At 68.7% G+C, this 229,287-nt stretch carries 224 protein-coding genes, 2 tRNA genes, 2 pseudogenes and 2 riboswitches (2 of these 230 only partly in view); of the genes and pseudogenes, 101 read left to right on the top strand and 127 right to left on the bottom strand.

Annotation, left to right across the window (positions count from 1 at the left end):
- Positions 1-287: the 5' end (the start) of a tetratricopeptide repeat protein gene (locus tag LX88_RS44195; protein ID WP_258947107.1), read on the bottom strand. Its footprint begins 2,125 nt before the window's first position; the window shows 287 of its 2,412 coding nt (coding positions 1-287); the start codon lies at positions 285-287; its stop codon lies beyond the left edge, outside the window.
- Positions 288-697: 410 nt separating this feature from the next.
- On the opposite strand from LX88_RS44195, the gene LX88_RS07950 reads away from it, so the two are divergent.
- Complete coding sequence (locus LX88_RS07950) at positions 698-1,345, top strand: transglycosylase family protein (protein ID WP_258947106.1); 648 nt, start codon at positions 698-700, stop codon at positions 1,343-1,345.
- A 275-nt stretch (positions 1,346-1,620) separates the two neighbouring features.
- On the opposite strand, the pseudogene LX88_RS44550 reads toward LX88_RS07950, so the two are convergent.
- The 4 genes and pseudogenes from LX88_RS44550 to LX88_RS07925 form a co-directional block, all read right to left on the bottom strand.
- A pseudogene (locus LX88_RS44550) lies at positions 1,621-2,513 on the bottom strand (molybdenum cofactor biosynthesis protein MoaE).
- The gene (gene moaC, locus LX88_RS07935) at positions 2,510-2,983 is read right to left on the bottom strand and encodes a cyclic pyranopterin monophosphate synthase MoaC (RefSeq protein ID WP_258947104.1); all 474 of its coding nucleotides are present in this window, start codon (positions 2,981-2,983) and stop codon (positions 2,510-2,512) included. The pseudogene LX88_RS44550 and the gene moaC overlap by 4 nt, the downstream one beginning before the upstream one ends.
- 48 nt (positions 2,984-3,031) lie before the next feature.
- Positions 3,032-4,414: an NAD-dependent malic enzyme gene (locus LX88_RS07930; protein ID WP_093605471.1), complete on the bottom strand. Its 1,383-nt coding sequence runs from the start codon at positions 4,412-4,414 to the stop codon at positions 3,032-3,034.
- Positions 4,415-4,576: 162 nt separating this feature from the next.
- The gene (locus tag LX88_RS07925) at positions 4,577-4,762 is read right to left on the bottom strand and encodes a hypothetical protein (protein ID WP_258947103.1); all 186 of its coding nucleotides are present in this window, start codon (positions 4,760-4,762) and stop codon (positions 4,577-4,579) included.
- A gap of 86 nt (positions 4,763-4,848) precedes the next feature.
- Here LX88_RS07925 and LX88_RS07920 point away from each other — a divergent pair, with 86 nt between their 5' ends.
- Together LX88_RS07920 and LX88_RS07915 are read left to right on the top strand one after the other, a co-directional pair.
- Positions 4,849-7,101, top strand: a complete 2,253-nt coding sequence (locus LX88_RS07920) for a helicase-associated domain-containing protein (protein WP_258947102.1) — start codon at positions 4,849-4,851, stop codon at positions 7,099-7,101.
- Between the two features lie 120 nt (positions 7,102-7,221).
- Positions 7,222-7,527 carry a hypothetical protein gene (locus tag LX88_RS07915; protein WP_258947101.1) on the top strand — a complete coding sequence of 102 codons (306 nt, stop codon included), beginning with the start codon at positions 7,222-7,224 and terminating at the stop codon, positions 7,525-7,527.
- A 153-nt stretch (positions 7,528-7,680) separates the two neighbouring features.
- Here the strand turns inward: LX88_RS07915 and LX88_RS07910 are convergent, their stop codons facing one another.
- The 4 genes from LX88_RS07910 to LX88_RS07895 form a co-directional block, all read right to left on the bottom strand.
- Positions 7,681-8,286, bottom strand: coding sequence for a GTP-binding protein (locus LX88_RS07910; protein WP_093605474.1), 606 nt, complete (start codon positions 8,284-8,286; stop codon positions 7,681-7,683).
- Positions 8,267-8,866 carry a DUF742 domain-containing protein gene (locus LX88_RS07905; RefSeq protein WP_258947100.1) on the bottom strand — a complete coding sequence of 200 codons (600 nt, stop codon included), beginning with the start codon at positions 8,864-8,866 and terminating at the stop codon, positions 8,267-8,269. Before LX88_RS07905 ends, LX88_RS07910 begins: the two co-directional genes overlap by 20 nt.
- A gap of 201 nt (positions 8,867-9,067) precedes the next feature.
- A complete protein-coding gene (locus LX88_RS07900) occupies positions 9,068-9,487 on the bottom strand; it encodes a roadblock/LC7 domain-containing protein (RefSeq protein ID WP_030470879.1) in 420 nt (139 codons plus the stop codon).
- Positions 9,484-12,810 carry a nitrate- and nitrite sensing domain-containing protein gene (locus LX88_RS07895; protein ID WP_258947099.1) on the bottom strand — a complete coding sequence of 1,109 codons (3,327 nt, stop codon included), beginning with the start codon at positions 12,808-12,810 and terminating at the stop codon, positions 9,484-9,486. Before LX88_RS07895 ends, LX88_RS07900 begins: the two co-directional genes overlap by 4 nt.
- Positions 12,811-13,294: 484 nt before the next feature.
- Between LX88_RS07895 and LX88_RS07890 the strand changes: the two genes are divergently transcribed.
- The gene (locus LX88_RS07890; RefSeq protein WP_258947098.1) at positions 13,295-14,272 is read left to right on the top strand and encodes an ABC transporter substrate-binding protein; all 978 of its coding nucleotides are present in this window, start codon (positions 13,295-13,297) and stop codon (positions 14,270-14,272) included.
- Between the two features lie 58 nt (positions 14,273-14,330).
- Here the strand turns inward: LX88_RS07890 and LX88_RS07885 are convergent, their stop codons facing one another.
- From LX88_RS07885 to LX88_RS07870, 4 genes are all read right to left on the bottom strand, one after another.
- On the bottom strand, positions 14,331-15,143 hold the full coding sequence (locus LX88_RS07885; RefSeq protein ID WP_258947097.1) for an LppU/SCO3897 family protein: 813 nt from the start codon (positions 15,141-15,143) through the stop codon (positions 14,331-14,333).
- A gap of 85 nt (positions 15,144-15,228) precedes the next feature.
- Complete coding sequence (locus tag LX88_RS07880) at positions 15,229-15,633, bottom strand: LppU/SCO3897 family protein (protein WP_258947096.1); 405 nt, start codon at positions 15,631-15,633, stop codon at positions 15,229-15,231.
- A gap of 342 nt (positions 15,634-15,975) precedes the next feature.
- Positions 15,976-16,458 carry an LppU/SCO3897 family protein gene (locus LX88_RS07875; protein ID WP_258947095.1) on the bottom strand — a complete coding sequence of 161 codons (483 nt, stop codon included), beginning with the start codon at positions 16,456-16,458 and terminating at the stop codon, positions 15,976-15,978.
- Positions 16,459-16,508: 50 nt separating this feature from the next.
- The gene (locus LX88_RS07870; RefSeq protein WP_258947094.1) at positions 16,509-17,096 is read right to left on the bottom strand and encodes an LppU/SCO3897 family protein; all 588 of its coding nucleotides are present in this window, start codon (positions 17,094-17,096) and stop codon (positions 16,509-16,511) included.
- 109 nt (positions 17,097-17,205) lie between these two features.
- Between LX88_RS07870 and LX88_RS07865 the strand changes: the two genes are divergently transcribed.
- Positions 17,206-18,846 (top strand): DNA repair helicase XPB, encoded by a 1,641-nt coding sequence (locus tag LX88_RS07865; protein ID WP_258947093.1) that lies wholly within the window; start codon positions 17,206-17,208, stop codon positions 18,844-18,846.
- Positions 18,843-19,271 carry a hypothetical protein gene (locus LX88_RS07860; RefSeq protein ID WP_258947092.1) on the top strand — a complete coding sequence of 143 codons (429 nt, stop codon included), beginning with the start codon at positions 18,843-18,845 and terminating at the stop codon, positions 19,269-19,271. The genes LX88_RS07865 and LX88_RS07860 overlap by 4 nt, the downstream gene beginning before the upstream one ends.
- Here LX88_RS07860 and LX88_RS07855 read toward each other — a convergent pair.
- The gene (locus LX88_RS07855) at positions 19,245-19,904 is read right to left on the bottom strand and encodes a phosphonatase-like hydrolase (protein WP_258947091.1); all 660 of its coding nucleotides are present in this window, start codon (positions 19,902-19,904) and stop codon (positions 19,245-19,247) included. The genes LX88_RS07860 and LX88_RS07855 overlap by 27 nt on opposite strands.
- Positions 19,901-21,457, bottom strand: a complete 1,557-nt coding sequence (locus LX88_RS07850) for a trypsin-like serine protease (protein ID WP_258947090.1) — start codon at positions 21,455-21,457, stop codon at positions 19,901-19,903. The genes LX88_RS07855 and LX88_RS07850 overlap by 4 nt, the downstream gene beginning before the upstream one ends.
- 129 nt (positions 21,458-21,586) lie before the next feature.
- On the opposite strand from LX88_RS07850, the gene LX88_RS07845 reads away from it, so the two are divergent.
- From LX88_RS07845 to LX88_RS07830, 4 genes are all read left to right on the top strand, one after another.
- Positions 21,587-22,267, top strand: coding sequence for a response regulator (locus LX88_RS07845; protein ID WP_258947089.1), 681 nt, complete (start codon positions 21,587-21,589; stop codon positions 22,265-22,267).
- A complete protein-coding gene (locus LX88_RS07840; protein WP_258947088.1) occupies positions 22,264-23,640 on the top strand; it encodes an ATP-binding protein in 1,377 nt (458 codons plus the stop codon). Before LX88_RS07845 ends, LX88_RS07840 begins: the two co-directional genes overlap by 4 nt.
- A gap of 104 nt (positions 23,641-23,744) precedes the next feature.
- Entirely contained in the window at positions 23,745-24,395 is a 651-nt protein-coding gene (locus LX88_RS07835) for a GerMN domain-containing protein (RefSeq protein WP_258947087.1), read from the top strand.
- Between the two features lie 8 nt (positions 24,396-24,403).
- Entirely contained in the window at positions 24,404-25,324 is a 921-nt protein-coding gene (locus tag LX88_RS07830) for an o-succinylbenzoate synthase (protein WP_258947639.1), read from the top strand.
- Here the strand turns inward: LX88_RS07830 and LX88_RS07825 are convergent.
- The 9 genes from LX88_RS07825 to LX88_RS07785 form a co-directional block, all read right to left on the bottom strand.
- On the bottom strand, positions 25,309-25,863 hold the full coding sequence (locus LX88_RS07825) for a Uma2 family endonuclease (protein WP_258947086.1): 555 nt from the start codon (positions 25,861-25,863) through the stop codon (positions 25,309-25,311). The two genes, LX88_RS07830 and LX88_RS07825, sit on opposite strands and share 16 nt — an antisense overlap.
- 62 nt (positions 25,864-25,925) lie before the next feature.
- The gene (locus LX88_RS07820; protein ID WP_258947085.1) at positions 25,926-27,017 is read right to left on the bottom strand and encodes a CapA family protein; all 1,092 of its coding nucleotides are present in this window, start codon (positions 27,015-27,017) and stop codon (positions 25,926-25,928) included.
- A gap of 26 nt (positions 27,018-27,043) precedes the next feature.
- Positions 27,044-27,640, bottom strand: coding sequence for an SRPBCC family protein (locus tag LX88_RS07815; protein ID WP_258947084.1), 597 nt, complete (start codon positions 27,638-27,640; stop codon positions 27,044-27,046).
- Positions 27,637-28,461, bottom strand: a complete 825-nt coding sequence (locus tag LX88_RS07810) for an FAD binding domain-containing protein (RefSeq protein ID WP_258947083.1) — start codon at positions 28,459-28,461, stop codon at positions 27,637-27,639. The genes LX88_RS07815 and LX88_RS07810 overlap by 4 nt, the downstream gene beginning before the upstream one ends.
- Positions 28,458-30,884, bottom strand: coding sequence for a xanthine dehydrogenase family protein molybdopterin-binding subunit (locus LX88_RS07805; protein ID WP_258947082.1), 2,427 nt, complete (start codon positions 30,882-30,884; stop codon positions 28,458-28,460). Before LX88_RS07805 ends, LX88_RS07810 begins: the two co-directional genes overlap by 4 nt.
- On the bottom strand, positions 30,881-31,414 hold the full coding sequence (locus tag LX88_RS07800) for a (2Fe-2S)-binding protein (protein WP_258947081.1): 534 nt from the start codon (positions 31,412-31,414) through the stop codon (positions 30,881-30,883). Before LX88_RS07800 ends, LX88_RS07805 begins: the two co-directional genes overlap by 4 nt.
- Before the next feature lie 80 nt (positions 31,415-31,494).
- Entirely contained in the window at positions 31,495-32,586 is a 1,092-nt protein-coding gene (locus LX88_RS07795) for an XdhC family protein (RefSeq protein WP_258947080.1), read from the bottom strand.
- Positions 32,579-33,553 carry a vWA domain-containing protein gene (locus LX88_RS07790; RefSeq protein ID WP_258947079.1) on the bottom strand — a complete coding sequence of 325 codons (975 nt, stop codon included), beginning with the start codon at positions 33,551-33,553 and terminating at the stop codon, positions 32,579-32,581. The genes LX88_RS07795 and LX88_RS07790 overlap by 8 nt, the downstream gene beginning before the upstream one ends.
- Positions 33,550-34,380 (bottom strand): AAA family ATPase, encoded by an 831-nt coding sequence (locus LX88_RS07785; protein WP_258947078.1) that lies wholly within the window; start codon positions 34,378-34,380, stop codon positions 33,550-33,552. Before LX88_RS07785 ends, LX88_RS07790 begins: the two co-directional genes overlap by 4 nt.
- A gap of 29 nt (positions 34,381-34,409) precedes the next feature.
- Here LX88_RS07785 and LX88_RS07780 point away from each other — a divergent pair, with 29 nt between their 5' ends.
- Positions 34,410-34,793 carry a VOC family protein gene (locus LX88_RS07780; protein WP_258947077.1) on the top strand — a complete coding sequence of 128 codons (384 nt, stop codon included), beginning with the start codon at positions 34,410-34,412 and terminating at the stop codon, positions 34,791-34,793.
- Positions 34,794-34,877: 84 nt separating this feature from the next.
- Positions 34,878-35,108 (top strand): PspC domain-containing protein, encoded by a 231-nt coding sequence (locus LX88_RS07775; RefSeq protein ID WP_258947076.1) that lies wholly within the window; start codon positions 34,878-34,880, stop codon positions 35,106-35,108.
- Here LX88_RS07775 and LX88_RS07770 read toward each other — a convergent pair whose 3' ends face one another.
- The 5 genes from LX88_RS07770 to LX88_RS07750 form a co-directional block, all read right to left on the bottom strand.
- Positions 35,109-36,479 carry a beta-N-acetylhexosaminidase gene (locus LX88_RS07770; RefSeq protein WP_258947075.1) on the bottom strand — a complete coding sequence of 457 codons (1,371 nt, stop codon included), beginning with the start codon at positions 36,477-36,479 and terminating at the stop codon, positions 35,109-35,111.
- Positions 36,476-37,309 carry a carbohydrate ABC transporter permease gene (locus LX88_RS07765; protein WP_245777631.1) on the bottom strand — a complete coding sequence of 278 codons (834 nt, stop codon included), beginning with the start codon at positions 37,307-37,309 and terminating at the stop codon, positions 36,476-36,478. Before LX88_RS07765 ends, LX88_RS07770 begins: the two co-directional genes overlap by 4 nt.
- Complete coding sequence (locus LX88_RS07760; RefSeq protein WP_258947074.1) at positions 37,306-38,190, bottom strand: carbohydrate ABC transporter permease; 885 nt, start codon at positions 38,188-38,190, stop codon at positions 37,306-37,308. Before LX88_RS07760 ends, LX88_RS07765 begins: the two co-directional genes overlap by 4 nt.
- Before the next feature lie 2 nt (positions 38,191-38,192).
- Positions 38,193-39,470: an extracellular solute-binding protein gene (locus LX88_RS07755; RefSeq protein ID WP_258947638.1), complete on the bottom strand. Its 1,278-nt coding sequence runs from the start codon at positions 39,468-39,470 to the stop codon at positions 38,193-38,195.
- An 85-nt stretch (positions 39,471-39,555) separates the two neighbouring features.
- Complete coding sequence (locus LX88_RS07750; RefSeq protein WP_258947073.1) at positions 39,556-40,215, bottom strand: copper homeostasis protein CutC; 660 nt, start codon at positions 40,213-40,215, stop codon at positions 39,556-39,558.
- A gap of 354 nt (positions 40,216-40,569) precedes the next feature.
- On the opposite strand from LX88_RS07750, the gene LX88_RS07745 reads away from it, so the two are divergent.
- Entirely contained in the window at positions 40,570-41,175 is a 606-nt protein-coding gene (locus tag LX88_RS07745; RefSeq protein ID WP_090065320.1) for an RNA polymerase sigma factor, read from the top strand.
- A 5-nt stretch (positions 41,176-41,180) separates the two neighbouring features.
- Positions 41,181-41,657 (top strand): carboxypeptidase regulatory-like domain-containing protein, encoded by a 477-nt coding sequence (locus LX88_RS07740; protein ID WP_169746023.1) that lies wholly within the window; start codon positions 41,181-41,183, stop codon positions 41,655-41,657.
- Between the two features lie 285 nt (positions 41,658-41,942).
- On the opposite strand, the gene LX88_RS07735 is transcribed toward LX88_RS07740, so the two are convergent.
- The 6 genes from LX88_RS07735 to LX88_RS07710 all read right to left on the bottom strand — a co-directional run bounded on the left by LX88_RS07735 (position 41,943) and on the right by LX88_RS07710 (position 47,326).
- Positions 41,943-42,428 (bottom strand): Imm1 family immunity protein, encoded by a 486-nt coding sequence (locus LX88_RS07735; protein ID WP_258947072.1) that lies wholly within the window; start codon positions 42,426-42,428, stop codon positions 41,943-41,945.
- Positions 42,425-43,144 (bottom strand): DddA-like double-stranded DNA deaminase toxin, encoded by a 720-nt coding sequence (locus LX88_RS07730; RefSeq protein ID WP_258947071.1) that lies wholly within the window; start codon positions 43,142-43,144, stop codon positions 42,425-42,427. The genes LX88_RS07735 and LX88_RS07730 overlap by 4 nt, the downstream gene beginning before the upstream one ends.
- Positions 43,145-43,256: 112 nt before the next feature.
- Positions 43,257-44,876: a chaperonin GroEL gene (groL, locus tag LX88_RS07725; RefSeq protein ID WP_258947070.1), complete on the bottom strand. Its 1,620-nt coding sequence runs from the start codon at positions 44,874-44,876 to the stop codon at positions 43,257-43,259.
- A 224-nt stretch (positions 44,877-45,100) separates the two neighbouring features.
- Positions 45,101-46,321, bottom strand: a complete 1,221-nt coding sequence (locus tag LX88_RS07720; protein ID WP_258947069.1) for a serine/threonine-protein kinase — start codon at positions 46,319-46,321, stop codon at positions 45,101-45,103.
- 68 nt (positions 46,322-46,389) lie between these two features.
- Positions 46,390-46,596, bottom strand: coding sequence for a cold-shock protein (locus LX88_RS07715; protein ID WP_090014840.1), 207 nt, complete (start codon positions 46,594-46,596; stop codon positions 46,390-46,392).
- Between the two features lie 88 nt (positions 46,597-46,684).
- Entirely contained in the window at positions 46,685-47,326 is a 642-nt protein-coding gene (locus tag LX88_RS07710) for an AIM24 family protein (RefSeq protein ID WP_258947637.1), read from the bottom strand.
- 71 nt (positions 47,327-47,397) lie between these two features.
- Between LX88_RS07710 and moeA the strand changes: the two genes are divergently transcribed.
- Positions 47,398-48,639: a molybdopterin molybdotransferase MoeA gene (gene moeA, locus LX88_RS07705; protein WP_258947068.1), complete on the top strand. Its 1,242-nt coding sequence runs from the start codon at positions 47,398-47,400 to the stop codon at positions 48,637-48,639.
- 13 nt (positions 48,640-48,652) lie between these two features.
- On the opposite strand, the gene LX88_RS07700 is transcribed toward moeA, so the two are convergent.
- On the bottom strand, positions 48,653-49,888 hold the full coding sequence (locus tag LX88_RS07700) for an RNA-guided endonuclease InsQ/TnpB family protein (protein ID WP_258947067.1): 1,236 nt from the start codon (positions 49,886-49,888) through the stop codon (positions 48,653-48,655).
- Between the two features lie 24 nt (positions 49,889-49,912).
- Here LX88_RS07700 and tnpA point away from each other — a divergent pair.
- From tnpA to pssA, 4 genes and pseudogenes are all read left to right on the top strand, one after another.
- Positions 49,913-50,287: pseudogene (gene tnpA / locus LX88_RS44760) on the top strand (IS200/IS605 family transposase); the annotation flags it as partial.
- Positions 50,288-50,369: 82 nt separating this feature from the next.
- Positions 50,370-51,788 (top strand): M48 family metallopeptidase, encoded by a 1,419-nt coding sequence (locus tag LX88_RS07695; RefSeq protein WP_258947066.1) that lies wholly within the window; start codon positions 50,370-50,372, stop codon positions 51,786-51,788.
- Positions 51,789-51,999: 211 nt separating this feature from the next.
- The gene (locus LX88_RS07690) at positions 52,000-52,695 is read left to right on the top strand and encodes a phosphatidylserine decarboxylase (RefSeq protein WP_089908648.1); all 696 of its coding nucleotides are present in this window, start codon (positions 52,000-52,002) and stop codon (positions 52,693-52,695) included.
- Entirely contained in the window at positions 52,695-53,663 is a 969-nt protein-coding gene (gene pssA / locus LX88_RS07685; RefSeq protein WP_258947065.1) for a CDP-diacylglycerol--serine O-phosphatidyltransferase, read from the top strand. The genes LX88_RS07690 and pssA overlap by 1 nt, the downstream gene beginning before the upstream one ends.
- Positions 53,664-53,726: 63 nt before the next feature.
- Here the strand turns inward: pssA and LX88_RS07680 are convergent, their stop codons facing one another.
- The gene (locus LX88_RS07680) at positions 53,727-55,337 is read right to left on the bottom strand and encodes a LamG domain-containing protein (protein WP_258947064.1); all 1,611 of its coding nucleotides are present in this window, start codon (positions 55,335-55,337) and stop codon (positions 53,727-53,729) included.
- Positions 55,338-55,449: 112 nt separating this feature from the next.
- Between LX88_RS07680 and LX88_RS07675 the strand changes: the two genes are divergently transcribed.
- Positions 55,450-57,612 (top strand): AAA family ATPase, encoded by a 2,163-nt coding sequence (locus LX88_RS07675; protein WP_258947063.1) that lies wholly within the window; start codon positions 55,450-55,452, stop codon positions 57,610-57,612.
- A 216-nt stretch (positions 57,613-57,828) separates the two neighbouring features.
- On the opposite strand, the gene LX88_RS07670 is transcribed toward LX88_RS07675, so the two are convergent.
- Together LX88_RS07670 and LX88_RS07665 are read right to left on the bottom strand one after the other, a co-directional pair.
- Positions 57,829-58,449: a LytR C-terminal domain-containing protein gene (locus tag LX88_RS07670; protein ID WP_258947062.1), complete on the bottom strand. Its 621-nt coding sequence runs from the start codon at positions 58,447-58,449 to the stop codon at positions 57,829-57,831.
- Positions 58,449-58,727 carry a DUF3263 domain-containing protein gene (locus tag LX88_RS07665; protein ID WP_089910320.1) on the bottom strand — a complete coding sequence of 93 codons (279 nt, stop codon included), beginning with the start codon at positions 58,725-58,727 and terminating at the stop codon, positions 58,449-58,451. The genes LX88_RS07670 and LX88_RS07665 overlap by 1 nt, the downstream gene beginning before the upstream one ends.
- 108 nt (positions 58,728-58,835) lie before the next feature.
- On the opposite strand from LX88_RS07665, the gene LX88_RS07660 reads away from it, so the two are divergent.
- Positions 58,836-59,417 (top strand): peptide deformylase, encoded by a 582-nt coding sequence (locus tag LX88_RS07660; protein WP_258947061.1) that lies wholly within the window; start codon positions 58,836-58,838, stop codon positions 59,415-59,417.
- Here LX88_RS07660 and LX88_RS07655 read toward each other — a convergent pair.
- Positions 59,414-60,358 carry an aldo/keto reductase gene (locus tag LX88_RS07655; protein WP_258947060.1) on the bottom strand — a complete coding sequence of 315 codons (945 nt, stop codon included), beginning with the start codon at positions 60,356-60,358 and terminating at the stop codon, positions 59,414-59,416. The genes LX88_RS07660 and LX88_RS07655 overlap by 4 nt on opposite strands.
- Positions 60,359-60,429: 71 nt before the next feature.
- On the opposite strand from LX88_RS07655, the gene LX88_RS07650 reads away from it, so the two are divergent.
- From LX88_RS07650 to thiD, 3 genes are all read left to right on the top strand, one after another.
- Positions 60,430-61,032, top strand: coding sequence for a LysE family translocator (locus LX88_RS07650; RefSeq protein WP_258947059.1), 603 nt, complete (start codon positions 60,430-60,432; stop codon positions 61,030-61,032).
- A gap of 709 nt (positions 61,033-61,741) precedes the next feature.
- Positions 61,742-61,866: riboswitch (TPP riboswitch) on the top strand.
- Positions 61,856-63,496 (top strand): phosphomethylpyrimidine synthase ThiC, encoded by a 1,641-nt coding sequence (gene thiC, locus LX88_RS07645; protein WP_258947058.1) that lies wholly within the window; start codon positions 61,856-61,858, stop codon positions 63,494-63,496. Its footprint overlaps the riboswitch before it by 11 nt.
- The gene (gene thiD, locus LX88_RS07640; RefSeq protein WP_258947057.1) at positions 63,493-64,308 is read left to right on the top strand and encodes a bifunctional hydroxymethylpyrimidine kinase/phosphomethylpyrimidine kinase; all 816 of its coding nucleotides are present in this window, start codon (positions 63,493-63,495) and stop codon (positions 64,306-64,308) included. The genes thiC and thiD overlap by 4 nt, the downstream gene beginning before the upstream one ends.
- Positions 64,309-64,375: 67 nt before the next feature.
- Here the strand turns inward: thiD and LX88_RS07635 are convergent, their stop codons facing one another.
- The 4 genes from LX88_RS07635 to LX88_RS07620 all read right to left on the bottom strand — a co-directional run bounded on the left by LX88_RS07635 (position 64,376) and on the right by LX88_RS07620 (position 66,796).
- A complete protein-coding gene (locus tag LX88_RS07635) occupies positions 64,376-64,819 on the bottom strand; it encodes a MarR family winged helix-turn-helix transcriptional regulator (protein WP_229693556.1) in 444 nt (147 codons plus the stop codon).
- Between the two features lie 75 nt (positions 64,820-64,894).
- Positions 64,895-65,650 carry a thiazole synthase gene (locus LX88_RS07630; RefSeq protein WP_086662571.1) on the bottom strand — a complete coding sequence of 252 codons (756 nt, stop codon included), beginning with the start codon at positions 65,648-65,650 and terminating at the stop codon, positions 64,895-64,897.
- Between the two features lies 1 nt (position 65,651).
- The gene (thiS, locus tag LX88_RS07625; RefSeq protein ID WP_170176285.1) at positions 65,652-65,852 is read right to left on the bottom strand and encodes a sulfur carrier protein ThiS; all 201 of its coding nucleotides are present in this window, start codon (positions 65,850-65,852) and stop codon (positions 65,652-65,654) included.
- The gene (locus LX88_RS07620) at positions 65,849-66,796 is read right to left on the bottom strand and encodes an FAD-dependent oxidoreductase (RefSeq protein ID WP_308203433.1); all 948 of its coding nucleotides are present in this window, start codon (positions 66,794-66,796) and stop codon (positions 65,849-65,851) included. The genes thiS and LX88_RS07620 overlap by 4 nt, the downstream gene beginning before the upstream one ends.
- 3 nt (positions 66,797-66,799) lie before the next feature.
- Positions 66,800-66,911: riboswitch (TPP riboswitch) on the bottom strand.
- Positions 66,912-66,937: 26 nt separating this feature from the next.
- On the opposite strand from LX88_RS07620, the gene thiE reads away from it, so the two are divergent.
- Together thiE and LX88_RS07610 are read left to right on the top strand one after the other, a co-directional pair.
- Complete coding sequence (gene thiE, locus LX88_RS07615) at positions 66,938-67,576, top strand: thiamine phosphate synthase (RefSeq protein ID WP_258947055.1); 639 nt, start codon at positions 66,938-66,940, stop codon at positions 67,574-67,576.
- 31 nt (positions 67,577-67,607) lie between these two features.
- On the top strand, positions 67,608-68,369 hold the full coding sequence (locus tag LX88_RS07610; RefSeq protein WP_258947054.1) for a dioxygenase family protein: 762 nt from the start codon (positions 67,608-67,610) through the stop codon (positions 68,367-68,369).
- A 389-nt stretch (positions 68,370-68,758) separates the two neighbouring features.
- Here the strand turns inward: LX88_RS07610 and LX88_RS07605 are convergent, their stop codons facing one another.
- Both LX88_RS07605 and LX88_RS07600 read right to left on the bottom strand, forming a co-directional pair.
- Positions 68,759-69,910, bottom strand: a complete 1,152-nt coding sequence (locus LX88_RS07605) for a S1 family peptidase (RefSeq protein ID WP_258947053.1) — start codon at positions 69,908-69,910, stop codon at positions 68,759-68,761.
- Between the two features lie 382 nt (positions 69,911-70,292).
- Complete coding sequence (locus tag LX88_RS07600; protein ID WP_258947052.1) at positions 70,293-70,781, bottom strand: hypothetical protein; 489 nt, start codon at positions 70,779-70,781, stop codon at positions 70,293-70,295.
- 63 nt (positions 70,782-70,844) lie between these two features.
- Between LX88_RS07600 and LX88_RS07595 the strand changes: the two genes are divergently transcribed.
- Both LX88_RS07595 and LX88_RS07590 read left to right on the top strand, forming a co-directional pair.
- On the top strand, positions 70,845-71,774 hold the full coding sequence (locus tag LX88_RS07595; RefSeq protein ID WP_258947051.1) for a threonine ammonia-lyase: 930 nt from the start codon (positions 70,845-70,847) through the stop codon (positions 71,772-71,774).
- Complete coding sequence (locus tag LX88_RS07590) at positions 71,771-72,679, top strand: threonine ammonia-lyase (protein WP_258947050.1); 909 nt, start codon at positions 71,771-71,773, stop codon at positions 72,677-72,679. Before LX88_RS07595 ends, LX88_RS07590 begins: the two co-directional genes overlap by 4 nt.
- Here the strand turns inward: LX88_RS07590 and LX88_RS07585 are convergent.
- A complete protein-coding gene (locus LX88_RS07585) occupies positions 72,653-74,080 on the bottom strand; it encodes an MFS transporter (protein ID WP_258947049.1) in 1,428 nt (475 codons plus the stop codon). The two genes, LX88_RS07590 and LX88_RS07585, sit on opposite strands and share 27 nt — an antisense overlap.
- A gap of 29 nt (positions 74,081-74,109) precedes the next feature.
- The gene (locus LX88_RS07580; protein ID WP_258947636.1) at positions 74,110-74,865 is read right to left on the bottom strand and encodes a GntR family transcriptional regulator; all 756 of its coding nucleotides are present in this window, start codon (positions 74,863-74,865) and stop codon (positions 74,110-74,112) included.
- A gap of 224 nt (positions 74,866-75,089) precedes the next feature.
- On the opposite strand from LX88_RS07580, the gene LX88_RS07575 reads away from it, so the two are divergent.
- The 5 genes from LX88_RS07575 to LX88_RS07555 are packed head-to-tail and all read left to right on the top strand — an operon-like array spanning position 75,090 to position 80,653.
- Positions 75,090-76,364: an extracellular solute-binding protein gene (locus LX88_RS07575; RefSeq protein ID WP_258947048.1), complete on the top strand. Its 1,275-nt coding sequence runs from the start codon at positions 75,090-75,092 to the stop codon at positions 76,362-76,364.
- 10 nt (positions 76,365-76,374) lie between these two features.
- Positions 76,375-77,373, top strand: a complete 999-nt coding sequence (locus tag LX88_RS07570) for a carbohydrate ABC transporter permease (protein WP_258947047.1) — start codon at positions 76,375-76,377, stop codon at positions 77,371-77,373.
- Positions 77,373-78,191, top strand: coding sequence for a carbohydrate ABC transporter permease (locus LX88_RS07565; protein WP_258947046.1), 819 nt, complete (start codon positions 77,373-77,375; stop codon positions 78,189-78,191). Before LX88_RS07570 ends, LX88_RS07565 begins: the two co-directional genes overlap by 1 nt.
- A gap of 3 nt (positions 78,192-78,194) precedes the next feature.
- Positions 78,195-79,613 (top strand): glycoside hydrolase family 3 protein, encoded by a 1,419-nt coding sequence (locus tag LX88_RS07560; protein ID WP_258947045.1) that lies wholly within the window; start codon positions 78,195-78,197, stop codon positions 79,611-79,613.
- On the top strand, positions 79,610-80,653 hold the full coding sequence (locus LX88_RS07555; protein ID WP_258947044.1) for an SIS domain-containing protein: 1,044 nt from the start codon (positions 79,610-79,612) through the stop codon (positions 80,651-80,653). Before LX88_RS07560 ends, LX88_RS07555 begins: the two co-directional genes overlap by 4 nt.
- Positions 80,654-80,733: 80 nt before the next feature.
- Here LX88_RS07555 and nagA read toward each other — a convergent pair whose 3' ends face one another.
- Positions 80,734-81,933, bottom strand: a complete 1,200-nt coding sequence (gene nagA / locus LX88_RS07550) for an N-acetylglucosamine-6-phosphate deacetylase (protein WP_258947043.1) — start codon at positions 81,931-81,933, stop codon at positions 80,734-80,736.
- 188 nt (positions 81,934-82,121) lie between these two features.
- On the opposite strand from nagA, the gene LX88_RS07545 reads away from it, so the two are divergent.
- Complete coding sequence (locus tag LX88_RS07545) at positions 82,122-82,796, top strand: FadR/GntR family transcriptional regulator (protein WP_258947042.1); 675 nt, start codon at positions 82,122-82,124, stop codon at positions 82,794-82,796.
- On the opposite strand, the gene LX88_RS07540 is transcribed toward LX88_RS07545, so the two are convergent.
- Positions 82,782-83,660, bottom strand: a complete 879-nt coding sequence (locus LX88_RS07540) for a LysR family transcriptional regulator (RefSeq protein WP_258947041.1) — start codon at positions 83,658-83,660, stop codon at positions 82,782-82,784. The genes LX88_RS07545 and LX88_RS07540 overlap by 15 nt on opposite strands.
- Positions 83,661-83,731: 71 nt before the next feature.
- Here LX88_RS07540 and dapA point away from each other — a divergent pair, with 71 nt between their 5' ends.
- Entirely contained in the window at positions 83,732-84,592 is an 861-nt protein-coding gene (gene dapA / locus LX88_RS07535; protein ID WP_258947040.1) for a 4-hydroxy-tetrahydrodipicolinate synthase, read from the top strand.
- On the opposite strand, the gene LX88_RS07530 is transcribed toward dapA, so the two are convergent.
- From LX88_RS07530 to LX88_RS07490, 9 genes are read right to left on the bottom strand one after another with little or no spacing between them, the layout of a single operon-like run.
- Positions 84,589-85,419, bottom strand: coding sequence for an amidohydrolase family protein (locus LX88_RS07530; RefSeq protein ID WP_258947039.1), 831 nt, complete (start codon positions 85,417-85,419; stop codon positions 84,589-84,591). The genes dapA and LX88_RS07530 overlap by 4 nt on opposite strands.
- On the bottom strand, positions 85,416-86,372 hold the full coding sequence (locus LX88_RS07525; protein WP_258947038.1) for an aldo/keto reductase: 957 nt from the start codon (positions 86,370-86,372) through the stop codon (positions 85,416-85,418). The genes LX88_RS07530 and LX88_RS07525 overlap by 4 nt, the downstream gene beginning before the upstream one ends.
- Complete coding sequence (locus LX88_RS07520; protein ID WP_258947635.1) at positions 86,369-86,680, bottom strand: L-rhamnose mutarotase; 312 nt, start codon at positions 86,678-86,680, stop codon at positions 86,369-86,371. The genes LX88_RS07525 and LX88_RS07520 overlap by 4 nt, the downstream gene beginning before the upstream one ends.
- A 3-nt stretch (positions 86,681-86,683) precedes the next feature.
- On the bottom strand, positions 86,684-87,700 hold the full coding sequence (locus tag LX88_RS07515) for an ABC transporter permease (protein ID WP_258947037.1): 1,017 nt from the start codon (positions 87,698-87,700) through the stop codon (positions 86,684-86,686).
- Positions 87,697-89,199, bottom strand: coding sequence for a sugar ABC transporter ATP-binding protein (locus LX88_RS07510; RefSeq protein ID WP_258947036.1), 1,503 nt, complete (start codon positions 89,197-89,199; stop codon positions 87,697-87,699). Before LX88_RS07510 ends, LX88_RS07515 begins: the two co-directional genes overlap by 4 nt.
- Entirely contained in the window at positions 89,199-90,233 is a 1,035-nt protein-coding gene (locus LX88_RS07505; protein WP_258947035.1) for a sugar ABC transporter substrate-binding protein, read from the bottom strand. Before LX88_RS07505 ends, LX88_RS07510 begins: the two co-directional genes overlap by 1 nt.
- 14 nt (positions 90,234-90,247) lie before the next feature.
- Positions 90,248-91,000, bottom strand: coding sequence for an SDR family NAD(P)-dependent oxidoreductase (locus LX88_RS07500; RefSeq protein WP_258947034.1), 753 nt, complete (start codon positions 90,998-91,000; stop codon positions 90,248-90,250).
- Positions 90,993-92,312, bottom strand: coding sequence for an enolase C-terminal domain-like protein (locus LX88_RS07495; RefSeq protein ID WP_258947033.1), 1,320 nt, complete (start codon positions 92,310-92,312; stop codon positions 90,993-90,995). The genes LX88_RS07500 and LX88_RS07495 overlap by 8 nt, the downstream gene beginning before the upstream one ends.
- Before the next feature lie 4 nt (positions 92,313-92,316).
- Positions 92,317-93,171, bottom strand: a complete 855-nt coding sequence (locus LX88_RS07490; RefSeq protein WP_258947032.1) for a fumarylacetoacetate hydrolase family protein — start codon at positions 93,169-93,171, stop codon at positions 92,317-92,319.
- Between the two features lie 121 nt (positions 93,172-93,292).
- Here LX88_RS07490 and LX88_RS07485 point away from each other — a divergent pair, with 121 nt between their 5' ends.
- Entirely contained in the window at positions 93,293-96,100 is a 2,808-nt protein-coding gene (locus tag LX88_RS07485) for a S8 family peptidase (protein ID WP_258947031.1), read from the top strand.
- Positions 96,101-96,163: 63 nt separating this feature from the next.
- A complete protein-coding gene (locus tag LX88_RS07480; RefSeq protein WP_372511203.1) occupies positions 96,164-97,075 on the top strand; it encodes an N-acetylglucosamine kinase in 912 nt (303 codons plus the stop codon).
- Between the two features lie 330 nt (positions 97,076-97,405).
- On the opposite strand, the gene LX88_RS07475 is transcribed toward LX88_RS07480, so the two are convergent.
- Positions 97,406-98,314 carry a LysR family transcriptional regulator gene (locus LX88_RS07475; protein ID WP_258947634.1) on the bottom strand — a complete coding sequence of 303 codons (909 nt, stop codon included), beginning with the start codon at positions 98,312-98,314 and terminating at the stop codon, positions 97,406-97,408.
- Positions 98,315-98,519: 205 nt separating this feature from the next.
- On the opposite strand from LX88_RS07475, the gene LX88_RS07470 reads away from it, so the two are divergent.
- Genes LX88_RS07470 through LX88_RS07425 form a run of 10 tightly spaced genes read left to right on the top strand, consistent with a single transcriptional unit; the run spans position 98,520 to position 107,341 of the window.
- On the top strand, positions 98,520-99,308 hold the full coding sequence (locus tag LX88_RS07470; protein ID WP_258947029.1) for a 2-amino-3,7-dideoxy-D-threo-hept-6-ulosonate synthase: 789 nt from the start codon (positions 98,520-98,522) through the stop codon (positions 99,306-99,308).
- The gene (locus LX88_RS07465) at positions 99,305-100,378 is read left to right on the top strand and encodes a 3-dehydroquinate synthase II family protein (RefSeq protein ID WP_258947028.1); all 1,074 of its coding nucleotides are present in this window, start codon (positions 99,305-99,307) and stop codon (positions 100,376-100,378) included. Before LX88_RS07470 ends, LX88_RS07465 begins: the two co-directional genes overlap by 4 nt.
- 1 nt (position 100,379) lies before the next feature.
- Positions 100,380-101,765 carry a class I adenylate-forming enzyme family protein gene (locus LX88_RS07460; RefSeq protein WP_258947027.1) on the top strand — a complete coding sequence of 462 codons (1,386 nt, stop codon included), beginning with the start codon at positions 100,380-100,382 and terminating at the stop codon, positions 101,763-101,765.
- A 23-nt stretch (positions 101,766-101,788) separates the two neighbouring features.
- Positions 101,789-102,622 (top strand): helix-turn-helix domain-containing protein, encoded by an 834-nt coding sequence (locus tag LX88_RS07455; RefSeq protein WP_258947026.1) that lies wholly within the window; start codon positions 101,789-101,791, stop codon positions 102,620-102,622.
- Positions 102,622-102,792 carry a DUF397 domain-containing protein gene (locus LX88_RS07450; protein WP_258947025.1) on the top strand — a complete coding sequence of 57 codons (171 nt, stop codon included), beginning with the start codon at positions 102,622-102,624 and terminating at the stop codon, positions 102,790-102,792. The genes LX88_RS07455 and LX88_RS07450 overlap by 1 nt, the downstream gene beginning before the upstream one ends.
- A 42-nt stretch (positions 102,793-102,834) precedes the next feature.
- A complete protein-coding gene (locus LX88_RS07445) occupies positions 102,835-103,353 on the top strand; it encodes a YbaB/EbfC family nucleoid-associated protein (RefSeq protein WP_258947024.1) in 519 nt (172 codons plus the stop codon).
- Positions 103,353-103,679, top strand: coding sequence for a hypothetical protein (locus tag LX88_RS07440; protein WP_258947023.1), 327 nt, complete (start codon positions 103,353-103,355; stop codon positions 103,677-103,679). Before LX88_RS07445 ends, LX88_RS07440 begins: the two co-directional genes overlap by 1 nt.
- Positions 103,676-104,980: a WXG100 family type VII secretion target gene (locus tag LX88_RS07435; protein ID WP_258947022.1), complete on the top strand. Its 1,305-nt coding sequence runs from the start codon at positions 103,676-103,678 to the stop codon at positions 104,978-104,980. The genes LX88_RS07440 and LX88_RS07435 overlap by 4 nt, the downstream gene beginning before the upstream one ends.
- Positions 104,977-106,155 (top strand): hypothetical protein, encoded by a 1,179-nt coding sequence (locus LX88_RS07430; RefSeq protein ID WP_258947021.1) that lies wholly within the window; start codon positions 104,977-104,979, stop codon positions 106,153-106,155. Before LX88_RS07435 ends, LX88_RS07430 begins: the two co-directional genes overlap by 4 nt.
- A 7-nt stretch (positions 106,156-106,162) precedes the next feature.
- On the top strand, positions 106,163-107,341 hold the full coding sequence (locus tag LX88_RS07425) for a hypothetical protein (protein WP_258947020.1): 1,179 nt from the start codon (positions 106,163-106,165) through the stop codon (positions 107,339-107,341).
- 1 nt (position 107,342) lies between these two features.
- On the opposite strand, the gene LX88_RS07420 is transcribed toward LX88_RS07425, so the two are convergent.
- The 3 genes from LX88_RS07420 to LX88_RS07410 all read right to left on the bottom strand — a co-directional run bounded on the left by LX88_RS07420 (position 107,343) and on the right by LX88_RS07410 (position 110,098).
- The gene (locus LX88_RS07420; RefSeq protein WP_258947019.1) at positions 107,343-107,912 is read right to left on the bottom strand and encodes an HNH endonuclease; all 570 of its coding nucleotides are present in this window, start codon (positions 107,910-107,912) and stop codon (positions 107,343-107,345) included.
- A gap of 164 nt (positions 107,913-108,076) precedes the next feature.
- Complete coding sequence (locus tag LX88_RS07415; RefSeq protein WP_258947018.1) at positions 108,077-109,330, bottom strand: AAA family ATPase; 1,254 nt, start codon at positions 109,328-109,330, stop codon at positions 108,077-108,079.
- Positions 109,331-109,450: 120 nt separating this feature from the next.
- On the bottom strand, positions 109,451-110,098 hold the full coding sequence (locus tag LX88_RS07410; RefSeq protein ID WP_258947017.1) for a DUF3159 domain-containing protein: 648 nt from the start codon (positions 110,096-110,098) through the stop codon (positions 109,451-109,453).
- Positions 110,099-110,224: 126 nt separating this feature from the next.
- Here LX88_RS07410 and LX88_RS07405 point away from each other — a divergent pair, with 126 nt between their 5' ends.
- The 6 genes from LX88_RS07405 to LX88_RS07380 are packed head-to-tail and all read left to right on the top strand — an operon-like array spanning position 110,225 to position 116,940.
- Positions 110,225-111,436, top strand: coding sequence for an ROK family protein (locus LX88_RS07405; RefSeq protein ID WP_090070005.1), 1,212 nt, complete (start codon positions 110,225-110,227; stop codon positions 111,434-111,436).
- Positions 111,437-111,452: 16 nt separating this feature from the next.
- Positions 111,453-112,778 (top strand): ABC transporter substrate-binding protein, encoded by a 1,326-nt coding sequence (locus LX88_RS07400; protein WP_258947016.1) that lies wholly within the window; start codon positions 111,453-111,455, stop codon positions 112,776-112,778.
- Positions 112,779-112,791: 13 nt separating this feature from the next.
- On the top strand, positions 112,792-113,766 hold the full coding sequence (locus LX88_RS07395; RefSeq protein ID WP_090070004.1) for a carbohydrate ABC transporter permease: 975 nt from the start codon (positions 112,792-112,794) through the stop codon (positions 113,764-113,766).
- On the top strand, positions 113,763-114,656 hold the full coding sequence (locus tag LX88_RS07390) for a carbohydrate ABC transporter permease (protein ID WP_090070003.1): 894 nt from the start codon (positions 113,763-113,765) through the stop codon (positions 114,654-114,656). The genes LX88_RS07395 and LX88_RS07390 overlap by 4 nt, the downstream gene beginning before the upstream one ends.
- On the top strand, positions 114,653-115,921 hold the full coding sequence (locus LX88_RS07385) for a 6-phospho-beta-glucosidase (RefSeq protein ID WP_258947015.1): 1,269 nt from the start codon (positions 114,653-114,655) through the stop codon (positions 115,919-115,921). Before LX88_RS07390 ends, LX88_RS07385 begins: the two co-directional genes overlap by 4 nt.
- A 5-nt stretch (positions 115,922-115,926) precedes the next feature.
- Positions 115,927-116,940, top strand: a complete 1,014-nt coding sequence (locus tag LX88_RS07380; protein ID WP_258947014.1) for an N-acetylglucosamine kinase — start codon at positions 115,927-115,929, stop codon at positions 116,938-116,940.
- A gap of 177 nt (positions 116,941-117,117) precedes the next feature.
- Here the strand turns inward: LX88_RS07380 and LX88_RS07375 are convergent, their stop codons facing one another.
- Positions 117,118-117,372: a hypothetical protein gene (locus tag LX88_RS07375; RefSeq protein ID WP_258947013.1), complete on the bottom strand. Its 255-nt coding sequence runs from the start codon at positions 117,370-117,372 to the stop codon at positions 117,118-117,120.
- 218 nt (positions 117,373-117,590) lie between these two features.
- On the opposite strand from LX88_RS07375, the gene LX88_RS07370 reads away from it, so the two are divergent.
- The gene (locus LX88_RS07370; protein ID WP_258947012.1) at positions 117,591-118,385 is read left to right on the top strand and encodes an SGNH/GDSL hydrolase family protein; all 795 of its coding nucleotides are present in this window, start codon (positions 117,591-117,593) and stop codon (positions 118,383-118,385) included.
- Positions 118,386-118,533: 148 nt separating this feature from the next.
- Here LX88_RS07370 and LX88_RS07365 read toward each other — a convergent pair whose 3' ends face one another.
- Entirely contained in the window at positions 118,534-121,299 is a 2,766-nt protein-coding gene (locus tag LX88_RS07365; RefSeq protein WP_258947011.1) for an AfsR/SARP family transcriptional regulator, read from the bottom strand.
- 101 nt (positions 121,300-121,400) lie between these two features.
- Here LX88_RS07365 and LX88_RS07360 point away from each other — a divergent pair, with 101 nt between their 5' ends.
- Positions 121,401-122,435, top strand: a complete 1,035-nt coding sequence (locus LX88_RS07360) for an ADP-ribosylglycohydrolase family protein (RefSeq protein WP_258947010.1) — start codon at positions 121,401-121,403, stop codon at positions 122,433-122,435.
- Between the two features lie 172 nt (positions 122,436-122,607).
- On the opposite strand, the gene LX88_RS07355 is transcribed toward LX88_RS07360, so the two are convergent.
- Genes LX88_RS07355 through LX88_RS07345 form a run of 3 tightly spaced genes read right to left on the bottom strand, consistent with a single transcriptional unit; the run spans position 122,608 to position 125,227 of the window.
- On the bottom strand, positions 122,608-123,342 hold the full coding sequence (locus LX88_RS07355; protein ID WP_258947009.1) for an FAD:protein FMN transferase: 735 nt from the start codon (positions 123,340-123,342) through the stop codon (positions 122,608-122,610).
- 8 nt (positions 123,343-123,350) lie between these two features.
- On the bottom strand, positions 123,351-123,854 hold the full coding sequence (locus LX88_RS07350; protein ID WP_258947008.1) for an FMN-binding protein: 504 nt from the start codon (positions 123,852-123,854) through the stop codon (positions 123,351-123,353).
- Positions 123,855-123,868: 14 nt separating this feature from the next.
- Positions 123,869-125,227, bottom strand: coding sequence for a ferredoxin reductase family protein (locus LX88_RS07345; RefSeq protein ID WP_372511199.1), 1,359 nt, complete (start codon positions 125,225-125,227; stop codon positions 123,869-123,871).
- Positions 125,228-125,362: 135 nt separating this feature from the next.
- On the opposite strand from LX88_RS07345, the gene LX88_RS07340 reads away from it, so the two are divergent.
- Positions 125,363-126,061, top strand: coding sequence for a response regulator transcription factor (locus LX88_RS07340; RefSeq protein ID WP_211335635.1), 699 nt, complete (start codon positions 125,363-125,365; stop codon positions 126,059-126,061).
- An 8-nt stretch (positions 126,062-126,069) separates the two neighbouring features.
- Positions 126,070-127,482: a sensor histidine kinase gene (locus LX88_RS07335; RefSeq protein WP_258947007.1), complete on the top strand. Its 1,413-nt coding sequence runs from the start codon at positions 126,070-126,072 to the stop codon at positions 127,480-127,482.
- Between the two features lie 60 nt (positions 127,483-127,542).
- Here LX88_RS07335 and mgrA read toward each other — a convergent pair whose 3' ends face one another.
- The gene (gene mgrA / locus LX88_RS07330; protein ID WP_258947006.1) at positions 127,543-128,571 is read right to left on the bottom strand and encodes an L-glyceraldehyde 3-phosphate reductase; all 1,029 of its coding nucleotides are present in this window, start codon (positions 128,569-128,571) and stop codon (positions 127,543-127,545) included.
- Between mgrA and LX88_RS07325 the strand changes: the two genes are divergently transcribed.
- Positions 128,570-130,264, top strand: a complete 1,695-nt coding sequence (locus LX88_RS07325; RefSeq protein WP_258947005.1) for a hypothetical protein — start codon at positions 128,570-128,572, stop codon at positions 130,262-130,264. The genes mgrA and LX88_RS07325 overlap by 2 nt on opposite strands.
- Positions 130,265-130,327: 63 nt before the next feature.
- Here LX88_RS07325 and LX88_RS07320 read toward each other — a convergent pair.
- A tRNA-Thr gene (locus tag LX88_RS07320) sits at positions 130,328-130,400 on the bottom strand.
- Between the two features lie 259 nt (positions 130,401-130,659).
- Between LX88_RS07320 and LX88_RS07315 the strand changes: the two genes are divergently transcribed.
- The 3 genes from LX88_RS07315 (at position 130,660) to otsB (ending at position 136,083) form a co-directional block, all read left to right on the top strand.
- On the top strand, positions 130,660-132,003 hold the full coding sequence (locus LX88_RS07315) for a threonine/serine exporter family protein (protein WP_258947004.1): 1,344 nt from the start codon (positions 130,660-130,662) through the stop codon (positions 132,001-132,003).
- Positions 132,004-132,072: 69 nt separating this feature from the next.
- Entirely contained in the window at positions 132,073-133,506 is a 1,434-nt protein-coding gene (locus LX88_RS07310; protein ID WP_258947632.1) for an alpha,alpha-trehalose-phosphate synthase (UDP-forming), read from the top strand.
- Between the two features lie 45 nt (positions 133,507-133,551).
- Entirely contained in the window at positions 133,552-136,083 is a 2,532-nt protein-coding gene (otsB, locus tag LX88_RS07305) for a trehalose-phosphatase (protein ID WP_258947003.1), read from the top strand.
- Between the two features lie 63 nt (positions 136,084-136,146).
- On the opposite strand, the gene LX88_RS07300 is transcribed toward otsB, so the two are convergent.
- Both LX88_RS07300 and radA read right to left on the bottom strand, forming a co-directional pair.
- Positions 136,147-136,680: a hypothetical protein gene (locus LX88_RS07300; protein WP_258947002.1), complete on the bottom strand. Its 534-nt coding sequence runs from the start codon at positions 136,678-136,680 to the stop codon at positions 136,147-136,149.
- A 79-nt stretch (positions 136,681-136,759) separates the two neighbouring features.
- A complete protein-coding gene (radA, locus tag LX88_RS07295) occupies positions 136,760-138,169 on the bottom strand; it encodes a DNA repair protein RadA (RefSeq protein ID WP_258947001.1) in 1,410 nt (469 codons plus the stop codon).
- Between the two features lie 280 nt (positions 138,170-138,449).
- Here radA and LX88_RS07290 point away from each other — a divergent pair, with 280 nt between their 5' ends.
- On the top strand, positions 138,450-138,884 hold the full coding sequence (locus LX88_RS07290) for a hypothetical protein (protein ID WP_258947000.1): 435 nt from the start codon (positions 138,450-138,452) through the stop codon (positions 138,882-138,884).
- A gap of 183 nt (positions 138,885-139,067) precedes the next feature.
- Here LX88_RS07290 and LX88_RS07285 read toward each other — a convergent pair whose 3' ends face one another.
- Positions 139,068-139,832, bottom strand: a complete 765-nt coding sequence (locus LX88_RS07285; protein WP_258946999.1) for a hypothetical protein — start codon at positions 139,830-139,832, stop codon at positions 139,068-139,070.
- A 260-nt stretch (positions 139,833-140,092) separates the two neighbouring features.
- On the opposite strand from LX88_RS07285, the gene LX88_RS07280 reads away from it, so the two are divergent.
- From LX88_RS07280 to LX88_RS07265, 4 genes are read left to right on the top strand one after another with little or no spacing between them, the layout of a single operon-like run.
- Positions 140,093-140,581, top strand: a complete 489-nt coding sequence (locus LX88_RS07280) for a CarD family transcriptional regulator (RefSeq protein ID WP_012782996.1) — start codon at positions 140,093-140,095, stop codon at positions 140,579-140,581.
- 35 nt (positions 140,582-140,616) lie between these two features.
- A complete protein-coding gene (ispD, locus tag LX88_RS07275; RefSeq protein ID WP_258946998.1) occupies positions 140,617-141,309 on the top strand; it encodes a 2-C-methyl-D-erythritol 4-phosphate cytidylyltransferase in 693 nt (230 codons plus the stop codon).
- Positions 141,306-141,773: a 2-C-methyl-D-erythritol 2,4-cyclodiphosphate synthase gene (ispF, locus tag LX88_RS07270; protein ID WP_258946997.1), complete on the top strand. Its 468-nt coding sequence runs from the start codon at positions 141,306-141,308 to the stop codon at positions 141,771-141,773. Before ispD ends, ispF begins: the two co-directional genes overlap by 4 nt.
- Before the next feature lie 5 nt (positions 141,774-141,778).
- Entirely contained in the window at positions 141,779-142,171 is a 393-nt protein-coding gene (locus LX88_RS07265; protein ID WP_258946996.1) for a PPOX class F420-dependent oxidoreductase, read from the top strand.
- On the opposite strand, the gene LX88_RS07260 is transcribed toward LX88_RS07265, so the two are convergent.
- Positions 142,168-142,461: a DUF6191 domain-containing protein gene (locus LX88_RS07260; RefSeq protein WP_258946995.1), complete on the bottom strand. Its 294-nt coding sequence runs from the start codon at positions 142,459-142,461 to the stop codon at positions 142,168-142,170. The genes LX88_RS07265 and LX88_RS07260 overlap by 4 nt on opposite strands.
- 53 nt (positions 142,462-142,514) lie before the next feature.
- On the opposite strand from LX88_RS07260, the gene LX88_RS07255 reads away from it, so the two are divergent.
- The 6 genes from LX88_RS07255 (at position 142,515) to LX88_RS07230 (ending at position 149,977) form a co-directional block, all read left to right on the top strand.
- Positions 142,515-143,459: a toll/interleukin-1 receptor domain-containing protein gene (locus LX88_RS07255; protein WP_258946994.1), complete on the top strand. Its 945-nt coding sequence runs from the start codon at positions 142,515-142,517 to the stop codon at positions 143,457-143,459.
- A 25-nt stretch (positions 143,460-143,484) separates the two neighbouring features.
- On the top strand, positions 143,485-144,108 hold the full coding sequence (locus LX88_RS07250; RefSeq protein ID WP_258946993.1) for an HAD family hydrolase: 624 nt from the start codon (positions 143,485-143,487) through the stop codon (positions 144,106-144,108).
- Positions 144,105-145,499, top strand: a complete 1,395-nt coding sequence (gene cysS / locus LX88_RS07245) for a cysteine--tRNA ligase (RefSeq protein WP_258946992.1) — start codon at positions 144,105-144,107, stop codon at positions 145,497-145,499. The genes LX88_RS07250 and cysS overlap by 4 nt, the downstream gene beginning before the upstream one ends.
- Positions 145,500-145,504: 5 nt before the next feature.
- Entirely contained in the window at positions 145,505-146,476 is a 972-nt protein-coding gene (rlmB, locus tag LX88_RS07240) for a 23S rRNA (guanosine(2251)-2'-O)-methyltransferase RlmB (RefSeq protein ID WP_258946991.1), read from the top strand.
- A gap of 594 nt (positions 146,477-147,070) precedes the next feature.
- A complete protein-coding gene (locus tag LX88_RS07235) occupies positions 147,071-148,300 on the top strand; it encodes an MFS transporter (protein ID WP_258946990.1) in 1,230 nt (409 codons plus the stop codon).
- Between the two features lie 318 nt (positions 148,301-148,618).
- A complete protein-coding gene (locus LX88_RS07230) occupies positions 148,619-149,977 on the top strand; it encodes a GGDEF domain-containing protein (RefSeq protein ID WP_258946989.1) in 1,359 nt (452 codons plus the stop codon).
- Here LX88_RS07230 and LX88_RS07225 read toward each other — a convergent pair.
- The 4 genes from LX88_RS07225 to LX88_RS07210 form a co-directional block, all read right to left on the bottom strand.
- A complete protein-coding gene (locus LX88_RS07225) occupies positions 149,963-150,778 on the bottom strand; it encodes a metal ABC transporter permease (protein WP_258946988.1) in 816 nt (271 codons plus the stop codon). The genes LX88_RS07230 and LX88_RS07225 overlap by 15 nt on opposite strands.
- Entirely contained in the window at positions 150,775-151,566 is a 792-nt protein-coding gene (locus LX88_RS07220; protein WP_258946987.1) for a metal ABC transporter ATP-binding protein, read from the bottom strand. Before LX88_RS07220 ends, LX88_RS07225 begins: the two co-directional genes overlap by 4 nt.
- On the bottom strand, positions 151,563-152,477 hold the full coding sequence (locus tag LX88_RS07215; protein WP_258946986.1) for a metal ABC transporter solute-binding protein, Zn/Mn family: 915 nt from the start codon (positions 152,475-152,477) through the stop codon (positions 151,563-151,565). The genes LX88_RS07220 and LX88_RS07215 overlap by 4 nt, the downstream gene beginning before the upstream one ends.
- 98 nt (positions 152,478-152,575) lie before the next feature.
- Positions 152,576-153,670 carry an ABC transporter ATP-binding protein gene (locus LX88_RS07210; protein WP_258946985.1) on the bottom strand — a complete coding sequence of 365 codons (1,095 nt, stop codon included), beginning with the start codon at positions 153,668-153,670 and terminating at the stop codon, positions 152,576-152,578.
- Positions 153,671-153,853: 183 nt separating this feature from the next.
- Here LX88_RS07210 and LX88_RS07205 point away from each other — a divergent pair, with 183 nt between their 5' ends.
- A complete protein-coding gene (locus tag LX88_RS07205; RefSeq protein ID WP_258946984.1) occupies positions 153,854-154,399 on the top strand; it encodes a dihydrofolate reductase family protein in 546 nt (181 codons plus the stop codon).
- On the opposite strand, the gene LX88_RS07200 is transcribed toward LX88_RS07205, so the two are convergent.
- Genes LX88_RS07200 through LX88_RS07190 form a run of 3 tightly spaced genes read right to left on the bottom strand, consistent with a single transcriptional unit; the run spans position 154,389 to position 157,519 of the window.
- Positions 154,389-155,285, bottom strand: coding sequence for a sugar ABC transporter permease (locus LX88_RS07200; protein ID WP_258946983.1), 897 nt, complete (start codon positions 155,283-155,285; stop codon positions 154,389-154,391). The genes LX88_RS07205 and LX88_RS07200 overlap by 11 nt on opposite strands.
- Complete coding sequence (locus LX88_RS07195) at positions 155,285-156,202, bottom strand: carbohydrate ABC transporter permease (RefSeq protein ID WP_258946982.1); 918 nt, start codon at positions 156,200-156,202, stop codon at positions 155,285-155,287. The genes LX88_RS07200 and LX88_RS07195 overlap by 1 nt, the downstream gene beginning before the upstream one ends.
- 57 nt (positions 156,203-156,259) lie before the next feature.
- Entirely contained in the window at positions 156,260-157,519 is a 1,260-nt protein-coding gene (locus LX88_RS07190) for an extracellular solute-binding protein (protein ID WP_258946981.1), read from the bottom strand.
- Positions 157,520-157,741: 222 nt separating this feature from the next.
- Here LX88_RS07190 and LX88_RS07185 point away from each other — a divergent pair, with 222 nt between their 5' ends.
- Together LX88_RS07185 and LX88_RS07180 are read left to right on the top strand one after the other, a co-directional pair.
- Positions 157,742-158,797, top strand: coding sequence for a LacI family DNA-binding transcriptional regulator (locus LX88_RS07185; RefSeq protein ID WP_090069960.1), 1,056 nt, complete (start codon positions 157,742-157,744; stop codon positions 158,795-158,797).
- A gap of 116 nt (positions 158,798-158,913) precedes the next feature.
- Complete coding sequence (locus LX88_RS07180) at positions 158,914-160,017, top strand: LacI family DNA-binding transcriptional regulator (RefSeq protein WP_090069958.1); 1,104 nt, start codon at positions 158,914-158,916, stop codon at positions 160,015-160,017.
- Between the two features lie 165 nt (positions 160,018-160,182).
- Here the strand turns inward: LX88_RS07180 and LX88_RS07175 are convergent, their stop codons facing one another.
- The gene (locus LX88_RS07175; RefSeq protein WP_258946980.1) at positions 160,183-160,848 is read right to left on the bottom strand and encodes a hypothetical protein; all 666 of its coding nucleotides are present in this window, start codon (positions 160,846-160,848) and stop codon (positions 160,183-160,185) included.
- Positions 160,849-161,002: 154 nt separating this feature from the next.
- Here LX88_RS07175 and LX88_RS07170 point away from each other — a divergent pair, with 154 nt between their 5' ends.
- From LX88_RS07170 to LX88_RS07160, 3 genes are all read left to right on the top strand, one after another.
- Positions 161,003-161,515 (top strand): beta-class carbonic anhydrase, encoded by a 513-nt coding sequence (locus tag LX88_RS07170; RefSeq protein ID WP_090069953.1) that lies wholly within the window; start codon positions 161,003-161,005, stop codon positions 161,513-161,515.
- Between the two features lie 88 nt (positions 161,516-161,603).
- Positions 161,604-162,551, top strand: a complete 948-nt coding sequence (locus tag LX88_RS07165; RefSeq protein WP_307789541.1) for an HhH-GPD family protein — start codon at positions 161,604-161,606, stop codon at positions 162,549-162,551.
- A gap of 53 nt (positions 162,552-162,604) precedes the next feature.
- Positions 162,605-163,060 (top strand): 2'-5' RNA ligase family protein, encoded by a 456-nt coding sequence (locus tag LX88_RS07160; RefSeq protein WP_258946979.1) that lies wholly within the window; start codon positions 162,605-162,607, stop codon positions 163,058-163,060.
- On the opposite strand, the gene LX88_RS07155 is transcribed toward LX88_RS07160, so the two are convergent.
- Entirely contained in the window at positions 163,009-163,755 is a 747-nt protein-coding gene (locus LX88_RS07155) for an alpha/beta fold hydrolase (protein WP_258946978.1), read from the bottom strand. The two genes, LX88_RS07160 and LX88_RS07155, sit on opposite strands and share 52 nt — an antisense overlap.
- Positions 163,756-163,770: 15 nt before the next feature.
- On the opposite strand from LX88_RS07155, the gene LX88_RS07150 reads away from it, so the two are divergent.
- The 3 genes from LX88_RS07150 to LX88_RS07140 are packed head-to-tail and all read left to right on the top strand — an operon-like array spanning position 163,771 to position 166,341.
- A complete protein-coding gene (locus tag LX88_RS07150; RefSeq protein ID WP_258946977.1) occupies positions 163,771-165,225 on the top strand; it encodes a M1 family metallopeptidase in 1,455 nt (484 codons plus the stop codon).
- A gap of 10 nt (positions 165,226-165,235) precedes the next feature.
- Positions 165,236-165,547 carry an antibiotic biosynthesis monooxygenase family protein gene (locus tag LX88_RS07145; protein ID WP_258946976.1) on the top strand — a complete coding sequence of 104 codons (312 nt, stop codon included), beginning with the start codon at positions 165,236-165,238 and terminating at the stop codon, positions 165,545-165,547.
- Entirely contained in the window at positions 165,547-166,341 is a 795-nt protein-coding gene (locus LX88_RS07140; protein WP_258947631.1) for an SIR2 family NAD-dependent protein deacylase, read from the top strand. The genes LX88_RS07145 and LX88_RS07140 overlap by 1 nt, the downstream gene beginning before the upstream one ends.
- Here LX88_RS07140 and LX88_RS07135 read toward each other — a convergent pair.
- A complete protein-coding gene (locus tag LX88_RS07135; RefSeq protein WP_258946975.1) occupies positions 166,313-167,332 on the bottom strand; it encodes an endonuclease/exonuclease/phosphatase family protein in 1,020 nt (339 codons plus the stop codon). The two genes, LX88_RS07140 and LX88_RS07135, sit on opposite strands and share 29 nt — an antisense overlap.
- 95 nt (positions 167,333-167,427) lie before the next feature.
- Between LX88_RS07135 and LX88_RS07130 the strand changes: the two genes are divergently transcribed.
- Entirely contained in the window at positions 167,428-168,060 is a 633-nt protein-coding gene (locus LX88_RS07130; RefSeq protein WP_258946974.1) for a DUF6928 family protein, read from the top strand.
- 1 nt (position 168,061) lies between these two features.
- Here LX88_RS07130 and LX88_RS07125 read toward each other — a convergent pair whose 3' ends face one another.
- The 6 genes from LX88_RS07125 to LX88_RS07100 all read right to left on the bottom strand — a co-directional run bounded on the left by LX88_RS07125 (position 168,062) and on the right by LX88_RS07100 (position 174,727).
- Positions 168,062-168,877 (bottom strand): hypothetical protein, encoded by an 816-nt coding sequence (locus LX88_RS07125; RefSeq protein WP_258946973.1) that lies wholly within the window; start codon positions 168,875-168,877, stop codon positions 168,062-168,064.
- An 84-nt stretch (positions 168,878-168,961) separates the two neighbouring features.
- Positions 168,962-169,831, bottom strand: coding sequence for a hypothetical protein (locus LX88_RS07120; protein ID WP_258946972.1), 870 nt, complete (start codon positions 169,829-169,831; stop codon positions 168,962-168,964).
- 2 nt (positions 169,832-169,833) lie between these two features.
- The gene (locus LX88_RS07115; protein ID WP_258946971.1) at positions 169,834-170,958 is read right to left on the bottom strand and encodes a WXG100 family type VII secretion target; all 1,125 of its coding nucleotides are present in this window, start codon (positions 170,956-170,958) and stop codon (positions 169,834-169,836) included.
- A 7-nt stretch (positions 170,959-170,965) separates the two neighbouring features.
- Positions 170,966-171,280 carry a WXG100 family type VII secretion target gene (locus LX88_RS07110; RefSeq protein ID WP_090069941.1) on the bottom strand — a complete coding sequence of 105 codons (315 nt, stop codon included), beginning with the start codon at positions 171,278-171,280 and terminating at the stop codon, positions 170,966-170,968.
- Positions 171,277-171,933, bottom strand: coding sequence for a YbaB/EbfC family nucleoid-associated protein (locus LX88_RS07105; protein WP_372511198.1), 657 nt, complete (start codon positions 171,931-171,933; stop codon positions 171,277-171,279). The genes LX88_RS07110 and LX88_RS07105 overlap by 4 nt, the downstream gene beginning before the upstream one ends.
- 229 nt (positions 171,934-172,162) lie before the next feature.
- On the bottom strand, positions 172,163-174,727 hold the full coding sequence (locus tag LX88_RS07100; RefSeq protein WP_258946970.1) for an ATP-dependent Clp protease ATP-binding subunit: 2,565 nt from the start codon (positions 174,725-174,727) through the stop codon (positions 172,163-172,165).
- 319 nt (positions 174,728-175,046) lie between these two features.
- Here LX88_RS07100 and LX88_RS07095 point away from each other — a divergent pair, with 319 nt between their 5' ends.
- Positions 175,047-175,844, top strand: a complete 798-nt coding sequence (locus LX88_RS07095; protein WP_258946969.1) for a (2Fe-2S)-binding protein — start codon at positions 175,047-175,049, stop codon at positions 175,842-175,844.
- A 112-nt stretch (positions 175,845-175,956) separates the two neighbouring features.
- Here the strand turns inward: LX88_RS07095 and LX88_RS07090 are convergent, their stop codons facing one another.
- The 5 genes from LX88_RS07090 to lysS form a co-directional block, all read right to left on the bottom strand.
- Positions 175,957-176,754: an ABC transporter ATP-binding protein gene (locus tag LX88_RS07090; protein WP_258946968.1), complete on the bottom strand. Its 798-nt coding sequence runs from the start codon at positions 176,752-176,754 to the stop codon at positions 175,957-175,959.
- Positions 176,751-177,818, bottom strand: coding sequence for a FecCD family ABC transporter permease (locus LX88_RS07085; RefSeq protein WP_258946967.1), 1,068 nt, complete (start codon positions 177,816-177,818; stop codon positions 176,751-176,753). Before LX88_RS07085 ends, LX88_RS07090 begins: the two co-directional genes overlap by 4 nt.
- Before the next feature lie 8 nt (positions 177,819-177,826).
- Positions 177,827-178,819, bottom strand: a complete 993-nt coding sequence (locus LX88_RS07080; protein ID WP_258946966.1) for a FecCD family ABC transporter permease — start codon at positions 178,817-178,819, stop codon at positions 177,827-177,829.
- 313 nt (positions 178,820-179,132) lie between these two features.
- Entirely contained in the window at positions 179,133-179,483 is a 351-nt protein-coding gene (locus LX88_RS07075) for a histone-like nucleoid-structuring protein Lsr2 (RefSeq protein WP_030477509.1), read from the bottom strand.
- 114 nt (positions 179,484-179,597) lie between these two features.
- The gene (gene lysS / locus LX88_RS07070; protein ID WP_090070065.1) at positions 179,598-181,052 is read right to left on the bottom strand and encodes a lysine--tRNA ligase; all 1,455 of its coding nucleotides are present in this window, start codon (positions 181,050-181,052) and stop codon (positions 179,598-179,600) included.
- A gap of 180 nt (positions 181,053-181,232) precedes the next feature.
- Between lysS and LX88_RS07065 the strand changes: the two genes are divergently transcribed.
- A complete protein-coding gene (locus LX88_RS07065) occupies positions 181,233-181,988 on the top strand; it encodes a class I SAM-dependent methyltransferase (RefSeq protein WP_258946965.1) in 756 nt (251 codons plus the stop codon).
- Here LX88_RS07065 and LX88_RS07060 read toward each other — a convergent pair.
- From LX88_RS07060 to LX88_RS07040, 5 genes are all read right to left on the bottom strand, one after another.
- Entirely contained in the window at positions 181,978-182,775 is a 798-nt protein-coding gene (locus LX88_RS07060; protein ID WP_258946964.1) for a type III pantothenate kinase, read from the bottom strand. The genes LX88_RS07065 and LX88_RS07060 overlap by 11 nt on opposite strands.
- 11 nt (positions 182,776-182,786) lie before the next feature.
- Entirely contained in the window at positions 182,787-183,257 is a 471-nt protein-coding gene (panD, locus tag LX88_RS07055) for an aspartate 1-decarboxylase (protein ID WP_258946963.1), read from the bottom strand.
- A 1-nt stretch (position 183,258) separates the two neighbouring features.
- Positions 183,259-184,158, bottom strand: a complete 900-nt coding sequence (gene panC / locus LX88_RS07050; RefSeq protein WP_258946962.1) for a pantoate--beta-alanine ligase — start codon at positions 184,156-184,158, stop codon at positions 183,259-183,261.
- Between the two features lies 1 nt (position 184,159).
- Positions 184,160-185,050 (bottom strand): Rossmann-like and DUF2520 domain-containing protein, encoded by an 891-nt coding sequence (locus LX88_RS07045; protein WP_258946961.1) that lies wholly within the window; start codon positions 185,048-185,050, stop codon positions 184,160-184,162.
- Between the two features lie 265 nt (positions 185,051-185,315).
- Positions 185,316-186,443: a PrsW family intramembrane metalloprotease gene (locus LX88_RS07040; protein ID WP_307789913.1), complete on the bottom strand. Its 1,128-nt coding sequence runs from the start codon at positions 186,441-186,443 to the stop codon at positions 185,316-185,318.
- Between the two features lie 48 nt (positions 186,444-186,491).
- Here LX88_RS07040 and LX88_RS07035 point away from each other — a divergent pair, with 48 nt between their 5' ends.
- From LX88_RS07035 to LX88_RS07025, 3 genes are all read left to right on the top strand, one after another.
- A complete protein-coding gene (locus tag LX88_RS07035) occupies positions 186,492-187,406 on the top strand; it encodes an SAM-dependent methyltransferase (RefSeq protein WP_258946959.1) in 915 nt (304 codons plus the stop codon).
- Between the two features lie 16 nt (positions 187,407-187,422).
- Complete coding sequence (locus LX88_RS07030) at positions 187,423-187,845, top strand: DUF1203 domain-containing protein (protein WP_258946958.1); 423 nt, start codon at positions 187,423-187,425, stop codon at positions 187,843-187,845.
- Between the two features lie 163 nt (positions 187,846-188,008).
- Positions 188,009-189,094, top strand: coding sequence for an NADH-quinone oxidoreductase subunit D (locus LX88_RS07025; protein WP_258946957.1), 1,086 nt, complete (start codon positions 188,009-188,011; stop codon positions 189,092-189,094).
- 3 nt (positions 189,095-189,097) lie between these two features.
- Here the strand turns inward: LX88_RS07025 and LX88_RS07020 are convergent, their stop codons facing one another.
- Genes LX88_RS07020 through ftsH form a run of 7 tightly spaced genes read right to left on the bottom strand, consistent with a single transcriptional unit; the run spans position 189,098 to position 195,648 of the window.
- Positions 189,098-190,615 (bottom strand): DUF6779 domain-containing protein, encoded by a 1,518-nt coding sequence (locus LX88_RS07020; RefSeq protein ID WP_258946956.1) that lies wholly within the window; start codon positions 190,613-190,615, stop codon positions 189,098-189,100.
- 50 nt (positions 190,616-190,665) lie between these two features.
- Positions 190,666-191,118, bottom strand: a complete 453-nt coding sequence (locus tag LX88_RS07015) for a DUF3180 domain-containing protein (RefSeq protein WP_258946955.1) — start codon at positions 191,116-191,118, stop codon at positions 190,666-190,668.
- Complete coding sequence (gene folK, locus LX88_RS07010; RefSeq protein WP_258946954.1) at positions 191,115-191,609, bottom strand: 2-amino-4-hydroxy-6-hydroxymethyldihydropteridine diphosphokinase; 495 nt, start codon at positions 191,607-191,609, stop codon at positions 191,115-191,117. Before folK ends, LX88_RS07015 begins: the two co-directional genes overlap by 4 nt.
- Complete coding sequence (gene folB / locus LX88_RS07005) at positions 191,606-191,998, bottom strand: dihydroneopterin aldolase (protein WP_258946953.1); 393 nt, start codon at positions 191,996-191,998, stop codon at positions 191,606-191,608. The genes folK and folB overlap by 4 nt, the downstream gene beginning before the upstream one ends.
- A complete protein-coding gene (gene folP, locus LX88_RS07000) occupies positions 191,991-192,776 on the bottom strand; it encodes a dihydropteroate synthase (RefSeq protein WP_258947629.1) in 786 nt (261 codons plus the stop codon). Before folP ends, folB begins: the two co-directional genes overlap by 8 nt.
- A gap of 32 nt (positions 192,777-192,808) precedes the next feature.
- On the bottom strand, positions 192,809-193,456 hold the full coding sequence (gene folE / locus LX88_RS06995) for a GTP cyclohydrolase I FolE (protein WP_258946952.1): 648 nt from the start codon (positions 193,454-193,456) through the stop codon (positions 192,809-192,811).
- Entirely contained in the window at positions 193,453-195,648 is a 2,196-nt protein-coding gene (gene ftsH / locus LX88_RS06990; RefSeq protein WP_090069911.1) for an ATP-dependent zinc metalloprotease FtsH, read from the bottom strand. The genes folE and ftsH overlap by 4 nt, the downstream gene beginning before the upstream one ends.
- Before the next feature lie 365 nt (positions 195,649-196,013).
- Here ftsH and LX88_RS06985 point away from each other — a divergent pair, with 365 nt between their 5' ends.
- Positions 196,014-197,672 carry a substrate-binding domain-containing protein gene (locus tag LX88_RS06985; protein ID WP_258946951.1) on the top strand — a complete coding sequence of 553 codons (1,659 nt, stop codon included), beginning with the start codon at positions 196,014-196,016 and terminating at the stop codon, positions 197,670-197,672.
- Positions 197,673-197,913: 241 nt separating this feature from the next.
- On the opposite strand, the gene hpt is transcribed toward LX88_RS06985, so the two are convergent.
- Genes hpt through LX88_RS44545 form a run of 4 tightly spaced genes read right to left on the bottom strand, consistent with a single transcriptional unit; the run spans position 197,914 to position 200,656 of the window.
- Positions 197,914-198,462, bottom strand: coding sequence for a hypoxanthine phosphoribosyltransferase (hpt, locus tag LX88_RS06980; protein ID WP_090069908.1), 549 nt, complete (start codon positions 198,460-198,462; stop codon positions 197,914-197,916).
- 17 nt (positions 198,463-198,479) lie between these two features.
- Entirely contained in the window at positions 198,480-199,391 is a 912-nt protein-coding gene (gene tilS / locus LX88_RS06975) for a tRNA lysidine(34) synthetase TilS (RefSeq protein WP_258946950.1), read from the bottom strand.
- Positions 199,388-200,431: an Rv3626c family coenzyme F420 biosynthesis-associated protein gene (locus LX88_RS06970; protein WP_258946949.1), complete on the bottom strand. Its 1,044-nt coding sequence runs from the start codon at positions 200,429-200,431 to the stop codon at positions 199,388-199,390. Before LX88_RS06970 ends, tilS begins: the two co-directional genes overlap by 4 nt.
- Before the next feature lie 57 nt (positions 200,432-200,488).
- Positions 200,489-200,656 (bottom strand): transposase, encoded by a 168-nt coding sequence (locus LX88_RS44545; protein ID WP_372511252.1) that lies wholly within the window; start codon positions 200,654-200,656, stop codon positions 200,489-200,491.
- Between the two features lie 74 nt (positions 200,657-200,730).
- Between LX88_RS44545 and LX88_RS06965 the strand changes: the two genes are divergently transcribed.
- Entirely contained in the window at positions 200,731-201,966 is a 1,236-nt protein-coding gene (locus LX88_RS06965; protein ID WP_258946948.1) for an RNA-guided endonuclease InsQ/TnpB family protein, read from the top strand.
- Positions 201,967-201,979: 13 nt separating this feature from the next.
- On the opposite strand, the gene dacB is transcribed toward LX88_RS06965, so the two are convergent.
- The gene (gene dacB, locus LX88_RS06960) at positions 201,980-204,058 is read right to left on the bottom strand and encodes a D-alanyl-D-alanine carboxypeptidase/D-alanyl-D-alanine endopeptidase (RefSeq protein ID WP_258946947.1); all 2,079 of its coding nucleotides are present in this window, start codon (positions 204,056-204,058) and stop codon (positions 201,980-201,982) included.
- Positions 204,059-204,182: 124 nt separating this feature from the next.
- Between dacB and LX88_RS06955 the strand changes: the two genes are divergently transcribed.
- Positions 204,183-204,689, top strand: a complete 507-nt coding sequence (locus LX88_RS06955) for an inorganic diphosphatase (protein ID WP_090070060.1) — start codon at positions 204,183-204,185, stop codon at positions 204,687-204,689.
- Positions 204,690-204,746: 57 nt separating this feature from the next.
- Here the strand turns inward: LX88_RS06955 and LX88_RS06950 are convergent, their stop codons facing one another.
- Together LX88_RS06950 and LX88_RS06945 are read right to left on the bottom strand one after the other, a co-directional pair.
- Entirely contained in the window at positions 204,747-206,381 is a 1,635-nt protein-coding gene (locus LX88_RS06950) for an MDR family MFS transporter (RefSeq protein WP_258946946.1), read from the bottom strand.
- 2 nt (positions 206,382-206,383) lie between these two features.
- The gene (locus LX88_RS06945; RefSeq protein WP_258946945.1) at positions 206,384-206,911 is read right to left on the bottom strand and encodes a MarR family winged helix-turn-helix transcriptional regulator; all 528 of its coding nucleotides are present in this window, start codon (positions 206,909-206,911) and stop codon (positions 206,384-206,386) included.
- 174 nt (positions 206,912-207,085) lie between these two features.
- Here LX88_RS06945 and LX88_RS06940 point away from each other — a divergent pair, with 174 nt between their 5' ends.
- The 3 genes from LX88_RS06940 to LX88_RS06930 all read left to right on the top strand — a co-directional run bounded on the left by LX88_RS06940 (position 207,086) and on the right by LX88_RS06930 (position 209,336).
- The gene (locus LX88_RS06940) at positions 207,086-207,538 is read left to right on the top strand and encodes a DUF4442 domain-containing protein (protein WP_258946944.1); all 453 of its coding nucleotides are present in this window, start codon (positions 207,086-207,088) and stop codon (positions 207,536-207,538) included.
- A gap of 118 nt (positions 207,539-207,656) precedes the next feature.
- Entirely contained in the window at positions 207,657-208,349 is a 693-nt protein-coding gene (locus tag LX88_RS06935) for an excalibur calcium-binding domain-containing protein (RefSeq protein ID WP_258946943.1), read from the top strand.
- 24 nt (positions 208,350-208,373) lie between these two features.
- Positions 208,374-209,336 (top strand): TIGR03617 family F420-dependent LLM class oxidoreductase, encoded by a 963-nt coding sequence (locus LX88_RS06930; RefSeq protein WP_258946942.1) that lies wholly within the window; start codon positions 208,374-208,376, stop codon positions 209,334-209,336.
- Here the strand turns inward: LX88_RS06930 and LX88_RS06925 are convergent.
- Positions 209,318-209,491 (bottom strand): hypothetical protein, encoded by a 174-nt coding sequence (locus LX88_RS06925; protein ID WP_170176535.1) that lies wholly within the window; start codon positions 209,489-209,491, stop codon positions 209,318-209,320. The two genes, LX88_RS06930 and LX88_RS06925, sit on opposite strands and share 19 nt — an antisense overlap.
- 144 nt (positions 209,492-209,635) lie before the next feature.
- Here LX88_RS06925 and LX88_RS06920 point away from each other — a divergent pair, with 144 nt between their 5' ends.
- Positions 209,636-210,232 (top strand): ArsR/SmtB family transcription factor, encoded by a 597-nt coding sequence (locus LX88_RS06920; protein ID WP_258946941.1) that lies wholly within the window; start codon positions 209,636-209,638, stop codon positions 210,230-210,232.
- The gene (locus LX88_RS06915) at positions 210,229-210,969 is read left to right on the top strand and encodes an SRPBCC family protein (protein WP_258946940.1); all 741 of its coding nucleotides are present in this window, start codon (positions 210,229-210,231) and stop codon (positions 210,967-210,969) included. The genes LX88_RS06920 and LX88_RS06915 overlap by 4 nt, the downstream gene beginning before the upstream one ends.
- Here LX88_RS06915 and LX88_RS06910 read toward each other — a convergent pair.
- Positions 210,942-211,760, bottom strand: coding sequence for an endo alpha-1,4 polygalactosaminidase (locus LX88_RS06910; RefSeq protein ID WP_258946939.1), 819 nt, complete (start codon positions 211,758-211,760; stop codon positions 210,942-210,944). The genes LX88_RS06915 and LX88_RS06910 overlap by 28 nt on opposite strands.
- A 192-nt stretch (positions 211,761-211,952) precedes the next feature.
- Here LX88_RS06910 and LX88_RS06905 point away from each other — a divergent pair, with 192 nt between their 5' ends.
- Complete coding sequence (locus tag LX88_RS06905; RefSeq protein WP_258946938.1) at positions 211,953-212,612, top strand: HNH endonuclease family protein; 660 nt, start codon at positions 211,953-211,955, stop codon at positions 212,610-212,612.
- A gap of 52 nt (positions 212,613-212,664) precedes the next feature.
- Here LX88_RS06905 and LX88_RS06900 read toward each other — a convergent pair.
- Positions 212,665-212,738, bottom strand: a tRNA-Thr gene (locus tag LX88_RS06900).
- A 108-nt stretch (positions 212,739-212,846) separates the two neighbouring features.
- Between LX88_RS06900 and LX88_RS06895 the strand changes: the two genes are divergently transcribed.
- The 4 genes from LX88_RS06895 to LX88_RS06880 all read left to right on the top strand — a co-directional run bounded on the left by LX88_RS06895 (position 212,847) and on the right by LX88_RS06880 (position 216,439).
- Positions 212,847-214,199: a hypothetical protein gene (locus LX88_RS06895; RefSeq protein ID WP_258946937.1), complete on the top strand. Its 1,353-nt coding sequence runs from the start codon at positions 212,847-212,849 to the stop codon at positions 214,197-214,199.
- 97 nt (positions 214,200-214,296) lie between these two features.
- Positions 214,297-215,124: a 5-dehydro-4-deoxy-D-glucuronate isomerase gene (gene kduI / locus LX88_RS06890; protein WP_258946936.1), complete on the top strand. Its 828-nt coding sequence runs from the start codon at positions 214,297-214,299 to the stop codon at positions 215,122-215,124.
- Complete coding sequence (locus LX88_RS06885; protein WP_258946935.1) at positions 215,121-215,846, top strand: SDR family oxidoreductase; 726 nt, start codon at positions 215,121-215,123, stop codon at positions 215,844-215,846. Before kduI ends, LX88_RS06885 begins: the two co-directional genes overlap by 4 nt.
- Positions 215,843-216,439: an IclR family transcriptional regulator gene (locus tag LX88_RS06880; RefSeq protein ID WP_258946934.1), complete on the top strand. Its 597-nt coding sequence runs from the start codon at positions 215,843-215,845 to the stop codon at positions 216,437-216,439. The genes LX88_RS06885 and LX88_RS06880 overlap by 4 nt, the downstream gene beginning before the upstream one ends.
- A 1-nt stretch (position 216,440) precedes the next feature.
- Here the strand turns inward: LX88_RS06880 and LX88_RS06875 are convergent, their stop codons facing one another.
- The 10 genes from LX88_RS06875 to LX88_RS06830 form a co-directional block, all read right to left on the bottom strand.
- A complete protein-coding gene (locus LX88_RS06875) occupies positions 216,441-217,637 on the bottom strand; it encodes a DNA polymerase III subunit delta' (RefSeq protein ID WP_258946933.1) in 1,197 nt (398 codons plus the stop codon).
- A 23-nt stretch (positions 217,638-217,660) separates the two neighbouring features.
- Positions 217,661-219,697, bottom strand: coding sequence for a bifunctional MFS transporter/dTMP kinase (locus LX88_RS06870; RefSeq protein WP_258946932.1), 2,037 nt, complete (start codon positions 219,695-219,697; stop codon positions 217,661-217,663).
- A 72-nt stretch (positions 219,698-219,769) separates the two neighbouring features.
- Complete coding sequence (locus LX88_RS06865; RefSeq protein WP_258946931.1) at positions 219,770-220,222, bottom strand: hypothetical protein; 453 nt, start codon at positions 220,220-220,222, stop codon at positions 219,770-219,772.
- A 7-nt stretch (positions 220,223-220,229) separates the two neighbouring features.
- A complete protein-coding gene (gene topA, locus LX88_RS06860; RefSeq protein WP_258946930.1) occupies positions 220,230-222,995 on the bottom strand; it encodes a type I DNA topoisomerase in 2,766 nt (921 codons plus the stop codon).
- Between the two features lie 140 nt (positions 222,996-223,135).
- Positions 223,136-223,708 (bottom strand): hypothetical protein, encoded by a 573-nt coding sequence (locus tag LX88_RS06855; protein WP_258946929.1) that lies wholly within the window; start codon positions 223,706-223,708, stop codon positions 223,136-223,138.
- A gap of 48 nt (positions 223,709-223,756) precedes the next feature.
- Entirely contained in the window at positions 223,757-224,308 is a 552-nt protein-coding gene (locus tag LX88_RS06850) for a hypothetical protein (protein WP_258946928.1), read from the bottom strand.
- A 5-nt stretch (positions 224,309-224,313) separates the two neighbouring features.
- Positions 224,314-224,901, bottom strand: a complete 588-nt coding sequence (locus tag LX88_RS06845; RefSeq protein WP_258946927.1) for a hypothetical protein — start codon at positions 224,899-224,901, stop codon at positions 224,314-224,316.
- 81 nt (positions 224,902-224,982) lie between these two features.
- Positions 224,983-225,537 carry a hypothetical protein gene (locus LX88_RS06840; RefSeq protein WP_258946926.1) on the bottom strand — a complete coding sequence of 185 codons (555 nt, stop codon included), beginning with the start codon at positions 225,535-225,537 and terminating at the stop codon, positions 224,983-224,985.
- Positions 225,538-225,566: 29 nt separating this feature from the next.
- On the bottom strand, positions 225,567-226,139 hold the full coding sequence (locus LX88_RS06835; RefSeq protein WP_258946925.1) for a hypothetical protein: 573 nt from the start codon (positions 226,137-226,139) through the stop codon (positions 225,567-225,569).
- Between the two features lie 64 nt (positions 226,140-226,203).
- Complete coding sequence (locus LX88_RS06830) at positions 226,204-228,513, bottom strand: sodium-translocating pyrophosphatase (protein WP_090069867.1); 2,310 nt, start codon at positions 228,511-228,513, stop codon at positions 226,204-226,206.
- Between the two features lie 216 nt (positions 228,514-228,729).
- On the opposite strand from LX88_RS06830, the gene sftH reads away from it, so the two are divergent.
- On the top strand, positions 228,730-229,287 hold the start of the coding sequence (gene sftH / locus LX88_RS06825) for a DEAD/DEAH box helicase (RefSeq protein WP_258946924.1). Its footprint extends 1,740 nt past the window's final position; 558 of the gene's 2,298 nt are visible here — the first part of the coding sequence; its start codon is at positions 228,730-228,732; the stop codon falls past the right edge of the window.

Genomic DNA, 229,287 nt, shown 5'->3' with positions numbered 1-229,287 from the left:
ACGAAGTCCGGGAGGTCCGCGGGCAGCTGGGCAGGGCCTGGCCGGCGCACGACGAGCCGGTAGCCGGACGCGTCGGTGACGATCTCGTCCTCGACGGACTGCCGCAGCCTGCGCACGAGGCTGCGCAACGCGGGCAGCGGTCCCGCAGGTGGTTCGTCACCCCAGACCGCGCGGACGAGATCGCCGAACAACACCGGCTGGCCGGCCTTCTCCCGCAACGCGCGGTGCAACGCCTCCAGGCGTGACTCCCTGCCCATCACGACATCATCGGGCAGCCGTGACCGCACGCGGTCCACAGTCCCCGCTCGGCCGTGGACGGCGGTCCCCGAACGGCTCGACACGCGTGAGGCACGCCTCACTTTCCGTGATAGATCTCGGCCGATCTCAGATTGGAAACGGACCGATAACGACACCTTTGAGCTGCTGTTTTGTAGGCTTCCCACAACGTTCCAAACCGTTACTGTGATGCGCGTCACGTGCCGAAACATTTGGAGAGGGGCTCGGCGGTTACGTACGGTCGCTCCTCGGCTGGCCCGAACCAGCCACCAGCACCATCCGGAGGACCGAAACACCGAACCCAGTCCGCGGGTTCTCCGGCACATACCCCGAGCGAGAGATACCGCCGGACTGGGACGCAGGAACGCACCGGGCCCCGAACCCGAGTTCCTGGTCGCAGGTGAGGTGGACCGAGAGGCACATGGCTTTCAACCGAGGCAACAAGGGCAAGCAGAGTTCCGCCGCTCGCACTATCGCCAAGGTCGCGGCTGTCGGCATCATCGCCGGCGCCCCTCTGGGCCTGGCCGTTGGCACCGCCAACGCCGCCCCCGGAATGGACTGGGACGCACTCGCGCAGTGCGAGGCCAGTGGCAACTGGGCCGCCAACACCGGCAACGGGTACTACGGCGGCCTGCAGTTCACCCAGCAGACGTGGAACGGCTACGGCGGCCAGGGCAACCCGGCCAACGCCTCGCGCGAGCAGCAGATCGCTGTCGCCGAGCGCGTGCTCGCCGGCCAGGGCCGCGGCGCCTGGCCTGCCTGCAGCGCCAAGCTGGGCAACTACACCGGCCAGGCCCCCAAGAAGGCCACCCCTGCCCCGCAGCAGCAGCGCCAGGCCCAGCCGCAGCAGCGCCAGGCCGCCGCTCCGGTGCAGCAGGCACCGGTCGTGCAGCTCGAGGGTTCGAAGACGAACCCGAGCGGCAACTACGAGATCAAGGCAGGCGACACCCTGTCGAAGATCGCGGACGCCAACAAGGTCGCAGGCGGCTACCAGGCCATCGTGGAGAAGAACAAGGGCTTCATCACGAACCCCGACCTGATCTTCCCGGGCCACAAGATCCTGGTCTGAGCCGCCCAGGCTCGGACCGATCTGATCGGCCGCACGAACGCCGGCCCGTAGACGTGGGCTGACACAGGACCAGGGATCTCACCGTTACCCCCCGACGGTGAGATCCCTGCCTGCATTTCCGGGTGGGGCAAGCCCACAGCGGGCGGGCAGGGCGGCGGCAAGCAGGCCGGGCCATCAGGCAGAGGATCGGTCTCAACGCACCCGCTTCGCTGGAACCGTCGCCGGCATTCGCAAGGCGACCCGCACGGCCAGACTCAGGACTCAGGACTCAGGACTCAGGGGCAGTTGACCCACTCGTCCTCGCCCCCAGGAAAGACCTGCCTCTTCCACACAGGCAACCGAGCCTTGACCTCGTCCACCAGATCGGCACAAAGGGAGAACGCTTCCCCCCGATGCTCGGCGGCCACAGCACAGGCCAACGCCACATCCCCGATCTTCAACGGCCCGACCCGGTGCGAGACAGCGATCCCGTGCACCCCGGAGTACTTGGCGGCCAGGGAAGAAACCACCTCGGCCACGACATCGGAAGCCGAGGGGTGTGAGTGGTACTCCAACTCCAGCACCGCCCGCCCACCGTCGTGATCCCGCACGACACCGGAAAAGGTGACCACGGCACCGGCCCGGTCAGATCCGACCAGGGCCGCGTGCTCCTCCACCGACAACGGTTCCTCGGTCACGACGGCCCGCAGCACCACGCTCATTTGTGGTCACCTCCACGCAGTTGGTCGAGCGCATGTTCCAACACGCTCGACAACACCTCCAGCCCGTCCCGCACCCCGCCGGTCGACCCGGGCAGGTTCACGATCAACGTCCGCCCGGCAACCCCGGCGACGCCACGCGACAACACCGACCCGGGCACCTGTGGCCACCCCGACATTCGAATCACATCGGCCAGCCCGGGCACCTCGTAGTCCAGAACCGCGCGGGTCGCCTCGGGAGTCCGGTCGGTCGGGTTGATTCCGGTACCCCCGGTCGTCACCACCAGATCAGCGCCGGCGGACACCGCGGAGGCCAGGGCCTCGCGCACCGGATCGCCATCCGGCACCACGACCGGTGAGGAAACCGAGAACCCGCGCCCGGCGAGCCACTCGACGATCAAAGGACCGCTGCGATCGGCGTAGACGCCGGCGGCGGCGCGGTTGGACGCGGTGATCACCACCGCCTTCACGGGCGTTCCCACAGGCCGGACTTGCCGCCTTCCTTGCGCTCCACCCGCACCGCGTCCAGGGACGCGGCGGGATCTACCGACTTCACCATGTCGTGGAGCGTCAGGCCGGCCACGGAGACCGCGGTCAGGGCCTCCATCTCCACGCCCGTGCGGTCGGTGGTGCGGACGGTGGCGGTGATCAGCACCGCAGATGGTGCCAGCGCCAGGTCCACCACCACCGACGACAACGAGATCGGGTGGCACAACGGCACGAGTTCCGAGGTGCGCTTCGCGGCCATGATGCCCGCGATCCGGGCCGTCGCCAGGGCGTCGCCCTTGGGCAGGCCGTCGGCGCCCAGCAACTCAACCACTTCGGCGGTCGTGTGCAGGACCCCTGTGGCCACGGCGGTCCGGGTGGTCTGCTCCTTGCCGGAGACGTCGACCATCCGGGCCGCGCCTTGGGAGTCCAGGTGGGTGAACTGCTTGGTCATACGGCGATCGTATGCCTGACCCGCGTGAACGGCCCGTGCCGAAATCCCTTAGGAAGTCGCTGCCTTGCGCACCGCTTCTGCCACGGCCGGGGCGACGGTGCTGTCGAAGACCGACGGCACGATGAACGACGCGTTGAGCCGGTCGCCGTCCACCACGTCGGCGATGGCCTGCGCGGCGGCCAGCAGCATCGCGTCCGTGATGGTGCGGGCGTGCGCGTCCAGCAGGCCGCGGAAGACGCCGGGGAACGCCAGCACGTTGTTGATCTGGTTCGGGAAGTCCGAACGGCCGGTCGCGACGACGGCGGCGTGCTGCTGGGCCTCCATCGGGTCGATCTCCGGGTCCGGGTTGGCCAGCGCGAACACGATGGCGTCCTTCGCCATGGTCGCGACCTGGTCCGCGCCGAACAGGTTGGGAGCGGAGACGCCGATGAACACGTCCGAGCCGACCAGCGCGTCGTGCAGGCGGCCGGACTCGTTGCCCTTGTTGGTCGTCGCGGCGATGGACTTCAGGTTCGAGTCCAGGCCGGGGCGGTCGCGGTGCACGATGCCGTCGACGTCCACGGCGATGATGTCGCCGGGCTCCTGGGCCTGCAGCAGGCGGATGATCGCGGAACCGGCGGCGCCGACGCCGCAGACCGTGATGCGGCAGTTCTTGATGTCCTTCTTCACGACGCGCAGCGCGTTGCGCAGAGCAGCCACCACGACGATCGCGGTGCCGTGCTGGTCGTCGTGGAACACCGGGATGTCGAGCTTCTCGCGCAGGCGGGCCTCGATCTCGAAGCAGCGCGGCGCGGAGATGTCCTCGAGGTTGATGCCGCCGTACACGGGAGCGATGAGCTCGACCGCGCGGATGATCTCCTCGGTGTCCTGGGTGTCCAGGCAGACCGGCCAGGCGTCGACGCCGGCGAACTTCTTGAACAGCGCGGCCTTGCCCTCCATCACCGGCAGGGCGGCGGCGGGGCCGAGGTTGCCGAGACCGAGCACGGCTGATCCGTCGGTGACGACGGCGACGGTGTTGCGCTTGATGGTCAGGCGGCGCGCGTCGTCCGGGTTCTTGGCGATGGCCTCGCAGACGCGGGCGACACCCGGCGTGTACGCGCGGGAGAGGTCGTCACGGTTGCGCAGCGGCACTTTGGACGCGATCTCGATCTTGCCGCCGAGGTGCACGAGGAACGTGCGGTCCGACACCTTGCGGACGACGATGCCGGGCAACGTCTCCAGCGTGTCGGTGATGTCCTTGGCGTGGTTGGCGGACAGCGCGTTGCACGTGAGGTCGATGACGACGCGGTCGTTGTGCGACTCGACGACGTCGAACGCCGTGATCACACCGCCGGCGCGGCCGACGGCCGAAGTGAGGTCACCCGCGGCGCTCGCTGACGGCGGCGCCTCCAGACGAACGGTGATCGAGTAACCAGGGCCGGGGACCGGCATCGTCGTCCTCCCACGAAGTACAGCTCAAGCGGGAAACGAGCCTATCCCCGGGCCCTTTGCGGTACTCACCCGACTCGGCGAGTTTTAAGCCGCCCCTGACAAACGCACGCGGGGACCTTTCGTACCGACATGCGGTACGAAAGGTCCCCGCGTGCGATCAGGTCAGGACTTGTTGATCTCGGTCACCGGGTGCTTGTACGGGAGGTCCTCCGGCGGCAGCGGGAACGTCACCGTGCCGAACGGGGAGAGCGCACCCTGCAGGTCACTGGTCAGTTCGGTGACGGGATGGCTGCCGTCCGCACCCTCCGGCCAGTGCGGGTCGACCCGTCCCGGGCGTCCTTTCGCCACGTTCTCCTCCTCGGTGGTGCCTGCTGACGGGCACAAGTGTGACAGAGCACGATGTCATCTCCGGCGACCCATATACCGTGGTGAGAATGTCCGGCATCACACTCGCCGACTGGCTGCGCGCCCAGGACGACGTCGCTCTCGTCGCGCTGCTGCGCGCGCGCCCCGATCTGGCAACGCCCCCACCTGCCGATATGTCCGTGCTCGCGACACGGGTCGGCACCAGGGCGTCGATCGCGCGTGCCTGCGAGGACCTCGACACCTTCACGCTGACCGTGCTCGAGGCCCTGGTCGTGCAGGGTGCGGACGCCGGGCCCGTGGCGTTGCCCACACTCGCGCAGATCCTCGGTCCGGACGTGAAGCCCCGTCCGCTCAAGCAGGCGGTCGCGAGGCTGAGGTCCCTCGCCCTCGCCTGGGGCGACGACGACGCGCTGTCGGTCCCGCCGCTCACGCGCGAGGCGTTCGGCGCGTATCCGGGTGGCCTGGGCCGCGGGACCGGGCAGACCTACGACCTGGGCGGCATCACCGAGGGCGAGCAGCGGGTCCTGCAGAAGCTCGCCTCCGGACCGCCCATCGGCGACACCAAGGACGCCTCCCGCGTCGTGCCGCTCGACAAGGCCGAGACGCCCGTGCAACGGCTGCTCGCCCGCGGTCTGCTGCTGCGGCGCGATCCCGGCACGGTCGAACTGCCGCGGGAGATCGCCCTCGAACTGCGCGGCGACCGCCCCCTGGGCCCGATCCAGGTCACCGAGCCGAAGCCGAAGACCACCACGTTCCAGCAGAGCAGCGTCGACGCGACCGGTGCGGGTGAGGCCCTGGAGCTCGTCCGGCACGTCGAGAACCTGATCGCGAGCTGGTCTGCCGAACCGGCGCCGGTGCTGCGGACGGGCGGTCTGGGCGTCCGCGAGCTGCGCAAGGCCGCCAAGGACCTCGACGTCGACGAACGCCGCGCCGCGCTGCTGATCGAGCTCGTGGTCGGCGCGGACCTGGCCGCGAACACCGAGGCCGCGGAACCCGAGTGGGTGCCGACGACCAAGGCCGACGTGTGGCTCGCCGCGACCACCGAGGTCCGCTGGGCCACGCTCGCGCACGCCTGGCTCGACCTGCCGCGGCTGCCCGCGCTGATCGGCCGCCGCGACGAGAAGGACAAGCTCTTCAACCCGCTCGCGGACGAGATCCGCCGTGCGCAGGCCCCGCGCGACCGGCGGTGGATCCTGGAGTCGCTCGGCGCGTTCCCCAAGGGCACCGCGTTCTCGACCGCGGCCGACCTGGCCACGGTGCTCGGCTGGCGGGCACCGCGCCGGGGCGGCAGGCAACGCGACGAACTGGTGCGCTGGACGGTCGAGGAGGGCACCGCGGTCGGCGTGCTCGCCCTCGGCGCGATCACCAGCGCGGGCCGCGTGCTGCTCGACGAGGGTGCCGGCCACGCCGCGAAGTCCCTCGGCGACGCCCTGCCCGCGCCGCTGGACCACGTGCTGGTGCAGGCCGACCTCACCGTCGTCGCCCCCGGCCGCCTGGAACCGGACCTCGCCGACGAGCTGGCACTGGTCGCGAACGTCGAGTCGGCCGGCGGCGCCACGGTCTACCGGATCAGCGAGGCCACCGTCCGGCGCGCCTTCGACGCCGGACGCACTGCCGACGAGCTGCAGGAACTCTTCAAGACCCGCTCGCGCACACCCGTCCCGCAGTCGCTGACGTACCTGATCGACGACGCCGCGCGCCGCCACGGCAGGCTGCGCGGCGGGGCGGCGGGCTCGTTCCTGCGCTGCGACGACCCGGTGCTGATCAGCGAGGTCCTCGCGCACCCGGAGGCCACACGGCTGGAGCTGCGCCGGATCGCCCCGACCGTGCTGGTCAGCCCGTTGCCGCTGGCGGAGGTGCTGGACGGGCTGCGCTCGGCCGGGTTCGCCCCGGCCGCGGAGGGCCCGGACGGCCAGGTCCTGGACCTGCGGCCGGGCGGCCGCCGGACCACGCCGAGGCAGCGCAGTGCCCGCAAACCGGTGTCACCCGCCGTGCACGCCGACGAGCGGTTGGGTGAACTCGTCCGGCTGGTCCGGGCCGGTGATCGTGCCGCCGCGACACCACGGGGTGAACGGATCTCCGTTCCCGGGCACCTCGGCGCCGGTCCGTCCGCGACCCTGTCGTTGCTCCAGCAGGCCGCACGGGCGCGCCGCAGCGTGCTCGTCGGGTTCGTCGACTCGCACGGCACGGCGGCACAGCGCGTGATCGAGCCGCACGTCGTCGGGGGTGGCGTGCTGGAGGGCTACGACCACAGCTACGGAGAGGTGCTCAGGTTCCCACTCCATCGCATCACGTCGGCGGCGTTGGTGGACGAGGCCTGACGGTCCGTCGTCCCCCTTCGGGGGTCCGCAACCACACTTCAGTGGGCGCGCCGCGACCTAGCGTCGATTGACGTGGACGTACCCGAGACACGTCCGCCATCGACCTAGGAGGACTCCACAATGGTCAGCACACGGCCGGCGCTCCAAGTCGCCGCCACCCTCACAGCCCTGGCCTTCGCCTTGCCGTTCTCGTCCGGCACGGCGGCGGCCGCCCCGATCACGCAGGACGACAACGCCGCCCACGTCCAGGTGGACACCGCCCCCAGGATCGACGACATCGGGGTCGGCCTCGGCCTCGGGATCGGCATCGGACACCACTGGCACGACTGGGACGACGACGACTGGGATGACGACTGGCACCACGGTCATCACGGTCTGCTCGACGGGCTCTTCATCGGCCTAGGTGTCGGCCTGTACATCGGCTGACGGCGGCAGCGGCGAAGAACGGCGAAGGGACGACCGGTTGAACGGATGACGACCGAGCTTGATCAGACCGCAACGACGAGGCGAGCGCCGTACCCGAAGGTGGCGCTCGCCTCGTTCAGTTGTGCGTGCGGTCGTACTCCGGCGGAAGGAGTATCAGCCCGCGCGGACGGACATCCACTGGCGCATCGCGTGCTCCACCAGCGTGATGAGCGTCTGCTTCGTCGACTGCCGGTTGCGCGCGTCGCAGGTCACGATCGGCACCGACTCGTCGATCGTCAGCGCTTCGCGCACGTCCTCCAGCCTGTGGTGGAGGAGGCCGTCGAAGCAGTTGACGCCGACGACGTACGGCAGCTGCCGGTCGTCGAAGAAGTCGATCGAGGCGAACGCGTCGGCCAGGCGGCGGGTGTCGACCAGCACGATGGCGCCGATGGCGCCGCGTACCAGGTCGTCCCACATGAACCAGAACCGGTGCTGACCCGGTGTACCGAAGAGGTACAGGATCAAATCGCTGTCGAGCGACACACGGCCGAAGTCCATCGCGACGGTCGTGGTGACCTTGTTGGGCGTGGCGGAGAGGTCGTCCACCCCCGCGCTGGCCTCGGTCATCACCGCCTCGGTGGTCAACGGGACGATCTCGGACACCGAGCCGACGAACGTCGTTTTGCCCACACCGAAGCCACCCGCCACCACGATCTTGGCAGACGTCGTCGGCTTCCGTGCGCCCTCGGCGCCCTGGGGACTAGAGCTTGCGAAGCCCACTGAGCACCCTCTCCAGGAATTCCATGGAAGGCCGGTCCCCCACGACCAGACCGCCCTGGTGAATCAAAACCAAACCCATGCTTGCCATGTCGCCGATCAACACCCGCACGACGCCAAGTGGCAAGCGTAGGAGTGCCGCGACCTCGGCCACCGACCGCGTGTCCACACACAGCCCGCAGATCGACCTGTGCTCGGGAAGTACTGCGGCATCCCGTTCGAGGCCCTTTTCGCTGGTCGAAATCAGCGCCTCGATAGCAAGGTCGTAGTCGGGTCGTGTGCGTCCACCGGTGCGTGTGTAAGGCCGCACCAGTGAACCCGAGTCCGCAGAAGCATTCTCCTCCGGACGCACTTGAGGCTGCGCACCGGTGCTGTACGCCGGTTGGCCGCCAGTGCTGTAGACCGGATGCGGACCGGTCGTGTACGGCAGTTGCTCCGGCACCGCCTCCGGCATCTCGTGCTGGCCGAAGAGGTCCGCGCCGGGGCCACCGAACAGCCCGGAGCCGTACCCGTCTATGTCGAACCGGTTCGGCACGTCGTCGTACGGATACGACGACGAGTCGTCCACCTCACGCTGAGACATATCGCCTAGCCCTTGCCCTGTAACCCGCTCATCGTGGGGCGCGTCCTCGGTTTCCTCTGGTTCTTGGGGTATCGCGTCAGGCTCGTCGAACTGAAACCCGCCAGAAGCCCACTCCTGGTAGTTGAAGTTCCTACCGAAGCCCCGGCCTCTAGCGCCAGATCTACCAGCCATTGGTTCTCACCCCTGAACTTCAGATGAGGTCTAGCGACGGACCACGCCCTGAAGCTGCGCGCGCAGCTCAGGGGTGAGTTGTTGACCGACTCTCTCCACCAACAGCGTCATCTCGTAGGCCACGAGGCCGATGTCGCAGTTGGGTGCCGCCAGGACGGCAAGGCAAGAACCGTCACTGATCGACATGAGGAACAGGTAGCCCCGCTCCATCTCGACGACCGTCTGGTTGACCCCGCCTGCTTCGAAGCAGCGGGCAGCACCCTGGGTGAGGCTGACCAGTCCGGACGCGACCGCGGAAAGCTGCTCTGCACGGTCCCGGGGCAGGCCCTGGGATCCCGCGAGCAACAGCCCGTCCGCGGACACCACAACGGAATGTGCCACTCCGGGCACCCTCCGCACGAAGTCGGTGATAAGCCAACCAAAGCTGCCTGGCTGCGCTGCGGTCGTCACTCCTGCTCCTCGTTCTGCCGGCTCGATTGGTCACCAGCGTATGCCTCGATCAATGCGTGCCGGCCTCGCTTGACACCACTCTGCAGGCTCGACATCCGTCCGCGCACCGCGTCTGCGGTACGGGGCGGCAGCGGCGGGCGCTGCGCTGTCGACGTCAGGGACTGCGGCTTGGGTGCTGCAGATCCTGGCACGAGCTGAGCCTTGGGTGTCCGTTTCGGCAGTCCTGCCGTGGTCTTCGTATCCGGCGTCTTGTTCAACAACGCCTGAGCCGCGTGCCATCCCTCATCGGCAGGCGATTGCCAAGCCGACTCGGAAGTAGGTGCCGCCGCTGGAGTCTCCTCCACAACGGGCTCGGGTTCCACAACTCGCTCCTGCTCGGCGGGTGCGGGTACTTCCTCGGCCGCCGGCTGGACCTTCGAGCGCGGCGTGCGCACCGGAAGACCAGCGGCCGACGTGGTGGTGGGTGCCACCGCCGGTACAGGCTTGCGAGATCGGGTCGGCAGCTCCGGTTCGGGCCCGTCCGAGAGCGGCGGGATCGTCGGGGGCTCGTCGATGTACTCGACAGAGCCCTTGTCCGTCCCTCCGAGCTTCGACGCGACGTGCCCGTTGGTGGCGGCCGGTGCGTCGTCCTCAGCGGTCGCACGGACCGGCTGGGCCGTCGAGGCGGACGTCTCACTGCCCACGGCCTGGAACCACTGCGACAGGACGGCCTCGTAGATCGGGAGGCGTTCGGTCGGGGCGTCCAGGTCGTGCTCGATCTTCTTGCGCGAGGCTTCCGAGGTCCCGTTGCGGTGACCCATCCCGATGTCGAGACGACCCTCGTCGGCCGAGGCGCGTGAGATGCCGTTGGACGAGACGGGCTCGTCCTCGATCGGCGGGATCGGCACGAACTGGGTGGTCTCGTAGCCCGGCTCGAAGGAGATCTCGCCGGCCTCCTCGTTGCGGTCCTCGTAGGCCGTGAAGAGGGTGGACTCGAACGAGCTCTCCGGGTCGACCGCCGCGAGCTGGTCACGACGCCACCGCTCGGACGGCGTCGCGTCCTCGATCGGCGGGTCGCTGTACACGGGGATCGCCGTCGCGCCCGCACCGGTGTCGGTGAGCGAGCTGGGCACGAAGTTGACCGGGATGCCCGGGTTGCTCGGGCTCGACTCGTCGATCCGCGGCGTGACACCGGTCGCACCGCCGAAGGCGCCGGCGATGCCGCTGGCCCTGACCGCGGTGGTGCCGATCTCCGTCGTGTGCTCGGACGGCGGCATCGGCATCGGCATCGCCGGTGCCGACGCGGTCGGCGACATGCCGAACGCGGAGGCCAGCGAACCGGAACCGGACGGCGGGGTCGAGACCGGCGCCTGGCCGGGGATCGCGGTGAGCGTCTCCGGCACGATCACCAGTGCCGTCGTGCCGCCCTCGATGTCCTCGTTGCCGCGCAGGCGGACCTTGATGTCGTGGCGCTTGGCGAGCCGCGCGACCACGTACAGGCCCATCCGGCGGGAGACGGCGACGTCGACGTCCGGCGGGTCGGCCAGCCGCTCGTTGGCGTCGATGATCTCCTGCTCGCCCATGCCCACGCCGCGGTCCTGGATCTCGATCGCCAGCTCGCCCTTGCGGGTCTTCGCCGTGCGAACGGTGACCTTGGTGACCGGGTCGGAGAACGCCGTGGCGTTGTCCAGCAGCTCGGCGATGAGGTGCACGAGGTCGTTGACCGCGCGGCCCTGGACCGTGAGGTCCGGGGTCTGACCGACCTGCACGCGGGCGTACTGCTCGACCTCGGAGACCGCGGCGCCGAGGACCTCGGCGGCCGGGACGGGCCGGGTCAGGCGCCGCGAGAGGTCCGTACCCGAGAGGACCAGGAGGTTCTCCGAGTTGCGGCGCATGCGGGTCGCGAGGTGGTCCAGCTCGAACAGCGAGGCCAGCTGGTCCGGGTCCTGCTCGTCCTGCTCGAGCCGGTCGATCAGGTTCAGCTGGCGCTCGACCAGGGCCTGCGAACGACGTGACAGGTTGACGAACATCGCGTTGACGTTGTCACGCAGGAGGGCCTGCTGGGCGGCCAGTCGCACCGCTTCACCGTGCACCGCGTCGAACGCGCGCGCCACCTGACCGATCTCTTCCCGCGTGTGCACCGGCACCGGCTCGACGGCGGTCTTGGCCGCGTTCTCCGGGTTCGGGTCCGCGAGGATCCGCTCGACCGCGTCCGGGAGACCGTGGTCGGCGACGTCGAGGGCCGTGCGGCGCAGCGTGCGCAGCGGGTTGAGGATCGAGCGGGCGACGAACAGCGCCATCAGCAACGCGAGCGCGAGGATCACGAGCACGATGCCGGACTCGACGTACGCCCTGGTGCGCGTGTCGCCCGCCAGGTCGTCGGTCTTGGTCTGCAGCTGCTCGACCAGCAGGTTCTCGACGTCACGGGTCAGGTTGACCGTCAGCGTGGCGGCGATGTCCCACTTCTCGGGCGTGACCTGCGTGAAGTCCTTCTGGCCCGCCTGCTGGTTGATCGCCGATTCCTGCATGTCGTTCGCGTTGTCGACGATGAGGCCGGTGACGGTGTCGTCGTAGATCTTGGCCTGCTCGGGCGTCGCGGACTTGCGGAAGTCGTTGCGGGCCGCTTCGAGCTCGGCGTCCGCCGCCTGCAGCGATCGCAGCTGGGACGGTGTGAACGCCTTGCGCTGGAAGACGTCCAGGAGGATCGCCCGCTTGAGCGACTCCTGCTCCTTGATGCGCGCGATGGCGTTCGTGGTCAGGTGCAGTCGCACCAGTTCCGGGTCGTTGATCTCGGAGATCGTCTGCTCACCGAGGGCGAGGAGCGTCTCGATGGACTCCGAGTAGGTGCGCTGAACGGCCTCGGCGGGGTACTGCGTGTCGCGCACCGAGTTGCGGAGGCTGTTCAGGCGGTCGAGCTGCTTGGCCGCGACCTGGAAGCGCTCGACGGCAGCCGAGTTCAGGTCGGAGCTGAGCTCGGCGATCCTGTTGCTGAACGCCTCGCTCGTGTCGTTCACGCGGCGCAGCTGCCGCTCGAGGACGACCCTGTCGACCTTCTTGTTCGACGCGACGTAGCTGACCGACAGGTCGCGTTCGCGCTGCAGCTGCTGCACCAGGTCCGCGACCGCGGTCTCGAGGCGGATCTGGTTCGCGAGGTTGTTGAACTCCGTCGCGGCCTGGAGGTCGCTGCGGACTCGCAGACCACCCAGGGCGAGCGCACAGACCGTCGGGATGAGCAGAACGGCGAGCAGCTTCGTGCGCAACCGCCAGTTGCGCAGGCGCCAGCCCGCGGATCGGGTGGATCCGGGGCCGGAGTCGTGCTTCACCGGGTCCGGTGTCACGTTCATCGGTCCGTTACCCAGCGCAGCCAGTCCGTCACCCGATTCGGGCCTTTCGGAGCGTGTGGTGTCACCCACGCCAAACTGGCTGGGACCTCTCTCACGTCGGGCCACTCTGGGCTTCCTCTTCCAGCAGCAGTGTCCCGGTCTCTCCCCAGGACCGAGCATGGACTCGTCAAACGGGCCGAATTGCAGCACAGAGGTCGTTCGCCCGGTGAGGCGCCCTACCCCGTCTGAAGACACGTCGGTCTACTACGACCAGTGCCACCCGAGCCGGAAGGGTAATGGTCACCCCCACCCTGGGGGAAGTCTCCAGAAGCACTCACCGTATCGGGATGGGGTGTCGTTTCATACGTTCAGGTGGTTAACATCCCCGGTTGTCGGCATGCTTCGCCTCCGTCGGAACGCCCAGTTGGGGCTGCGGAGGACCCGGTCTGTAACGACACTCACTGATCAAATCGATGCTACTTAAGCCCTACCGGCGAGAGGTGCCATGGCTACCCGAGCCACAGCCCTGCGGCTAGCTGCAGTGCTCATCACGTGTGTCCTGACCGCGAGCTGCGGCCTGTTCGGAAGTTCGTCGAGCGGCGGCGACGCGGACGTGGAGCGCAACGTCATCCGCATCGGCGTGCTGCCTGTCGTCGACGTGGCCCCGTTGCGGATCGCGCTGACCGAGAAGCTGTTCGAGAAGGCCGGCCTGCAGGTCAACCTGGTCCCCCAGCCCACCGAGGCAGAGGCCATCAAGCAGCTGGACACCACGCTCGACCTCACGTGGGCGACGCACGTCAGCCTCTTCCGCGCGGTCGCCGAGGGCACCGAACTGCAGCTGCAGGGTGAGGCCTACCAGGCCGGCCCGAACTCGATGGCGCTGGTCGCGGACTCGAAGTCGGACTACGACGACCCCGGCGCGAAGTCGGCTCCGACCATCGCCGTGAACAGCGAGACCGACATCGGCGCGCTGACCACGCGTGCCGTGCTGGACACCGCCGCGGTCGAGAAGCAGAAGATCAAGTTCAAGCCGATGGCGTTCGCCGACATGGAGGCCGCGCTGACGGCCGGCCAGGTCGACGCGGCGTTCATGATCGAGCCCTTCATCACGAAGGCGCAGCGCAAGATCGGCGCGAAGATCGTCACCGACACCGCCCGCGGCCCGACACTGGACTTCCCGATGTCCGGCTACGCGTCGTCGAAGAAGTTCGCCGACGCGAACCCGAAGACGCTGAAGGTGTTCCGGGACGTGCTGCGCGAGGCGCAGCAGCGCGCGCAGGCCAACAAGCTCGCCGTGCAGGACTCGCTGACCAGCTACGCGGACGTCGACGCACCGACCGCGGCCCTCGTGTCGGTGGGCACGTTCCCGCTGTCGCTGAACCCGATCCGGCTTCAGCGCGTCGCCGACATGATGGACACCGAGGACGTGCTTTCCGGGCGTCTGGACGTGCAGCAGCTACTACCACCCGGCACGACGAACTAGTTGTTCCTCGGCATGAGAAATGGCGGACCGGAGAACCGGCCCGCCATTTTTCGTGCGATCACTGGCCGCCGGCGGCCGAGATGCAGTAGGTGATGCCCGGCGCGGGTTCCGCGTAGGCGATGGCCGTCGCCTCACCGCAGTCCGCGGTCGCCGCCCTGACGACCTTCTCGACCTTCAGGACCTTCTGGACGGCGAACTCGTTGTTGCCCTTGGAGCAGTCGACGGGCTTCATGCCCTCCATGTTCATCTTCACGAGCTCTTCCTCGTAGCACTTGCCCTCTTCGAGCTTCTCGACGAGGCAGAGCTTCAGCGACGAGCTGCGGCGGCCGGACTCGGTGTACTCGGCGTAGTCCTCGCTCGGGCACGCCTCCGACGTGGACTTCATGACCTTGGCGATGAAGTAGTTCGCCTCGGCCGCGGAGCAGTCGACCTTCTTGTACTTCGGGCTGAACGTGGTGCCCGTGACGCTCGCGCAGTCGCCCGCCTTGGCCGACGGCTCGGTGATGGCGCTCAGGCCACCGCTGATCAGGGCCTTGACCAGGAAGCCGACGCCGATGAGCACGACGATGCTGACGATCGAACCGATGATCTTGCCGGCGCCGCTCTTCTTGGGGGGCGGGCCGTAGGGCATCGGCTGGCCCAGGGGCTGGCCGGGCATCTGGCCGGGAGGCGGGCCGTACTGGCCCGGCTGCTGGGCGTACGGGTCGCCGGGCTGGCCGTAGGGCTGACCGGGCTGGCCGGGGTAGCCCTGCTGGGGCGGCTGACCGTACGGGTTGGGCTGGCCGGGCTGCTGGCCGTACGGCTGCTGCGGCTGTCCACCGGGAGGCGGTCCGTAAGGCCCTGGCTGCTGGGGGTAGTTGGGGTCGGTCACTGGATTCCTCTCGGATGAGTCACGCGAAAGACAGCGAAACCGGAGCCGTGGGGACACGACTCCGGGTTTCGCTGGATCAAGCCTGTTACGCGGGTGCCCCAAGGCAGTAGTGCAGCTTCGCCTCGGGGAAGGACTGCGGCTCCTCACCCTCCGCGCACTGCGGCGCGGCGGTGTCCTTGACGGTCTTGGTCACCTTGAAGGCGGCCGACCCGCCGCACTCGACGGCCTTCGCGCCGACGCCACCGGTGTTCTCGGCGTAGCACTTGCCCTCGGCGAGAAGCGGCGCGAGGCACAGCTTCGTCTTCGGGCCGCGGCGCTGCGACTGCGTGTACTCGTCGTAGCCCTTGCCGCACACCTCGCTCGTGCCGCCGGCCTTGCCGACCGTGTAGTTCGCCTCGGCGGCACCGCAGTCGACCGGCTTGTACTCAGGGGCTGGTCGACGTGCCGGAGACGGCGGCGCAGTCGCCGGCCTTCGCCTGCGCGACGTCACTGCTGAAGTAGTTGAACGCGTAGAACGCGCCGCCGACGACGATCAGGCCGACGACGTAGGTCAGGATCCGCTTGCCGATGCTCGACTTCTTCGGCGCGGCTCCTGCGTGGGCTCCGGCGCTGACGCGGGCGAAGCGGATTCAGTCGTGCTCATGCGGTTCTCTCATTTCCCAAATACCCCAGATGGCCCATGCCCCCCGACACAGCCGGAGCAGACAGTGCCATGTGGCGCAGCAAAGCGCTGGAGCTTTACGGAAACGTTACGGCGAGAACCTGACGGGCAGCGGACGGCTTCCGTCCACAAGGGATCGGCGACCGTCAGTGCTGTCCGATCCGGACGGAGTCACTGCTTCTGGCCGCCGCGCTCCAGGCAGAAGGTGATCGCGGGCTCGGGGAAGACCGCCGCGCGCGAGTCGCCGCAGACGGTGCGGTCGGCCTTGCCGCTGAACACCTTGGCGACCTTCACCGAGTCCTTCGTGGAGCAGTCGACCTTCGCGATGCCGCTCTCGGGGTTCTGGCCGTAGCAGGCGCCCTCGACGAAGTTCGGCATGAGGCACAGAGTGGCGTCGCCCGTGTACGTCGAGTAGTCCATGCCGCCGGACGGGCAGGCCTTCTCGTTCCAGTCGAGGACCTTGGCGATCTTGACGTTCGCCTGCTCGGAACCGCAGTCGAGCGCCTGGTAGGTCGGGTTGTCGAACGCGCCGGAGATCCGCGCGCAGTCGCCCGCCCGCGCCGCCTCGGCCACGTCGCCGAGCTGGTTCACGACGAACCCGCCGAGCAGCAGGAACGCGAGGACAGCGGCGATACCCAGGCCGACCTTCTTCATGGCCTGGGTATCGGCGTCAGAGAGGGGTCAACTCAACCGAGTTCACCCGATCAGGATCCTTCGTGGACACCCATGCAGTAGACCGACGCCGGCTCGCTGAACCGCAGCTCGCTGGAGCCCTCGGGGCACACCGAGCCCTCCTCGGGCAGCCCGTCGACCTTCTTCACGATCTTCACGGGCGACTCCGTGGTGCAGGCCTCCTTCTTGAAGGCGCCGTCGTCGCTCGACGTGTAGCAGTTGCCCTCGGCGAGGTTCGGCATCAGGCACATCGACTTGTCGCCGCCCGACTGCATCTGCTCGTAGATGCCCTCGGCGGGGCACTGGTCCTCGGCGTTGGCCAGCACGGCGGCGACCCGGTGCGTGGCAGCGGCGTCGTCGCAGCTCTTCGTCGAGATGTTCCAGTCGCCGTCCGGCTTGTCCACGTCCTTGGGCGAGGCGCTGACGCAGTCACCGACACCGGTGCTGTTGAGTGCCGTCAGCGCCCACACACCGCCGCCGACGAGCACGACCGCCAGCACACCGACGATGGCGAACTTCAGCCAGCTGTTCTTGTTGGGCGACTCGTCGGTCTCGGTCTCCGCGGGTTCCGGGGTCACCACGGCCGGCGGCTCGACGGGATCAGTCGACTCGGTGCTCATGGGCGAGAACGTACGACACGGCATGTTGGCTTCGTGTGTCGCCTCACAGTTGTCGTCACCAGTTGACGCAGGTCGAACGCATTTGGCGTCGTCAGGGAGACTTGTCGGCGTGACCGATGGCCCATTGATCGTCCAGTCGGACAAGACGCTGCTGCTCGAGGTCGACCACCCGCTCGCGAACGACGCGCGCACGTCCATCGCGCCGTTCGCCGAGCTGGAGCGAGCTCCGGAGCACGTGCACACGTATCGCGTGACGCCGTTGGCCTTGTGGAACGCGCGAGCGGCCGGGCACGACGCCGAGCAGGTGGTCGACGCGCTGGTGCGGTTCAGCCGCTACCCGGTGCCGCAGCCGCTGCTGGTGGACGTGGTCGACACGATGGGCCGCTTCGGGCGGCTGGTGCTGACCAACAGCCCCGTGCACGGGCTGGTCCTGCACTCCAACGACCGCGCGGTGCTCGAGGAGGTGCTCCGCAACAAGAAGATCGCGCCGATGTTCGGGGCCCGCATCGACGACGACACCGTCGTCGTGCACCCGAGCGAGCGCGGGCGGGTCAAGCAGCTGCTGCTCAAGGTCGGGTGGCCGGCCGAGGACCACGCCGGGTACGTCGACGGCGAGGCGCACGCGATCGAGCTGGAGGAGAACGACTGGAAGCTGCGCGACTACCAGCGGATGGCCGCCCAGGCGTTCTGGGCCGGTGGCAGCGGCGTCGTCGTGCTGCCCTGCGGCGCGGGCAAGACGCTGGTCGGCGCGGCGGCGATGGCCGAGGCCCAGGCGACCACGCTGATCCTGGTCACGAACACCGTGGCTGGCCGGCAGTGGAAGCGGGAGCTGATCGCGCGCACCTCGCTCACCGAGGAGGAGATCGGCGAGTACTCGGGTGAGCGCAAGGAGATCCGCCCGGTCACGATCGCGACCTACCAGGTGATCACCCGCAAGTCGAAGGGCGAGTACAAGCACCTCGACCTGTTCGACTCGCGCGACTGGGGCCTGATCGTCTACGACGAGGTCCACCTGCTGCCCGCGCCGGTGTTCCGGATGACCGCCGACCTGCAGTCGCGCCGCCGTCTCGGACTCACCGCGACGCTGGTGCGCGAGGACGGCCAGGAGGGCGACGTCTTCTCGTTGATCGGGCCGAAGCGGTACGACGTGCCGTGGCGCGACATCGAGGCGCAGGGCTGGATCGCCCCCGCCGAGTGCACCGAGGTCCGGGTGACCCTCACCGACAACGAGCGGCTGCAGTACGCGACGGCCGAACCGGAGGAGCGCTACAAGCTCTGCTCGACGGCCCGGACCAAGATCGCGGTGGTCAAGCGGGTGCTGGAGCGGCATCCCGGCGAGCCGACGCTCGTGATCGGTGCTTATCTGGACCAGCTCGACGAACTGGGCGAGGAGCTGGGGGCGCCGGTGATCAAGGGATCGACGAAGAACAAGGAGCGCGAGGTGCTCTTCGACCAGTTCCGCAAGGGTGAGCTCCGCACCCTGGTGGTGTCCAAGGTCGCGAACTTCTCCATCGACCTGCCCGAGGCGTCCGTCGCCATCCAGGTGTCCGGCACCTTCGGGTCGCGGCAGGAGGAGGCCCAGCGCCTCGGCCGCATCCTGCGCCCCAAGGGCGACGGCCGGCAGGCGCACTTCTACTCGGTCGTCTCGCGCGACACGCTCGACACCGACTACGCCGCCCACCGGCAGCGGTTCCTGGCCGAGCAGGGCTACGCGTACAAGATCGTCGACGCGGACGACCTGGTCGGATGACGGCCTGGTGGATGTGGAACCCGGCCGGGGCCCCGCCAGTGCGGCGGTTCCGGTCGGAGGAAGCCCTCGCCAGGAAGGCACCGGACGCCCAGGTCGTCCGGTCCGCCGACTTCACCTGCCCCGCGCAACGCCGCCGCGCCACCGCCGTGCGTTCGGACTTCCAGCGCGTGACGGGCGACCCGGTGCAGGTCGCCTTGGTCGAGCAACGGCTGTGGACGCTGCTCGTGGCGTTGCGCCGGGCCCAGCCCCTCCGCGACGCGCTGACGTCCGCCGTGCCCAGACCGGGCAGGGCGGCGCTGGTCGCGGAGCCGTCGCGCGAGCTGGCCGAGTTCGACCGGCGCTTCGACCAGTTCGCGGACGCGTTGCGGGTCCTGGTCGCGGACCCGGCTCCGGAGCAGCTACGCCACACCGCCGCTTTGGATTAGCGCGGGGATCTCGACGACCGACTTCAGCAGGTGCGTGTGCTGGACGGCGCCGAGTTCCTCCGCCGTCTGGCTGCCGCTGAGCACGCCGACGACGAACGCCGCACCCGCGTTCGTGCCCGCCTGCAGGTCTCTCGTGGTGTCGCCGGCGGTCAGCACGCGCCGGACGTCCCTGACGCCGGTCAGCTCCATCGCCCTGAAGATCATGTAAGGCGCCGGACGGCCGGCTGTCACGTCGTCCACGCACACCACCGCGTTCAGCACGCCCTCATGCCAGCCCAGGACGTCGAGCAGCCCGTCCACGACCGGCCTGTCGAAGCCCGTGGTGAGCGCGACCTTGACGTCGTTGCTGCGCAGACGCGCCAACGCTTCCGGCACACCGGGGATCGGCGTCGGCGGCGTCTCGGCGTAGTACTGCGCGAGCCGCTCGTGGAAGTCCTTGAACTCGGCGTCCACTTCGGACTTCCCGAGCATCGCCGAGATCGCCTCGTACTTGTCCGCGCCCATCCACCTGCCGACGTCCAGCGCTGATCCGCCGGCCGCGACCACGGTGTCCGCCAGCGCTTCGTAGACCAACCCGTGTTCTTCCACGGTCGTGCCGGCGATGTCCAGCACCACGAGGTCGATCCGGTTCACGAGGCCCTCCAGTCCCGCAGCAGCGCCGGGTGCGCCTGCTGGGAGTTCTCGATCGAGAAGCTGACCATGTCCGGGCGGTAGCGGTCGTCGGAGTGCTCGACCGGCCGTCCGGCTAGGTGCTTGACCTGCTGGCCGTAGCGGGCGCCTTGGCGCACGGTCACCGAGCCGTCCGCCGCGACCTCGCAGGGGTTGTTCGCCGTGCACTGCTCGCCGCTGTCGTTGCCGGTGCTGTGCACGCCGACGACGGTGACGCCGTCGCTGAGCACGATCGGTGAGCCCGAACCACCGTGAGACGGCGTGCACTTCGGGTCGTAGCGGTAGGAGTTGTCCTGCGTGTAGCCCTCTTCGCGCAGATGCGGGACGACGGTCTCGATGGTGCAGCTGAAGCGCTTGCCGTTGCCCGCCGAGATGATGTCGACGCGCTGTCCTGGCCTGGCCGACCGGTCCGAGAGCTTGAAGATCTTCACGCCCTTGGCCTTGAGCTGCGCGTACGTCTGGTCGAGCTCGAAGAGCGCGGTGTCGGTGCTGGTCATGGTCGCCGAGACGAGACGTCTCGTCTCGCCTTTGGCCTGCGGGTAGCCCTGGCGGCCGCCGATGGTCACCGGGAGCTTGATCGCGACGTCCCTCAGGGTCTCGCCGGGGGCAGGGCGTTCCGGGACGCAGTGGCCGTTGGTGAGCAGGAGCGCCTGGTCGCCGGGCTTGCTGTGATCGGTCCTGACCACAGACGCCGAGCAGACCCCTGCCAGTGACGCGGCGCCCTCGAGGTTCGGGACGGGGGTGTCCGGCGGGTTGACCTTCCCCGTGACGACGTCGTCGATCCAGCCCTTGAAGTGGTGGACGTCGGTGTACATGACCGGCCGGTCGTCACCGCCGGAGCCGCTCACGAGGCCGGCGATCACCCAGCGGTCGCCGTCGCGGACGAGTGCGGGGCCACCGGAGTCCATGTTCGTGGCGGCGACGCTGCCGTCCAGCGCGCCGATGCACAGCTCACGATCAGCGAAGATGCCGTCGCAGGCCCCTGCCGGCTGGATCACGGTGTCCGCCTCGCGCAGCTTCTGCGGGTAGCACTCGGGCGCGCGGCGGTCGCACGTCATGCCCCACCCGAGGATCCGCGCCGTCGTGCCTTCGGCGGGCCGGGCCGACGGCAGCGTGACGGGCTTGGTCCGCGCGTTCCTCCTCAGCTTCAGCAGGCCGATGTCGCCGTCGTGGACGGGGTTGGGCGAGTAGGTGATGAACCGTTCGACCTCGACCACCTCGCCGCCGCTGCCCGCGTCGAGCGTGCCGAGCCGCACCGACCAGTTCTTCGGCCTGCCGACCTGGGCGAGACTGGGGTTGTTGCGGGTGCAGTGGCCCGCGGTGACGGCCCAGCCCGGCGCGACCAGCGTGACGCCGCAGGTGTGGCCGTCCGCGCGCGGCGAGTCGGGGCGTTGCAGCGAGCCGGCGAACGGGTAGGGCGCCTGGGCTTCGACGCCGCCTCTGATGGCCAGCGCCGGGGTGGCGGTAGTGATCACCGCGATGGCCGCGAAGCTCATCGCCAGTAGCACTTTTCGCATGTCGCAGAGGCTGTCGAACCTGTGTCCGCGCGGCGTGATGGCTCTGCAACAACTGCGCACGGACGGTCGTTACGCAACGATGACGTCGCACGAACGTCCCCATGAGACCCGTCGGGAAGGCTGGAGGGCATGCCGCGCGTACTGCTGATCGAGGACGACGAGGCGGTCCGCGAGGGACTGTCGCTCGCCCTGACCTACCAGGGACACACCGTGGACGCGGTGCGCACGGGCGAGGAAGGCCTCGAACTACTGGGCAGCGTCACGCCTGACGTCGTCGTGCTGGACCTGATGCTGCCGGGCGTGGACGGGTTCGAGGTGTGCCGCCGCATCCGTGCCTCCGGCGACCTCCCGATCATCATGCTGACCGCGCGCAACGATGACATCGACGTGGTCGCGGGTCTGGAGGCCGGTGCCGACGACTACGTGGCCAAGCCGGCCCAGGCCCGTGTGCTGGAGGCCCGCATCCGCGCCGTGCTGCGCCGTTCGTCCGCCTCCGTCACCGAGGTCGTGGCCGAACGCCACGGCGACCTGACGATCGACCGCGAGGGCCTCGTCGTGACGCGGTTCGGCAAGCCGGTGTCGCTGGCGCCGACGGAACTGCGGCTGCTGCTGGAACTCTCCTCGTCGCCGGGCCGCGTGCTGTCACGGCAGCAACTGCTGGGTTCCGTGTGGGATCAGGGCTACCTCGGCGACTCGCGGCTGGTCGACGCGTGCGTGCAACGGCTGCGGTCGAAGATCGAGGACGATCCGGCAGCGCCCGTGTACGTCCAGACGGTGCGGGGCTTCGGCTACCGCTTCGGGCCGCTGTGACGCTCCGCCTGCGGTTGCTGCTCGCCTTCACGTTCCTGACCATCGTGACCGCCGCGGCCGTCGCCGGTGCAGGTTACGTGCGGGCACGCGACGCGATCGTGCAGCGAGCACAGGACAACGCCGTCATCGAGACCACGAACCGCGTCGAACAGCTCTACCCGCTGCCCGCCCGAGCAGTGGACGCCGCCGTCCTGGAACGGGTCGCCGCAAGGGTTTCCGGCCGTGAGGGCCAGGCTTTGGCCTACGGCAACGGGACTTCCGCGGGAGGCATGAACCCCGCGGTGATCACGGCGGAGCTGCGCTCGCTCGTCTCGTCCGGACGCGTCGGCTGGCAGCGCGTGTCGTACGCGGACAGTGTCTGGCTCGTCGTGGGCATGCAGCTGCGGGTGGCGTCCGGCGCCCCGTCGGGCATCGAGGTGTACGTGCTGCGGCCGTTCACGTCGGAGATCGCGTTCGTCGACGAACTGGCGCGCAACGCGTGGCTGATCGGCGGCGCCGTCCTGCTCCTGGCCCTGGGACTGGGTTTCCTGGCGGCCCGCGGCGTGCTGCGCCCCGTGCGGGAACTGCAGCTGGCCGCCTGGAAACTAGGGCAGGGCGAGCTCTCCGCGAGGGTGCCGGTGCGCGGGCGGGACGAACTGGCCTCCGTCGCGTCGACGTTCAACAGCACGGCTTCGTCACTGGAACACCACGTGGGCGAGCTGCGCCGGATGGAGGCCGACGCGCGTCGGTTCGTGGCGGACGTGTCGCACGAACTGCGGACCCCGCTGGCCGCGATGACGGCCGTGACCGACGTGCTGGACGCCGAGACCGCCTCCCTGCCGGGCGTGGCGGGCCAGGCGGCACGGCTGGTGAACCGCGAGACGCAGAACCTGACGCGGCTGGTGAACGACCTGATCGAGGTCACCAGGTTCGACTCGGGAACGGCGGCTCTCGCGCTCGACGACGTCGACGTGGCCGAGGTGGTGCGGACCTGCCTGCGGATGCGCGGCTTCTCGGAGGTGTCCGCGTCACTGCCGGACGGCGTGCGCGCACGCCTGGACCCGCGCCGGCTGGACGTGATCGTGGCGAACCTGGTCGGCAACGCACTGCGGCACGGCTCGCCACCGGTGTCGCTCGAGCTGTCGGTGGCGGGACCCGTGCTGGTGATCGAGGTGGCGGACTCCGGGCCGGGCCTGCCCGACGAGGTCCTGCCGCACGTGTTCGCGCGGTTCTACAAGGCCGACTCGTCGCGGGGGCGGTCGGAGGGCTCGGGGCTCGGGCTGGCGATCGCGTGGGAGAACGCGCGGCTGCACGGGGGCACGCTGGAGGCGGCCAACCGGGCGGGTGGCGGTGCTTTGTTCACGCTGCGGCTGCCGCTGGACGGTGGGTCTTGAGGCCGGGAACTGTCGGTGCCGCCTGGGAGAATGGAAACAGGGGGACCCCCGGGAGGGGACCCCTGCGTGAGCTTGGGCTCGCGGTGCCGCGGGCAGACGCTGGTGTGGGCGCGCCTGCCGGAGACCTGGATGCCGTCTGCGCCGCCTGCAAAGCAAGCACCCACCGCAACGGAGTCCACCTCTCCAGGACCGGAGTCAGCTGTGCGCACGAATCCACCCAGCCTCACGAAGGTGCGTCCGCAACAGCGAACCGACCACGCCGCCGGGGTAACGGGCAGCGGAAGGCGCCAGAGCGAACGCACCTGCGTGAGCTCGGGCTCGCGGCGCTCGTCCTCGCCGTCCTCACCGCCTGCGGCATCCGCCCCACCGACCCGATCCCGGGACTCGAAGCGCCCAGCGGCGCCGTCGAGAACACCTCGCCGTCGCTCTTCTGGGTCTCCTCCGACGGCGGCGTGGTGCCCGTCGGGCGGCCGGAGGGCAGCCTGAGCGGGTTCGACGTCGTGGCGTTGCTCGCGCAGGGGCCCACCAACGCCGAGCAGGCCCGCAGCCTGTCCACCGAGGTGCCGTTCGACGCCGCGCCCGCGACCGTGGACCGGGTCGCGAACGGCCTGGACGTGAACCTTTCGAGCGATGTGTCGCAGCTCAGCGGTGCTGCTGTGCAGCAGATCGTGTGCACGTTGCTCGCCGTGCAACCCGTCGGCACGGTGAACCTGCGTGGGGGCGGGCGTTCGCTGGAGCTGCAGAAGTGCGCTTGAATCTGGCCGTGCACGCCTACTCCATCCCGATGCGCGCCCGGTTCCGCGGCATCACCCAGCGCACCGGCCTGCTGTTCGAAGGACCGGCCGGGTGGGGCGAGTTCTGCCCGTTCGAGGAGTACGACGACGCCGAGGCCGCGGCCTGGCTCGCCTGCGCGCTGGAGGCCGCGAACGACGGCTGGCCGGCGCCGGTGCGGGACCGCGTCCCCGTCAACTGCACCGTGCCCGTGGTCAGCCCTGAGAAGGCGCACGAGATCGTGGCGAGGTCGGGCTGCTCGACGGCCAAGGTGAAGGTCGCCGAGTCGACGCTGGCGGAGGACTGCGCGCGGCTCGAAGCCGTGCGGGACGCGTTGGGGCCGCAGGGGTTCGTGCGGGTCGACGCGAACATGCTGTGGGACGTCGACACGGCCGTCGCCGCCATCAGGGCCATGGACAAGGCGGCGGGCGGGCTCCAGTACGTGGAACAGCCGTGCCACACCCTGGACGAGCTCGCGGCGGTGCGGCGCAGGGTGGGCGTACCTATCGCGGCGGACGAGTCGATCCGCAAGGCCGACGACCCGCTGAAGGTGGCCGTTTCCGGGGCCGCGGACATCGCGGTGATCAAGGTGGCGCCGCTGGGCGGTGTGCGCAAGGCGCTGGAGGTGGCCGAGGCGTGCGGGTTGCCGTGCGTGGTGTCGTCGGCGCTGGAGACGTCGGTCGGGATGGCGGCCGGGGTGGCCCTCGCCGCCGCGCTGCCCAGCCTCGACTACGCGTGTGGGCTGGCGACGTTGCAGTTGCTGGACGGGGACGTCACGAGCGCCTCGCTTCTGCCCGTGGACGGCTATCTGCCCGTGCTGCCGACGGCACCGAAGCCGGACCGGATCGCGGAGTTCGAGACGGGCGACCAGGCCTGGGTCGAGCGGTTCCGGCGGGTTCAGTCGACGAGCTGATCCAGCTCGATCTTCACCGGGAACGGGTCACGCGCCTCGTAGGTCGTGGTCGCGGGAGGCGCCTCCTCGAAGGAGCGCTCCGGAGTCAGGCACAACGGGGTCAGCGAGACCGGCTCGGCCAGGTCGACCAGCCAGTAGAACGGGATGCCCGCTTCGGCGTAGTCGAGGCGCTTGGCGAGGCGGTCCGTGTAGTGCGAGTGCGGCGACAGCACCTCGACGGCGAGAACCACCTCGCGGGCCCGCACGAGGTCCTGGCCCGAGGCGCCGCGGTGGAACACGACCAGGTCCGGGCGCCGGACGAAACCGGGGGCGTCCGGTGGGGCCAGCTCCAGGTCCACGTCCGGGGCGTAGGTGACCTGGAGGTGCGCGGGCAGCTGGCCGGCCAGCTGCGAGATCAGATTCCCGCAGGCGAAGTTGTGCTCGGCCAGACCGGCGGGAGAGAGGACCGGGCGGCCTTCCACGAGTTCGGTGTAGCCGGATTCGGCTGCTGCCAGGGCGGCGAACTGGGCGACGGTCAGCGGAACACCAGGTGAGGGCACTCAGTCACGGTCGCACATGGACGCGTTCCAATCCCGCTCACAAGTACACACCTTCCAGCGATCTAAGGCTTGCCCCGAGCCAGCCCCTGCTTGTCAGCCCCCAGGCTGAACACGATGCCCTCGGTCCGGTTGATCGCCTCGGTCCGCCGCGCGGAAGCCGGCACCCGAGTCAGGTCCACGAGCCGGATCGGCGGCCCCAGCTCCACCAGGGTCGGCGTGTAGGAAGCCTCGACCACAGACCACCCAGCGGCCCCCTGCTCGAACTTGAACCGGGCGATCGTCCCCTCCTCGGTCACGCCACGAGGCTCAGCGTGCCGGGCGACCTCGTTGCCGAGACCGTAGGCGACCCACTTGTTGCCGATCTTCTCGAACGGCTGCACCACGTGCACGTGCGTCCCGATGATCAGGTCGAGGGCCGGATCGGCCAGCAGCTGCCGGGCCAGCGCCTTCTGGTCGGCGGTGGCCTCGTGCTGGTACTCGTTGCCCCACTGCACGGACAGCACGACGACCTCGGCACCGGCCTCACGCGCCTTACGGGCGTCGGCGAGGATCTTGGTCGCGTTGATCTGGTTCGCGCGCCACGGCTGGGGCAGCGGGATGCCGTTGAAGCCGTAGGTGAACGACAGCTGCGCCACCTTCACGCCGTTCGCGTCCAGGATCAGCGGCGCCGCCGATTCCTCCTGCGTGCGGAACGAGCCGGTGTGCTTCAGGCCGACGGCGTCCATCGCGTCCAGCGTGGTCGTGATCGCGGAGACGCCGCGGTCCAGCGTGTGGTTCGAGGCCGTCGAGCACGAGTCGTAGCCCACGTCGACGAGGCCCTTCGCCACCTCGGGCGGGGCCAGGAAGGCCGGGTAGCCGAAGAACGGGCCCTCCTTCGGGCCCAGCGGCACCTCGAGGTGGCACAGCGAGAGATCGGCTTTCAGGGTGTCCTTGATGCCCGAGAACAACGGCAGGAAGTCGCGTCCGGCCGCGCCTCCGTCGGCGACGGCCTGGTCGGTCAGCGCCGGGTGGATCAGGATGTCGCCACCTGCGGTGAGCACGAACGAGCGCGGCGGGGGCGGGCCCTGGGAGGTCGGCGCCGGCGCCGGGGGTGCCGAGGTGACGACGACGGGCGAGCCGGTGCACGCGGACAGCAGCAAGCCGGTGACCAGCACGGATGCCGACCACCGGACTGCACGCTTCAGCGCTGCCGCCTGCGTCGCAGGACCACTAACAGCACGACCGCCAGCGCTGCCGCCGCGATGGGCAGCACGCGCTTCAACACCGGAACGCCTGCCGTGTCGATCAGATCGATCGGCTCGTCCGGGACCACTCGGAGATGCTGGTGTTGCGCCACCTCGTCAGGATCCACGGATCCCAGCGTGCTCGCCAGGCATTCCGCGAACTGGTCGACGAGCCGGCCGCTGACCTCGGCGATCAGGCCGCGACCGAGTTGGGCCGGACGGCCCGTGATCGCCAGATCGGTCTCGACCTCGACCGTGTCCCCGACCACGAAGGTCACCACCGCCGATGCCGTGCCGTTGCCGCGGGTGTCCTTGCCCGCTGCTTTCATGACGGCACGGCGCAGCACCGGGTCGATCTCGACGAACTCGCCGCTCCCCCGGTACAGCAGCTGCACCGGGCCGAGCTTCACCTTCACCTCCCCGCTGAACGTCTTGCCGTCCACCGAGGTCAGGGTGGCGCCGGGCAGGCACGGCGCCACCCGCCCGGGGTCGATCAGCGCGTCCCACACCTCCTCGGCGGGCGCCGGCGACGTGAACGAGTGCGTCAACTTCATCCCGCGACCGCCGCCGTCAGCGCACGGCCGGTGAGCACCCGAGCCAGGTTGTCCTTGTAACCGTCACCCGAGGACGCGCGCAGGGCCGCCTCGGAGATCGCCTCGGCGGAAGCCTGCTGCCCGACCAGCGCCGCCTCGACCTCGGTAGCGCGCAACGGCCCGGACCCCACGTTGGTGAGACCCACCCGAGCAGCGGAAATAGCGCCGTCACGCACCTGCACGGCCGCCGCGACCGCAACGATCGACCAGGCCTGCGCGACCCTGTTGAGCTTCTCGTAGTGCGCGCCCCAGCCCGTGTATTTCGGCACGCGGACGTCGAGCAGGATCTCGTCCGGCGCCAGCGCAGTCGTGAAGTAGTCGACGAAGAACTCCGCCGCGGGTACCTCACGACGGCCCGAAGGCCCAGCGATGATCATCACGGCGTCCAGGGCGAGCACCGGCGCCAGCAGGTCGCCGGCCGGGTCCGCGTGGCACAGCGAGCCGCCGAACGTGCCGCGGTGCCGGATCTGCGGGTCCGCGATCGTGTCCGTGACCAGCCTCAACAACAATGCGTGGTCCTGGACCAGATGATCGCGCTGCACCTCGTAGTGCGTGGTCATGGCACCGATGAGCAGCGAGTCGCCGTCGTCGCGCACGCCCGTCAGCTCGGTCAGGCCACCGATGTCGATCAACGCCGTGGGCGCCGCCAGCCGCATGCGCAGCACCGGCACGAGCGACTGCCCGCCCGCGATGACCTTGGCGTCCTCACCCTCCTCGGCGAGCATCCGCACGGCTTCGTCCACAGTGGACGGGAACATGTACTTGAACTCCGCCGGGATCACGACTGTCCTCCCTGCGCGTCGATCGAGCCGAGCCCACCCGCGGTCACGTCACCCGAGCCGGGATCCGGACGGCCCTGCAAAGCGGTCCACACCCGCTCCGGCGACATCGGCATCTCGATGTCGCGGACGCCCAGGTGCCGCAGGGCGTCCAGCACGCTGTTCACCACGGCAGGAGTCGAGGCGATCGTGCCGGCTTCACCGACTCCCTTGGCGCCCAACGGGTTGGAGGTCGCCGGTGTCGTCGTGCGATCCGTGAGAAACGCTGGCAGGTCCGCCGCGCAAGGCACCAGGTAGTCGGCGAGCGTCGCCGACGTCAGCGTGCCCATCTCGTCGTGCGTGGCCTCTTCGTACAGCGCCTGCGCGATGCCCTGCGCGAGCCCGCCGTGCACCTGACCGTCGACGATCAACGGGTTCATGACCGTGCCGACGTCGTCCACCGCCACGTACCGGCTGATGCGCACCATGCCCGTCTCGGTGTCGACTTCCGTTGCGCACAAATGGGTTCCGTGCGGGAACGAGAAGTTGTCCGGGTCGAACGTGGCGTCGGCGTCCATGCCGGGTTCCATGCCCTCGGGCAGGTCGTGCGCGACGTGCGCGGCCAGCACCACGTCACCCAGCGAACGGACCGTCGACGTGCCTCGGACGGAGAACGAGCCGGAGGCGAACTCCACGTCCACCTCGTCGCACTCCATCATGTGCGCGGCCAGCGTCCGCGCCTTGGCCAGGACCTTGTCCGCCGCGTACACCAGCGCCGTGCCACCGACAGCCAGCGAACGCGACCCGTAGCTGTCCATGCCCTTGTGCGACGTCGCCGTGTCGCCGTGCAGCACCTCGACGTCGTCGAACGGCACGCCGAGCTTGTCGGCGACGATCTGCGACCAGACCGTCTCGTGGCCCTGCCCGTGCGGCGAGGTTCCCGTGATCACCTCGACCTTGCCGGTGGGCAGCATGCGGATCGACGCGGTCTCCCAGCCGCCTGCGGCATAACGCAAAGCGCCCAGCACCCGCGACGGCGCGAGGCCGCACATCTCGGTGTAGGTGGAGATCCCGATGCCGAGCTGGACCACGTCACCGGAAGAACGGCGCCTCGCCTGCTCCTCGCGCATCTCCTCGTACCCGAACAGCTCCATCGCGCGGGCCGTCGCGGCCTCGTAGTTGCCGGAGTCGTAGGTCAGGCCGGCGACCGTGTCGAACGGGAACTCCTCGTGCCTGATCCAGTTCATCTCGCGGATCTTCATCGGCTCCACGCCGAGCTCGACCGCGAGCTCGTCCATCATCCGCTCGATCGCGAAGGTGGCCTCGGGCCGTCCGGCGCCGCGGTAGGCGTCCGTGGGCACCTTGTTCGTGAAGACGTTGGTGCAGACGAACCGGTAGGCGGCGAACTTGTAGATCGAGTTGAACATGAAGGCGCCCAGGATCGGCACGCCCGGCGTGACCAGGCGCAGGTAGGCGCCCATGTCGGCGAGCAGCTCGACCTTGAGGCCGGTCACGGTGCCGTCGCGGCGGGCGGACAGCGTGATCTTCTGGACCTGGTCGCGGCCGTGGTGCGCGGAGAGCATCGACTCGGTGCGCGACTCCGTCCACTTCACCGGACGGCCCATGCGGCGCGCGACCAGCAGGCACAGCAGTTCTTCCGGGGTGACCTGGAGCTTGCCGCCGAACCCGCCGCCGACGTCCGGCGCGATCACGCGGAGCTTGTGCTCGGAGATGCCCGTGACGGCGGACAGCATCCAGCGCAGGATGTGCGGGATCTGCGTCGCCGACCAGACGGTGAACATGCCCGCGGTCGTGTCCACGACGACCGACCGGGGTTCCATGAACGCCGGGATCAGCCGCTGCTGCTTGAACGTCCGCTCGATCACGACCTCGGCGGACGCGATCTCGTCCTCGACGTTCGTCCCGACACCGGCCTCGGCGGAGTCGAAGATCCACGTCGCGCACTTGTTCGTGCCGAGGTCCGGGTGCACGAGGTCGTTGTCCCGCAGGGCTTCTTCCATGTCGAGCACGACCGGCAGCTCGTCGTAGTCGATGTCGATCGCCTCCAGCGCGTCCGCGGCGTGATAGGCGCTGTCGGCGATCACGAGGGCGACGGCCTCACCGGCGAAGTTGACCTGGGCGACGGCCATGGCGGGTGCGGGCGGCGACTTCATGTCCTCGGTGATCGGCCAGGCGCACGGCAGAGAACCCTGCTCGGCGGCGAAGTCCTCACCGGTCAGCACCACGGCCACACCGGGCATCGAGGTCGCGCGGCTGACGTCGATGCCGGTGATGCGGGCGTGGGCGACGGGACTGCGCAGGACGGCCATGTGCAGCATGCCGTGCAGCTGGAGGTTGTCGGTCCACGTGGTCTGGCCGGTGATCAGCCGCGCGTCCTCCTTGCGGAGCCGTGCCTTGCCGATCTCCGGTTCCGCTGTGGCGGTCATTCGCCACCTACCGGCTGCTTGGAGCTGATGTGCTCGTCGCTGTGCTGTTCCTGCTTGGGCCCGGCGCCCGGTTTCATCCGCTGCGCCGCGTCCTGCACCGCGCGCACGATGTTCTGGTAACCCGTGCAGCGGCAGAGGTTGCCCTCCAGGCCTTTGCGCACGGTCTCGTCGTCGGGATCGGACTCGTCGGCGAGCAGGTCGATGGCCTGCATGATCATGCCGGGAGTGCAGAACCCGCACTGCAAGGCGTGGTTCGAGTGGAAAGCCTCCTGCACCGGATGCAGCTTGCCGTCGCGAGCGAGGCCTTCGATCGTGGTGACCTCGTGCCCGTTCGCCTGCACGGCGAGCATCTGGCACGACTTCACGCTGTGGCCGTCGAGGTGGACGGTGCAGGCGCCGCAGTTGCCGGTGTCGCAACCGACCACGGTGCCGGTCTTGCTCAATCGCTCCCGTAGGTAGTGCACGAGCAGGAGGCGGGGTTCGACCTCGTCGGCGTATGTCACTCCGTCGACGTTGACCGAGATGTGCATTGACCCCTCCCAGGGGTGGTGGGCCTTGAGTGACGAGGGTCACTCCAGCTTGCTCCCTGTTTGCGGGTTCAACAACCCGATCAGTGATGAATCGGTTCACCAAGATCGACGAGACGCCGCCCGCTTCCCTTCCACCGCAAGGAAATGATCTCCGCGGCGATCGACACCGCCGTCTCCTCCGGCGTCCGCGCCCCCAGGTCCAGGCCTATCGGCGAGGCCAAAGCCTCTAGTTCACCCTCGGTCAGACCTGCTTCCCGCAACCGTTGCAACCGGTCTTCGTGCGTGCGGCGGGATCCCATCGCTCCCACGTAGCCGACCTTGAGCCGCAACGCGACCTCCAGCAGCGGCACGTCGAACTTCGGATCATGGGTCAGGACCGCGATGACCGTGCGTTCGTCGAGCTTGGACGCTTCGGCCTGCAAGTACCTGTGCGGCCAGGCGACGACGACCTCGTCCGCCTCGGGGAACCGGCTGCGCGTCGCGAAGACCGGTCGCGCATCGCAGACGGTGACGCGGTAGCCGAGGAACGCGCCGAGGCGGGCCATCGCGGCCGCGAAGTCGATCGCTCCGAACACGAGCATGCGCGGCGGCGGCTCGAACGAGTTCACGAAGACGCTCATGCCCTCGCCACGCCGCTGACCGTCCGGCCCGTACTGCAGCACGCCGCTCCGTCCTGAAGCGAGCATCCCGCGCGCGTCGTCCGCGACGGCGTCATCGATCCGTGCGCTGCCAAGACTGCCGTCACGGCGGTCCGGCCAGATGACCATGCGCCGGCCGATGCCGTCCGGGTGCTCGATCACCGTAGCGACGGCGACAGGTTCCTCCGCACGGACCGTCTCCACCACCTCACCGAGCTGGGGAAACGTGCTGGCGTCGATCTTCTCGACGTAGATGTCGATGATCCCGCCGCAGGTCAGCCCGACAGCGAACGCGTCGTCGTCGCTGACTCCGAACCGCTGCAGAACCGGGGTGTCCAACGATTGCGCCAGTTCGTAGACAGCGCCCTCGACGCACCCGCCGGACACGCTGCCGACCGCCTCGCCGTCCTGCGTCACGAGCATCGCCGCACCCGCCGGCCGGGGCGCCGAACTGAAGGTCGCGACCACCGTGCCGACCCCGACCGTCTCACCGTTCGCCACCCGCTCGGCGAGGTCGTAGAGGACATCACGCACGGCGCACCTCCTTCAGCAGTTCTTCCAACGCGTGCACGCTGTGGCCTGCGACCATCGTGTCGACGTGCGGGAGCGCCGCCAGCACACCCTGCTGGACGGGCCGGTAGCCGGGCTTGCCCGCGTGCGGGTTGGCCCAGATGACCTTGTGGCTCACGCGCCTCAGCCTCGCCATCTCGCTCGCCAGCAGGCTCGGGTCACCGCGTTCCCAGCCGTCGCTGAACAGCACGACCACCGCACCCCGCTGCCGCCACTGCTGGTTGAACCGCCGCAGCGCGTCGCCGAGCCGGGTGCCGCCCTCGTAGTCGGGGATCGCGCGGCCGGCGGCCCGCAGAGCCCGTTCCGGGTCGCGTTCCCGGAGCTGGCGGGTCACGCGCGTGAGCCGGGTGCCGATCGTGCGGGCCTCGACGGGCATCGCGTGCGCGATGACGTGCGCGAACCTCAGCAGCGCGTCCGAGTAGGCGGCCATCGAGCCGGAGACGTCGATCAGCAGCACCAGCCGGCGTGGCTTCGAGCCCCGCTTGCGGTGGCGCGGCAGGGCGATCTCACCGCCGGTCTCGATCATCGCGCGCACCGTGCGGGCCAGGTCCATCCGGCCGCGACGGGCCTTGCGCAGGCGTCGCGACCGCCTGCGCGGCGGGAGCGGGTTCAGCCGGGCGATCAGCGGGGCCGCGTTGAACTCGGAGATGTCCTTGTGCTTCAACACTTCCACGTCGGACGCGGCCACGCCGACGGTCATCGAGTCGAGCTCGACCGTCGTGCGCGGACGGGGCGGGGTGCCGCCGAAGTACGCCCGGTACGCGGCGTCGTAGCGCGGCAGGTCGTCCGGGTCGGCGCACAGCGTGAGGCGCCCGGCCCAGTAGAGGTCGACGTGCTCGGTGGCCCGCAGGAACGCCTGGACGCGGTCGGGCCCGCACTGGAGTCCGGCGCCCCGCAGGACGCTCGTGAACCCGACGCAGGCTTCCGTCACCCCACGATTGTGCTCCCGATCACGCGTTCCGCGTCCTCCCGGTACTTCAGGACCGCCCCGAGAGTCGTCGTGTCCGGCTCCGCGCGGCCCAGCGCCTGCAACGCCCGTGCCCAGTCCAGCGACTCCGCGACACCCGGCGGCTTCAGCAGGTCGAGGCCCCGCATCTTCTGCACGGCCTCCGCGACCCGGACCGCGAGCCGTTCGTCGAGACCGGGCAGGGTGCGGCGCAGGATCGCGACCTCGCGCTCCAGGGCCGGGTGCTCCAGCCAGTGGTAGAGGCAGCGGCGCTTCAACGCGTCGTGCACCTCGCGGGTCCGGTTCGAGGTCAGCACCGTCAGCGGGGGCGTCGTCGCCCTGATCTCGCCGAACTCGGGGATGCTGACCGCGTTCTCGGACAGCACCTCCAGCAGGAACGCCTCGAACTCGTCGTCCGCCCGGTCGATCTCGTCGACGAGCAGCACGCAAGGTGCGCTCTCCAACGCCTGCAGCAGTGGTCTGGCCAGCAGGAACCGTCGCGTGTAGAGGGACGCCTCGTCCACCTCGCCGCGCGTCTCCAGCACCCGCAGGTGCATGAGCTGACGCGGGTAGTCCCAGTCGTACAAGGCCTGCGTGGCGTCGATGCCCTCGTGGCACTGCAGGCGGATCAGCGGCACGTCCATCGACTTGGCCAGCGCGAGCGCGAGCGAGGTCTTGCCGGTGCCGGGTTCGCCTTCGAGGAACAGCGGCCGCCCCATCCGGACCGCGAGGAACGCCGCCGTGGCGATCCCGCCGTCCGGCAGGTACCCCGCGGCGTCGAGCGCTGACGCCAGTTCCTCAGGGGACTGCATGGGCCTCAGGGTACGACTAACCTGGACGGATGGGGTCGATCAAGAAAGTCCAGATCACGTTCGACTGCGCGGAACCCGTTCGCGTCGCGGAGTTCTGGAGCCAGGTGCTCGGGTACGACCCGCCGCCGGAGAGCGACGGTTCGTGGTCCGCGGTCGCCGACCCGACGGGTGAGGGCCCGCGGTTCTTCTTCCAGCGCGTTCCCGAGGGCAAGGTCGTGAAGAACCGGGTGCACGTCTGCGTGCGAGCCGGCACCGGCCTCGTCGGCGCGGAACGCCTCGCCGCGCTCCAGGCCGAGCGCGCACGGCTGGAACCACTGGGCGCGGTGCTGGTGCGCGTGATGGAGGCCGACGAGGAGAACGAGTCCTGCATCGTCATGCAGGACGTCGAGGGCAACGAGTTCTGCCTCGACTGAACCCTGGGATCGCCACCCCGGATCAGGGTCGGATTCGGGGTGGTCACCGATGTGCCGGAGCCCGAAACCGGCGAATCTTGGTGCATGACGAACAACGTGCTCAACGACGCGACAGCCCAGGTCAAGAAGCTCCGCAGGAGTCGCAGCGACAAGATGCTCGCCGGCGTCTGCGGCGGCGCCGCCAAGATGATCGGTGTGGACGCCGCGATCCTGCGGATCATCCTCGTGGCGGCGACGCTGCTCGGGTTCGGCACCGGAGCCCTCCTGTACGTCGCCGCCTGGATCCTCATGCCCGAGGAAGATGCTGCGATTTGATCACCGTGGGAAACCGGGCACGCCGGGTAGCCGTTGCCAGGGGTGGGGACCGTTGAGGGGCCGGTACTCCACCCCCAGGGCGTCGAGCCTGGGGAGGTGGTGCTCCTGCAGCCGCCGCACGAAACCGGGATCCTTCTCCGCCGGGGACCACACGACCTCGGCGAACGCGGCCAGCCTCGGGAACGCCGCGTAGTCCACCCGCCGGGCCGAGTCGAGGTGCTCGGTCCAGATGTTCGCCTGCGCGCCCAGCAGCCGTCCGGGCTCATCACCCGTGAGGCCAACGGGCACCGGCTCCCACGCGTAGACGTCCTCCAGCGTCGTCACCGTTCCCACCGGAATCGGTTCGTCCGGCGAGTCCGACTGCCGGTAGTCCAGGTAGACGTGCTGCTCAGGGCACATGACCACGTCGTGGCCCTCGCCCAGCGCCGTGATGCCGCCCTCGACGCCGCGCCACGACGCGACGACCGTGCCGGCAGGCAGCGGACGGGCGTCCAGGACCTCGTCCCACCCGTACGGCCGCCGGCCCTTGCTCACGACGTGCTCCGCGACGGCCCGGACCAGCACGCCGTCCTCGTGACCGGGCGCCTCGTCGCCGCCGAGCCCGATGACCTCCGCCGGGAAGACGTCCATCAGCTCGTCGAACACGTTCCGGTAGAAGTCCACTGTGGACTCGTCCGTGTTGAGCACGCGTTCGTTGACGCCCCAGTCGGTCCAGACGCCGCCGCCGTGCACGCCCAGCTCCGGATAGGCCGCGATCGCCGCCTGCGAGTGACCGGGGATGTCGATCTCCGGGATCACCGTGACGTGCCGCGCCCGTGCGTACTCGACGATCTCACGCAGGTCCTCCTGCGTGTAGAAACCGCCGTGCGGACGGCCTTTCATGCCCGCGGAACGCCGGTCGCCGAACCGCGAGTCCTCCCGCCACGACCCCACCTCGGTGAGCTTCGGGTAGCGCTTCACCTCGAAGCGCCAGCCCTGGTCGTCGGTGAGGTGCAGGTGCAGGACGTTGAGCTTGTGCACCGACAGCAGCTCGACGTACCGCAGCACCTCCCGCTTGGGCAGGAAGTGCCGCGAGACGTCCAGCATCACGCCACGCCACTGGAACCGCGGGTAGTCGACGACCTCGCACGCGGGGATGACCGACGGCTTCTCCCCCGCGGCCCGGAACGCCTGAGCGCCGAGCAGCTGCCGCAGCGTCTGCAGCGCGTTCATCTCGCCGGCCGCGTCGTTCGCCTCGATCAGCACACCGTCGTCGGACGAGAGCAACCGGTAGCCGCCGGGAGGACCGTCGACGAGGACTGTCTCCCAGCCCTTGTACTCGCAAAGCCTTCCACCGTCCACATAGGACACCGGGCGTGGCAGCAGGTTCATCCCTTCACCGCCCCCGCGAGGCCGGACACGAGCCGGCGTTGCACGAGCACGAAGAAGATGAGCACAGGGATGGTCATCAGGGTGGAGCCCGCCATGATCGCGCCCCAATCGTTCTGGTCGGGTTTGACGAACACCTGGAGAGCCAGCGGCAGGGTCTGGTTCTCCACGGCCGAGATGATGAACGTCTTGGCGAACAGGAAGTCGTTCCAGGCGTGGATGAACGACAGCACCGACGTCGCCACCAGGCCGGGGGCGACGAGCGGGAACAGCACCTGCCACAGGAACCGGAACCGCGAGGCGCCGTCCAGGGTGGCGGCCTCCTCTAGTTCCACCGGCACCGCGGCGACGAAGCCCCGCAGCATCCAGATCGCGAACGGCAGGCTGAAGGCCAGGTGCACCAGCACGAGCGAGCCCAGGTGGTTCAGGCCGAAGACCGGAACGCTGTCGCCGACGGACCGCATCAGGAAGAACAGCGGCACGGTCAACGCCTCGACCGGCACCATCTGCACCACCAGCAGCATGATCAGCAACGTCGTGCGGCTGCGGAACCGGAAGCGGGTCAGCGCGGTCGCCGCGAGGAACGAGATCAGGATGCTCAGGGCGACCACGATCAACGCGACGATGATGCTGTTCATGAAGTAGCGCCCGAAGTTCGCGACGGTCAGCGCCCGCGTGAAGCTGTCGAGCGTCGGCCGCGTCGTCCACGGCACCGGGTCGGCCGAGATGATCTCGTCCTCCGGTTTGAACGCGGACAGCACCATCCAGAACAGCGGGAACGCCACCACCGCGGCGATGATGAGGACGAAGCCCTCGGTCAGCCAGCGCCTCACAGGACCTCCCCCGACCGCCGCAGCGCGCGGAGGTAGAACATCGTGATTCCCAGCAGCAGCACGGTCATCACGACACCGATGGCCGCGCCCAGTCCGTACTCCGACGCCGCGAACGCCTGCTGGTAGGCGTAGACGTTGAGCACGAGGTTGCGCCCGGCGATGCCGCCGCCGTTGGTCATCACGTAGATCTGCGTGAAGACCTTGAAGTCCCAGATGATCGACTGGATCGTCACCACGAGGATGATCGGCTTCAGCAACGGGAGCGTGACGCTCCACGCCGTGCGGAACGCCGACGCGCCGTCCAGTGCGGCGGCCTCCAGCACCTCGCCCGGAATCGCCTTGATGCCCGCGAAGAGCGTCACCATGACGAACGGGAACGAGCACCAGATCACCTGTGCCGCGACGAGTCCGAACGCCGTCCACTTGTCGAACGTCCAGGAGAAGCCCTGGATGCCCAGGACCTCGTTCACGAACCCGAAGTTCGCGTCGAACAGGAAGAGCCAGATCGTCGAGCCGGCGACGGCGGGCGTGGACCACGCGCCGAGCGCCGCCAGGAACAACGTCATCCGGACCCAGGTGCGGACCCTCGTGGCGAGGATCGCGAGGAACGCGCCCACTAGCAACGTGCCGACCACGCAGACCGCCGCGAAGGCGACGGTCTGCCCGAGCACACCCCAGAACTGCTGGTTGCCCAGCAGGTTCCGGTAGTTCCCGAGACCGAGGAACTCGAGCGGCGCGCCGCCGCTCACCTGTTCCTGGCCGTAGTCGTAGAGCGAGATGAGCACCAGCTGGTAGATCGGGTAGGCCAGCAGGCCCCCGAGGATCAGCAGCGCTGGAGCCAGGTAGGCGAACGCGGTCCGCCCCTGGCCTTTGGCCGTCACGCTCACGACGTGAAGGCCGCGTTCATCGTCTTGGCGGCGTCCGCGGTGGCCGTGTCGACGTTCTTCGCGCCGGTGACGATCTCCTGGAGCATCGTCGGCACCACGGTCTGGGCCTCGATCTTCGCCCACGCCGGCGTGACGGGGACGAACTTCGTGCCGGACTGCAGGGTCTTCGTGAACGGCTCCAGGAACTTGTCGGACTCCGCGACCTGCTTCTGCACGTCGCTGAACGTCGGCAGGTTGCCCATGGCCGTGTACATCTTCTGCTGGTACTTCTTCGACGCGAGCAGCTGCGTGAACTCGTTGGCGAGCGTCTTGCGCTGCGTGCCCTTCATGACGCCGAGCAGGTTGCCGCCGGCGAACGCGGGAGCGACCGAGCCCTTGGTCTTGCCGGGCAGCGGCACGACGCCGTACTTGCCGGCCGCGCTCGAGGCGTCGACGGACTTGCGGTTGAAGTCGCCGCCGATGGTCATCGCGGCCTTGCCCGCGCGGAACGCCTCGACGCTCGCGTCACCGCCGTTGCCCGCGCAGGTGGCGGGCGGGCAGATGTCGTCCTTGATCAGCTCGGTGTACTTGGCGACACCGGCCTTGGACTCGGCGCTGTCGATCGCGGCGGTGAACTTGCCACCGTCGGACTTGGCGATGTCCCCGCCCTGCGCCCAGATGAACGGCAGCGCGGCGAACAGGTACTTGCCGCCGGCCGAGATGCCGATCAGCTCCGGCTTCTTCTGCCGGATCTCCCGCGCGAGCGGCGCGATCTCGTCGAGCGTCGCCGGCGGCTTGAGGCCGAGCTCGGTGAACACGTCCGTGCGGTAGTACAACGCGCGCACGCCGACGAACCACGGGACGCCGTACGTCTTGCCGTCGACCTTGGCCGTGTCGAGGATCGACGGGACCAGGTCCTTCGACTCGTCCCACTTGCCCAGGTCGAGTTCGGAGAACCCGCCCGCGGAGACGTAGCCCGCCAGGTCGGTGTTGCCGAACTCGGCGACGTCCGGGGCGCTCTTCGGGTCGCTGAAGGCGGCCTTGAAGCGTTCCGCCCGGCTGGACACCTGGATGTACTGCACGTCGACGGTGACGCCGCTGTGCTTGCCCTGGAACTCGGAGATCGCCTCCTTGACCACGGCCTCCTTGGGGCCGCGGTTGACCTCGTCGAACAGCCAGACCCGCAGCTGTCCCGTCTGTTCGTCCGTGCCCGAGCTCGTCGGTCCCGACTGCACCGGTGCGCAGGCGACCACCGCGCCCACGCCCAGCACCGCCACAAGTGTCTTCATCCGCATCGTCGTCGCGCCCTTCACGTTGCGTATGTTGCAACAGCTATTTCACAGGAAGCAACGTGACTGTAGAACGGACTAGGGCAAGGGTCTAGACCAGACGATTGACCCATTCCCGAACTGATGCCGAATCGACCGGGGAGTCCCATCCGGACGGACGGACGGCGCTGCCGACGTGAAATCCGTTCACGCCCGCTGCCAGCAGTTCCGGCACGTGCCGGGCCTGCAGACCGCCGCCGACGAGCAGCGCGGGCGGGGCCTGGGTGACGAGCTCCTTCAGGTTCTCGATGCCGTCCTCGACGCCCTTCGCACTGCCGGCGGCGAGCACGGTGTCGCAACCGAGGGTCTGCACGGTCGCCCAGGACCGGAAGACGTCGTTGGAGTTGTCGAGCGCGCGATGGAAGGTCCAGGCGCACCCCTCCAGCTCGGCGGCGAGGTTGAGCGTGACGCCCTCGTCGATCTCACCGCCGGCGTCGAGGAAGCCGAGGACGAACTCGGTGGCGCCGGCCTCCCTGAGTTCGGCGGCCGCCCGGCGCAGCTGCTTCAGGTCACCGGGCGCGAACCCCTTGGCGTCCCTCAGCATCACGCGGACGGGGATGTCGACGGCCGCGAGGACCTCCTTGAAGGTGGCGACCGACGGCGTGAGGCCGTCCGAGGCCATGTCGGCGACCAGTTCGAGCCGGTCGGCGCCGCCCGCCTGTGCGGCCACGGCGTCCTGAGCGTCCAGTGCGATCACTTCGAGAATCGGCATGGTCTAGACCATAACGGTCCTCTGCATGTGCTTTCGTGAATCGGGAGCGCGCGTGCTGTTCGGTGCGTCGGAGGCTGTATCTGCTCGCCTGCATTCCGCTCTTCATCGATGAGCGCTTTGTTCAGGCGTGGAGCACGCGTCAGCCGGTTCGAGGGGTGCCGGCCGGCGCGAGCTCCCACCACTGGCGGCCCGTGACTCGGAGGGGGATTCACGGGCCGCTGGCGTACCCGGAGGAAGATGAGGGCACCTTGGCGGCGATACTGCTCCAATCGAGTGAATTTGGTATCTACCGCCCAGTTAGCCCTTCATGAGTTGGCGGACGGCGCTGACAGGGCGGCCGATCGGAGGTGCTGCATGGACGAGCTGCACACGGCGGATGACCGTCCGCCGTGGGACGGGCTTGAAGGCACCGAACGGCACGCGGTGTGCGTGACGGCGGCACGAGAGGGCAACCGGGACGCGCTCAACGTTCTGGTGGACGAACTGACCCCGCTGCTGTGGCACGTGGCGCGCGGACAGGGCCTCGACCGAACCGCCGCCGAAGACGTCGTGCAGACCGTGTGGCTCGCGTTCTTGAAGAACATCGAGAACATCAACGAGCCGAAAGCCCTGGTCGGTTACCTGGTTGTCACCACGAGGCGTGAAGCACGCCGAACTTGGACACCCAACAAGCGTGAGACGCACCTGTCCGACGAATACGCCGAACAGCTCGAGTCCGACACCGGCCTGCCCGAGGACGTGACGCTCCTGGACGACCGCGACCGCCGCCTGTGGCTCGCGTTCGGCCGCCTCACCACGAGGTGCCAGGAACTGCTGCGGCTCACCGTGCTCGCGGGCCGCGCGGAGTACCGAGCAGTCGCCGAGGCACTGGCCATGCCCCACGGCAGCATCGGTCCGACCAGGGGACGGTGTCTGACTCTGCTGCGCAACTACCTGGAGACGGAAGGAGGATCGCGGTGACCGAGATCGACCCGCGCGACGACCGCAGGGGCCCCGAGGACACCGCAGTCCTCTCCGAACTGAACAGGCTCGTCGACGAACTGGACCCGCCACCCGCCGACCTGGTGGACCGCGTGAAGTTCGCGATCGCCCTGGAGTCCCTGGACGTCGAAGTCGCCCGGTGGGAACGCGCCGGCTCGTTCGCCGGGGTCCGGGGCGGGCAGACCGGCACGATCACCTTCACCGTGGACAACCTGACGTTGATGGTGAACTTCACCTCGACCGGGTCACGGCACCGGATCGACGGGTGGCTGGTGCCGGCCGGGGAGCACGAGGTCGAGGTCCGGGTGGCCGATCACCAGTCGTCCTGCACCCGGGCTGATGACGGTGGGCGGTTCGTTCTTCCCGATGTGCCGGCTGGGACGACTCAGATCCTGGTGCATTTGGTGAATTCTCGCGGGGAGCCTGGGCGGACTGTTGTCACGCCCACGATCATGCTTTGAGTTTTGGGGTTGTTTCGGCAGATTTACTGGGGTTCTGGGGTATTGCGGCGGGGTCGGCCTTGGTTGGCCAGTTCCTGTTCCAGCGGGGTGGCCGCCTGCCTTGCTTTCAGTCACCTTGCGCAGGTGGCCGGGGTGGGCCGTGCCGAGCCGGGTCGATTCATCGCCGCTTCGCGACGATTGCGATTGGGGCTTGACTTCGAGCCTCTGGCGAGATGCTTTCCCGGCCTTTGAAAGGCCGGGCATAAGTGCCCGGCCGAGGTCTTGTTGTGACGGGTGGCTCGCGACTCAGGAAACGTCCGACTCCTGCCACTCCACACAGGTCGGGCGCTCACCGGTCTGACGGAACTCCTCCAGTGCCCCGAGGATTCTGGCGATCGGTAGTGCCGAGTTCTGCGGAAACGGCGTCTTCGTGTCGGTGTCGACGTACAGCGTCGGCGAGTCCGGCGTTGGCTGGTCGCCACGGGTGGCGTACACGCCGGTCGAGTCGTCCCCGTCTGCGGGCGGTTCCCAGGACTGCGGGCTGAGGAACAGCAGTGCGCCCTGCCGCTCGGGAATCGCCACGGCGACTTTGATCAGGGTGTCCGGCTCGTCGTACGGACCGACCCTTGGACGTTCACGGGCGACGATCTGCGGCGGATGCGGTTGCTCGTGCGCCAGCAGGTACTCCAGCAGCTCCTGCAACTCGGAGCTGGAGGTGATGGCCACGGGAACGTTCGCAGGCCTGGCGACGTCGTCGTCGCGGTAGTACCAGACATCAAGTGTGTAGCTCACCGGGTGCCTTCCCCCTGGAACGTGTGGGACCTTACCGGATCGTGCACGACCAGCGTTTGCCCTGGCAGGAGCAACAAAGGCAGTAGCTCGAAGCAAGACAGCGGCCCCTCGCAGAGCCGGTTGTTCACCACCACCTCGGCGCGCCGGACACCAGATGTGCGCATGCGCCACCCCACCTTGATCTCCACGTGCTGGGCCGCGGTCGGGAACGTCCGCGGACGCACCCGACCGATGGCGACCAGGTGCTGGGCTATGGCTCTGTCCTCACCATTGGGTTCAGCCCCGCTCTGGACCAGATCGCTGTGCCCATCCTCGTCGCGATGGAATCCGCTGGTGACGTAGGTCGGGAGTTGTGCGCGCTGGCGCTCGACCCACGTTGTCGGCGGGAGGCCCGGAGTCGGCCCGGCCGGTGCCGTGGCGCCTGCCACGTTCGACGAAGCCCGTTCGACTTGAAGAGTCCTGCCGTAGCTCTCGACGCATTGCTGGCCCGTTGTGACGGCCTGGGACAACTCCGCAGCTCTCGTGGCGACTTCTGACCACTGCTGCACCACTTGGCCGAACTCGTCCTCGAGCTGATCCGCTCCTCGCATGACGGCCGTCAACAGCTGCGCGGCCTCGTCAGCGAGTTGTCCCGCATGCTCCAAGGCCGCTGTCAACTCTTCGGACTCGGTGATGACCTGGTTCAGCTCGGCGGACACCTCTTCGAACGATGCCATGCGCACCCCTGACCACAGCATCGCATCCGCTCACCCGAAGCCCCGGCATGCCGAAAGGCCCGGCTCGCCGAAGCGAACCGGGCCTTTCAGAGGTGCTGCGTTGCGGACGGACTCAGAAGTCCATGCCGCCGGCGTCCGGCGCGGCGGGCGCGCCGTTCTTCTCCGGCTTGTCCGCGACGACGGCTTCCGTCGTCAGGAACAGGGCGGCGATGGACGCGGCGTTCTGCAGCGCGGAGCGCGTGACCTTGGCCGGGTCGATGATGCCGGCCTTGATCAGGTCCTTGTACTCGCCGGTCGCGGCGTCCAGGCCCTCGCCAGAGGGGAGGGACTTGACGCGCTCGACCACGACGCCGCCTTCGAGGCCGGCGTTGATGGCGATCTGCTTCAGCGGCGCCTCGACGGCGACCCGGACGATGTTGGCACCGGTGGCCTCGTCGCCCGTGAGCTTCAGGCCCGCGAAGGCGACCTCGGCGGCCTGGAGCAGCGCGACGCCACCACCGGCGACGATGCCCTCTTCGACGGCGGCCTTGGCGTTGCGGACCGCGTCTTCGATGCGGTGCTTGCGCTCCTTGAGCTCGACCTCGGTGGCCGCGCCCGCCTTGATGACGGCGACGCCGCCGGCGAGCTTGGCGAGGCGCTCCTGGAGCTTCTCGCGGTCGTAGTCGGAGTCCGACTTCTCGATCTCGGCGCGGATCTGGTTGACGCGACCCTGGATCTGGTCGGCGTCACCGGCACCCTCGACGATGGTCGTCTCGTCCTTCGTGACGACGACCTTGCGGGCCTTGCCCAGCAGCGAGATGTCGGCGTTCTCCAGCTTCAGGCCGACGTCCTCGGTGATGACCTGGCCACCGGTGAGGGTGGCGATGTCCTGGAGGATGGCCTTGCGGCGGTCACCGAAGCCGGGCGCCTTGACGGCGACGGACTTGAAGGTGCCACGGATCTTGTTGACGACCAGGGTCGCCAGGGCCTCGCCCTCGACGTCCTCCGAGATGATCAGCAGCGGCTTGCCGCCCTGCATGACCTTCTCGAGGAGCGGGAGCAGGTCCTTGACCGTGGAGATCTTGGAGCCGAACAGCAGGATGTACGGGTCCTCGAGGGTCGCTTCCTGACGCTCGGGGTCGGTCACGAAGTAACCGGAGATGTAGCCCTTGTCGAAGCGCATGCCCTCGGTGAGCTCCAGCTCGAGCCCGAGGGTGTTGCTCTCCTCGACGGTGATGACGCCTTCCTTGCCGACCTTGTCCATCGCCTCGGCGATGAGCTCGCCGATCGTGGGGTCAGCGGCGGAGATGGACGCGGTAGCAGCGATCTGCTCCTTCGTCTCGATCTCCTTGGCGTTCTTCAGCAGCTGCTCGGCAATGGCCTCGACGGCCTGCTCGATGCCGCGCTTGAGGCCGAGCGGGTTCGCACCCGCGGCCACGTTGCGCAGGCCCTCGCGAACCAGTGCCTGGGCGAGCACCGTCGCGGTGGTGGTGCCGTCACCAGCGACGTCGTCGGTCTTCTTCGCGACCTCCTTGACGAGCTCGGCCCCGATCTTCTCCCACGGGTCCTCGAGCTCGATCTCCTTCGCGATGGAGACGCCATCGTTGGTGATGGTCGGCGCGCCCCACTTCTTCTCGAGCACGACGTTGCGGCCCTTGGGGCCGAGCGTCACCTTGACGGCGTCAGCGAGGATGTTCATCCCGCGCTCGAGACCGCGACGGGCTTCCTCGTCGAACGCAATCATCTTGGCCATTGCGGTGTGTTCCTCCGCCTATGTGGTTTCTGGGCCACTGCGGGCACACGCCCGCAGCGGAACACGATTCGCGTGGCCAGGCTCGGTGCCCGCGACGGACGACCCCGGAGGGCCTCACCAGTCCTAGCCTCACTACTTGGCACTCGGCAGTGTCGAGTGCTAGTTCGTGTTTAGCACTCGGGCACGTCGAGTGCAAGCGAACCAGGAGGACTCCCAGGGGACTTTCAGCGTGATGTGCGCACCGGCACAGAGGTCGGCAGCGGCTTGTTCGAGGTCGTCTCGTCGCCGATGTTCAGCGACGGCGCGGAGCTCGTCTTGGGCTGCCTCGCGGGCTCGTCACCAGGCGAAAGGATGACGACCACGATGATGATCACCACGATCGCCACGGCGGCCGCGATGACCGGCGCGAACCACGCGGGGCGTTCTTTCCTGCCGGACGACGTGAACGCGCTCACGCCCACCTGGTTCGGCGGGCGCAGCCGGACCGGGTCCTGCAACTGCTGGTAGCCGCCCTGGTACTGCCCCTGCTGCACCGGCATCGGCCCGGAGACCGGCGGTTGAGCGGGGAACGAGCCTGACTGCGGCCCCAGTTGAGCGGGAGCCGAGCCCTGCGCGACTCCGGCGAGGGCGATGCGGGCGGCGTTGATGAGCTCGGCACAGCTCGCGTACCGCTGCGCCGGGTCCTTGGAGGTGCCCTTGCGGATCACGTCGTCGATCGCCGGCGGCAACGCCACGACCTGGGACAGCGCGGGCACGACGTTGCTGAGGTGGCCCGCGATGACCTCCTGCACGCCGCCCTGGAACGGCGGACGGCCGGACAGGCAGGCGAAGAGCATGCACGCGAGCGCGTACTGGTCGGTGCGGCCGTCGACGGGCTCGCCTCGCAGGTGCTCCGGCGCCGCGTAGGTCGGCGAACCGAGGAAATCACCCGTTCGGGTGCGGTGGCCGGTGGCGCCGCGGCGGGTCAGGCCGAAGTCGGCGACGTAGACGTGCTCGCGCACGCCCTCCTTCTGGGTCACCAGCACGTTCGCCGGCTTCACGTCGAGGTGCACGAGGCCCTTGCCGTGCAGCATGTCGAGCGCTTCGGCCACCTGGGCGAGCAGCGACAACGTGCGCGCGGGGGTGAGCGGCCCCTCCTTGACGTGCCCGGACAGGTCCTGGCCGTCCACGAGCCGCATGGCGATGTAGAGCAGGCCGTCGACCTCGTCGAAGTCGTACAGCGGCACGATGTTCGCGTGGTCGATCGCGGAGGTGTTGCGCGCCTCGTCGACGAACCGCTCGCGGAACTCCGCGTCGGGCGCGAGGTGCTCACCGATGACCTTGAGCGCGACCTTCCGGCCCAGTCTCACGTCCGTGGCCCGGTACGTCACGCTCATGCCACCGCGACCCAGCACACCGTCGATCCGGTAATGGGCGATTCGCCGTCCGCTCAGGTCCTCCGACACGCAAGGCAGCCTAACGTCCGGCCGGATCGGCGTGCCGGGGGTTGGCCCAAGCTGTGATCAGGTCGGTTCTAACTTGCGCGGCGCACGTCCGACGCCTGGCTGCGCCCGTCCCGCCCGGCCTGCACCTCGAACTCCACCCGGTCGCCTTCTGAGAGCGTCCGGAAGCCTTCCATCTGGATCGCGGAGTAGTGCACGAACACGTCGGGCCCGCCATCGGTCGCGATGAAGCCGTATCCCTTTTCGGAGTTGAACCACTTGACGGTACCGAGAGCCAAGACGTCCTCCTTCAGATCCCGCATCACGCGCGAAGCGCAGAACGCAACGCTAAAAGAAGAAATCTCACGCGGATACCTCCTTACGGAGTCATGAACGAGGGCTGACTCCGTTGGCGCGCAACCAGGTGGTGAGCCGGCGGGGACCGCGCGCCTGGGTCAGCACGGCACCGGGACCGGCGAAGTCGAACACCAGGCCCTCACCTGTCTGAATGGATTGCACGCCATCCGGTACCGACGGCCGAAGACGGCATTGCACGGTGTCCGCGAACGCCACGACGTGATCGCTGCTGATGGTCACCGCTTCTCCCGCTTCCAGCGTCACGAGGTCGAGCGCGCCGTAGCAGGCGAGCACCACCGCGCCCTGGCCGTGCGCGTAGTTCATGAAGCCCTCGGCGCCCCCGAAGATCGCCTGCATCGGCGGCGCCTCGGGGTTCATCGCGACCGTGCTGCTCGACGCGATCCAGCTGTGCCGGGCGAGGCACCAGCCGTGCGCCCCGTCGAGCTCGACCTGGTGCAGGTCTCCCGGCAGCACGGGCGCCGCGTCGATCCAGCCGCCCTCCGTGCCCGCGGTGCACAGCGCGACGGCCTTGGCGCCCGCGCCCTTCACCTCGACGGCGAGCCCGTAGCTGGTGGCCGCGATGGTCAGCGGGTCGGCCAGCACCGCCTCGCCGGGCGCGAGAACGAGCCTCGCCACGCCGAACGTCGGTGTGTGCCTGGTCCTGACCTGCACTAACAACACCTCCGGGAGGAAACGGGGCAGAGCGGTCGTCACGGCCACCGCGACGTTGGCAGTATGCAGTCGTGTCCCCCACCACTGTCGCCGAACACCGCAAGCGCGTCGCGGAGCTCGTCGGGTCGATGCCCGTGCTGCAGCTCCCGCTCGAGGAGTGCCTCGGGCTCGTGCTCGCCGCCGACGTCATCGCGCCGCTGGACCTGCCGCCGTTCGACAACTCCGCGATGGACGGGTACGCGGTGCGTGCCGCCGACCTCCGCCGAGACGAGACGGTTCGTCTCGCCGGAGCCGAAAACAGTCCTCAACGAGACGAGACGGTTCGTCTCGTCGTGGCCGACGACATCCCGGCGGGCCGCACGGAGCTGAACCCGCTGGAACCCGGCACGGTGCAGCGGATCATGACCGGCGCCCCGCTCCCGCCCGGCGCGGACGCGGTGGTCCAGGTCGAGTGGACCGACGGCGGCACCGAGACCGTGACGATCAACCGGGCCGTGGAGCCCGGCCAGAACATCCGCACCGGCGGTGACGACGTGCGGAAGGGCGACGCGGTGCTGACCGCGGGCACCGTGCTGCGCCCGTCCACGCTCGGCCTCGCCTCCGCGCTCGGCCTGCCCGAGCTGCCGGTGCGCCGCCGCCCGCGCGTGCTGGTCCTGTCGACGGGCTCCGAGCTGGTCGAACCGGGCCGGCCGCTGGAGCTCGGCCAGATCTACGAGTCGAACGGCATGATGCTCGCCTCCTCGGTGCGGGACGCGGGGTGCGTCGCGATCCAGCTGCGGTTCGTGCCGGACGACGTCGACGCGTTCCACCAGGCGCTGAAGCCGTACCTGGGCTCGGTGGACGTGATCATGACGTCCGGCGGGGTCAGTGCGGGCGCGTACGAGGTGGTCAAGGACGCCCTCTCGGACCACGACATGCAGTTCACCAAGGTCGCGATGCAGCCGGGCGGGCCGCAGGGCTCCGGCCGGTACGAGGGCGTGCCGGTGCTGTCGCTGCCGGGCAACCCGGTGAGCGCGCAGGTGTCGTTCGAGGTGTTCGTGCGGCCGGCGCTGCTGGCGTCCATGGGTCACGAGCAGACCGAACGCCCTACCGCACAGGCCAGGATCACGACGGGGCTGGCGTCCCCGGCGGGCAAGACCCAGTTCCGGCGCGGCCTGCACGACCCGTCGTCCGGCCAGGTCGTGACGCCCGTCGGTGGGCCGGGATCGCACCTGCTGTCGGCGCTCGCGGTGTCGAACTGCCTGATCGAGGTGCCGGAGGACGTGACCGAACTGGCTGCGGGAGCAGAGGTCACCGTGAGATACCTGCATTGACATCCTCTCCGCCCTAAAGGACGGAGATTCCCTCCACGCTGCGCGTGGATCGCGCGGCGTGCGGGCGAGTTACCGTTTCACGGCGCGGTGCCAGCACGGATGCTGGTCTTACCTGCGCTCCACGGTCGTTTAGGCTCTCCGCCTGCCCGGCGGCGAGCACGTTCTTGGCGGCGTTGATGTCCCGGTCGTGGACGGCACCGCACGGGCATGTCCACGTCCGCACGGACAGCGGTTTCGGCCCGTCGATCCGTCCGCACTCCGAGCAGGTCTGCGACGTCGGCAGCCACCGGTCGATCCGGGCGAACCCGCGCCCGTATCTGGCCGCCTTGTACTCCAGCATGCCGGTGAAACCGGCCCACCCGGCGTCGTGCACGGACTTGGCGAGCCTGGTGCGGCCCAGACCGGCCACGCACAGGTCCTCGACGTAGACCGCTTGGTTGTCGCGGATGATCGCCGTGGACAGCTTGTGCTGCCAGTCCCGCCGCGTGTCGGCCACCCTCGCGTGCGCGCGGGCAACCTTGACAATAGCTTTCTTGCGGTTGTTCGAGCCCTTGACCTTGCGGCTCAGCGACTTCTGCAACCGCGCCAGCCTGCGCGCCGCCTGGCGCAGGAACCTCGGCGCCGCCACCTTCGTGCCATCCGAGAGCACCGCGAAATGCGTCAGGCCCAAGTCGATGCCGACCTCGGACCCGGCCCCGGGCAACGTCTCGTCCTGCTTCGTCGTGACGACGAACGAGGCGAAGTACCGCCCAGCCGCGTCCTTCACGATCGTGACCGACGACGGTTCGGCGAGCATCTGACGGGACCAGCGCACGTCGAGATCGCCGATCTTCGGCAGTCGCAGCCGCCCGTTGCCCAGGACCTTGAACCGGGAATTGCGGGTGAACCGGATCGTCCGCCGGTTGTCCTTGCGGGACCGGAACCGGGGCGCCGCTATTTTGCGGCCCTTGCGTTTGCCCGTGGTCGAGGCGAAGAAATTGCGATACGCGACGTTGAGATCAGCCAGCGCCTGTTGCAGCACGACCGCCGACACCTCGCCCAGCCACGATCGCTCCGGCGTGGTCTTGGCGAGGGTGATGATTTGCTTGGACAGCTCACCGTCCGACGGATAGGGCTGGCCGTTCTCGTGGGCGGTTTGGCGTGCACGCAGTCCGTCGTTGAACACCACCCGCGCGCACCCGAACGCCTTGGCCAGCTCGATCCGCTGGTTGGGCGTCGGGTAGACGCGGTAGTTGTAACGAAGCTGCACGACGCCATCCTATTCGGTTAATTCATGGCTGATCTCACCGGTGTTCGTATCGGTCGATACTGCGTCTTCGCGCTTCACAGCATTTGCTTTTCATGACGAAATATCGGCGCACGGTATTCACCAACCGGCACCTGACCTGGCTGGAGGAGGTCATGTGGGCGGTCTGCGCCGACTTCGACACCGAGCTGGCTCGTTCAACGGCGAGAGCAACACGTCCACCTGCTGGTGAACTTTCCGCAAGGTCGCGACCTCCGAGCTGGTCTACTCCCTCAAGGGCGTCTCGTCCTGCCGCATGCGGCAGGAGTTCCCCGAACTCGCCCGCCACTACTGGCGGGCACACGGCTCTGGTCGGGGTCCTACTTCGCCGGTTCAGTCGGAGGTGCGCCGATTAGCGTGCTGTGGGCCAGTACATCGAGCCGCATACCGGCCGGTCCAGGGCACACTTCGACACCAACAGAACGATCTCTGGGGGAAGCAGGACATGAGAGCAGCGCTGGCGTTGGTGATGCTCGCCGGGTTCTTCGTGCTCGCGGCGGGCATCGTCACGGCATTGGGTGTGCTCGCCGCCGTCCTCTTCGGCCGGGGACAGACCGAGGGCGGCTGGTGGCTCGTGGCGCTGGCGCTCCTGGTGGGCGCACCGATGCTGTACGCGGTCGTCGTGGCGGTCTGGGCGCGCCCGCGGGCGGAGGGGGTCCCGCTGACCCGCGCGACGCACCCGGAGCTGTGGCGGCACGTCGACGAGCTCGCGGTGATCGCGGGCACCCGCAGTCCGGACGAGCTCCGGCTCGTCGACAAGGCGAACGCGGCTGTGTGGGAACGCCGGGGCACCCGGTACATGGAGCTCGGCCTGCCGTGGCTGGCCGGGATGACGATCGGCGAACTGAGGGCGGTGCTCGCGCACGAGCTCGGCCACTACGGCGGCGGGCACACGCGGGTCTCCGCGCTCACCTCCCGCGCGCAGACCGCCCTCGGGCTGGTGTCGAGGACGGACACCGCGTTCGTCGGCGTCCTCTACGCGTGGGCGAAGCTGTACGCGCTGGCCGCTGCCTCGGAGAGCCGCAAGCACGAGCGCTTCGCCGACGAGGTGTCCGTGGCGGCGGCCGGCCGCGAGGCGTCGGTGCGGTCGTTGCTGCGCGGCGGCCCGCTGGGCGTCGCCTGGGAGGACTACAAGCGCTGGTACGTGTCGCTGGCCGTGGCGGCAGGGCGCACGCCTCCGTTGCTGGAGGGCTTCCGCGCCTACCTCGACCACCCGCGACGCGTGCACCAGCTGCGCGAGATCGAACCGCTGCTGGCCGCGCAGGAACCGTCGTCGGTGTTCAACAGCCACCCGACGATCCGGGAACGGGTGGCCACCATCGTGCGGCAGCACCCGCGGACCGGCGGCGTCGCCGAGGCGATGGACGAGCGCTCGTCGTGGCCGTTGCTCGGCGGCACGCCACCGGAGGAGGTCGCGGCGCTGGTCGGCGTGCAGGGGCCGCCGATCACCTGGGAGGAGCTCGCCCCGCTGGCCGGGCCGGTGCTGGTCCGCCGTCACGCCGACCTGCTGCGGCACGCGGGCCGGGTGAGCAAGGTCGGCGAGACGGTCGCCGACGTGCTCAGGGCGTTGGAGGGCGCGCAGCTGCACAAGCTGACCGGAGCACCCGTGGACGCGTCGCTGACCCAGCAGGAGGTGCACGAGGCCGCCGTCGACGCCGTGACGGAACTCTTCGGGTGCATGGTCGCTGACATGCTCGTATCCGCTAACCGCGCAACGCTGGAACTCAACTGGGGCGGTCTGTTCGTGCTGCGGATGCCGGACGGAGCTGCGGTCTACCCGGAAGACCTGGTAGCGCCCGCCGTGCGTGACGCTAACCAGGTGGCTGACGTGCGGTTCAGGCTGCAGGCCCTCGGCATCGACTGATTGTGACGGAACGCTCACCCAGCGACGTTGTTAACGCCATGTGACGGGGATTACACTGACCGCAGGTGCCGGTCGGGCCCGTGCGTTCGTCGGGGGATGCACGGGCCTACCGGCCACTTGTCTTTCCGGCAGTCCCGATGGGCGGTTTGGCGTGTTGCCGTAGCGTGATGCCGCCCGACAATCCACGGAAGCTACGGAACCCACAGACACGATGAGCAGCGAGAAGCCCGTCTCCCACTTCCTCGAACTCGCGCGCGGCATGGTGCCGCCGATGCACCCGGCTGGGCGCCCGTTCGTCGCCGGTGCGGCGATCGCGACCCTCCTCGTCCGGCTGCGCTTCAAGCGCCTGGGCGTCGTCCTCGCGCTGGTCACGGCGTGGGTGGCGTGGTTCTTCCGCGAGCCGAAGCGCGTGACGCCGACCCGTCCGAACCTCGCCGTGGCCCCGGCCGACGGCACCGTCTCGCACGTGGTCGACGCCGTTCCGCCCGCCGAGCTCGGCCTCGGCTCGCAGCCGATGACGCGCGTCAGCGTGTTCCTCTCCGTCTTCGACGTGCACGTGCAGCGCGTGCCCGCGGACGGCGAGGTCGTCCAGGTCTCGTACCACCCCGGCAAGTTCCTCTCGGCCGACCTCGACAAGGCCTCCGAGGAGAACGAGCGCAACACCGTGTGGCTGCGCACCGTCGACGGCCACGACCTCGTCGTCGTGCAGATCGCCGGCCTGGTCGCGCGCCGCATCGTGTGCGAGGTCGCCGAGGGCGAGAAGGTCACCGCCGGTCAGACCTACGGCCTGATCCGCTTCGGTTCGCGCGTCGACCTCTACGTCCCGCGCGGCAGCCGCGTCCTGGTCGAGGCCGGTCAGCGCACGATCGGCGGCGAGACCGTTCTCGCCGAACTCCCGGAGGCCTGATGGCGCCCAGCGGGCCCGGCGTTCGCCTGCTGCCGAACGCGATCACGGTCCTGGCCATGTGCTCGGGCCTGTCCGCGGTGCACTTCGCGAACGTGGGCATGTGGGGCGCGGCCATCGCCGCGATCGCGGCGGCGGCCGTGTTCGACGGCCTGGACGGCCGCATCGCCCGCATGCTGGACGCGACGTCGAAGATGGGCGCGGAGCTCGACTCGCTGGCCGACGCCATCTCGTTCGGCGTCGCGCCCGCACTCGCGATCTACCTCTGGAAGTTCGAGGGCAGTCGCGCGGGCTGGGTCATCGCGCTGATCTTCGCGGTCTGCATGGTGGTCCGCCTGGCCCGCTTCAACACGTTGCTGGAGAAGGAACAACCGCCGTTCGCGAAGGAGTTCTTCGTCGGCGTCCCCGCTCCGGCAGGCGGCCTGTTGCTGCTGCTCCCCCTCATCGTCGAGGAGCAGGTGCGCGTCGACGGCTGGTGGAACGAGCCGATCGTCGTCGGCGTGTGGACCGTCGTGGTCGCGATGCTGCTGGTGTCGCGCATCCCGACGCTGTCCGTGAAGACGGTGAAGGTGCCGCCGCGCGCGGTGGCACCACTGCTGGTCCTCATCGGACTGCTGGCCGCCGCGATCATCACGTACCCGTTGGTGGCACTGATCATCGCGATGGTCGTGTACCTGGCACACCTGCCGTACTCGGTGCGCCGGTACGTGTGGCTGTCCAAGCACCCGGAGGCGTGGACCGTCACAGGCGCCGACCGCCGCGCCATCAAGCGCGCACACGGTGTCGCCGCACGCCGCCTCGGCCTGCGTCAGCCGTTGCACGGTCGCGTCGCCGGCGCGGCCATGCGCGCCGTACGCCGCCCACGGCGTGACGGTGCCACCGCTGCGGCGGCGGAAGGTGCGGTGCCCAGTGCCAACGGACGCCGCCGCTCGTGGCGTCAGCTGGGACTAAGGCGCCAGCCGAAGCGTTGACCACCACCTGAACGAACCGCGGGCCGGACACGTCGATCGTGTCCGGCCCGCGTTCTTCGTTCGTCAGGCCCGGACGGCCTGCGCCACGATCTGTTCCTGCGTCAGCACTCCGGCGTACACGCGGACGTCGTCGAGACCGCCCTTCCAGAACGACCCCGCGGTGGTGGCGGGCGAAAGCCTGCCGAACTCCAGACCCGCCTCCGTCTCCGCCGAGCCACCGGTGAACGGCACCTTCGTGACGTACACGCCGCTGAGGTACAACCGGACCTCAGAGTTGATCTTGTCGTGGACGGCCGTCAGGTAGGTCCACTCCTGCAGGTCCACGCGGTACGCGGTCTCCACGGCGGTGCCGTCGACCACGAACTCCCACTTCTTCGAGGCGCCGCCGTACCTGAGGTCGAGCAGCGAGGTGCCGTTGTGCACCAGGCTCACGAACGTGCGGGCATTCGCCTCGCGCGTGTCGGTGTCCAGCCGCGCCCACGCGGAGACCGAGAAGGAGCGGTCCGTGCGGATGCGCGGACCGCGCACGCCGGCGTAGGACTCGCCGTCCCGCGCCTGACCCTCTGCGTCAGGTCCGTTGAAGAGCAACGACGTGTCGTCGCCGTCGTTCTCCCAGTCGACCGTGGGCCCGATGGCCGAAGACGTACCGGTGACCTCGTCCTGGGTGAAGCCGCCGCTTCCGTTGAGCTTGTAGTGGCTGCGAAGTCCGGCCGCGCTGGCCATCTTCTTGACCTCCGCGTCGTTCAGCGTCCGCGGGTGCGCCGTGACCTCGTCGATCGTGCGGTCGCCGCCGTGCTCGGGGGTGCCCCAGCGGTTTCCGCCGATCAACAGCTGCGATGCCTGCCAGCCCTCCACGCCCGCGACCTCGGCCTGCTTGATGCCGTCGACGTGGAGCGCGAGGGTCCTGGTGACGGACTCGTACGTGCCGGTCAGATGCGTCCAGACGCCGACCAGCGCCGCGGCCTGCGAGAGCGCCACGTGCGGAGCCGTCTTGTCGCCGGCCGTCGTCATGCCGAACGCCCAGCGCCCGAGCGCGGCGTCGTAGTACAGGCCCGCACTGTCGTCGGCGGAGACGACGCCATGAGCACGGGCACCGTCGTCCACCTTCGCCCACGCCGTCAGGGTGAAGTTCTTCGACGTGTCGATCGGAGCCGCGCCGCTGAGGAAGTCCTGCCCGCCGTGGAACCGGACCGCCTGGTTCCCGTGCCCGAGCGCGTTCTCCATGGAACCGTTGGGCGTCAACACGTTGAGCCCGTTGGTGTCCGCATACGTGTGGTCCAGTGACCACCGAGCCGCGGGAGCCCCGCCGAACAGCACGTCGAACCGGAACCGCTGCAGTTCGGAGTACTGGCCCGCGCTGTCCACCGACTTGGCGAACAGGTGCTGCACGCCCGGATCACGAGGCGTCCAGCGGACCGTCGCCCTGCCGTCGGCGCCGGCGGCGACCTCGTGGTCGAGGGACTCCCCGCTGTCGGCGCTGAACGAATAGACGAACTTCGTCGCGTCGTCCGCCAGCAGGTCGAACTCGTGGACCAGTCCAACACCGCCGCCGGAGCGGAGACTCACCTGCGGCACCTCGGCGGCGTGGGCGACAGGTGTGGCGAAACCGGCCGAAACGGCCAGTGCGAGAACGAGCGCGGACAGGCGAAAGCCTCGCGCCGTTGTGTGGCGCATCAAATGACCCCCAGGTCTGTGACGACCGGGCCCCAGCCCGGTTCAGGACCACCGTAGCTGCTGGGTCCGACAACTCCGGAAGACTCAGTCCAGGTCAACTAGAGTCGTCGTCGTGATCACGCTGACGGCACGCCTGTCCCCGTCCGCACTGGACACCCGGCGCGGCGTAGTCCGCCTCCACCCGGAGGTGCTCGACGCCCTGGGCCTGCGCGCCTGGGACGCGGTGAAGCTGACCGGCGCCCGCGTGAGCGCCGCCCTCGCCGCAGCCGGTGAACAACCGCCCGGTGTGGTCCTGGTCGACGACGTCACGCTCACCAACCTGGGCGTGGTCGAGGGCTCCGAGATCGTCGTGGCCCCGGTCCAGGTGACGGCCGCGCGCTCGATCACCGTCGCAGGCTCCCGCCTCGCCACCACGGCACTGACGCCAGAACACGTGCGCATGGCGTTGACCGGCAAGGTCCTCACCGTGGGCGACAACGTCTCGCTGCTCCCCCAGGACCTAGCGCCGCCACCCGGCACCAACGTCTCCGAGACGCGCCGCAGGCTGTCCAACGCCATCGGCATGACGTGGACCAACGAACTCATCACCATCACCTCGACCGACCCGGCGGGCCCGGTGGCGGTGCAGCCGTCGAGCGTCGTGGGCTGGCGCTCAGCCCAGGCCCCCGCCGCCGAGGTGACCCCGGTCGTGGTGCAGGAGAAGCACGACGCACTCCCGGTCGCCGACCTGGTGGGTCAGCGCGACCAGGCCCGCCGCCTGACCGAGTGGCTGGAACTGATGTTCCGCCAGCCCGAACTCCTCACGAAGCTGGGAGCCTCCGCAAGGCTGGCCGCGATGGTCAGCGGCCCGGAAGGCGTGGGCAAGGCAACGCTGGTCCGCGCGGTAGCCAGGTCAGTAGACGCCACAGTGGTCGAACTGGCGGCCCCCAGCATCGCCGTCCTGGAACCAGGCGCAATGGCAAAACAGCTGGGCGACGCGATCGCAGGCGTCCCACAGAAACCCACGGTCCTGCTGATCACCGACATCGACGCCCTGCTGCCGACCACCCCACCACCGGTGGCCACAGTCGTCCTGGACATCCTCCGCACAGCGATCTCCCGCCCGAACCTGGCCCTGGTGGTCACCTCGGCAAGGGCGGAGTCAGCAGACGCCCGCCTACGCGCCCCGGACCTGGTAGACCGCGAACTGACACTGCCCCTCCCGGACACAGGGGGCAGAACAGAACTGCTGCGCGTCCTGCTCCGCGACGTCCCCCTGGAGTCCGATGTGGACTTCGGCGAGGTGGCGGCCCGAACCCCGGGCTTCGTGGCAGCAGACCTCTGCGCCCTACGCCGAGAAGCAGCAGTACGAGCAGCACTGCGCCAACGCGAGGTAGCAGAACCCCGAGTGGGCCAGGAAGACCTGCTGGGCGCCCTGAACACAGTCCGCCCGATCTCCATGTCAGCCTCCGACACCGTGCAAACCGGCGGCCTCACGCTGGACGACGTAGGCGACATGAAGGAGGTCAAGCAGGCCCTCACCGAGGCAGCCCTCTGGCCCCTGCGCTATCCGGACTCCTTCGCCCGCCTGGGAGTAGAACCCCCACGAGGCGTCCTGCTCTACGGCCCACCGGGATGCGGCAAGACGTTCCTGGTCCGAGCCCTGGCAGGCTCAGGCCAGCTGAACGTCCTGACGGTCAAGGGCGCAGAACTGATGGACAAGTTCGTGGGCGAGTCAGAACGAGCGGTACGAGAACTCTTCCGCAGAGCAGCAGACGCAGCCCCGGCCCTGATCTTCCTGGACGAGGTCGACGCCCTGGCCCCACGCCGAGGCCAATCATCAGACTCAGGCGTAGCCGACCGAGTGGTAGCCGCCCTACTGACAGAACTGGACGGCGTAGAACCCCTCCGCGACGTGGTGGTCATCGCAGCAACGAACCGCCCAGAGCTGATCGACCCAGCCCTACTGCGCCCAGGCCGCCTGGAACGCCTCGTCTACGTGCCACCACCAGACGCAGAGGCCCGCACAGAAATCCTCAAGGCCTCCTCCCGCAACACACCACTGTCCAACGACGTGGACCTGGCCACCCTGGCAGGCGAACTGGACATGTACTCAGCAGCAGACTGCGCAGCCCTGGTACGAGAAGCAGCACTAACGGCAATGCGCGAATCACTGGACGCAGCAGAAGTAACACAAACCCACCTGGCAAAAGCACGAACGGTAGTGCGCCCGTCCCTGGACCCAGCACAACTGGTGTCACTAGCCGCATACGCAGCAAACAGAAGCAAGACATAACAACGCGAAGCCGCAGGCGAGCCGTCCTTACCGCAAGGCAAGGACGGCACCCTCTGAGCAACAGGCAGCCGCCAACGCAACAGGCGTGCCATCTACCTACGGGCGGCGCCACCCCCGATCAGATCGCCGGGGGTCTGAGGGCAGAGCCCCAGGGGGAAGCACGCAACCGCAACAGGCCGCCCGCAGGCCGGGGAGCGCGACGCAAGCCGCAGAACCCTACTTGCTCTTGGAAACACCCTGATAGTCATTGGTGACGATCAGAATGATCCCAGGCGCAGAAGACTGGATCCCGTCGAACCGAGGCTCAACCCGAGCCCTCAACACCGAGGCCAACTCCTTGGCAGAAGCTTCCTCATCAGTCCCAGGCCGGAAGTAAACGGTAGTGGTGGGGATGGTCCCACCGGAGTAGTTCCCAGTCCCCTCAACCGCCCACCCGTTGGCCCGAACCTCATCAGAGGCCTTGGAAGCCAACCCGGTGATCGTCGAGTTGTTGTAGATCCGAACCGGAGCCTTGGCCGTCCCAGGCTGACCAACAGGCGGAGGCGGCACAACAGCAGAAGAGGTGGGCACGGTAGGCGAACCCGTAGTGGTGCCGGCAGCAGACGACGCCGTGGAGGACGGCGTAGACGCAGGCGGCTGCTCAGAAGAAGCCTGCGAAGAAGTAGTAGCCGCAGGAGGCGCTGTAGAAGACCCCTCAGCAACGGGGGGTGTGTCAGAACCCCCTCCGCTGAAGAGGCTGACAACGCCGATCACCAACGCGACGGCGGCGACGCCGAGCAGGGCGAAACCGGCGGCCTTGGCCGGACGGGACGGGCTTGCGGACTCGGGGGAGGTCATCAGTCCTCGGTGCTCCTGGCGCGGGCGCGAACCCTTTGGCGGCCTGTCCGGACACCGCGCAGCCGCTTGACGAGCATCGGATCGGCAGCCAGGGCGGCTTCGGATTCAACGAGCGCGTTGAGCAGCTGGTAGTAGCGGGTCGCGGACATGTCGAACAGTTCCCTGATGGCCTGTTCCTTGGATCCCGAGTACTTCCACCACTGACGCTCGAACGCGAGCATCGTGCGTTCGCGGCTGGTCAGCCCGTCAGCGGAGGTGAGCGTCTCGGCGTGATCCATCTGGCTCCCCACGGTCGCCACACCATCTCAGGTGCGGGCAATTCAATCACGTGATCGTTCCAACCTACCGCGCGACACCGACAGTTTTGGACCGCATAAAGTTCAGCCATGGCCGTCCACCGCATCCGCATCGCCGGCGACCCCGTGCTCCACAACCCGACGCGCGAGGTCACCGAGTTCGACACCGAGCTGAAGACCCTCGCCGCCGACATGTTCGAGACGATGGCGGCAGCTCGCGGAGTGGGGCTCGCGGCCAACCAGATCGGCGTCGACCTGCGGATCTTCGTCTACGACTGCCCGGACGACGAGGGTGTCCAGCACCGCGGTGCGATCGTGAACCCCACGCTCGAGACCTCCGGGGTCCCGGAGACCATGCCGGACCCGGACGACGACTTCGAGGGCTGCCTGAGCGTGCCCGGCGAGGCGTACCCGACCGGACGCGCCCAATGGGCGAAGGTGACCGGCCAGGACCTCGACGGGCAGCCGTTCGAGGTCGAGGGCACCGGCTTCTTCGCGCGCTGCCTGCAGCACGAGACCGACCACCTCAACGGCTACCTCTACACCGACCGCCTGATCGGCCGGTACAAGAAGGAAGCCAAGCGGATGCTGCGCGACAACGAGTGGAACCAGCCGGGCCTCTCCTGGGACCCGACCGATCCCGCGAACTTCGACGAGGACGACGAGGACTAGGACTGCGGGCGGAGCACCGACTCCACCTGCGCCAACTCCTCCACCGTCAGAGCACCGAACTCCAGCGCCGCAGCGTTCTCCTCGACCTGAGCCACCGTCCGGACACCCGGAATAGGCACCAGCCGGGGAGAACGCGCCCAGAACCACGCCAGCGCCCCCTGCACCAACGTCCGCCCGCCCGAAGTCAGCACGTCACGAACGGCCTCACGAGCCGCGAAGTACTCGGGTGACGGCCGCCCGTCGACGAAGAACCGCAGCCAGGACGGGTTCGTGACGCGCACGTCGTCCGCGGGCAACTCCGAGAACGTCTCCCGCGCCAGCAGCCCCATCGCGAGCGGACGACGGCACAGCACCGCGAAGTCGCCCGCGTACATCGCGGGGTTGTCGAACAGCAGGTTGATGTCGGCCTGCGCCGCGATCCCGTGCTCGCCGTCGCAGAAGAACCGCGCCCGCTCGACGTCGTCGGTGCTCCACCCGTAGGCGCGGATCTTGCCGGCCGCGACCAGCGCCTCGCACTCGTCGCGCAGCAGCGCCGCCTCCTCCAGCCCCAGGTCGCCCACGTGCAGCTGGTAGAGGTCGATCCGGTCGGTGCCCAGCCGCCGCAACGACCCCTCGACGGCACGGCGCAGGTACTCGACCGACCCCTGGTTCCCGGTCATCCGCTTCGACGAGGCGTCGAACCCGCACCCCCACTTCGTGGCGATCAACACCTGGTCACGCACGTCCGCAAGCGCTTGCCCCACCACGGTCTCCGCGTGCCCGCAGCCGTAGACGTCCGCGGTGTCGAACAGCGTCACGCCCAGCTCCACCGCCCGCCGCAGCGCCTTGACCGACTCGCCGTCGTCCGCCGGTCCCCAGCCGACCGGCAGGCCGTCCGGGCCCGAGAACGGCCCACCCATGGCCCACGTGCCGAAACCCAGCTTTCCCAGTTCCAAGGTCATGGGGACACCGAACATCCTGGAGTGCGCTCCAGGTCAAGAAACAAGTTGCAGCGACCGGCGACCATCGAGGCATGCCCATCGAAAACATCGTCGCCTTCGTAGCGGCCTCGTTCCTCATCGCACTGTCGCCCGGACCTGGCACGGCCATGGTCCTGCGACAGTCGGTGCACGGGCGAAAAGCCGCGCTGGCGACGGTGTTCGGCATGGAGGTCGGCGTCGCCTGCTGGGCCGTCGCCGCCGCCCTGGGCCTGAGCGTGCTGCTCACGGCGTCCGAGATCGCCTTCCACGCGCTGCGGATCGCGGGAGCGGTCTTCCTGATCTACCTGGGCGTCAAGGCCCTGATCAGCAAGAGCCTGCCCGACGCCGCGCCGCCGCCCGCCAGCCACGCGTTCCGCAGCGGCCTGGTCGTGAACCTGGCCAACCCGAAGCTCGGCGTGTTCGCGATCTCGTTCCTACCGCAGTTCGTGCCTGCCGGGGAGGCCGGCCAGGGGGTTCTGCTCTTCCTCGCCGCCGGATGGGTGCTGATCGACACCGTCTGGTACCTGGTCATCGTCTCGGTCCTGCACACGATCAGGGGCTGGCTCGGCCGGCCGCGCGTCCGTCCCGCGCTCGAGAAGCTGTCGGGCTGCGTGCTGCTGGCGCTCGGAATCCGGCTGGTACTCGACCCGCGTTGAGATCGGGTTGCCGCGGCGCCAGAAGAGCTCCGGCAGCCCGGCCAGCTCGTCGAAGGTGTGGCAGCCGGCCATCGACGCGTAGCCGCCGGCCAGCACGTGCGCGCGGATCCGGTCGAGACGGCCGAACTCGATCACCTCACCGGCGATCAGGAACGGCAGCACCAGCTGCCAGGCCTGCACGACGGCCGGACGACGCCGGTGAGGTGCGCGCAGGGCCGCACGGGCAACGCGGAGCAAGTGCTCGTTCGCGCTCATCGTGTACGGGTGCGCCGCGTGGTCCCAGCTCCACCGGCGCTCCTCGGTGACCGCGCACCTCACGCACTCGACCGGCCCGGTGCCCAGTTCGGCTCCGCAGCGTGAGCACGCCAGCAGTGTCATCGCCCAGTCGACGCACGTCCACGGGTGCTGGCCGACGTCCGCGGAGGTGACCAGTTCGGCCAGCTCCCGGTCCGCCAGCTGGGACGACGTTCTCAGCGCCTCCCAGTCCGCGAGCCAGAACTGGTCGAGCAGTTCCGCGCAGAAGCCGCAGTCGGGGTAACCCCGACCTGCGAGTTCCCCGCAGGAAGGGCATGCCGAGACCACGGCGGGGCGCTGACCGCGACGCGCGCCGGGCGGGAACGGCTGGTGATCAGCCACGAGGAAGAGATTAGGGGCAAACGACGCCCTTGGCAGCTACGGCGCGCTCTGACTATGGTCGGTTCTCGACAACTCAACACAACGCGGGAGCTCGCGCCTGAGCGGGCTGAGAGGGTGACTGGCCGTAGTGCCGGTGTCACCGACCGCCTGAACCTGACCGGGTAATGCCGGCGTAGGGAGGAATGTCGTGACGGCACTTGACGACCGTTCGGTCAAGCCCAGTGTGACCACCGGCCCGATCTCTGGGTCTCGCAAGGTGTACCGCGATGGTGTGCCTTTCCGCAGGGTGGAACTGACCAACGGCGAACATGTCGATCTGTACGACACTTCCGGTCCGTATACCGACGACAACGCGACCATCGACGTCCACAGTGGACTCCCTGACCTGAGGTCGGGGTGGATCGCCGAACGGGAACCGATCAACGGAGCTGTCAGCCAGCTCGCGTACGCGAAGGCCGGGATCATCACCCCGGAGATGCGCTACATCGCGGTGCGCGAGAACCTCGACGCGGAGTTCGTGCGCGAGGAGGTGGCCATCGGGCGTGCGGTCATTCCGTTGAACCGCAAGCACCCCGAGGCCGAGCCGATGATCATCGGCAAGAAGTTCCTCGTGAAGATCAACGCCAACATCGGCAACTCCGCGGTGTCGTCGTCGATCGAGGACGAGGTCGACAAGATGGTGTGGGCGGCCCGCTGGGGCGCCGACACGATCATGGACCTGTCCACCGGCAAGCGGATCCACGAGACGCGCGAGTGGATCCTGCGCAACTCGCCCGTCCCGATCGGCACCGTGCCGATCTACCAGGCGCTGGAGAAGGTGAACGGCGATCCGGCGGCGCTGTCGTGGGAGGTCTACCGCGACACCGTGATCGAGCAGGCCGAGCAGGGCGTCGACTACATGACGGTCCACGCGGGCGTGCTGCTGCGGTACGTGCCGCTGACGGCCAAGCGCGTCACCGGCATCGTCTCGCGCGGTGGAGCGATCATGGCCGCGTGGTGCCTCGCGCACCACAAGGAGAGCTTCCTCTACACGCACTTCGAGGAGCTCTGCGACATCCTGCGCACCTACGACGTGACGTTCTCGCTGGGTGACGGGCTGCGGCCGGGTTCCATCGCGGACGCCAACGACGAAGCGCAGTTCGCCGAGCTCAGGACCCTGGGCGAGCTCACGCACATCGCGCGCGCACGTGACGTCCAGGTCATGATCGAGGGCCCCGGCCACGTGCCGATGCACAAGATCGCCGAGAACGTCCGGCTCGAGGAGGAGTGGTGCGGCGAGGCGCCGTTCTACACCCTCGGGCCGCTGGCCACGGACATCGCGCCGGCGTACGACCACATCACGTCCGCTATCGGCGCGGCGCAGATCGGCTGGCTGGGCACCGCGATGCTCTGCTACGTCACGCCGAAGGAGCACCTGGGCCTGCCGAACCGCGACGACGTGAAGACCGGTGTGATCACGTACAAGATCGCGGCGCACTCGGCGGACCTCGCCAAGGGCCATCCCGGCGTCCAGGACTGGGACGACGCGCTGTCCAAGGCGCGCTTCGAGTTCCGCTGGGAGGACCAGTTCAACCTGTCGCTCGACCCGGACACCGCGCGCTCGTTCCACGACGAGACGCTCCCCGCGGAGCCGGCGAAGACGGCGCACTTCTGCTCGATGTGCGGGCCGAAGTTCTGCTCCATGAAGATCACGCAGGACGTGCGGCGCTACGCCGAGGAACGCGGACTGTCCACTGTGGATGCCATCGAGGCGGGCATGGCGGAGAAGTCCGGCGAGTTCGCCGACACGGGCAACCAGGTCTACCTCCCGGTCGTGGAGACTTCGTGACCGAGCCACCACCCAGGGTCCTCACCATCGCCGGAAGCGATTCCGGCGGTGGTGCGGGCATCCAGGCCGACCTCCGCACGCTCTTCGCGTGCGGAGTGCACGGCTGCGTCGCGCTGACGGCCGTGACGGTCCAGAACTCGCTGGGCGTCACGGGAGTCTCCGAGATCGCGGCGGACACGGTCGCGGCGCAGATCATCTCGGTCGCCGAGGACATCGGCGTGCAGGCCGCGAAGACCGGCATGCTCGCGTCGGCGGCGATCATCGAGGCCATCACGCCTGCCCTGGACCGCGTCGGCATCGGCTCGGGGAAGACCCCGTTCGTCGTCGACCCGGTCTCGGCGTCCATGCACGGCAACCAACTCCTCGCCGACAACGCCCTGGACGCGTTGCGCGGCCTGCTGTTCCCACGCGCGACGCTGGTGACGCCGAACCTCGACGAGGTGCGGCTGATCACCGGCATCGAGGTGAAGGACCGCGTGGACCAGCGCGTGGCGGCGGAGGCGTTGCACGCGCTGGGCCCGGAGTGGGTGCTCGTGAAGGGCGGCCACATGTGGGACGACCCGGAGTGCCTCGACCTGCTCTACGACGGCCGGGAGTTCATCGAACTGCCCGGCCCTCGTTACGACACCCAGAACACGCACGGCAGCGGCGACACGCTCGCGTCGTCGATCAGCTCGGCGCTCGCCCGTGGTGCTTCGGTGCCGGAGGCGGTGCGGTTCGGCAAGGACTTCATCGTGAAGTCCGTGGCGGCCGCCTACCCCCTGGGTGCCGGTGTCGGCCCGGTGTCGCCGTTCTGGAGTCTCGGCAGGTAGGAGTTTCACCGCTCAGCCGGGTACGCACCTCGTCGTGCCCGGCTCGGGCGGCCTGCGGGAGCACGACTTACTTCGGCTCCTCGCCCACCAGCGTCTCCAGTGCGTCGAGAGCGCCCACCAGGGCCGAGATGTGCTCCGGCGTGAGCTGTTCGATCCGCCGCTGCAACTCGCGCACCCGCGCGGACCGCACGCCGGACACCATCGTCTCGCCCTCGGGCGTGGGTGTGGCGAGCCAGGCGCGGCCGTCCTGCGGGTCGGGTTCGCGCTTCACGTACCCGGCCTCGACCAGCGCGGCGACGATGCGCGACAACGTCGGGGGTGCCACGCCTTCCTTGTTCGCCAGGTCTCCCAGGCGCATGGGGCCACAGCGCGCGAGGGTGGCCAGCGCGGAGACCGCGCCGGGGCCGAGTCCGGGGGAACCGGTGCGTCGCAGCAACCGGGCCAGCCGGCCGATCGCCAGGTACAGGCGCGCGGTCGCGTCCTCGACCTCGGCGTCAATGGGGGCCGTCACGGCTAGTCGTCCTCCTCGGCGGATTTCAGGTAGTGCTCAATCATCCCCCAACACGTGAGTACCCAAGGTAGCGACTCAGAGACCCGGCGAAGACGCTTGGGCCCAAAAGCGTTGCGGAATTCGTCCGGCCAAGCGCGCCAGCCGTCCGCCCTCGACCGCACAACGCATGGCGGCACCCATCCGTTCCGGGTCCTGGGCGCGGGTGACCGCGGTCGCCAGCAACACCGCTGAGCAGCCGAGTTCCATCGCCAGGGCCGCGTCCGAGGCCGTGCCGATGCCCGCGTCCAGGACTACTGGAACAGAAGCACGGGAAGTGATCAGCTCGATGTTGTGCGGGTTGCGGATGCCGAGACCGGTGCCGATGGGAGAGCCCAGCGGCATGACCGTCGCGCACCCGATGTCCTGGAGCTTCAGCGCCAGCACCGGATCGTCGTTGGTGTAGGGCAGGACGACGAAGCCGTCGTTCACCAGCCGCTCGGCCGCGTCGAGCAGCTCGACCGGGTCCGGCAGCAGGGTCTCCTCGTCGTGCACGACCTCGAGCTTGACCCAGTTCGTCTCCAGCGCCTCGCGTGCCAGCTGGGCCGTCAGCACGGCCTCGGCGGACGTGCGGCAGCCCGCCGTGTTCGGCAGCACCTCGATTCCAAGGCGCCGCAACAACTCCAGCACGCCCGTCTGACCTGCGGCGTCGACGCGGCGCATCGCCACGGTGGTCAGCTCGGTGCCGGACGCGACCAGGGCCCGTTCCAGCACCGAGAGGTTCGCGGCGCCGCCGGTGCCGGTGATGAGCCTGGACCGGAACTCCCGGCCCGCGATGATCAGCGGATCGTCCACGTCAGCCTCCCTGGACCGCGGTCAGCACCTCGACGACGCCGCCGTCCGGCACGATCGTCCTGTCCCACAACGCCCTCGGCACCACGGCGCCGTCGAGCGCCACGGCCACGCCCTTCTCGGGTGCTCCCACCAGCGTCACGACCGCGGCCACCGACGTGCCGTCGGCCAAGTCACGGGAGGTCCCGTTCACCTGTGCCTTCACGAACTTCCTCCCTGAAGCAGGTCAACTACGACCTGAGCGGTGTGCGGGGCCAGCAGCAGGCCGTTGCGGTGGTGGCCGGTCGCGGCGATGACGCCGGGTTCCAGGAACCGCACCACCGGCACGTTGTCCGGGCTGCCCGCGCGGAACCCGACGGCGGCCTCGGTCAGCGCGTACCCGGCGATGCCCGGCAGCACGGTTTCCGCGTCCCGCAACAGGTCTCGCACGCCCGCGACGGACACATCGGTGTCGAACCCGGCCTCGTACTGGGTCGCGCCGACGACCAGGCCGTCGTCGCGCGGCACCAGGTAGACCGGACGGCCGGAGACCAGAGCGCGGATCGTGTGACGAGGGGGCGGCAACGCGCCGGGCCGGTGGGTGAGTCTCAGGATCTCGCCCTTGACCGGCCGGATCACGTCCTTCAGGGCGGGGTGCAACCCGCCGCTCCACGCCCCGGCCGCGATCACCGTGATCTTTCCCTCCACTGAGGACACGACCCCGGCGTCCCGGCAAGCCTTCCACAGCGCGGAAAGCAGCGCTCTGTTGTCGACGGCGAGGTCCCCGGCCGCGTACACACCGCCGCGCACCGCCGGGCCCAGCGAAGGTTCGAGAGCCCGGATCTCCCGTGACGTCAGCAACTGCCCCGCGTGCCGCAGGTCGGCGAGGTCACCCGGCTGCGTCCCGACCGCCAGCGTCCCGGCGTCGAACAGCGGGACACCGATCGAGGCCGCGAACTCCGGCCACATCGCCAGGGCCTCGACACCCTGCGCCACCACGGCTTCCTCGCCCGGCCAGGCCTCCGTCAACGGCGCGAGCATGCCGCCGGCGACGCGCGAACCCGCGTGCGGCGAGCCCTCGTCGAACACGGAGACCGAGAACCCGGCCCGTGCCGCGGCCAAGGCCACGGACAGCCCTATGACACCGCCACCCCGGACGGCCACTTCCACACTGCTCAAGGCATTCACGCTCCCTGCGCCGGCATGACCCGGATCAGGTTCGACGGTCGGAGCGAACCACGCTCCCTCTCAGCCCGGTGTTCTCCAGGCTCCCGTGCGGACCGACTTCAACATAACGGTTAACGTGCGTACGTGCCAGGACTCGACGGAAACCTGATCAGGCAACGACTCGCCGACGCGACCCTCTACCTCTGCACGCCGGACCGGCCTGATCTGGCCGAGTTCGCGGACGCGGCGCTCGCGGGCGGCGTCGACGTCATCCAGTTGCGGGACAAGTCACTGGAGGCGAAGCAGGAGATCGAGGCGATCGAGATCCTCGCCGAGGCCACCGAACGCCACGGCAGGCTCCTCGCCGTGAACGACCGCGCGGACATCGCCCACGCCGTGCAGGCGGACGTGCTGCACCTCGGCCAGGACGACCTGCCCGTGCCGCTCGCCCGCCGGATCGTCGGCGACGACGTGGTGATCGGCCGCTCCACCCACGACGCCGACCAGATGACCGCGGCGACGACCGAACCCGGCGTGGACTACTTCTGCACCGGCCCGTGCTGGCCCACCCCGACCAAGCCGGGCCGTCCGGCGCCGGGCCTCGACCTCGTCCGGGCCACGAAGTCAGAACGCCCCTGGTTCGCCATCGGTGGCATCGACCTCACCAACCTCCGCGAGGTGCTCCAGGCAGGAGCCACCCGAGTGGTCGTCGTGCGGGCCATCACCGACGCCGAGGACCCCCGCAGGGCCGCCGAGTCGTTCAAAGTTGAACTTGGTAGTTGAAATTTGAACTAACAGGCGTACTCTCGAAGACGTGAGCGCACCTGTGCTGTACCTGAGCCACGGGGCTCCCCCGCCAACTGACGACGAGACGTGGACCAGAGAGCTCGCGGACTGGTCCGCCACCCTCCCGCGCCCGGAGGCCGTTCTCATGGTCTCCGCGCACTGGGAGGAGGCGCCGACCACCATCGGCGCGACGACGACCGTCCCCCTGGTCTACGACTTCTGGGGTTTCCCGCAGCGCTACTACGAGGTGAAGTACGAGGCGCCCGGCGCACCGGAACTCGCGAACGACGTGCGCAAGCTCCTCGGCGGTCACGTCGAGCAGGACGAGGCGCGCGGGCTCGACCACGGCGCCTACGTGCCGCTGAAGGAGATGTTCCCGGACGCCGACGTGCCGGTGCTGCAGATGTCGATGCCGACGCTCGACCCGCGTGAGCTGCACGAGATCGGCCGCAAGCTGGCACCGTTGCGGGACAAGAACGTCCTGATCGTCGGCAGCGGGTTCATGACGCACAACCTGAGCTGCGTGAACTTCCCCGCCGGACCGGACTACGAGCCGCCGTCGTGGTCGAGGGAGTTCGACGACTGGGCGCACCAGCAACTCGCGAACGGCGACGTCGACGCACTGCTCGACTTCCAGGTGAAGGCGCCGGCCGCCGGCATCGCACATCCGAGGACCGAGCACTTCGCACCGTTGTTCGTGGCGCTCGGCGCGGCGAGCGACGAGAAAGCCCGTACCAGCGTTGAAGGCTTCTGGTACGGGCTCTCGAAACGATCAGTGCAGTTCAGCTAGTGTCCTGCGCCGGAAGTCCGCCGCTGAAGTCCCTGCCGTTTGTGCCGCACGCGGGGCGCTTTCGTGCGCGTGGAGCGCACGAAAGCGCCCCGCGTGCAGTTGATGACGGCGTGGCTGAGGCCCCGCGACGTTGATGAGGGGAGCTTTCCCAAACCTGAGGTTGATGAAAGCTCCCCTCATCAACCTTCATACTTTGATGACGAATTTCCGGCGCAGGACACTAGCGGTGTGGCCCGGAATGTTGCCGGGCGAATTCGCGGTCGGACGGACGCATCGCGGCGCCGCCCCCACGTCCTCGTACTGGATGTACGGGGGCGTGGGGGCGGTGTCGTGAGGTGTCCTGCTGAGCGTGAATTACCCAGTCAACATTCCGGGCCGCGCCGCTGGTCCTAGCCGCGCGTGAGGGTCAGGCCGTAGCGCGACAGGATCGGGTTGAGCGGCTGGAAGTACGTGGTGCCGCCGGACGAGCAGTTGCCCGAACCGCCGGACGTCACGCCCTGGGCCTGGCCGAAGCCGGAACCCGCCACCCACGAACCACCCGAGTCGCCACCCTCGGCACAGGCGTTGGTGCGGGTGAGGCCCCGGACCGAGCCCTGCGGGTAGTTCACGGTCTGGTTCTTGGCCTGGACGGTGCCGCAGCGCCACCCGGTCGTCGAACCGGAACGGCAGATCTGGGCGCCGACGGCGGCCTCGGTGTTGCCGCGGACGATGACGTTCGCGCCGCCGTAGCGGTTGACCCACGGACGCGGCGTCCAGTTCGCGTTGGTGCGGACGTGCGCGTAGTCGTTGCCCGGGAAGACCGATCCCGCGAACGTGCCCTGGGCGACCCGGTTGAAGCCGGACACCGCGGTGCCGGCACGGCCACAGTGACCTGCGGTGACGTAGCCACCGGTCACGGAGAAGCCGAGCGAGCAACGGCCGCCGCCCATGTAGATGGCGTCACCGCCGCGCAGGTCGTACAGCGGGGTCGGGCTCTCGGTCACCTCGGCGACCTTGACCGAACCGCTGATCGACTTGGCCGTCGCGATCCACTGTTCCGCGGCCGCGTCGCGCACGTTCTTGTTGACCTCGACGACGACGCTGTTCGACTGCTCGTCGACGCGCCAGCTCGTGATCGCCGCAGGGGCGGTCATGAGGTCGAGGACCGACTTGGTCCCGGTCAGCTGGGAGAGCGAGTTCGTGACGACCTTGGTGTCCGCGCCGGTCACGGAGAGTCCCGACTTGGTCACCGCCACCGTCAGTCTGCCGCTCGCCTGGTCGATCCAGGCTCCGCCGAACGCGTCGCCCAGGGAGGACTTCGCGGACTCCGCAATCTGGCCTGACTGGGCGTCATTGGCCAACCGGACGCGTGCCTGGTCAGCGTTCAGGCCCAAATCACGCTGGACCGCTTGGAGCAATTCGGCCGGGTAGCTCTCCGTATCGGAACCGGATGGGGCGACCGGTGCGGCAGGGGCACCAAACGCCGGTACGCTGAGAGCAGTGACGACTCCGGTGGCGAGAATCAGGGCACCGGTTACACGGGCCGCACTCGTGCGGTTCATCAAGACGTCTCCCTCACTTTCGGGTGCAGGGGAACCCGAGAGATCGGTTGCAGGGACCTCTCTCGGGGGCTCTAGGGGGACGGGTGGTGGGGCGGCGGCAGGGGTCGCCCCACCCCTCCCGTCCTCAGTTGCCTCTCAAATCCGGTGCAGGCGCTGTGTCCTCCACCGAAGGCGCCGGGCTCAAGCGGACGTGCCACGAGCCTCATTGCGCCTCCTCCCGGTCTCTTTCGGACCGAATCTTTTCGCCCGTTCGAGTGAAGTTGCGGGCCTATCGGCTATGACGCCCCGCCTCGAACGTGAACGAAGTGTGTCACAGCTCACGACAGATCAACTGCGGCGCGTAGCAATTGACAGTTAACTATCGCTCAACGTAGTGACGTGATCACCGAATGGGGTCGGTGGTGGACGGTGGCGTCGAGCTGCCCGTCGGCTGTGCCGGTTCTGTCGTCGTCGACGAGGGCGCGGTCGTCGTCGTGCCGCCGGACGAGGACTGGCCGGACGTGCCAGGAGGCGCCGTCACGGTGATCGTCTCGACCTTCGTCGTCTCGGTTTTCGTCTCGGTGTGAGTGCTTGTGGACGGTTTGCCCGGACCGGCCGTCACGGGTTTGCCGGTGACCAGCTGGACGCTCGTCGCTGTGAGGACGGTCACCACGAACACGAGCAGTCCGCCGACAGCGATCACCTGCCAACGCTTCTCGCGTTCCATCGACCGTTGGTAGAACACGGCGCCGACTGTGGTCACGACGCTCGCGAGGATCGCGCCGACGATGGTGCCGACGAGGTTGAGGCGAAGGCTCAGCACGGCCGCTGTGGCGGCGGCGAGCACACTCGCGATGAGCTTGACGGGGGTGATCTTCTCCTTCTCAGACATGACACACGTAGGACGTTGGGCACAGTTCACCGGTTGTGCGCCGGTGACGTGCATCATCGACGCATGCGCCTGGTGACTCTCGAAGACGTCCACGCGGCCGCCGCCGCGATCGCCCCGCATGTCGTCCACACCCCGTTGCTGTCCTTCGACTCCGGCCTGTGGATCAAGCCGGAGTCGCTGCAGCCGGTCGGTGCGTTCAAGCTGCGCGGTGCGGTGAACGCGTTGTCCCGCATACCTTCCGAGGACCGGGCGCGCGGTGTCGTGGCGTATTCGAGCGGTAACCACGCGCAGGCGGTCGCCTACGCGGCCAAGACCCTCGGCATGCCGGCCGCGATCGTCGTGCCGGAGAACACGCCGCAGCTCAAGATCGACGCGACGCGGGCGCACGGCGCCGAGGTGTTCGTCGTCGGCATCACCGAACGCGAGTCGCGCGCCTACGAACTGGTCGAGGAGCGCAAGGCGACGCTCATCCCGCCGTTCGACCACCCGGACGTGATCGCCGGGCAGGGCACCATCGGCCTGGAGGTCCTCGCCGACCTCCCGGACGTGGCGACGGTCCTGGTGCCGGTGAGCGGCGGCGGGCTGGTCTCCGGTGTCGCGGCGACGGTGAAGTCGTTGCGCCCCAACGTCCGCGTGATCGGTGTCGAGCCGGAGCTGGCCGGTGACACGTCAGCGTCGTTCGCGGCCGGTGAGCTCGTCCGCTGGGACGCGCACGACCGCGCGCGGACCGTCGCGGACGGACTGCGCGCCGAGCCCTCCGAACTGACGTGGGCGCACATCCGCGAGTACGTGGACGACGTCGTGACCGTCTCCGAGGACGAGATCCGGGACGCGGTGAGGCAGATCGCCCGCCGCACGCGGGTCGTGTCCGAGACGAGCGGTGCCGTCGCCGTGGCGGCGTACCTGAACCGCGAACTGCCGGCCGGTCCGGCCGTCGCGGTGGTCTCCGGTGGCAACATCGAGCCCACGCTGCTCGCGTCGATCCTCGGATGATCGCGCTCCCAGACATCCGTTCGGCGGCGGCGGTCATCGCACCGCACGTGGTGCGCACGCCGCTGCTGCCGTTCGGTCCTGGATGGATCAAGCCGGAGAACCTGCAGCCGGTCGGCGCGTTCAAGCTCCGGGGTGCGCTGAACGCGTTGGCACGCCTGGAGAATCGGGCGAACGGCGTAGTCGCCTACTCCAGCGGCAACCACGCGCAGGCCGTGGCGTTCGCCGCCCGCCTGCACGGCGTGCCGGCCGCGATCGTGATGCCGGACAACACCCCGGCGGTCAAGGTCGAGGCCACGAAGGCGCTGGGGGCCGAGGTCTTCATCGTCGGCATCACCGAACGCGTCGAGCGCGCCGAGGCCCTGGTGGCCGAACGCGGCGCGGCGCTGATCCCGCCGTTCGACCACCCCGACGTGATCGCCGGGCAGGGCACCATCGGCCTGGAGGTCCTCGAAGACCTGCCGGACGTCGAGGCCGTCGTGGTGCCGATGTCCGGCGGCGGGCTGATCTCCGGCGTCGCCACGGCGATCAAGTCGCTGCGCCCGGACGTCCGCGTGATCGGCGCGGAGCCCGAACTGGCCGCGGACATCGCGGAATCGCTCCGAGCGGGCGAGCTGGTGCGCTGGGATCCCCTGGAACGGGCTCAGACGGCCGCTGACGCCCTGCGGGACGAACCCTCCGCGCTGACCTGGGCGCACATCAGCAAGTACGTGGACGACGTGATCACCGTGTCGGAGGACGAGATCCTCGCGGCGGTGGCCGGCCTGGCCCGGCGGGCGCGACTCGTCGCCGAGCCGAGCGGCGCTGTCGCGGTGGCGGCGCAGGCGAAGATCGGCGGAGGCGGCGTCGCCGTCGTGTCCGGCGGCAACGTCGACCCCGCGCTACTGGCGCGCCTTCTCGCCACCTGACCGGATGTGCGTCGGCGGGCCCTCCACGCCGCAGTGCAGGCACTCACCGGGGTGCGGGGCCTCCTGCTGCTCCGGCGCCGCGGCGAGCACCCGGTTGTCCACGCCGACGGCCAGCAGACCGCCGATGATCGCGGCGACCGAGCACAGCACGAGGGCCATCTGCCAGCCCTCGGTCATCACGGCGGGGTTCGTGTAGTCCTCGCCCATCAACCCCACGGCCGCGGGCAGCACGGCCATCGCGAGCAGGCTGCCGGTGCGGGCGACGGCGTTGTTCACGCCGGACGCGACACCCGCGTGGTGGTCGGGCGCCGAGGCCAGCACGGTCGCCGTCACAGGGGCGACGACGATCGCGAGACCGATGCCGAACAGCACCACGCCGGGCAGCACGCCGGTCACGTACGAGGCGCCCGGAACGGCGTTGCGCAGCAGCAACATGCCCAGCCCGACCAGGATCGGACCGACGATCAGCTGCAACCGGGGCCCGTAGCGCTGAGCTATTCGCCCGGACGTCGAGGACGCCAGCAGCATGATGATCGTGAGCGGCACGCTGGCCAGGCCGGACGCCGTCGGCGAGTACCCGAGCGAGATCTGCAGCTGCAGCACGAGCAGCACCATCACGCCGCCGAGTGCCGCGTAGACCAGGAAGGTCAGGACGTTGGAGACCAGGAACGTCCGGTTGCGGAACAGCTCCGGCGGCACCAGCGGGTCGGCGGAGCGCTTCTGCACCACCCCGAACGCGATCATCGCGGCCAGGCCCGCGGCCGCCAGCACGTACGACTGCTCGACGAGCCCGCCCGTCAGCAGGGCGAGGCCCAGCGCGCCGACCAGCGCCGACAGATAGTTCGGGTGCCCGGACGACTCGTCGTTCGACTCCGGCACGAACCGCAGCGCGAGGTACACGCAGAGTGCGGCCACCGGCAGGTTCACCAGGAACGCGAGCCGCCACGACCAGGCCTGCACCAGCAGCCCGCCGACCAGCGGCCCGATCGCGGTGGCCACACCGGACAGTCCGGACCAGGCGCCGATGGCGCGTGACCGGTCCTCCCGGTTGAACGACGACTGCAGGATCGCCAGCGCGCCCGGCGTCAGCAACGCCGCGCCCACGCCCTGCAGCACACGTGCCGCCACCAGCACCGGAACGTTCCACGCGGCACCGCACAGCAGCGACGCGACGCCGAACCAGATCACACCGGTCACGTAGACCCGCCGCCGGCCGAACCTGTCGCCGAGCGAACCGGCGACCAGGATCAGCGAGGCCAGTGCGAGCAGGTACCCGTTGAGGATCCACTGCAGGTCCGTCACCGACGCGGAGAACTCCGCGCCGATCCGGGGCAGCGCCACGTTGACGATCGTCCCGTCGAGCATGGCCATGCCCGATCCGAGGATCGTCGTCGTCAGCACCCAGCGTGCTCGTGGCGTGCCCCAGGCGATCAAGACGGCCGGTTCAGCGTGGCGACGAACTTGTACCGATCACCCCGGTAGACCGACCGGACCCACTCGATCGGATTGCCCTCCGTGTCGAACGAGTGCCGCGACAGCAGCAGCATCGGCAGACCGATGTCGGCGCCGAGCAGTTCTGCCTCTTCAGGCGAGGCGAGCGCTGTCTCGATCGTCTCCTCGGCGTGTCCCATCTCGACGCCGAACCGCTCGGACAGCACCTGGTACAGCGACGCGCCGGGCGCCAGGTACCGGCGCAGACCGCGGAAGCGGCCCAGCGCGAGGTGCGTCGTCTCGATCGCCATCGGCTCGTTGTCGGCGAGCCTCAGGCGGTGCAGGCGCAGGACCTTGGCACCGGGGCGCACGCCCAGGTACCGGGCGAGCTCGGCCTCCGCCGCCATCTCCGAAGCCTCGATCAGCTTCGACGACGGCACGCGGCCCTGGGCTCTCATGTCCTCTGTGTACGAAGACAGCTGCAACCTCTGGGCGACCTTGGGTTCCGCCGCAAAGGTGCCCTTGCCCTGCACACGGAGCAGGCGCCCCTCCACCGTCAGCTCGGCGAGAGCCTGGCGGACGGTCGTCCTGGAGACGTCGAACTCCGCGGCCAGCGACCGTTCCGTGGGGATCGGCGAGCCGGGCGGCAACGCCCTCAACAGGTCGAGCAGGTGCCGCTTGAGACCCCAGTACTTGGGTTCGCGTTGCGCCCGTGTCCTGGCGTCCACGCCTGATGCAGGCGTCGTCTCCAGCATGGCCTCCTCCTCGCACTCCATGTCACGCATCACAAGGATGCCTTGTCCGTGTCGATTCGTGCGTCCGAACCCCCGACATCCGCCTCGAAATTCGTCCGATGACTTCGCAACGTCTTGGCAACGCGCTTGACAGACGCGGTGACGCAGCACACGCTGTTCCGCATTGGTCTACACCACTTGGACGTTCCGGCCGTTGTGCCGGGCTTGGTGAAAGGGCGCGAATTGTGAAGGGCTGGAGAGGACTCGCTGCCGGTGCCGCCGCACTGGCAGTGGCCGTGTCAGGCTGTGGCACGAGCACGAGCAGCGGTGGCAACACGGAGACCAAAGAGATCACCGTGTGGCTCATGGACGGCTCCGCGGCGCCGACCCTGACCGACGCCTTGAACAAGGAGTTCGAGTCAGCGAACGGCATCAAGGTCAAGTACGAGGTCCAGAAGTGGACCGGCATCCAGGAGAAGCTGACGACCGCTCTGGCGAGCAGCACGCCGCCGGACGTCATCGAGCTCGGCAACACGCAGACGGCGAGCTTCGCCGACCAGGGCACGCTGGCCGACCTGACCGCTGACTCCGGTCAGTTCAACGGTGGCGAGTGGCTGGGTGGCCTCAAGGACTCGCTGACGCTCAACGGCAAGCAGTACGGCGTTCCGTTCTACGCCGCGAACCGCACCGTCATCTACCGCACCGACCTGCTCCAGGCGGCCGGCGTCACGGCGCCGCCCACCTCGCGTGCCGAGTGGATCGACGCGATCAACAAGCTCAAGGCCGCCAACGCGTCCAACCCGGACTTCCAGGCCCTGTACCTGCCGGGTCAGTCCTGGTACTTCCTGCTCTCGCTGATCTGGGACGAGGGCGGCGACATCGCCAAGCAGGACGGCGGCAAGTGGACCGGCACGCTCGACACCCCGCAGGCGAAGGCGGGCTTCGAGGCCTACAAGGCGATCTACGACGCGTCGGCCACCAAGAAGGTCCCGGCTGACATCGACGAGGCGAAGCCCCAGCAGATGGAGGTCTTCGGCACGGGCAACGTGGGCATGATGGTCGGCCTCCCGTGGGAGCTCGCCGGCGCCGTGAAGGCGAAGCCGGAGCTGACGGAGAAGACCTCGGCGTTCCCGATCCCGTCCAAGAAGGCCGGCTCGTCCGCTCCCGTGTTCCTGGGCGGCTCGAACCTCGCCATCCCGACGGCCAGCAAGAACGCCGCCGCGGCCAAGAAGTACCTGTCGCTGCTGTCCTCCAAGAAGTACCAGGACCTGCTCGCCGAGGGCGGCGCGGTTCCCGGTACCTCGAAGGACACCGCGAAGCTCGCCACCAACGCGGTCGGCAAGGCGCTCGCCGCCTCCTCCCCCAACGGCAAGGTCACCCCGGTGACGCCGAAGTGGGCGGCCGTCGAGGCGGGCCAGAACCCGCTCAAGGACGCGCTCACCGCGTACCTCACCGGTGCCAAGTCGCTCGACCAGGCAACGAAGGACGCGAGCGAAGCCATCACCAAGGCGATGGCCTAGCCAAGCTGAGATGACGGCCGTCGAAACGACCGAAACGGCAGCGCCGGCAGGGGACATCCCTCCGGCGCTGCCGCCTGCCGTGACGGGCGGGGCGCACAAGCGCCGCCGCCGGGGCAGTGCCTTCGACCGGGCGCTGCCCTACCTGCTGCTCGCTCCCGCTCTCATCGCGATCCTCTGGCTGATCGGCTGGCCGGTGGTCTCCGTCTTCGTGACGAGCTTCCGCCAGCTGAACCTCGGCGAGCTCGTTCGCGGCGAGGTCGTGTGGACGGGCATCGACAACTACGTGACGGTCCTGCAGGACGAGCGCTTCTGGGAAGTGTCGCTGCGGACCATCGTGTTCACCGTTTCCGTCGTCGTCGCCTCGGTGAGCGTGGGTCTCGGGATCGCGCTGCTGATGCGCGTGCTCACACCGTGGGTGCGAATCGCTCTGCAGATCGCGATGCTCTGCGCCTGGGCCATGCCGATCCTCGCGTCGACCACGGTCTACCAGTGGATGTTCGACCAGAACTACGGCATCTTGAACAAGACGCTGGTGCAGCTGGGGTTCGACTCCTTCGCCGGCTACTCGTGGTTCTCCTCCGGCACGTCGACGCTGTCCGTCGTCGGCCTGCTGATCATCTGGCAGGCGATCCCCTTCCTCGCCTTCTCGCTCTACGCAGGGCTCGTCGGCATCCCGCGCGACCTCTACGAGGCGGCGGGCATCGACGGCGCCACGGGCTGGCAGACGTTCCGCGCGGTGACGTGGCCGGAGATCCGGTCGCTGCTGATGATGGTGACGTTCCTGTCGACGTTGTGGGACTTCAAGGTCTTCGCCCAGATCTGGGTGTTCCGCGAGGGCGGTCCCAGCGGTGAGAGCACGACGCTGCCGGTGTTGCAGTACCTGGAAGGCATCGCGAAGAGCCACTTCGGCGTCGCGGCCGCGATCTCCGTGCTGATGATGGTCATCCTCGGCCTGATCACGTTCCAGTACCTGCGCAAGCTGCTGCAGACCGAGGAGGGCAAGCTCTGATGCTCAAGAAGTCTGCTGCGAACTTCACAGGAATCGCACTGGCGTTGTTCTTCATCTTCCCGACGTACTGGATGGTCACGTCGGCGCTGAAGCCCAAGGGCACGACGATCACGTCGGACTACGACCTGATCCCGTTCTCGGTGACGTTCACGAACTTCGTGACGGCGTGGACGAAGCCCGGCTTCCTGTCCTCGCTCGGCAACAGCCTCCTGGTGACGCTGACCGCGGTCGTCGCCGCGATCGTCATCGGCATCACCGCGGCGGTCGCCATGTCGCGCTTCGCCTTCCGCGGCCGCAAGAGCTTCTTGCTGCTGATGCTGGTCGCGCAGATGGCGCCGTTCGAGGCGTTGCTGATCCCGATGTTCCTGATGATGCGGGACCTGCAGCTCTACGAACACCTCTCGTCGCTGATCCTCGTGTACTTCGCGGTGACGCTGCCGTTCTGCGCGTGGACGTTGCGCGGGTTCGTCAACGGCATCCCGATCGAGCTCGAAGAGGCCGCGATGGTCGACGGCTGCGGCCGTTGGGGCGCGTTCCAGAAGGTGACCCTGCCCCTGCTGGGGCCGGGCCTCGTGGCCACCTCGGTGTTCGCGTTCATCACCGCGTGGAACGAGTTCCTCTTCGCCAAGGTGCTGATCCGCAGCCAGGACAGCGAAACGCTGCCCGTGTGGCTGTCCGGGTTCCAGACCGCGTTCGGCACCGACTGGGGTGGCGCGATGGCCGCGTCCGTCCTGTTCACCGTGCCCGCGCTGGTGTTCTTCCTGATCGTGCAACGCAAGATGGTCGCCGGCGTCACCGCCGGTGCAGTGAAGGGATGACGCGTGGATCAGTTGGCCGCTGCCGTTCTGCTTCCCGGCTTCACCGGAACGACCGCCCCCGACTGGTTGCTGCGGCGGGTCGCTGACGGTCTCGGCGGCGTTGTGCTCTTCGGGCGCAACGTCGTCGACGACGCCCAGGTGACCGAGTTGTGCACCGAACTGCGTTCGGTGCGCCCGGACGTGGTGATCGGCATCGACGAGGAGGGCGGCGACGTCACGCGTCTCGACGCGGGCCGCGGCTCCGAGGTGCCGGGCAACCACGCCCTGGGTGCGGCGGACGACCTGGACCTCACGCGCTCGGTGGCCGCGTCCATCGGCGCGCGACTGGCGAAGTGCGGGATCTCGCTGAACCTCGCTCCGTCCGCCGACCTGGTGCTGACGCTGGACGACCCGATCATCGGCGTCCGCGCGTTCGGCTCCGACCCGGTGCTGGCCGCCCGGCACGTCGCCGCGTGGGTCGAGGGTCTGCAGGCCGTGGGCGTCGCCGCCTGCGCCAAGCACTTCCCCGGCCACGGAGCGTCCACTGAGGACTCCCACGAGCAGCTCCCGGTGCTTCCGCGCACCGAGGAGCAACTGCGCGCCGTGGAGCTCGTCCCGTTCCGGGCGGCCGTGAACGCGGGCGTCCGCTCGATCATGACCGGCCACCTCGTGATCCCCGAGTGGGGTCCGGCACCGGTGACGCTGAACAAGCACGCCATCGACCTGCTGCGCACCGAGCTGGGCTTCACCGGCGCGGTGATCACCGACGGGCTGGACATGAAGGCGGTGGGCGGCGACCTGGCCGTCGGCGCCGTCCGTGCCCTGGCCGCCGGCGTGGACTCGTTGTGCCTGGGCGGCATGGCCCTGGACGACGACGACCTGCAGTGGCTGATCGACTCGATCGTCGCGGCCGTGAAGTCCGGCGACCTGTCCGAGGAGCGCCTGACCCAGGCAGCCGCGCGCTCGCTGGCGCTGGGCCTCCCGCCGACCACCGTCGACGCCCACGACGCCGAGATCGGTCTCACAGCCGCCCGACGCGCTGTTTCCGCACGTGGCCGGGTTAGTGTCGGTGCGGACCCGGTGGTCGTCGACCTGGTGGTGGACTCCTCGATCGCGGTCGGCGACGTCCCGTGGGGCCTCGGCCCGTACCTCAGGGAAGTCCTTCCGGGCACCGAAGTGATCGCCGCACGCGACATCTCGGCTGAAGAAGTTGCGGAAGTCGCAGGTGACCGCACGATTGTGGTCGTCACGCGCGACGCCCACCGCCACTCCGGCGCTCGACAACTGGTAACAAACTTAACTAATCTGCAGCTGGACGTGGTGCACGTCGAAACCGGCGTGCCGGGTCCGGACCTGGGCAGCGTCGCCCGCATCGACACCCACGGCGGTTCTCGGGTGAGCCTCCGAGCCGCGGCCGAGCTGATCCTGAAAGGCACGACATGACCACGCCCCAGCCAGGCCGGCACATGGCAGCGGAGATCGCCGCGCAGCCGTCGATCTTCGCCGACCTCTACGACTCGCGGTCCACGATCGCCGAGGTGGCCGCCGTGATCCGCGAGCGCGCGCCGCGCTTCGTGCTCTTCGCGGCCCGCGGTTCCAGCGACCACGCCGCGATCTACGCGAAGTACCTGACCGAGATCCTGCTCCAGCTCCCCGCCGGTCTGGTCTCCGCGTCCACCACGACCCTGTACGGCGCGGAGCCCGACCTGCGCGACGTCCTGCTGGTCACGGTCTCCCAGTCGGGCGGCTCGCCCGACCTGCTGGAGGTCACCGCCGCCTACCGCAGGCGTGGCGCCCTGACCGTGGCCGTGACCAACACGGCGAACTCCCCGCTGAACGCGGCCGCCGAACTCTCGGTGGACGTGTCGGCGGGTGTCGAGCACGCGGTGGCCGCCACCAAGACCTACTCGGCCACGCTGCTGGCCCTCTACCTGCTGATCGACGCGGTCCGCGGCGGCAACGGCGAGGCGGCGGCGTCGCTGGGCGAGCTCGCCCAGGTGACCCTCGACCAGTCGGCGCCGACCGTCGACGAGGCCGTGCGCCGCTACCGCTTCGTGGACCGCGTCCTCACCACGGGCCGCGGTTACTCCTACGCGACGGCGCTCGAGGCGTCCCTCAAGCTCGCGGAGACGTCGTACCTGGCTGCCCGCGCCTACAGCGGCGCCGACCTGCTGCACGGCCCGGTGGCCGCGGTGGACGGCGAGACCGCGGTCCTGGCCGTCACGTCACTGGGCAAGGGCGGCGACTCGCTGCGCGACGCCCTGGACGTGGTGCACCAGCGCGGTGCCGACGTCGTGGCCGTCGGCTCGGCCTCGGAGAAGGTGGGGGCGACGCTCGCCATCGCCATCCCCGAGACCGCCGAGGAAGTGGCGCCGGTGCTGGAGATCCTGCCCGTGCAGCGCCTGGCCCACGGCCTGGCACTGGCCCGCGGCGGCGACCCGGACAGCCCGCGCGGCCTGAACAAGGTCACGCGCACCCGCTAACGGGTGATTTTTCCGCCACGCGGGGTCCCTACGTACCGCAAGAAGGTACGTAGGGACCCCGCGTGACTTTTGCTGCGTGACTATTGCCCTGCTGTGGCGTAGCTTGCCGCGACTCGCGCCACCGGCGCTTCGGCGTCGAACACGACCCGGCCGTCGACCCAGACCTTCTTGGGCCGCAGGTCGTCGTCCCACCACACCAGGTCCGCGACGGCACCCGGTGCGAGCCTGCCGAGACCGGACTCGCCGATGACCTCGGCGGGCACGATCGTCGCCGACGCCAGCGCGTCCGCGACCGGAACACCCACGGACACGATGTTCCGCACCGCGCGGTCGAGCGTGAGCGCGGAACCCGCGATCGTGCCCTCCGGCGACCGGGGCACCCCGTCCTCGGTGAGCAGCACGTCCGCCCCTCCGAGGTGGTAGCGCCCCGGCGGCATCCCCGCGGCGGCGACGGCGTCCGTCACCAGCGCGACCCGTGCCCCGGCGGCGTTGAACACGAGGCGGCACACGTCCGGGCCCACGTGGGCCAGGTCCGCGATGAGCCCGAGGGTGAAGCGCTCGTCCACCAGCGCCACCCCGGGAACTCCCGGCTCGCGATGCCCCAGCGGACGCTGGGCGTTGAACAGGTGCGTCACCATGCGGGCACCCGCGTCGGCGGCGGCGCGGGTCTGCTCACCCGTGGCGTCGGAATGGCCCACCGCGACGAGCACGCCGGCCTCGACGAGACGGCGGACCGCCTCCAGACCACCGGGCTGTTCGGGAGCCATCGTCACCATCCGCAGGGCGCGGCGGATCAGCTCGTCGTCGAGCAGGGCCGAGATCTGGTCTGGACCAGGCGCGACCATGAACGACGGGTCGTGCACCCCTGCCCGTTTGGGCGACAGGAAGGGGCCTTCCAGGTGCACGCCGAGAGGGCGGGCACCTACTCCGTCCGGTAGAGCGGCGGATGCGGCCAGGACCGCCCGCGTCTGCCTCAAGATCACGTCGACCGGTGCGGTGATCAACGTGGGCAAGAACCGGGTCACACCGGTGGACGGCAGAGCTTCGGCCACGGCACGCATTCCGGCGGCGTCCACCTCGGCGAAGTCGACGCCTACGGCGCCGTTCACCTGCACGTCGACCAGGCCCGGTGTCAGCAGGCCGTCGGACAGGACCTCCGCGCCGGGTGGTGCTTCACCGGTGGTCACCTCGACGATGCGGCCGTCCCTGATCCGCACCGAGGCAGGACCGACGATCGTGCGACCGAGCAATGCGCGCGGTGCTGCGACAACGGCGTCCAAGATCCCTCCTTGAATGGTCCAGACCATTATGGCCACAACAGAGGTCCGCGTCACCCTTCGTTAAGAGATAACCATCTTACATCCGACTTGGTGAATAGGCTCCGAAAGACCGGGATGGCACGAAGATGACCATCCGTGGCGCATACTGACCCCCAGACATCCGAGGTCTACGACGAGTTGAGGGTGCTGTGGCAGTCACCGACGATGCGATCCTGCGCGTCAAGGAGATGATCGTTTCGGGCGAACTCAAGCCCGGCGACCGCCTCCCGCGTGAGGCTGACCTGGCAGAACGCCTCGGCCTGTCGCGCAACTCGCTGCGCGAGGCCGTGAAGGCCCTGTCACTCGTCCGGGTGTTGGACGTCCGCCAGGGCGACGGCACGTACGTCTCCTCACTCAGGGCCGACGACCTGCTCGGCGCGCTTTCCTTCGTGCTCGACCTGCACCGCGGCGAAGATTCGGTGCTGGAAGTTCTCCAGGTGCGCCGCATCCTCGAGCCCGCGGCGGCCGCGATGGCCGCCCAGCGCGTCGACCAGGAAGAGATCATCAAGCTCCGCGCCCTCTGCGACGCCGCCGAAAGCGCCAAGTCCGTGGAGGAACTGGTCGAGCACGACCTCGACTTCCACCGCGCCATCGCCCAGTGCTCGGGCAACGCCTACCTGGCCCAGCTCCTCGACACGCTGGCCGGCCCGACGGTCCGCGTCCGCATCTGGCGCGGCATCACCCAGTCGAACGCCGTGGACCGCACGGTGGCCGAGCACCGCGCCATTGTGGACGCGCTCGCCGCGCACCAGCCGGAACTCGCGCGCAGCTGGTCCACTGTGCACGTGGCCGGCGTGGAGCAGTGGCTGTCAGACCTGGCGTAGCTGCTCCAGCACCGCGCGCACCGCGGGCTGCCCGTCAGCCCTGTTCCGCACCACGGCCGAGACCGTCCGGAACACCTGCTGCGTCAACGGCCGCAACGCCACCCCGGGCCGCCGCGCCACGGACGGCACCAGGGCGACCCCCAGCCCGGCCTCGACCAGCCCGCACATCACCCCGAAGTCGTCGCAGTAGGCCTGTGCGCGAGGCACGAACCCGGCGGCACCGCACGCCCGCTGGGTCAGCTCGTGGCACGACGCGTCGGTGCGCGGCATGATCCACGGCCGGTCGGCCAGCACGGCGAGGTCGACGGAATCCTGCTGCACCAACGGATCGCTCAACGGCAGCGCCACGTTCACCGGTTCCACGAACAGCTCGAACGACTCGCAGGACGTGGGCAGCGAGCGCGGCATGATGTTGTACGAGTGGATCACCGCGATGTCGATGTCCCCGCGCCGCAACGCGGGCAGTGACGCCTCGGGCTCCATCTCGTGCACGAAAAGCTCCACATCGGACCCGTGTGCCGACCGCAGCACCTGGATCACGCGCGACAGCAGGGCGGCGACCGACACGAACGTCCCGACGCGCACGACGCCGGACACGGACGTGCGCAGCGACGCCAGGTCTGCCTCGGCGGCGGCGAGTTGGTCGAGGACGAGCTGTGTGTGTGCCGCCAGCACGTGCCCGGCGCGGGTCAGCGCCAGCCGGCGGCCCTCCCGTTCGACCAGGGCCACACCTGCCTCGCGTTCCAGCGCGGCCAGTTGCTGGGACACGGCCGGAGAGGTCACGTGCAGGGCCTCCGCAACGGCGGTGACCGTGCCGTGGACCGACAGGGCGTGGAGCAATCGAAGCCTTCGCACATCCAACACAAAGCTCAGCTTAACGTTCCGGACAGAACTTCTAACTGGAACTTTGCGAAGACTAGAGCCACGCTGGAGTCATGTTCGGACGAGTGCTCGTAGCGATGGTCACCCCGTTCACCCCCGACGGTGACCTGGACCTCAAGGGTGCGCAGGAGCTGGCGGCGCACCTCGTCGACAAGGGTGGCGCGGACGGGCTGGTCGTCAACGGCACGACCGGCGAGGCCCCCACCACCACGGACGCCGAGAAGGCGCAGATCATCAGGGCCGTCAAGGCGGCCGTCGGCGACCGCACGCAGATCCTCGCGGGCGTCGGCACCAACTCCACGCGCCACACCATCGAGCTCTCCCGCCAAGCCGAGGAGAACGGCGCCGACGGCCTGCTCGTCGTCACGCCGTACTACAGCAAGCCCACGCAGGAGGGCGTCGAGAACCACTTCAGGCAGGTGGCGGACGCCTCCGGCCTCCCGGCGCTGCTCTACGACATCCCCGGCCGCACCGGCACGGCGATCGAGACCGAGACGCTGCTCCGGCTCTCCGAGCACCCGCGGATCATCGGCGTGAAGGACTGCAAGGTCGACCTGCTCGCGACCGCGCGCGTGATCGCCGAGACCGGCCTCGACTTCTACTCCGGCAACGACGAGCTGATCCTGCCGCTGTACTCGATCGGCGGCGTCGGCACGGTCAGCACCATCGGTCACGTCGTCGGCAACGAGATCAAGGCGATGCTCGACGCCTACGACGAGGGCGACAACAAGGAAGCCCTGCGCCGCCATCAGGCGTTGCTGCCGGTGATCACCGCGATCATGACCCGCGAGCCCGGTGCCGTCGCCGTCAAGGCCGCGCTCAACCTGCTCGGCCTGCCGTCGGGCCCGGTCCGCGAACCGCTCGTCGGGGCCACGCCGAAGCTGATCAACGAGCTGAAGGCGCTGTTCGTTTAGAGCGCGTAGACCCGGCGAGCGGTTTCCGAGAAGATCGCGGCCTGCTCGCCGGGCGACAGCTCGGACACCAACTCCCGAGCCGCACCGAGCCACTCCTCGTAGGTGGCCGCCAGCAGGCACACGGGCCAGTCCGAGCCGAACATCAGCCGCTCAGGCCCGAACGCGTCCAGCACGACCTCGAAGTACGGCCGCAACGAAACCACGTCCCACGACTTCCAGTCGGCCTCGGTGACCAGGCCGGACAGCTTGCACGTCACGTTCTCGTGCGCCGCCAGCGCCCGGATCAGCTCCGCCCACTCCCCCGGATCCGACCCGATCGCGGGCTTCGAGCAGTGGTCCACCACGAACTCGACCTGGGGCAACGCCGCCACGGTCCGGCGCGCGGCCGGCATCTGGTGCGGCAGCGTCAGCAGCTCGTAGACCAGGCCATGAGCGCCCACCGCGGCGAGCCCGTGCCAGACGTCCTTGCGGCACAACCACTCCGGGTCCGGCTCACTCTGCACCTGGTGCCGGATCCCGCGCAACCACGAACCGTCGGGCCGATCCACCAACGCCGCCAGCTCGTCACCTGCGGCGGGCGACGTCAGATCGGTCCAGCCCACCACCGCGCCGACGACGCCCGAAGACGCGGCGATGGCCAAGAACTCCGGCGTCTCCTCAGCCACGCACACCGTCTGTACCAGCACGGATGCGGAGACTTCAGGTGCTGCGGCGACGAAGTCCGGTTCCAGGAACGACCGCCGGATCACGCCCATCGGCGGATCGGTGATCCAGTCCTGGTCCCGGACGGACAGGTCCCACAGGTGGTGGTGAGCGTCGACGATCACGGCGTCGGCACCTCCGGGTCGATGAGGTTCAACGCCTTCAGCTCGTTCCACAGGTCCTCGGGAATCGAGGCGGAGAAGTACGCGGCGTTGGCGGTCATCTGCTCCGCTGTCCGTGCGCCGACCACCACCGACACCACCGCGGGATGGCCCAGCGCGAACTGGATCGCCGCCTCGGGCAGCGTCACGCCGTGCCGTCCGCACACCCCCGCGATCGCCCGCGCCCGTTCCACCAGCTCAGAGGGTGCTTCCTCGTAGTTGTACTTCGCATCGGCGGCCACGTCCGGCTTCGACAGCAGCCCGGAGTTGAAGACCCCGCACGCCACCACGGAAACATCTCGTTCGACGCAGGCGGGCAGGAACGAGACGAGCGAGGGCTGCTCGAGCAACGTGTACCGGCCGGCCAGCATCACCACGTCGATGTCGGTCTCGCGGACGAACCGCTCCGGCATCTCCCATTGGTTCATGCCGACGCCGATGGCGCCCACGACACCCTGCGATCGCAGCTCCTCCAGTGCCGGGTAGGCCTCACCGAAAGCGGAAGCCCAGTGGTCGTCCGGGTCGTGGATGTAGACGATCTCCACCCGGTCGGTGCCCAGACGCTCCAAAGAGGACTCGATCGACCGCTTCACCCCGTCCGCCGAGTAGTCCCGCACCCGCCGGAAGTGCCGTGGCACCGCGAAACCCTCGTCGTCGAGGCCTTCGCCGCCGAACGGCTCCAGCAACCGCCCGACCTTCGTGGAGATCACGTACTCGTCGCGCGGCCGCCCGGCCAGGGCAACCCCGAGACGGCGCTCCGACAGCCCGAGCCCGTAGTGCGGCGCGGTATCGAAGTAGCGGACGCCGCTCTGCCACGCGGCTTCGACCGCGCCGAACGCCACCTCGTCGGACACCTCCCGGTAGAGGTTGCCGATCGGCGCGCCGCCGAAGCCAAGACGAGAAACAGCGACCTTCACGGCAGCTCCCACACGAGTCGCACAGCGGGTTCGGCGCCGGAGTAGTCGTCCTCGACCTCCAGCAGTTCGGCCATCTGAGCCTGCCACGGAACGTTGGCGGGGTGCTCGGCCAGATGGGCGCGCATCGCGCGGTAGTCACCCACCTCGACGAGGTGGAACAGCTCGCGCCCAGAACGCCAGATCCGCCACGACCACACCCCGGCCTCGCGCAGCGCCCCGTCCAGCTCCGCCGGGATCGTCGCGTGGATGCGGTCGTAGTCGGCCTCGCGCCCCTCGCGAAGCCGGGTGTGCAGCGCAACGGTCTCCACCACTCACTCCTGCTTCTGCCCGGTGGCGAACCGCGTCACGATCAACGCCAGGATGATCACCGCGCCGTACGAGGCCTTGATGTAGAAGCCGGAAACACCCTGCAACCGCAGGATCTGCTCCACGAGCCCCAGCATCAGCACGCCGGACAACGCGCCGAACAGCGTGCCCTTGCCGCCCTGCAACGAGATCCCGCCGATCACCGCGGCCGCGAAGACCTGGAAGATCATGCCCTCGCCCTGCGTGGCGGCCACGGACCCCAGTCGTCCCGTCATCAGGATGCCCGCGATCACGGCCAGCACCGAACCGATGATCAGCACGGTCCACACCACGCGGTCGACCCGGATGCCGGCGGCCCGCGCGGCCTCCGAGTTGCCGCCGATCGCGTACAGCGAACGGCCGGCACGCAGGTACTTCAGCACGAAGATGCCCGCCGCGTAACAGACGATGCAGATCCACACCGCCGCCGGCAGCCCGAGCCACGTCGTGGAACCCAGGTACAGGAACGACTCCGGCACGTCGATCAGCGACTTGCCCTCGGTGATCGCGAGCTGCAGACCGCGCAGCATCGTCAGCATGCCCAGCGTCACCATGAAGCCGGACAGCCCGACCTTGAGGATCAGGAACCCGTTCAGGCCACCGATCGCGACGCCGATCAGCAGGCACAACGGCAAGGCCAGCCACGCCGCGAACCCGACGTCCAGCCCACCGGCCGACGACGGGATGATCAACGCGACCGCCAGCGCGGGCGCGAGACCGACCGTCGACTCCAGCGACAGGTCCATCTTGCCGACGATCAGGATCATCGCCTGGCCCAGCACCAGCAACGACAGCTCGCTCTGCTGGGTCAGCACGGCGATCAGGTTGTTCGGCGTCAGGAAGATCGGCGACAGAATCGCCCCGATGATCAGCAGGAGGATGATCACCGGGACCAGCGCGAGGTCCTGGTACCGCGCCAGCCGGAACTTCTGCTTCTCCGCGGTAGCGGGCGCCGAGACGGTCGGTGTCATGGCCTTGGTCATTCCGAGCTCATTCCTTCAATCGCCGCAATGAGTTCCTGGTCGCGCCAGCCGCGTGCGAACTCCCGCACGACCTGGCCGTGGAACAGCACCAGGACACGGTCGCAGACCCGCAGGTCGTCGAGCTCGTCCGAGACGACGATCGCGGCCTTGCCCCGGCGCGCCTGCGCGTCGACGACCCCGAGCAGCGACTCCTTGGACTTCACGTCGACACCCGCGGTCGGGTTGATCAGCACCAGCACGGACGGGTCGCCGGCCAGAGCCCGCGCCATCACGACCTTCTGCTGGTTGCCGCCGGACAGGTCCGAGACCGGCTGGTCCGGACCGGCGGCCTTGACGTCGTAGGACGCGATCGCCGTGCTGCCGGCCGAGCGCTGGGCCGACGGCCACACGAACGCACCGGCCGTGCTCATCGTCGCGTTCTCCGCGATCGACAGGTCCAGCACGAGCCCCTGGTGGTGCCGATCCCGTGGCACGCAACCGATTCCAGCCTTCAGAGCAGCCGGAACGTCACCGCCGCGAACCGAAGCACCGTCCACCGAGATCGAGCCGGACGACGGCTTGCGCAGCCCGTAGACCGTTTCGGCGAACTCGTGCTTGCCCGACGACGCACTGCCCGCGAGCCCGATGACCTCGCCTTTCGTCGCCGACAGCGAGATGTCCGAGAAGTGGTCCCCGCTCAACGCCGACACGGTCAGCACTTCCTCGGCCGACGACGGCCTGTCATCGCCGCTGGGCACGTTCAGCCCGCCGGCCTCACCGGTCATCGCCTCGATCAGGTCGGGCTTCGACATCTCGGCCACCGGAGCGGTGACGATGTGCCGCGCGTCGCGGTAGACCGTCACCGTCTGGCAGACCTCGTAGACCTCCTGCAGGTGGTGGGAGATGAACAGGAACGTCACCCCCTTGTCCTGCAGCGACCTCATCCGGTCGAACAGCCGCTCGATCGCCGGGCCGTCGAGCTGCGCGGTCGGTTCGTCGAGGATCACGAACCGCGAGCCGATCGACAGTGCCCGCGCGATCTCGACGAGCTGACGCTGCTCGACGGTCAGCGTGGACACCAGCGAGTCCGGGTCGACCGCCACGTCGTAGGTCTCCAGCAGCGACGAAGCCTCCCGCCGCAGCTTCTTCCAGCTGATCAGGCCGCCGCCGAGGTCCTGCCGGTTGATGAACAGGTTCTCGGCGACCGAAAGCTCCGGCACGACCGTCGACTTCTGGTACACGCAGGCGACGTGCCGGCGCCACGCGGCGCTGTCGGCGACAGGTGGCGCGGGTTCGCCGAAGAAGCTGACCTCGCCCGCGTCCGGCGTCTGCATGCCGGTGAGGATCGAGACCAGGGTCGACTTGCCCGCGCCGTTGCGACCGACGAGCGCGTGCGACTCACCGGCCCGGATCTCGATGCCCACGTCGTCCAACGCGAGCGTGCGCCCGAACGTCTTCGTGACGCCACGCGCGGCTGCTGCCACATTGTCGGCACCGCCGACGGAAGCGAACTCGGTCATCAGATCTGGTTGCCCCAGAACGCCTTGTCGTCGACGTTCTCCTTGGTGATCAGCGGAGCCGGGAGCTGGTCCTCGAGACGGCCACCGCCGGTGTCCACGATGGTGGAGTCGTGGTCGGTCTTGCCGGGGGAGAACGTCCTGCCCTCGACAGCGGCCTTGGCGTAGAAGAGCGCCCACTGCGCGTAGAGGTCGGCCGGCTGCGAGACGGTCGCGTCGATCTCGCCCTTGCGGATCGCTTCCAGCTCCTGCGGGATGCCGTCGTTGGAGACGATGAAGATGTGCTTCGGGTCGGTCGGCGGGACGATCAGGTTCTTCTGCCGCAACACCTGCAGCGTCGGCGTGAGGAACGCGCCACCGGCCTGCATGTAGATGCCGTTGATGTCCGGGTGCTGGTTCAGACGGGTCTGCAGGGCCGCGGACGCCTTCGGGCCCTCCCAGTCGGTCGGCTCCTCGAACACCGTGATGCCGGGGTAGTTCTGCTTCATGCAGGCGGCGAACGCCTCGGAGCGGTCGCGGCCGTTGACCGACGCCAGTGCTCCCTGGAACTCCACGACCTTGCCCTTGCCACCGAGCTTGTCGCCGAGGAACTTGCAGGCCTTCTCGCCGTACGCCTTGTTGTCCGCACGGACGACCATGTAGGTCTTGCCCTTGTCGGGACGGGTGTCGACGGTGACGACGGGGATGTTCGCCTTCTCCAGGCGGTCCAGGGTGGACGCGATCGCGCCGGTGTCCTGCGGCGCCATGATGATCGCCTTGGCGCCCAGCGACTGCAGCGACTGGGCGTTGGCCACCAGGTTCTCGACCTTGTTCTGCGAGTTGGTGGGGTTCAGCAGGTTGACGCCGAGGTCCTTGGCCTTGTCCGGGAAGTACTTGATGTAGGAGTTCCAGAAGTCGGTGTCGGCGCGGGGGTGGTCGGCGCCGATCGGGCCGACGCCCCCGGCACCGGTACCGGCGGTACCACCGCCGCAGGCGGACAGTGTCAGTGCACCGGCGAGCGCGAGGCACACCGCGGCGGTGAGGTTGCGACGCTTCATCGTTGAATTGCCTTTCATGACTGCTGGGGACGCAAGCGCAGGCCGTGCATGCCACCGTCGACCGCGAGGATCGTGCCGGCGGTGGAACCCGAAAGCGGGCTCGCCAGGTAGGCGATGGCTCCCGCGACCTCATCGGCGGAGACGAGCCGGCCGTGCGGCTGGCGTGCCTCCAGCGCGGCTCGTTCGGCTGCCGGGTCCGGCGCCGAGTCGAGCAGACGGCCCACCCACGGGGTGTCCGCCGTGCCGGGTGCGACCGCGTTGACGCGAATGCCTTCACGGACGTGGTCGGCGGCCATCGCGAGCGTCAGCGAGTACACCGCGCCCTTGCTGGCCGAGTAGAGAGCGCGCTGCGGGAGCCCGGCCCAGGCAGCGATGGAGCAGGTGTTGACGATCGCCGCGGACGGCGAGTTCCGCAGGTGCGGCAGCGCGGCCCGCGAGACGCGGACCATGCCGAGCACGTTGACGTTGAGCACTTTGAGCCACTCGTCGTCGGAGTTGGCCGCCACGTCGCCCTGCGACCCGATGCCCGCGTTGTTCACCACGACGTCGAGCCGTCCGAACCGCTCGACGACCTCGTCGATGGCGGCCTTGACGCTCTCGTCGTCCGACACGTCCGCGCGGATCCCGGTGAGCGGGTCCTTCACGTCCGGGTTGAGGTCCAGCGCCACGGCCGTGGCACCGCGCGACGCCAGCAGGTTCGCCGTGGCCAGACCGATGCCGGACGCACCGCCCGTGACGACGGCGACGAGTCCTTCGAAGTCAGTCATCCTCGCCCTCCGAAGACAACACAGTCGTCCACACAGGACCATCGGGGTAGACGTAGTCGGCCAGCGTCTGTTCCTTGAGCTGGGCGGAGAACCCCGGCTCGGCCGGCGCCAGGTAGCGGCCGCGTTCGACCACGGCCGGATCCAGGAAGTGCTCGTGCAGGTGGTCGACCCACTCGATCACGCGCTCGCCGACCTCGCCGGAGACCGCGACGTAGTCGAAGAACGACAGGTGCCTGACCAGCTCGCACAGGCCGACGCCGCCGGCGTGCGGGCACACCGGGATGTCGAACTTCCTGGCCAGCAGCAGGATCGCGATGTTCTCGTTGACGCCCGCGACCCGGCAGGCGTCGAGCTGCAGCACGTCGATCGCGCCGGCCTGCAGCAGTTGTTTGAAGATCACGCGGTTCTGCACGTGCTCGCCGGTGGCGACCCTGATCGGGGCCAGCGCGTCGGCGATCGCGCGGTGCGCCAGCACGTCGTCCGGCGAGGTGGGCTCCTCGATCCAGTACGGGTTGTACGGCGCCAGTTCGCGCATCCAGCGCACGGCCGTGCCGACGTCCCAGCGCTGGTTCGCGTCGACCGCCACGCGGGTGTCCTCGCCGACGACCTCGCGGGCGAGCTTCATCCGGCGGACGTCGTCGTCGAGGCTGCCGCCGACCTTCAGCTTGATCATGTCGAAGCCGTCGGCGAGGGCCTGGCGGGCGAGTCCGGCGAGCTTCTCGTCGGAGTAGCCGAGCCAGCCCGGTGACGTCGTGTAGGCCGGGTAGCCGTCGCGGGCGATGGTCTCCGTGCGCTCGGCCTTGCCGTGCTCGACCTCGCGCAGGATCTGGAGCGCCTCGTCGGGCGTCAGCGCGTCGCTCAGGTACCGGAAGTCGACGAGGCTGACGATCTCCTCGGGGGTCATCCGGGCGAGGAACCGCCAGACCGGCAGCCCGGCGCGGCGGGCGGCGAGGTCCCAGGCCGCGTTGACGACGGCGCCGATCGCCATGTGCGCGACGCCCTTCTCGGGGCCGAGCCAGCGGATCTGCGAGTCGCCGATGAGCTCGAAGTACAGCTCCGCCAACGCTTTCGCGTCCTCCGGCACGTCCTTGCCGACGACGTGCGGTGCGAGCGCCTTGATGCCGGCGGCCTGCACGTCGTTGCCGCGGCCGATGGTGAACGCGAGCCCGTGCCCCTCGGGTCCCTCGTCGGTCCGCAGCACCACGTACGCGGCGCTGTAGTCCGGGTCGGGGTTCATCGCGTCGGAGCCGTCGAGCTCGCGCGAGGTCGGGAACCGGATGTCGAGGACGTCCAGCGCGGTGATCTTCGGCATGGGCTCAGGCCTGCCCGAGGATCTGGCGCTGCCTGCCGAGGCCCTCGATCTCGAGCTCCACCACGTCACCGGCGCGCAGGTACGGCTTCGGCTCCGGCTGGCCGAGCGCCACTCCAGCGGGTGTACCTGTGTTGATGACGTCACCCGGACGAAGGACAAGGAACTGGCTGAGGTAGCGCACGATCTCGCCGACCGGGAAGATCATGTTCTTGGTGGACGAGTTCTGCTTGATCTCGCCGTTCACCCAGAGCCGCATCTCCAGACTCTGTGGGTCGGTGATCTCATCGGCAGGCACGAGGAAGGGGCCGAGCGGGTTGAACGTCTCGCAGTTCTTGCCCTTGTCCCACGTGCCGCCGCGCTCGATCTGGAACTCGCGCTCGGAGACGTCGTGCGAGAGCACGTACGCGCCGACGCACGCCAGAGCGTCCTCTTCGGACTCCAGGTAGCGGGCTGTGCGCCCGATGACGACGCCGAGCTCGACCTCCCAGTCGGTCTTCACGGACCGGCGGGGCACGAGCACCTCGTCGTACGGGCCCACGATCGTGTCGGGCGTCTTGAGGAACATCACCGGCTCGCCCGGGATGTCCGCGCCGGTCTCCTCCGCGTGGTCGCGGTAGTTGAGGCCGATGCAGATGACCTTGCCCGGATGCGCGAGCGGCGCCCCGACCCGCACGTCCTCCGTGTTCAGGACCTCGAGCTCGCCGCTTTCGAGGGCGGCGCGCACGCGGTTGACGCCGTCGTTCGCGAGGAACGACCCGTCGATGTCCGGGGTGATCGGCAGGAGGTCGTATGTGGTCCCGTCGTCGGTCCTGACTGCAGGACGCTCGTCACCGACCGGCCCGAGGCGCAAGAACTGCACGGCCGTTCCTCCTCTGCTCACACCTACGAAATACATCGGATGTATAGCCCTGCAATACCGCCTGCGTCTAGGGCTCAGCGAGAAGTCGTCCGATGAATAGGAGGAGTTGATCATGAAATTGATGACCGCGGTACTCCTGACGGGCGCCTTGCTGGCGCCGGTCGGCCCAGTGGAGACCGTAACCGTTTTCGTGGAGCTGACCTCGGCCGCAGCAGTCGAATCGCGCTCCGCCGCGCAGGCGCGTTCAGCACGCGACCGGACCTCCGAGCACGCGTCCCGGGTCGTCTCCCGATCCGGCGGCCGGGAAGTCGCCCGAACGGCCAACGCGGTGCCCGGCGTCGTGCTGTCGGCGGACAGGTCGCGCCTGGCCACGCTGACGCGCATGCCCGAGGTGCGGGCGGTCCACCGGATGGTCCCCAAGCAGCTCTCGAACGCGCACGCCGTCCGGCTCACCCGGACGTCCGACGTGTGGAAGTCGCTCGGCAGGTTCGGCGACGGCGTGCGGATCGGTGTGATCGACACCGGCATCGACTACCGGCACGCGGACTTCGGCGGCGGCACCTTCCCGAACGCCAAGGTCGTCGGCGGGTACGACTTCGCGGGCGACGCCTACACCGGCACTTCCGCGTCCCTGCCGGAGCCGGACGCCGACCCGGTGGACTGCGACGGCCACGGCACGCACGTCGCCGGCACCGCGGCCGGGTACGGGGTCAACGCCGACGGCACGACCTACCGCGGTTCGTACTCCTCGATCGACCTGGACGCGATGAGGATCGGCCCCGGTACGGCCCCGAAAGCGCAGCTCTACGCGTTGAAGGTGTTCGGCTGCAAGGGCGGCACGAACCTCACCGCGCAGGCGCTGGACTGGGCGCTCGACCCCGACGGTGACGGCGACTTCTCGGACAAGCTCGACGTGGTGAACCTGTCGCTGGGCAGCGACTTCGGTGCACCCGACGACCCCGACTCGCTGTTCGTGCGCAAGCTCGTCGAGCACGGCGTGGTGGTGGTCGCGGCGGCCGGCAACGGCGGCGACTTCTACGACGTGTCCGGCTCGCCGGCCAACACCCCCGAGGCGATCTCCGTCGCGAACAGCCGCGACGCGTTCTCGATGCTGGACGGGCTGGAGGTCGCCGGCCAGCGGTTTGCGGGCCAGTACAGCCAGAACTTCAAGGGCTCCTTCGACCTCACCCTGCCCGTTGTGCGGCTTTCGTCCGGCGTGGACGGCTGCCAGCCGATCTCGGAGCCGCTGGCCGGGAAGATCGTCTGGCTGGAGTGGGACGACAGCGACGCCACCCGCGCCTGCGGTTCGGGTGCCCGCACCGACAACGCCTGGAAGGCCGGGGCGGCCGGGGTGCTGCTGCCGACGACGTTGCCGGTGTTCGCGGCCGGGATCGCCGGAAACGCCCACATCCCGGCGTTCCAGCTGACGGCGCCGGCGTCGACCGCACTGCGACCGGCCCTGGAGGCCGGGACCCTGACCACCCGCCTGACCTCGGCGTTGAAGGTCGCGGTGCCCTCCGTCGAGCCGTCGATCGCGGACACGATCACGCCGTCGTCGTCGCGCTCTCGTTCGTCGATCGCGGTGGCCGCGCCGGGTGACACGGTCTTCTCCGCCGCCTCCGGGACGGCCTCGGACGGCGTGTCGCTGGGCGGCACGTCGATGGCGTCACCGCACGTGGCGGGCATCGCCGCACTGCTGCGCGAGGTCCATCCGGAGTGGACGGTCGCCGAGGTCAAGGCGGCCCTGATGAACACCGCGTCCGGCGTGATCAGGGATTCGAAGGGCGTGCGCGAGGCACCGATGCGGGTCGGCGCGGGCCGGGTGGACGGGCTCGCCGCCCTGTCGGCGGACGTGCTGGTGCTGGGCGACGCGTCGTTCGGCACGGTCGAGGCGGGCGGTGCGACGCGGATGAGCCGCACTCTCGAACTGGTCAACAAGGGCTCCCAGACCGTCCGGCTGCGCACCGGCTACGAGCCGATCACCAGCGTGCCCGGCGTGTCCTTCCACGTCACCGAGCCCTCCGTCGTGCTGCGGCCGGGCGGTTCGGCCTCGGTGGCCGTGCAGCTGCGGATCTCCAACACCCGCGCACTGCGCAAGACGCCCGACCCCACGGTCTCGCTCGACGAGGGCCGCCAGTTCCTGGCGGAGGCGTCCGGCCTGGTGACGTTCACCGGCGACCGATCGCTGCGGGTGCCGGTCTACGCGGCGCCGAAGCCGGTGTCACGCCTGACCGTGGCCGGTGACCGCGTCAGGGGGCACGGCCTCGACCAGCCCGGCTACCAGGCGCGGATGACCGTGCTCCAACTCGGCGCGAGCTCCGACCGCCTGCCCGACTGCGGCCCCGGCGTGCAGGACGACTGCGCCGTGAACCGCACCGCGCGCGGCGGCGACCTGCGCTACGTGGGCGCGACGGCCACCTCCGACCTGCTGGCGTTCGGCGTCACGACCTGGGACACCTGGGCGAACCTCGGCGGCAACACCAGGCCCGAGGTGCGGTTCTCGGTGGGCGGCAAGGACTTCGTCACCACGGCCGTGAAAACGACCAATCCGGACGGCGACGTGACTGCCGACATCTGGCTCGCGCAGACGAAGGTGGCCGGCTCGGACGAGGTCGTGGACGAACAGCCGCTGAACGGCTTCGACGGTTCGTCCGACACGAACCTGTTCGACAGCGACGTCGTGGTGCTGCCGGTCGCGCGGTCGGCCCTGCCGCCCGGCCCGGTGACCTACACCGCCGGGGTGCAGAGCCGTTACACCGCTCCCGCCGACACCGACGACCTGGTCGACGTCGTCCCCGCAGCGACGTTCGACTACAGCCTGATCGTTCCCTCACTGTCCACAGTGGTACGTCCGGGTGATCTTGTTCCGGCCGGAACGCTGGTGCTCCTCCACCACAACGCAAGCGGTAACCGCGCTTTCGTGAGGTGATACCCGGTTGGGCGTGCCTGCGCCGATCGTCCTGGGCAATACTCGATCGTTATGGATCTGGTCGTGGGACTCGACGCTGGCGGCACGTCCACCAGGGCCTTGGTGCTCGGACTCGACGGCGCCCGCCTGGGTCAGGGCCTGGCGGGCGGCGCGAACCCGAACTCGCACCCTCCCGACGTGGCCGCCGCCCACATCGGCGAGGCGCTGGCGGAGGCGTTGGACGGCCTCGACTCCCGCAAGGTCCGCTCCGGCGTCCTCGGCATGGCGGGCGCCTCCCGCATGACCGACCCCGCCGTCCTGGACCTCTTCCGAGGAGCGTGGGAACGCGCGGGCCTGCACTGCCCGATGCGGGTGATCACCGACTGCGAGGCCGCCTTCGCCACCGGCACGTCGTCAGCCGACGGCACGGTTCTGGTGGCGGGCACCGGTTCCATCGCGGGCCGCATCGCCGCCCACCGCATGGTCGGCCAGTCCGGCGGCTACGGCTGGCTGATCGGCGACGACGGCTCGGCGTTCTGGCTGGGCCGCGAAGCCGTCCGCGCCACGTTGAAGCTGCTCGACCTGGACGCACCGCTCGAAGGCCTGGCCACCGCCGTGCTGACCGCCGCGGGTGCCCGCAGCCGGAGCCAGCTGATCACCGCCGTCAACGCGGCGGCGCCCATCAGACTCGCCCAGTTCGCGCCTCTGGTGAGTTCCGCCTATCACCACGGCGATCCCGAGGCGCTGGCGATCGTGGCCTCCGCCGCGCGTCTGCTCGCCGACACGGCCACGGCGGTCCGCGAGCCGTCCGACACCTCGCCGATCGTGCTGGTCGGCAGCCTGATCAAGACCCCGGTCGGCACGCACCTGAAGCAGGAACTGCTCACCCGCTGCAACGCTCCGGTGATCATGGCGACCGAGGGTGCGGCGGGCGCGGCCTGGCTCGCGGCCGTCGACGTGCTGGGGCCGGACGCGCCGAGGCCCACCGGGTCATGACGTGCCGGCTGTCCCGCACCGTGAGTTCGCAATCAAAATCACTCCACTCCACGGCACGACATCGGGCCTCGCCCGCCTGCTGTTGACCGCACGCGGGGCCCTTACGTACTGCATGTCGGTACGAAAGCTCCCCGCGTGCGGTTCGCTGCACGGCGTGTCGGGCTGGGACACTCCGTGCGTTCCTGCTGCCCGGCGGGGGTGTGCCGGATTGTGTCGCACGCGGGGAGCTTTCGTACGGTCACACGGTACGTAAGGGCCCCGCGTGCGGTCTGCGGCAAGCGGGCGGGAGGACTTGACTAGCGGATTTCAGGCGCGTCGAGGCCCAGCGGGTCATGAGGCCAGCAGCCGGCCCGAGTGCGGCGTCCGCTCGTGGTAGGCGCGCAGCAGGCCGGCGTGCACGTCGTCCACGTGTTCGGCGGCGCCGGTGTTCCACACCAGCGTGATCCGCCGGTGCAGCGGGTTGCCGATGATCGGCTTGAGCAGCACGCCCGGCAGGTCGTGACCGGGGAAGAACCCCGCCACCGCACCGGTCGACCGCACCAGGTCGGCCGCGACGACCGGATCGACGCCGAAGTGCGCGCACCGCGGCGTGAACCCGACGGCCTCGCAGGCCAGGTCGAGGTTCAGCCGCCCGCCGTGGTTCTCGTCCGGCACGACCCACTCCTCGCCGGCGAGCTCGGACAGCAGCACCTCGCTGCGGCCGGACAGCCGATGGCCGACCGGGACGCCGATCAGCATGCGTTCCGTGACGACGCCGCGCAGGCCGACCGCTTCCGGGAACCGCAACGGGCTGCGCGGGAACTCCACCACCAGGGCCAGGTCGAGGTCGCCGGTGCGCACGAGTTCCAGCACGGTGTCACCGCCGCGTTCGATGTGCGTGGTCTGCGGCAGGCTCGGCAGCACCTCCCTGACCACCCCGACCAGCAGCGCGGTCGGCGAGCCGGTCACGCCACCGAGCCGGATGCCGGAGTCGCCGCGGCCGGCCAGCTTGTGCGAGGTGACGAGCAGGTCGTCGAACCGTTCGACCAGGTCCTGTGCCCGCAGCACGACGTGGCGGCCCAGCTCGGTCAGCTCGACGCCGTCGTTGCGGCGCAGGAACAACGGCCCGCCGAGACTCGCCTCGATCCTGCGCACCTGGGCGGTCAGCCCGGCCTGGGCGATCTTCATCTGGGAGGCGGCGCGGCTGATGCTTCCTGCCCGCGCCACCGTCAGCACCACGTGCAGATGCCTCAGCTCCATTCGCACTGAGGAAGCCTAGGACAGTTGCCCACCAACGAACACGGCCACGTGGGTGTCACCAGATCACGCTCTGTGGCCGTTGCAAGGGCGATTGCTCTGTCAGGCCCATAACCCCGGAATTATCGGCACGTCACACCTGCCGCTGCGCGCGCGGACTGCTCCACGCTGCTGTTGACACCAAACGACCGCAGGAGGTGTGAGCGCCATGAGGAAAGCGTTGCGGCTGCGACGCCTTTCCCGTCCGCACGACGACCGGTACCTCTTCGTGCCGTTGGACCACAGCGTCTCGGACGGTCCGGTGGTGCCGCGGGACCGGTGGCGGGACCTCGTCCACGCCGTCGTGCTGGGCGGCGCCGACGCCATCATCGTCCACAAAGGACGGATTCGCACCATCGATCCCTCTGTGCTGGGCGGATGCGCGGTGATCGTGCACTTGAGCGCGGGCACCGCGCACATGGCCGACGTCAACGCCAAGGTGCTCGTCGGCGAGGTCGACGAGGCGTTGCGGCTCGGTGCCGACGCGGTGAGCGTGCACGTCAACATCGGCTCCGACACGGAGTCCCGCCAGCTCACCGACCTCGGCACGGTCGCGGCCGCGTGCGACTCGTGGAACGTCCCGCTGGTCGTGATGGCCTACGCCCGCGGCCCGCGCATCGTCGACCCCACGGACCCCGCCCTGCTGGCGCACGTCGTCAACATCGCGGCCGACCTCGGCGCGGACATCGTCAAGACCACCCTCGCCGACGACATGACCGAAGTCGTTGCCAGCTGCCCGATTCCGGTGATCGTCGCAGGTGGTCCCGCCTCCGCGCACAGCCTCGCCGGGCACGCCCGCGTGGCGATGGACGCGGGCTGCGCGGGCCTCGCCGTAGGTCGGCGGGTCTTCACCTCGCCGGCGCCGATGCACCTGGTCGCGGAGCTGGCGTCGATCGTGCACGCGCCCACCGACGCAAGTCTCATCCACGCCCTGACCGCCACCTTGGAGAACCGGTGAAGTTCGCCTGGATCGACCTCAGAACCGTCCCGGAAGCGCACCGGACCGCCGTGATCGACGCGGCCGTGCACAGCCGGATCGCCGGAGTCGTCGCGGACGACCCGTCGTCGCTGGACGGCCTGCCGCCGACGATCACCCGCGTGCTGATCACCACGGAGCCGGCCGACAGCCCTCACCTCGTCACCGTGGCGGTGCACGACCAGGACCAACTCGACCGGTTGCTCTCGGGTTCCGCGTTCGTGACGGTCAGCGACGACCGCACGCTGAAGCTCGCCTGTGCCGCGGCGGAACGGCTCGACCACACCGTCGTTGCGTTCACCGACCCGACAAAGATCCCGCTGGAGATCGTGATCGCCGCCGCCGACGGCGCACCCGGCAAGCTGGTCACCGTCGTCACCGACCTCGTCGAGGCCGCGATCGTCCTCGAATGCCTGGAACACGGCTCGGACGGCGTGCTGATGGCCCCGCAGGACGCGACCGACGTGTTCAAACTGGCCCGGCTGCTGGAAACCACGTCCCCGCCGCTGACCCTGACCACGCTCACCGTGGAAGCGTTGACCCACAACGGCCTCGGCGACCGCGTCTGCGTCGACACCGCCTCGCACTTCCGCGAGGACGAGGGCATCCTCGTGGGCTCGTTCTCGTCGGGTTTCCTCCTCTGCTGCAGCGAGACGCATCCGTTGCCGTACATGCCGACGCGGCCGTTCCGGGTGAACGCGGGCGCGCTGCACTCGTACGTGCTGGGCCCGGCGAACCGCACCAACTACCTGTCCGAACTGCGTTCCGGCAGCAAGGTCCTCGCCGTGGACGCCGACGGCCGCACCCGCGAACTCACCGTCGGCAGGGCCAAGCTCGAGTCCCGTCCGATGCTCACCATCACCGCACGCTCACCGGAGAACGTCGTGGTCGACCTGATGGTGCAGGACGACTGGCACGTCCGCGTCCTCGCACCCGGCGGCAAGGTCCGCAACGTGACCGAACTCCAGCCCGGCGACGAACTGCTCGGCTACATCGCCTCAGAGCAACGACACGTCGGCCTCCCCATCGGCGAGTTCTGCAAGGAGTCCTGAAGTGCGCGCGTTCATCACCGAACTGTTGCACCGCCACGGCGACGAGGTGCCGATCCTCAGTCACCGCAGCACAGTCACGCACGGCCTTCTACGCGCCGACGTCACCGCTCACTCCCTTCGTTTCGCCGCAGTCGGAATCGGTGACGGCAGCACGGTCGCCGTCCAGGTGCCACCGAGCTTCAGCCAACTGGAGGCCGTGCTCGCGTTGTGGAGCCTCGGCGCGCAGGTGATCTCGATCGACCACCGCCTGCGCCCGGCCGAAGCCCACGTCCTGCACGAGCTGACGCGCCCGGAGTTCCTCGTGCACCCCGGCGGCACCCCCGCTCAGGGCTTCCAGGAGCGGTACGGACTGGTGGCCGAACGGGTCGAAGGCCTTCCCGCGGCGTCTCCACACCGGTTGGTCCAGTTCAGCTCCGGCTCCACCGGCCGCCCGAAGGTGATCGGCCGCAGCACGTCGTCACTCGTCGACGAGGTGGCCCGCTTCTCCGCCGCCGACGGCATGGTGCGACGCGGCGAACGCCTGCTGCTGCTCAACTCCCCTGCGCACAGCTTCGGCCTGGTCGGTGGCCTGCTGCACTCTCTCGCGGTAGGCGCACACCTCGTGTTCGCCGCAAGCCCAACCGCAGAAGACGTTCTTTCCTGCGCACGAACTCATGAGGTCGACTTCGTCACCGGCCTGCCGTTCCACTTCGACCTGCTGGCCGCCTCACCCGACCGCTCCGCTTTGCAGACCGTGCGGGGCGCGTTCGCCGGCGGCGAGATGATGCCGCAGGACGTGGCCGACAGGTTCCTCGCCGCCTACGGCTTCCCGGTCGGCGAATGCTTCGGCACCACCGAGACCGGCGCACTGACCATGGCCATCTCCGGCACGGTCCGCCCGTCCGTCGGCAGGCCGATGTCCGGCATCACCGCGCGAGTGCGCAACGGCCTGGTGGAAGTGGCCCTGCAGGAAACCCCGTACCTGGCCGAGAACGACCCGGCACGCTTCGCCGGCGGCTGGTTCCGCACCGGCGACCGGGGCGAGTTCACCGCCGACGGCGAACTCCGCCTGCTCGGCCGAGCCGACTCGCTGGTGGTGGTGCGCGGCAACAAGGTCGACCTGACCGAGGTGGAACACGTCCTACGTGGACACCCGCAGGTGACCGAGGCCGTCGCGGTGGGACGGACGGAGATCCGGGCCTACGTGGGCACTGCCAGCAACACCCTCACCGCCCAGGCGTTGTCTGAGTGGTGCACGGAAAGGCTCGCGGAATTCAAGCTCCCCCAACACATCCACGTCATGGACATGTTGCCGAGGACGTCCAGCGGCAAGATCATTCGAAACATGGAGCCGCTCCATGCGTCCTACCTTCAGGCACATTTGGCCGGAAACAATGGCCCGAAATGACATGCCGGGCCTAGCTTTCCGACATGCCCAAAAGATCCTCCAGCGTGGCGGGACGGGAGTTCGGTGCCGGTGTGCGCGCCATCATCGCTCGTACCGGGCTCACCCACCGGCAGCTCGCCGAACGCCTCGGCTGGCAGGAAGCCAAGCTCTCGGACATGACGCTCGGCAAGGGCGGCGTGACCGCGATCGAGGTCCAGATCCTGCTCGCCTACTGCCAGGCCACTGTCGAGGAACGCGAGTACCTGCTCGCACTGTTCCAGGAGTCAGGCAAGGCCTGGCTTCAGATGCCCGAAGACGGCCTGCCCGACCAGGTGCGCACGTTGATCAACCAGGAGCGGGACACTGAGGAGATCATCGACTGGTCGATGATTCTCGTGCCCGGCCTGCTGCAAACACCTGAATACGGCTACGTCGTCACCGAGCATGCCCCGTCGGTGGAGGCGGAGAACGTTCCCAAGGTCGCTGCGGCAAGAGCAGCACGAGCGGACATCCTCGAACCAGGGCGCAAATTCACGTTCTTCGTGCACGAGCAGGCGCTGTGGCTCCAGGTCGGCGGCCTGGAGGTGTGGCGTGAACAGCTGGCCCACCTGCTCCGGATGTCGGTGCGGAAGTACATCAGCTTCCGGATCATTCCTCGCTCAGCAGGAATGCACGCGGGCACAGCCGGCGATTTCCGGATGATGAAGTTCCCGAAGTACCCGCCGGTCGTCTACGTCGAGAGCGTCAACTACTGCCTGTTCTTCGACGACCCGGACACCATCAAGATCCACGAGGACATCCTGACGGCCCTCGCAGCGATCGCACTGTCTGAGGAAGAATCCAGGGCGGTGATCGACGACATCTTGGAGGGTCTCTGATGACCACCTGGCGCAAGAGCAGCTTCAGCGGCGGCGGCAACAACTGCGTGGAGATCGGCCACGGCGTGGGCATCCGGGACAGCAAGGCGCCGAGCACTCACATCCCCGTTTCGTCGGCCGCCTGGTCCGCGTTCCTGCGCTTGACCCGTTTCCCCAGCAAGGCGCAGTAACCCTCGGTAACGTCCCCCTCACGCACGTGCAAGGGGGACCGCATGACCGATCCGAACCAGCTCATCGAGGACTACGAGCAGCGCACCGCCGCCCTGCTCGACCAGGCAGAAGAAGCCAAGTCCCGAATCGCGAACCTGACCGGCGCCGCCACCAGCACAGACGGCGCCGTGACGGTGAGCGTCAGCGCGGGGGGAGCGCTGTTGAACCTGTCGTTCGGCACAAAGGCCGACGACATGCCCAAAGACCGCCTGGCCGCTCTCGTGATGTCCACGGCGAAACGAGCCCAGGCCCAGGCCGTAGGCCAGATCGCCACGATCATGGCCCCGCTCATCGGCGACAACAGCGAGGCCATGCAGTTCGTCCAATCCCAGATCCCACCGATCGAAGTCCCGGACGAACCCGAGCCCGCGGCACCTCCGCAGCAGTTCGTCGTGAACGAGGAACAGCAAGACGCAGCCGCAGCCCAGCCGCCCGCACCTCGCCCGCCCCGCCGCCCCGCCGAGGACGACGACACGGACTACGACCAGCGCAGCCTCTTCAAGAAGGAAGGTGGCTGGTGATGTCGGGCTTCCAAGTCGACCTCCAGGCTCTCGAAGCCCACGAACGCGAACTGAAGGCCCTCATCGCAGGCCTTCCAGACGCGGCCGACGCCGCTTCGGCCTACATCGGCAACTACCAGACGTGGGGCGTGGTCGGCATGCTCTTCGCCGAGGTCATGCAGAACTGGACGAACAAGGCGGGCGACTACGTCGACACCGTCAAGAAAGCCGGAGACTCAGTCGCGGAGAGGTTCTCCGACATGCGCGAGACCTATGCCGATCAGGAGGAAGCCGCTGCACAGATGTTCGCGAAACTGCGCGAGGGCCTGGACGGGACCAAGCCATGAGCGACGAGCCGCGGAACATCGGAGAGCTGAATCCTCTCAACGCGACCGAGAAGTTCGCAGCCGGAGACGTGGTCGGTTTCTCCAACTTCGACAGCCCCACGCAGGCTTGGGATGCGGCGGGCATCTTCAGCAGCTCCGCGAACCTGATCTACGACGGCGCCAAGGGCGACTGGACGGCAGTTCTGGGTGACCTGGCCGGATTCGGCATGGACCTGCTCGGCTTCGTGACCAACCCGCTCGGCAGCCTGCTGTCCGCCGGAATCGGCTGGTTGATCGAGCACATCGCCTTCCTCAAGGAAGGTCTCGACGTCCTCGCCGGCGACCCGGACGCTGTCAACGCGATGGCGACCACTTGGAAGAACATCGCGAAGCGCATGCAAGACACCGCGGACAAGTACTCAGCCACGCTGAACACGTTGAGCGGTTCACAAGGCCCTGCGGTCGAGAGCTACCGCAAGGCCGTGCAGGACTTCTCGAACGTGGTGGCGGGCGGCGCGAACCACGCGACGTCGGCAGCGCAGGCGATGACGGTCGCGGCGTCGGCGATCGGCGTCGTTCGTGGCGCGGTACGGGACGCGATCGCGTCGTTCATCTCGAACACGATCATCAAGTTCGCTGCGGCGACCGCGTTGGCGCCGATCACCTTCGGCGGGTCACAAGCCGCGTTCATCGCCGACACCGTGGCGCAGGGCGCGATCACCGCGGGCAAGAACGCCAAGAAGATCAGCAAGGTGGTGAAGCAACTGGAGAACGTCGCCGAGAAGGCCAAGCACTCGCGGGACACGCTGGGGAACACCACCAAGAACCTCAAACGAACCGTCACGGACTACAACCAGAAGGCAGCGCGGCAGGCCACCGATGCGCTGCACCTGGCGAAGAAGGCGGAGCAGGGCAAGCTCGACGCCAAGGACCTGAAGCGCTTGGAGGAACTCGGGACGAAGGGCGACGAGCTCAAGGCGACCAGGGCCGACGCGGTGAAGTCGCTGGAGGAGACCCGCAACGCGAACCTGCGCGACAGCCTCAACGTGGGAAATCCACGCTTCAACGACGCGATCGACGTCCTCGAAGGCGGAATCAAACCGAAGGTGCTCGGCCACGAACTCCCCGAGATCTCCCTGCCGAAGTACCCCAAGGTTCTGGGCAACGCGGTCGTCCAGGAGTGGAGCGACCAGACTCACCGCGAAGCGGACGCCGAGGTCAAGCAGGACGAGAAGAACGAGGCCTGGCAGAAGTACTGGGAGGGCCAGCGCGCGAACGTGGAGCAGCCCGGGTCGTTCCAACGCATGGAAGGCGACCTGTGATCGAGGTCCTCGCGCGCAGGGTGGCAGGCTTGGTGCTGGTCGCCCTGGCCGCGTTCATCCCGGTAGCCGCCTTTCCGCGACTCACTGCGTGGGACGCGCGGCTCAGGGGCGGTCGGACACCTGAGCACACCGTGCTGGATCTCGTGATCGGCGGCGGAGCCATCTGGCTGATCATCGCCATCGGCCTGGGGTGGCACTGGCGTCGCACGACGATGTGGCCGATCTGGGCTCGTTGGGCCGCGTTCCCCGGCCTCTTCCTCTCTGTTGTCACCTGCTTCTTCATCGCCAGTGACTGGAACAAGCCGGTCGCACTCGTGATCGGCCTCGGCCTGGTCGTGGCGTCCTGGCTGGCGGGCGAGGCGGCACGGCTCGTGCTGACCCGGCCCGTCACCACCAGGTTGATCTCGTCGAAGCTGGAGATCCCGTTTTCCACCAGGGGTCTCCAAGCCCGGTTGTGCGTCAGAGCGGACCGGCTGGTTCTGGACAGCCTGGCCTCAAGGCGCAAACGCTCGCGCGACGTGCTCGCAGTGCCGTGGGCGTCCCTCAGGTCGATCGAGATGATCGAAGTCGACGTCGAGACGGTCTGGCGGGCGCGGGTGTTCTCGAACTGGGTCGTCGCGAACACCCGTGAGTTCGAGGTGGCACCCGGCCCGGCACTGCACGTCGTCGGCACCGCACGCGAGCTGCTGATCCCGGTGACGCCACAGGTGGGGCAGACCGTGCTCGCCGCGGTGCGGGCACGCTCCGCGGACATCGAGTTCGTGGAGGACCCGTTCGCGAAACGGAGCTGGTACACAGCAGCACACGTCTCTCCCGAACGCCGGCCGGAGGAAGCCTTCCGCACCGACAGCCGTCCCTACGTCCTCGGGCTCGTCGGAGCGTTCCTGCTCATGCCGTTGCTCATGCTGACCGGGATGACGCTGTCGCTCGTCACGGGTTCGGAGAAGATGCAGGAGCAGTTCTACGCGGCGGGCGGGGTCGTCCATCCCGGCGCGGTCGCCACCCTGGGCATCGCCTCGATCGTGTTCCTCTACCTGTTGCACCGCTTCGTGATCAAACCCTTCCTCGACGGCATGCGAACGCAGGACTACGTCGAGGCCTATCCGGCACCACCGCCCGCTACGGTCAAGACAGGGGCAGCTCCCAAGACCGGCAAGAAGCGGAAGAGGCGCTGAGTCCGAAGTGGCCGAACTGTTCCTCCGCCGGACGGCTGGTCTGCTGCTGATCGCTGTCGGTGCCGCACTGTCCACTGTCGTCGCCGCCCGCCTGGGCGCCGCGCAGAAGGTACTCGTCTACGGGGCGATCGCGTTCTGGGTGATGACCGTCCTCGGGCTCTGGTGGCACCGCCGGCGAGTGCCGATGTGGCGAGTCTGGGCACGCTGGGCAGCGTTCCCCGGAATCGCCTGTGCACTCTTCCAAGGCCTGCGGATGGACGTCGAGCACAACCGCCCTGTCTCATTGCTGGTCGCGGCAGGTCTGGTGGCGGTGTGCTGGGCGTTGAGCGAGGCGGTGGCGCTGGTCACCACCCGCCCGATCACACCGGCGTTGATCAGGTCGAAGCTGGAGATCCCATTCCCGGCGCGAGGTCTGGAAGCCCGGCTGTGCGTCCGGGAACACCGTCTCGTGCTCGACAGTCTCGACTCGCGGCGCAAACGCTCACGGGACGTCGTCGCGGTGCCGTGGACCGCGCTGCGTTCGATTGAACTCGTCGAGGTGCGGGAGGAGATGACCTGCACGGTGTTCCTGCACTCCGCGACGAAACGGGCGAGAGCCCGCACGTTCGACGTACCGCCAGGTCCCGCGCTGCACGTGATCGGCACCGCACGTGAGCTGCTGATCCCGGTCACCGAACAGATCGGGCGAACGGTGGTGGCCGCGGTCGAGGCGCGGTCGGCGGGAGTCGAGGTGGAGGAGAAACCACTCACCACAGAGGACTGGTGCAACAGGGCCGACGTTCCGTTCACACCCGAAGAAGATCCGGCCAGGCAGCTGCGCCGCGGTGAGCTCATCTACAAGTACAGCACCGACAAGCGTCCGTACCACCTGGTCCTGGTCGGGACGATCTGCCTGCTGCCCCTTTACGCCCTGACGATGATCACGCTGTCGATCGTCACGGGATCGGCGGAGCTGCAGCAGGTCTGGAACACCGCCGGTGGGCTCGACGCGGAGGACAGGCTGACGATCGCCGGGACGGGACTGGTCGCCGTGGCCTTCTTCTGGGCTGCCTACGCGTTCGTGTTCAGGGGTTTCCAGGAGTTCATGGAGACCCAGGACTACGTCGAGGCCTTCCCGGAACCACCGCCACCTCCGCCCAAGACCGGGACGGTGCCGGGCTCCGGCAAGAAGCGGAAGAAGCGCTGACCTACCTCAGCAACGCCTCACGCAGGTCGATTCTGCGCAGGAGAGCAAGCAGGGCCGGAGAGTCGCTGAACACGATGTCCGCTCCCGGACTCAGCGCCTGCCGCAACATGGACTGGCAGACATCCGCCATCGGCTGATCCTGCACCGTCCGCACGTGCTCCTGCATCTCGTCCGACCTTTCGCGTTCGCGCGCCCGATCCCACTCGCGCAGAACGAGCTCGACCACCTTGCGCGCGTGCATGCGGCCCTTCGGCAGTCCACGCTCGTTGAGGCCGAGCACCTTGATCGTCGACTCACCCTTCGTGGTCAACGGGCTGTAGACACCGATCGACAACGCCAGCAGCAGGTGGTCGAACGGATCTTCGGCCGTGGGGTCGATCAGCAAAGGACTGCCGTCTTCGTCGACCGGGAACTGCTTGCCCTTCTGATGGCTGTTGCACGACGAACAGGCGAGAAGGTGGTTGAGCCAGTCGAAGGTGCGCAAAGGGTTGCGGACGATGGGCTCGAAGTGGTCGACGTCGGTGCCACGACTTTCACCGCAGTACATGCAGGTCGTGAATCCGATTGCCATCTCGCCCAGCACTGTTCTGACGGACCTCCGGACCGTCGCGTTGCTGTTCCAAGAAGCGCGGGCTTTCTCAGACCTCTCAGGGGACGCAACCAGGTTGATCGCACGGGTCAACTCGCTCATCCTGGCGATGGTGCACGCCGGAAGATCAGACCGAACGATCCTGATCATGCGTCGTGCAGTCGAGCTGCCACCTCGTCGACACGTGCAGTCAACGAACTCGTCAGCAATTCTCTGAGATCCTTGTAGCGCTGAATTTCCTGCTCGTCCGCCCTACCAGCGACGACCTTGACCTCCAGCTCCACAAGTTGCCTGCGCAGTCGCTCGGCTTGTTCCGAGTAGGGCGAGTCGAGGCCGAACAGTTCCGTGAGCACGGCGTCGTCACCACTGCCGTAAACAACGCGCTCGTACAGGTCCTGGTCAACGACGTGCGGAGGTAGTTGCTCCTCTGGCCCAGGCAGGCGGATCAGTCCGCCGGGGTCAGCGGCCTGGCAGATGTACGGACTGTGAGTCGTGACGATGAACTGGATGTTGGGGAAGTGCGCCTTGAGCCAGCCGCCGATGCGCTGTTGCCAGGAGACGTGCAGGTGAGCATCGACCTCATCGATGATCACCACGCCGGCCGAGGTGACCACGTTCTCGTCCAGCTGAATCTCACCGTAGGAGTCGTAGATCTGTTTGAGCAGATCGACCACCAGTGCGGTCACCGTCCGATAGCCATCACTGGTTTCCCTCAAGGGAAACCTGCCTGCCCCGGCGGTGACCCAAAGTCCGTCAGAAGTGACGTCGTCGACCTTGTGATCATCAGGAAGCAGGCCATCGCTCAGCAAGCGAAGAGCAGCTCCCTTCAGGTCATCGGCGCCAGGTTCTCCTTCGAGCGCCCGCAAATGGTGCTGTACCAGCCAACTGACGCCTTCTGCGAGGGACACGTCTTCGTTGAACAAACTTGAGATGTTGGCCGCGTAACTGGATGACTTTCGCGCCACTGCTCCCGTCAACCGGCGAAACGGTCCGTAAGCAGCACAGAGCCACCCACCCGTCTGGGACTCCCTGAGGTAGTCGATCGCCTTCGACGAACCGCCGGAGACCGACCGGCCGTTCCAGGAGAGCGTCAGCTCCAGGTGATCTCCAAAAGGAAACAGCCCAGGTTCGAGAAAGTCGAACTCCGACTCTGCCTGGATTCGCAGCGAGGCAACCGCCCGCCAGGTCCCGTGCGTTATCCAGTTCGGGATGTCCTGCGACACCGCGTACACGGCACGCGGCCCACCGAGTGTGAGCGCGATCGCCTGCAGCAGGGTGGACTTTCCCGAACCATTACGACCTGCGACAACGGTCCAACCGGCGTGCGAGCCGTCGGGGCGGGTGAGCGTCAGGTCCACCTCGCGGGCGCCGTGGAACCCCTTGATGTTCCGCAGCTTCACCCGCGAGACGTACATATCCACTCCGGTCGCCGAGCCGCAAAGGTTCCTTGCGCGACTCTAGTGGGCCATGGCCCCAGCCTGCCGAATTCGCCGCACCCCCATGTGAGTAGTGGCGCTGACCTAAGAGGCCGACTCCGGCACCCGCGGTTGCCGGAACCCGGGGTGATCCGGTGGCAGCGCCCGCCGCAGCATCCACCCCGACACCAGGATGCAGACGATCTGCAACGGCCAAGACAAGGCGAGCCGGAGAGTGGCCAGCCAATAGATCTGTGCGTCCAGCCACAGTGGAGTGAACACGGCGACACGCAGCGCGTACTGCCCGACCCACGGCCACGAGGCGATGGAGTAAGCGCGCAAAAGGGCAGGATCGCGACGCCAACGAGTCTTCTGCCCGAGGAGCGTCCCCACCACCACGCCGAGCAACGGCCAGCGCACCGCGATGGAGCCTGCCCAGACCAGGGCCGAGGCCACGTTGGAGAGCAGCTGGATGAGGAAGAAGTCCTCGACACGTCCGGTGTAGAGCGCGACCAGCGACGCCGCCACCACGGCCAGGACCGAGAACACGACGGCACGAGGCTTCTCGCCTCGTACGAATCGCACAATCCCGATGACCAGGCCGCACACGACTGCGGCGATGGCGCCCGCGCCGATCGAGTGCCCGAACAGCAGCCAGCCTGCGACGAACGCGAGCGGAGGCAGGGAGGCGTCGAGGGCGCCCCCTCGACCTCCCAGCAGTGATGCGAGCGACTCCTGGCGCACGTCGGTCATGGTTCCAGGGTGCCTTAGGCGAACCTAACTCAGGTAACGGACCCATATCGGGGATTGACCCCGGTGAACCAGGTCACTACCGTCTGCCGAAATCGTCTGGAAAGTTAACAGACAGGAGCGGACCTAATGCGTGCCGGAAGCCCACGACTGCTGCGGGAGATCAACGACCGCGCAGCCATCGAGGCTTTGCTGCGCAACGGGCCGCTGACCAGGTCGGAGTTGGAAGGCCTGATCGGCCTCTCCAAGCCGGCGACCGCACAGTTGCTCACGCGCCTGGAGGCTGGCGACTCCGTGGTCCGCAACGGACTGCGGGGCGGTGGCCGCGGGCCGCGTGCCCAGCTGTGGTCGGTCAACGGGGCGCTTGCGCACATCGCCGCTGTCGATCTCACCCCCGAGACGGTCGACATCGCGATCGCGGACATCTCCGGTGCCGTGCTCACCGAGCACAAGGCGCCGATGCCCGCGAAGCACGGCGTGCTGGAGGCGTTCGTCAGCGCGGTCGGCAAGGCCTGCGGTCAGGCAGGTCTGAGCGCCGACCAGTTGCTGCACGTCGTGGTGGGCTGCCCAGGAGCGGTGAACCCCGCGAACGGTGAGCTCGCCTACGCACCACACCTGCCCGGCTGGAGCGGTTTCGACATGCCCGGCCGGTTGCGGGAGCAGCTCGCGACGTCGGTGAGCGTCGAGAACGACGTCAACCTCGTCGCGCTGGAGGAGATGGTCGCCGGACGGGCCACCAGGGTGAACGACTTCGTCGTCATCTGGCCCGCGGATCTCGTCGGTGCCGCCGTCGTCGTCAACGGATCGCTGCTGCGCGGCGCCTCCGGTGGCGCGGGCGAGATCGACGGCCTGATGATCCCGGACCGCGCGGCGGCCGACACCGACACGGACCGCTCCGGCGGCACGTACGGGGAACTGCTCAGCAGCACGTCGATCTGCAAGCTCGCACGCGCCCACGGGCTCGCCGCGCGCAACGGCCACGGTGCCGTGCGCAAGGCGCTCGCCGCGGGCCCGGCGGGCCGTGAGTTCATGGTCGATCTCGCCAAGCGCATCGCCACGGGCGTGGCTAGCGTCGTCGCGGTGCTCGACCCGGAACTCATCCTCCTGTCCGGCGACATCGCGCAGGCAGGTGGAACCACGCTGAACGACCTCGTTGCCGCGGAACTGCGGCAACTGGTGGTGCCGCGAACACCGATCCAGCTGGCCTTGGTGACCGGGAAACCAGTGCGCAGCGGCGCACTGCACTCGGCACTGGCCGTTGCCCGCGAACAGGTGTTCGGCCTCCCGGCAGCCACCACGGCTCCATTCCGCGGCCCAGTGGTCGCCGGGTCCCCACGTTGATCGAGAAGGAGTGCACATGCGCAAGCACACCCGTGCTGCCTTGCTCTGTGTCGCCGCAGCGCTGACCCTCACCGCATGTGCGGCGGGCAAGGGTGGTGGCGCCAATTCCGACGCCGCAGCTGCTCCTGGCAAGGACGACAAACTGACGCTCACGGTCTGGAGCAACTACTCCGACCGCGAGTACGAGGAAGTCACGAAGGCCCTCAAGACCTTCAACAAGAAGTTCCCGAACATCGAGATCAAGCACGAGGGCTCGCAGGACGACGACAAGATCACCGCGGGCATCCGTTCGGGCAACACGCCGGACGTCGCGCTGTCGTTCACGACCGACAACATCGGCCAGTTCTGCTCCTCGGGCGCGTTCCAGCCGCTGAAGGCGTACATCGACCGCGACAAGGTCGACCTGAACCAGCTCTCCCCCGCGGTTCAGCAGTACACCGAGTACAAGGGCAACCGCTGTGCGATGCCCATGCTCACCGACGTGTACGCCATGTACTACAACAAGGACCTGCTGTCGACGGCAGGCGTCACGAACGCGCCGAAGACGCTGGACGAGCTGTACGACGCGGCCGTGAAGGCGACCAAGAAGGCGCCGAACGGTGACATCGAGGTGGCGGGTTACCTGCCCACCATGGGCTTCTACGCCAACCGCCCGACCATCCTCGCGCCGACGTTCGGTGCGGAGTGGGAGAAGGACGGCAAGTCCGGCCTCGCGAGTTCCCCCGGCTTCACCGAGATGATGACGTTCCAGAAGAAGCTCGTCGACTTCTACGGTTACGACGCGCTCGAGCGGTTCCGCGCGGGTCTCGGCCAGGAGTACTCGGCCGACCACGCGTTCCACCAGGGCAAGATCGCGATGATGATCGACGGCGAGTACCGCACCGCCTTCCTCAAGGCGCAGGCGCCGCAGATCAAGTTCGGCACGGCTCCGTTCCCGACCTGGAAGCCCGCCGACTACGGCACCGCGTTCACCACCGGCACGATCATGGGCATTCCCAAGGGCGCCAAGAACGCCGGCGCCGCGTGGGAGCTGATCAAGCACCTGACGTTCGACACCGACACGATCGTCGACCTGTCCAACGCCATCAAGAACGTCCCGAGCACCAAGGCCGCCATGGAGAGCTCCAAGCTCGAGGTGGACGAGCAGTTCAAGACGTTCATCGACCTGGCCAAGAGCGACAAGCTCAAGGGCAACCCGGTCACCCCCATCGGTGACGCGCACATCAAGGCCGTCACCGACTTCTCGGTCTCCTACCAGTCCGGCAAGGTCCCGGACCTGGCGGCAGGCCTCAAGGAAGTCGACAAGAACATCGACGACCAGATCGCCAAGAGCGGCAAGTAGGGGATTCGCGAAGATGACCGCCACGCTCGGCGCGCGGCCCGCCCCCGGCAAGGGGCGGGCACGTGCCCGCCACCGTCTCGCCGTGCTCGGGTTCATGGCCCCGGCACTCATCGGCTTCGTCCTGTTCTTCGTCTACCCGTTGGTCGCCACGGTCATCTTCAGCTTCACGAAGTACGACCTGATCAACCCGCCGGAGTTCAACGGACTCGCCAACTACGAGTTCATGTTCAAGGATCCCTTGCTCACCAAGGCGATCGCGAACACCTTGTGGTTCGTCGTCGTGCTCACGATCGCGCGGACGGTGTTCGCGCTGGGCGTGGCATCGGTCATCGCACGTCTCAAGTCGGGCGTCGGTCTGATCCGGACGCTCTGCTACCTGCCCTCACTGGCACCGCCGGTGGCCGCGACACTCGTGTTCTTCATGGTGATGCGCCCCAACGGCGGTCCGCTGGACAGCGTGCTCGGCTGGTTCGGCGTCGACGCACCGCTGTTCTTCTCGGACCCGGCGTGGGCCAAGCCCGGCATCACCGCGATCATGCTGTGGATCTCCGGCGACCTGATGATCATCATCCTCGCCGCGATCCTCGACGTGCCGCAGGAGCAGTACGAGGCCGCCGAACTCGACGGCGCAGGCCCGATCCGGCGCTGGTGGCACGTCACGCTTCCGACGATCTCCCCGGTGCTGCTCTTCGGCATCGTGAACTCGGTGATCCTCGCTCTGCAGCTCTTCACACAGGCGGTCGTCGCGGGGTCGGCCGGCTCGGGAGCGGCAGACGCGACGGGATCGACCAAATATTTGGGTTTCCCGGACAACTCCACGCTGACGTTCCCGGTTTACCTGTACACGCAAGGCTTCCGCTACTTCGACATGGGCTACGCGGCCGCCATGGCCACGGTCCTGTTCATCATCTCGTTCGCCGTGACCATCGTTCTGGTGCAGCGGATGCGCAAGAACTCCACCGCTGAGGAAGGGGGTCCGGGAGCATGACCGCCACGCTGACCAAACCACCGGTCGACGTCCCCGCGGAACCGGAGCAGCCGCGCCGCAAGCGCGACGTCGCAGGCATCCTGAACTGGGTCGCGACGCATGCGATCGGGCTCGCGCTCGGCCTGATGTTCGCCACGCCCGTCGTGTTCGTCTTCCTCACCGCGGTGATGTCGGACGACCAGGCGTTCACCTCGAACCTCTGGCCGCGCGAATGGCACTGGGAGAACTTCGTCGAGGTCTTCGACAAGGCCCCGCTGTTCCAGTACCTGATCAACAGCCTCACGTACTCGCTGCTCGCGACCCTAGGCATGCTGATCTCGTCGATCCCGGCCGCCTACGCGCTCGCGAAGCTCAAGTGGCGCGGCCGCAACGTGGCCTTCATCCTCGTCATCGGCGCGATGATGCTGCCGCCGCAGGTCGTGGCCGTTCCGCTGTACGACACCTGGTCCTCGCTGGGCCTGACCGGCACGCTGGTGCCGTTGATCGCGCCGTACTTCCTGTTCGACGCGTTCAGCATCTTCCTGCTGCGCCAGTTCATGCTCACCATCCCGCAGTCCTACGTGGACGCGGCACGGGTGGACGGGTGCTCGGAGTTCCAGGCGCTGGTCCGGATCATCATCCCGATGGCGAAGCCCGGCATCGCGGCCACCGCGCTGTTCTGCTTCCTCTTCACCTGGAACGACTACTTCGGCCCGTTGCTCTACACCGGCGAGGTCAAGGACCAGTGGACGTTGTCGCTCGCGCTGGCGACGTTCAAGGGCATGCACATCGTCCAGTGGAACTCCTCGATGGCCGTCACGTTCCTGACGATGATCCCGGCCGTCGTCCTCTTCGTCTTCGCACAGAAGTCGTTCGTCAAGGGCATCACTTTCACGGGGGTAAAAGGGTGAAACTCACCGTCGTCGGTGGCGGGTCCACCTACACACCGGAGCTGATCGACGGCATCGCCGGCCGTCGCACCAGCCTGGCGGTGGACGAGATCGTCCTCGTCGACCCGGACGAGCACCGCCTCTCACTGATCGGCCCGTTCAGCCAGCGCCTGCTGGAGCACGCGGGTCACCCGGCGAAGGTGCGCACCACCACGTCGCTCGAAGAAGGCATCGAGGGCGCGTCCGCGGTTCTGCTGCAGCTGCGAGTCGGCGGGCAGAAGGCGCGTGCCTCGGACGAGACGTTCCCGCTCACCTGCGGGTGCGTCGGCCAGGAGACCACCGGCGCGGGAGGCCTCGCCAAGGCCCTGCGGACCGTGCCGGTGGTCCTGGACATCGCCGAGAAGGTGCGCCGGATCGCGGGCCCCGACACGTGGATCGTGAACTTCACGAACCCGGTCGGCATCGTGACGCGCGCGCTGCTGCAGGAAGGCCACAAGGCGATCGGCCTGTGCAACGTGGCGATCACGTTCCAGCGCTGGACGTCCGCACTGCTCGGGGTGGATCCGTCCACTGTGGAGCTGGAGCACGTCGGCCTGAACCACCTCACGTGGGAACGCGGCGTGTACGTCGACGGCGTCGACCGCCTGCCGGAGCTGCTCGCCGACCACGTCGAGGGCCTGGCGGAGCACATCGGCATCGACGGCGGCCTGATGCGGCGCCTGAACATGGTGCCGTCGTACTACCTGAACTACTTCTACAACCACGACGCCGTCGTGAAGAAGCAGCTCACCGAGCCGCCGCGCGCCGAGGTCGTGGCCGCGGTCGAGAAGGAGCTGCTCGACATCTACGGCGACCCGTCGGTCGTGACGAAGCCGGAGCAGCTGTCGCAACGCGGCGGCGCGTACTACTCCGAGGCGGCCGTGCAGCTGGTGCACGCGCTGACCGGCGGCGAAGGCGCTGAGAAGCACGTGGTGAACGTGCGGAACAACGGCTCGCTGCCCTTCCTGCCCGACGACGCCGTGATCGAGGTGTCGTCCACTGTGGACGCGAACGGCGGCAGGGCGCTGCCCGTGCGGCCGGTGGAACCGTCCATCTCCGGCCTGATCTCGCACGTCACCGCGTACGAGTACCTGGCGCTGGAAGCGGCCAGGCGCGGTGGCCGCGACCGAGTGGCGAACGCGCTGCTCGCGCACCCGCTGATCGGCCAGCACGCCATCGCGGACCAGCTGGCCGACGAGCTGATCGCGCAGAACCGCGACCTGCTGCCGTGGGTGAAGGGAATTTGACAACGATGACCGACCGGGTGCTCGCCATCGACGGTGGGAACAGCAAGACCGCTGTGCTGCTGGTCGACGCGGACGGCAAGGTGCTCGCGCAGGTGCGCGGGCCCGGTGCCCCGCCTCAGACCGTGGGCATGAAGCGCGGACTCGACGTGTTCGAGGGACTGGCACGCGAGGCCGCGGCTCAGGCGGGACTGTCCCCCGACGAGCCGATCGCCTCGCACACGTCCGCCTACCTCGCGGGTGCGGATCTGCCCCGTGAGGAGGAGGACCTGACGCGGGCGATCACCGAGCGGGGCTGGTCGACCACGACGTTCGTCGGCAACGACACCTTCGCGTTGCTGAGGGCAGGTACCGCCGCCGCTGGGGGTGTGGCGGTGGTCTGCGGTGCGGGCATCAACGCGGTGGGCGTGGCCAGGGACGGCCGCACCCACCGCTTTCCCGCCCTGGGCGCCATCTCCGGCGACTGGGGAGGTGGCGGACAGCTCGGCAACGACGCGCTCTGGCACGCGGTGCGAGCGGAGGACGGCCGGGGCAAGCCGACCTTGCTGCTGGACGCGCTCCTCGCGCACTACGGCGAGAAGTCCATCTTCCAGGTGGTCGAGAAGATCCACTTCGAGGAGATCGAACTGGACCCGCACGCCCTGTGCCCGTTGGTGTTCGAGGTGGCCGCGCAGGGTGATTCCGTTGCCCTGGAACAGATCGACCGCCTGATCGAGGAGATCGTGGTGCTCGCCACGGTCTCCATGCGCAAGCTCGACCTGATGAACGAACCCGTGGACGTGGTGCTGGGCGGCGGGGTGCTGACGCACACCGGCGACACGGTCGTCGGCCCGGTTCGTCAGCAGATCCTGGAAGCCGCACCGCTCGCCCAGGTCCGCCTGGTCGACGTGCCGCCCGTGGTGGGTGCGGCCCTCCTCGGCCTCGACCACATCGGGGCCTCGCCGAGCGCGGAGCTGAGGCTGCGCTCGGCCTACACCGACCACGTCCCGGCAGCCGTCCTCGACGTCGCGGCGAGCGGCTAGGCCACCAGACCCCGTCTCAGGGGGTAGATCCGGCGGCGGCGCCCCCTGAGACGGTCCCAGTCCCACTGCTCGGGGCGAATCGGCGGCGGTGTCCCGAGCAGTGGTCCCAGTCCCTTTCCGGGGGGCAAGTCCGGCGGCGGCGCCCCTCGGAAAGGCCCAGCGACCCCCGCAGCGACCTCACGCGCCGAGGTCGTTGCGGGGGTTTTCGGCTTCCAGAGCACGAGGGGGCATCACCGTCGTCCCGACCACGCTTTCCCGGGGCGACACGACCTCCGGGGTGACCACGGGGTTGGAGTGCGGGGGTGGCGTGACCACGAGGTGACCGCCGGCTCCGGGCGACGCGGGACCGCTCAGGGCGACCCAGACCAGCACCAGTGCTGTGAGAAGCGCGACACCGAGGGAAACGACCGGAAGCGGCGAATCAGAACGCACCCGGCAAAACTAGCGATCCAATGGGACGAATTCCCCGGATCACCCTCCAGCTTCCCTCTATCGAGTGGTAAAAGAATCGTCACCCATAGCGACAAAACCTACGATGCCGTAACCGACGGTGGCGTAACCAAGGGTTCGTTGTGCATGCTAACTAGTCGCCTTCGGACGGGAGCCCGCAGGCGGCCGGCACGCGAGGTCGTACGAACAAGGGGGATGTTGTGCTGCTGCGATGGAACAGTCTCGTGTCCGTGGGGGACAGCTTCACCGAGGGCATGGACGACCCGGGCCCCGGCGACACCTACATGGGCTGGGCGGACCGCCTGGCGGCCATGATCGCCCGGCAGGCGCCTGAGTTCAGGTACGCCAACCTCGCGGTCAGGGGCAAGATGCTGCAGGAGATCATCGACGACCAGGTGTCGCTCGCGATCTCGCTCAAGCCGGACCTGGTGACGTTCTGCGGCGGTGGCAACGACATCATGCTGCCCAACAGCGACCCGGACGCGCTGGCCGAGGTCTACGAGGTGGCCGTGGCCGACCTCAGGTCCGCGGGCTGCGACGTCGTGATCTTCACCGGGTTCGACACGCGCTCGACGCCGCTGCTGCGGAGCATCCGCGGCAAGGTCGCCATCTACAACACGCACCTGTGGTCGATCGCCGAGCGCTACCACTGCCGGATGGTCGACCTGTGGGCCATGCACCCGCTGCACGACCGCCGCGCGTGGAGCGCGGACCGGCTGCACCTCTCGCCGGAGGGGCACCAGCGCGTCGCGCTCAAGGCCGCCGAGGTGCTCGGGCTGATCGACGACCAGTCGTGGAACGAGCCGTGGCCCGCGTTGCAGCAGACGGACTGGGTCACCCAGCGCAAGGCTGACCTCAAGTGGGCGCGCGAGCACGTGGTGCCGTGGATCGGCCGCACGCTCAGGGGTGAGTCGATGGGCGACGGCATGGCACCCAAACGGCCCGATCTGCTGCCCATGGCCCGCTGCAGCGACGAAAGCCACGTCACCAACTGAGACGAAAAGCGGAGGGCCCGACCGGCACTCTCCCCCGAATGCCGGTCGGGCCCTCCAGATGCAGGCGCCTTACCCCCTCGGTAATCCCCCACTCGGCGGCCTGCTGCTCCAACATCCCATGCTTTGGGACCAGACGACTAAACGTCCGCTAAACCTCGGACGACAGCGAGTCCAGCAGGGTGCGGACCTCGACCGCGCGAGCCGAGTTGACCTGCGCGTACAGGCGCAGCGCCTCCGCCAGTTCCGCAGCCGCGGCGGCCCATTCCGCCCGCCGGAGCAACACGCTGCCGAGCACGTGCCGGCCGAAGCCCTCGAGGTACGTCACCTCGGCGACGGCGGCCTGGTCGACGACCTGGCGGGCCAGCAACTCGGACTGGTCCAGCGCACCGGCTTCCAGGTGCAGCTCCGCCAGGTTGGCGAGACCGCGGATCAACGCGATGTCGTCGCCCGAGCGCCGGTACACCTCGACGGCGTGAGCCTGGTGCCGCAGAGCGATTTCCACGTGACCGCGGGCCTGTTCCACCTGTGCCACGTTGTTCAGGCCGTGCGCCTCGCCGACGACGTCGCCGGACTGCTGGGCGAGCTGCACGGACTCCCAGAAGTGCAGCAGCGCCTCGTCGTGCTGCTGCAGCCGGAACAGGACGTCGGCGAGCTGGGCGAGCGTCAGCACGAGGTACTGGCGCTCGCCCAGCTCCACCGCGATCCGGTGCGCGCGGCGAGCGTCCGGCAGCAGGACGGGACGTCCCAGCCGGGCGTTCGTCGTGTAGGTCGTGTCCAGCATGAGGACCTGGCCGAGGCGGCTCCCCGTCACCTCGGCCGCGGCCAGGCCGAACCCGACCAGCGCCACCCATTCCCCGGTGAGTGCGCGCACGGTCGCGTAGTGGTGCAGCAGCCGGACCAACTGCCACACCTGGTCGTGCAGGCCCTGTTCGGCGGACGCGTGCACGACCGCGACGATGTTGGGCCACTCCTGGTCGAACCAGTCGACCGGGTCGCTGAACGCCGGCAACGCCGTGGAACCGTTGTCCGCCAAGGCGAATTCCAGGCCGTCGCGGGCCGGGCGGATCGCCCGGCGCACGTGGTCGCACGCCACGAGGTAGTAGTTCACCAGGCGCCGCAACGAGTCCAGGTCGGCATGGCCTGCTCCCCGGACGTACAGGCGCACCAGTTCGTGCATCGTGAAGCCGTCCGGCCACGGTTCGACCAGCAGGTTCACCCCGACGAGCTGGGCCAGCCGCGACCGGGCCGAGTCGACCCGGATGCGGGTCAGCGCGGCGACGGCGTGCGGCGACATCCACCGGCCGGGCGCCAGGCCCACGGACTGGAAGACCTCGTCCAGCTCGGAAGGCAGGTCACGGGTCGAGAGGTCCAGCGCCCGCGACACCCCCATGCCCGCCTGCGGCAGGTCGAGGCCGCGCATCCGGTGCCCGTCGTCGGCCAGCTCCCCCACCAGCTCCTCGACCGTCCACTCCGGACTGATCACGAGCTTCGCGGCGGCGACCCGCAGCGCGAGCGGCAACCCTCCGCACAGCTCGGCGAGCTTCTGCGAGGCCACCTGGTCCTCCCGCGACAACGGCCTGCCCAGCACGTCGTCCACCAGCGCACGCGCCGAAGGGTCGTCCAGCGGGCCGAGCTTGCGCACGCGAGCGCTGTTGGTGACGACGAGCCGTTCCATCTGGGACCGCGACGTCACCAGCACCACCGAACCCGAACCGGGCGGCAGCAACGGCTGGACCTGGTCGAACGCCGTCGCGTCGTCCAGCACCACCAGCACGCGGCGGCGGTTGAGCAGCGAGCGGTACAGCCCGACCCGGTCCTCGACGCCGACCGGCACGCCGTCCGCCGGCACGCCCATCGCCACCAGGAACCGGGTCAGCACCTCGCCCGGCTCGGTGTCCCCCAGCGACGCGAACAGCACGCCGTGCGGGAACAGCTCGGAGTTCTCGTGCCCCCACGTGATCGCGAGGGCGCTCTTGCCGACACCGGGCGCACCGGTCAGCACGGCGACCGACGTCGCCAGCAGGTTCCGCGTCCCCACCACGTTGTCGAGCCACATCATGTCGTCGTCCCGGCCGAACAGCCGCGACGCGGAAGCGGGCAGCAACGCCGGTGCCACGATCCCGGCGCGCGGCGCGACGGGCCGCGACTCGACCGGGCCGATCACGCTCAACGACGGGTCGTCGCGCAGCACCTGCTCGTGCAACGCGCGCAGCTGCGGACCGGGGTCGATGCCCAGCTCGTCCACGGCACGGCGCTGGAACCGCTGGTAGGCCTCCAGCGCGTCGGCGCGCTGCCCGGCCCGGTAGAGCGCGCGCATGCTGTGGGCGACCAGGCGTTCCCGGAACGGGTACTCGGTGCACAGCCCGCGCAGCTCGCCCACCAGCTCCAGGTGGCGGCCGAGCTCGAGCTCGGCGTCGATGCGTTCCTCCAGCGCGGACAGCCGCAGCTCTTCCAGATCGGACGTCATCGGGTCGCCCGGCACGTCCGCGAGCACCGGCCCGCGCCACAGTCCCAGGGCCTCGCGCAGCAAGCCCGCCCTGATGGCGGCGGGCTTGCCGCGAGAAGACGCCACGAGCTGCTTGGCGCGGTGCAGGTCGAGACGCCACGGATCCACGGCCAGCTGGTAGCCCGTCGGCGTGGTGCGGATGGTCGCGGACCCCGCCGGATCGGACTCCTCCAGCACCTTGCGCAGCCGCGACACGTAGCCGTGCACGATCGTCCGCGCGGTGGCCGGAGGCGTGTCCGTCCACAGCGCGTCGACGATCTGGTCGATCGAGACGGGTCGGTTCGCCTCGACGACCAGCATGGCCAGCAACCCGCGCATGCCACGGCGGCCCAGCTCGACGAGCCGCCCGTCCGCGAGCACCTGGAGTGGACCGAGCACGCCGAACTCGAGTCCGGTTTTGCTCCGCATGCCCCTCCTCAGGTGCGCTGACCTCGTCACTTCAAGAGGTGCGCAAGCCCGAGTCTCAGATACAAGTACGGCCCAAGTTCGCGGGACGCTACTGTTCACACGTGCCGCGAGACAGGAATTCCGTGGTTGACCGCGGCGCCGGGTGCCTTCTCGGCGGCGCTCTCGGTGATGCGCTCGGTGCGCCCGTGCAGTACCTCGGCCTGGCCGACATCCAGCGCGAGCACGGTCCCGAGGGCGTTATGGGGCCACCCAAGCCAGCGTTGTTCACCGACGACACCCAGCTGACGCTGTTCACCGCCGACGGCTACCTGCGCGCCTGGGTGCGCGGGAAGCGCACCGGCGAGTGGGAACCGTCCCAAATGGTCTGGCACAGCTATCGACGCTGGCTGATCACCCAGCAGCAACCGGCCCCCGAACGCGGGGCGATCGGCCTCCTCGCCGACGAACGGCTGTACGAGAGCCGCTCGCCGGGTCTCACGTGCCTGCGCGCGCTGGCCGCCGAGACACCGTCCACTCCGGAGAACCCGCACAACGAGTCGTCCGGCTGCAACGGCGTCACCCGCACCGCCCCGGCGGGCTTCGCACCGTCCGCGGCGATCGCGTACGACCTCGGCTGCCGGTTCGCGGCTCTGACGCACGGCGGCACGGGCGGCTGGGTGTCCGGCGGCGCACTGGCGTTGCTCGTGCACCTCCTGGCCGTGAAGGCCAGGCCGTTGCGCGAGGCGATCGACCAGGTGATCGGCCGCGTGCTGCGCGACGACACGTACACCGCCACGGTGCTGACACGCGCAGTAGTGCTGGCCGACGAGCACGACGGTTCGTCGTCCGTGCGCGTCGACCGGCTGGGCAGCGGCTGGACCGGCCCCGAGGCGCTGGCGATCGCGGTCTACACCGTGCTGACGCACCCGAAGCCCTCCCAGTTCGTGGACGCGATGCGCGCCGCCGCGAACCACTCCGGCGGCAGCGACGCCACAGCGGCGTTGACGGGCAACGTGCTCGGAGCGTTGCACGGCACCGAAGCGCTCCCGCGCGACTGGCTGATGGGCCTGGAGATGGTGGACGTCCTGGACGCCATGGGCCGCGACCTGGGCTCGTCCGCGGTGAACCTGGACTTCAACGAGGACCGCTACGCCTGAGCAAAACAGAAAGAGCCCGCTGCAGTGCGCTCCCGAATTCGCGCTGCAGCAGGCTCTTCCGCACGAGTAGTTGGTCGACAGCAGGCCGGGTCTTGCCCCGAGCGCGAGCTCCGATCCAGCTCTTGATCAACGAAATCATGCCCCGGAGTCAAGGCTCCGTTGGGCGAGCATGTTAACAGATGTGTACGGGAAGTCCAGGACTCGAGTACACCCGACGATCTTCGTCGACGATGAAAATCGCGCAGTCCTCCTGCGCCGCGGCCCACTCGATCCCGTCCCTGCCCAGCGCAAACGCTGCTGTGGCAGTGGTATCAGCGATCGCGAGGTCGTCGCAGAAAACCGTGACCGAGACGATCCCGGAGACCGGCCGACCGGTACGCCCGTCCAGGATGTGCTGCCCGCGTTCGTACAACGCTGACGTGGCAACGGCTCCGTCCCGCACACCGAGCACGACGCTGAGCTGGTCGGCAAGATCTGGATGCCGAACGCCGACACGCCAAGGCTTTCCAGGTTCGGGTTCGCCGGCCGTCACGACGTCGCCGCCCGCGTTCACGCAGAACGAGGTGGCGCCGCCCTCCCGCAGCATGTCCGCCGCGCGTTGCACGGCCCAGCCCTTCACGACCGCGCACGGGTCGAGCCCGCGGCCCGGCACCCGTGCCGTGAACGCGCCGCCCGTCGACTGCTCGTACCAGTCGCACAGCGAGAGGACCTCTACGAGATCCGGGGTGAGCTCTTCCCTGGTGAGCTCACCCCGGTCCAGCCGGGAGACCTCGCTGCCGGGCTTGAACGGCGAGAACCGGTCGTCCGCCTCGCGCAGCCAGGCGAACGCGCGCTCGGCCAGTGCGGCGTCGCCGTCACGCAGGTCCACCGAGATCGGCAGCCCCATGATGTGCTCGACGCGCCGCACCGCCACTGCTACCGCGCCCCGTCGATGGCGGCCTGCAGCGACTGCTTGTAGCCCTCGGAGGTCGCGGTCGCGCCGGACACCGTGTCGATGTCCGCGCTCTGCGCCTTCAGGGCCGACTCCCGCAGCAGGGGCAGTGCCATCCTGGTCGGGTTGCTGTTGGGCGCCCGCAACGCCTTCACGTCGATGATCTTGGTGCCCTGCAACGTCACCTGCACCTGCACGGTGCCCTCGGACGTGTTCACCGCGGGCCCGGACACGCTGCGGTTCTGGGCCTGCTGCTGGGTGGTCTGCTGCTGCTGGGTGGTCTTGGGCGCGGCCCCGGTCGTCTTCGGCGCGGCGCCGGTGGCCTTCGGCGCCGTCGTCTGCGGAGCCGCCTGCTGCTGCGTCTGTTCCTGGGCCGGCGGCGCGGCGACCTCGCTGAGCTCGCCCTCGTGCGCGGCACCCGGCGAGTAGATCCAGACCGGGACGAGGCCGGCCACGCTCAGCGCCAGAACGGGAATTGCCCTCTTCACGTCGTCGGACCCTCTCAGTTGGCCAGCGCGAAGCGCTCGGCGTGGATCTGGTTGCTGGGCACTCCCAGTTCGTCGAGGCTGGTGATCACCGCGTCGGTCATGCCGCCGGGGCCGCAGATGAACACGTCGCGGTCCTGCACGTCCGGCACGAGCGCGACGATGTTCTCCGGGCCGAGCAACGGGCCGTTCGCGGTGATGGACTTCGAGGAACCGGTGACCAGGCGCAGCACGGCGCCCTTCGCCCGTGCGAGGCCTTCGAGCTCACGCAGCAGCACGGCTTCGCGCGGGTCGCTGACCCGGTAGAGCACCACGACGTGGCCCTTGATCTCTTCCAGCAGCGCGCGGACCGGCGTGACGCCGACACCGCCCGCGACGAGCAGCGCGTTGGGCCTGGTCTGGTGCATGGTCGTGAAGGCGCCGTACGGGCCCTCGGCGAACACGCGGGTGCCGACCTTGATGTTGCGGATGTCGGCGCTGCCGGTGCCCAGGGCCTTCGCGGTGAGACGCAGGTACTTGCCGTTCGGCGCCGCGGACAGCGAGAACGGGTTGGCCTGCCACCAGCGGTCCTTGGTCAGGAAGCGCCAGAGGAAGAACTGACCGGCCTTGGCGCCGAGCTGGTCGAGGTCCTTGCCCTCGATGTAGACCGACACGACGTTGGGCGCCTCGGGCACCACGGCGGCGACGCGGAACTGGTGCTTCCAGTTGCGGTAGGCCGGGAGCGCCACGCGTCCGATCAGGACGGACCCGAGCGCGAACGCCCAGAGGCCCCACCAGTAGCCGGTCGCGAGCGCGGACTTGCGGAACGTGCTGCCCACCGCGACCTGGTGCGAGAACGCCAGGAAGATCGCGACGTAGGTGTACAGGTGGATGAAGTGCCAGGTCTCGTAGGCCAGCCGGCGCCGCGCGAAGCGGGCCGAGACGATGCCGACGACCATGATGATCGCCCACGCCACCAGCGCGCGGAGGATGCCCTCCAGCTCGGTCGCCTGCCTGACGATCTCGGCGATCGGACCGTCGGGGCCCGCATTGCCCAGGGCGATGAAGACCAGGTGACCGACCAGCGTGAAGAAGATCGTGAAGCCGACCCAGCGGTGCCACGAGGTGAGCTTGTCCATGCCCAGGCGCCGGTCGAGCCACGGCAGCCGCGCCACCAGGAGCAGCTGGAACGCCATGGCGAGCGCGCCGTACAGGCCCGCGAGCCTGCCGAAGTTGACCAGCTTGTTCGAGCCGACGCCCGCCGCGTTGAACAGGTACGTCACGAAGGCCGCGTTGGCGAGGAGGAACACGTAGAGGCCGGCTTTGGCCAGCACCTTGTGCGGCGTCGCACGGCCGGCCGAAGCCGGTCGCGCGGGGGGCTGCAGGGTGGTCGTCACGGCGGGCTCCTCGGTCAGGCGGTCTCTGTCGGTCGGTCTCGATCCTCAGCGTTCGAGCTGTGGCTCCGCTTTGCCCGCGCTGTCGACTTCCTGTCGATCGAGCGGGCGAGCCACGAGGTGACGCACCATGAGCACGTGGACAAGGGCAACTCGGTTCGATTGCTCGTCGTAGATGACGAGCCGCACATCGCTGACCTGGTCGCGACGGTCGCCCGGTACGAGGGCTGGCAGGCCGCGACCGCGCTCAACGGCGAAGAGGCCCTGAGAGAGGCCGCCGAGTTCCAGCCGGACATCGTCGTGCTCGACCTCATGCTGCCTGACCTGGACGGATTCACTGTTCTTGATCGGATGCGGGCGGCCGGTGCGATGGTCCCCGTGGTCTTCCTGACGGCCCGTGACGGCACCGCGGACCGGGTGGCGGGGCTCACCCGAGGCGGCGACGACTACCTCGTGAAACCTTTTTCGGTCGAGGAGCTGATGGCACGGCTTCGGGCCGTGCTGCGCCGCTCGACGGGTCCGTCGTGGAAGCGTTCGGTGCTCAAGGTCTCCGATCTGGTGATGGACGAGGACACGCGTGAAGTCCGTCGCGGGGGCAAGCTCGTTACTTTGACGCCGACCGAGTACGAGCTGCTGCGGTACCTGATGCGCCGCTCGCCGGCCGTGCTGACCAAGGCGCAGATCCTCGACCACGTGTGGGAGTACGACTTCGGCGGCCGTTCGAACGTGGTCGAGCTCGTCATCTCCCACCTGCGCCGCAAGCTCGACGACGGCCGCGAGCCGTTGATCCACACCGTGCGCGGTGTGGGGTACGTGCTCCGCCGAGCAGCTGAGTGAGCCCGACGATGAAGTTCAAGCCCGTCCGCGACTGGCGGCTCGGCACCCGCCTCGCCCTGGCCCTGGGCGCGTTGGCGCTGACGGTGTTCGTGATCGTCGGCTGGGTCATGGTCACGTCGATGAAGGACTTCCTCGACCGCCGGCTCGACGACCAGATGGTGATCAGCCAGACGGGCGCGGTCAAGGAGATCGAGTACTACGGCAAGGTCACCAAGCTCCCGCCGGACTGGTTCGCCGTCGTCTACAAGATCGACAACGGGGAGCTGCGGCCCCAGCCGGGCAGCCAGCAGCCGGCGGACCGCGAGGAGTTCGACGCCCTCGCGAAGAGGGCGTTGAGCGCCGACGAGTTCCAGACCGAGTACCTGCGCGACGAGGGCAAGTTCCGGCTGCGCGCCTGCCAGGTCGTCAAGGGCGAGTGGATCCTGGTCAGCGCCGCCCCGATGCAGGACCGGGACGGCACGATCTCCCAGCTGGTCACGGTCGGCGTGATCGCGTTCCTCGCCGCCCTGGTCGCACTGGTGGTGGGCGGTCAGGCGTTGATCCGCAAGGGCATGCAGCCGCTGTCGGACATGGCCGACACCGCGCACGACATCTCGTCGCACGACCTGACCGACTCGGGTGACCTCGCCGTGCGCGTGGACGGGCGAGGCGGCGGCGTCGAGGTCGAGGAGCTGCGCGAGGCGTTCAACAAGATGCTCGCGCACATCGACACTTCCCTGGTCGCACGCACGGCCGCAGAGCAACGCTTGCGCCGGTTCATCGCCGACGCCTCGCACGAACTGAGGACGCCTCTCACGTCGTTGCGCGGTTACGCGGACCTCTTCAAGTACGCCGCGGCCAACGAGCCGGGTGAACGCGAGAAGCACCTGGAGAAGCTGCGGTCGGAGGCGTCACGCATGAGCGTGCTGCTCGACGACCTGTTGTTGCTGGCACGCCTGGACTCCGCGGCGACGGAACCACCGCTGCGCCCGGAGGAGCTGGACCTGTCGGTGATCGCGGAAGCCGCGGCGGACGCGTTCCGCGCGGGCAGGCCGTCGCACGTGCTGGACGTCGACGCCGACACGGTGACCATGACCGCGGACCCGACGCGGTTGCGGCAGGTGCTCGACAACCTGCTGACCAACGCGGCCGTGCACACGCCCGCGGGCACGACGGTGGCGTTGAAGGTGACGGCCGAGAACGGCTGGGCGGTGATCAGGGTGAGCGACAGCGGACCCGGCATCCCGGCGGCCGACCAGGCGCGGATCTTCGACAGGTTCTACCGGGTGGACGACTCGCGGACCCGTCAGCGCGGCGGCAGCGGACTGGGGCTGGCCGTGGTCCAGTCGCTGGTGGAGGCGCACGGCGGCAGGATCGAGCTGACCAGCCGGCCGGGGTCGACGGTGTTCACGATCCGTCTCCCCCGGCACCCGCCCAGCTGACCGCACGCAGGGCCCCCGCGTGCGGTCAGAGCGCACGAAAGCTCCCCGCGTGCGCTATTGCTAGTCCGCCTGGGACGACGGAGCCCAGAGGTCGATGCCCGACTCGACGGCGTGCTTGTCGATCTCGGCGAGCTCGTCGTCGGTCAGCGGCGGCGCCTGCAGGGCCGCGAGGTTCTGCTCCAGCTGCCCGACCGAGGACGCGCCGATCAACGCCGACGTGACGCGCGGGTCGCGGATCGTCCAGGTCAGCGCGAGCTGAGCGAGCGACTGGCCACGGGACTTCGCGATCTCGTCGAGCGAGCGGATGCGGGCGAGGTTCTCGTCGGTGAGCAGGTCCGTCGACAGCGACTTGCCCTGCGAAGCGCGCGAGCCCTCGGGAACCCCGTTGAGGTAGCGGTCGGTCAGCATGCCCTGCGCGAGCGGCGAGAACGCGATGCAGCCCGCGCCGACCTCCTCCAGCGTGTCCAGCAGCTCCGGTTCGATCCAGCGGTTGAGCATCGAGTACGACGGCTGGTGGATCAGCAGCGGCACACCGGCGGACCGGAGCAGTTCGGCGGCCTCGCGGGTCTTGGCGGGCGAGTACGACGAGATGCCCGCGTAGAGCGCCTTGCCCTGCTGGACCGCGGACACGAGCGCGCCCATCGTCTCCTCGAGCGGCGTCTCCGGGTCGAACCGGTGCGAGTAGAAGATGTCGACGTAGTCGAGGCCCATCCGCGTCAGCGACTGGTCGAGCGAGCTGAGCAGGTACTTGCGGCTGCCCCACTCCCCGTACGGCCCGGCCCACATGTCGTAGCCGGCTTTCGTGGAAATGACGAGCTCGTCGCGGTACGGCCTGAGATCATCCTTCAGGATCTGCCCGAACGTGATCTCCGCCGAGCCGTAGGGCGGACCGTAGTTGTTGGCGAGGTCGAAGTGCGTGACACCGAGGTCGAACGCCCTCCGCGCGATTCCGCGGCCCAGCTCGTAGGGCCGGTCACCGCCGAAGTTGTGCCAAAGACCGAGCGAGATGGCGGGCAGCTTGAGGCCGCTGCGTCCCGTCCGCCGGTAGGTCATCTGGTCGTAGCGCGCGCTATCCGCGAGGTAGGACATGGTGACCAGAATGTCACGTCCTAGTAGGACAGAGCAGGACATGATCCGCGCCGCCGACGCCGGCGAGGTGCTCGACCTCTCACGCCGTGGGAACAACGTGGTGCGTGCCACGGTGATCCGCGATCTGCTGCGGTCGGGCAACGTCGACCCGCGCGGCCTTTTGCTGGTCGGCGCTCGAGTCACCGGCGTGCTGGACTTGAGCTTCATCAGCACCTCGACGGCACTGCAGCTCGACAACTGCGTCTTCGAGGAGCATGTGCTCATGCACGACGCCGAACTGCCAGCACTGTCGTTCGAAGGGTCCACGCTGCCGGAGTTGCGCGCAGAGAACCTGCGCACCCGCTATCTGAACCTGGATCGGGCCCGCTTCAGCGGAATGGTCGACCTGGAAAACGCGCGCATCGACGGCTCGTTGCTGATGTCCGGGGCCAGTGCGACGAGGTTGTTCGCGTCCGGTCTGCACGTCAGCCGGAGCATGACCGCCACCGGCCTTTACGCCCGCCAGATCGTTCTCGACAGCTGTGACATCGGTGGCGAGCTGAACCTCCGCAAGGCCGTGGTCGTCAGCGAATCAGGCGTCGCACTCATCGCCTACAACGGCAAGGTGGGTGCGGACATCGAACTCACCGACGCCTTCGTCAAGTCGAGCGACATGCTCGCCGTGCAACTGTTCGACGCCAAGGCCTCCAGCTTGCGGATGAACGGCGCCGTGCTGCGCGGCACATCGGCGCTGTGCCTCGACGGCGCGACGTTCGCCCAGGACGTGTTGCTCGGTGACGGTTTCGACGCTCGGTCGACGGTCGACACGATCACCATGATCGACACTCGGATCGGTGCCGCACTCCTCATCAGCGGTTCGGTGCGCAGTCATCGCGAACAGCCAGTCGTGCTGCACCGCACCAAGGTCGGTGCGAGAGTCACGATCACCTACGCCCAGATTGACACGAACAGCGATCTAGCAGCCCTCGACCTCACCGACTCCACGGTGAACGGCGCACTCCTCCTCCACGCGACGACGTTGATCAATCGGGGCAGCGGTTACAAGCTTGACCTCACCGGCGCGAAGGTGAGCAACCAACTCTGCCTCGGCGAGTCGGACCTGATCGCAAACGATGACTTCACCGTGAGGCTGGACGGGCTGACGTATCCGAACAAGCCGGACGACCCCGACGTGTGGCTCAGGATGCTGCGCGACCACACCCTTTTCTACGAAGCCCAGCCGTACCAGCAACTCGCCGCTGTCCACCGCGCCGCCGGCCACGAGCACGACGCCCGTAAGGCGCTGATCGCACAGCAGAACGACCTCCGCCAGGATGGCGACCCCGGGAACAAGCTGTGGCACTGGTTCCTGGGCGTCACTCTCGGCTACGGCTACCAGCCGTCGCGAGCGGTGACCGGACTTCTGGTGACGTTCCTGCTCGCGATAGGGCTGGTGTGGACGGTCGGCGAGTTCGGCGGCCTGACACCGGCCAAGGACCGCCCAGCGGACTCCTGTTCACCTGTGAACAGGATCAGTCTTGCGGCGGATCTCGCGATCCCGCTCGTGAAGCTGGGTGGCACACCGAGGTGCGAACTGGCGAACGGCGCAGCCGGGCAGTGGGCGACCGGAGCAGGCTGGGTGGTACAGATCCTGGGTTGGTCCTTCGCCACGCTCAGTGTCGCGGGCTTTACCGGACTCGTTCGCAAGAACTGAGGAAGCACCGCCCCGAAATGAGACGAGGGTCCGCCCACCTGGGCGAACCCTCTTCCCCAATAGAGCCGGCGAGGGGAATCGAACCCCTAACCTTTCGCTTACAAGGCGAGTGCTCTGCCAATTGAGCTACGCCGGCCGGCCTGTGTTCGCGAACATCGTAAGCGCCCGTTGCGGGTGCTACCTGCGGCGAACGGTCTGCTCTCAGTGTGATCGGATTGCTCCGACAGGAGTCAGACCAACCAACCGAGTGGATCAATGCGTCCTCGTGACCGCCTTGACCAGGTCAGGAGGGTAACCAACAGACAGTGATCATGTCCTCCTTTTCGGGTCGCCCGATCGGAGGTGGCAGACGACACAGCAACAGTCGAAGGCCCTGTCACGATCACACGACGGAGGTGCCCAAGATTTCCACGAACAACCTGCACGGCCCCGCTCTGCCCGATGACACCACGGTTCACCTGGTACTCGATCTCGCCCTCAAGATCGGTGAGGTCCAAATGGCCAGTGGGGCCGGTGCGGCCGATGTGACAGCCACGATTCTCTCGGTCACCGAGAGCTATGGACTCCCGCACACCGAAGTCGACGTGATCTACACCTCTATCAGCGTGTCGTGTCATCGCGGCACGGAGGCGTTGCCGATCACGTCGATTCGCGTCGTCCGGCAGCGCGGTCTCGACTACACGCGGCTCGCCGACGTCGAACAGCTCGTGCGCAATCTCGGCCCGATCGAGGAGGCGCACGCCCGGCTCGAGGACATCACGAACGCCAAGCACCCGTACCCGCGCTGGGTCGCCACCGCCGCGTGGGGCGGAATGGCGGGCGCGGTCGCGTTCCTCGTGGGCGGCGGGCTCGTGCTCGCGCTCACCGCCGCGGCCATCACGGCGGTGGTCGACCGGGTCGGCCGCATCCTCAACCGCCGCAACCTGCCGTTCTTCTTCCAGCAGCTCGTCGGCGGCGCGCTCGGCACGGGCGCCGCGCTGGCGATCTACTCGACCGGGCTGTTGCCGGTGCGGCCGAGTCTGCTCGTCGCCGTCGGGATCGTCGTGCTGCTGTCCGGGCTCGCCCTGGTCAGCACCGTCCAGGACGCGATCTCCGGCTACAACGTCACCGCCGCGGGCCGCACGGTCGAGACCGTGCTGCTCAGCGCGGGCCTGATCGCGGGTGTCGCGCTGGCGATCCGCTCGGCCGTCCACTTCGGACTGGACATCCGGCTCAGCGACCCGTTGCCCGCCCTGATCTCCGCGGTGCCAATGCAGTTCGCGGCCGGCGCGGCGACGAGTGCGTTCTTCGCGCTCGCCTGTTACGCACGGCCTCGCGCGCTCGTCGCCGCCGCCATCTCCGGCGCGATCGGCACGGCCGCGTACGGCCTCATGACGAGCCTCGGCCTCGACGCGCTGCTGAGTTCCGCCGTGGCCGCCGCGATCACCGGCTTCGGCGGCGCCACGATGACCCGCCGCCTGCGCATCCCGACGCTCGTCGTCGTCCAGGCCGGCGTGGTGCCGCTGCTGCCCGGCTGGACCACCTACCGGGGCCTGTTCCAGCTCACCGCCGAGGGCGATCCGGCCGGTCTCAGCACGCTGGTCTTCGCAAGTGGCATTGCTCTCGCTCTGGCCGGAGGTGTCGTGTTCGGCGAGTACTTGGCGCAGCCGGTGCGCACCGGACTAGGGCGTCTGGAGCGCAAATTCGCTGGTCCACGCATGTCCGGGCCGCTCAAACCCACCAAGCGTCGTTTGGAGTGAAACTCGCTGTGACGGGGGTTACACGACACGCCGACTGCGCGCGTCCCCACTAGCCTCTTTTTCGTGAGCATGGACATTGGCGAGAACGGGGCGGAATTCGTAGTCGTGGCCAACCGGTTGCCGGTTGACCTGGAGCGCTTGCGCGACGGCACCGAGCGGTGGAAACACAGCCCGGGCGGGCTCGTGAGCGCGCTCGAACCGTTCCTCCGCTCACACAGCGGCGCCTGGGTCGGCTGGCCCGGCGTCGCGGACGCCGAGGTGGCGCCGTTCGAGGACGACGGCCTGCTGCTGCACCCCGTCGAGCTGTCCTCCAAAGAGGTCGAGGACTACTACGAGGGCTTCTCCAACGGCACGCTTTGGCCGCTCTACCACGACGTCGTGGCGCAGCCCGCGTTCCACCGCCACTGGTGGAACACCTACGTGAAGGTCAACCAGCGGTTCGCCGACGCGACGGCCAAGGTCGCCGCCCAGGGCGCGACGGTGTGGGTGCAGGACTACCAGCTGCAGCTCGTCCCGGCGATGCTGCGCGAGCAGCGGCCCGACCTCAAGATCGGCTTCTTCCTGCACATCCCGTTCCCGCCGGTCGAGCTGTTCATGCAGCTCCCGTGGCGCACGGAGATCATCCGCGGCCTGCTCGGCGCCGACCTGGTGGGCTTCCACCGGCCCGGCGGCGCGCAGAACTTCCTCTGGCTGGCCCGCCGGCTCGTCGGCCTGGAGCCCAGCCGCGGCACCGTGGGCGTCCGGACCCGGCCGGGTGTCGTGCAGGTCGGCGACCGCACGGTGCGCGTCGGCGCGTTCCCCATCTCGATCGACAGCGCGGGCCTCGACGCGGTGGCCCGGCGCAAGGACACCCAGGCCCGTGCGAGGCAGATTCGAGAGGATCTCGGCAACCCGAAGCGCATCCTGCTGGGCGTGGACCGCCTCGACTACACGAAGGGCATCGACGTCAGGATCCGCGCTCTGTACGAGCTGATCGCGGACGGACGCGTGGACCCGGAGGACGTCGCGATGATCCAGCTCGCGACGCCCAGTCGTGAGCGGGTCGACCACTACAAGACGATGCGCCAGGACATCGAGCAGTCGGTCGGCCGCATCAACGGCGAGTTCGGGCGGGTCGGCAAGCCCGTCGTGCACTACCTGCACCAGTCGGTGAACCGCGAGGAGCTCGTCGCGTTCATGAGCGCGGCGGACGTCATGGTCGTCACGCCCGTTCGGGACGGAATGAACCTCGTGTGCAAGGAGTACGTGGCCTGCCGATATGATCTTGGTGGAGCTCTGGTGCTCAGCGAGTTCGCCGGCGCTGCCGCAGAACTGACCAGTGCGTTCCTGGTGAACCCCCATGATCTGGACGGTGTCAAGAACGCATTGCAGGCCGCCCTCGACATCGATCCCGCAGAAGGCCGCCGTAGGATGCGCGCGCTGCGCCGTCAGGTCCTCACCCACGACGTTGACCGTTGGGCAAGGTCGTTCCTGGAGGCGTTGGGCACGCAGACCTCGGTCTGAATCCTTTCAGATCCCACTGACCCATCGAGTGCTCCAGGAGGGGCGTTGACCGCCGAGGCCCTCCCCGCCGAACTGCGCCGTGCCATCGTGCAGCTGGCCAGGACCCCGCGACTGCTGGTCGCAAGCGACTACGACGGAACACTCGCGCCGATCGTGAGCGACCCCGAGCAGGCACGCCCGCTGCCGGAGTCGGTGAACGCGCTGCGTTCACTGGCGTCGCTGCACGAGACGACATCGGCCGTGATCTCGGGTCGCGCACTGCGCGACCTGGCCACCCTTTCCCGCCTGCCGGGCGAGGTCCACCTGGTGGGCTCGCACGGCTCCGAGTTCGACGTCGGCTTCGTCCACGCGCTGGACGCGAACGCCAAGGCGTTGCTGCGGCGCATCGAGGCCGACCTCGAAGAGATCGTCGAAGGCCAGGAGGGCGTGCAGCTCGAGGTGAAGCCCGCCTCGATCGCCGTGCACGTCCGCCGCGCGGCGAGCGAGGCCATCGGCGCCGCGGTGCTCGACGCCGTCCGCTCCGGCCCGTGCACCTGGGAAGGTGTGCAGGTCACCGAGGGCAAGGCAGTCATCGAGCTCGCCGTCGTCGAGACCAACAAGGGCCACGCCCTCGACATCCTGCGGCACCAGGTCGGCGCCACCGCGGCGATCTTCCTGGGTGACGACGTGACGGACGAGAAGGCGTTCGAGCGCCTGCACGGCCCGGACCTCGGCATCCGCGTGGGGCCCGGTGAGTCGCTGGCCCAGCACTACGTGGCCGACCCCGCCGACGTGGCGACGGTGCTGGCGTTCCTTTTGGAGGAGCGCCGCGCGTGGCTGCACGGCGACCAGGCCGTGCCGATCGAGCGCCTGACCATGCTCGCGAACGAGCGGTCCGTGGCTCTCGTGACGCCGGACGCCAAGGTCAACTGGCTGTGCCACCCCGAGCCGGACTCCGCGGCGATCTTCGCGGACCTGCTCGGCGGCCCCGCCGCCGGCCACTTCTCGATCAAGCCGGAGCACGGGTCGCTGCCCCTGGGCCAGCGCTACCTGCCGGGCACGATGATCGTCGAGACCCGCTGGTCGCGGCTCCTGGTGTCGGACTACCTGGAGCACGACCTGGCCTCGCACCGCACGGACCTAGTCCGGCGGATCTCCGGCTCGACCAACGCGGTGATCACGTTCGCGCCGCGGCCCGAGTTCGGCCAGGTGCCGGTGCGGCTGCTGCGCGAGCGCGACGGCCTGCGCATCGTCGGCACGTCGGACCCGATGGTGCTGCGTTCCCCCGGTGTCGACTGGGAGATCACCTCGGACGGCATGCAGGAGACCGCACGCGCCGTGGTCCGGCCGCGCGAGGGCGCGCCGGTGTTGCTGGAGCTGCGTTGCGGCACCGACGACATCTCCGAGCACGCCCAGCCCGAGTCCGTGCGCCGTGACCGCGCCGCGGGCTACTGGTCGGACTGGGCGGCCGGCCTTCGCCTGCCGACCGTGCAGACGGACCTGGTGCTGCGTTCGGCACTGACGCTGCGCGGCCTGGTGCACAAGGACTCCGGCTCGATCATGGCGGCGGCCACCACGTCGCTGCCCGAGGAGCTCGGCGGCGTCCGGAACTGGGACTACCGCTACTGCTGGCTGCGCGACGGCGCGATGACCGCCGCCGCGCTGGTGTCGGTGGGCTCGTACGCGGAGGCCGACGGCTTCCTGGCGTGGCTGCACGGCGTCCTGGAGACCATTCCGGGTCCGGAGCGGCTGCACCCGCTGTACACGCTGCACGGCACCCAGCTGGGCGCCGAGGCCGTCATCGAGTCGCTGCCCGGCTACGCCGGCTCCCGTCCGGTCCGCGTGGGCAACCTCGCGAACCAGCAGGTGCAGCTCGACGTGTTCGGCCCGGTCGTCGACCTGGTCGTGCAGCTGGCCACCGCGCGGGGTTCGTTGTCGGACGCCGACTGGACGATGGTCCAGGCGATGGCCGAGGCCGTCTCCCGCCGCTGGCACGAGCCCGACCACGGCATCTGGGAGGAGCGGCACGCGCCGCGCCACCACGTGTACTCCAAGGTCATGTGCTGGCTGACCATCGACCGCGCGATCAAGCTCGGCGAACAGTTCGGCCGTGAGCTGGACCCGTCGTGGGTGCCGCTGCGCGACACGATCGCCACGGACGTGCTGAAGAACGGCTGGAACGACGAGGTCCAGTCCTTCACCACGGCCTACGACGGCGACGACCTGGACGCCGCCTCGTTGTTCGTGGGTCTGTCGGGTCTCATCGACCCGGCCGACGAGCGCTTCCAGTCGACGGTGACGGCCATCGAGGCGGAGCTGCGGTCCGGCTCGACCGTGTACCGCTACCACCGCGACGACGGCCTGCCGGGCGACGAGGGCGGCTTCCACCTCTGCGCCGCCTGGATGATCGAGGCCTACCTGCTCACCGGTCGCCGCACCGAGGCCGAGGAGCTCTTCACGCAGATGGTGGACGCGGCCGGCCCCACCGGCCTGCTGCCCGAGGAGTACGACCCGGTCGCCGAGCGTTCGCTGGGCAACCACCCGCAGGCGTACTCGCACCTGGGCCTGATCCGCTGCGCCCAGCTGCTCTCGCAGTGATCTGACCGCACGCGGGGCCCTTTCGTACTGCATGTCGGTACGAAAGGGCCCCGCGTGCGCCGGTCAGGGCCGCGGCGGTACTTTTTCGATGATCTCCGCGGTGCCCGGTGAGCCGCCGAGCAACGTGATCACGTCGCCGCGGATGAGGTGCGCCCACGCCGGCGGCACGAACGGCCTCAGCCGCACCGTTGCGCGTTCACCCGGCCCCAGCACGGGCTTGGACTCGATCCACAGCGCGGCCACCCGCTGGTGCTTGCCCGTGACGTCCCACAACGGACGTTCTCCCCTGGCCTGCAACGGTTCCGCGTCGACGGCCAGCGTCAGCTCGACCCGCAGCACGCCTTGGATCGACTCCACGCACCGCCACCGGAACCACGCGTCGTCCTGGTCCATCTCGGTCGCCGCCTCGGCCAGCAGGGCCCAGTAGCGCGGTGTCTGCCAGGTGTGGCCGTCGAACTCCCCCAGCAACTGGAGGACCAGCTCCCACTCCTCGAGTTCCAGGTAGTCGAGCAGGTCGGCGCTCCGCACCTCCGAGGGCACCAAGGCCGCTGCGAACCGCAGTAACTCACCGATCTCGCTGTCGTGTCTCCCCAACACCCGCGTATTCGATCACGGCCTGCGCAGCCATCCGCGCCCGGCCGCTCGGCCGGCTCGTCGGGTGGACCGGGTCGGCCGCTCAGTCGTCCTCGTTGCGGTCGTCGGACTTGCCCTCGTCGCCCTTGCCGCTGCGCTTGCGGTTCAGGCCGAGCAGCTCCAGCGCCGACACCAGGTCGTTCGCCACCAGCGCCCGCACCCCGTCCGGCAGCGGCCCGTGGTCCGGCGGCACCAGCGCCTTCTTGAACCCGAGCCGCGCGGCCTCGCTGAGCCGCTTGCCGACGCCGTTCACGCGCCGGATCTCACCGGCCAGCCCGACCTCACCGAGCACCACCAGGTCGGCCGGCAGGGCGATCTCGCGTTCGGCCGACGCCACCGCCAGCACCACGGCGAGGTCCGCGGCCGGTTCGACCAGGCGCATGCCGCCCACGGTCGCGGTGAAGACGTCCTTCTGGAAGAGGTTGACCTTGCCGCGCTTCTCCAGCACAGCCAGCGCCATCGAGATCCGCGCCGAGTCGAGCCCGCTCACCGCACGCCGGGGCGCCGGCAGGTTCGTCTTGGCCACCAACGCCTGCACCTCGCCGAGCATCGGGCGCTTGCCCTCGACGATCACCGTGACGCAGGTGCCCTCGACGGCCGTCTCGCGCCGCGTGAGAAAGAGACCGGACGGGTCCGGCACGCACACGATACCGTCGTCGCGCAGCTCGAAACAGCCCACCTCGTCCGCCGCGCCGTAGCGGTTCTTGATGCCTCGCAGCAGTCGCAGGCTGGAGTGGCGATCTCCCTCGAACTGCAGCACCACGTCGACCAGGTGCTCCAGAACCCTTGGTCCTGCAACGGATCCGTCCTTCGTGACGTGTCCGACCAGGACAACGGGAAGGCCGCGTTCCTTGGCCATCGCGATCAGTCCTGATGCGACAGCACGCACCTGCGTCACGCCGCCGGGCCCGCCCTGGGCGCTCACCGTCGACATGGTCTGGATGGAGTCGACGATCAACATCGACGGTTTCACCTGGTCGACCTGGCCAAGCAACGAGCTGAGCTCGCTCTCGGCCGCCAGGTAGATGTCGGGGTGGAGGTTGCCGGTGCGTTCCGCGCGCAGCCGCACCTGCCCCGCGGACTCCTCACCCGTGACGTAGAGGCAACGGCCGTGCGACTCGGCCCAGCGGTGCGCCGTCTCCAGCAGCAGCGTCGACTTGCCCACGCCGGGCTCGCCGGCGAGCAGCACGACGGCTCCCGGAACCAGGCCACCGCCCAGCACCCGGTCGAACTCGCTGACGCCCGTCGAGTGCGCCCGCGCCGACTCGATGTCGACCTCGCCGATCGGCCGGGCAGCCGACGTCGGAGCGCCCGCCACCACCCGCGTCACCGACGCGGTGCCTCGTTCCTCGATGCTGCCCCAGGCCTGGCACTCGGGGCAGCGGCCGAACCACTTCGCCACCTCGTGCCCGCACTCGGCACAACGGAAGATCGGCCGCGCTGTCTTCGCCACGAGCCGAACGTTAGAGCACAGCACCGACAGTGCCGGTCGACCGCAGCTTCGCAGACGGCGGCGAGTTCGCCGGGAAGTCGGTCGTCCGGCCACCGCTTCGGCCCGAATCGCCTGCGGCGGTTGACCCGAAGAGGCGACCGGACGACCGACGCGAACTCGCGGACTCCCTGCTCAGCACCGACTCCGGCAAAAACTCCAAGATTTTTCGGCGGGTTTGTCGATCCGGCGGGGGGCCCGTTCGACGCATCAGTGGAAGGACACGACACACCTGGAGGACACAGTGAGCACCGCAACCGTTTCCGCGACGCAGACCCGCAAGTTCGCCCTCGGCCGCTACGCCACCGTCGTCACCCGCGTGCTGACCGGCCTGCTCTTCGCCACGACCGGCCTGAACGGCTTCATCATGTTCATGCCCGCCCCGGACCCCAGCACGATGGCACCCGAAGGTGTGGCCTTCAGCGCCGCGCTCTACGCGACCGGGTACATGTTGCAGCTCGCGTCCGGCGTCCAGCTGCTCTCCGGACTCCTGCTGATCATCGGCCGGTTCGTGCCGCTGGCGCTGGCGATGCTGGCCCCGATGGTCGTGAACATCTTCCTGTTCCACGTCTTCCTGGAGCCCAGCGGCATGGTGATGGCGCTGCTCGTGGTCGCCGCCGAGATCGGCCTCGCGTGGGCCTACCGCGACAAGTTCCTGCCGATGCTCAAGGCCTCCTGACCCCGGACGTGAAACGCCGCCCCCTGAAGCCAGGGGGCGGCGTTTCACGTTGTCGCGAGTTCGCGCTGGTCATCCGTTCGCCTCTTCGTCTCGATTCGGCGAAGCCCGATCGGGGCGAAGCGGCGGGCGGATGACCAGCTCCCCGGCGAACGAGCCGGAGTCTGCGAAGCAGCGACCAAAAATTCAGTGGCCGCCGGACTCGTGGTTCTCGCTGGTGCGCTTGTGGTCGGACGGCGCCATGGGCACCTCAAGCGTCAGGGAACCGGCCTTCTCGAAGAGGAACGTGATCTTGACGGTCTGGGCCGCCACGACCTCGCGGTTCAGCTTCTTGAGCGTGCAGCGGATCTGCAGCACCTCGAGGTCCGGGTCCACCGCCGTCGGCGCGGCGGAGGAGTTCGAAGGACGGCCGGTCGACGACGCGGCGGACGACGACGAGGCACCCGACGAGGGAGCGCCCGAGGACGGCGCACCGGTCGACGACACACCCGAGGACGGGGTGCCTGCATTGGACGACGGCGTGCCCGCGTTCGACGACGGGACGCCCGAGGTCGGCACGACCGACGAGGACGAAGCGGCGGAGGACGAAGGCGCGGAGGTCTTCGCCGGCGCCTTCGAGGCGTCGTACTCGGCCCGCAGCGCGTACTGCGCCGGCAGGTCCTTCGAGCCGACGACCTCCGCCTCGGCCTCGGAGGCCTCGGACTTGATCGACAGCAGCTTGTCCGGGGTCGACCCGGTGTTCGCGATGACGAAGGTCAGCGGTGCGTCCTCGCCGTCCTTGTACCGGTTGCCGTCCGCCGGGAAGGCGAGCATGGCGTTGCGCACCGCGATCGGGCCGGCGTTGCCGCTCGCACCGTCGACGGCGGCCACCTGGGTGTCGGTCTGGGTGACCTGACCGGCGCTGCAGCCGACCGCCACCAGGCCGAGGCCAGCGGCCAGCGCTGCCGTCACGATAAACCGGCGAGACACTCCTGAATTCACGGCTCCAGCGTCCTTCCTAGGGAACAACCACCAGGCAAGGAGCCTAACCGGGACCCGAATCGAGGACGCGACGGGCTGCCAGTCGATCTTCGATGGGACGTACCTTGCACGCGAACAGGTGGTTTGTCAACCCCCCGCATGGCCCTGACCAGCACTAACGGATCTTCGAGCAGCAATCGGAGGGTTGCTGGACGTGTTAGGATGGAGGCATCGAAAGGGGCAGAGGACACATGGTTTTCAAGGTCGGAGAGACCGTCGTCTACCCGCACCACGGTGCCGCTCTCATCGAAGCGATCGAGACCCGCGTGATCAAGGGCGAGGAGAAGAAGTACCTCGTTCTCAAGGTAGCGCAGGGCGACCTCACTGTTCGGGTTCCCGCTGACAACGCCGAAATCGTAGGCGTGCGTGACGTTGTCGGCCAGGAAGGGCTCGACAAGGTTTTCGAGGTCTTGCGTGCTCCCCACACCGAGGAGCCGACCAACTGGTCTCGGCGGTACAAGGCCAACCTTGAGAAGCTCGCCTCCGGCGACGTGAACAAGGTTGCGGAAGTGGTGCGCGACCTCTGGCGGCGCGAGAAGGATCGCGGGCTTTCCGCCGGCGAGAAGCGGATGCTGGCGAAGGCGCGGCAGATACTGGTCAGCGAGCTCGCGCTGGCCGAGGGCACCGACGAGGACAAGGCCGAGGTTCTCCTCGACGAAGTTCTCGCCACTGCCTCGTAATTCCTCAACAAGAGCATCGGACGTAAGTCGCGAACATGAGTGTTGTCGCGCTCGTGCCCGCGGCAGGGCGAGGTGAGCGTCTGGGCTACGGGATGCCCAAGGCGCTCGTGCCGGTCAACGGTGTACCGCTGTTGACGCGTGCCGTGCAGGGTCTGTTCGCATCAGGCCAGGTTCAGCATGTTGTCATCGCCGCTCCACCGTCCGATGTGGATCAAGTGCACACCGCAACCGCCTCGCTGGCCCCGGCCGGCGGGGCGGTGCACGTGCTTTCAGGGGGAGCCGAACGCACCGACTCGGTGCGCCTCGCCCTCGACCACGCGTTCCGCGTGATCCCAGACACCTCGATCGTGCTGGTCCACGACGCCGCTCGTGCCTTCACCCCTCCCGAGGTCATCGCCGGTGTCGTCGCCGCCGTGCGCGGCGGGTACGACGCCGTCATCCCCGTGCTTCCGGTCGCCGACACGATCAAGCAGGTGGACGAGGCCGGAGTGGTCGTCTCCACACCTGATCGAGCCGCGCTGCGGGTCGTGCAGACCCCGCAGGGTTTCCGCGCAGAGACTCTCAGGGCCGCCTATCGCTCCGGTATCGCCGCGACTGACGACGCCGGTCTCGTCGAGAAGAACGGTGTCCCGGTCCACACGGTTCCCGGGCACCCCCACGCCATGAAGATCACCACCCCGTTCGACCTCGCGGTCGCGGAAGCACTGTTCAGCGGAGGCCAGGAGTGAGGATCGGCCAGGGCGTCGACGTCCACCCGATCGAAGCGGGTCGTGAGTGCTGGATCGCCGGACTGCTGTGGGAAGGCGTCGACGGGTGTGCAGGCCACTCCGACGGTGACGTGGCCTCCCACGCACTGTGCGACGCACTGCTGTCCGCGGCGGGCCTGGGTGACCTGGGTGCCGTCTTCGGCACGTCGGACCCGCGCTGGTCAGGCGCGCACGGCGTCGTCCTGCTGACGGAGGTGCGCCGCCTCGTCGAGGAGGCCGGCTTTCGTGTGGGAAACGCCACAGTGCAGGTCATCGGCAACCAGCCGCGCATCGGCAAGCGCCGCGAAGAGGCCCAGCAAGCGCTTTCCGACGCGGTCGGCGGTCCGGTCTCGGTGGCCGGCACCACCACGGACGGCCTGGGTCTCACAGGGCGGAACGAGGGCATCGCGGCGATCGCGACGGCCCTGCTGTTCCCCGTAGCCTGACGACCATGGCCACGCTTTCAGAAACGCAGCGCGAACTCCTCGACAGCCCGAATTACGCGACCGTCGCCACGCTGACCAAGGACGGCAGCCCGCAGACCTCCGTCGTCTGGATCAAGCGCGACGGCGACGACGTGCTGTTCTCGACCGTGGTCGGCCGGGCGAAGGAGCGTCACCTGCAGAACGACCCGCGGGTGAGCATCACCGTCATCAACAAGGACAACCCGTACCAGTACAGCGAGTTCCGCGGTGAGGCCGAGCTGACGACCGAGGGCGGCGCCGAGCTCATCAACGAGCTCTCGCACAAGTACCTCGGCAATGACTACCCCGGTGACGCCGGCACGGACAACGTCCGCGTCATCGTGCGCGTGAAGGTCGCCAAGACCACGGGCAACGCCTAACTGGGCTGCCTCTGCGCAGGCACCTTCAGCACGGCCGTGCCGCCGTCGAGGTCCACCCGGCTTCGCGGCGGCGCGTGGTCGCCCTCGTCGTCGCGCAGCTGCCGTTCCTCCTTGCGGAACTCCAGTTCGTCGCGCTTGCCCGCCTCGAACGTGGCGCCGAGCTCGCCGATCCCGGCCGTCGACATCGGCGTGCCCTTCTTGCCGCGGAAGAACCTCTCGACGACGGCGAGGAAGAACAACCCGGCCACCAACGCCGGTAACGACATCGCGAAGAGGAACCCCAGGCTCATACCTACCCAACTCCCCGCACAGCGGTGTGGTTCCCGCCACTACCATGCGCTTCGTGCCCAAGTACGACGTGTGCCTCTCCTTCGCCGGCGAAGACCGCCCCTACGTCGACGAGGTGGCCCGCCACCTCACCGAACTGGGCGTGACCCGCTTCTACGACACCGACGAGCAAGCCGACCTCTGGGGCAAGAACCTCATCGAGCACCTGGACCAGATCTACCGCCACGACTCGCGCTTCTGCGTGATGTTCGTGTCGGAGCACTACGCCAGGAAGATGTGGACCAAGCACGAGCGGCAGTCCGCGTTCGACCGCGCGCTGATCTCCGACACCGAGTACGTGCTGCCGGTCCGGTTCGACGACACGGAACTCCCGGCGCTGCGAATCGGCACCGGCTACCTCGACCTGCGCCGCCTCACCCCGCGCGAACTGGCCGTGATGATCGCGAAGAAGGTCGGGACCCCGGTCGCCGCGCCGCCGGCGGGCTGGGAGTACCAGCTGTTCTCCGACACCGTGGGGCTGCACATGCGCAACCTCAAGGACAAGCGGATCAGCCACGAGATGGGCTTCGCCGCGGCCGGGCGGACGATCACGACGGACACCGACGCGCTGGACTACTTCACGGCACGCGCGCGGACGTTCGACGGGATCATCAACAGCATCTCGGACCTGCTCTCGCCGGGCAGGCAGCAGTGGGCGTTCGGACCGGCGGGCCGGCCGGGCGACAAGGACAAGATCCGGCTGCTGGCCAACCGCTTCGTGGAGCAGTACGAGAACCTGCTCGACTGGTCCGCCGACCTGCGCGGCACCACGACGCCGGACCGGTTCACGGCCCTCTACGCCACCGCCGCACAGCTCGCCGACCAGCCGCTCGAGCAGATCGAGCAGTTCGTCGAGGAGTTCGCGGCCGCCAGCGACCGCGGTGCGGGCGATCTGGAGCTCACCCTGGTCTACGACAGGCTGCCGCTCGAGGCCGAGCTCGAAAAGGTCCAGACCACCTAGCCGTTCTGCACGTAGAGTCGGGGGCGTGACGATCCGCGCCGCGCTCTTCGACTTCTCCGGCACGCTGTTCCGGCTCGAGCACCCCGAGCTCGAGTCCAACGGTGCCCTGATGCGTGCCCTCACGGCACCGGTCGGCATCGCCGACGGCATGGACCCCGAGCTCGTGGACGCCTGGCACCGCCGCGACCTGGACCCCGACGTCCACCGCTGGGTCCACGTCAGAGTCCTGCAGGACGCGCTGGTCGCGGACGCCGAGGCGTTCTACGACCAGCTGCTGGCCCCGGAGTCGTGGGTGCCCTACCCGGACACCAAGGCCACGCTGGAGCACCTGGAGGACGTCCCCGTCGCCGTCGTCAGCAACATCGGCTGGGACATCCGCACCGTCTTCGAGCTGCACGGCCTGACGCACCTCGTGGACGAGTTCGTGCTGTCCTACGAAGAAGGCGTCATCAAGCCGGACCCGAAGATCTTCACCACCGCGTGCGAACGGCTCGGCGTCGATCCCCGCGACGCCGTGATGGTCGGTGACAGCGAGGAGGCGGACGGCGGGGCGGAGGCGATCGGTTGCTCCTTCCGGCTCGTCAACCCGGTTCCGACGAGTGACCGCCCGGACGCTCTTTTGGATGTGGCCCGTACCATTCCCGTGTGAGCCTCCACATCTACGACACGGCGAGCCGGTCCATGCGGGAGTTCCACCCGCAGGTCAACGGAACGGCGTCGATCTACGTGTGTGGGGCGACCGTGCAGGGCGTGCCGCACATCGGGCACGTCCGCAGCGGCCTGAACTTCGACGTCCTGCGCCGCTGGCTGGCCCGCGACGGCGCTGACGTCACGCTGGTCCGCAACGTCACCGACATCGACGACAAGATCCTCGCCAAGGCCGCCGAGCACGACCGGCCGTGGTGGGAGTGGGCGTACACGCACGAGCGCGCCTTCGAGGACGCCTACGACGCGCTGGGCTGCCTGCCGCCGTCGTACGCGCCGCGCGCCACCGGGCACGTCACGCAGATGGTCGAGCTGATGCAGCGGCTGATCGACAAGGGCCACGCCTACGACGTCGACGGCGACGTCTACTTCGACGTGCGCTCGTTCCCCGAGTACGGCGCGCTGTCCGGGCAGAGGCTCGACGGCGTGGAACAGGGTGAGACGGCGGTGCGAGGCAAGCGCGACCCGCGCGACTTCACGCTGTGGAAGGCCGCCAAGCCCGGTGAGCCGTCCTGGCCGACGCCGTGGGGCGACGGCAGGCCCGGCTGGCACCTGGAGTGCTCGGCGATGGCCACGACGTACCTCGGCGGCACGTTCGACATCCACGGCGGCGGGCTCGACCTGATCTTCCCGCACCACGAGAACGAGCAGGCCCAGTCGCGCGCGGCCGGTGACGGCTTCGCGAACTACTGGATGCACAACTACTGGGTGACGCTGGCCGGCGAGAAGATGGCCAAGTCGCTCGGCAACACCGTCTCCATCCCCGCGATGCTGGACAAGGTCCGCGCGCAGGAGCTGCGGTACTACCTGGTGGCGCCGCACTACCGCTCGCACATCGAGTACTCCGAAGAGGCGTTGCAGGAGGCGGTGACGTCCTACGGGCGCATCGAGTCCTTCCTGCGCCGTGTCGCTGAACGCGCTGGTCAGGTCCAGTTGCGCGGCGACATGTGCCCGGACTTCGTCGTGGCGATGGACAACGACCTGAACACGCCCCAAGCCGTGGCGGCACTGCACAACAAGGTGCGCCAGGGCAACACGGCACTCGCCGACGGCGACCACGAGACGGCCCGTGCGGCCGCCGAGTGCGTGCGCCGGATGGCTGACATCCTCGGCGTCGACCCCTTGTCGCCGAAGTGGAACGACGCGTCGTCTGCCGACCTCGGCATGCGACAGGCGTTGACCACCCTGGTCGACCGACTTCTCGTCGAACGCCAGGAAGCCCGCAAGAGCAGGGATTTCGCGCGCTCTGACGCATTGCGCGACCAGCTGCACGACGCGGGCATAGCCGTCGAGGACACCCCCGACGGTCCGCAGTGGACTTTGAAGGACGACTGACTTCCGTGGCTGGCAATTCCAAGCGCAAGGGCGCGATGCGCAATCCGGGCTCGAAGAAGGGCGCGGTCGTCGGCTCCGGCGGGCAGAAGTCCAAGGGCCTGACCGGCAAGGGCCCGACGCCGAAGGCGATCGAGCGCCCGAACCACCCCGCCTACAAGCGGGCCAAGGTGGCGGCGAAGATCGACGCGAGCAAGACCCACCGCAGGCAGACGAAGGAGAAGGCCACCGCGGAGACCGTGGCGGGCCGCAACCCCGTCGTCGAGTGTCTGCGCGCGGGCACCCCCGCGACGGCGCTGTACGTGGCTCTGGGCATCGACGCGGACGACCGCGTGGCCGAGGCCGTGCGCCTGGCCGCCGAGCGGGGAATCTCCGTGCTGGAGGTGTCCCGCGGTGAGCTCGACCGGATCACCGGCGGCGCGATGCACCAGGGTCTCGGCCTGCAGGTGCCGCCGTTCGAGTACGCGACCCCGGACGAGCTGCTCGAACGGGCTCAGCACTCCAGCGCGCCACCGTTGCTGGTGGCGCTCGACGGCGTGACGGACCCGCGCAACCTGGGTGCCGTGGTGCGGTCCGCCGCGGCGTTCGGCGCGCAGGGCGTCGTGGTGCCGCAGCGCCGCAGCGCGTCGATGACGGCGGTCGCCTGGCGCACCAGCGCGGGCACGGCCGCCCAGATCCCGATCGCGATGGCCACGAACCTCACCCGCACGCTGCGCGACTGGGCGGAGGCGGGCCTGATGATCGTGGGCCTCGACGCGGACGGTGACGTCGACGTCGACGGTCTCGACCTCGCGACGAGCCCGCTCGTCGTCGTGGTGGGCTCGGAGGGCCGTGGTCTCGGTCGTCTGGTCAAGGAGACCTGCGATCAGACCGTGTCGATCCCGATGGCCAACCGCGTCGAGTCGCTCAACGCGTCCGTCGCGGCCGGTGTCGTGCTGGCCGAGGTCGCCCGCCGCCGCCGCATCGCGGCCAAGGGCTGAAAAACCCTACTGACGGGGCTTGTCCGGCGGTTGTCTGACGTTATCGGCCGGTGCGCGACGCTAAGCGCGTTCATTGCCGACGTTAGTGATCGTTTTCCCGCCTGCGAAACCGGTTTCGTCACGCAGGCGGGGAAACGAGATCTCCACACTTGCCAGAACTGCATCACTGATCAGGATGACAAACCGCGTGGCCTATTTCGCGCCACTCCCAGGCGCGGGTACCTTCATGTAGATCGCAATTCGCCTGTCCGGCGGCGCAGGAGTCGTGGCTGGTTGGACCGGTTGGCGGAGCTGCGGACATCCGTTTGGCACCAGCTGACACACAACGTGACCATTTGGGGTCCAATCAGGCGACACCCAGGTCAACTGTCAAGAAGATCAGCACCACGTTTCGCTATTGTAACTACTTTAGGTTACTGCTCTGCTCCGTTTAGGTACACACTGTGGTAGGACAGACGTTGAACGGTCAGACAGCTTCTACCGTGATTGTCGATAGGAATTGATTACCACCGGCGGGGGCGACGTGACTCGGCGTAGGACGAATCGGGACGTCCCGATTCGCCGCGCGCGGGCGGCGGCCCCGCGAGGTACCGCATGACGGCCCGCGGCACCCTGCGCGAGCTCGTGGGTATGCGCGAGTTCCGCGCCATGTGGATCGGTTCGACCGTTTCGACCGCAGGTGACCAACTCGCGGCAGTCGCACTATCACTGCTCGTATTCGAGCGAACACGATCCGTTGCCGCGACTGCCCTCACGTGGTCGCTGACGCTCTTCCCGCCGTTGATTTCGGGCCCGTTGCTCGGCTGGGTCGCCGACCGGTTCCCGCGACGCACGGTAATGGTGACGACGGCCTGGTTGCAGGCGGCGTTCATGGCGGCGATGGCCATTCCCGGCATGCCGTTGTGGGCCATGATCGTGCTGCTGGTGGTGGTCCTGGCGATCTCCTCGCCGTACCTCGCGGCCCAGGAGGCGAGCCTCCCGCACGTGTTGCCGCCCAAGCGCTACGACGACGGGGTGGCGCTGTTCGGCACGTCCGTCGACATAGCCCAGATGGCAGGCCTCGCGGCCGCCGGCTTCCTCGTCGCGCACACCAGCCCGGGCCTGGCGCTGGCGGTCAACGCCGTCACGTTCGCCGCTCTGGCGATCCTGGTGCAGACGTCCGTGAAGCACCGCCCGGCCGCGGACCCGCTGGGCCGCAAGAAGAAGGACGACGAGGAACAACCCCGTGGCGTGCTGACGCTGATGGTGTCCGAGCCGCGCCTGAGGACCCTGCTGGGCGTCCGTCTGCTGGCGGGCCTGGCGATGGTCCCGGAAGGCCTCGCGATCCCCCTGGCGGCCAGTCTGAACGCGGTCTGGGCGGTCGGCCTGATCCTCGCCATCGAACCCGCCGCGAACGTGCTGGGCGTGGCGCTGCTCTTCCGCCTCGTCCGGGATCCGGCGAAGCGAGAACGTCTCATCGGTCCGCTGGCGATCTTGTCGCTGGCGCCGTTGATCCTGTTCGCTTTCAACCCGAACCTGACCTGGACGATCGTTTTGCTGGTGTTCGCCGGTATAGGCGGGGCTTATCACACACCCGCTCGTTCGGCGTGGATGAGGCTCCTACCGGACCAGTACCGCGGAAGGGCTTATGGCATTGGGCGCGCGGCGTTGCGTTCGAGCCAGGGCGGAGGAATGGCGCTGGCCGGTGTCGTCGCCAGTTCCATCGGATCGGTGACGGCCACGATCGCGGGAGCGGGCGGAATCGGACTGCTGCTGGCGACGCAGGCGACCTTCGCCTGGAGACGTGCTCGAGGCCGCGACGACACGAAGGCGGTGGCAATCTGAAACAGAACGGTCACCAATAGCGATATCCGTCTTGAGGCACCATGATGATCGAGGTGCGACATTGAAGCCGGGTAGAGGAAGGGTGGCGTTCAGAAGTCTCGGTTGCACATGGAAGGACACCTCCTCGTTGCGACGAGCGGCAGCGTGGTGGTCTACGACCTGGTCAGCGGCGGCTTAGCTCATGAAGTGCCATGAGCGTAGGGGGTCGTGGTGAAGAACAGTTTGACTGATCGCAGGCGATCGCGGGCACTCGGCTTGACTCCGATTCGCAACTGGGACCTTTGGACCGTTGCGCCTAGTGCGATCGCATACTTTTTCGTGCTCGAAGCAGCCGTAGCCGTAGCCGCCATTTGGCTCCTGACGAGGCTCACCGCGGTCTCGACCGACGACTGGCTCCGCTTCGGCGCGCTCATCGCCGCGATCACCATCCACCTGACCGTGGTGCGCAGAGCCGAAGAGGCACGCCGCAACGAGGCCTCGGGCCCGCACATCGACCTGACCTCCGTCTGGACCTTCGCCGCCGCGGTGGCACTCCCTGGCGGCCTGGCCGTGATCGCCACGATCTGGATGCGCATCCTGATCCAGCCGATCGCCCGCCGTCAGCCGTACCGCTTCGTCTTCGGCACCGCCTCCATGCTCGCCTCCACACTCCTGTCCTGGGCATTGGTGCACCTGTCGGGCGTCTCCCTGGCAGCCACCGGAAACGTCCCGACGGACCTGAGCCTCGTCCTGATCCTCGCGATAGCCGCAGTCGTCTACTGGTTCGTCCAGGTCATGACCGTGGCGGCGGCCTTCAAGATCGTGACGCCGAACTCGAAGGTCCTGGACTTCCTGGGCTCCAAGGTCGACAACATGCTCGAGATGAGCACCCTCGGCGCCGGTGCCATGCTCGGCATGCTGATGACGAGCCACTGGGTGGGCCCACTTCTGCTCACGGTCCCGGTGATCCTCGTGAACGCCCTGCTCTCCCGGGCAGGCGAGCGCCGCACCCACCTGGAACGCCTGCTGCGCGAACAGGAACAACTGCACCAGCGCCTGGCCGCGGACGCCCACACCGACTACCGGACGGGCTTGCTGAACACCAACGGCCTGACCGAGTACGCGGGCCGCCTGGCCGAACGCTGCCGCCTGGACGGCGAACCGATGACCGTCCTCGTCATCGACCTGGACCACTTCAAGCGCATCAACGACACCTGGGGCCACCCCGCAGGCAACGCCGTACTCGCCGAGGTGGGCCGAATCCTCCGCGAAAAGCTCCGTCCAGGAGACGTGGCGGGCCGCGACGGCGGCGAGGAGTTCGTGGTGGCGCTGAAGGACACCCCGGTGGCCCAAGGCGTGACGATCGCCGAACGCATCCGCGAGGCCATCGGCTCCCTGGCAGTGCCAACAACCGACAAGCACCGCAACGTCGTCACGCTCTACGGCCGCGAGATCCAACCCCCAGAACCGGAAGGCGAGTCGCTGCAGGCGATCTCAGCCTCCATCGGCGTGGCGGTGATCCCGGACAACGGCCCGGACATGGCAACGGCCCAGCACTCGGCGGACGCCGCCCTGTACAAGGCCAAGGAGAACGGCCGCAACCAGGTACGGGTGGCAGGCCTGGACATCCCGCCGCGCCTGATGCCCGCCCCCCGCCAGGACGACGCGACCAAGCCGATCAGTTCACGTACTGCGTGAACGCTGCCAGGACACGCCCCGGCAGACCAGGTAGATCACGAAGCTCACGGCCGTCACGAGGGCGCTCACGGGCAGCGCCGGTACGAGCGACAGCAGGATGCCTCCCACCGCTGCGATCTCGGCGAAGAGGACGGAGAGAACCGTGGCTTTCAACGGCGACGCGGTGAGGCGCATCGCGGCGGCGGCCGGCGTGATCATCAGCGCCAGCACCAGCAACGCCCCGACGACCTGAACCGACAACGCCGTGGCGACACCCACCAGCACCGCGAACACGATCGACAGCGTGCGCACCGGAATTCCGCGCGACACCGCCACGTCCGGGTCGACCGACGCGAAGAACAGCGGCCGGTAGATGAACGCCATCACCACCAGGACGGCGATGGACGAGATCACCAGGAGCTTGAGGTCAGTCGAGTCGACACCGACGATCTGACCGGTCAGCAACCCGAACTTGTTGGAAGCACGCCCCTTGTAGAGCGCGAGCATCAAGATGCCCATCCCGAGCCCGAACGCCAGGATGGCCCCGATCACCGAGTCCCGGTCGCTCTCCCGCCGGGACAACACCCCGAGCAGCACCGCGGCGATGATCGACCCGGCCAGCGCGCCGTACCCGATGCCGATGCCGAGCAGCAACGCCGCCGCGCCACCGGTGAAAGCGAGCTCGCTGGTGCCGTGCACGGCGAAGGCCATCTTGCGGGTCACCACGAGCGGTCCGAGGACGCCGGCGACCAGGCCCAGCACGGCGGCCGCGATCAGCGCGGTCTGCACGAAGTCCAGTTCGAGCAGGTCGAGGAAGCTCACGACGCGGCCTCCGCCGACAGGTGGTGCGTCTGCTCCTCGCAGGCGCCGGCGCCGACCACCAGGATCTGGTCGCGCACCCGCACGACCTCGACCGGCGTCCGGTACAGCTCGGACAACGTGCGGGAGTTCATGACCTCTTCCGGCGTGCCGATGCGGAACCGCCCGCCCACCAGGTACAGGACCCGGTCGACGAGCGGCAGCACGGGATTCAGTTCGTGCGTCACGAAGAGCACCGCGGTGTCGGACTCACGACGTCGCTTGTCGATCAGCTCGGACACGACCCGCTGGTTCGCGAGGTCCAGCGACAGCAACGGTTCGTCGCACAGCATCACGGTCGGGTCGCCGACCAGGGCCTGCGCGACCCGCAGCCGTTGCTGCTCACCGCCGGACAGCACCCCGATGGGCGAGTCCGCGTACCGGGTGCCGCCCACGGACTCGATGGCCGCGTCGACCCGGATCCTGCGTTCCTTGCGGCCTCGCAGCCCGAAACCCCAGCTGTGGCCGTCCAGGCCCAGCCCGACGAGGTCGCGGCCGCGCAGCGTCATGGACTGGTCGAGCGCTCGCTGCTGCGGGATGTACCCGATGGCGTGGTTGCCGCCGGCGATCGAGACCGTGCCCGCGGACAGCGGTTGCAAGCCGAGCAACACGCGCATCAGGCTGGTCTTGCCGGAACCGTTGGGCCCCAGGACCGCGAGGAACTCACCGGGCTCGACGTCGAGGTCGAGCCCGTCCCACAGCACTCTGTCCCCGTAGGACAGCCGGGCCCCGCGCAGCGAGATCGCACTCATGCCTTGAGCGCCCGCGAAAGCTCGTCAACCTGCTTGCTCATCCAGTCAAGGTAGCCGGTCACGCCCTCGGGCAGCGTCTCGGTGACCGCGACGACCGGCACGCCCGCCGTCTTGGCCTTCTCGACGACCGACTTCGTGACCTGGTTCTCGGTCTGGGTGTTCTCCAGCAGCACGGCGATCTGCTTGCCCTCGACCAGCTGGTTCATCTCCGCGAGCGCGGCGGCCGGCACGTCCGACTCCTCCTCGATGGCCTTGCTGAACGCCTCGGGCGTCACGTCCTCGGCACCGGACTCGTCGAGCAGGTAGTGCGCGATGGGCTCGGTGGCGGCGACCTTCTTGCCCTGGCCGATGCCGGCGATCTTCTTCTCGAGCTCCTCGAGTTTGGCGGTGAAGTCCGCCGTGTTCTTCTCGAACGTCGTCTTCTTGTCCGGCGCGATGGCACCGAGCTCGTTCGCCGCGGCCTCGGCCACCGCCTGCACGGTGTGCAGGTCGTACCAGACGTGCTCGTTCACGCTGTGGTCGTGACCGTCGGCGTCGGGCGCCCCGGTCTGCGGTTCGGCGTGGTTGTCGCGCAGGGGGAACGCCTCGATCTTCTTGGTGGCGTCGCTGGTGATCAGCTTGGCGAAGAAGTCGTCGTAGCCGCCGCCGTTGAACACGACCAGCTTGGCGTCCTTGACCAGTGCCGCGTCCGCGGGCTTGCTCTCGTACGAGTGCGGGTCGGCCGACGGGTCGTCCAGCAGGGCCTTGACGTCGACCTCGTCGCCGCCGACGGCCTTGACGACGCTGCCCCACACGTTCGTCGAGGCGATGACCTCGATCTTGCCGCTACCGGCGGACGGCGTCGTCGTCGTGCCGCAGGCGGCCAGGCTTGCGACGGCGAGAGCGCCGACCAGAGCGTTGCGGAGAGTCATCACGCCGTCCCTCGATCAGGTAATGGAAACCGTTGTCGAGTTCAGTTTACGACACGAAAAAGCCCCCGACGGTCACGCCGGGGGCTTTTCGAAGTGACTCACGCCTCCAGGCGCTCGCCCGACTCGGGGTGGAACAGGTGGATCTCGGTGGTGTCGCGGACGGCCACCTTGACGTGCTGGCCCAGGGTCGGCGGCGTGCGGCCGTCGACGCGGACGACGAAGCGCTGCGACGCGTCGCCGATCTTCACCGCACCGTGCACGAGCGCGTCGGCGCCGAGCTCCTCGACCAGCTCGACCGTCATGTCCATGCCCTCTTCGCTCGACGACACGATGCCGAGCGCCTCGGGCCGGATGCCGAAGGTGACCTCGTCCAGACCACCGGCGGCGGCGAGCGCCTCCCGGCTCAGCGGCACGATGACGCCGTCGAGCTTCGCGCCCTCCGCCGAGATCGGCACGGTCTTGAGGTTCATGGCCGGGGAGCCGATGAAGCCCGCGACGAACGCGTTGGCCGGGCGGTCGTACAGCGCGCGAGGCGTGTCGCACTGCTGCAGCAGGCCGTCCTTGAGCACCGCGACGCGGTGGCCCATCGTCATGGCCTCGACCTGGTCGTGCGTGACGTAGATCGTGGTGGTGCCGAGGCGCTGCTGGAGGGCGGCGATGTTCGCACGCGTCTCGACGCGCAGCTTGGCGTCCAGGTTGGACAGCGGCTCGTCCATGAGGAACACGGAGGGCTCACGCACGATGGCGCGACCCATGGCGACGCGCTGGCGCTGACCACCGGAGAGCGCCTTCGGCTTGCGCTCCAGGTACTTCTGCAGGTCGAGCATCTTGGCGGCCTCTTCGACCTTCGCCTTGATCTCGGTCTTCGGCACACCGCGCAGCTTGAGCGCGAAGCCCATGTTCTCCGCGACGGTCATGTGCGGGTACAGCGCGTACGACTGGAACACCATGGCGATGTCCCGGCCCTTCGGCGGCACGTTCGTCACGTCCTTGCCACCGATGTTGATGGCGCCCTCGTCGATGTCCTCCAGACCCGCGAGCATGCGCAGCGCCGTCGACTTGCCGGAACCGGACGGACCGACCAGCACCAGGAACTCGCCGTCGCTCACCTCGAGGGAGAGCTCGTCGACCGCCCTCACCGGCGGGTTGCCGGAGAAGATCCGCGACGCCTTGACGTAGGACACCTCTGCCATGTGACGCACCTTTCACCGCTTGTCTGGGCGCGACGTTATGCATTGCAAGCGCTTACGGGAACAGACGTAAGCGCTTACGTTTCGGTACACGCCAACGTAAGCGCTTACGTTCCGAAGGGGCCGATGAGTTCTTCGCGGCACCCCGGTCTACCCCTCCGAACGCCGAACACAGGAGGAGAACCGATGGGCAACGTGCGACTGCACTTCTCGATGTCACTGGACGGCTTCGTGGCCGCCCCGGACAACGGCTTCGGCTGGCTGGCCCACACGACCGACCGACCCGGACTCGTCAGCGGCTACGCCGAGCGCACGGGCGCCATCCTCGGCGGCCGGAAGGGCTGGGACCAGTTCCCGGATCCCAGCACCGCTTACGGCGGCCAGTTCGCGGGGAAGCTCTTCATCCTGACCCGCCACCCGGAGGACGCGACGCCTGCCGACGGCGTCACGTTCCTGACCTGCGACGTGGCGGAGGCGGTGCGGATCGGGCTCGAAGCCGCGGACGGCAAGGACCTCGAGGTGTTCTCGCCGACCATCGGCCGTCAGCTGATCGAGCGGGGGCTCCTCGACGAGATCGCCCTGCACATCGCGCCGGTGCTGCTCGGCGACGGCGTCCGGTTCTACGACAACCCCGGCGGGGTGCCGATCCACCTGCACCGGCTCGACACCGCCGACCCCCACTCGGAGGTGGACGTGCGGTATCGGCCGGTGCGGGAGACGATCAGCCCTTGACCGCGCCGGACGCGAGGCCCTGCACCAGGAAGCGCTGCACCAGGTAGAACACGATGATCGCGGGGATCGCGACCAGAATGGACGCGGCCGCGAGATGGCCCCACTCGGTCCGGTTCTGCTGCACGAACACCTGCAGCCCGACCGCCAGCGTCTTCGACTCGTCCGCCGCCGACAGGAAGGCGGACGCGAACGCCACCTCGCCCCAGGCCGTCAGGAACGCGTAGAACGACGTGACGGCGAGGCCCGGCTTGGCCAGCGGCATGATCAGCCGCCAGAACACGCCGAACGGCGACAGGCCGTCCACCCGGCCGGCCTCGTCGATGTCCGTCGGCACCGTGTCGAAGTAGCCCTTGAGCATGTACGTGCAGAACGGCACCGCTGTCGTGCAGTAGACCAGCACCAGGCCGAACGTGGATCCGTTGAGCCCCAGGGCGATCAGGATGTTGTACAGCGGCACGATCAGCACCGCGAACGGGAACATCTGCACCAGCAGGAACGACATCATCAGCGATCGCTTGCCGGGGAACCGGAAGCGCGAGGCCGCGTACCCGGTCGTGGCCGACAGGAACACCGCGATGACCGTGGTGAGCAACGCGATCACGACCGAGTTGCCGAACCACGCGAGGAAGTTCCCCTTGTCCCCAGCCAGGATCCGCGTGTAGTTGTCCACCGAGGACTCGCTGAACAGGCGGGGCGTGGGTTCGACGGCACGGGCGTCCGGCTTCAGCGAGGTGACGAACACCCAGAAGACCGGGAACACCGCGATGAGCGAGGCGATGATCAGCGTGGCGTGCAGGCCGATGGAAGCGCCGACGGAACGGTCGGCGCGACGGCGGACGGGACCCGCCGCCTTGACCACCTTGAGAGACGAAGCGTCGAGCGTCATCACCACACCTCGCCCTGCTTGCGCAGCGCCCGCCGGTACACCGCCGCGAACACCAACAACACCGAAAGGACCAGCACGCCGTAGGTCGACGCGATGGCGTAGTCGCGTGACGCTCCGGAGAAGAACCGCTCGAACGCGTAGGTCACGAGAATCCGCGTGTTCGGGTTCGGACCGGCGATCAGGTAGATCACCGCGAACATGTTGAACGTCCAGATGATGCCGAGCAGCACCACCGTCGATGACACGGAACGCAGACCCGGCAACGTGATGTGGAGGAACTGCTGCCACGGCGTGGCTCCGTCCATCTCGGCGGCCTCGTAGAGGTCACCCGGGATCGACTGCAGACCACCGAGCAGCGCCACCATCATGAACGGCGTGCCCAGCCAGACGTTCACGATGATCACCGACACGAGCGCCCAGTTCGACTGACCGAGCCACACCGGGTCCGGCAGGCCGATCGAGCGCAGGATCTGGTTGATGATCCCGTACTGCGCGTTGAACATGTACTTCCACGCGAACGCGCTGATGAACGCCGGGACGGCCCACGGCAGGATCAGCATCACGCGGTACAGAGTGCGGCCGCGCACCTCACGGTTCAGCAGCAACGCAAGGCCAAGACCGATGGTGTAGTGGAAGAACACGCACGAGAAAGTCCAGATCAGCGTGCGGACCAGCGTGCCCCAGAACGCGCCGAACGACTCGCCGCCGGACAGCACGTTGAGGTAGTTCTTGAACCCCACCACGTCGTAGGTGGCCGGCCGATCGAGGATCGGGTTGGCGATGTTGCCTTCGTTGATGTTCGTGAAGGTGAAGAACACGCCCTGTGCGAGCGGGTAGAGCACCAACACCGCGATGACCACCACGACCGGCAGCACCATCGCATACGCGTACCAGTACCTGTCCAGGAACCGACGCACCGAGACTCTCCTTCCGGCGAGCGGCCGGGGCGGTGAAGCCCCGGCCGCTCGTCACGATCAGCCGATCGAGTACTCGGTGACGACCTTCTCCTTGTACGCCTTCGCGACGTCGTCGAGAGCGGTCTTGGCGTCCTTCTTGCCGGCCAGGAAGTCCGCGTAGCCGACCTTCAGCGGGTCGAACAGCTCGCCGCCCTCGGGGATCCACGGACGCTCGTGCGCGGTCTTGGTGACCGGCTCGAACGCGGCCACGACCTCGTTGGCCTTGACGTCGGCGTTCTGGTAGGCCGACTTGCGGGTCGGCAGCAGGCCCAGTTCCTTGGCGATGGTCGCCTGCGACTCGACCGAGGCCATGCACTGGATGAACTTGACGGACGACTGCTTCGCCTTGGTGCCCTGGCGGATCACGTAGTCGTGGCCACCGACGGGCGCGCTGCCCTTGCCCGCGGACGGGCCGGGCACCGGCGCGATGCCGAGGTTCGCCTTGTCGGTGAACGCGGCGCCCTTGAGGTAGTCGGCGACGGCCCACGGACCGTTGATGACCATGGCGGCCTCACCGCTGGTGAACGCGGCCTGCATGTTCGAGTAGGAGTTCGTCGCGTCGAGCGCCGTGGTGGCGGCCTTGGCGTCGAGCAGGCCCTTCGCGGTCTCCAGCGCCTTCACGTTCTGCGCGGAGTTCACGACGATCTTCTTGGCGGACGCGTCGACCAGGTCGCCGCCCTCGCCGTAGATGAACGGCAGCGCGTAGTACGCGTCGTTGTTGAGGAAGAAGGACTTCTCGCCGCCCAGCTTCGAGGCGGCGGCCTTGAGCTCGTCCCACGTCTTCGGCGGCTCGACACCGGCGTCGGCGAGCTTCTTCTTGTTGTACAGCAACGCGAGCGAGTCGGTCACCTGCGGCACCGCGTAGGTCTTGCCCTCGTACTTCGTGGAGCCCAGCGCGGCCTCCAGGAAGTCGGAGGTGTCCTTCGCGAGGTCGGTGTCGGACAGGTCGGCGACGTAGCTCAGCTTCGCGAGCTGCGGCACCCACGCGACCTCGGACCGGAAGACGTCGGGGCCCTGACCACCCTGGGCGGCGGTCTTGTAGTTGTTGAGCGCGCCGTCGAAGGCCTGCGTCTCGACCTTGACCTTGTAGCCGTCCTTGGTGGCACAGCCTTCCGCGATCTTCTTGAAGACCGGGCTCTCGTTGGGACCGCTGGTGTCCCAGAAGGTCACCTCGCCCGAGTCGGATCCGCTGTTGCTGCTCGATCCACCGCTTCCGCAGGCGGTGAGCACGAGGGCGACACCCGTCGCCATGGCGGTCACGAGGGTTGTCCGTCGCATCGTTGCTGCCGTTCCCTCCAGCTGGGGCCTCATCTCCGAGTGAGACGAGGGTCTTGCAAGGTTTTGCGAGAATGTTGCGGGCGATTTCACTACCCGAACCATGGTCAGGTCAAGATGTGAACCGTAACCAAGCCGTAACGGCCCTGTCTTGCAAACCCGCGTTGCAAAATTTTTCTTAACACGGCAGGCTTGCGCCAAACCTGATCTGAGCTGGGAGGCAACGTGTCCGGACTGTCCGAGATCGCGAGGGCAGCCGGGGTGTCCATCTCGACCGTGAGCCGTGTTCTCAACAGGCGCGCAGGTGTGAACGAGGAGACCCGCCAGCGGGTGCTGTCGGTCCTCGCGGAGATGCCGTACACCCCGCGCGGCCTCGGTGCGTTGCAACGCACCGGCGTGATCGGCCTCCTCGTGCCTGAGCTCTCGAACCCGGTCTTCCCCGCGTTCGCCGAGGCGCTGGAGACGCGGGCCGCGCGCCTGGGCTACTCGTCGCTGCTGTGCAACACCCGCAGCGGCGCCCCGATGGGTGAGGAGGAGTACGTCCGGATGCTCCTGGCCCGCGGGGTCGAGGGCATGGTGTTCGTGTCGCCGGAGATCACCAACGTCGAGGTGCCGCTGGGCCAGGCGCCACGCCCGAGCTACTACGCGAAGCTCCTGGCGGACGGCGTCCACATGGTCTTCCTGAACGGCGCCACGCCCGCGCTGGACGTGCCCGACGTGACGGTCGACGAGCAGCTCGCGGGTTACATGGCGACCCGGCACCTGATCGAGCTCGGGCACCAGCGGATCGGGTTCGTGTCGGGTCCCGCGCGCTCGTTGCCGTCCCGGCTGAAGCGCGCCGGCTGGGCCGCGGCGCTCGAGGAGGACCACCTGCCGGCGGGATCGGAGTACGTGTCGCACGCGCCGTTCAGCGCGGAGGGCGGCGGTCAGGCCGTGGCGCGGCTGCTCGACACGGTGAGCCCGACGGCGGTGATCTGCTCCTCCGACCACATGGCGCTCGGCGTCATGCGCGAGGCACACCAAAGGGGGATCTCGATACCCGAGGAGCTGTCGGTCGTGGGGTTCGACGACATTCCATTGGCTGCCTATTCGTCGCCCGCTTTGACCACGCTCGCGCAGCCGATCGAGGAGATGGCCGCGGCCGCGATCGACGAGCTCGTGCTGCGCCTCGACCCGGATCGCCGCAGGCAGAGCACCGACAACTACACCCGCGTCTTCCGGCCGCGGCTCGTCGTGAGGGAATCGTCTGCGCCTCCGAAACGAGATGACCGATTGCCCTAATTGGTCTGGACCAACTTCTGAACAAGGCAGATGGGCCAACCAGCGCGGATGCGTCATTTGAGGGACGCAGGTCACCCTGACTTCACGTATTGGTTCTGAACCGTTACGGTCCTTTCATGGCGCGGTCGATGCATGTGCGACGTCCGGCGACGCTGGCCTCTCTGGCCGCTGAGCTGGGCGTTTCCCGGACAACGGTGTCCAACGCGTACAACCGTCCCGACCAGCTCTCTCCCGAGCTGCGTCGGCGGGTGTTGGACACGGCCCGAAGGCTGGGTTATCCCGGCCCGGATCCTGTGGCGCGCTCGTTGCGCACGCGCAAGGCCGGGGCGGTGGGCCTGTTGCTCACCGAGAACCTCTCCTACGCGTTCCGCGACCCGGCCGCGATCGGCTTCCTCGAAGGTCTCGCGCTGGCGTGCGAGGACGCCGGCACCGGCCTGCTGCTGGTGCCCGCGAACCCCGAACGCGAGGACGTCGCGTCGGTCCACCGCGCCGGCGTCGACGGCTTCGTCGTCTACTCGGTGCCGGACGACGACCCGCACCTCGCCGCCGTGCTGGAACGCCCGGTGCCCACCGTCGTCTGCGACCAGCCGGACCTCGGCACCGTGGACCGCGTCGGCATCGACGACCGCGGCGCGATGTACGACCTCGCCAGGCACCTGATCGGTCTGGGCCACCGCCGCATCGGCGTCGTGTGCATGCGCCTCGCGCGTGACCGCAACGACGGCTTCGTGACGCCTGACCGCCAGCACGCCGCCCACTTCCACGTGCAGCGCAACCGCCTGTCCGGCCTGGCCGAGGCGTTCAGCGAGGCCGGCGTCGACTGGTCGCAGGTGCCCGTCGTCGAGCGCTTCGACCACAACATGGCGTCCGGCGCGTCCGGCGCGGCCCAGGTCCTCGACCGCGACCCCCAGGTCACCGCCCTGATCTGCACCTCGGACGTCCTCGCGCTGGGCGCGATGACCGAGGCGGGCCGCCGGGGTCTGCGCGTGCCGCACGACATCACCGTCACCGGCTTCGACGGCATCCGCGGTGGCGAGGAGGCCGGGCTCACGACGGTCCGCCAGCCGGTGCTGGAGAAGGGCCGGGCGGCGGGCAAGCTGCTGCTCGACACGAACGAGCGCTCGCGGCCGCGGTCGGTGAACCTCGCGACCGAGCTGATCATCGGCAAGACCTCGGGGCCGCCGCGCGGTGGTGCCGAGGAGCGCTGGTTCGGGCCGTGACAGTGCTGTGACCGTCGGCCTTTGCCCCGTCTTTCGACGGTCAGACGGGTGCATCGCGACGCCGGCCCCGCGTCCTCGTACTGGTTGTACGGGGGCGCGGGGCCGGTGTCGTGAGGTGCCCTGCTGAGCGCCGGAAGACGCGGTGAAGGCCGACGGTCACAGCACTTAGCGCTCGAGCCTGAAGACGGTGGGTGAGCTGGCCTTCCCGGCCAGCTTCGCCACCAGCAGGTAGTCGCCGGGCCCGACGCGCGTGTGGGCCCCGCACCCCGGCTTCGAGGTGGAACCCGCCCACTTCGTGCCGTAGTTGAAGGTCTCCTTCGGCTGCATCACGCGGGTCTCCGAGCCCACCGCCGAGAGGCAGTGGTTGCTCGACCACAGCACCGTCGCGCCGTCCGCCGTCAGCACCGTGAGCTCGCGGTGCTGGCGCCCGATGTCCCTGATGCACGGCGCCGGTCCGGTGTTGACCACGTCCATGGACAGTTCCGGCTGGTCACCGACGGTGTAGATGGGCTTGTTCGCCTTCGCCACGACCCCGATCACGTCGTCCGGGCAGGGCTGCGGCGGCCCGGGAGGCGGGGGCGGCGTGGTCTCCGTCGGAGAGGGCGGCGGGGTCGTCGACGAGGACGACGCGGCCGCGGGGCTCTCGGACATGCTCGGCGGCGGGTTCGAGGCCGACGCGGCGGCGTTCGTGGGCTGCGCGGTCTCGGCGTCGGAGCCGAACATCCCGACGATCCAGATCACGAGCAGGAGTGTGACCAGCCCGGCCCCGATCGCGGCGAGACGGCGGCGCCAGTACACCGTGGACGACAACGGACCTGTGGGCTCGATCACGGCCCGAACGTAACTCGACCAGGTCTGATCCAGCGGGAGGCGAGCATCGCTCGATCCGGTGAACGTGATATTGAGCGGAAACCCCTTGTGAACGTGCGCTAGCTCCGGTTCCAATCGACGCGGGGTCCGCCGGTAGGCCATGGAGGTGTGTCACATGACCGCGATCGACGAACTGCTCAAGCGGAACTACGAGCTCGGGAACGTGGTTCCCGGAGACCGTTCGTCCGCGAAGCCGTCCCTGCAGGTGGCGATTCTGACCTGCATGGACTCGCGCATCCGGGTGTTCGAGATCTTCGGCTTGAAGCAGGGTGAGGCGCACGTGCTGCGCAACGCGGGTGGTGTCGTCACCGACGACGCGATCCGATCGCTCGCACTGAGCCAGCGCAAGCTCGGCACGCGCGAGGTCCTGCTCGTGCACCACACGAACTGCGGCCTGGAGATGGTCACCGAGGACGACTTCAAGGACGAGCTGGAGGCCGACACCGGTCTGCGCCCGACCTGGGCCGTCGAGGCGTTCAAGGTCGTCGAGCAGAGCGTGCGCGGGTCGATGGCGCGCCTTCGCCACAGCGCGTTCATCCCGCACACCGACAAGATCCGCGGGTTCGTCTACGACGTGCACACCGGTGAGCTGCGCGAGGTCGACGCCGCCGAGACCGCCGCCGCCTGAAGTTCGCCGCCTGAAGGCTCGTTGCCTGAAGGCTCGTTGTGAAGGGCCCCCTTCGGGGGGCCTTTTCGTTGCGCGACAATGGCAGGCGATGAATCACGAGTTGCTGCTGGGCTGGTGGGACACCGCGGCCCGAGACCTGCCGTGGCGCCGTCCCGACTGCACCGCCTGGGGTGTGCTGATCAGCGAGATCATGCTGCAGCAGACGCCGGTCTCCCGCGTCGAACCGATCTGGCACGAATGGCTGGCGCGCTGGCCCGTGCCCTCCGCGATGGCGGCCTCCTCGCAGGGCGAGGTCCTGCGGATGTGGGGCAAGCTCGGCTACCCGCGACGCGCCATGCGGCTGCACGAGGCCGCGACCGCCATCGCCCGCGACCACGGCGACGTGGTGCCGTCGGACATCGAGACGCTCGAGTCGCTGCCCGGCATCGGCAGCTACACGGCTCGTGCGGTGGCCACGTTCGCGTACGGGCAGAAGTGCGCCGTCGTCGACACGAACGTCCGGCGTGTGGTTGCGCGCGCAGTGCATGGGGCCGGTGACGCCGGGCCGCCGTCGACCAAGCGCGATCTCCGTGACGTCGAGGCGATCCTGCCCGACGATCAGGAGGACGCCGCGGTGTTCTCGGCGGCGTTGATGGAACTCGGCGCGTTGATCTGCACGGCGAAGAACCAGAAGTGCGCCGACTGCCCGTTGTTCGCCGAGTGTGCGTGGCAGTTGGCAGGGCGGCCTGCCTACGCGGGGCCGGAGAAGAAGGTGCAGAAGTTCGCCGGCACCGACCGTCAGGTGCGAGGCCGGCTGCTGGACGTGTTGCGGGGCGCGCCGGGACCGGTGCCCAAGATCCAGCTCGACATCGTCTGGAGCGACGCGACGCAGCGCGAGAAGTGCCTGGTGTCCTTGTTGAGCGATGGACTTGTTGAACAATCCCACGACGGCCTCTTCCACCTGCCCGGTGAAGGGATCGTTCAACAATCCCACGACGGCCTCGTCCATCTGTCAGGTGAGGGGATCGTTCAACAATCCAACAAGGGGACAAGCTGATGCACGCTCTGGTCGCCTTCTTCGACCCCGACGCCGAACGTAGAATCATCGGATTGTTGAACGATCTAGGTGTTGAACAATCCCACGCGCCCCACCTGACCTACGCCGCCGCGAGCGTCATCGGTCCCAAGGTCCGCAAGGAACTGCGCGAGGACCTCGAACGGCTGTGGATGCCGGACCTGTGGCTGCACACCCTCGGCACGTTCTCCACCACCGACAACGTGCTGATGCTCGGCGCGGTGGTCGACAACGAGTTGCTCGCGGTCCACTCCGCCATCCACGACGTCCTCGCGAGCAAGGTCAAGAACCCCAGCGCCTACTACCTGCCGGGCAACTGGGTCCCTCACTGCACCCTCGTCCAGGGCCTCGACGACGAGCAGACGAAGGCCGCGTTCGCGAAGGTGTTCCCGGTCGAGCCGATCCGCGCGAAGGTCCGCGAGGTGTCGATCGTCGACACTCAGACCGGCGAGGTCGACGTGCTCAAGAAGGCCTCCACAGCACCCCGGTAGATCCACGGCGCGCTGTCGTGCACGACGTGCCCGGCCTCCTCGACGTAGAGGTACCGGCCGCGGGATCGCCGTGCCGCCTCCTCCATCTGCCCTGATAGCTGGCCGCCCCGGCCCGCCTCGATCACCAGCGACGGGCACTCGACGGCGTCGATGAAGTCCCAGTAGGCCCGCGTGCCCCAGTGGCCGGCGATCTCGTACAGGTCGTCCATCTCTGCGATCAGGTGCCAGCCGTCCTCGCGTTCCTCGAAGTACTCGGCGAACAGCGGCGCGCCGAAGTACGACGTCACGTGCCCGAGCGACTGGAAGGGCACCGGCCAGGCGTCGAAGAGCCACTTCCACTCGTCGATCGTCCTGCCCCTGTTGTCCGGGGCGAAGTCCTCGACCACAATCGCGCTGACCAGGTCCGGTCGGGATGCCGCGAGACACCACGCGTGCAGCCCGCCCATGGAGTGCCCGATCACCACGGCGGGCCCGAGGTCCAGTTCCTCGATCACCGCGGCGGCGTCGGCGACGAAGTCCTCGGTGCGGAACGGTCCCCGCCGCGGGTTGCGGCCGTGCCCGCGCTGGTCGAAGCCGACCAGGCGCCCGAACGGCCTGAGCCACTGCGCGACCGGCCACCAGGCGGTGGCCCTGCTCATCAGACCGTGCAGCAGCAGTACGCCTTGACCCGTTCCGCCGAACTCCACCACCGACACAGGGATGATTAACGCATGAAGGCCCGCCCGTACCTGATCGCCCTGGTGTTGATCGTGCTCGTCGCAGGTCTGCTCGTGGTGTTCAGAACGCCGGGCGGCGACCCCGCGCAGCAGGCGCGCCAGGAGACGTCACCGCAGGCCGCGGTGGAGGCAGGGGCGGGCGCGGGCGACGCGTACTACCCGACGGACGGCAACAGCGGCTACGACGTCACGCTCTACGACCTCGCGATCACCTACGACCCGGGGTCGAAGAGGCTCGACGGCGTCGCGACCGTCACCGCGACCGCGTCCCAGGACCTCTCGCGCTTCAACCTCGACCTCGAGGGCTTGAAGGTCAGCGAGGTGAAGGTCGGCGGGCAGCCCTCGAAGTTCGTGCAGGAGGGCGACCACGAGCTGGTGATCACGCCGGCCGCGCCGCTCGCGAAGAGCAAGCCGTTCACCACCGTCGTCACCTACGGCGGCGAGCCCACGACGATCAACGACGCCTCGCTGGGCCGCAGCGGCTGGCAGATCTCGTCCACGGGCGGAGCGTTCGCCGCAGGTCAGCCGCACTCCGCGACGACGTGGTTCCCGGCCAACGACACCCCGCGCGACAAGGCGGCGCTGAAGGTCGCGGCCCGCGTGCCGGACGGCTGGACGGTGATCTCGAACGGCCTCGAGGGCCCCGCGACCCGCGACGGCGGCTGGACGACGTTCACCTGGTCGGAGGAGACGCCGCTGGCGACGTACCTGGCCACCGTGGCGATCGACAAGTTCGAGGTCGTGCGCTCGAAGCTGCCCGACGGCACGCCGGTCGTCGACGCCTACGCGCCCGGCACGTCCGCCTCCAAGAAGCCGATCCAGTCGCAGGGGCCGGAGGTCCTCGCGTACCTGGCGACGAAGTTCGGCCCGTACCCGCAGCGCGCGGCGGGCAGCATCTGGGTCGCGGACCAGATCGGGTTCTCGCTGGAGACCCAGACCCGTCCCATCTACGCCGCCTGGGCCGACCTGGAGACGGTCGTGCACGAGAACGCCCACCAGTGGTTCGGCGACTCGGTGTCGATCGAGAACTGGGCGGACATCTGCCTGAACGAGTGCCTCGCGTCCTACGCGCAGTGGCTGTGGCTGGAGAAGGAGGGCACGGACCTCGACCAGCGCTATCGCGCCCAGGTCGAACAGCGGCGCGACCGGGCGGCGTTCTGGGCGCCGAAGCTCTACGACATGGGCAAGGGCAACGAGTTCCGTGGCGTCTACGACAAGGGCCTGCTGGGCATGCACGCGCTGCGCAAGCAGGTCGGTGACGACGTGTTCTTCAAGGCGCTGCAGTCGTGGCTGGTGAAGCACCGCGACGGCAACGCCTCGTGGCCGGAGTTCGAGGAGCACTTCAAGGCCGCGTCCGGGCAGCAGCTGGACGGGTTCTTCGCGGCGTGGTTCCGCAAGTCGGGCATTCCGGAAGATCAGTACCTGCTGCCTGCCGGTGTGCGCCGCTAGGGTGGTCGTCATGGCAGTCGTGAAGATCAACGCGATCAAGGTCCCCGAGGGCAGCGGCCCCGAGCTGGAGAAGCGGTTCGCCGCCCGCCTGGGCGCGGTCGACAACCAGCCCGGCTTCCTCGGCTTCGAGCTCCTGCGCCCCGTCGCGGGCGAGGACCGCTACTTCGTCGTCACGCACTGGGAGACCGACGAGGCCTTCACCGCGTGGCGCGACGGCGAGGCCGGTGCGGCCGCTCACTCGGGCGAGCGCGCACGGCCCGTGTCGACCGGTGCCGACCTGCTGGAGTTCGAGGTCGTGCTGGGGAGCAAGCCCAAGCAGTGATCGAGGAGGCCTACGACAGAGCCGCCGAGCTGATCGCCGGCGCGGACGCCGTGCTCGTCTGCGCCGGTGCCGGCATGGGGGTCGACTCGGGTCTTCCCGACTTCCGCGGCACCGAGGGCTTCTGGCGGGCGTACCCGCCCTACGAGCGGCTCGGGCTGAAGTTCGAGGAGATCGCCGACCCGGTGCACTTCGCCGACGATCCCGCGCTGGCGTGGGGTTTCTACGGCCATCGGCTCGGCCTGTACCGCGCGACCGTGCCGCACGAGGGTTTCACCGTGCTGCGGTCGTGGGGTGCGCGCGTTTTCACGTCCAATGTGGACGGGCAGTTCCAGAAGGCGGGCTTCGCGGACGTCGCCGAGGTCCACGGGTCGATCCACCACGCCCAGTGCGTGGAGCCGTGCACGGACGAGATCTGGGAGTGCTCGTTCGACGTCGCGGTCGACCCGGTGACGATGCGGGCGACCGGCGAACTGCCGTCGTGCCCGTCGTGCGGCGGGCTGGCGCGGCCCAACATCCTGATGTTCGGCGACTGGGGCTGGGTGCCGCACCGCAGCCAGCGTCAGCTCGACGAGCTGACGGCGTGGCGCAGGAACCAGCGCAGGCTCGTCGTGGTCGAGATCGGTGCCGGCACAGCCGTGCCGACCGTGCGGCGTCAGGCCGAGCTGGCCAGCGCTGCCAACGGCGCGCTGATCCGGATCAACGTCCGCGAGCCGGAGGTCCGGCACGGCCGCGGGGTGTCGCTGCCGGTCGGAGCGCTGGAAGCACTCACAGCCTTGGCACGACGAACTGCGTGACGACGGCCCGGTGGTCGCTGCCGGGCACGTCGAACACGTCGACCGTGTCCACCAGGAGCTTCGAGTCCACCAGCACGTGGTCGATGGTGACCGGCGGCGGCCAGAACCCGCTGGCGCTCGGCCAGGTGTGGATCAGCCCCTTGCCGACCTGGTCGGCCGCGTCCACGTAGCCCTTGTTCAGCAGCCGCGTGAGGCCGACGTGGTCGAGCGTGGCGTTGAAGTCGCCGGCGAGCACCCTGATCGCGCCGGTCGAGTCGGGCGCGGGCAGTCCGGCGAGCTCACGCTGCCACGCCTCGGGTCCCGCGGTGACGACCGGCGGCAACGGGTGCACCGAGACGACCTCGATGTCCTTGCCCGGCAGGTCGACGAGCGCCCCTGCCTGCTGCAACGTGCTCGGCGGCGTCAGGTTCCGCCGTGAGAGCGGGAACCGGGAGGCGAGGCCGCTGCCCGACCCGCCCGGTTCGTCGAGGAAGACCCGGTTGGGCAGCACCTGGCGCAGACCCGCGCGGTCGAGGTCGCCCACCATCTGCGGCGTCAGCTCCTGCAACGCCAGGACGTCGATGTTGCGCTTCCTGACCTCCCGCACGATGAACTCCGCGTCCGCGATGCCGGTGAGCAGGTTCGCCGTCATCAGCCTGACCTGCTGCCCCACCCCGTTCGGCCGTGCGTCGGGAAACGCCCGCGGCGCCAGGTTCGCGACCAGCACGACCCCCACCACGGTCATCGTCAGCCCGATGACCCACCGCTTGCGGAACAACGCGAACAATCCGATGAGCAGGCCAACGACGGTGATGTACGGGGTCAGCGACGTCGCGGCGATCATGTACCGCGTGCCGTCGATGCCGAGCAGCCTGACCAGCGCCGCCGTGACGAACGCCATCGCGCACACGACCAGCAGGAACGTGGCGAAACCGCTTCGGGGCGGCTTCACCTCGGTGGTGACCACGTCGTGCAGTGTGCCCGAGCGCGCGTCGGTCTCCGGTGTGCTCACACCCGAAAGGACGGTCCGCGCCCCCGTCCCGTTGCCCGCCGGAAATTGTCAGACCCCTCCGCCATGCTGAATCCAACCAACCGAGAGGGGGCCCGATGGGAGCCAAGGACTGGATGCTCTTCTACGCATCCGACGACGTCAGCAAGGTCCTGCGCGCAGCACCGAAGATCGACCGCGAGGCCACGGCCGCCTTCGTGGAACGCCTCTACCCGTCACACGACATCCGCCCGATCGAGGACGGCAACCTCCACTACGGCAACCCGCCGGAGGGCACCGTCTACGCGGGCGTGTTCCCAGGCCTGTCGATCATCTGCACGTGGGAGGCCGCCGGCGACTCCTACACCGACCTGCCGGACCACTTCGTCAGCGAGGCCGCCGGCCGCACCCTGTACCTGCACGCCATGCACAGCGTCGTCGACTTCTTCTCGTACGCCATCTGGGAGCCGGACGGCACACTGCGCCGCGCGTACAGCCTCTCCCCGGACAGCGGCGTGATCGCCGACGTAGGCACTCCCCTGCCGTTCGAGGAGAAGTACCGGGCGGGCGACCCGGAGTTCCTCGAAAGCCTCGACGAGGACGACGAGTACCCGTTCCGCTTCCACCCGCTCGACCTGGCCGAGGCCGCCCTGCGCGAGCTGTTCGGCTTCAACTACGAAGGCGCGTACGAGGACGACGACCCGGAGCTGGAGGACGTCGTCCTCGCGGGCTACTCCGTGACGCCCCGCTGACTCAGGCCGCCGCCGGGTGCCTCGGCCGCATGTCGGGCATCCGGTCGAGCAACCCGACGATCGTGTCGACGATCGGCACCACGACCTCCTCCTCGACCGGCCCCCGCATCGTGCAGTAGACGACCCCGTCCTCGAACGTGAGCGACAGGAACATCGCGACGAGTGGGGGCAGCACTTCCAGGCGTGCGAGCAGCCAGTCCAGCGCCTCCGGGTTGAACGCCCTGGCTGTGCTGGAGAGATCGCTGCCGAACACGGCGAACTCGCGGTCGACCCCGACCGGCAGCCTCAACGGCAACCACTCGCCGTCGCTTCTGACCACCGTCAGAGGCCGGGCGCTCAACCAGGCGCCGAGGTGTTCCGGACCGACCTGCCTACCGCGGAAGTCGATGTGCTGACGGCGCGTGAGCCGCATGGGGGCGAGCCGGGCGGTGGCCACCTCGAACCGGTGCTCGATCAGCCTGCCCACGCCCCTCGAGTTCTGCTGCCTCATCGACGCCTGCGACACCCTCACGCGCCAAGGCCCGCGTGGGAAGTCCAACGCCAGGTCGGACCTGGGCACCGACCGTTGCAGCATCTTGTCGACGAATCCACTGACGTGGTTCGACAACGGTCCCCTGACCTTCGCCGACCACGCGGTCGCCTGGTCAGCACCCACCACCACACCGCCGAGCTCAGCAGCCAGAGGTGCCAGCGAGAGGGCTTGGTCGGCGTCTGCCTTGCGGTTGCGGCGGATCTGCCACCAACGCCGCACTGCCACGGCACTGAGCGCGAACGCCACCACGCCGATGCTGGGCAGCAACTGCCTCAAGAGCTCCATCAGAGGTCCCGGTCACCTTCGATTCGCTGCTTGCCTGTTCACCACCGTGTCGCCAGAGCGCTCCGCGCGGGTGGTCTTCGACTCTCAGAGCGTCGCCGCAGGGTGCCTCGGCCGCGCGCCGGGCATCCGGTCGAGCAACCCGACCACCATGTCGACCACGGCCATCAGGCTGGCCTGATCGATGTGGTTGTCCAGGACGACGTAGGCGATGCCGGCCTCGAACGTGATCCGCATCGACTCCGCGTGCGGAGGCAGATGCTTCCCGTGTTCGATCAGCCAGTGCAGTGCTTCGAAGTTCAGATCCCTGGCCGCCGCGGCAGGGTCGCTCCCCCAGACGAAGAACTCATTGTCCATCGGGGACGGAATCTGCACGCGCTGCCACTGCGCCTGATCCCCCACCGTCGACGGTGGCTCGGACAGCCAGCTCTTCCACTGGTTCTCGAAGTCCGCGGGCGAGACCGGCCGGCCGGGAGCGATGTACCTGGTCGGCCGGACCATCCGCATCGGCGCCATGCGCGCGGTGGCCACCTCGATCCGGTGCTCCTGCTCCCAGCGCACCCCGTAGCCGGTGTACGCCGCGATCCGCACCGCCGCCTCGGTCACCCGGACGTGCCAGTCGCCCCGCCGGAAGTCCATGGCGAGGTCCCACTGGGGCTTGGACCGCCGGAGCCACTTCCCCTTCAGCACCGTGTCGTAGGCACTCCCGTCGCTCCTCACGGGCTCCAGGAAACCGGCCGACCAGGCCGCGGTGTCACCCTGCTCCGGGCTGATCACCGTTCCGCCGAGCCTGGCGACGAACGGGTTCAACGCGCTCACCTGCTCATCTCGCGCGGTCCGGTGAGAACGGAACTGCCACCAGCGCCGCACGAGGGTGACCACGACGGCACCGGCGATCATGGTCAGGAAGATCGGGTCGGTCAGCAGGTCCAGCAGACCCTTGATGAGTTTGTCCATGATCAGATGTCCAGGTATCCCTTGATCTGGTGCTTGGAGTAGTCAGGCCCGGTCTCGCCCGCTGCGGCTGCCTGCTCCTGGAGAGACTTGTTGCGCAGGCCTTTCTCGTTCTGGGGATCGATCTGCGCGGACGCCTCGAGGCCGACCGCTTCACCCATCGACTTCCAGAAACCTTGGTTCATGCGCTCGCCGACGATGCCCTGCGAGCCGTCCTTCTTGTCCACCCAGCTCTTGAACAGACCTTTGTTCTCCGGCAGTGCGCGCCGGCGGTCCGCGTCAGCGACGTTGGCCTTCTTGTCCGCCATGGCCTTCTTCATGCCGGCGCCCAGGTTCTTGGTGCGGGTCAGCAGATTGCGCAGGAACTGCAGAATCTTGCCGAGGAAGGCCTTGAGCCTCGCGATGATGCGCGACACCCGGCTCACGGTGGTCGCGGCCCGCACACCGGTCGCGGCGCCGGCCGCGGCGGTGGACGACCCGAGGCTCGGGACGGCGGCCGCCAGGGCGGGGATCCAGATCATGACCAGCCAAATGATCAGTTCGGTCAGGATGGCCTTGATGAGGTCCTCGATGACCTGCATGATCATCGAGGACATGAGCAGGAGCTGGGAGAGCTCACCGGCTTGACCGATGACACCGTCGATGCCGCTGGCGAACTCACCGAGCTTCGACGCGGCCGCGTCCGCAGTCTCACCGCCCCAGCTCTGCACCGAGCTCGACAGGTCTTCGGTGAAGCCTTCCTTCAGCTTGGTGAGGCCCTCCGCCAGCTTGCCGAAGTTCTCGCCTGCCTGCTGAAGCGCGGGCCCGTCGCCACTGACGAAGTGGATCGCGTCTTCCAACGGCTCGCAGATGCTGATGAGGAAGCTCAGACCTTGGTTGACCAGCCAGCCGATCGGGTCCGTCGCGATCTGGGCGGCCTCGCTGAACGAGTTGATCAGTGCGCTGCCTTCGGAAGCCAGTGCGGTGATACCGCCGGGGTCTCCGACGTTTCCCGAGGCTTCCAAGGCTTTCATGAAGCTGCCGACGAACGGCGTGGCCTCGAGCGCCTTCTCCCCGGTGGACTTCTCTTCGACCTCGAGCGTGCCTGCTTTGCCACTCAGGCCTGGAACAGTGAGATCCGGTTCTGTCACGGCCGCGCTACCCCCGCTCGACCTGGATGCCGTCGAGGAGCTGCTTCAGCGCTTCTTCCTGTTGCGCATAGCCCTCGGCGGTGTCGCGGAACTTGCCGGCACCCGACTGCAGGCCGTCCTGCATCGCCTGCATCGTCTCTTTGAGGTCGCCGAGCATCTGCGTGTACTGGTCCTTGACGAAGATCCCGACCACGCCCCAGGACTTGTCGCCGACGTCGGCCGTCGCGACCAGCTCGGCGATCTTGCTCGCCGTGCTGTGGTGGCCGTCGAGCTTGCCGGCGAACGACCGCAGCTCCTCCGGACTGACGCTGAACCCGCTCACCGGCCGTCCTCGTCGTCGTAGAGGTTGAGGAACTTGCCGTCCTGCTTTGGCGGAGCGGTGGGCGGCGGCTGCGACCTGTCGTTCCAGGCATTGCCGCGCATGATGTTCTGGTCGGAGAAGTCGTCCTGCGGTTCAGGGGCAGTCCTGCCGGGTGGCGCGGGCTGGCGGACGGGGACTCCGGCCTGGGACACCGGTGGCACGGGTGGCATCGGCGGGTGTTGCGGAGCCGGGGCAGGTGCGGTCTCATCGGACCTGCCGGCGCGGAGTTCCTCTTTGGACATCCCGAAGAGCTGCGCCTGGGTTTCGAGGACCTGGTCGGAGAGCTTCATGCCGTCGCCGATGGCGCCCTCGACGATGCCTGCCTGGCGGCGGGCGGCTTCGGCCACGGCCTGCTGCAGCGTCGACATCAGTTCGGCGGCCAGGGCGTGCGCGGACCTGCGCATGGCGTGCTCGGTCAGTCTGATGGCCTTGATGCTGCCGGACGGACCTGCCACAACTGTCACGGCGCGGTCGGCCGAGGTGGCCACCGCTTCCATCTCGGTCAGCTGTTGCTGCATCTCGCCGATGTTGGCGAACTGCTGGTCAACACGCTGCATCCGTGACTGGAACTGCTCGAACTGAGCTACCAGTTGCTCGAACGCCGCCGACGACACTGGGACCTCCTCCTGGGACACCTGCTCGCGCAAGATCACGCGGAGCGGGCGTCATAGTGGCAGGTGGAGTTTCGCGCGCGCCGCGAAACGGGCGAATCGGTGTGTCCGAGTGACTTGAGTGACAGAGGGCCGTCGGACGACCGCGCGAACCCGTAGGCGAACAGCCATCGCAGACGAGAACGGCCCCCAGGCTGCTAAGCCTGGGGGCCGTTCTCACGTGGTGCTCAGGTCACTCGGACTCGTTCGCCGGAGCGTCCTGCGACTCGGCGGCGGGCGCCGAGGCGGTGAGGTCGACGGGCGGGGCGTCGGGCACGCGGTTCGGCTTGGCCTCGCCGCGGAACACGAACTGCGCCTTGTCGTGCTGGTCCGACTCGCCGTCCCAGCCCTCGACGTCGGTGATGATGATCTGGCCGGCCTGGAGTTCGCCGAACAGGATCTTCTCCGACAGGGTGTCCTCGATCTCGCGCTGGATCGTCCGGCGCAGCGGGCGGGCGCCCAGCACCGGGTCGAAGCCGCGCTTCGCGAGCAGCATCTTCGCGCGATCCGTGAGCTCGATCGCCATGTCCTTGTTCTTCAGCTGCGTCTCGACGCGGGCGATCATCAGGTCCACCATCTTGATGATCTCGTCCTGAGTCAGCTGGTGGAAGACGATGATGTCGTCGATGCGGTTGAGGAACTCGGGACGGAAGTGCTTCTTCAGCTCGTCGTTGACCTTGTTCTTCATGCGCTCGTAGTTGGACGCGCCGTCCTGACCCGAGGTGAAGCCGAGGCCGACGGCCTTGCTGATGTCCGACGTGCCCAGGTTCGACGTGAAGATGATGACGGTGTTCTTGAAGTCCACCGTCCGGCCCTGACCGTCGGTCAGGCGGCCGTCCTCCAGCACCTGGAGCAGCGTGTTGTAGACCTCCTGGTGGGCCTTCTCGATCTCGTCGAACAGCACGACGGAGAACGGCTTGCGGCGCACCTTCTCGGTGAGCTGGCCGCCCTCTTCGTAGCCGACGTAACCGGGAGGGGCACCGAAGAGCCGCGACGCGGTGTACCGGTCGTGGAACTCGCCCATGTCGATCTGGATGAGCGCGTCGTCATCACCGAACAGGAAGTTCGCCAGCGCCTTCGAGAGCTCGGTCTTACCGACACCGGACGGGCCGGCGAAGATGAACGAGCCGGAGGGGCGCTTCGGGTCCTTCAGACCGGCGCGGGTGCGGCGGATCGCCTTCGACACGGCCTTGACCGCGTCGACCTGGCCGATGATCCGCTTGTGCAGCTCGTCCTCCATGCGGAGCAGACGCGTGGTCTCCTCCTCGGTGAGCTTGAACACCGGGATGCCGGTCCAGTTGGCGAGGACCTCGGCGATCTGCTCGTCGTCGACCTCCGCGACGACGTCCAGGTCACCGTCCTTCCACTGCTTCTCCCGCTCGGCCTTCTGGCCCAGGAGCTGCTTCTCCGCGTCACGCAGCTTCGCCGCGCGCTCGAAGTCCTGCGCGTCGATCGCGGACTCCTTGTCGCGACGGACGTCCGCGATCTTCTCGTCGAACTCGCGCAGGTCTGGCGGCGCGGTCATCCGGCGGATGCGCATGCGCGCGCCGGCCTCGTCGATGAGGTCGATCGCCTTGTCGGGCAGGAACCGGTCGTTGATGTACCGGTCGGCCAGCGTGGCGGCGGCGACCAGCGCGGAGTCGGTGATCGAGACGCGGTGGTGCGCCTCGTACCGGTCGCGCAGGCCCTTGAGGATCTCGATGGTGTGCTCGAGCGACGGCTCGCCCACCTGGATCGGCTGGAAGCGGCGCTCCAGCGCGGGGTCCTTCTCGACGTGCTTGCGGTACTCGTCGAGGGTGGTGGCACCGATCGTCTGCAGCTCACCACGAGCCAGCATCGGCTTGAGGATGCTCGCCGCGTCGATCGCGCCCTCGGCGGCACCCGCACCGACGAGGGTGTGGATCTCGTCGATGAACAGGATGATGTCGCCGCGCGTGCGGATCTCCTTGAGGACCTTCTTCAGGCGCTCTTCGAAGTCACCGCGGTACCGCGAGCCCGCGACCAGCGAGCCGAGGTCGAGCGTGTAGAGCTGCTTGTCCTTGAGCGTCTCGGGCACCTCGCCCTTGACGACCATCTGGGCAAGCCCCTCGACGACGGCGGTCTTGCCGACGCCGGGCTCGCCGATGAGGACCGGGTTGTTCTTGGTGCGGCGGGACAGCACCTGCATGACCCGCTCGATCTCCTTGGCGCGCCCGATCACCGGGTCGAGCTTGCCTTCACGGGCAGAGGCCGTGAGGTTGCGCCCGAACTGGTCGAGCACCAAGGAGGACGACGGCGTGCCTTCGCCACGACCGGTCGACTCCGCCGCACCCTTCTCGGTGGAGTAACCGGACAGCAGCTGCAGCACCTGCTGACGCACCCGGTTGAGGTCGGCCCCGAGCTTCACGAGGACCTGGGCGGCGACGCCCTCGCCCTCGCGGATCAGGCCGAGCAGGATGTGCTCGGTGCCGATGTAGTTGTGGCCGAGCTGAAGCGCCTCGCGCAGCGAGAGCTCCAGGACCTTCTTCGCACGGGGGGTGAAGGGGATGTGTCCACTCGGAGCCTGCTGGCCCTGGCCGATGATCTCTTCGACCTGCTGGCGGACGCCCTCCAGCGCAATCCCCAACGACTCGAGCGCCTTGGCGGCGACACCTTCACCCTCGTGGATCAGACCCAGGAGGATGTGCTCGGTGCCGATGTAGTTGTGGTTGAGCATCCGTGCCTCTTCTTGGGCAAGGACAACCACCCGCCTCGCGCGGTCGGTGAACCTTTCGAACATTCGCACTCCCTGACTGCTGCGTCGGCGGTCCTCGGCTCCACCGATCTACCCTGGTGAGCGCGGCACCGTGGCTCCACTGTAGTGGGCGGTCCCGAGGCCTGTGGCTCCCATCAGCGGCAAGCCGCCTCCGGTGAACATTGACATCGGCATCAACGCAGGTCGGAAGCAACGGATTCCACAGATCGGGCGATGTCCGCTGAACGCGAACAACCGACCGTTGAGCGATACTCCTGTGACCGGGCACACCTCAGGAGGCGAACGAAGGGAGATCCTGGGTAAGGTTAGGCAAGCCTGATACGCATGAGATTGGACTTGCGCGTTGACCGTACCTGCGAGGGTCTCACGGCAGAACCCGCGTGCGCTCACACCACTGGCCGACTCCATCGCCCGCCTGCAGTCCGGCACCGAGATCGTCTTCGGCACGCCGTCTGAAGACTGGACGATCTGCTCGGACCTGCTGGCGGAGCCCACCCGGTTCGACCTGTGGCGCAAAGACCTCGCGGAGTGGATGGTCGAGCAGTACGGCGAGTCCGACGACCGCGCGACAGCGGGCTACATCATGGGCTGGTACCTGCACCAGCCCGGCTACCTGGCAGGCCTCCTCTTCCACACGGCCCGCCGAGTGCCCACCCTCAAGCCTTCGGACATGGCGTTCCGCATCAACCCGGCAGGCCGCCCGCACCCGGACGGCATGGCCCTGATGTGCGATGAATTCGCCTGCCTCCCGGACGACCCGGCCTCGAACCACCCGGCGGCAACCGTGGTGGCGAACGAAGCAGCCCTGGCGGCAGTCCTCCGCGCCCGCTACGCAGCACACGCAGCCCAGTTCGTAGCTTCCTTCGGGCAGGTGGTCCGCTTCGGCCGCCGCCAACTCTGGGCAGCGGCAACCGACATGCTGGAGTACGGCCCCTGGGCAGCAGGCCGCCTGTTCGGAGACGAGAACGCAGGCGTGACCGACGCGGCGATGATCCTCCCCGAGAAGCTCGACCCGTTCGTAGCGCCGTCCTCCCTGCACTTCACGGACGAGGGCTGGAAGCGCAAGCGCAACAGCTGCTGCTTCCACTACGTGCTGCCGAACGCAGAGCCGTGCACGGCCTGCCCCCGCACCTGCAAATAACCAACGGACACCTGATCGCACGCGAAGCCGCAGGCGAGCCGTCTTCAGCAGGCTGGGCGGTGGGTCCCCGATCAGATTGCCTGGGGGCAGAGCCCCCAGGAAACGCACGCAACTACGGCAACCGATGCCGGGACCCCACAGGCACAACCAACGGCGTCCCAGAAACCGGATCCTCGACAACCCGGGCATCCAACCCGAAAACATCCAGCAACATCTGCTCGGTCAACACCTGACCAGGCGCCCCCTGAGCCACGATCCGCCCATCCCGCATGGCAACGATGGTGTCCGCATACCGAGCAGCCAAGTTCAGATCGTGCAACACCATCACAATCGTCCGCCCCATGGACGAATGCAGCTCCTGAACCAGATCCAGCACATCGATCTGATGAGCAAGATCCAGATAGGTCGTCGGCTCGTCCAGCAGCAACAGATCAGTCCCCTGAGCAAGCGCCATCGAAATCCAGGCCCGCTGCCGCTGCCCACCAGACAGCTCATCCACAGTCCGCTCAGCCAGATCCAAGATCCCGGTCATGGCCAGAGCAGCATCAACAGCAGCAGCGTCATCAGAAGACCACTGCCGATACCAGGCCTGATGCGGATGCCGCCCCCGAGCCACCAGATCGGCAACGGTCAGCCCCTCAGGAGCAGACGGAGCCTGGGGCAACATCCCGAGAACTCGGGCAACATCCCGAGTGGACATCGAATCGATCTGCTTGCCGTCCAGCAACACAGCACCAGACCGAGCAGGCAGCAACCGCCCCAGAGCCTTCAGCAAAGTCGACTTGCCACACCCGTTGGGCCCGATCACCGCGGTGACGGTGCCGTCGATGATCGACAGGTCGAGCGAGTCGACGACCTGCCGTTCCCCGTAGCCCACGCTCAACGACGACGCCTCAAGACGCACACTCATACCCGCGCCTCCCGGCGGCTTCGGATCAGCAGGAACATCAGATAGGGCGCACCCAGGACCGCGGTCACGACACCGACCGGCAGCTCGGTGCGGTAGATGGTCCGCGCCACCAGGTCCGACAGCATGACAAGCGCACCGCCGACCACAACGGAACCGAACAACGGCGGCTGAGCGGTGCCGGACAACCGAAGAGCGATCTGCGGCGACGCCAAAGCCACGAACACGATCGGCCCGGCCGCGGCGGTGGCCACCGAGGCCAGCACGATCGCCACGATGATCAGGAACGACCGCGCGACGTTGACCCGCACACCGAGCCCGCGCGAGGTCTGGTCGTCGAACTGCAAAGCCCCGAGCACGTGGCCACCGATCAAAGCCACGGGAACCAGCACGACCAGCGCCAAGGCGACCGGCACGACGTGCTCCCAGCCGCGGCCGTTCAGGGAGCCGGTGATCCACACCATCGCCCGGCCCGCGTCCTGCACGTCGCCGACGGTCAGCAGGTAGTGCGTGAAGTTGCCGGCCACGGCGGTGATGCCGATGCCGACCAGCACCATCCGGAAGCCCTCGATGCCCTGCCGCCACGCCAGCGCGTAGACCAGCAGACCTGCGAGAAGGCCGCCGGTGAGGCCCGCGAGCGGGACGCCGATCGAGGCCGCGCTGCCGGTCACCACGCCCAGCGAACCGGCGAAGGTGATCACCGAGACCGCGCCGGCGCCGGCTCCCCAGGTCACGCCGAGGATGTCCGGCGAGGCCAGCGGGTTGCGCACGATGGCCTGGAAGATCGCGCCGGAGAGTCCCAGCGCGCCGCCGACCAGCAGGCCCGTCAGCGCTCGCGGCATTCGCAGTTCCATGACCACGAACTGGTCGCGGCGCGTGCCGCCGCCCAGCAGCGTGTCGACGACCTGGGCCACCGTCAGCGGGAAGTCGCCGACCATGATGCCGGCGACCAGCAACGCCGCCAGGACGACCAGCGAGGCCGCCACCACCAGCATCGGCCGGCGGCGCAGGCGGAACGAGGCCGCGCCCACCCTCAGGGCGGGCGCCTTGGCCGCGGGAGTCTTCACAGCGGTCGTCAAATCTTCACCAGCTTCTTGCGCCGCACCAGGAAGATGAAGAACGGAGCGCCGATCAGCGCCAGCATCACGCCGACCTCCACTTCGGACGGGCGGGCGACCACCCGTCCGACGATGTCGGCGAACAGGATGAGGATCGCTCCGAGCAGTGCCGAGTACGGCAGGATCCAGCGGTAGTCGGGGCCGGTGAACGCGCGCGCGACGTGCGGCACCACGAGCCCCAGGAACCCGATCGGCCCGCACGCGGCGACGGCCCCGCCGACCAGCAGCGTGATGGCGAAGATGCCCAGCGACCGCGTCTGGCTGACGTTCACGCCCAGCGACTTGGCCACGTCCTCGCCCAGCGACATGGCGTTGAGCCCCGGCGCGTTGAACGCCGCGATGACCAGGCCGGCCAGGAGGAACGGCAGCACCTGCATCAGCACTGTCGAGTCGCGGCCGGCGATGGCGCCGACCTGCCAGAACCGGAACGCGTCGAGCGACTGCTGGTCGAGCAGCACGATCGCCGACACCAGGCCGTTCATCAGCGCGGAGACCGCGGCACCGGCCAGTGCCAGCGTCACCGGCGACGGACCGCCTCGCCCGGCGGACCCGAGCAGGAACACCAGGACGCTCGCGATCATCGCGCCGGCGAAGGCGAACCAGATGTAGCCGACCAGCGAGTTGACGCCGAGCAGGAAGATCGAGAGCACGACCGCCAGCGCCGCGCCGTGCGTGACGCCGAGGATGCCGGGATCGGCCAGCGGGTTGCGCGTGTGGCCCTGCATGAGAGCGCCACCCACGCCGAGTGCGATGCCCACCGCGATGCCGAGCAACGTCCGCGGGATCCGCAGCTCGCGGACCACCACGTCGTCCTCGACGCCGGTCGGCGTGAAGAGACCGTGCCACACCCCGGAAAGCGGGATCTCCTTCGAGCCGATCGCGATGCTCGCCAGGCACACGGCGACCAGCACGACCAGCAGGAAGAGCAGGCCGAACGACCTACGACCCAAGGCCCACCCTCCTCAACCAAGACAGGAGAGGTAAGCCTAACCGAACCACCTCGCCGCACCGACGTCCTGGGCGCCGGTTCCGGTCACATCTCCGCCCTTCCGGGCAGAAAGACGAGCCGAAGAAGATCGCTGAAGAATGTTCAGCAACCCGTTGTCGGGTCAACTAAAAAGTCAGCAGCAAGAGTGTTCACGATCTCGTTTGGATAGCACCGTTCCACCTTCTGGGCGGCGGATGGTAGCTGATCGGTCACCCAAATAGCACGAAGGGGTTCCGGGGAATCATCCCCGGAACCCCTTCGTGTTTTGCCGAATTTCAGCCCTGCTGGTGGTAGGCGTCGAGCACCTCGGCCGGGATGCGGCCGCGGTCCGACACCTTCATGCCCTGCTTGCGGGCCCACTCGCGAATGGCCTGGTTCTGCTCACGGTCCGCCGATGCGGGGCGCGCCTTCACGCTGCCGGCCGGACGGCCGGGCCCAAGACGCTTACGACCACCCGCACGACGTGCACTTCCCACGAAGTCGGCAAGAGCGTCCCGCAGTTTGCCCGCATTGCCCGAGGAAAGGTCGATGGTGTAGCTGACACCATCCAGTCCGAACTCGACGGTCTCCTCAGCGGTGGAACCGTCCAGATCGTCGACGAGGGTCACCGTGACCTTCTGCGCCATGCGTATCCTCCTGGACCCCGAATGCGCGGTCACCCGCGTCGCCAACTAAAGCCTTCTGCGAGGCAGGTTAGCGCACGGGTGCCGCATTGCACCTATCGACATCCGGAAAGTTACTCATTCAGGGCGAACGAGCGGGAACAAGATGGTCTCCCGGATACCCAGACCGGTGAGCGCCATCAGCAGCCGATCGATACCCATTCCGACACCACCACTCGGTGGCATTCCGTACTCCAGTGATCGCAGAAAGTCTTCGTCGATCGGCATCGCCTCGTGGTCACCGGCCGCCCCGAGACGCGCCTGTGCTTCCAGGCGTTCCCGCTCGATGACCGGGTCGACCAGTTCCGAGTAACCGGTTCCGAGTTCGAATCCGCGCACGTACAGATCCCACTTTTCGGCCACACCCGGCTTGCTGCGGTGCTGCCTGGTCAGGGGAGACGTCTCGATCGGGTAGTCCCGCACGAACGTCGGCGCGTACAGCGAGTCGCACACGAGGTGCTCCCACAGCTCCTCGACCAGCTTGCCGTGCCCGAACTTCGGGTTCAGCTCGAGTTCGTGCCGGTCACAAAGCTTGCGCAGCGCCTCGACGGACGTCTCGGGGGTGATTTCCTCACCAACCGCTCCGGACAACGACTCGTAGATGCTCAGCGTCGTCCATTCACCCGAGAGGTCGTACTCGCTGCCGTCCGCCAACGTGACGATCTGAGAACCCGTCACGGCTTCCGCCGCTTCCTGGATCAGCTCGCGCGTCAGTACCGCGTTCGAGTCGTACGTGGCGTACGCCTCGTAGTACTCCAGCATCGAAAACTCGGGCGAATGCGACGAGTCCACGCCCTCGTTGCGGAAGTTGCGGTTGATCTCGAAGACCTTCTCGATGCCACCGACGACGCAGCGCTTCAAGTACAGCTCCGGCGCGATGCGCAGGAACAGGTCGATGTCGAGCGCGTTCGAGTGCGTGATGAACGGACGCGCGGACGCACCACCCTGCAGCGTCTGCAACATCGGCGTCTCGACTTCGAGGAATCCGCGCCGGTGGAACGAGTCGCGCAGAGAACGAACGACGTTCGCACGGGTCCGAACAGTGTCGCGCGCCATCGGCCTGAGGATCAGGTCGACGTATCGCTGACGAATGCGGGTTTCCTCGCCGAGTTCCTTGTGCGCTACCGGCAACGGACGCAGCGACTTCGACGTCAGCTGCCACCCGTCGGCCATCACGGAAAGCTCGCCACGACGTGAGCTGATGACCTCACCGCTCACGAAAACGTGGTCGCCGAGGTCGACGTCGGTCTTCCACTCGGAAAGTGCTTCTTCACCGACACCGGCGAGGCTCAGCATCGCCTGCAGTTCGGTGCCGTCGCCTTCGCGCAACGTCGCGAAGCACAGCTTTCCGGTGTTGCGCATGAACATCACGCGCCCGGTGACACCGACCTGCTGACCGGTCTGGGTGTCGGGTTCGAGTTCGGGATGCGCTTCGCGAATCTCGCGCAACGTGTGCGTGCGCGCGACTTCGACGGGATAGGGCTCCTTGCCGGAAGCGAGCAGCCGCGCACGCTTCTCCCGGCGCACGCGCATCTGCTCTGGCAGGTCTTCTTCGCTGGTCACGAGGTTTTGCTTCGGCTGCTCACTCACGCCGAGAAGGGTACGGACACCGGTGAAGTCAAAGCGAACCGGATACCACTAAATCGTTGGAAGATCGGCAGGTCGCTCCGACCAGGCCAACCCGGACACCGGTGAACTCACTAAGTTGGGGTGATGGATCTACACGCGAGGCGAGCGGACTCGTTCGGCGCGCAGGCCGAGGCCTACGCCGAACACCGGCCTGACTATCCCGTGGCGGCGATCCGGTGGGCTCTGGAGCCGCTGGGCGACAGGACCGAGCGCCTGGACGTGCTCGACCTCGCCGCCGGCACCGGCAAGCTGACCGCGGGTCTCGTCGCGGAGGGCCACTGCGTGACCGCCGTGGAGCCCAACGAGCAGATGTTGTCCGAGCTGGTGCGCCGCGTTCACGGCGTGCGCGCGCTACCGGGTCATGCCGAGCACATCCCCGTTCCCGACCAGACCCTCGACGCCGTGTTCGTCGGTACCGCGTTCCACTGGTTCGACCAGGAGAAGGCCATGCCGGAGATCGCCCGTGTGCTGCGGCCCGGCGGTGTGGTGGCAGCCCTGTGGAACGAGCCGGACACCGGCGTCGACTGGATGGCCGAGCTCGAACGGATCTCGGGCACGAGCGTCGAGAGTCAGCGGGACGCGCCCACGAGCGTGCGGCCGCACCCGTTGTTCGGGGCGATCGAACGGCGCGCGTTCCCGCACGTGCAGCGCCGGGACTCCCCTGAGGACCTGATCGCCACGATCAACACACACTCACGGATGCTCGTCATCAGCGACGACGAACGTGCGGCGGTCAACGAGAAGCTGCTCGCTTTGCTGCGTGCACGCCCGGAGACGTCGAACGGACCGTTCGACGTCCCCTTGCTGACCGCCGTGACGCGGTTGGTCGTCAGCGAGTAGTAGCGGGCATGTTGCGCTCGAACACCATGCGCAGGCCCAGCAGGGTCAGGTCGGGCACGTGGTGCGCGATCGTCGAGGACTCGGAGACGACCAGAGGGGCGAGCCCGCCCGTGGCGATGACCGTCACGGGACCGGGGTCGGTCTGCTGGAGCTCCTCGGTGATCTTGCGCACCAGCCCGTCCACCTGGCCGACGAACCCGTAGACGATGCCGGACTGCAGGCACTCCACGGTGTTCTTGCCGATCACGTTGCGGGGCCTGACCAGCTCGACCTTGCGCAGCTGGGCGGCGCGGGAGGCGAGGGCGTCGACCGAGATCTCGATGCCCGGCGCCAGCGCGCCGCCGAGGAACTCGCCGCGCGACGAGATCACGTCGAGGTTCGTGGACGTGCCGAAGTCGACCACGATGCACGAGGTCGCGTAGAGGTGGTGCGCGGCCAGCGTGTTGATCACGCGGTCCGAGCCCACCTCCTTCGGGTTGTCGACGAGCAGCGGGACACCGGTCTTCACGCCCGGCTCCACCAGGATCTTCGGCACCGCGTCGTAGTAGCGGCCGAGCATGACCCGCAGCTCGCGCAGCACCGCGGGCACGGTGGACAGCGCGGAGATGCCGGTGATCTTGTCGGCGTACTCGCCGAGCAGCCCGCGCATGGTCAGCGCGAGCTCGTCGGCGGTCATCCTGGCGTCGGTGCGCATCCGCCAGTCGCGCACGAGCGGGGCCGAGTCGCCGACCCCGTCGTACAGACCGAGCACGATGTTGGTGTTGCCGACGTCGATGGCGAGCAGCACGTTGCGTTTCCTTAGTTCTCGGCCTGGATCAACGCGTCCAGCGCTGTCGCTTCCACGGTCTCAGACGGAGGCGCGCTCGTGGAGCCGTTCACCAGACCGGACCCCTCCGGGGCGTGCGCGGGGTCGCTGCCGAGGTCGACGACCTTGTTGCCGGCGTCCACGAACACGACCCGCGGCTTGTAGGCACGCGACTCCGCGTCGTCCATCTGCCCGTACGCGATCAGGATCACGATGTCGCCGGGGTGCACGAGGTGCGCCGCCGCGCCGTTGATGCCCAGCACGCCGGTGCCGCGCTCGCCGGGGATGACGTAGGTCTCCAGCCGGGCGCCGTTGGTGACGTCGACGATGGCGACCTGTTCGCCGGCCAGCAGGTCGGCGGCCTCCATCAGGTCCTCGTCCACCGTCACCGAGCCGACGTAGTGCAGGTCGGCCTGCGTCACGGTGGCGCGGTGGATCTTGGACTTCAGCATCGTGCGGAACATGTCACTCCCCCTGCTCGTCGCCTTCACCGAGCAACACCGCGATGTTGTCGATCAGGCGGGTGGCACCGACGCGGGCCGCGACCAGCAGCCGCGCGTCGCCGTTCTCCGGTGCGGGACCGAGGTCGACCCCGCGCAGCTCCAGGTAGTCGACTTCGACCTCGGGCGTCTGCGCCAGCACGTCGTGCGCGGCCTTGAGCACCGCGTCCGCCCCCTGCGACGACACGTACGCGCCAGCGGTGAGCGCGGCCGACAGCGTCACGGCGTGATGGCGCTCCTCCGGGCTCAGGTAGGCGTTGCGCGACGACAGCGCGAGGCCGTCGTACTCGCGGACGGTCGGCACGCCGACGACGTCGAGCGGGAAGTTGAGGTCGCGCGCCATCCTGTGGATGAGCTGCAACTGCTGGTAGTCCTTCTGCCCGAACACCGCGTACGTGGGCTGCACGATGTTGAACAGCTTCGACACGACGGTGAGCACGCCCGCGAAGTGGCCGGGGCGGACCACGCCCTCCAACTCGTCGCCCAGCGGGCCGGGGTGCACGGTGACCTGTGCGCCCTTGGGGTACATGTCCTCCGCCGACGGCGCGAAGACGATGCCCACGCGTTCCTGACGGCAGATGTCCACATCGGACTCGAACTGGCGCGGGTACTTCGCGAGGTCCTCGTTCGGCCCGAACTGCAACGGGTTCACGAAGATCGACACGACGACCACCGTGTTCTGCATGACCTGCGCCTCGCGGATCAGCTGCCGGTGGCCCGCGTGCAGGGCGCCCATCGTGGGCACCAGGGCGACGTTGCGCCCGGCGTTGCGCAGCGCCCTGATCACCCTGTTCAGGCGAACCGGGTCGCGGTGCACCGTGACGTCGTCCGGGCGGTAGTCGTCCTTGGTCAGTGGCTTCGTCACGTCAGTCCTCAAGAGTGGTGCGAACGTCGTTGGCCGCTTCGGGCTTGAGCAGCCCGGAGTCCTCGGCCCGCTCGGCGGTGCGGCGGGCGAGCACGCGGTAGCTGGGAAGGACCTCGGGTGCCTGCTGCGCGAGCACGCCGAGGTGCTTGCGCAAGGTACCCGTGTCGCCTCGGGCGACCGGACCGGTGAGGGCGCGGTCACCGTGGCGCAGCGCGTTGTCGAGCGCGGCGGACAGCAACGGGCCGAGCAGGCGCTCGGCGTTGGCGACCCCGGAGCCGGTGAGCAGGTCCGCGGCGTCGCGGACCAGCGTGATCAGGTGGTTCGCGCCGTGGGCCAGCGCCGAGTGGTAGAGCGGGCGGACGGCCTCGGGGATCCTGACCGGTTCCGCGTCCATCTCGACGACCAGCGCCTCGCCGACGCTCCAGGCCACCTCGTCGCCGTCCGCGGCGGTGACACCGACGCACGCGGCGCTCATCCGCTGCAGGTCCTCCGCGCGACCGGTGAACGTCATGACGGGGTGCAGCGCGATCGTGAGCGCACCCAGTTCGGCGGCGGGTTCGAGGACGTGCACGCCCATCGCGCCGCTGGTGTGCACGACGATCTGGCCCGCGCGCAGCGACTCGGTGGCGACGAGGCCCTTGACCAGGCCTTCCAGCTCGTCGTCCGGCACGGCCAGCAGCACCAGGTCGGCGCGCGCGGCGACCTCGGTGGGGTCGGCGACGGGAACGCCGGGCAGCAGTTCGTCCGCGCGGTCGCGGGATGCCTGCGAGACGGCGGAAACGCCGGTCACCACGTGGCCCGCTCTGGCCAGCGCGGCGCCCAGCACGGAACCGACGCGGCCTGCCGAGATGACACCGACGGCGAGCCTCGCCGGACGTGGGGTCGCGTCCATGCGACTAACTCCTTCTGACGTTCCAGTCCTTAGTGCCACGACCGGCAACCTTCGCCGCGCCTTCGACGCTCAGCAGGGCGCCTCGCGGCACCGGCCCCACGCCCACAGCCAACCAGGATGAGGACGTGGGGCCGGCACCACGATGCACCCGTCTGAACGCCGAATACGGGGCGAAGGCTGCCGGTCGCGGCACTAATGCGGGTACCAGACGACGCCGCCGAGGGTAGCTCCGCCGAGTGCCCGTGCACCCGCTCGGTGACCGGATTCACCGACGGGCGGCCGCCCTGGCGGCGTGCAGCGAGTCGAGCAGCACCCCGTGGCGCTGCTCGGCGCTCTGACCGGCCGTCCCCTGCTCGATGCGGTGCCGCAGGAAGGCCAGTTCGGTGACGGCGATCTGGTAGCTCTTCACGGCCTTGACCGCCGCGTCACCCGACTTGCGCTTGACCGCCCGCAGCCAGTTCCGGCGGCCGTTGAGACTGGCCAGCAGGGCGACCTCGCTGTTGGCGATCCACCGGTTCTGCGCCATCGCGGCGAGCTGCCCGGCGACGATCCGCTGTTCGCGCCTGCGCTGCCACACCACGATCGCGACGGCGCCGGCGAACACCGGGACCATGATCAGGAAGTACAGGTTGATGAAGGCGGAACCGGTGCCGACGGTGGTCGAGAAGTTCCACAGCGAGTGCAGCCCGACGGCCGTCAGGTAACCGCCGATAGGCGCTATGACGCGGACCGTGGGGTTGCCGGTGGTCGCCGCTATGCCGACGCCGATGCCCGTCATGGCCGTGAACAGCGGATGCGCGAACGGCGAGAGCACCCCGCGCAGCACGAACAACGCGATCACACCGCCGCTCATGTCGCCGAGACCGTTCTCCAGGAAGACCCGGCCGAAGTACCAGATGTTCTCGGTGAACGCGAAGCCCGCGGCCGTGATGCCGGCGTAGACCATGCCGTCCACGACACCGTCGAACTCGTGGCGGCGGCGGACGAACACGGCGATGAGGAACGCGGCCTTGGTGGCCTCCTCGACGATCGGTGCCCCGACCACGGCCGTGAACGTCGTGCCGTCGTCGGTCAGCAGGTTGCCGAGCACCCTGGACGTCTGGTTGAACGCGAGCGAGCTGATCGTCGCGCCGCACGAACCCCAGACGAACGCGAAGAGCAGCATCTTCGCCGGTTCCGGTTCCCACCGGTCGATCCAGAGGAACGCGCTCACCACGAACGCGACGGGGATCAGCGCCGCGGCGGCACCGACGAGCAGCGGCTCGATGCCGATGCTCGACGTGCCCAGTGCGAACAGCACGAGCCCGGCCGCGGCGAGCGCGATCAGCGCCACGACGGGGAACAGGACGGTCCAGCGGCGCTGCTCGATGCGCTTCTTCGTCGGCGTCGGCATGGGGTCGGCGTCGGTCACGGGAAATGACCTTAGATGCACACTTGTCCGATGTTCGACTGGGAAGCCGCTTGGCACGCCGCGCTGTACGGCCCCGGTGGCTTCTTCGCCCGCGGCGAGAAGCCGTCCGCGCACTTCCGGACGTCCCCGCTGGTCGGCCCGGAACTCGCAGAAGCCCTGCTGACGTTGCTGTCGCGGGTGGACGCCGCGCTCGGATTTCCCCCGGTCGTGGACTTCGTGGACGTGGGTGCGGGCGGGGGCGAACTGGCGTTCGCGGTGCGTTCGCTGGCGTCCGGGTCGCTGGCGTCGCGGCTTCGGGTGACCGCGGTCGAGGTCGGTCCTACCGTTGAGCTGCCCGGGGTTCGGTGGACTTCGTCGGTGCCGTCGTGCGTCGGGCTGCTGGTCGGGCACGAGTGGCTCGACGCGATCCCGTGCCCGGTGGTGACCGGGCCCTCCGCCGATCCCTGGATCACCCGGTGGTGGCCTTCGCTGGCCGATGGCGATCTGGCCGAGGTCGGGGCGCCCCGGGACGCGGCCTGGGCTGCGGCGGTGTCGTCGGTGCGTGGTGCGGCGTTGGCGATCGACTACGGGCATCTCGTGTCGTCGCGGCGTTTCACGCTGACCGGGTATCGGGGCGGGCGGCAGGTGGAGCCAGTGTTCGACGGGTCTTGCGACATCACGGCGCACGTTGCTTTTGACGCTTGTGCTGCCGCGGCCGGTGGGGACCGGGTTCTGGTGTCGCAGCGGGATGCTTTGCGCGCCTTGGGGTTGAGCGGTTCTGTTGCCGGTTCCGGGTGGGACTGGCTGGAGTCGGCCGCTCGGGCCGGGCGGATCGCCGAGCTGCGCGATCCTGCCGGGCTGGGTGGCTTCGGGTGGTTGCTGCACGGCAACGGGGTGGCGGTCGCGGACCTGCTGCCCGCGCTGCCGCCCTGGCGTCCGAATCCCGCCAGCTTTCCGGTGTGGTGACGACGATCGTTGGGGCATGCGAATCCACAACGTCCTGCCCTCGGCCGCGCTGTCCGACCCCGGCCGCGAGTACCGCGCTTCCGATCCCGGGGTGCCGCTGCGGTGTTGTCTGCGCAAGTCGCTGGCCGGTGAGCCGGTCTGGTTGTTCCGGCACTCGCCTTCGGTCGGGAGGGGCCCGTACTCCGAGGTCGGCCCGGTCTTCACGCACGTGGACTGCCAGGACACGCCTTCGTTGGATCGTCTCCCTGTAGAATTGTTGAACAATCCCCGCATCCTACGTTCCTACAACGCCGCAGGTCAGATCCACGACGGCGAGGTGGTGGAGCCCGGATCGTTCGATCGCACGATCACCGGATTGTTCAACAATCCCGCAATCGAGGCGGTCCAGGTGCGAAGCCTGTCGCACGGGTGCTTCTTCTTCGCGATCACCAGGGCTTGAACCCGGTTCCGGCGCGCCCCGGCCAGACCTGACCCGGCTGAGCCAGGCTCGACGTCTCCATTTCCGACGCGGCCACTCCGACGCACTCAGGTACCGGACCGCGACGCCCGCGGCGCCCTCGACCGTGCGGCGGCGGATTCCCGGCCCGTGAAACCATGCTCGGGTGAGCGAGCAGATCACCGTCGGCGTAGGCGCAGGCGCCCGCTACCTGGGTGTCGACCGCGTGATCGACCTGGGCCCACTGCACCCGTCGGCCCACGGCGCCTACCGGCTGCGCCTGACCGTCACGCCAGAACTCGTGATCACCGCTGCCGAACCACTGGTGGGCCATCTCCACCGCGGTGCCGAGAAGCTCTTCGAGGTGCGTGACTACCGGCAAGTCCTGACGCTCGCCAACCGCCACGACTGGCTTTCGGCGTTCTGCAACGAGCTGGCCGTCGCCCTTGCCGTGGAACGCATGACGGGCATGGACGTCCCGGCCCGTGCCCAGTGGCTGCGGGCCCTGCTGTGCGAACTGAACCGCCTGATGGCGCACATGGTCTTCCTGACCCCGTTGTCCCCCAACGCCGCCACGTACCGCGAGGGTGTGCAGGCGCTGATGGAGGAGGCGTCGGGCGGGCGCATCCACTTCATGTTCAACAGGATCGGCGGCCTGCGCGAGGACGTCCCGGCCGGCTGGACCGAACGGGTCGCCGCCTTCCTGTCTACTGTGGACACAAACGAGCTGACCATCGATTTCGGTGCTCTCGAAGGACTTGGGGTCCTGCCGTACGAGGACGCGCTGGCGTACGGGGTCACCGGGCCCATCGGGCGAGCCAGCGGAGTGGACTTCGACCTGCGCCGTGACGACCCGCTGCCCGCTTACAAGGCGTTGGGCTTCTCCCCCGTGGTTCGGGCCGAGGGTGATGCGGCCGCGCGCGTCCGGTGCCTTGTCGACGAGGTCGTGAAGTCCGTGGAGTTGGCTCGGGCATGCCTGGAGCAGTTGCCGCAGGGGCCGGTGAACCTCCGGCTGCCCAAGGCCATCAAGGCGCCCGAGGGCTCCGTCTACACGCGTGTCGAGGCGCCGTTGGGCACTTCGGGGGTGCACCTGTCGTCACGTGGCGAGAAGACGCCGTGGCGGCTCAAGCTCCGCACGCCGTCGTTCAACAACATCCAGGCGCTGTCCGCGCTGCTGCCCGGCACGAAGGTGGACGACCTGCCGGCCGTGCTGAGCTCGTTCGCCGTCGTCGTCGGCGACATCGACAAGTAACGACTAGTCGTCGCGGCGGCGACGGCGGCGCGGTGCGTCGCCTCCACCCAGCGAGGCCAGCAGTTCGCTCACCGACTTGCCGTCCGCGTGCGCACCCGACGGGTCTTCCGGGGCGGCGCGGCGGCCCGTCGAGACCGCGGGCAGGCGGGTGGACGAGTCCTCGGCGACGCGACGGCCGGAGACCGGGGCCTCGTCGGCCGGGGAACGCCTGCTGGGCGACACCGCCGGGAGCCTCGCCGACGACTGCTCGGCGGCGGAACGGCGGCCCACCGGGGGCAGCGACACCAGCGAGTCCTCGGAGGCGGTGCGGCGAGGTGACCGCTCCTCGGAGCGGCGGCTGGAGCTCGGGGCCGGGGCGTCCGGCTTCAGGGTCTCCCACGAGCCGCTGTCCTGCACCGGAGCCGGGGTCGGAGCCGAGCGGTCGTCCGCGCGGCGGCGGCCTCCGCCGGCGGACAGGGCCTTCGGATCGATCATCTCGGTGCGCTCGGCCACGCGGGAACGGGGCTCGGGCTTGCGGGTCTCCACCGACTTCGCGATCGCCGCGGGGGCCTTCGGGGGCTGCTCCGGGCGCGACGACGGCTCCGGGCGCGACAACGCCTCGGTGCGGGCCGGGGGCTGCGGCGGGCGTTGCACCCGCTCGGTGCGGTGGACCTGCGCCTGCACCGGCTGGGCCTTCACGGTGGGGGGCGGCGGGGCCTTCTGGGGAGCCGGCGTGGCGCCGCCGAGCCTGGCCGAGACGGCTGCCGCCGCCGAGGGGCGGGGCTGCGGCCTGGGCGGCTCCTGCTTCATGGCCTTCAGGGGCTCGCGGCGGACCACGGCGGGCTGCGGGCGCGGCGAGTTCCTGGCCGGGTCCGGGCGCACGGGCTCGGGGCGCGCCTGCTCGCGGCGCGGGGGCTGCATCTTGGCGTCGTGGGCGACGCGCTCGATCAGTTCGGTGCGCTCGGACGGCTTCTCCGAGGTGATGGACGACGTCGCGGTGATCACCGGTTTGGAGTTGATGACGCGCTGCTCGGGCGACGCCGTCAGCCGGGCGGCTTCCGAACCGATCGAACGCAGGCGGGTCGACTCGGCGCGCAGGGCCACGCGTTCGACGAGGACGTCACCGCCGAGCAGGGCCTGGAGGTTGTCGCGCAGCGAGTGCAGATCGGCGCGCAAGGCCTCGATGTCCGCGCGCGACTCCTCCTCGATGCGCTTGCGGGTCTCCGACTCGATCTCGAGCTCGTACTCGCGGCGCGCGGCGACCTCGCGCTCCAGTTCCAGTTCGTAGACGGACTGGAGATCGGCCACCTCGTCGTCACGTTCGGTGACCTGCCTGCGATACCTCGCGGCGAGGAAGGCACCCACCAGAGCCGCCCACAACGCGGCCACCACGGCCAGACGCAGCATGCGGGCGCTGTCGCTCAGCACGAGCACCGCCGCGGCCACGAGGGCGAGCGCCAATGCCGCTACCAACAGCAATCGCCCTGAGCCACGACCGTGATCATCTTGCTCGTCGGCGGTCGACGCGCCTCGCCCGGTCATGCGCACTACGGTACCGCGTAGTTATGTGACTGAGACCTACGGCCGGGTATCTATTCCTTCCCGGAACTCTCTTCCGGCGTCTTGCAGCAGTGCTCCAGCCACAGCGCGGCAGCCGTCAGCGCGACCGCCGCGATCATCCCGACAACCGCCGCCACCAGGTCGTTCGAGGCCGCGGGGAACGAGTCGCGGACGGGCAGCACGAAGATCAGCAACCCGCTCCAGGCACCGAACATCAAAGCGCCCAGAACGGACGACGCCTTCGCCAGCACGACCGCTCGGGCGGCGGTCAGCGGCTGCACCGGACGCGCGCCCCGCCGGCGCTGGATCCTGGCCCGCAACGAGAACGCGAACACGGTCTCCACGACCGCGATGACGAACAGCGTCGACCCGGCCAGCAGGGGCAACGGCGGCAACGAGTCGTACGTGAGCCGCAGCAGCAGATGCGCCAGCAGACCGCCGACGATCGCAACGGCCGCGAGGTCGCGGGGACGGGTGAACTTCACGCTTCCATCCAACCCGAAAGCGCGAGGTCGTCGCGCCGCCGCACGCCTTCGGCCGAGAACTCCAGGCCCGCAACGGGTCCGTGGCCCGCCAGCACGGCGTCCGGCTCGACGTCGAGCCACGGCACGAGGACTGTTGCGCGCTCAAACGCCCCAGGATGCGGCAGGAGCAGCTCCGGGTGGTCCGAAGTCACCCCGTCCACCGAAACCACGTCCACGTCCAACGTGCGGGGGCCCCAGCGCTTCTCCCGCACGCGTCCGGCGGCGTTCTCCAGCGCCTGGCCGCGCCGCAGCCAGCCCCACTCGTCCACGCCGTCCGAGGAGACGATCACGATGGCGTTCAGGAAGTCCGGCTGGTCCTCGACGCCCCACGCCGCCGTCTCGTACACCGGCGAAACGGCGACGACGAACGGCCGCAAGCCGTCCACGACGGACTGCAGGAACCGCAACCGGTCTCCGAGGTTCGAGCCGATCGAGAGGACCGCGCGGCTCAACGGGCCTCCTTGGGCAGCGGCGCGGCCAGCCGGCGCGACCGGCGGATCGTCACCGACACGTCGTCGAACGTCAGCGGGATCGGTGCGGACGGCTTGTGCAGCGTCACCTCGACCGCGTGCAGCCTCGAGTCCGCCATCGCGGCGTCGGCGATCCGGCCGGCCACGGTCTCGATGAGGTCGCACGGCTCACCACCGATGATCGCCGCGGCCATCTCGGCCAGTTCGCCGTAGTGGTAGGTCTCCTTCAGGTCGTCCGTGCGGGACGCCACGCTCAGGTCCAGCCAGAGCGTGATGTCCGCGACGAACTCCTGCCCGTCGCGCTTCTCGTGCTCGAACACCCCGTGGTTGCCGCGCACCCGCAGGCCCGTCAACGCGATCCGGTCAGCCATGTCCCCGCCTCCACGCACCGGCGACGGCGACCGCGTCCAGCGTCCGGTCGACGTCGTGCACCCGCACACCCCACGCTCCGTTGAACGCGGCCAGAGCGGACACCGCCGCGGTCGCGTCCTCCCTGCCGTCCGGTGGACGGTTGCCGAGCAACGTGCCGAGGAAGCGCTTGCGCGACGCCCCCACCAGCACCGGGAAGCCCAGCTCGACCAGTTCGTCCAGGCGCTGCAACAACTCCCAGTTGTGGTCGCCGAGCTTCGCGAACCCCAGTCCCGGGTCGAGCACGATGCACGACTCCGCGACGCCGGCGGCCAGCGCGGCCTCGACGCGTTCCAGCAACTCCGTGCGCACGTCCGTCACCACGTCGTCGTACGTCGCCAGCGTGTCCATCTCCGTGCTGTGCCCACGCCAGTGCATGAGCACGTACGGAACTCGGGCAGCGGCGACGACAGCGGCCATCTCGGGATCGGCCAGGCCACCGGAGACGTCGTTCACGATCGACGCGCCCGCCTCCAACGCCGCCGCAGCAACGGAAGCGCGCATGGTGTCCACGCTGACCGGCACGCCTTCACCCGTCAGCGCCCTGATCACCGGCACGATGCGGACGATCTCCTCGGCCGGCTCGACGCGCCCGGCACCGGGCCTGGTCGACTCGCCGCCCACGTCGATCATGTCCGCGCCGCGTTCGAACATCTCGACGCCGTGCGCGACCGCGTCCCGCCGGTCGATGTAGCGGCCGCCGTCGGAGAACGAATCGGGCGTCACGTTCAGCACGCCCATCACGACACAGCGGCCGGGACGAGGCAGACCGTTCACCTCGACCGGCCCCTGATCAGTTCGATCGCTTCCGCCCGTGAGGACGCGGACGTGCGCAGCAACCCCCGCACCGCCGACGTCGTCGTGCGGGAACCGGGCTTGCGCACACCGCGCATGCCCATGCACAGGTGCTCGGCCTCCATCACGACGATCACGCCGCGCGGTTCGAGCTTGCGCACCAGCGCGTCCGCGACCTGCGACGTCAGCCGCTCCTGCACCTGCGGCCGCTTCGAGTAGAGGTCGACGAGCCTCGCGAGCTTCGACAACCCCGTCACGCGGCCGTGCTCGTTCGGGATGTACCCGACGTGCGCGACGCCGTGGAACGGCAGCAGGTGGTGTTCGCAGAAGCTGAACATCGGGATGTCCGTGACGAGGACGAGCTCCTCGTGGCTCTCGTCGAACGTCTTCGCCAGCACGCTGTCCGCGTCGGTGTAGAGACCGGCGAACAACTCCTGGTAAGCGCGCGCCACCCGTGCGGGTGTCTCGCGCAGGCCTTCGCGCTCCGGATCCTCACCGCACGCGATCAGCAGCTCGCGCACCGCAGCCTCGGCACGGGCGTGGTCGAAGACCCGCCGCGCGGAGACGCCGGCCTCCCCGTCTTGGGTGAGGCCGGCGTCTCCGTCACGCTGGTGTTGCTCGGTCACTGCCGCTCGTCCTGGTCGGGCTGCGGCTTCTTCGGCTCCCAGACGTTGTGCGGCTTGCCGCCGGGCACCGTCGCCGGGGTCCATCCGGGCGGGGCGCCGTAGTTCGGCGGACCCGCCTGGTTCGAGGGCTGACCGGGCTGGTGAACGCCGTTCGACCCGTTGGGCGACGGCAGCGCCTCGGTAGCCGGTTCCGCGGCAGCGGGCTCTGCCTGCTGCGTCTCCGGCTCGTCGTCGAGGGTGTCCTCGACGATCGGCGGCCACGGCTCGCCGCGCTCCCTGGCGAGCTCACCAGGGGTCTTGATCGGCGGGATGTCGGACGGCCTGCGGTCACCGAAGTCGTTGAACTGGGTGATGCGCGGCCGCTTCTCGACGCGGGCGAAGATCCGCTCCAGTTCCTTCTGGTGCAGGGTCTCCTTCTCGATCAGTTCGAGCGTGAGGTCGTCGAGGACGTCGCGGTAGGTGACGAGCACCTCGTACGCCTCGGTGTGCGCGGCCTCGATGAGCTTGCGCACCTCCTCGTCGATCTCGTGCGCGACCTCCAGCGAGTAGTCCGCCTGGCGACCGGCCGAGCGTCCGAGGAACGGCTCGCCCTGCTCCTGCCCGTACTTCACGGCGCCGAGCTTCGCGCTCATGCCGTACTCGGTGACCATCGCGCGGGCGATCTTCGTCGCCTGCTCGATGTCGTTGGACGCACCCGTCGTGGGCTCGTGGAAGACGAGCTCCTCGGCGGAACGGCCACCCAGTGCGAACACCAGTCGCGCGATCATCTCGGACCTGGTCATCAGGTCCTTGTCCTCTTCCGGCACCGACAGGGTGTGACCACCCGTGCGGCCGCGGGCCAGGATCGTGACCTTGTAGACCGGGTCGATGTCCGGCATCGCCCACGCGGCCAGGGCGTGCCCTGCCTCGTGGTACGCGGTGATCTTCTTCTCCTTCTCGGAGATGATCCGGCTCTTGCGGGCCGGACCGCCGATCACGCGGTCCACCGACTCCTCGAGCGCCGCACCGTCGATGGTGTGGCCGTTCTGGCGCGCGGTGAGCAGTGCGGCCTCGTTGATGACGTTCGCGAGGTCGGCGCCGGAGAACCCGACGGTGCGCTTCGCGAGGCCGTCGAGGTCCGCGTCCGCGGCCAGCGGCTTGCCCTTCGAGTGCACCCGGAGGATCTGCTTGCGGCCCTTCAGGTCCGGTACGGACACCGGGATCTGACGGTCGAAGCGGCCGGGACGCAGCAGGGCCGGGTCGAGGATGTCGGGGCGGTTCGTCGCCGCGATCAGGATGATCCCGCCGCGCGAGTCGAAGCCGTCCATCTCGACGAGCAGCTGGTTCAGCGTCTGCTCGCGCTCGTCGTGGCCACCGCCCATACCCGCGCCGCGGTGGCGGCCCACCGCGTCGATCTCGTCGACGAAGATGATGCACGGCGCGTTCTGCTTGGCCTGTTCGAACAGGTCACGCACACGCGAGGCACCGACACCGACGAACATCTCGACGAAGTCCGAACCGGAGATCGAGTAGAACGGCACGCCCGCCTCGCCGGCGACGGCTCGGGCGAGCAGCGTCTTACCGGTTCCCGGCGGGCCGTAGAGCAGCACGCCCTTCGGGATCTTCGCGCCCAGTGCCTGATAGCGGCCGGGGTTCTGGAGGAAGTCCTTGATCTCTTCCAGTTCCTCGACGGCCTCTTGGGCACCGGCGACGTCGGCGAACGTCGTCTTGGGCATGTCCTTGGACAACTGCTTGGCCTTGGACTTGCCGAAGTTCAGAACGCGGTTGCCGCCGCCCTGAGCGTTGTTCATCATCCACATGAGCAGCAGCAACAACAGACCGAGCGGCACGAGGTAGATCAAGATCTGCATCAGGATGGACTCCTGGCTGACCTTGGTCTCGACGGTCGGCTTGTTGCCGGCCTGGTCGAGGACGGTGAAGATCTCGTCCGTCGAGCTGGCCGGGAACTGCGTGATCAGGCGGTTGCTGCCCTCGAAGGTGGTGCCGTCGGTGAGGGTGAGTCGGAGACGCTGCTCCTTGTCCTCGATCGTGGCTTCCTTGACCTTGCCGTCCCGAACCTGTTGGAGCGCTTGAGACGTTTTCACGGGGTGGTAACCCCGCGAGTCGTCAAAGAGGACGGTGAAGACGAAGTAGAGCAGCAACACCGCAGCGATCCACAGCAGCGGGTTGCGAAGCAGGCGCTTGCGGTCCATGCACTTACGGCCGGGGGCGGCCTCGACCCTCCCTGACTTGCGCGTCGGGCAGTGGAAGACCCACATACCGCGTCCTACCAGCCTACCGCTCGCTGGCTGGGTACTGAGCAACCAACGGGCGGGGACGATCCGTGGTTCCCACGGGTGACCCCCACCACGCATGTTCACGCAGTTTGGTTCATCCGGAACAAATACGGCCGTCCAGTCGAGTGACGCAGGTCACGCCATCTCATTACGTTTGCGGGTCACATGTCATCCTCATTCATCCCCCGAGTGTTCTCCCGCCACTCGAAAGAGTGAACACGTGACCGAAGGTAAGTAACTGTATGTCAGCACGTCATACGTCTCCCGGATTGTTCCGGCGGGTGGCCCTTCCCGTGGCCGCCCTGCTCGGGGTGGTCGCGGCGGCGGGCGTCACGGTCGTGGCACTGCGTGCCACCAGCGGTGCCGACTGCTCCGGCGCACTGCCGTTGAAGATCGCCGTCACCCCAGCCGCCCTGGATGTGGTGAACGCGGCGGCGCAGGACTACCAGCGATCACAACCGGTCGTGCGCGGCCGGTGCGTCCAGGTCCAGGTCGAGTCGCGCAACGCGGCCGACGTGGCGAACGAGCTCCCCACCGCGCAGATCAACCCCCACTCCCTGTGGATCCCGGACTCCTCGATGTGGGCCGCCGAGGCCCAGCGCCAGGCCGCCGAGACCGGCCCGGAGGCCCCGAAGCTCGACATCAAGCCCTCGCTGGCGTCGAGCCCGCTGGTGATGGCGGGCTCCGAGCAGGCGATGTCCAAGATCGGCTTCCCGGTCACCCCCGTCTCGTGGGCCAAGGTCGTGGACCCGAAGGTCCAGATCTCCATGAGCGACCCGACGATGACGTCCGAGGGCCTCGCCTCGCTGTTCGTGATCCGCACTCTGCTGGGCAACCCTGACGGAACGCCCAAGCCTGAGCTCGTCGGCACCCTCCTGCGCGTGGGCCGCAGCGCCGTTCCGTCGGTCCGCGACTCGTTCGGCAAGGTCGTCACCGACGCGGAGAAGGCACCGCTCTTCGCCGCGACCGAACAGTCGGTGGTCGCCAACAACCGCTCGGCGAAGGACAACGCCGTCCTGGCCGCGCCGCCCAAGGAGGGCACGCTCTCGTTCGACTACCCCCTGGTCCGGGTCTCCCGCCCGAACGAGACCGAGGGCATCGGCGAGGCGGCGGCCGAGTTCGAGAAGGTCCTCCGCTCCGGCGACACCTCCAAGCGCTTCGGCGAGGCCGGCTTCCGCACGGTGAGCGGCGCCGCCCCCGCGAAGTGGAGCACCGACGTGGAGGGCGTGCAGGCGGGCGACGTCAAGCTGATCGAGACCCCGAACGCCGACCAGGTCTCCGAACTGCTGCGCACGTGGGGCGCCATCAGCCTCGACATGCGCATGCTGACGGTCATCGACGTCTCCGGCTCGATGATCGAGAAGAGCGGCAACGGCAAGACCCGCGTGGAAGCCGCCACCGAGGCGTCCATGACGGCTCTCTCGATGCTCCCGGACACCACGGCGATCGGCCTCTGGGCGTTCTCCACCGACAAGAAGCCGCCGAACGACTGGATCGAACTGGTCCCGATCGGCCCGCTGGGCGAACCCCTCGCAGGCGTGACCCGCCGCAAGCGCCTGGAGGCGGGCGCCTCCCAGCTGCCGGGCCTCGTAGGCGGCGGCACGGCCCTGAACGACACGACACTGGCGGCCTACCGCCACGTCCTGAAGGGCTACGACCCGTCGAAGGTCAACTCGGTCGTCCTGATGACCGACGGCCGCAACGACGACATCTCGTCGATCGACACCAACGCGCTGATCGAGACCTTGAAGCGGGAGTCCGACCCCGCAAAGCCCGTTCCGGTCATCATGGTGGGCCTCGGCGACGAGGTGGACATGGACGCGCTCCGCGCGATCTCCGCCGCCACAGGTGGCAAGGCGTACCAGGCACCCAACCCGGAGGACATCCGCGCCGTGCTGCTGGACGCCGTGTCGCAGCGGCGGTGCCGTCCGAACTGCTGATTCCTTCGTTCCGCGACGCGCCGGGCTTCCTTCGGGAGGCCCGGCGTTGTCGTTGGTGGGCCCGGCCGGAAGGCGACCAGCCCACGCAGGCGACTCCTCCGCTGGAACCGGCGCCGGCCACCGCCAGCCGACCCGCGCGGTGCCAACCAGCGCCCGCCCTCGCGTGGTGACCACGGCCACCACCCCCACCAACGCGAAACGGGGGCGCAGCCGACCGGCAACGCCCCCGCCTCACGCAAGCTCAGTTGGAGTAGACCTTCGGATCCAACGTGCCGATGTACGGCAGATCCCGGTACCGCTCCGCATAATCCAGCCCGTACCCGACGACGAACTCGTTGGGGATGTCGAAGCCGACGTACTTCACCGGCACCTCGACCTTCACCGCGTCGGGCTTGCGCAGCAGCGTGCACACCTGCAGCGACTTGGGCTTGCGCGACTGCAGGTTCTTGAGCAGCCACGACAGGGTCAGTCCCGAGTCGATGATGTCCTCGACGATCACCACGTTGCGGTCGGCGATGTCGCGGTCCAGGTCCTTCAGGATGCGCACCACGCCGGACGACGACGTGGACGACCCGTAGGACGAAACGGCCATGAATTCGAGCTGCACCGGAACGGGCAGCGCGCGGGCAAGGTCGGCCATGAACATCACGGCGCCCTTGAGCACAGTGATCAGCACGAGGTCGGAGTCACCTTCTGGGTGATCAGCCGCGACCTGCTTGGCGAGTTCGGTGACCTTGTCGCTGATCTCCTGCTCGGTGATGAGCACGGATGCGATGTCGCCGTCGTACACGGACAGGTCCCCTCTGCTTAAGACTGTGGTTCCACAACGAGCCTGCCATGCGCGCGCCGCACGACAAAGCCGCCAGGTAGCCAGACACCGCCCTGACCGCGCCATTCACTCACCAGTGAGTCGACGCGGCGCAGATGCGAATCGGACAGTTCAGGCACACCTTCGTCGATCAGCCACGTCCTGACCACTCTGCGTCGCAAAGCCGCGGGCAGTTCGGCGATGTCGTCAACGGCACAGCAGTCGCCGGCGAAGGCTTCCGCGAGAGAGTCGAGTGCGTCACAGTCCTCACGCAACTGAGCGGCCGTGCGTGCCAGTGACGAAGCCACGCCGCCTTGGAGCACGGCTTCGAGCAACGGCAAGACCTCGGTCCTCAGCCGCACACGCGTGAACGACGGGTCGGCGTTGTGCGGGTCGTCCCACACCTCGATGCCCTGCTCCGCGCACGCCGCACGGGTGGTGGCGCGCGACACGCCGAGCAGTGGACGGCCCCACGGCGCGTCGAACGCGCGCATGCCGGCGATCGACCGCGGGCCGGACCCGCGGCCCAGGCCCAGCAGCACGGTCTCCGCCTGGTCGTCCAGGGTGTGGCCCAGCAGCACGACGCCGGACGACGGCTTCAGGGCCGCGTAGCGGGCTTTGCGGGCCGCGGCCTCGGGGCCGCCGCCACCCTCGACGAACACCGGCTCCACGCGCGCCACGAGACCGAGCTCGGAACACTGCTGAGCCGCCCGAAGCGCCACGTCTCCCGAGCCCGGCTGCAGCTGGTGGTCCACGACGACGGCCGACGCGCCGGGCGCCAGTCGTGCCGCGGCGGCGGCCAGCGCGAGCGAGTCCGCGCCGCCGGAGACCGCGACCGTCACGTGCTCAGGCTGCACCTCGTCGAGGAAACGGCGGACCGCCGTGCGGATCTCGGCGACCGGTCCGTTCACGGTGACACGCGGCGCAGCCAGCTCATGGGCTCGGCGATCTCGGCGCGGGTCGGCAGCGTGTCGGCGGAGGTCCAGATCGTGTTGAAGCCGTCCATGCCGACGCGTTCCACCACGTACTCGGTGAACTCGGCGCCCTCCTCGTACTGGCGCACCTTCGCCTCGACGCCGAGCACCGTGCGCAGGATCCGGTCGAGCAGGCCGCCGCCCTTGCGCCGCGCGCTGAAGCGGGTGCGGATGGTCGACACGGACGGCACGACGGTGGGACCGACCGCGTCCATCACGTGGTCGGCGTGGCCTTCGAGCAAAGTGGACAGTGCGATCAGGCGGTCCAGCACGGCCTTCTGCTGCGGCGACTGGATGAGCTCGATCAGCCCCATCGGGCCGTCGCCGGCGCGCAGCTTGTGCCGGAAGTCGCGGATCACGTCGGTCAGCGGCGCGCGTTCTTCGTCCATTGAGGACAACAGCGCCGTGACCTGGTCGGAGAAGTACCTGCGCAGCCACGGCACGCCGGTGAACTGCAGCCGGTGCGTGCACTCGTGCAGGCACACCCACATGCGGAAGTCGTCGTCCGGCACGTCCAGGGCCTGTTGCGCGCCAACGATGTTCGGCGCGACGAGCAGCAACCGCCCGGCGAGCTGGTCGTCGAGGCCGAACGGGTCGTACTGGCCCAGCACCCGTGACGACAGGAACGCCAGCACGACGCCCGCCTGCACACCGGCCGTACTGGCGAGGATGCCCGCCATCGGACCTGTCTGGCGCGGCATCGCGGGCGCTGTCAGCCCGGCCAGGCCCTGCGCGGCGGCCGCGACCCACGCGGGCCTGTCCACGACCTCGCCCGGCAGCAGCGGCAGTCCCTGACCGAGCCCGGTCAGCTCGCGGACGTGCACCTCAGCCTGGGGGGCGAGTTCACGAAGTCTGCCTACGACGTGGTCGGCCTCGTCCTTGCCGATCACGGGGCCCGGCCGGACGAGCCGCGTGGCGGTCGAAACCGCCAGCTCCCAGTCCACCGGGCCGAGTTCTGCCTCCGTCGCGCCGTTCACGCTTCCGACGCTACCTGCGCACGGCCCGCTACCGAAGTGCGGGCTGGTGCGCTGGGCTTAATTCCGGTGGTGAGATGTACGTGGTCGGCCTCCCCCGTTGAACTCGGCGAGTTCGGTCTCGAAGTCGGCGCACACCGCCCTCATGATCTCCTCCAGCCGGGCTAGATGCCGGTCGCTGAACACCTTGTGCCAATACTTCGTCACGAAAACCAAGTGCGCGTGCAGGGCGGAAACACGGTGTCCGCCGGTGCGGATTTCCCGCGAGGTGAGTCATGAAGCCGACCGAATAGGCTGGTGTTGTGCAGCTTCGATACAACTATCGCGTCTACCCGACGCCTGGTCAGCGTGACGCGCTGGCGCGGGCGTTCGGGTGCGCGCGTGTGGTGTTCAACGACGCGTTGCACGCCCGCCGGGCAGCCCACGTGAACGGCGACCCGTACCTGTCGGACGGCGAGTTGTCCAAGCGGGTCATCACTCGCGCCAAGACCACGCCGGAACGGATGTGGCTGGGCGAGGTGTCGGCGGTGGTGTTGCAGCAGGCCCTCGCGGACCTCAACACCGCGTACCGCAACTTCTTCTCCTCGGTCACCGGCAAACGCAAAGGCCGCAAGGTCGCCCCGCCCCGGTTCCGGTCCCGCAAGGACAACCGGCAGGCCATCCGGTTCACCCGCAACGCCCGGTTCACGGTTCTGGGCAACGACCGGTTGCGGCTGCCGAAGATCGGCGACCTCGACGTGCGCTGGTCGCGTGACCTTCCCGCCGAACCGTCCTCGGTGACCATCTTGAAGGACGCGGCAGGCCGGTACTTCGCCTCGTTCGTCGTCACGACCGAGAAGGATCAGACACTGCCGGCGGCGGAGTCTCAGATCGGTATCGACTTGGGCCTGACGCATTTCGCGGTGCTCTCGGACGGCACGAAGGTGGCCGCGCCGAGGTTCCTGCGCCAGGCGGCGCGCAGGCTACGGCGATTGCAGAAGTCGCTGAGTCGCAAGGCCAAGGGCTCGAACAGGCGCAGGAAAGCCGTGGCGAAGCTAGCCCGTGCTCATGCGCGGGTGGCTGACACCCGGCGGGACTGGCAGCACAAGCTGTCCACGGCGATCATCCGCGACAACCAAGCGGTGTACGTCGAGGACCTCTGTGTCGTCGGTCTCGGCCGGACCCGGCTCGCGAAGTCCGTGCACGACGCCGGATGGGCCGGTTTCACCGGCATGCTGGAGTACAAGGCGGCCCGATACGGGCGGACCTTCGGCCGGATCGGCCGGTGGTTCCCGTCCACCCGGATGTGCTCGGCCTGCGGGTATGTCAACGACAAGATGCCGTTGAACGTCCGGGTGTGGACTTGCCTGTGCGGCAGCGTCCACGACCGGGACATCAACGCCGCCATCAACATCCTCGCCGCAGGACGTGCGGAGAGCCTAAGCGACCGTGGAGTGCAGGTAAGACCAGCACCCGTGCTGGCACCGCGCCGTGAAACGGGAATCCACCCAGACGCCGCGCTATCCACGCGCGGCGTGGAGGGAATCCCCGCCCTTTAGGGCGAGGAGAACGTCAAGAACAGCCACAACCCCGCAACGCGGCGGCCAGCACGTCCAGCGCGGGCCGCACCTCGGTCTCCGGGTTGCGGTTGCTCGCGGACATGAACGAGAACACGAGCACGCGTCCGTCCACGTCGACGACCACGCCGGCGAGCGCGTTGACGCCGGTGAGCGTGCCCGTCTTGGCCCGCACCCAGCCCTTGCCCGGCGCCGCCGTGCCGCCGTAGCGACCGGCGAGGGTGCCGCTGCCGCCCGCGACCGGCAACGCCGTCAGCAACGGCCGCAGCTTCGCGGTGCGCGCGTCGTCCAGCGTGGGCTTGGCGGCCGCGGTGAGCACGTCCGTGAGCAGCTTGGCCGGGATCTTGTTCGACGCGGACAGCCCGCTGCCGTCCACGAAGTTCGCCGCGGTGAGGTCGAACCCGTTCTTGGTCAGCACGTCCCGCACGGCCTTCACGCCGCCCGCGAACGACGGCTCGTTGCCCGTCTTGATCGCGATCTCGCGCGCGATCGCCTCGGTCAGCACGTTGTCCGAGATCTGCATCATGTTGTCGACGAGCTGCTCGATCGACGCCGACTTGATCTCACCGAGCACCTGCGCGCCCGCCGGAGCCGCGCCCGCCGTGGCGCCGGAGGCCCCGACGCGCTGCGCGAACGCGTCCGCCGCCGCCTGGCCCGGGCTGCCGGTGCGCGCACCGTTGACGTTGGTCTGGTCGATCCGGCCGCCGTCGAGCATGAAGGGCACGATCGGCGCGACCGAGCCGCCCGCGATGTCCACGGACTCCCACTGCGGCCCGAGCGGCTCGCCCGCGTACCGGCTGAGGTCGAACTGGACCTTGGTGACCGGGCCCTTGGCCTTGACCTGGCCGACCAGGTCGTCGAGCGTCGCGGCGCCGGGGTAGACCGACTTGCCGGGCGCGCCGGAGATCGTGGGGTCGCCGCCGCCGACGATGACGACGGTGCCGGGCTCCGCGCCCTGGACGACCTTGGTGGACAGCTGGTCGGTCTTCTCCAGGCTCAGCAGCGCCGCGGCGGCCGTGAGGATCTTGAGGCTCGACGCCGGGGTGGCGGCCGTGGTGTCGCCCTGCTGCCACAGCGCGCTGCCGCTGGCGGGGTCGATGACGCTACCGGTGAGCGTGCCCAGCGCGCTGTTGCCCGCGGGTCCGGTCAGCGCCTGCTTCACGCCGGCGGCAGTCGGTGCCGGTGCACCCGCGGTGACGGCCTTGACCAGCGGCTGGACGTTCGCCGGCGCGGCCGGTGGCCTGGTCTCGATCGCCTTCGTGCCGCCGAACTCCTTCACCGCGTAGACCGTGGCGCCGGCCAGGGCCGCGACGACGAGCAGGCTCAGCACCGCGATCAGCGGCTTGCGGCTCTTCTTCGGCTCCTCGGCCAGGCGGTCCTCGGGCTCTTCCTCGTAGCCGGTGACGGGGAGGTCCCGGGACTCCTGGCGCGGAGGCGGCACCGGGCGGGCCGGCTCGACGCGCTTCGGTTCCTGACGCGGCTCTTGACGCTGCGGCTCTTGGCGCGGCTGTTCCTGGCGCGGGGGCGCCTGGCCCTGGAGCTGGTCGACGCGCCTGGTCGGCTCGGGACGCGGCTGCTGGTGCTGCTGCCGTTCCGGCTTGACCTGCTGGTCGAACCACGACTGTTCCAGGTGCGGCAGCTGGTCGACGCGCGCCGTCTTGCCGGGCGGCACCGAGAGCTCCGTGGTCCTCTGCTCCGGCCTCGGCACGACGCGGGTCTGGTCCTTCTTCGCCTCGACGCGCATCGGCACGGCCCGGGGTTGGCCGACTTCTGGACCAATCGTCCCGTGAGACTTCCCACCGGCGATGTCACCGGAATGCCCGCCGGAACCGCCGGAACCGGCCGTTGGCACACCTGGCGTCGCGTGGCCCGGACCGGTCGCGTTCGGACGGGAACGAACCGGCGACGAGCGCAGCGGCTCCTGAGTGGACGGTGCCGAGAGCACCGCGGCGAGCGGCAGGCGCATCGTCGGCTGGTCCACGGACGGGCGGTTGACCTGCACCGTTGACTGTGCAGCGGCAGCGACCGACTCGGCGTCGTCGTCCTCGGTCGGCCACTGGGGGTCGTCCGGCAAGAGAGCCTCCGTCAGCTCGGTACGGGCAATCTCACACCCACCAACCGCCGCTCCGATGAGGGTTGACAAGGCGTCGTGGTCCACACTAGTGGGCGTCACGAATGGGCTACATGAGCGAGGACCAGTGGAGTTCGACGTCCTGATCGAGATCCCCAAGGGCGTGCGCAACAAGTACGAGGTGGACCACAAGAGTGGCCGCATCCGCCTCGACCGCACGTTGTTCACGTCGACGCAGTACCCGGCTGACTACGGGTTCATCGAGAACACCCTGGGTGAGGACGGCGACCCGCTGGACGCCCTCGTCCTCGTCCAGGAACCGACGTTCCCCGGCTGCCTGATCGCGGCCCGCGCGATCGGCATGTTCCGCATGACCGACGAGAAGGGCGGCGACGACAAGGTTCTGTGCGTCCCGGCCTTCGACCCGCGGCACGAGCACCTGCGCGACATCCACCACCTGGCGGAGTTCGACCGCCTGGAGATCCAGCACTTCTTCGAGGTCTACAAGGACCTGGAGCCCGGCAAGAGCGTCGAGGGCGCGAGCTGGGTGGGCCGCACCGAGGCCGAGGCCGAGGTCAAGCGCTCCTACCAGCGTCTCAAGGACGCCGAGGCGCGCGGCGAAACGCTGCACTGAGAACTGACGGGAAAGAGGGGGCCGCACGCAGCGGCCCCCTCTTTCCGGTTTCCAGCTCTAGACCGCGATGGACTCCGCGTCCGCCACGCGCTCCAGGCCGGACCTGGTCGACAGCGGCTTCTCGCGCAGGAACCACACGAGGACGAACGCCACGATCATCACGATGCCGCCGGTCAGGAAGACCGTGTCGATCGCGCTGGAGAACCCGTCGAGGAACGGCTTGGCCAGCACCGGGTCGAGGCCGTTGAGGAACTCGGTGTTGTTGATGTCCACACCGGCCCCGCCCTGCAGCATCTTCGCGAACTCGGGGTTCTGCGCCAGCGCGGCCTTGAACGCGTCGGTCTGCAACGCGGTCTGCAGCCCGGAGGCGATCTTGTCGCCGACCGTGGTGAACAGGATCGACAGGAACACCGCGGTACCGACGGTGCCGCCGATCTGGCGGAAGAACGTCGCCGAAGCGGTCGCCACGCCCATGTCACGCGGCTCGGCGTCGTTCTGGATCGCCAGCAGCAGCGTCTGCATGCACTGGCCGAGGCCCGCGCCCATGATGAACATGTAGCCCATGACCAGCCAGCTCGGCGTGTCCGTGCCGATGGTGCTGAGCAGGAACAGCGCGATCGTCATCAGCCCGGCGCCGATGATCGGGAAGATCCTGTAGCGCCCGGTCTTCGACGTGACCTTGCCGGCGATCGCGGTGGCCGACATGATGCCGAACGTCATCGGCAGCAGCATCAGGCCGGCCGTGGTCGGCGTGACGCCCTTGACGATCTGCAGGTACAGCGGGATGGAGACCATGCCGCCGAACATGCCGATGCCGAGCACGAAGTTGATCGTGTTGCCGAGCGAGAACGTGTGGTTGCGGAACATCCGCATCGGCAGCATCGCCTCGTCGCCCATGCGGTTCTCCACCCACACGAACGCCACCAGGCCGAGCACACCGATCACGTACATGGCGATCGACGTCGTCGACGCCCAGCCCCACTCACGGCCCTGTTCGGCCACGATCAGCAGCGGCACCAGGCCGACGGTCAGCGCGATGGCGCCACCGAAGTCGATGCGGTGGTTGACCCGCTGGTGCGGGATGTTCAGCACGCGGGCGACGACGAACAGCGCGAGCAGCGCGATCGGGACGTTCACGAGGAACACCCAGCGCCAGCCGGTGACACCGAGGAACGAGTTCAGACCGGCGAACACGCCGCCGATGACCGGCCCGAGCACGCTGGCCGAACCGAACACGGCCATGAAGTAGGCGGAGTACTTGCTGCGCTCCCGCGGCGAGATGATGTCCGCCATGATCGCGAAGGCCAGCGACATCAGACCGCCGGCGCCCAGGCCCTGCACGGCGCGGAACGCGGCCAGCTCGTACATCGAGGTCGCGATTCCCGCGAGCAGCGAGCCGAGCAGGAACAGCGAGATCGCCGCGAGGTACATCGGCTTGCGCCCGTAGATGTCCGACAGCTTGCCGTACAACGGGGTCGTGATGGTCGCGGTGATCAGGTAGGCGGTGGTCGCCCACGCCTGCAGCGTCTGTCCGTGCAGCTGGTCGGCGATGGTCTTCATGGCGCTGGCGACGATCATCTGGTCCAGCGCCGCGAGGAACATGCCCAGCAGCAGACCGGACAGGATCGTCATGATCTGGCGATGCGTCAGGGAAACCCCTGGCGTGGGTGTCGCATCGGTTGTCGTTGACATCTCTAGTCTTCCCCTCCTGCGCGGGTCCCCGTCCCGCGTTCGGTCATGTACGCCGGAACCGTGCGCTCGTAGTCGTGGACGAAGCGCTCGAACAGTTCCGCGAAAACTTTGAAGTCCTCATCCGGCCACTCCGCGAACATCCGCTCGATGGCCTCGTTGCGCTGCCGGCGCCGGTTCCTGATGAGCGTGCGTCCCGCTTCTGTCACCGCGAGAACACTGGCTCGACCGTCGGCCGGGTCAGCGCGCCTCTCCACGAGACCGTCCTTGACCAGCCCGGCTACCTGCCTGCTGACGGTGGACGGGTCGGAGAGCACCGCCTCCGCGAGCGCACTCGAGCGGCACTCTCCGAGACCGGAGAGCGTCGCGAGAAGCACGAAGGCGGACTTGTCCATGCCCTGCTTGGCCATCTGGTGGGCGACCTGGGCGTGCATCTTGTTCAGCCGCACCATCGCCATGCCGACCCGGTCCGCGAGCTCGTGCTCGGGATCGACACCGATGTCGACGCCTGTGCACCTGCCCGGATCCACCATCTGACACCTCGTTGCTTGTAGCACCCAACTAGTTGCTCGGTACAAGCATCCATCCCGGTCCACCGAAACGCAAGTGAGTTCCGAGTCTCACTCCACAGTGGAGTGATACGGATGCGCCAAGTAGTTGTTACCGACGGGTAGCCGCTGGGGTTACTCGTCGGTAGCATCGCTCTCATGAGCCAAGACGTGTCGTTCGTCGCCGATGCCATGAAGCAGGCCGTGCCCTACGTGAAGACCACGGGCATCGACTTCGAGGAGGTCTCCGCCAGCCGCGTCGTCGCGTCGCTGCCCGACACCCCGACGCTGCACAACCACATCGGCGGGCCCCACGCCGCCATGATGTTCGGCCTCGGCGAGTCCGCGTCCGGTGCCGTCGTGATGGCCGCGTTCGCCGCGCACCTCGGCAAGGCCACCCCGCTGGCCGTCCGCGCGGACATCGCCTACAAGAAGATCGCGATGGGCCCGATGCGCGCGGAGGCCGTGCTGGGACGCTCCGCGGACGAGGTGCTGGCCGAGCTGGAGTCCGGCACGCGGCCCGAGTTCCCCGTCACGATCACGATCACCAACGCCGAGGGCGTGACCACCGGTGAGATGACCGTCGTCTGGACGCTGAAGCCCGCGCGCTGAACTGGGCATCTCCGTATTTCAGTTCGGAATCCCGGTGAACCGATCCGATCCAAATACGTAACCTTGGCCACACAGCTCCGGGCAGGCAGTATTCCGGGCTATGTCGGGGTGGAGAAGTGTGGGCGGAGTCGTGCTGGTCCTGCTCACCGCAGGATGTGCCGCTCAGGTGCAGTCGAGGCCGGTCGCCGTGGAGAAACCGGCCGAGGACGCGCCGGTGACGGCGTCGTCCTCGTCGTCCGTGGCGATCCCGCCCGCCCAACTGGGCATCAGCGTGGCCTCGATCGTCGACGGCCGTTCCGTGATGCTCTCCGACGGGTCGAAAGCCGAGGTCAGCGGCCTCGCTCAGCCTGGACCGTGCTGGGCTGAGGCCGCCGGCAACTTCGCCAAGGCGATGCTGCTGAACCAGCAGGTGCGCTACGACCGCACGACCGGCGCGCTCAGCCTCTCGGACGGCACGGACTACGCGTTGCTCGCGCTGGGCAACGGCGCCGGGCGCACCGCGGGCGCACCGACACCGGGGCAGAAGGAAGCCGAAGGGGCCGCCCAGCGCGTTCCGATGGGCCTCTGGGGAGCGCCGTGCGGCGGCAAGGACGCCCTGGAGACCTCCACTCCCCCGCCTCCGCCGCCACCGCCCGCCCCGACCACGACGACGAAGCCGCCCGCGCCGCCCAAGCCGAAGCCCGTCTTCTACGCGAGCTGCGACGAGGCACGCCGGGCAGGCGCGGCACCGCTCTACTGGGGCCAGCCGGGCTACCGCATCGAGCTCGACGAGAACCGCAACGGCATCGCCTGCGAGTCCCGGTACCGCTGACCCGCGGGCAATAACCTGAGCGGCATGAAGCTGGACAGCGCTGCCGTCGACTACACACCGGGCGAGGCCGGGGCCATCGCGAAGCGGGCGGAGGAGCGGGGTTACGACGGGTTCTGGCTCGCCGAGACCAAGCACGACCCGTTCCTCGCGCTAGCCGGTGCCGCCGCGGCGACCGAGCGGATCGAGCTCGGCACGGCGATCGCGGTGGCGTTCGCACGCAACCCGATGACCGTCGCGACCACGGCGAACGACCTCCGGCTGCTGTCGGAGGGCCGGTTCAACCTCGGGCTGGGCTCGCAGGTGGAAGCCCACATCACCAAGCGCTTCTCCATGCCCTGGAGCAAGCCCGCCGCGCGCATGCGCGAGTTCGTGCTGGCGATCCGCGCGATCTGGCACGCCTGGGAGACCGGCGAGCGGCCGGCGTTCCGCGGCGAGTTCTACAAGCACACGCTGATGACGCCGTTCTTCGACCCCGGCCCGAACCCGCACGGCACCGCGCCGATCTACCTCGCGGGCGTCGGCGGGCTGATGACCGAGGTCGCGGGCGAGGTCGCCGACGGCTTCCTGTGCCACAACTTCACGACCGAGCGGTACCTGCGCGAGGTCACGCTGCCCGCGCTCGAACGCGGCCGCGCGAAGGCCGGCAAGACGCTGGAGGGCTTCGAGATCAGCGGCCCGGTGTTCGCCGCGACGAACGAGCAGGAGATCGCGGACGTCAAGCGGCAGATCGCGTTCTACGGATCGACGCCCGCGTACCGGCCGGTGCTGGACCTGCACGGCTGGGGCGCGCTGCACGAGGAGCTGCACCGCATGTCACGGCGGCAGCAGTGGGCGGAGATGAGCGAGCTGGTCACGGACGAGGTGCTGGCCGAGTTCTGCGTCCTCGGCACACCCGACACCGTCACGGCCGCACTGCTGGACCGTTACGGCGACGTCGTCACCAGGGTGTCTCCGTCGAGCGCGGTGCTTCAGCGCCCGGAGAAGTGACTGAGCCCGGCACGGGCCAGCTCGGCGTGGAACGCGTCGAGCTCGGCGCGCACCCGCGCGACGCCCCTCTTGCGGATCCACCGGCGTCTGCCGAAGTTGGCCGCGGTCAGGGCGAAGGGCAGTGCCAGCAGGGTCAGGGCCAGCATCATGATCATTCCGTCTCCTCAAGGGTTGCGAACTAGCAACGACCAATCGAGACATCGCTTACGGTACCGGCTCGAACGCCACCCAGGTGGAGCAAAGTCACCGACAGCAAGGCAATTCTTGACTAATTTTGTTTTCGGTGTGACGCTGGGGCCATGTTCGAAGTGGCGGTGATCGAGGATCCTTCCGCGGCCGAGGTGTCGCTGGACCCGGTGCGGGCGCGTCTGCTCGCGGAGCTGGTGGAGCCCGGATCGGCGACGATGCTCGCCGCGAAGGTCGGGCTGCCCAGGCAGAAGGTGAACTACCACCTGCGCACGCTGGAGCAGCACGGCCTGGTGGAGCTCGTCGAGGAACGGCGCAAGGGCAACGTGAACGAGCGCCTCATGCAGGCGACCGCCGCGTCCTACGTCATCTCGCCGACGGCGCTCGCGGCCGTGCAGCCGGACCCGGCGAAGGCACCCGATCGGTTGTCCGCGCGGTGGCTGCTGGCGGTCTCGGCCAGGCTGGTGCGCGACGTCGGCACGTTGCTCACGGGCGCGACCAAGGCGAAGAAGCGGCTCGCGACCTTCGCGCTGGACGGCGAGGTCAGATTCGCCACGGCGGCGGACCGCGCGGCGTTCGCCGAGGAGCTCGCCGGGTTCATGACGCAGCTGGTCGCCAAGTACCACGACGAACAGGCAGAAGGAGGGCGGCCGCACCGGGTGGTCGTCGCCCTGCACCCGAGCGTGATCGCCAAGGAGGAAGAGTCGTGACGCACGAGTTCGAGATCAACAAGGAAGTCGAGGTCGACGGAACTCCCGAGCAGGTCTGGGAGGCCATCGCGACCGGGCCGGGCATCGACTCGTGGTTCATGGGCCCGCACACCGTCGACGGGCGCCTGGGCGGCCGCATGTCGCTCGACCTGGGCTTCTTCCAGGAGTCCTCGACGATCACCGCGTGGGAACCCGGCAAGCGCCTCGCCTACGAGAGCGACAAGGGCGAGGACGGCACGTTCCACGCGATGGAGTACCTGATCGAGAGCCGTGAGCAGGGCTCGACCGTGCTCCGGTTCGTGCACAGCGGCATCCTCGCCGACGGCTGGGGCGACGAGTTCGTCGACCAGCAGTCGAAGGGCTGGGACATGTACCTGTTCACGATGACCGAGTACGTGAAGCACTTCGCGGGCAAGCACGGCGTGTACGTGTTCGGCCAGTGGCCGGCGCAGCCGGAAGGGGCCGACAACTGGCCGGTGCTGCTCAAGGCGCTCGGTGTCCCCGAAGGCGCGCAGGTCGGTGACGAGGTCACCCTCGAACCGTTCGGCGTCCACGGCGTCGTCGACTACGTGGTCGAGCACGACGCGCACAACTTCCTCGGCGTGCGCGGCCCGGAGGGCATCTACCGGTTCCACGGCACGAACGCCATCGGCCACCACCTGTTCGGTGACGCGACCGGGCAGGCCGAGAAGTGGCAGGCGTTCCTGGATCAGACCGTCGGCGGGCAGACCTCGTAGACGTAGTCCTCGTGCCCGTACGGCACCAGGTTCCGGTCGCGGCGGATCACCGAGACCCGTCCGCCGCGATCGGTGCAGGACTTCCGGAAACCCTCTTCGGTGTACTCGATCTGGAAGAAGTCGTTGCCGAACGCGTCGGCGTACGCGTTGCACTCGTTGTTGGCCTGGCAGTCCTCGGCGATGGCGAAGTCGAAGCCGATCTCCTTCTTGCCCGCGTCACCCAGTTCGGCGGTGTTCTTCTGGGCCACCGCAAGGCCTTGTTCGTGCGCGTACCTGACGAACGCCTTCATGAACTCCTTGGTGGCGCCGAGGTCGAACGCCCCCTCGGCCCGCGTGTAGGAGTCGAGGTTGTCCGGTTCGACTCCCTTGTAGAAGGACGTCTTACAGTCCTTGATCCACTTCTTCTGGATCTCCAGGATCCTGTTCCGCTTGTCCCCGGTGGAGATGTCGAGGATGCCCTCGGCCCACTCCGGGTCGATTGCGACCTCACCGTCCGCCTTCTTCACCAGCAGGTCGGCGTGGTTCTTGCGCCACCAGTCGAGCCCGCCGTCCATCGAGCCCGGCTGCGTCTGCAACGCGTTGAGGTAGCAGATGTTGTACCGCCGGCCGTCGATGGTCTTGCTGCGGTCGCGCACGACGATCTTGACCGGCACGTCCGGCTGGTAGGCGCCGCCGAGCTGGTAGTCGAGCTGCCCACCGGCCGGCGGCAACTCGCGCGGCGGCAGGTCCGGCTCACTCGAGCAGGAGGCGACCAGCAGGAGCAGGGCGGCCACCACCGCGGTGGTTCTCATGCGCGGCAGTCTGTCAGTCGCGGGGTTGCGCAGGCGTAACAGCACAGCACTCCATTGCTCAGGAATGAGATCCGGCTTCCACCGTCCTAGCAATGTGGTGGACGCGCTGGCGCGCAACACGTTGCCGAACACCGGGCTTTGATTACGCCGTTGGGCGGCCATCACGCCGTTCGTGGCGGGTATGCCCTTCTCATGCGGTGGCTGTTGCTGATCGTCTTGCTGACCGGCTGTTCCGCGCTACCCCTGTCGACCTCCTCCGGTCCACAGGTGGACCGGGTACCGGCCGGCACCCTCGACGCCGCCACCGCGCGCACGTCGCTCGCAGCCCTGCCCGTCGCCGCCCCAGGCCGGACGACCGGGTATGTGCGCGACTGCTCGGACGGCAAGGCGTGCGTGTTCGGCCAGCCGTGGTTCGACACCGACGGCGACGGCTGCGACCAGCGCAGCCAGGTCCTGGCCCGCGACCTGACCGGCGTCGAGCGCAAGCCGGGCCGCTGCGGGGTGCAGGCGGGCACGCTCGACGACCCCTACACGGGCTCGAGCGTCACCGGCGTCTCGAAGATCCAGATCGACCACGTGGTGCCGCTGGCGGAGATGTGGCGCAGCGGCGCTTCGGCGTGGGCGCCCGAACAGCGCCTGGCCGCGGCCAACGACCTGCGCAACCTCGTGGCGGTCTCGAGCAAGGTCAACCAGTCGAAGAGCGACAAGACGCCCGACGAGTGGATGCCGCCCAATGCCGGGTACGCGTGTTCGTACGGGCGGATCTACGTGACGGTGAAAGCCGCTTATGGGTTGTCGGTGGCTCCGGCGGAACGTTCGGCGCTGGAGAGCGCGCTCACCACGTGCGGTTAGAGAAATGCAGAAGGGCCAGGTCAGCAAGTGACCTGGCCCTTCCGTCCCACCGAGCCGCCTATCGGAATCGAACCGATGACCTGCTCATTACGAGTGAGCTGCTCTGGCCGACTGAGCTAAGGCGGCGAGACGAGATAACTATAACCGACCCGCAACCGCGTTACTCACAGGGGTCGGCATCGTTGTATGGACCGTGACCGACGTCACCGCCTCCTAACCACTGGGGAGAGGTTCATGCGCCGTTCGTTGTCCGTGCCGCTGGCCGGGTTGCTGCTCGCGCTCGTCGCGGCGCCCGCGTTCGCGCAGCCTCCGACCACTCCGGTTCCGGGGCCGCACGATCCGAACCAGCCGCCCGCGTCGGCACCGAACGGGCCTCAGCCCCTCGCGCACGCCGTCGGCGATGCCGGTACCGGACTGAGTGTCGTCCGGCTCGGGCCGCAGGGGGTGCCGACGAACACGATCCTGCCTGGGCTCGGTGAGCAGTTGCCGAAGCAGTCGGTGACCGAGTTCGGGCTGGGGCTCGCGAGCGCGCAGGTGAACACCGAGGCGTTCCTGAGCACCGAGCGGGTGGTGACGCAGGCGAATCCGTTCGGGTTCGCGGTGGCGGGCCGGTCGCCGCAGTCGCCGGGGACGTTGGTGCAGACCGCGATTCCGGACAACCCGCGGCCGGCGAACGGCGGGCTGCCGATTCCCGAGACGCCGCTCGCGAAGCTGAGGCTGCTCAACGGCAGCGTGCACGCGCGGTGGGACGAGAAGGTCGGGCCGTGCGTCAGCCCGCTGGCCACGGCGAAGACGTCGCTGGCCGGGCTCGAGGTGCTGAGCGCGTTGCCGGCCGAGGTGCCGTTGCCGGTGAAGACCAGTCTCATCACCATTCCGGACACGTTCGAGGCGAGTTCCGTCGTCAAGCTCGTCGACCTGCCGGGCAGCAGGAACAAGGCGGTCGAGTCGACGTCGACGATGCGCGCGGTCAGCGTCGAACTGGCCGGTGGCATCAGGATCGACGTCGCCAGCCCGCCGACGCTCACGGCCACGGCCACCGGGGACGAGGCGACCTCGAAGATCACCTACACCGCGCCGGTGCTGAAGGTCAGTCAGAACGGCAAGGAGCTCGGCACGCTCGACGCCGCGCACCCCACGCTCGACATCCCGTTGCTGCTGGACCTCGTGGTGATCAAGCTGCAGATCGCGGGGCTCAACGAGAAGAAGGCGGCCTTCACGGGCACCGGGTTCAGCGGGTTCCAGCTCGGGGCCACCGCGCGGATGCTCGACGTGCAGGTGCTGCCGACGGACAAGTTGAAGCTGCCGAACCTGCCGGCGGCGCTCGCGCAGATCTCGCTGGGCGAGCAGATCGTGCGGGCCGCGGCGCCTCAGGGTGGCGTGATCTGCGGGACCTCGCAGCCGCCGCAGACGACCGTGCCGCAGCAGCCCGGCGCGCCGGTGGCGGCACCGCCCAAGGGGGCTCCGCCGCTGGCCTACACGAACGCCGCGTACGAGTCGATCCCGCTGTTCTGGACCGGCACGGCCCTGTTGCTCGCGGGTGTGGTGATCTTCGCGGCACTGCCGGCCAGGCGCAGGTCGCGCGGCTAGCGAACCTTCCGGCCGGGGCTTGTTCCGTCTCGCGGAACGTAGTTCCATGGTCGGCGGACACGGTGTCCTCCGCCGCCAGACCGGAAGGCATCCACCGATGCAGATCAGGCACTCGACCCACCCGGCGCAGTTGCCGGGCTTCGACACGGACGGGCTGCGGCAGCACTACCTGGTCGACGACCTCTTCGCACCGGGCGAGATCAGGACCGTCTACACGCACGAGGACCGCATCGTCCTCGGTGGCGCGAGCCCGTCACCAGGCACTCCGCTGAAGCTCGAGAGCGCTCCCCCGTTGCGGTCGGCGTTCTTCTGCGAACGTCGTGAGCTCGCCGTGCTCGCGATCCGCGGGACCGGGACGATCATCGTGGACGGAACCGAGCACGAGCTCGGTACGCGCGACTGCCTCTACATCGGACGGGGTTCCGTAGACGTCGAGTTCCACGCCTCCGACGAGGACACCCGCTTCTACCTCTTCTCGACGCCGGCGCACGCCTCGTTCCCCACGGCCGTGGCCCGCTACGACGAGGTCGACGTGCTGAACATGGGCGACCAGAGCACCGCGAACGTCCGTGAGATCCGCAAGTTCGTGCACGCCGACGGCATCCGCTCGTCGCAGCTGGTCCTCGGCGTGACGTCGCTGGCACCGGGCAGCGTCTGGAACACCATGCCGCCGCACACCCACGACCGCCGCACCGAGTGCTACCTCTACTTCGACCTGCCGGAGGACCACCGGGTGATCCACCTCTGCGGCGAACCGCAGAACACCCGGAACATCGTGGTGCGCAACGAAGAAGCCGTCATCTCCCCGTCATGGTCCGTCCACAGTGGAGCCGGAACGCACGCGTACACGTTCGTCTGGGCCATGGGCGGCGAGAACCAGGCCTACGACGACATGGACCAGGTCGCCGTGACGGAGCTGCGATGAGCTTCTCCCTGGAAGGCAAGACCGCACTGGTGACCGGTGCCCGCACGGGCATCGGCAGGGCCATCGCCCGCGGCCTGCACGGCGCGGGCGCGCGGCTGGTCCTCGTCGGCCGCGGCGACCTCTCCGACGTGGCGCCCGCGCTCGCCACGGTCTCCGTGGACCTCTCGGAGCCGGAGTCGGTCGAACCCGCGCTGGCACCGGTGCTGGCCGAGCACCGCGTCGACGTCCTGGTCAACAACGCCGGCACCATCCACCGGGGCGCCGCCGTCGACGTGTCGTTGTCCGACTGGCAGCGGATCATGGCGGTCAACCTCGACTCGGCGTTCGAGATCTCGAAGCTCTGCGGCCGTCAGATGATCGCCAACGGCGGCGGCAAGGTCGTGAACATCGCGTCCCTGCTGTCCTTCCAGGGCGGCGTCCTCGTCTCGGCCTACACCGCCTCGAAGCACGCCTTGGTCGGCATGACCAAGCTGCTAGCGAACGAGTGGGCGGCCTCGAACGTGCAGGTCAACGCCATCGCACCGGGCTACATCGAGACGAACAACACCGCTCCCCTGCGCGCGGACGCCGACCGCGAACCCGCGATCAGGACCCGCATCCCGGCGGGTCGCTGGGGCACACCGGAAGACCTGGTGGGCCCGGCGGTGTTCCTCTCGTCCGCCGCGTCCGACTACGTGACCGGACACGTCCTGGTCGTGGACGGGGGCTGGCTGGCGAGATGACCGACACCGCCGTCGAAAAAACGCTCGCCGTGCTGGAGGCCCTGGCCCTGGCAGGCAAGGTCCTCCGTCCACTCGACACGGTGGAGCGAGCACGGCCACACCTGCGCGCGTTGCAGGAATCGACGGACTGCACCGTGCACCTGGCCGTGCTCGTCGGCGACGAACTGGTCTACGTGGACAAGGTCGAGGCCGACAGGCCGTACCGGATGGCGTGCCGTCTGGGCATGTCGCTCCCGGCCCACGGCACCGCCATCGGCAAGGCGGTGCTGACCTCGCTCTCCCCGTCCGAACTGGACGCCTACGTCACCCGCACCGGCCTGCCGGGCCGGACCCCGCACACGATCACCTCGGCTCCCCGCCTGAACGCGCAGCTGACGCGGGTGCGCCGCTCGCGGTTCGCGCTGGACGACGAGGAGAACGAGATGGGCGTCCGTTGCGTGGGCTCCGCGATCCGCGACCACTCGGGCGCGGTGATCGGCGGGCTGTCGGCGTCCTCGCCGGCGATGGAGCACTCGCTGCCGGAGCTGATCGCGCTCGGGCCGCGGGTGCTGCGGGCGGCGGACGAGGTGTCAGCCGCGCTGGGGTGGGTCTGAGTCAGCCGCGGTGCAGCGTCGTCACCATCGCCTCGATGGCGATGCGCGGCTTCACGTTGACCTCGATGGCCTCCCGGCAGGCCAGCACGGCTTCCAGGCGCCGCAGGATCGACTCGGACGACCAGGTGGCGGCGGCGGTCCGGGAGTCCTGGGCACGGTCCGGGTGCATCAGCGCGGCCTCGGAGCCGGTCTTGACCACGAGCGCGTCCCGGTAGAACGCGGCCAGGTCGACGAGGGCCATGTCCAGGGAGTCGCGCTGGGTGCGGGTGGCCCGCGACTTCTGCCGCTTCTCCAGGTCCTTCAACGCGCCCTTGGCGCCGCGGGAGGCGGCGGCGGTGCCCTTGCCCGTGCCGCCCGCGCCCATCGCGGTCTCCAGGGCCTCCCGCTCGGACTCGTTGCGCGACTCGTTGGCGGTGGAGGCGTCTTCCTCCGCGGCCTTGATCAGTTCGTCGGCGCAGGTGAAGACGTCGGCGGGCTTGCGCAGCGCCAGCGGGATCCGCAGCACGGCCTCGCGCCGGGACCTCGTCTGCTCGTCCGAGGCCAGCCTGCGGGCCCGTCCCACGTGCCCGCCACAGACCGCGGCCGCCCACTGCGCCATCTCCGGCGACACGCCGTCGACGGCCTCCAGGGCCGAGGCGATGGCGGCGGGCCGCGGCGATCCCAGCGACACGAGCCGGCAGCGGGAGCGGATGGTGACCGACACGTCGTCCGGGTGGTCGGACGGCGCGCACAGCAGGAACACGGTGCGCGCCGGCGGCTCCTCGACGGCCTTGAGCAGCGCGTTGGCCGCGCCCTCGGTGAGCCGGTCGGCGTCCTCGATGATCACGACCTGCCACCGTCCCGACGTGGGACGGCGAGCGGAGATCTGGACCAGGGAGCGCATCTCGGCGACGGAGATCGACAGGCCTTCGGGCGCCACCACGCGCACGTCGGCGTGCGTGCCGTGCAACGTCGTGCGGCAGCCTGAGCATTCACCGCAGCCGGGGCGGTCGTCCGCCACGACGCACTGCAGCGCGCCGGCGAAGGCACGGGCGGTGGACGAACGGCCGGAGCCGGGTGGGCCGGTGAAGAGCCAGGCGTGGGTCATCACGCCTGGTGCGGGGGTGCCGCCCGCGACGATCATGGCCGCCGCCTCCGCGGACGCCGACAGCATCGCCACCGCCTCGGGCTGGCCGACCACCTCGTCCCACACGCTCATGGGTGCAGTCTTCCAGCGACGGGTCAGACCGCGGCCTGGGGGACCGCGCGCTTGCGGCCGGCCATCAGCGGGAGCACGGCGGAACGGACCCGGTCGGACACCTCGTCGGCGTCACCCTCGGCCTCGACCACCACGTAGCGGTCCGGATCGGCGGCGGCCATCTCGCTCAGCAGCCGCTGCACGCGCCAGTGGTGTTCCGGGCCGATGCCCTTGGCGTCGGCGCCGGGGCGGTCGAGCAGGATGGTCAGGTCCGGGCGCAGCCGGCCGGTGGCCCAGTCGACCAGGCCTTCGAGCTCCTGGTGTTCCAGCGAGCTCGTGGCGGTGAAGTGCGCGAGCGGCGAGTCGACGTAGCGCTCCATCACCACGACAGAGCCGTTGTCCAGCGCGGGACGCACCTGCCGTTCGACGACGTCGGCACGAACGGCGGCGGCGACCAGGGCCTGCGCTCGCACGCCTGCCAGTTCGGCGGACGACAGCATCGTGCGCAAGCGGCGTTCGTCGTGTTCGGGGTCGGCGGCCAGCAGCACGTCGAGGCCCTCGGCACGCAACGCGGCGGCCAGACGGCGGGCCTGCACCGACGTGTCCTCACGGGTGTCGCCCTCGACCGCGATCAGCATGCCCTTGGTGTGCCGGCGGCCGCGGATCGCCGCGAACAGCGACGACAGCACCGGCTCCTCACGGCGGTCGTCCATCTGCCGGTACGCGACGAGGCCCAGCACGATCGCGATCACGGCACCGCCGAGCATCACCGGACGGCTCGCGTCGACCTCCATGGGCTGGCCGAAGACGCTGACCTGCCGCTTCTGCAGCAACGTGAGCAGCAGCGGCGCACCGCCCGACGCACCGAACAGCACGACCTTCAGCAACGTCTGGATCAGCGCGACCGTGCGGCCGCGCATGTCGTCCTGGACCTGCGAGCCCACGATCGTGAGACCGGTGAGGAACGCCACGCCCGCGCACGCGCCGACCAGCGCCACCATCAGCAGCGCGATCCACAGGTGCGGGGCCAGCGCGACCAGTGCCAGCGAGATGCCGGCGAGCACGATCGTGACACCGAACAGGCGGTTGTAGGCGAGGCGCTGCGCCAGCCGGGGTGCCGTCGCCATGCCGGCCGCGAGCCCGATGAACACGGCCACGAACAGCAGGCCGAACGTCGAGGCGCCGCCCAGCAGCGACAACGCGTAGTTCTTCGCCGTCCCGATCACGACACCGGCCGCGGCGAACGCGCCGATCATGCCGATGAGCAGGCCCCTGACCAGCGGCGTCCGGCCGGCGAACCGCAGACCCTCGCGCAGCATGGCGACGAAACCGGGCTTGTCCTCGTCTTCCCTCTTGCGGGTCGAGACGACGCGGCCGGAGAGCTCCGGCAGGCGGGTCGCGACCAGGATCGCCGAGGTGAAGTACAGCAGGCCGTTGATCACCACCGCGATCGTCGCGATGTTGAACTCCAGGTTCCCGCCCTGCAGGTTCAGGTACGCGGGGATGCCCGAGATCAGCGAGTAGAGACCGAACCCGCTGATCGTCGAGATGCCGTAGGTCATCACCAGGCCGAGCTGGTTCGCCGACTCCACCTGGTCGGGGCGGCGCAGCAGGTTCGGGACCGCCGACTCCTTGGCCGGGATCCACAGCATCGCGCAGCAGCCGACCAGGAAGTTCGCCACGAAGAGCCAGATCGGGGAGCCGACCAGCGCGATCGAGATGAACAGCGAGCCGCGCAGGACGTCGCAGACCACCATCACCTTGCGGCGGTCGAACTTGTCCGCGAGCACACCACCGATGGGCGCGAAGAGGATGCCGGGCAGCAGCTGCGTCAGCACGACGAGCGGCAGCGCGAACGACTGCCACTCGTAGCTTTTCATCATCGCGGAGACCAGACCGGTCAGCGCGAGCAGTGACAGCCAGTCACCAACGCTGCACAGGTAGGTGACGAGCCAGAGCCTCCGGAACGGCCTGATGGCGAGTACCGATCGAAGCCGGTGAACCGTGGACACGCTGGACTGGGCCTGCCCTGCCTGGCCTGCCTCGGTCGCCGGTGTGTCCGCGTCCTGAATTTCAGTCACCCCTAAGTCGCCACTCCCGTGCGGTCAGCGTAACCGGATGTGGTGATTCAGGATGCCGGACTCACAGCACAGCTAGCTGAAGATCGCTCCGAGAATGCTGACGAGGACCAGGACGAAGAACCCGATGACGACCAGACAGCCGATGAACGCCGCCACGCCGCTCGTCTGCTTGGCGGGCTCCTGTTGCTGCTGTTGTTGTTGCGGCGCAGACATTTGGTTCGTCGGCGCGAACTGCTGGACCGCGTACTGGTGCGCCGGCTGGGGCGCACGCTGCGCCCGGCCGCGCGGCCGTCGCTGCTCCTGCTGCATCTGCGACCAGACGGCCTGCCGCAGTTCCTCGGTCGGCTCAGGAGGTGTCGGCACCGCCACACGTGACCTAAAAGAAAGAGACGTCCACTGTGACATTGGTTGGGGAGCGACGAACTTGTCAGCCGTCACCAGCCCCGCGAGCGGGTCCGGGTACAGCCGGGGAGGCGGCGGGGCCTGAGTCCCGTCGGGTCCGAACTCGTTGATCGGCACCGCCACCCCCTGCTCAGCTCTTGGACTTGGCCGGAGCCTTCTTGGCCGCGGGCTTCTTCGCCGCCGCCGGCTTCTTGGCCGGAGCCTTCTTCTTGACCGGGCCCTTGGCGCGCTTCTCGGCCAGCAACTCGGCCGCGCGCTCGTCGGTGATCGACTCGACGCTGTCGGTCTTGCGCAGCGACGCGTTCGCCTCACCGTCGGTGACGTACGGGCCGAAGCGGCCCTCCTTGATCACCATCGGCTTGCCGGACACCGGGTCGTTGCCCATCTCGCGCAACGGCGGAGCGGCGGCGGCACGGCCGCGCTTCTTCGGCTCGGCGTAGATCTTCAGCGCCTCTTCGAGCGTGACGTCGAAGATCTGGGCCTCGTCGACCAGCGACCGCGAGTCCGTGCCCTTCTTCAGGTACGGGCCGTAGCGGCCGTTCTGCGCGGTGATCTCGGCGCCCGTCTCCGGGTCCTTGCCGACCACGCGCGGCAGCGAGAGCAGCTTCAGCGCGTCGTCCAGCGTCACCGAGTCCAGCGACATCGACTTGAACAGCGAGCCGGTGCGCGGCTTCGGCGCCTTGGCCTTCGACGTCGTGCCGTTCTCCGACGCCTCGGGCAGCACCTCGGTCACGTACGGGCCGAAGCGGCCTTCCTTGGCCACGATCTCGTTGCCCGAGACCGGGTCGGTGCCCAGCGAGCGGCCTTCCTGCGGCGTCGAGAAGAGCTTCTCGGCGATCTCCGCGGACAGCTCGTCCGGCGCCAGGTCGTCCTGGACGTTCGCGCGCTGCGCGGCCCCGTCGACCTCGCGCTCCAGGTACGGCCCGAAGCGGCCGACGCGCACGACGACCGTGCGGCCCTCGGAGTCGCTGAACAGCGGGATCGAGTTGACCTCACGCGGGTCGATGTCCTCGACACCCGTGCCGACCAGCTTCTTCAGGCCGCCGGAACGGCCGATCGAGCCGTCCGGGCCGACGCTGCCGCCGAAGTAGAACCCCGACAGCCAGTTCGTGCGGCCCTGACGACCTGCGGCGATGCCGTCCAGCTCGTCTTCCAGCGCCGCGGTGAAGTCGTAGTCGACCAGGCGGCCGAAGTGCTGCTCCAGCAGCCCGACCACGGCGAACGCGACCCAGGACGGGACCAGCGCCGCGCCCTTCTTCCACACGTAGCCGCGGTCCTGGATGGTGCTGATGATCGACGAGTAGGTGGAGGGGCGGCCGATGCCGAGCTCCTCCATCGTCTTGATCAGCGACGGCTCGGTGTAGCGCGAGGGCGGCGAGGTGGTGTGACCGTCCGCGGACAGCTCCGCGATCGTCAGGTCCTGGTCCTTGACCAGCAGCGGCAGGCGCGACTCCGCGTCGTCCGACTCGCCACCGGCCTCGGCGTCGACGGTCTCGACGTAGGCCTTGAGGAAGCCGGCGAACGTGATCGTGCGGCCGGACGCGGCGAACGTCACGTCCTGGCCCGTCGCGGCGCGGCCCTGGATGCGGATGCTGGTCGTGTTGCCCCGCGCGTCGGACATCTGGGACGCGATCGTGCGCTGCCAGATCATCTCGTAGAGCTTGAACTCGTCCGAGTCGAGCTCGGCGGCCACCTGGCCAGGCGTGCGGAAGACCTCTCCGGCCGGCCTGATCGCCTCGTGGGCCTCCTGCGCGTTCTTGACCTTGCGCGTGTACTGGCGAGGCTGCGGCGAGACGTACTGCGCGCCGTAGAGGTCCGTGGCCTGCGTGCGCGCCGCGTTGATCGCGGTCTCCGACAGCGTCGTGCTGTCGGTACGCATGTAGGTGATGTAGCCGTTCTCGTACAGCTTCTGCGCCGTGCGCATCGTGCGGTCGGCGGAGAACCGCAGCTTGCGGCCCGCCTCCTGCTGCAGCGTCGAGGTCATGAACGGCGCGTACGGCTTGCGCGTGTACGGCTTCTCCTCGACCGAGGAGACCTTGACCGGCGCGTTCTGCAGTCCGGCGGCGATGGCGCGGGCCTGCGCCTCGTCCAGCACGGTGACCTCGGCCTTGCCCGTCAGCTTGCCGTCCGAGCCGAAGTCGCGGCCCGTCGCGAGACGCGTGCCGTCGACGGCCACCAGACGCGCGCCGAACTTGGGCGGCGTGGCCTCCGAACCGGCGTCCATCTGCGCGGAGATGTCCCAGTAGCTCGCGGAGACGAACTTCATCCGCTCGCGTTCGCGCTCGACGACCAGACGCGTCGCCACGGACTGCACGCGGCCTGCCGAGAGCTTCGGCATGACCTTCTTCCACAGGACCGGGCTGACCTCGTAGCCGTAGAGGCGGTCGAGGATGCGCCTGGTCTCCTGCGCGTCGACCAGGTCCTGGTCGAGGTCGCGGGGGTTGGCCGCGGCGGCCTGGATCGCGGACTCGGTGATCTCGTGGAACACCATCCGGCGAACCGGGACCTTCGGCTTCAGCGTCTCCAGCAGGTGCCACGCGATGGCTTCACCCTCGCGGTCACCGTCTGTCGCGAGGTAGAGCTCGTCGACGTCCTTCAACGCCTCCTTGAGCTCGGAGACCAGCGACTTCTTGTCCGCGGAGATCACGTAGAGGGGCTCGAAGTCGTGGTCGACGTCCACGCCGAGCCTGGCCCAGGCCTGACCCTTGTACTTCGCGGGAACGTCAGCGGCACCGCGCGGCAGGTCCCGGATGTGTCCCCTGGAGGACTCCACGACGAAGTTGGCGCCGAGGTACGAGGCGATCTTGCGCGCCTTCGTGGGCGACTCGACGATCACCAGTCGTCGGATGCTGCCCTCGCCTCCGCTGCTCTTCTTCGTCCGTGTCGATCCAGCCACTCGCCGTCCCGCTCTCTTCCAAACCCGGTTCCCAGGCCCGCCAGTGTTGCCCAGCGTCGGCCGAAAAGCACACCAATCGTCATGTCTCCGCGACGCCCGTACGACGAGACAGAGTGACACAACCATGCCGGACGGCCCGCTCAGGCCGCCGGCCAGGTGCTCATCGCCACTCCCTGCGGAGGGCTTCCGACCAGTTCAGCGAGCCGCGCCAGCCTCCTTCGGCCGGTCACCCGCAACGCCGGAGCCCCTACCAGGGTGCACGGAAGTCCGGATGCGAGCAGCGCATTTTGCAACGGTGCGTGTGTCTGCGGTGCGTTGGGGTCCAAACCGAGCAGGTACGCGGACTCCATCCAGCTGCCCGCGACCAGCGCCCAGACGCGCAGCACTGCTCCGTTCAGCTCGAAGTCCGGCGGCACTGTTTTGACAGATCCGTCCAGCCAGCGGGCGGCCAGAGGGGTGAGGTCGGTGCGGAACGGCGTGCGGACGAAGTGCGTGCCTTCCCCGTTGACGCACAGCTCCGTGGTGACGCCGCGCTCGGCGCAGGCCTGCTTGAGAGGACGCAGCCGCCACTCGTCGCGCAGCTCGGTGTACACGCGGGCGGCTGTACCGCGCGCGAAGCTGACGGCCTGACCGGGCCCGCAGAGGAAGCCGGCGAGGTCCGCCTTGGCCGGGGTGCGTGCCTCGGCCGAGAAGAAGGACAGCTGCCCAACCACGGCCAACAGGGTAGAACAGACGTTCGAGTGTGACCAGTGGGACAACTGTTACCGTCCGGCCTCCTGGCCCTTGGACTTGATCTCCGTGCACGGCTGCGACTTGCCCAGGGCGTCGGAGTACTTCGGCCGTTCCTGCAGCTCCTGGAAGGTCGCGCGGAGGTCTTCCGGGCTGGTCACGACGTTGGTGTCGGCCAGCGCCTTCTCGGCACCCTCCAGGAACTGCGCGTTCGGTTCCAAGGCGCGGACGGGCGCCTGCGCGTCGCCGTACGACTTCGCGGACTCAGCGACGAACTTGACCAGCTGTTCGTGCACGTTCTCAAGGTCGTCCTCGGGCGCGCCGAGCTCCTTCAGCTTCTTCTCCGCGCCGGCGAACGCGGTGGCGTTCGCCGTCAGCAGGCCGAGATAGGAGGTCTTGACCGCGGCGAAGTCCGCCGGGTCCTGTTTGCGCAGCTCGAGGCCCGCTTCCAGACCTGGGAGGACACCGCCGCAGAACGCGTCCACCCACTGCCGCTGGGTGTCGGTGATCGGCTTGTCCGCCTCCGAACCGCAGGCGGTCAGCACGGCGGCACCGGTCAGCACAGCGAGCAGGCGTGTCCTCATCTGACCTATTTTGCTCGGGCCGTCGCCTGCCAGTCCGCGCACACCTTGTTCGTGCGGAACGTCTCGGCGTACTTGGGGATCTCCACGATCTGCTTGAACATCATGGCCGCGTTCTCGCGGGCACCACCCCGGCTGCTGGCCATGACCTGCTCGTACCGTTCCGGGAACACGTCATCGGCTGCCAGCGCCCGCAACCGCCCGGACGCGTCGTCGAAGCCGCCCGCCGACTCACGCAGGGACTTGACCAGCCGTTCGTGGGGGTTCTGCACGTCGGAACCCAGTGGGCCGAGTTTCTCCAGATCATCCGCGATCGTGCGATCCGAGACTGCGGCCATCGAGGCCCAGCGCACCACCGCGTCCTTCACGGCGGCCATTCCCTGCGCAGCCTTGCCCTGGATGTCGGCCCGTGCGATCGCCGCGACGCCCATCGGACCGCAGTACGCCTCGAACCAGGCCACCGGATCGGCACCGGGCGCGTCCGCCGTCGTGGTGGTCGTGGGGGCCGGCTGCTGCACCGGAGCAGGCGGCGGCGTGCCACAGGCGGCCAGCGCGGCCATGCTGAACACAGCAACGATCGACAAACGTGCGTACACGGTGAATCCCCCAGGAAACGTCTGACCGGAGCGCCGAACGGTACACGTTCGGGTGATCCGGTCAGACGGGATTTCCGGGCGTCAGGGCGTGGGAGGAGCTGCCTGCAGGCTCTGGCAGTTCGACGCCTTGCGCGCCGCTTCCGCGAGGCCCGTCTCGTCGAACTTCTTCTGCACGTCGGCGCCGGCCTTCTCCAGCTCGCCCGACCTCGCGACCATCTCGGTGAAGGCGGTGACGACCTGGGTCGGGTCCGTCGACGAGTCCAGCTTCGACTTGGTGTCGGCGAGCACGGTCTTGATCTGCCCCATGCCGGCCTGCGCGGCGGTGGCCAGCTCCTTCGACTTCGGGTGCGGGCCGTTCTCCAGGTCCCTGAGGTCCGCGATCGACTTGTCGACCGCGGACACCTTGGACCCGAGCCAGTCCGACAGGCCCGACTTGAGCTTCGACGGGTCGGTCATGTCGATCGGCGGCTCGTCGGCCATGGTCTTCACGGTGCCGTCGACGGTGCCGCAGACCTTGTCCATCCACGCCACGACCTCCGCCTCGCTGGCGGCGGTGGGCGTCGACGAGCCCCCACCGGTGCACGCGGTGACCGCGAGCAGGCAGCTGGTCATGACTGCGATGAGTGTGCGACGCATGGGCCGGAAACTACTCCGAACGGCCTCGCTCAACTCGTCGGCGTGACGTTGAGGCGCTGCATCTCCTGGCACTTCTGCGCCGACTGCGTGGCCTTCTGCAGCTCGGGGACGTCCTTGAGGTCGCGCAGCGGGTCGGCGAGCTCGGCGAGCTTCGCGATGGCCTCTCCGGCGGCCTGGAGGCCTCCGGTGGCGTTGTTGGCGTCCGCCTGCTCGACCTTGACCTTGGCGTCGGCGAACACGGTGCCGAGGGAGGTGAACGCCTCGCTCATCTTGGTGACGGCCTGCTCACCGCCCTCCACGGGCGACGGGCCGACGTTCTTCAGGCCCTCCGCCGACTTCGCGAAGGCGTCGGCGAGCTGGCCCATGTACGCGGCCATCTCGGCCTTGAGCTTGGCGGAGTCGCCGGCGTCGAGCTTGGGGGCCGTCTTCTCGATCTTGGCGAACTCGGACGCCGCGCTGCACACCTTGTCCATGTAGGCGACGGCCTGGGGGTTGGCCGCGTCACTGGTGGGTGTCGGGGAAGTGCCGGAGTTGCCGCCGTTGGTGCACCCGGCCAGCGCAAGGGCGGCAACAGCGGCAGTGGCGACGAGGCTGCGCCTCATGTCGTAACTCCTCGGTCGGGGTACGTCGGGGGAAGACCCGAACGTACCCCGACCGGAGGTGGATCTACGCGGCGCCGTTGCTGACGGTCTCCGCGGGAGAGTCCGCGATCGAGGTGCCGCGGCGCTTGGACACGACCACCGCACCGACGATGATCAGGGTCGCGACCAGGGCGATCGCGATCCGGATCGGGTCGGACGCGTTGTCACCGATGGAGAAGGTGACGATGGCCGGCGCGATCAGCACCGAGACCAGGTTCATGACCTTGATCAGCGGGTTGATGGCGGGGCCGGCGGTGTCCTTGAACGGGTCACCGACCGTGTCACCGATCACCGTGGCGGCGTGGGCGTCGGAGCCCTTGCCGCCGTGGTTGCCGTCCTCGACCAGCTTCTTGGCGTTGTCCCAGGCACCACCGGAGTTGGCCAGGAACACCGCCATCAGCGTGCCGGTCGCGATCGCACCGGCGAGGTACCCGGCCAGCGGGCCGACGCCGAGGCCGAAGCCGACGGCGACCGGGGCGAGCACGGCCATCAGACCCGGGGTCGCGAGCTCGCGCAGCGAGTCCCTGGTGCAGATGTCGACGACGCGGCCGTACTCGGGCTTGACCGAGTAGTCCATGATCCCGGGGTTCTCGCGGAACTGACGGCGCACCTCGAACACGATGGCGCCGGCAGCACGCGTCACGGCGTTGACCGCGAGGCCCGAGAACATGAAGACGACAGCCGCGCCGATGGTGATGCCGACGAGGATGTTCGGGCTGAACACCAGGTTGGTGAACGACACGGGCAGGTCGCCCGCGACGTTGCCGACCTTGGCGATGGCCTGCTCGATCGCGTCGCGGTAAGAGCCGAACAACGCCGTCGCGGCGAGCACCGCCGTCGCGATCGCGATGCCCTTGGTGATGGCCTTGGTGGTGTTGCCGACCGCGTCGAGCTCGGTGAGGATCTGCGCGCCCTCGCCGTGCACGTCACCGGACATCTCGGCGATGCCCTGCGCGTTGTCGGAGACCGGGCCGAAGGTGTCCATCGCGACGATGACGCCGACGGTCGTGAGCAGACCACAACCGGCGAGCGCGATCGCGAACAGCGACACGATGACCGAACCGGACAGCAGGAACGCGCCGTACACGGCGGCACCGATGACCAGTGCGGTGTAGACGGCCGACTCGAAACCGACCGAGATACCGGACAGGATCACCGTGGCGGCACCGGTCAGCGAGGTCTTGCCGACCTCCTGCACCGGCTTGTGCTCGGTGCCGGTGTAGTAGCCGGTCAGCCAGAGGATGACGCCGGCCAGCACGATGCCGATGATCACCGCGACGGACGCGATGAGCGCCGGGTTGCCGCTGGTGGCCTTGACCGTGTCGCTGATGCCGTTGAGGTCCGCGAAGGAGCTCGGCAGGTACGTGAACGCCGCGATGGTGCACAGCACCGCGGAGATGACCGCGGAGATGTAGAAGGAGCGGTTGATGGCGGCCAGGCCGTTCTCGCCCGCCTTCGCCTTCGTCGTGTACACGCCGATGACCGCGGTCAGCACGCCGATCGCGGGAACGATCAGCGGGAACAGCAGGCCCTGCACGCCGAACGCGGCGGTGCCGAGGATCAGCGAGGCGACGAGCGTCACGGCGTAGGACTCGAAGAGGTCCGCGGCCATGCCGGCGCAGTCGCCGACGTTGTCGCCCACGTTGTCCGCGATGGTGGCGGCGTTGCGGGGGTCGTCCTCGGGGATGCCCTGCTCGACCTTGCCGACGAGGTCGGCGCCGACGTCCGCGGCCTTGGTGAAGATGCCACCACCGACGCGCATGAACATCGCGAGCAGCGCGGCACCGAAACCGAAGCCCTCCAGGACCTTCGGGGCCTGGCCGGCGTAGACGAGCACGACGAGCGCCGCACCGAAGAGACCGAGACCGACGGTGGTCATGCCGACCACGCCACCTGTGCGGAACGCGATGCGCGTCGCCTTTTCGCGACCGCCTTCTTCGTTCGCGGCGGCGGCGACACGCACGTTGGCGCGAGTGGACAACCACATGCCCAGGTAGCCGATAGTCGCCGAGAACGCGGCACCGACGATGAAGAACAAAGACCGGCCGATTCGTTCGGCCAAATCATCTGCCGGTAGCGCGAACAGCAGTACGAACACGATCACGACAAAAATGCCGAGCGTGCGGAACTGCCGGTTGAGGTAGGCCGCTGCGCCCTCCTGAACCGCCTTGGCGATGTCCTGCATCTTGGGGGTGCCCTGGCCCGCGGCCAGCACCTCCTTGAGCAGCACGTACCCGACGGCGAGAGCAGCCAGGGCGACCACGGCGACCACGGCTACGACGCCGCGATCACCCCCGGAGAGCTCTAGGCCCTCCGCGAGGAATTGCCGGGACATCCGTCCTCCTGGTGAGTTGCCATGTGCAGCGCCAAGGCAGACCAGCCGCCCAGCGCGACGTGACGCATCCCTCATTGGATGCGATGAGCGGGGAGTCTAGGGGTTGCTTGCAACGAGGCAACGAAACGTCCCGATCCGTGCACACACCGTTATCTGCGCAGGAAGTCGAGTACGGCCCGGCCGGGACTGTCGGTGGTGTATGCGAAGCTCGATCCCGTGGTGGATCAGGGACGCCGGTTGCTGGACCGCGTGCTGGCGGGTGTGCCCGCCGGGGAGTCACCCCTCACGCACGCGCGCGACCTGCCGTTGCGGCAGGCAGATCACGTGGAGTGGCCTGCGTGGACGGCTCCCGCGGTCGTCGAGGCGTTCGTCGGGACTGGTGTGCGCGAGCCGTGGCGGCACCAGGCCGAGGCCGCTTCCCTGGCGTGGTCCGGGCAGCACGTGGTCCTCGCGACGGGCACGGCGTCGGGCAAGTCACTTGCCTACCAGTTGCCCGTGCTTTCCACTCTTTTGGCGGACACGAAGGCCACCGCGCTGTACCTGTCACCGACCAAAGCCCTTGGGGCGGACCAGCTCCGATCGCTCCACGAGCTGGGGATCAAGGGGGTGCGCGCGTCGGCCTACGACGGTGACACCCCGATGGCCGAACGCGACTGGGTCAAGGCCCACGCGAACTGGGTCTTCACCAATCCGGACATGCTGCACCGCGGAATCCTTCCGCAGCACCCGAAATGGCTGCGGTTCTTCCGCCGGCTGAAGTACGTGGTGATCGAC

Source organism: Lentzea californiensis (assembly GCF_024648825.1).
Taxonomy (GTDB): Bacteria; Actinomycetota; Actinomycetes; order Mycobacteriales; family Pseudonocardiaceae; genus Lentzea; species Lentzea californiensis.
The sequence above is the reverse complement of the archived record's forward strand: the minus strand, read 5'-3'. Positions and strand labels throughout refer to the sequence as shown.

Coding starts and splice junctions, on each gene's coding strand:
- LX88_RS07950 (WP_258947106.1), top strand. CDS start 698: ATGGCTTTCAACCGAGGCAACAAGGGCAAGCAGAGTTCCGCCGCTCGC.
- moaC (WP_258947104.1), bottom strand. CDS start 2,983: ATGACCAAGCAGTTCACCCACCTGGACTCCCAAGGCGCGGCCCGGATG.
- LX88_RS07930 (WP_093605471.1), bottom strand. CDS start 4,414: ATGCCGGTCCCCGGCCCTGGTTACTCGATCACCGTTCGTCTGGAGGCG.
- LX88_RS07920 (WP_258947102.1), top strand. CDS start 4,849: ATGTCCGGCATCACACTCGCCGACTGGCTGCGCGCCCAGGACGACGTC.
- LX88_RS07915 (WP_258947101.1), top strand. CDS start 7,222: ATGGTCAGCACACGGCCGGCGCTCCAAGTCGCCGCCACCCTCACAGCC.
- LX88_RS07905 (WP_258947100.1), bottom strand. CDS start 8,866: ATGTCTCAGCGTGAGGTGGACGACTCGTCGTCGTATCCGTACGACGAC.
- LX88_RS07895 (WP_258947099.1), bottom strand. CDS start 12,810: ATGAACGTGACACCGGACCCGGTGAAGCACGACTCCGGCCCCGGATCC.
- LX88_RS07890 (WP_258947098.1), top strand. CDS start 13,295: ATGGCTACCCGAGCCACAGCCCTGCGGCTAGCTGCAGTGCTCATCACG.
- LX88_RS07875 (WP_258947095.1), bottom strand. CDS start 16,458: ATGAAGAAGGTCGGCCTGGGTATCGCCGCTGTCCTCGCGTTCCTGCTG.
- LX88_RS07870 (WP_258947094.1), bottom strand. CDS start 17,096: ATGAGCACCGAGTCGACTGATCCCGTCGAGCCGCCGGCCGTGGTGACC.
- LX88_RS07860 (WP_258947092.1), top strand. CDS start 18,843: ATGACGGCCTGGTGGATGTGGAACCCGGCCGGGGCCCCGCCAGTGCGG.
- LX88_RS07850 (WP_258947090.1), bottom strand. CDS start 21,457: ATGCGAAAAGTGCTACTGGCGATGAGCTTCGCGGCCATCGCGGTGATC.
- LX88_RS07845 (WP_258947089.1), top strand. CDS start 21,587: ATGCCGCGCGTACTGCTGATCGAGGACGACGAGGCGGTCCGCGAGGGA.
- LX88_RS07815 (WP_258947084.1), bottom strand. CDS start 27,640: ATGAAGTTGACGCACTCGTTCACGTCGCCGGCGCCCGCCGAGGAGGTG.
- LX88_RS07805 (WP_258947082.1), bottom strand. CDS start 30,884: ATGACCGCCACAGCGGAACCGGAGATCGGCAAGGCACGGCTCCGCAAG.
- LX88_RS07800 (WP_258947081.1), bottom strand. CDS start 31,414: ATGCACATCTCGGTCAACGTCGACGGAGTGACATACGCCGACGAGGTC.
- LX88_RS07785 (WP_258947078.1), bottom strand. CDS start 34,380: ATGCAGTCCCCTGAGGAACTGGCGTCAGCGCTCGACGCCGCGGGGTAC.
- LX88_RS07780 (WP_258947077.1), top strand. CDS start 34,410: ATGGGGTCGATCAAGAAAGTCCAGATCACGTTCGACTGCGCGGAACCC.
- LX88_RS07775 (WP_258947076.1), top strand. CDS start 34,878: ATGACGAACAACGTGCTCAACGACGCGACAGCCCAGGTCAAGAAGCTC.
- LX88_RS07770 (WP_258947075.1), bottom strand. CDS start 36,479: ATGAACCTGCTGCCACGCCCGGTGTCCTATGTGGACGGTGGAAGGCTT.
- LX88_RS07755 (WP_258947638.1), bottom strand. CDS start 39,470: ATGCGGATGAAGACACTTGTGGCGGTGCTGGGCGTGGGCGCGGTGGTC.
- LX88_RS07750 (WP_258947073.1), bottom strand. CDS start 40,215: ATGCCGATTCTCGAAGTGATCGCACTGGACGCTCAGGACGCCGTGGCC.
- LX88_RS07745 (WP_090065320.1), top strand. CDS start 40,570: ATGGACGAGCTGCACACGGCGGATGACCGTCCGCCGTGGGACGGGCTT.
- LX88_RS07730 (WP_258947071.1), bottom strand. CDS start 43,144: ATGGCATCGTTCGAAGAGGTGTCCGCCGAGCTGAACCAGGTCATCACC.
- groL (WP_258947070.1), bottom strand. CDS start 44,876: ATGGCCAAGATGATTGCGTTCGACGAGGAAGCCCGTCGCGGTCTCGAG.
- LX88_RS07695 (WP_258947066.1), top strand. CDS start 50,370: ATGAGAGCAGCGCTGGCGTTGGTGATGCTCGCCGGGTTCTTCGTGCTC.
- LX88_RS07690 (WP_089908648.1), top strand. CDS start 52,000: ATGAGCAGCGAGAAGCCCGTCTCCCACTTCCTCGAACTCGCGCGCGGC.
- pssA (WP_258947065.1), top strand. CDS start 52,695: ATGGCGCCCAGCGGGCCCGGCGTTCGCCTGCTGCCGAACGCGATCACG.
- LX88_RS07680 (WP_258947064.1), bottom strand. CDS start 55,337: ATGCGCCACACAACGGCGCGAGGCTTTCGCCTGTCCGCGCTCGTTCTC.
- LX88_RS07670 (WP_258947062.1), bottom strand. CDS start 58,449: ATGACCTCCCCCGAGTCCGCAAGCCCGTCCCGTCCGGCCAAGGCCGCC.
- LX88_RS07665 (WP_089910320.1), bottom strand. CDS start 58,727: ATGGATCACGCCGAGACGCTCACCTCCGCTGACGGGCTGACCAGCCGC.
- LX88_RS07660 (WP_258947061.1), top strand. CDS start 58,836: ATGGCCGTCCACCGCATCCGCATCGCCGGCGACCCCGTGCTCCACAAC.
- LX88_RS07655 (WP_258947060.1), bottom strand. CDS start 60,358: ATGACCTTGGAACTGGGAAAGCTGGGTTTCGGCACGTGGGCCATGGGT.
- LX88_RS07650 (WP_258947059.1), top strand. CDS start 60,430: ATGCCCATCGAAAACATCGTCGCCTTCGTAGCGGCCTCGTTCCTCATC.
- LX88_RS07605 (WP_258947053.1), bottom strand. CDS start 69,910: ATGAACCGCACGAGTGCGGCCCGTGTAACCGGTGCCCTGATTCTCGCC.
- LX88_RS07600 (WP_258947052.1), bottom strand. CDS start 70,781: ATGTCTGAGAAGGAGAAGATCACCCCCGTCAAGCTCATCGCGAGTGTG.
- LX88_RS07595 (WP_258947051.1), top strand. CDS start 70,845: ATGCGCCTGGTGACTCTCGAAGACGTCCACGCGGCCGCCGCCGCGATC.
- LX88_RS07590 (WP_258947050.1), top strand. CDS start 71,771: ATGATCGCGCTCCCAGACATCCGTTCGGCGGCGGCGGTCATCGCACCG.
- LX88_RS07580 (WP_258947636.1), bottom strand. CDS start 74,865: ATGCTGGAGACGACGCCTGCATCAGGCGTGGACGCCAGGACACGGGCG.
- LX88_RS07570 (WP_258947047.1), top strand. CDS start 76,375: ATGACGGCCGTCGAAACGACCGAAACGGCAGCGCCGGCAGGGGACATC.
- LX88_RS07565 (WP_258947046.1), top strand. CDS start 77,373: ATGCTCAAGAAGTCTGCTGCGAACTTCACAGGAATCGCACTGGCGTTG.
- LX88_RS07555 (WP_258947044.1), top strand. CDS start 79,610: ATGACCACGCCCCAGCCAGGCCGGCACATGGCAGCGGAGATCGCCGCG.
- dapA (WP_258947040.1), top strand. CDS start 83,732: ATGTTCGGACGAGTGCTCGTAGCGATGGTCACCCCGTTCACCCCCGAC.
- LX88_RS07515 (WP_258947037.1), bottom strand. CDS start 87,700: ATGACCAAGGCCATGACACCGACCGTCTCGGCGCCCGCTACCGCGGAG.
- LX88_RS07510 (WP_258947036.1), bottom strand. CDS start 89,199: ATGACCGAGTTCGCTTCCGTCGGCGGTGCCGACAATGTGGCAGCAGCC.
- LX88_RS07505 (WP_258947035.1), bottom strand. CDS start 90,233: ATGAAGCGTCGCAACCTCACCGCCGCGGTGTGCCTCGCGCTCGCCGGT.
- LX88_RS07500 (WP_258947034.1), bottom strand. CDS start 91,000: ATGACTGACTTCGAAGGACTCGTCGCCGTCGTCACGGGCGGTGCGTCC.
- LX88_RS07495 (WP_258947033.1), bottom strand. CDS start 92,312: ATGCCGAAGATCACCGCGCTGGACGTCCTCGACATCCGGTTCCCGACC.
- LX88_RS07485 (WP_258947031.1), top strand. CDS start 93,293: ATGACCGCGGTACTCCTGACGGGCGCCTTGCTGGCGCCGGTCGGCCCA.
- LX88_RS07475 (WP_258947634.1), bottom strand. CDS start 98,314: ATGGAGCTGAGGCATCTGCACGTGGTGCTGACGGTGGCGCGGGCAGGA.
- LX88_RS07470 (WP_258947029.1), top strand. CDS start 98,520: ATGAGGAAAGCGTTGCGGCTGCGACGCCTTTCCCGTCCGCACGACGAC.
- LX88_RS07455 (WP_258947026.1), top strand. CDS start 101,789: ATGCCCAAAAGATCCTCCAGCGTGGCGGGACGGGAGTTCGGTGCCGGT.
- LX88_RS07450 (WP_258947025.1), top strand. CDS start 102,622: ATGACCACCTGGCGCAAGAGCAGCTTCAGCGGCGGCGGCAACAACTGC.
- LX88_RS07445 (WP_258947024.1), top strand. CDS start 102,835: ATGACCGATCCGAACCAGCTCATCGAGGACTACGAGCAGCGCACCGCC.
- LX88_RS07440 (WP_258947023.1), top strand. CDS start 103,353: ATGTCGGGCTTCCAAGTCGACCTCCAGGCTCTCGAAGCCCACGAACGC.
- LX88_RS07435 (WP_258947022.1), top strand. CDS start 103,676: ATGAGCGACGAGCCGCGGAACATCGGAGAGCTGAATCCTCTCAACGCG.
- LX88_RS07420 (WP_258947019.1), bottom strand. CDS start 107,912: ATGGCAATCGGATTCACGACCTGCATGTACTGCGGTGAAAGTCGTGGC.
- LX88_RS07410 (WP_258947017.1), bottom strand. CDS start 110,098: ATGACCGACGTGCGCCAGGAGTCGCTCGCATCACTGCTGGGAGGTCGA.
- LX88_RS07405 (WP_090070005.1), top strand. CDS start 110,225: ATGCGTGCCGGAAGCCCACGACTGCTGCGGGAGATCAACGACCGCGCA.
- LX88_RS07400 (WP_258947016.1), top strand. CDS start 111,453: ATGCGCAAGCACACCCGTGCTGCCTTGCTCTGTGTCGCCGCAGCGCTG.
- LX88_RS07395 (WP_090070004.1), top strand. CDS start 112,792: ATGACCGCCACGCTCGGCGCGCGGCCCGCCCCCGGCAAGGGGCGGGCA.
- LX88_RS07390 (WP_090070003.1), top strand. CDS start 113,763: ATGACCGCCACGCTGACCAAACCACCGGTCGACGTCCCCGCGGAACCG.
- LX88_RS07380 (WP_258947014.1), top strand. CDS start 115,927: ATGACCGACCGGGTGCTCGCCATCGACGGTGGGAACAGCAAGACCGCT.
- LX88_RS07365 (WP_258947011.1), bottom strand. CDS start 121,299: ATGCGGAGCAAAACCGGACTCGAGTTCGGCGTGCTCGGTCCACTCCAG.
- LX88_RS07335 (WP_258947007.1), top strand. CDS start 126,070: ATGAAGTTCAAGCCCGTCCGCGACTGGCGGCTCGGCACCCGCCTCGCC.
- LX88_RS07325 (WP_258947005.1), top strand. CDS start 128,570: ATGGTGACCAGAATGTCACGTCCTAGTAGGACAGAGCAGGACATGATC.
- mgrA (WP_258947006.1), bottom strand. CDS start 128,571: ATGTCCTACCTCGCGGATAGCGCGCGCTACGACCAGATGACCTACCGG.
- LX88_RS07310 (WP_258947632.1), top strand. CDS start 132,073: ATGGACATTGGCGAGAACGGGGCGGAATTCGTAGTCGTGGCCAACCGG.
- LX88_RS07280 (WP_012782996.1), top strand. CDS start 140,093: ATGGTTTTCAAGGTCGGAGAGACCGTCGTCTACCCGCACCACGGTGCC.
- ispD (WP_258946998.1), top strand. CDS start 140,617: ATGAGTGTTGTCGCGCTCGTGCCCGCGGCAGGGCGAGGTGAGCGTCTG.
- LX88_RS07265 (WP_258946996.1), top strand. CDS start 141,779: ATGGCCACGCTTTCAGAAACGCAGCGCGAACTCCTCGACAGCCCGAAT.
- LX88_RS07260 (WP_258946995.1), bottom strand. CDS start 142,461: ATGAGCCTGGGGTTCCTCTTCGCGATGTCGTTACCGGCGTTGGTGGCC.
- LX88_RS07235 (WP_258946990.1), top strand. CDS start 147,071: ATGACGGCCCGCGGCACCCTGCGCGAGCTCGTGGGTATGCGCGAGTTC.
- LX88_RS07220 (WP_258946987.1), bottom strand. CDS start 151,566: ATGAGTGCGATCTCGCTGCGCGGGGCCCGGCTGTCCTACGGGGACAGA.
- LX88_RS07215 (WP_258946986.1), bottom strand. CDS start 152,477: ATGACTCTCCGCAACGCTCTGGTCGGCGCTCTCGCCGTCGCAAGCCTG.
- LX88_RS07210 (WP_258946985.1), bottom strand. CDS start 153,670: ATGGCAGAGGTGTCCTACGTCAAGGCGTCGCGGATCTTCTCCGGCAAC.
- LX88_RS07205 (WP_258946984.1), top strand. CDS start 153,854: ATGGGCAACGTGCGACTGCACTTCTCGATGTCACTGGACGGCTTCGTG.
- LX88_RS07200 (WP_258946983.1), bottom strand. CDS start 155,285: ATGACGCTCGACGCTTCGTCTCTCAAGGTGGTCAAGGCGGCGGGTCCC.
- LX88_RS07190 (WP_258946981.1), bottom strand. CDS start 157,519: ATGCGACGGACAACCCTCGTGACCGCCATGGCGACGGGTGTCGCCCTC.
- LX88_RS07180 (WP_090069958.1), top strand. CDS start 158,914: ATGGCGCGGTCGATGCATGTGCGACGTCCGGCGACGCTGGCCTCTCTG.
- LX88_RS07170 (WP_090069953.1), top strand. CDS start 161,003: ATGACCGCGATCGACGAACTGCTCAAGCGGAACTACGAGCTCGGGAAC.
- LX88_RS07165 (WP_307789541.1), top strand. CDS start 161,604: ATGAATCACGAGTTGCTGCTGGGCTGGTGGGACACCGCGGCCCGAGAC.
- LX88_RS07150 (WP_258946977.1), top strand. CDS start 163,771: ATGAAGGCCCGCCCGTACCTGATCGCCCTGGTGTTGATCGTGCTCGTC.
- LX88_RS07145 (WP_258946976.1), top strand. CDS start 165,236: ATGGCAGTCGTGAAGATCAACGCGATCAAGGTCCCCGAGGGCAGCGGC.
- LX88_RS07130 (WP_258946974.1), top strand. CDS start 167,428: ATGGGAGCCAAGGACTGGATGCTCTTCTACGCATCCGACGACGTCAGC.
- LX88_RS07125 (WP_258946973.1), bottom strand. CDS start 168,877: ATGGAGCTCTTGAGGCAGTTGCTGCCCAGCATCGGCGTGGTGGCGTTC.
- LX88_RS07120 (WP_258946972.1), bottom strand. CDS start 169,831: ATGGACAAACTCATCAAGGGTCTGCTGGACCTGCTGACCGACCCGATC.
- LX88_RS07100 (WP_258946970.1), bottom strand. CDS start 174,727: ATGTTCGAAAGGTTCACCGACCGCGCGAGGCGGGTGGTTGTCCTTGCC.
- LX88_RS07090 (WP_258946968.1), bottom strand. CDS start 176,754: ATGAGTGTGCGTCTTGAGGCGTCGTCGTTGAGCGTGGGCTACGGGGAA.
- LX88_RS07075 (WP_030477509.1), bottom strand. CDS start 179,483: ATGGCGCAGAAGGTCACGGTGACCCTCGTCGACGATCTGGACGGTTCC.
- lysS (WP_090070065.1), bottom strand. CDS start 181,052: ATGCGCGTGCGCCGGGAGAAGCGTGCGCGGCTGCTCGCTTCCGGCAAG.
- LX88_RS07065 (WP_258946965.1), top strand. CDS start 181,233: ATGGATCTACACGCGAGGCGAGCGGACTCGTTCGGCGCGCAGGCCGAG.
- panD (WP_258946963.1), bottom strand. CDS start 183,257: ATGTTCCGCACGATGCTGAAGTCCAAGATCCACCGCGCCACCGTGACG.
- LX88_RS07045 (WP_258946961.1), bottom strand. CDS start 185,050: ATGGACGCGACCCCACGTCCGGCGAGGCTCGCCGTCGGTGTCATCTCG.
- LX88_RS07040 (WP_307789913.1), bottom strand. CDS start 186,443: ATGCCGACGCCGACGAAGAAGCGCATCGAGCAGCGCCGCTGGACCGTC.
- LX88_RS07035 (WP_258946959.1), top strand. CDS start 186,492: ATGTTCGACTGGGAAGCCGCTTGGCACGCCGCGCTGTACGGCCCCGGT.
- LX88_RS07030 (WP_258946958.1), top strand. CDS start 187,423: ATGCGAATCCACAACGTCCTGCCCTCGGCCGCGCTGTCCGACCCCGGC.
- LX88_RS07020 (WP_258946956.1), bottom strand. CDS start 190,615: ATGACCGGGCGAGGCGCGTCGACCGCCGACGAGCAAGATGATCACGGT.
- folB (WP_258946953.1), bottom strand. CDS start 191,998: ATGGCTGACCGGATCGCGTTGACGGGCCTGCGGGTGCGCGGCAACCAC.
- folP (WP_258947629.1), bottom strand. CDS start 192,776: ATGGGCGTGCTGAACGTGACGCCCGATTCGTTCTCCGACGGCGGCCGC.
- ftsH (WP_090069911.1), bottom strand. CDS start 195,648: ATGGACCGCAAGCGCCTGCTTCGCAACCCGCTGCTGTGGATCGCTGCG.
- LX88_RS06950 (WP_258946946.1), bottom strand. CDS start 206,381: ATGTCAACGACAACCGATGCGACACCCACGCCAGGGGTTTCCCTGACG.
- LX88_RS06945 (WP_258946945.1), bottom strand. CDS start 206,911: ATGGTGGATCCGGGCAGGTGCACAGGCGTCGACATCGGTGTCGATCCC.
- LX88_RS06940 (WP_258946944.1), top strand. CDS start 207,086: ATGAGCCAAGACGTGTCGTTCGTCGCCGATGCCATGAAGCAGGCCGTG.
- LX88_RS06930 (WP_258946942.1), top strand. CDS start 208,374: ATGAAGCTGGACAGCGCTGCCGTCGACTACACACCGGGCGAGGCCGGG.
- LX88_RS06925 (WP_170176535.1), bottom strand. CDS start 209,491: ATGATCATGATGCTGGCCCTGACCCTGCTGGCACTGCCCTTCGCCCTG.
- LX88_RS06920 (WP_258946941.1), top strand. CDS start 209,636: ATGTTCGAAGTGGCGGTGATCGAGGATCCTTCCGCGGCCGAGGTGTCG.
- LX88_RS06910 (WP_258946939.1), bottom strand. CDS start 211,760: ATGAGAACCACCGCGGTGGTGGCCGCCCTGCTCCTGCTGGTCGCCTCC.
- LX88_RS06905 (WP_258946938.1), top strand. CDS start 211,953: ATGCGGTGGCTGTTGCTGATCGTCTTGCTGACCGGCTGTTCCGCGCTA.
- LX88_RS06895 (WP_258946937.1), top strand. CDS start 212,847: ATGCGCCGTTCGTTGTCCGTGCCGCTGGCCGGGTTGCTGCTCGCGCTC.
- kduI (WP_258946936.1), top strand. CDS start 214,297: ATGCAGATCAGGCACTCGACCCACCCGGCGCAGTTGCCGGGCTTCGAC.
- LX88_RS06885 (WP_258946935.1), top strand. CDS start 215,121: ATGAGCTTCTCCCTGGAAGGCAAGACCGCACTGGTGACCGGTGCCCGC.
- LX88_RS06880 (WP_258946934.1), top strand. CDS start 215,843: ATGACCGACACCGCCGTCGAAAAAACGCTCGCCGTGCTGGAGGCCCTG.
- LX88_RS06875 (WP_258946933.1), bottom strand. CDS start 217,637: ATGAGCGTGTGGGACGAGGTGGTCGGCCAGCCCGAGGCGGTGGCGATG.
- LX88_RS06850 (WP_258946928.1), bottom strand. CDS start 224,308: ATGAGGACACGCCTGCTCGCTGTGCTGACCGGTGCCGCCGTGCTGACC.
- LX88_RS06840 (WP_258946926.1), bottom strand. CDS start 225,537: ATGCGTCGCACACTCATCGCAGTCATGACCAGCTGCCTGCTCGCGGTC.
- LX88_RS06835 (WP_258946925.1), bottom strand. CDS start 226,139: ATGAGGCGCAGCCTCGTCGCCACTGCCGCTGTTGCCGCCCTTGCGCTG.
- LX88_RS06830 (WP_090069867.1), bottom strand. CDS start 228,513: ATGTCCCGGCAATTCCTCGCGGAGGGCCTAGAGCTCTCCGGGGGTGAT.